The sequence below is a fragment of the Microbulbifer mixtoriginis (SeqCode) genome (assembly GCF_052467945.1).
Genome location: NZ_CP174328.1, coordinates 3,589,631 through 3,820,316, shown reverse-complemented (window position 1 = coordinate 3,820,316; position 230,686 = coordinate 3,589,631). Strand labels below are relative to the sequence as shown.

Here is a 230,686-nt window from a genome sequence, read left to right as displayed (position 1 = left end):
GTCGCAGCTGCCAGCCCGATTAATTCTCCCGCACTGACTTTATCCAGATCCAGAATTATAAACTTACGCGCAAGCGCCAGTATAGCAATTAAGACTACAACGGTAGTTTGAATAATACTCTGCTGCTTGGTTACCACATATTGCAGGGTGTGGCTGAACTCCAGTGCAATCAGTAAGGTAATAATCTCACCGAAAATAGTCTGGAATACTTTGTGATCAAGAGGATCTTTCATGCCGATCAATAGCATGGAGTATACAGAATAGGCAAGACGACTAATGGCGATAATAACAATTACAATAATGATAAAGGTGAGAAGTAGTGCAATAAAGCTTTCGAATTTACGGTAATAATTCTGGATGGCACTTTCTGGCTTGGCGGTCTCTTTATCTGAATTACTCATAGTTAATTGCCTGTGAAAGTAGGCTAGGCATATTAAGCATTTAGAATTTCTTAATGAGGCTATTCATAAAATATATTTATTCCATACCTGTTATGACTTCATTTTTCATCAATGAAATAACTTTAGTACTCATTGGCATTAATCTGTGTAAGATAACCGGAACCTCATAAGATACACCAATTCCCAGCTGGGCGCTGCTGTGTGGCATTATGGTGATGTCGTATTTGGTCCAAATTGAGACAGGTTGGGTTTGTTCCAAGAGGTGTATTGACTTGTTTAAAGATTTTAAGAAGTCACTACCCACGCGCAGCTGTTTCCCTCCTTTATATGGCAGAAAATTTGCCCAATAGCTACCATGGTGTGGAGAGGCAATAGAGATAAATTTATGCACCTTATCAATACCGCTCATGGCTTGTAGGTAATAGCGCGCGACAATTCCCCCCATGCTAAATCCTATCAACGTACAAGTCTCCTCTCCCTTAAGAATATTCTCCATCTTTGCCATTAATTGAGCGGATAAATGCTCCATACCGTGCCAACCTGAGTTGTAACGCAAGTGAATGTAATATGTGTTATAGCCTGCCTCAGAAAGTATACGTTGCATTTTTAACAGAGAGGTACCCCGGTCAAAAATCCCGGGGACTAATAGAACAGTATGGCTTTTGCGGCTCATGCGTGACAGGTATTCAGTTGTTTAGAGTTGGTATGTTTGGGGTAACGCGATTAACTTATTAGTTTCTCGACTGAAGAGTGTAGTTTGCAAGTCAAAGGCGTGGGAATTTGCTTGGTGACACTAATAATGTATTTATAAGTTATGTTGGCATGTAGAGAATCATTTGGTGTCGATAATGTTACTGTTGTGGATTTTTCCGAATACTGCTTATTTTTTTGCTGAGGCAGTAGCCTTTTATTTTATTTGTTGTGAGTGATCGGAGTGAAATATGAAGATGCCTTCAAATCGTTCTAAGAATTCAGATTGGCCTGAACTTCACTTTCAAGATTGGTCAGACACAGTGGCCACATTACATCTGTGGACACAGATCATTGGTAAGATTCGCTTGGTTCAGACACCTTGGACAAATCACTCCTGGCATGTGCCTTTTTATATATCAGCAAGGGGATTGAATACCTCTCTGATCCCCTATGGTGGAAGAGCTTTTTCTATTGAATTTGATCTTCTTGAGCATCAACTTTCAATATTGGTCAGTGATGGTGGTAGGCGTATCATACCGTTAACGCCAATGTGCGTTGCCGATTTCTATATGGCGGTTATAAATGTAATGAGGGATCTTGGTCTTTTAGTTGAAATCTATACCACACCTAGTGAGATTGCCAATAGTATCCCCTTTGAAGAGGATAGGAATCATTGTCATTATGACTCAAGGTTTGCAACCCGTTTTTGGCAGGCGCTAATGCAAATAGATAGAGTTTTTAAAGAGTTTCGTTCCCGTTTTATAGGGAAATGCAGTCCTGTACATTTTTTCTGGGGAAGTTTTGATTTAGCGGTTACACGTTTCTCTGGCAGAGAGGCACCTCTGCATCCTGGAAGCGTTCCAAATTTCCCTGACTGGGCTGCTCAAGAGGCATATTCTCATGAAGTCAGTAGTGCTGGGTTTTGGCCCGGCGGAGGAGGTTATAAAGATGCTGCATTTTATTCTTATACGTATCCTGCATCTGATAAATTTTCGGGTCAAGAGGTTAGTCCGGATTCTGCATTTTATTCAAAGGAGCTGTCTGAATTTATCCTTCCTTATGATGAGGTGAGGAAGTCTACTGCACCAGATGAAACATTATTGGCTTTTCTGCAGAGTACCTATGAAGCTGCAGCGAGCACTGGAGGGTGGGATCGGAGTGCTCTAGAGAAAGAATTTATTCCAAAAGCTAGATAGAAATATTGATAGCAAAATCATAGGTATGATTATTAAGGTGGATGTAATCTTGTTTTTGTATGGTAATTCCTGAGCTGAAAATAAACTATCTTACACGTAGTTAGGGAGGGAAAGCTAAAGTTAAAATTTCTTGTGTGTTTATTTTTTGCTAAGCTTGGATATCGCACTATAAGTAGTGTGATATCCAAGGGTATGGATTGGAATGAGTATTACTCTCAATTGTTAGTGATAAATAAGCCGGGTAGGAATTCTAGAGGTAATTATTGATATCCCACGCCCGGCGACTTTTATCAACCTCTAGAAGGGTCTTTAGGATAGCAGTATGACCTGAGCCACCGATAGCAATTACTTTAGTTCCTGGCTGGGCTTTGGCCTGTATATTAGCGTACATCCGGAAATTACGGTGCCACCAGCTTGCTGCTGCATCGGCCCCAATAAAACCTTTACCTGCACCTATATCATTTTCCATAATATAGAGATTCATATTATCTAGATCTTCCTTTGAGCTATTATGGAATTGCAGTAATTGACCTAAAGATAAAGTGCTGTGCCTGAGAGATGTATCCTTGCCGATCTTCTCTATAAGTTTGTCATGAGTTCTTTTTCTCTCCGGTGTTTCTTTGGTCATATAATCTCTTAGTTCAGCACCTTTCCAATGAACATTTCTTTCGTCATAACAAAGTACCTTGTCCAGTCCCGCTTTTTCCGCTATACGAAATCCCAGTTGCTGATTCTCATTTACGCTGAGGTCATGGTTGCCATTTTTATAAGAATTGAACTTGCGATTTATTGTTTTTTGATATGTCGGCGGGCATTCAATTAATACGTGGGTGGGCCCCTCATCTGCAAGCTTGCTAGTAAGTTGCTCCAAATAGCGCTGGTTATTGGGAGTAAGTACGTTGATTACCTCTGACTTTACTGAATCCAATCCAGGATTATGAAAATGAAAAACACCAAATAGCATTACTTGGGCTGCTGGTGTGTCCTGTTCTGGTATTACGGGTTTTTCAGTGGCGTAGCCAATAGAGTTGGCAGCTAAAGCAAATGTACCAGCTAAAATTAAGGTAAGCTTTCTCATTATTATACTCCCTGTGTTCATTAAAATGAGTGACGGTTGTTATGTTACTCACTATTAGACGCTGTAGAATCACAGGGAGATGCAGTATCAATAAATTTATTGTCTACTATTTAAATAAAGCTATCTGGTATTAATGGTTTAAAGCTTCATTGATCACCTTGTCTCATTGAAACTATTTATCAGAAAGGCCTTATTCTTAAATGGCTAGATGTTTCCTCTCATTCTTGAAACTATCGTCTCAGCATTTTTCATCCTTGCAGCTTGGGCTACTTCTGTCACTACAATTGTTTTTCCAATTGGTGATAAGGATATGCCTGCAAGCTTTAAGTGTTGAATAGCGAAAGGGATACCAATGATGGTTACAAAGCAGGCAATAGCATGTACCAAATGACCAACCGCCAGCCAAATTCCGGCAAATAGGAACCATATGATATTGCCGATCAAGCCAAGTCCACTGGTCCCAATATCTTCGTTTAGGGTCAGCTCCTTGCGTGAAATAGCCTCACGTCCAAAGGGAAAGAATGAGAACTTGCCCATTACAAAGCAGGCCCTACCCCAGGGAATACCGATAATGCTGACAAAAGCGATTAGTGCAAAAAACCACCAGCAAAGGCCCATAAAGACTCCGCCAAGAATAAACCATAAGAAATTGCCCAGGGTTCGCACACTTACTTCCTCGAGAGTTATTGTGGGGACTTAATGCAGTTGCTGTTCAGGTACCAGGGCTAAAACCTTGCCAGGCGGCACCTAGAAAGGCGATATCTTCCCCTTTTAATATGCCCATACCACTCTGACGCGGTAGAGAGCTTCTATAGATGCATCAGGGCATAAATTTGAAGGAAGCACAATGGCTGGCATAGAGTGGTCAATCTCACCGGCTGGCGAAAGAAAGGTGAGCGCACTAGAAGAAAGCCCAATACTGCTAAGGATTACCGTCTATTAGCTTTTATACTTTATGGGATGAGTTCGTTGGCTGGGGCATTGGCATTCAGTAACCGCTCGCATTGACTATTGCCAATAATTGGCAGTTGGTTATCCAAAAATCCCATTTGTTTAAGTACAGTGGCTTGATCCCAATAGATATGTTCTGAGCTGATCTTATCGCCGTCAAAGTCAATTACTGCAACATGGGGAACAGACAGTTTCCTTCCCGTGGCTTCGATACCTGGAGCGAACCAATCCATACGCAGGGAGTGTGTCAAATGCAGGATAAACTCATCGATAACTTTGTGTTTTCCTACTGTGCGAGTCAGTAGCTCCAGGCTAACATCGGCCGGCATCTGCGGTATAAAAATATCCCGATAGAAGTTCCTCAGGGGTTCCTTTCCGGTTGCACCTGTGTTTACCGGGACGTGGATTAAAACAGGGTTGTCGGTCATAGTGGCGATAGCAGCATCAGCATCCTTTAGCTCAAACTCAGCTGCTGTATGGGTTTCCCAGACCGTAACAAGTCGCTCTTCTTGCTCACTCATGTCTATTACCACTCCATATTCCAAAAGGAGATAGGTACCAATGGCAATGCGATCCGCTCAATTGAGCCTTACCTTTATCGATATCTATACCAATGTCTAGATCAAGGTTTCTCTGCCACGGGCATCCAAAAGAAAGAATAGTTGCAATATAGATTGAAAAATTGGGGATGCTGGTGTTTCTTGATGTTTATAGTGAATTCTGTTGAATATCAGCCAGGGAGGCAGGTTTTATTTAGGTAAAGCTTGACTGGATATTTATGGTGAGGGAGGGGAGAGGCGCTTTACAGAACTTTTAGCTAATTTTCAAATTCAATGTAAAGCGCTGAAATCTCTTAACCGCGCCAGTAGTTATTGGCGGCAGCTACTGTCTGAAAGTTGATGGCAACTACCTGGGATGAGGCGATCAAGCTATCTGCGTTTTCCTCGTAGGAAGCTCTCAACTTGCCTCTGACCTCATCCGAAGGTTGGGTGTATTTCACTCCCATTCTGGATAGTTTCATGGCCAATTCAAACCCTTGCTGTGCATTCTCGGTAATCAAACTTTCTAACCACATGTGTGACATGAACTTCCCTCTCTTGTGTATAAAATCTGTGGTGGCTTAAATATACCGACTTAACATTAAAAATGAAGGCCTAAATTGTGACGTCCTTCAATATTGTTAAGCCAGTACATACTTACTGATATATTGATTAAATTGGATAAGATCAAAAGACCCTTTGATTTCAAATTTGACCTTTCCCACCTCGCTGAGATACACCACGATTTCACAGTCCAGGTCAAAGGTGCCAGAGCTTTCTACAGAAAACGCCTGTATTTTACTGTAGGGCAGTGATGTGTAGTCGACCTTGGAGCCGGTAATTCCCTGGACGTTGGCTGCGATAATTCTTTTGTTGGTAAAAACCACCTGATCGCGAATGGTTTTGAACCCTGCGAAGATAGATTCACCTTCAATTAAAAATTTATTGAAATCATCTCTAGCCTCGGAGATATCAATAGGCTTCAGTTTGAATATGGGTGAATTTTCAAAGTCGATCATAAAGCTTCCATGTGATTCATTCTGACACGCAGTCATTGTATATATGCTGCATTTTTATAACAGTGCAAACCTTTGGGTTTATTGTCTGTCATTAATGGCTTATAGGTCTTTCGTCTGGGAAGCAGTAACCTAGACCAATTTAGGCTACTGTGGCTTTGCCGATAGTTAGTTTTTAATTACTAAAGCCCGCAAAAATAGCTGCACGGCCGGATGGTCTGCTGCATTCTTTTTAAAAGTGGCAGCATTCTGAATGCGGTAGTGAAAACGCTCGGCCAGTAGCGGCTTCAGTTTGCCGCACGCCACATATTTTTGTGCGAGATAATCCGGTAGAAAGCCCACAAAACAGCCGGATAGAATCATCGCGAGCCTTGCGGCCATGTGGTTAGCGGTGGAACGGTTGGGAAATAATCGGTAAAGGTGAGCCGCGCCAGAGAGCACGGCATGACTGGGGGCTGCCAGTTCCTGCTGAGTAAGTAATTCCTCGCTGACCTGATCCGCTTGGGCACATGGGTGTTGGGCGCCACAGTAGAGTGTGGATTGGTGGTGGAATAGCGGCTGGTATTCCAAGCCTGGTCGACGTGTGTGCAAGGGGTTAATCCCCACATCGGCGCGGCCGGCGAGTATCTCCAGCTCCAGTTCCTGGGGTGCGGCAAGTTGTACCTCCAGGTGTAGCTGGGGGGCCTGTTGGCGAAGGTGGGCAATGGTTGCCGGTAGATCCAGTTGTGGTATCTCCAGCACATCGTCTGGCATAACCAGACGCAGATTTCCGGTGAGGTGAGACTGAATGGCATTCACCTGGCTTTTAAAGGCCTCCAGATGGCCATCCAATTCGAGGATGGCCTCGAAGAGTGACTCCCCCTCGGGTGTCAGTTTGAAGTCGGCACGACCGCGGGAGCGCAGGCACAATTGCATACCCAGGCGGGCTTCCAGGTCGGAAATATGTACGCTAATGGTGGAGCGGCCGATATTGAGCGCTACCTCTGCAGGCGCCAGGCCACCGGCGCGCACCACTTCACGGAAAACGCGCAACAGGCGAAGGTCTATATCGCTGAGGCGCCCGCCCAAGGCGCTTTTTGTCTTGCCCATCTGCCGATTTATCCCGTGTTATTTGAGTTAGTTTGCCGTAGCTTAGGCACTGCCAGCGGAGTGGGGATTGGAGTGGACAAGCCACTTCACCCTTAAGTTTGATAAATATAAACTTTAGTTCGAAAAATACTACTATTCTCCCTGGGCTGCTGCGGCCAGAATCGCCGCAATACCATTAATAACAGTAAATTATCAGGAGTTTTCCGGTGGAACTGGCGAATCCAAACCTGTTGAAGTCTCAGAACTATATCGATGGAGAGTGGCGGGATGCTGCGGGCACCGCAGAGGTGTGCGATCCGGCCAATGGCGAAGTACTGGGCTTAGTGGCCGATGGTTCAGCGGAGGATGCAGAGGCGGCGGTAGCCGCAGCCAGCGCCGCATTCCCGGAGTGGAGCCGCCGCACCGCCGGCGAACGTGCCGCCATCCTCAAGCGCTGGTACCAGTTGATTATGGATAACAGCGATGATTTAGCGCGTCTCCTCACTTTCGAGCAGGGCAAGCCGCTGGCGGAGGCCAAGGGGGAAATTATTTATGGCGCCTCTTTTATCGAGTGGTTTGCTGAAGAGTGTCGCCGAGCCTACGGCCAGACGATCCCTACCCACAATCCGGCGATGCGCCTGAGCACCATCCGCCAGCCGGTGGGTGTGGTGACCTGCATCACCCCCTGGAACTTCCCCAACGCCATGATTACCCGTAAGGCGGCACCGGCGCTGGCAGCCGGCTGTACTGTGGTGATCAAGCCGGCACTAGAGACTCCACTGTCCGCATTGGCGTTGTGCCAGCTGGCAGAGGAGGCGGGTCTTCCCAGAGGCACCATCAATGTGGTGACCGGCAGCGATTCACCGGGCATCGGCAAGGTACTGACCCAGGACCCGCGCGTGGCTAAATTTACCTTCACCGGCTCCACCGCCGTGGGCAAGCTGCTGATGGCGCAGTGCGCCAGTACCGTGAAGAAGATGTCCATGGAACTAGGCGGCAATGCCCCCTTTATCGTATTCGACGATGCGGATATGGAGACGGCGGTGCAGGCCTGCGTGGCGACCAAATTCCGCAACGCCGGCCAGGTGTGTGTGGCCACCAATCGCATTTATGTGCACGAGTCGGTACACGATGAGTTTGTGGAAAAGCTGCGTGCCGAAGTGGCCGCACTGAAAATCGGCCATGGCTCCGAAGAAGGTGTCAGCATGGGGCCGATGATTTATCGCCGCGCGGTGGAGCGGGTACAGGACCTGGTACAGGATGCGGTAGAAGCCGGGGCGAAAATCGAGATTGGCGGTGAGCAGCTGCCCAATGGAGAAAACTATTTCGCTCCCACCCTGCTGACCGGTGTCACGGATGCTATGCGGGTGGCTCAGGAGGAGAACTTTGGTCCCATCGCCGCAGTACAGAAGTTCACCGATGAAGCCGATGTGATTCGCCGTGCCAACGATACCCCTTACGGTTTGGCTGCCTATGTGATGAGCGAGAACATTCGCCGCGCGAACCGTGTGGTGGAAGCGCTGGATTACGGCATGATTGCCTGTAACACCGGGGTATTCTCCACCACCGTAGCGCCTTTTGGCGGCAACAAAGAATCCGGTATCGGCCGCGAGGGCGGTGTCGAAGGCATGGCCGAATTCTACGAAACCAAATACTGCTGCTTCGGCGCCTGATTTTTAGTTTCGAACGGCAGTGCCGTGCGCTTGTCTGAGATTGCACAAGCGCCTGAAAAAATTCGTGGGAGTCGCTGGCTCCCCAAAGCAAATATTTTGAAGTTTCAGGGAACTTGCGGAGATATAGTTTATGTCTGAAATGCCAACCAACGCTTTCTGGATGCCCTTTACCCCCAACCGCACCTTTAAATCTGCCCCGCGGATTGTTGAGCGCGCCGAGGGTATCTACCTCACCGAAAAAGGTGGTCGCCAGATTATTGATGCCACCGCCGGTCTCTGGTGCAGTAATGCCGGTCACGGCCGCACAGAAATTGCCGAAGCCATTTATCACCAGGCGAAAACCCTGGATTACAGCTCCATCTTCAATTTTGGTCACGAGTTGGGCTTTGAATACTCCGAGCGCTTGGTGAAGCACACTCCCGATGGCCTGGACCATGTATTTTTTGGTAACTCCGGTTCCGAGGCCGTAGAGACCGCGCTGAAAATTGCTCTGCAATACCAGCGTGCGCGTGGCAAGGGCACTCGCACCATGTTTATCGGTCGCGAAAAGGGCTACCACGGGGTGAACTTTGGCGGTATTTCCGTGGGTGGTATCGCTCCCAATTACCAGGGCTTTGGCCAGCCGGTGAAAGCGAACCATATGCGTCACACTCTGGATATCGAGCGCAACGCCTTTAGTCGCGGCTTGCCGGAGCATGGTATAGAGCTTGCGGAAGACCTGGAACGCCTGGTGGCTTTCCACGGTGCCGATCAAATTGCTGCAGTCATTGTCGAGCCGTTTGCCGGTGCCGGTGGTGTAGTACTGCCACCCAAAGGTTACCTGAAGCGCCTGCGCGAGATCTGTGACAAGCACGATCTGCTGCTGATTTTCGATGAGGTGATTTCCGGTTGGGGCCGCACCGGTTCCGCTTTCGCTTCTATCGAGTTCGATGTGACTCCGGATATGATCACCTCCGCGAAAGGTATTACCAATGCGGCGGTGCCTTTGAGTGCGGTGTTTGTAAAAGACGAAATTCATAACACCGTTATGAATGCAGCCGCCGAAGGTATGGTGGAATTTTTCCACGGTTACACCTATTCCGCACATCCAGTGGCCTGCGCTGCGGGTATGGCGACTCTGGATATTTACGAGCGCGAAGGTCTGCTCACGCGCGCGTCTGGTGAAATCGGGCAGCACTGGGAAAATGCCCTGCACAGCCTGGCGGATATGGACAATGTGATCGATGTGCGTAACTACGGCCTGGTTGGTGCTATCGAGCTACGTGCCCCTGAAAACCTCAAAGGTAAGTTCGGAGGCAAGGCTTCCCTTATGGCCTGGGAATCTGGGGTAATGGCGCGTGGTATCGGCGATGCCCTGTGTATGTCCCCACCGCTGATTATCGAAAAACACGAGATCGATGCGATTGTGGATAAACTGCGCGGTGTGATCGGCGAGTTGGCCTGACCCATACCCTCCGCCGGCAGCCTTAGGGCTGCCGGTTGTCTTCATTTATGTCTAGAAAACTCAAAGAGTACTAACCTGTCAGTAACATCGGTTAAATTCACTGGTTCTCTCCGCTATCGTAACTATCTCCAAACTACGTTTGACCGACGTATGATGGGGCCTTTATGGGCAAGGGTCGCAAGCGGACATTGGCAGAACACTCGGAAGGAGGGTTTCATAAGGCTGCTGCCAATGACAAAGCACTATCACTAGAAGACTGATTGTGCTTGAAGTGGTGAAGGGCGTTACAGTAACTGGCATTGACACCAAGCAAGTTTAGCCCACTCTGACTCACCGATTTATATGAAAAGCTCTTTTAGGCTGGAAGCTGGTATAAAGCCCACCAACGGACACTAAAGGTTTTATCGGTATCCGAAGAGAGAAGGCCGAGAACTCACTTTAGCCTGCCCAATCTGGCCTCCCCAAATTGTTACCCCTTTACTCCCAGGTCCTAAGGTTTGTACTGTTCTTCGAAAATTCTGCTTGTTGGATTCTATATTTGGACCTTCGTTTTATCCGCTGCTCCCATTGATCTGTAGTTGGGATATAAAGCGATGCTGAATTAGCCGTGCTTGTAAAATAGTCTTGTAAGGTGTCGATGACGTTCTCTTTTTAAATTATTGTTTCCGGAGGAAAAACTTCACTACTCCTTATTATTTTGAAGTTGCTCCTAGTGCTGGTTAATTTTTCTTAATGGCGCGTTGCTATAAAAATTTGTTTCACTGGCTTTGGAAAGCCTAAAGAAAATAAGCGTGATGAGGACTGACTGAAGCTGGTTTTTATCAGGGGGTTGCCGTGTACATTGGAGTTAAAGACATTTCGGGGCAGTTTTTTGAGGGAGATAAGGGGCCTGGTTGGTATTTTAAGATTATCGTGCTCTCAACATTTTGAGAGTGAGAGTGCGGTTTTTACATGTCTGTTTATATTCTATTTCTTCTTTTATCGAGATATTAGATCACTCAAGTAACACAAAGTATCTACCTGTCCTGCCAGTCTAAGATGTATATCTTTTCTTTTGTTTACATATGTGGATGGAAGATAGTGCATGCAGTGAATTAAAATATGAAGACGTACTTTATATTATTTACTGCTAGCCCTCCGTATGGATGTATTTCCTTGTAGAGCAATAGACCAAACCTATTCCGTTTCGTTTTCTTGATCTCATGTTGAGTATTTCTTTGATGTTTCTAAGCCTTTGTTTGCTCCTGCCGTATTTGGGTTTTTATCTGTTCAGTGAGGCGAAAAGTCCTATACAGAAGGTAGCTGGTCCGTCTGCCTCTACTGGTATTAAGCCAATGCGAGCAACAATAGTTGCTTCTGTGGTAATTCTGATTTTTTTCTTTTTGGGGGGAGGTTCCGCTAATGCAGCAGTTTATACAAGCACAACCAGCTCTACAGGCACACATAAGATTAGTTGGTCCTATAACTCATCAGCTGAATACTATTCGATCAATGTCCGAAGGGGATCGACACTAATTGGTACCTATCATGTATCAAACGTTACTAGTAGGACCTTCTCTCATACAGAAAATGGAACATACACTTACTCAGTTACCGCAGTTTATAGCGAAGTTTGGAACCCAATTATCCAGGAGTGGGTAGCTGGTGGGCTGTCATCGCTAGGTGATGTTAGCGTAACAGTAAAGGTACCTGTGCCTGGTATTCCCAGTTCAGTTTCAATACCCAAAACCGATAATAATGGTGAGTTTACAATTTCCTGGGGTACTGCTAGTGGCATTGTTTCTCGATATGAATTGAGAGAAAAGAAAAACTCAGGCTCATACGTGGCAGTTTATTCTGGTACAGCAAGGAGCAAGTGGCTAAGTGGACGGACTGATGCTGTTTATAACTATGCTGTTAGGGCCTGTAACGCTTCAGGATGCGGTGGTTGGAGATATGGTGGGAATACCCTTACGGTAAGACGAAGGCCTGGCACACCAGGAACACCAAACAACCCAACAACTAGCCTGAATGGTTATTATAGTATTAGCTGGTCAGCGGCTTCCGGCACAGTTTCCTATTATGAGCTGCTTGAGAGTAGTAACAATGGTTCCAGTTGGACAAGTCATAACACCGGCACCTCGCGCAGCTTCTCGGTAAAAGATAAGGGCCAGGGCACTTATTTATATAAAGTAAGAGCCTGTAACACCTATAGTTGGTCTTGTACAACGGGTGGACAGAAACAGACAGCTGTGAACTACCCTTCAGCAGGTACTGCACCGACAGCCCCCTCAACACACGCCGCTTCAAAGGTTGCAATCACTTGGTCATCCCGGGTCGGTAATGCCTTCTTTTTGAAGGAGAACCAAAGTGGGCGCACCTGGGAGGTAAAAGGGCCGACTACTCGTATAGAGATTAGTGCTCCGTCGAGTGATGGGCAGTACACATACTCTTTAAAATCCTGCATGGTGTTCAGTGAAGGCGGTGGCGCCTCTCCAGAATATAACTGTGGTAATTACAGTAGCGCCAGTAATGTGATGCTCTATCGCAAGGTGCCGGGCAGTGCTCAAGCCCCCACGCTTTCCTCAACGCAGAGTAGCAATGGCGAAGTCAACCTTACTTGGGCTAAGCCTTCAGGTAATGCCACTTATTATTATCTCGAAAAAGAAAAGCAAAATAGTGGCTCCTGGTTGCGTATTGGGACCTCACAAACGGATCTCAGTGAGTCTGTTAAGGGTTTAACTGATGGCGAGTGGAAGTTTAGAGTGCTTGCCTGTAATGGATACGATTGGTCTTGTAACACGAGCTCTGAAAGTAAAGAGCTGAAAGTACGAACACCTCCGGGCACCCCTGGAATTCCAACGATGAGTAGTGGTGGGTCAAACGTCGTTAGCTGGAGCCAGCCTGCTGGAGCGATTAGTGCCTACCAGTTAAGAAGAAAGGTTTTTGATGGTCCTTGGGAGCTGGTGTATTCCGCCAATAAGACTTTTTATCCTGATAGTGATTTAAGGACTGGTACTTGGTATTACCAAGTGAGAGCGTGTAATGATTTTGCCTGCTCAGCTTACTCAGCCTCTGCAGAGATTGTTTATGATGGAGGCGCTTCGAACTCCAGTATTTCTGGCCCTGTTTTAGCGACAGATTACACATTGTTCTGGACAAATTTAGCGGACTCTGTGCGCATCAGTGAACGGGGGCCGGGGGAAACGGCTTATCGTGCTTATCTCAGGTTGCCAACCCAGGAGTCGATCGGTGGCCCGATTGAAGATCGAGGAGAGGGAGAGTATCAATATCTACTGGAGCACTGCCATAGCGATGGAGCAATAATTTATGGTTGCACCGGGACTCTGGGCAGTAAAGTTGTCAAGCGCTTGAATGCTCGCACAGCCGCTATCAATCCCGAAGTCAGTACGAATGGCCAATATGCCGTCTCTTGGGATCCCGCGCCGTTTACGATTGATCACTACCAATACCGGGTTAACGCTGGCCCTTGGCAGGATATCAATACCAATAGCGTTACCGTGACTCAATCAGAGTCTGGCCGTTATGGGTACCAGGTGCGAGGCTGTATCAGTGGCGATTGTTCTACCGCGGGGGTTACATCCTTCGTAGACGTGATACTAGCACCTGCTGTTCCGCGCACTATTGAAGTCGAGGCTGGCTCTAGCGCGGATGAAATCTCGGTTTACTGGGAAGCGGGAGAGGGTAACAACGACGAGTTTGTACTCGAATTAGAAACGGCTGATGGTGCCTGGGAAGAACAGTATCGCGGAAGTGCTTTAACGGCGACAGTCGCAGGCGTTAGTGCAGGCCGTTACGTCTTTAGAGTCAAGTCATGCAATGTGGAGCCTGCGGGGAGGGCATGCAGTGGTTGGCGTACCTCGTTGACTTACCAGCACCCACTGTTGTTCCTTTCTCCGAGTATTTCTACCGATGGTAAGTTCAGCCTCAGTTGGAGTTTTGGCGGCGGTACGGCCAAGGTTCGAGTGGTATCCAGCCAAGTAAAAAATGGCTCTAACTACATGTGCGAGGGCGCTGAAGGTGGATGTCAGGTTGGCCCTTTTTTAAAACCAGGACAAATTTCTTTCCACCTTGAAGCTGCCCATGCCCAGGCTAATGAAAATTCGGAGTGGGTATCACTGCCTCTTGGAGGCGAAGAGCGTGTCTACGGTAGGATTATCTATCCTCCGGTTAAAGCGATAGTTAGCCTTGAACACGGAGAGACTGACTATAAAGGATATGATTGGGACGGAAATTACTCTTTTCAGATTGCCGAAAACCCAGGGGACTTTATTGAATACTGGGAATATCAGGAGTCTGCCACGGGCGACTTTAACAGCGCCGTGACCCAGACCCTTGGGGCATCATTTAGCGGAAAAGAGGATGGAACCTATTACTATCGTGTTCGCGGCTGTAATAGCTATTTTGACTGCGATTTGAGCGCCTGGAGTGATACCGTAAAAGTTCAGGTGTGGCATGTGCCACTACCGAGTGCCCCAACAATTGAACCACTTGAAAATAGTACTTCGGGCAACTACAGCGTTTCCTGGCGCTATCAAGTGGGTCAGTACCTGGATGCTCCCCATGGAACCTTTGTGCTCAAGGAAAATGGCAAGGTTGTTCTGGGAGAGGACGGTGACTCCTCCTCGACGACCTATACGGTTAACGGCAAGGATGATGGCACTCACAGTTACCAGGTTGAAGCTTGTAACCCTAGAGCCTGTTCCGGCTATTCCTCGGCCGAATCACTACACGTGGCCCATAGGCCGGGATCTATAGAGTCCATTAGTGCGACCCCAGCGGTGATCTACGATGGCAAAGTGGAAGTGATCTGGAGTAATCCAGCTAATAGAGTCGTACAGTTTTATCTGGAGCAGGGCAGTTACGATGTAGATTCAGGGCAAACTGCCTGGACGAACGATAGTATATCCAGCGGTCAGCAGGTTGATCCTCAGGTTTTAGACCAAGCTATTCTCAGCTACCGAGGCGCCGGTAATACGACCGCCATCGCCGGTCTTGAGAACGGCCAATATAAATTCCGGGTTTGGGCCTGTAATAAACAGGGCGATTTCGAAGTTTGTAATGGTCCGACCGAATCGCAACCGGTGAAGGTTGTTAATAACCAGAACCCAAGCCCCCTTCCATCGGGGGAGGCACCGTCAGCAATCAATATCCCTTCAGCAGCGAGTTCAGAGGTGGTGGCTTCTGACTTGGTGGGTGAAACCGCCGGGCAATTCAGAGTGACAGAATCGGGAACGCCATCCTATTCAATACCGATTCTTACCGGGCCAGCTTCCGGTGATGTTGCTCCGAAAATTGCGCTCAGTTACGCGGGATCGGGTGGTAATGGACCTGCTGGTGTAGGCTGGGGTATCTCGGGCCTTTCAACCATTATTCGCTGCCGAATGACGCGGGAACAAGATGGGTTTGATAATGACCTTTCGCTTGGATTGGGAGACCGCTTTTGTCTGGATGGCCAGCGACTGGTGGCAACCTCTGGGGCTTACGGTGAAGCTGGCACCGAATATCGAACAGCGGTGGACTCATTCACACTGGTAACACAGTTCGGAGACCGTAATGGCCCGGACTATTTTGAGGTGCGCCGTAAGGATGGCTCAATCTCCTATTATGGTGTAACGACTGACAGCTATTTGACTGGTGTTGGCAGGAATAGTGCAGTGAAGTTGATGTGGGCCCAGTCGACTTTCAGTGACAGTGTCGGTAACACGATTTCTTATCACTACCAAAAAGATGTAGCAAAAGGGGAGCACCTGATTAATCGCATAGAGTATGCGAGCAACGATGGGGTGGCTGCCTCAAACCGTATTGAATTTCACTACAGTGATAGCAGAGCCGATACTTCTTCCGGTTATTGGCTTGGCACTGTCACCTCTCAAACCAAGCGCCTGGCTACCATAACCTCTTACTCTGAGAACAAAGAGCTTCGCACTTACAAGCTTGGCTATATCGCCAGTGCGAGTACGGGGCGATCCTTACTTGAATCTATTCAGGAGTGCGTGGGGGCAAATTGCCTGGCTCCGACCACCTTTAATTGGAGTCAACCAAATATTGGCTATGGCGATAAATCTGAAGATTTCACTAGCGGTAATCAAGATTTAACCGCTAGCTTCTACTCCCCGCGCTCAGCCGATGTGGACGGTGATGGACACGAGGATCTGACTTGGGTGCGTCGAAATAGTAGTGGCAGTGATTACTTCGTTAGCGTAGCAACTGCAGAAAGCTATCTTGGCAACTATCGCCTTAATTATGTGGATGCGGGGGATATAAAATTGCCCAAAAACCACGTTGATCAGCCTATGTCTTGGCACTTGGCGGATTACTTTGGCACAGGGAAGTTGGACCTCATTGTTGCTACCGATAGCAACTGGAAAGTACACCGTTATTCAGGAGCAGGTTTTTCCAGCACGCCGATCGATACTGGGATACCAGCCAAGGGTACAAGCAATTCCCTTTTACAAGATATTGATGGTGACGGTCTCCCAGATTTGGTGCGTCTTGTTGCTGGAGTGCCCGGAGGGGATTTGCCCAAGCTGGTTATTCATTCTATGCAGCGTGACGGTGCCGGTGGGTACCGATTCAATCCAAAAGAGAAGACGTTCCCACTGGTGTTTGGGGATTCCCTGGAGAAATTGGGTGATATTGAGAGTGGAGACTTCTGGCCAGATATTAGCCTGGCCGGCACCCGCTTAGCCGACTTTAATGGCGACGGCCGTGTCGACCTGTATGCGAGAATTCATTGGAAGTGTACACCAGTTGGACGGATAGACGGGGTCTGTGATTCCACCAACGACACACACCTATGGATGCTTCTCCATACGGAAGGTGGAAGTTTTGTTGAAACCAGTTGGGGCGATTACGAGATAGCTTATTCTGCTGATCCCAGTGGTTCAGAATTATTGCCTGCAGATATCAACGGCGATGGTTTAACCGATTATTTATATAAAAGCAAAGCACAGGGAAATTGGTATGCGAATATCAATACTGGCTTAAGATTTATTGCTAGTAATCATACGATTCCCGCTGGCCAACCTATAGCTTTCACCGATTACGATGGCGATGGGGTGCTCGACATGATGGCTGTCGACACTACCCTGAGCACCCCTAAGATGGTACGCCACTATTGGGATGGAGACCGCTTTGAGCGTGAGGAACTGTTCGCCGCACCTGGATATGATTTTTCTCCTCAAGCTGATCGTAATTATGCGCACTTCTTTCTGGATCTGGAGGGGGATGGGTTCGCTAGTCATATGCAGCTGAGATATAGCAATAGCGGAGAGCATAGCGACATCGTGGCTTATCATGATTCCGCTAACAACCTGGAGCCCACGGACGAAATCACCAAGATTACCCATGGTCTGGGTTCGGTGACTGATATTCACTACCGTAGAATGAATTTACCGGGGGCTTCGGCAAAGCACACTTACATCAAGGGTACCGGCGCTGCAGCCCTGGAGTTTGGCAGTGGCTCCGGTATTGTAGATCTGATTGCTCCGAGCTTTTTGGTCTCCCGAGTTGAGAGTACGGCGCCGATTGCAGCCGATACCAGTCATCAGGTTGCAGTGTCTTATAAATATGAGGCGGCCCGAATCCAGGCTGGTGGACGCGGTCATCTCGGTTTCGAGAAAGTTTCCTCTATTGATGAGCAAACAGGGGTGGTAACTACCACCGTGTATCGCCAGGATTATCCGTTTGTCGGCATGCCGGCGAGTACAGCCAAGTGCCTGGAGCCTACGAAGCTGGTGAGCTGTGAGATTGATGATCCGTCTTCAAAGCTGATCTCTACAGCGGTGAATACGCTGGATAGTTTTGTACCGGTACCGGGAACCGTTTTACCTTATGTGCGTACCGCCACCGAAACCAGTTTTACTCTGAACCTGGAAAAAGCACAGAAGACGGTTACCACAACGACCTACAACTCAGGTGATGATCGTAAATTCGGCAATATCTCTTCATTGCAGATTGAAAATTATGATGGCCTAGATCGGCTTCTATCCAGAAAAGCCACTCAGAATACCTATGACAACAATGCTGGGCTCTGGCATCTGGGACGTTTGACTCGTACGGAGGTGACTACCACTAAGCCATTGACTGGATTACCCGCGGAAACCCGTATATCGGCCTTTACCTACGATCCTGACAGTGGTCTGCTCAAGAGCGAAACCATAGAACCGGATAACCCGGCTCTCTCGGTAACCACTGCTTATGGGTATGACAAATTTGGTAATAAAGTATCAGCGACATCGAGCGCTCAGGGAGCGCAGGATCGTACCACCAAGTGGCACTATGACACCGCAGGTCGCTACCTGGTTGCAGAAGAGAATGCCCTTGGGCAGGTAACGTCCTTTGCCTCCGACTTCACTCACTACGGTAAGGCGCAGGTCGTCGCCGATATTAATGGTGTACTCGCGGGTACCGCCTACTCCGATTTTGGCAAACCCTACTTTAAATGGGCTGAGACCGGGGCTTATAGCAAAACCCTGGCAGCGGATTGTGCTATCGCAGGCTGTGGCAACGGCCCGGCGGGGGCGGCCCATAAAATCACCACAACCACCTTCAATAGCAGTGCCAGCGTTGAATATTTTGACAAGCTGGGGCGGCAGCTGCGCAGTAGCCGCACCGGATTTGCTGGTCGCTGGATTTTTGAAGACAAGGAGTACGATGAACTAGGCCGTGTTGATCGCCAGAGCCTACCTTACTTTTCTGGTGATACGGCCGCTTGGACCAAGTTTGATTACGACCTGCTCGGGCGCACTGAGCATACCGATGTGCCTGGCAATCAGTGTGATATCACGGTCACTTACGACCAGTTGCAAGGTGACGGCACGGCGCGCACCAGCACGACAACCTCCGGTGGCAGTGGCTGTAACCAGACCAAGCACCAGGATCGCAATGTGCTGGGTGAATTGCTGAAGGTCACGGACAATGCCGGCAACACCGTCACCTACCAGTACGATATCCAGGGCAATCTGACCCATACCACCACTGTGGATATGGAGCAGGGGGCCAATATTACAATCCAGCTCCATTACGATGGGCTCGGGCGCAAAGACTACATGGTTGATCCCGACAAGGGGCGCTGGGATTACATTTATACCGGATTTGGCGAGTTGCAGCGGCAGACCGATGCCGAAGGCAATTACCAGGAGATGCACTACGACGCCCTGGGACGCATGATCTACCGGGAGGATCGCAAAGCCGGTGGCGCCCTGGAAAAGGCCACACGCTGGTATTACGACCGCGACCCGGATTGCAGTAAAGTGTCCTATGCTGCGGGCAAGCTGGTGTTTGTCGCCGAGAGTAGTGCGCCTATTGCCAGTAACTGTACCGTAGACTTTGACCAGCTCAGCTACGCACGAATGTTTGGCTATGACTTTTATGCGCGACCGGAAGAAACCATCACCATCTTGGGGGATGCCGGTGCGGACGGCGATCACTGGCAGAAGCTGGAGTACGACCGCTTTGGTCGGGTAAAGCTCAGCTATGACGCCGCTAACGAGATGGCAGCGATCAATGGCTCCTATACCAAGGGCATCTGGAATCACTACCATCCGCAGTGGGGCTATATCACCGAAGTAACCAGTCCCGACTATATATCAGGCAGCACCGGCCAGCGCTACTACCAGCTACAGGATATGGATGCTCGCGGTAACAGTACCCAAACCCTACTGGGTAATGGCCTCACGGTTGTGCAGAATTATGATCCTGTCAGTAACCGCCTGCAGGGTATCGACAGCGGCCTAATGCCTGGGCTGGGCAATGTGCAGAAGCTTCAGTTTAACTGGCTGGCTAACGGCAACCTGGACTATCGCGAGGATTACTCTGGCGAAGCCGGTGCGGAAAAAGCCCTGCGCGAGGACTTCAGCTATGACGGCCTCAACCGCCTTACTGGAGTATCGCTGAAAAATGCCGATGGTAGCAGTCAAGTAGGAGTCGGCTATTCCACCAGTGGCAATATTCTCAGCAAAACCGGTGTGGGCAACTATCGTTACGGCGCCCAGTGCGCGAGCAGCTACGGCCCACACGCGGTCTGTGAAACTGATAATGGCAGTGTCACCACCAGCTACCACTACGACAACAACGGTAACCTGATTGCGGATAGCACGGGCCGATCCCTACGCTACAGCGTGTTTAACAAGCCGCTCAGTATCGATAAAGGCAACCACAGTACCCAATTCCGCTACGGCCCCGGGCGCGAGCGCTGGAAGCGCATTGATGATGCCAACGGCGCAGTGACGGAGACCCTGTACCTGGGCAATGTGGAAAAAGTCTATAAAAACGGCTCCACCGAGATCCGTCGCACGATTGCAGGGTTTGTTCTGACCACGGAAAAGTACGACACCGACCTGCGCCAGTGGCAGGCGGACAGGTTCGCTGGAAATCGCGAAGGCGAGCATGCAACGGATTACCTGAGCGGGACTAAAAACCGCTACCTGCTCAGGGACCACCTGGGCTCGCTGGATGCGGTGACGGATGAAGCCGGGCTGGTTATCGAGCAATTGAACTTTGACCCCTGGGGTCAGCGGCGTAATGCCCAGGACTGGCAGAGTGCCCTGGACGGCGACGCCCTCAGCAATATCCTAGCAATCACGCCGCGCGGCTTTACCGGGCACGAATCCCTCGATGAGGTGGGTCTGATCCATATGAACGGTCGTATTTACGACCCGGTATTAGGCCGCTTTGTGCAGGCCGACCCGCAAATCGATGGGGCCACCAACAGCCAGGGGTACAATCGCTACAGCTATGTACGCAACAATCCCATGGCCTTTACCGATCCTACCGGCTACTGGTCGTTTGGTGAAAACCTTCCGCAGATTATGCAGGCCGTAGTCATGAATTACGCCTATATGAACCCGGTGGTATATGCGGCAGCCACCGCGATCTATGCCAAAGGTTCTGGAGCTTCAACTCAGCAAGCATTGATGCAAGGGTTCAAGGCTGCTGCAATCTCCTTCGCCTCAGCCAAAGCTTATGAAGCGATCGGCGATTATGGGGCGGCCAATAAGGTAGGGGCCAATGCCCCTGGGGCGGTGCAGGTTAGCAATGGAGTTTGGGCCTCTAAGGGGGTCTATGCCACTATGGTGATGGCACATGGTTTGGTGGGCGGTATAGCTGAGAAGTTGCAGGGCGGTAAGTTTGGGCACGGATTTGTCTCTGCGGCCCTCACCAAAGGGTTATCACCGGCGATCGGCAAGCTGCCGGGATCCATGCAGAGGCTTGCCAGTATGGTGGTTGGCGGTACCACTTCGGAGTTAAGTGGTGGTAAGTTTGCCAATGGAGCGATTACTGCGGGAATGCAGTATGCGATGAATTGGGATGGGGACCATGAGGATGCACAAAAGGATACACTTGATCGAAAGCAAATTATTGCAAATCATTCAGCAGTTAGGCGAAAGGTTCATGGTTCTGCAGTTTCAAATCCAAATGGCTCGATCTACCTGAGTAAGTTAGATCAGGAAGCTATTTTGGCTTTTGAGTTTATGCAGGCGTTAAATACTGATAAATCGCTGTCATCATATTTAGGCGATTTTATCAATGCAGATACATTTATATATGAAGATGGCTTAGCTACTAGTACTTTTATTTTGGAAGGGGTTGGCCCAGTTAATGGCGGAGACTTTAATTATATTTCAGTGGGTATGATGGCGGCACATTACGGACATTCTCTAGGGATGGTTGCATTTCAATCCACAATGTGGAACTCGCGGCAGCTAATGCTTGGAGAAGGGCTTCATAATTATGGGCAAATGTTCTCTGGGGCTTATTGGGGTGGTTATGGGCATGAATATTATAAGCAGCAGCAAAAATGATGAAGAATAAAATAATTTATTATTCGGCTATTTCTGCATTTATAGTAATGGGTTTGGTATTTTTATATGGTGATTATCGTCTGGCTAACTCATGTAGGGTGCTAGAAAATATATCAAGTGATGATGAACTGAATGAGATGGTTAGGTTAGAGTTGTCTAGATATTTTAATCAGCCTAGAGTTCGGCATGGCCTCAAAAAAACTGCAGGAGTTGTATTCAATGTAGAGGAGCTTGATATTCCGTTTAAGACAGCTCTTAATGACCTGGGGATCATAGAGAGAAATGTGCAATTAGTTATTAAGACTGATAGGAAGGATAAGCTTTTTACTGAACCCTACAATATTCTAGAGGTTGGGGTTGGGTACTCACGTGCGTATTTAATGTTTAAAAATGAAAATATTAATGGTGATATAGGAGGAAGTGAGAAGCCTCTAAAACTGCACCCTGATTCCTATGTTGAATGTAAAATATAGGAATGGTGTGTGTTTGAAGTTTGAGTGAAAAGTTGAAACGATATTTCGCTTCCCTGACTCGCTGTCATCATAAGTTTAAAGCCTCGGCAGAGCTTATTTGCTGGGGTTTATTTTTTTTTGGTGGCTAAACAGAAGGGACCGTTGCCTCTGGAAAAACATCCGGCTAAGGTAAAACCCGCGTCGGGGCAAAAAAATGAGGAAGAGCCAGCGGCGCCGGGAAAAATGGTTGCTAACTCGCTGATTGTGCTAGGGAAAATGGAAAGTTAAGGTACGACTGGCCTCGGGGTGATGTCTTTGCACAAAAGGGATCTAGGACCGCTTATGTTGGCGGTTTTATGGATGATAAAAATGAATTTGTTAAAAGCATGTATGAAGCTTATGGCAAAGAAGGAGATATATATTTCGAGCATCATCAGAAGAAAGAATTAGCTGCTTGGATTGATGAAAATAATTCTGAATATTCGCTAACAGTAATTGGTCATAGTTATGGTGGTAATTCTGCCGCAAGAGTAATCGCTGCTGGCCATCGTGTAGATCACCTAATTACAGCTGATCCTGTTGGTCGATTTAAACCTAATTTTACGAATGTAGCTCTATACTCGGAAACATGGACAAATTACGTGGCTACTGGTGGCGGTATGAATAGGAATAACCTTGTCGCTAGAGCTGGTGGTTGGTATGGGCATAAGCCGGAATGGTATGCAGATGCTCATATTCCAATTAATAAAGATCATGTGGAAATATGCTTCCAGTATTGTAGGCCTTAGTATGAAATTAGTTATTCATTGTCTAGTGGTTTTGGTTGTAGTTTATCCTATGGTAGGTTGTGGTGAAAAACAAATTGAACTATCAAACATTCGTATGGAAAAAATTGATCGCTTAGAAGCAAAAAAACTAATTCCTGACGATCAAAGATTACCTTTTAATGTTAGGCAGTCTGTTTCAATTTCAATTGTTGAATTCGATTTTGACAAAAAACGCTAGAAGTCCTCCCTGAAGAGGGAGGGGTGCTTAAGGTGGAATTGCTTAGGTGTTTGAATGGTGAGCAGCGAGAAACATCATTTATTTATGCTAAAAAAATAAATGTCTCTCTGAGTACTAATAAACGGGAAGCACTTCTGCCGGTGGGTGAGGCGTACTTTTTTGTAGATAGTTCTTTGGTAGAAGATACTTGCTTTACGGTTGTATTTAAGAGTTTAAGTCGCACTACTAAGTCTACTATTTACAGGCTCCCTTAATCTGAAGCCTGTTTCTGGCCCCTCTTAAAAAGCCCCACTGGTGACCCCAGCGGGACTTTTTGTTTAACCGACTTGCCGCTTGGTATCCCAGCGCCGGGATTGATACTTAATAATCATCCCGTTTAGCAACTCCTTGACGATCTCTTTCTCTTCTGTTGGCAGTTGGCTGATCGCTTCAAATTGCAGCCTTAGCTGCGCACCCTGCGATAAGTCGGCAAGGGTATGAATCATTTATTTATAGTGTTTGCCCTTTGTATTCCTATGACAATATGACTGAATTTTTTATACTAATGGTTCCTGGCTGACCATGATAATATTCGTAAAATAGTTTTTTTGTTGGAGATTTTTATGGTAAGAAAGAAAAATTTTTATAGTGTGGTCGCTGGTTTGTTTGGCCTGATTACACTTGCAAGTTGTGCCGGAAATGGAGTGAGGGAAATAGATAAGGATCTGATGCAGGGGTCATCGGTTCGTGTAATTTCTGGTGTTATGAATCGAGAAATTCAAGTGCAGCGTAACGCTCCAGATCACTATCCTTTATTTGCTTATTTTGATCATATTCCCCCAAATAAGGAAAACTATGATGCATCTTTAAAGGGCGAGCTTGGTGATGCCTTCTTATATATGGGTGCGCCTAAATTTCAGTCAAACACTAACTTAATAAAAGGTGAATCTATTGTATCTTTAGCGGCTTTTAGTTACTTTCCTGCTCATCCACTGTATCTTGCGGAAAGCCTTTTGTTTGAGGGGGCTCTTGATGAATACGTCAAATCTAGACAGAAGTGGATTCAAATATATTCTAAGAATCGTGCAGATATATCCTTTATTGAAAAGAATCTTCCTGAATTTTTAGGGGGTGAAGTAATGCATAAAACTTTGAAATCTTATCTCTCCACGAAAAGTTTATTTGGAAAGATGGATTTCCGAACTGCTGATTTTAGATACGGAAAACAGCTCAAGGGTAATGTAAAAAAATTAAAGAAGATTTTCTTATAGTAGTAGATACCGGTTTTTATATAACAAATGACACTGCAGCTGTAGAGTTGGTTTCTGAATATTACTTATATGAAACGCTAACTGGTAAGTTACTTCGTCAGGGAAAGGCTGTATATTTTTCAAATGTGTATGGTCGCCACCTCGTTCCTATAACAAGTGATAGTCGTTCCAAAATCATAGGTAAAATTAAAAATAAGTATGATCTTGGTTCGGCTTCTGGAGTTACTGAAAGGGTGCAGCTTTCCAGTAAAATTAGAAAAGAAGTGCAGAGGTTGGATAAAAGATTAGAACTCGTTGGAGAAGAGCAAAGCCTTAAGAACTTGTGGACAGATAGTGATAGTGGAAAATTGAAGGCTGCCTTGCAAGAGGGCGTCGAAGAACTCTCGGCAATGATCTCTGCGGAGCTTGAAGGTACAGTATGTAAGGATGCCTCGTTAACAGCACGAATAGAAGAGGTGGAGCCAGATAACTTTCGTTGCTTGTTGTATGAGAATAAAGGCAGGCGGAGAGAGCGACTTTCTATAGGGCGCGAGTCATTATTGATATCTTATATAAATAATTGGTATCCGGCTTCTGCTCTCTACCTGGACTGGCGGCATATAGCAAATCCGTAACATCAGGGTAATAGGGGTGAAGGGATCTGTCAAAAATCATAAACTAGTTCGCTCAAAGTGAACATTCAAGATACCTACAGATTAGAGAGGAGGGTCAGTAACGTTGCTGACCCTTGCTTTAGCAACTATTCCTTTTTGGTTTAGCACTAAGAAGTGATGGCACAAAGAATGATTATGCTTCGGTTTCAAAACAGTAGTTTTAGAAAAAACCGAGGGAATAGTAGGGCGAAGTTAGGTCAAAATCAGCAGAGATAAACTCAGGGTACCCATAGATTAGTAAGTTATCGAGCAGTTGAGCTCTAAGCTCTGGGGCCAACGGCACAATGCGGGGGCTGGCGGAGTGCCATGGATTGAAATCCCCTCAATAATATCCTGGAAATCGCGGCGCGCAGCTTCACCAGGCAGGAGCACTTTGATCAAGCGGGCCTGATCCCTATGAAAGGTCGTATCTACAACCCAGTATTAGGCCGCTTTATGCAGGCCGATCCTCAAATCGATGGAGTCAGGGCTACAAATCGCTACAGCTATGTACGCGACAATCCCATGGCCCTTACCGATCTCACGGTTTACTGTTCGCTTGGTGAAAACCTTTCGCAGATTATACAGCGGGTAGCCAAGAATTATGCCTGTATGAACCTGGTGCCTTGTGTAGAAGCTGTTTCATAACTTCTTTAGCGTAATTAACATGCAGGCAATATAGAAAAAAGCTCTGTATGAAGATAAGTAGCGATCCCACCTGACAACTAAACGACGGTAGTTCCCTAGCTATGCAAAAGTTCGCTCAACTTTCCAACGTCGCATATATCTCCTAAGCTTTCTGCCATCTTGTTTCGAAGGTTTTCTTCTATTCCTACGGTGAGGGCAAATCAGGTCAATTTCACGGCGGGCCAAACTATGGCGTAGTGGATCAGAATCTGCAGCCTTGTCGTACACTAGTCGTCGAATTTTTGTATTTTCATAGGTAACATCGAGTAGTGGGTGTAATAAATTTACTTCTGCTGGTGAGGCCGAAGTAACGGTGCCTCCCAATGGAATACCTTCGCCATCGACCACCACCATCCACTTTGTACCCTTGCCTCGCTTAGTTTTTCCGACTTCTGCTCCCCTTTTTTTGCTGAAGCAAAGCTACCATCCGAAAAGACTTCTTTCCAATTAAGCAGGGATCTTTGATCGAGCTGTCCGAAAAATTTTCTCCAAGCCTCCAACCAAGCGCCTTGCTCTTCCCAAAACTGGAGCCTTCTCCAGCAAGTACTCGGCGAAGGGTAAGATGGGGGGAGATCCTTCCATCGTGCTCCTGAGCGCAAAATCCACAAGATACCTTCAAAACATGCACGGTTATCAATGGGTTTGGGACCTCCTTTTCCACGTTTTAGCTGGGGAAGGCAAGGCTCAATCAATTTCCACTGAGCGTCGGTTAATTCTGACTTAAATCTACTCACACTTACTGGTCTTATCATTCCATGAGGTCGCAAGAATAACTGATTTCAAGTTATGAAACAGCTTCTAACCATTACCTTAATAGTAATATCTTACGCTTGTTTGAATGCTCGTGGTAGGGACTAATTGTGCAAACCTCCTGAATTAGATACTGTGCATATGGGGCTGGCTGGAGAAAATAAAGAGTGGTGGTTCTTGTGTGCTAACTGGATAAAAATTTATGAATTTATTTTTTACTTTGCCTAGAAGCTGTTTCATAACTTATTTAACGTAATTAACATGCATGCAATATAGAAAAAAGCACGATAAGTGGACAAATATCGCTCCCATCTAACAACCAAACGGCGGTAATTTCCCAACCACGCAAAAGTCCGCTCAACTTTCCAACGGCGAGTATACCTTCTGAGCTTTCTACCATCCTGCCTTGAGGCTTTTTTCCTATTTATCCTGTGTGGACAGATAAGGTCGATTCCACGACTCAACAGACTATCTCTAAGAGGATCAGAGTCCGCCGCTTTATCATAAACTAAGCGATGAATCTTTGTATTTTTATACGTAACATCAAGCAATGGATGTAATAACTTTACTTCTGCTGGTGAGGCCGAAGTAATGGTGCCTCCCAGTGGAATACCTTCGCCATCGACCACCACCATCCACTTTGAACCCTTGCCCCGCTTGGTTTTCCCGACTTCGAAGCCCCCTTTTTTGCTGGTGCAAAGCTACCATCAGAAAAGACTTCCTCCCAGTTAAGCAAAGACTGTTGATCCAATAGCTCCAGGAATCTTCTCCATGCATGTAGCCAAGCTCCTTGCTCTTCCCAAAACTGAAGCCTTCTCCAACATGTACTCGGTGATGGATAGTGTGAAGGAAGATCTTTCCATCGCGCTCCAGAACGCAAAACCCACAGGATGCCTTCAAAACAAGCCCGATTATCAATGGGTTTTGGGCCTCCCTTTCCTCGTTTTAATTCAGGAAGACATGGTTCGATCAATTTCCATTGATCATTGGTTAACTCTGACTTGAATCGGCTCACTATTGCTGAACTTTTTTTCTATGTAATTGCGTGAGAATAACCGATTTCAAGTTATGAAACAGCCTCTAGTGTCTTACACGATCTATGTAAAATGCTATGGAGCTTAGAACTTGCGGGCATTTAGGTTGCGGTGATTTCCTTTACCACTGCGAAAACTTCGAAGCTATCGGTGCAACCAAGTCTATTTGGGGGAAGCTGTTATTGTTTTTTTAATGGCTTATTAGGTGCCCAAATATGTATACGACTTTATGTCTTCGACGGCTGCTGCTTCGATGGCTTCGTCAGGGGTGATTAATGCATCGAGTGGTCTATATGGCACGGGGCTCCATTTTGAGGAACGTTTAGATCTTCAAGTTTTGTTAAAGTGCTCTGGTGGATAATGTAATTTTAGCTGGGTTACTGATACCTATATTTACTTTGGTAATTAATGTTAGTGGCTAGTATTTATTTTTTTATGAAGTGGGGATAAATTTTTATAGTTGTGTCATAGATATTTTTTATGGGTATTATTTCTATTTTTAGGTGCGCTGTCTTCAAATCGTTTTTTACGCTTAATGAAAAAAAGTGAAAATAATTAACTTTGAAAAAGTCCCACTGATAATCCCGGTGGGCTTTTTATTTAACTGGTCTGCCGCTTGGTATCCCAGCACCGGGATTGATATTGGATGCTCATTCCTTCCAGCAACTCCTTAACGACCTCTTTCTCCTACATTGGCAGTTGGTTGATAGCTTCAAATTGCAGCCTTAGCTGCTTGTCCGGTCCGCGCTCGTTTTCATCGAGTACCAGTGAGCCAAAGGTGATACTCATGGCGACAGCAATCGTCTTTAGCGCTTCCGGGGAAGGCTGTGTTGCCCCGGCTTCATAGCGCTGAATCTGATTGACATGCACCCCAATGGCGTCGGTCATCTGTTGCTGGGTCAGCTCGCGCTCACGACACGGGTTACTAAGTCTCTGTTGGATGCTCATCCGGCGATAGGTCCAGAGGCTGTTGAAGCGACCCATATTCCCCTATCAACCAATAAGGGCCTAAGCCAGCTTCTTACCTGGCCTTCACTTTTACAAGATTTCTGCGCCTATTTGTCGTTAAGGGCTACACTGAAATTAGCGGCCTGCGGCGCGATCATAGTCTTTGCAGAGTCGACTATTTGGTCGCGGCCGTGGGCCGCCGCTCCCTTATTTTTGCTGGTTCCAGGGAAAATATGTTCGGCTCTGCAAGGCTTCACAGCCTGGCGCTTCACTCAATGCTGATCTGTAACCCGGGGACTGCTTATGTCCACTGATACTTCTCCTATCCCCGCCGGCCCCATATTGAAGGTGCTCTCCGCCAACTGGTGGTTACTGCTGTTGCGCGGTGTTATCGCGGTAATCTTCGGTGTGCTGACATTTATCTGGCCGGGGTTGTCACTACTCACTCTGGTTTTTCTCTTTGGTATCTATGCCCTGCTCGATGGTATTTTTTCTTTGGTGGCGGCAGTTATGGGGCGGCATGCGAGCACTCCTCTTTGGTGGCTGATTGTGTCCGGCCTGATCAGCCTGGCTGCGGGCATTGTGACTTTTATGTTTCCCCAGGTAACCGCTTTGGTACTGGTGATTTTTATCGGTGCCTGGGCATTGGTGCGGGGAATATTTGAAATTGTTGGAGCGATCCGACTGCGCAAGGAAATCGACAACGAGTGGTTGTTGATTGCGATCGGTGTACTCTCGGTAATTTTTGGCCTGGCAATATTGGTCAGCCCTGGAGCCGGAGCCCTGGCACTGGTATGGGTAATCGGGGCTTATGCCATTATCTTTGGCCTGCCCATGATCTGGCTGGCATTCCGCTTGCGCAAGCACAGTAAAAGCGAGAGCTGAAAAAAACTATCGAAGGGTACTGGTGCAATATTCGGGTGTCTGCACAGGTTATTGATTGGAAGGCTTAGCGTGTACGGGGTGGGGAAATCTCCTCACCCTGTACGGGACAAATAACAAAATATAGCGGTTTATTTATTTGCCAGCTCTACCGATTTTGGTAGAGCCTCCATCAGCGACTGGCCTTTTTCCTGCAATGCCATACACAACTGAATACGCTCTTCAGTCTGCGCCAGGCTGCGCTGGTAGCCGGGCGTCAGCTTGCCGTGCTGGGCGAATAGCTGCTGCAATTCATCCAATTGTTTTTTATCGCAGAAGGCATTGGCAAATGCGGGTGTATGGCGGCGGATCTGCGCGGGGATTTTATCCACAACCTGGACAAAATTATTGCGCAGCCAAGCCCAGTGTTGCTCCTGCACCAGCGGCTGCGCCAGGGCGTAGCGAATCAGCGCAAAAGACTCCCGCGGACCCATCTGTTCGCTGAGTGCTAACTTTTGGATAGTCTCTATTTGCTTGGGGCTATTACTGCTGCCGATGGCGTTGGCACTGGCGTTTTCAAAGCGTGGATCATCCAGCTCGGTGCGCACTTGAATCAGGTGTGCGAGGAAGTCCTCACCGGCATCCTGGATAGCCACGGTCAGGGCGGCTTCGTACAGGTCGGAGTTCAATGCCTGGGGATCGCGCTCGGTGTTAAAGCCGGTAAAGGCTGTAGCCTTTTCCATTAACTGTTTGCGGGTATCCGGGTCTTCTGCCACCAGTGCCATAAAACCGAGCAGGGCGCTGTGTAGCATTTGCTGGTCGGCATCTTCGCTGCTCGCGCTGTTGCTCAATAGTGGCAGATACAGGTTCTGGGCAAAGTTTAGGAAAGCCAAGCGCTCGGCATCGTCGAGATAATTATCGCGATACTTGCGCAGGTAGCGCAGAGGCATGGTAATTACCTGGCGCTTGTCTGCTTTCGCTGACTGGCGCACAACGTCGAGCAAGCGGGGAGCAGGTAGCTTACCGGCTTCGAAGGCAGCGAAGGCGCTGTCGATAATCGAGAGTTGCTCCGTAGGGGCGAACTGGGTGAAGCGCTCGGTAAGGGCCTGCCACTGGGGCTCGGGCAGGTTCCAGCGGTAATAGCCGCTGCCCTGTGCGTTGGGCATTACCCAGCTGGGGCAGCTGCCTGCAGCGAGTTCCAAGGTCTCTTCTTTACCGGTCAGTATCTGACACTGCTGGGTTCCGCTGTCGCTGCTAAAGCAGAAGGGGATACTCCACTGCTGTGCGGTTGTAGCAATAGGGGAGCCAAGGGGTTTGTAGCGGCTCTGGGTGACATGCAGTTTGGCCTGGGCCGGATTACTGCAGTCCAGGGTCAGCTCCAGTTGCGGTACACCTTTTTGCTCGACAAAACTGCGGAAAGTTTCTGTCAGTTCCGGGGTATTGGTTTCCCTCCCGATCACTTTGTAGAAAGAAGGGGAGTCTGCCTCACCACCGTTAAAAGTTTCCAGATAGCGGCCCAGGGCCGGACGGAATTTCTCCGCGCCGAAGTAGCTATCCACCATATTGATAACGCCCAGGCTCTTGGAATAGGTGATGGAGTCGTAGGCGTTGCGGATATTGTTGTTGTCGCTAACAGGCTCGCGAATGGCGCGGGTGCTGGCGAGGGAGTCCAACTGCATAGCGCCGATTGCGTAGGTGGCGGCGTTTAGGTCGTGTCCGCCCTCGGGTTCCATAATACGCAGGGCCAGTGGTTCGCCCCAGGTGGCGAAGCCCTCTTTTAGCCATAGGTCGTCCCACCAGGGGGGAGTCACCTGATTGCCAAACCACATATGCGCGATCTCATGGGCGTGTACCTCTACCAGAGCCAGGCGCGCCCCGGGAGCGGGGTTATCGCCCACCAGAATGCGTTGTTCGCGATAAGTGATGGCTGCAGACAGCTCGGTGGCACCGCTGGGCCACTGGGGCGCGGCGATAATATCGAGCTTTTTAAAGGGGTAGGGGCGCTGCAGTTGATTCTCGAAGGTCTCCACCATTTTGGGGGTGATATCGAGGATGTAATTCATATCGCCACCGCGCCCCTGACGCGCAAAACCGCGCAGGGGGATAGGGTCCTTGCGGTACTTACTCGGTGGAATAGCCGCGCGCTCAACCACATCGAAGGGGCCTACCGAGAGGGACAGCAGATAAGTGGACATGGGGGGAGTGGTGGCAAAAGTCACTTTCTCCATGCCGCCCGGCACAGTCTCGCGTTTTAATTCCGGCCCATTACTGATAGCGGCGTAGCCCTCGGGCACAGTGAGGCTGATGGAGAAAGGCGCCTTGAGGCCGGGCTCATCGAAACCCGGCAAGTATTTACGCGCCTGGATGGACTCAGATTTGGCCAGGGCATAGGCATTGCCCTGCTCTTCCACTTTAAACAGGCCGGCTAGGTTGCGATCGAAATCTGCGGCGTAATCCAGCTGCAGGGTGAAGCTGCCGGCCGGCAGCGACTCGTCGAACTCCACTATGGCGACGCCGCTGTCGAGGAACTCTCGGTAGGAGGCTGTCACTTCACGCCCGTCTGCCAACTGTGCATTGGCTTTGGTTACCGACAGGTTCTTGCCGTGCAACCAGATATGGTTGCCGGCCTGGTCCAGCTGAATGTCGATAGCGACACGGCCACTGAAAGTATCTTTGCGAGGATCGAGAGTCAGGTCCAGGTAGTAGGCGCTGGGCTTTACTCCTTGGGGAAGCTTGCCCTCAGGGGCTTCTCTGATATCCAGGGCTGTCATTTGAGCGCTGGATTCCTGGTCGATTTTCTGCGGGGCCTTTTCCGCCGGGTTACACCCGGCGACTGTTACTGATAACAGCGCCGCGCTCAGCAGGGCGAGCGGTATCTTCTTGTTCATAGAGCGATGGGGTACTTGGCCAAAAAAAGGCCATTGTACCGCTTTGGCGGAAAATTACGTGGGGCTGTGGGCGTTGAGATAGATCCAGGGGGAATGCCATGCCCGGCGATTGAGTGCCGGGCATGGTGATGGCTGTGAAAGTTTACAGGTGTGGGACAGTTAAACTGGAAACCTTGCTGCTGCTATAGGGCACAGTGATGGTGTAGTTGGTATCTTGTGGCTTCTTGTAAATAGGGCCTTGAGTATCAATAGCCATAACTACTCGGTGACCGGCAGGCACATCGTAGCTGGTGGTGAACAGTTCAACCTCCACTTTTTGCTTCTTACCTGGCTGTTCAGTGCGCACAGTAATTGGTGCGTGGGTGATCAGGCGGCCAAGGCCAAAGAAATTGACATCGTAGAGATGTACATTCATTTGAACCTCGCTCTTACTGGGCTCGATCCACATCTCTAGCTTTGGTGCGCCGCGGACTTTCAGGGTCTCAGACTGCCTTGGTGACTTGTATTCGATGGCATAGTAACCGTTGATTGCCATCATAGGTGCGTACACCGGAATGCCGAAACCTTCTAAGGCATCGGAAACCAATGGGATACCGGTACCAGCAAAGGTATCCCAGCCCCCGTGGAATTCATTACTCCAGCTCCAGCCATCATATTTACCGCTCTCCATACTGCCGCTATTGAACATGGTAAAGCGTGGTTGTAGATACCAGGTGGTGCTCTCTTGGGTTACCGGGTAGTCCTCATAGTGCTCCAGCTTGTTGCTGATACGCACGGTCATGTCCACTTTAGGTTCGCGGTTGATTCCGTTGTCTTTGCCCTTCAGGTGGTGATCGAACCAGCGGAAGCTGGTAGACCAAATGTGTCCATCGTTGCCAGAGAGTGTCTCGGTAATGGCGTGGGTACCAGGGTTTAGCATCAGCTTCTTGGGCCCCTCAAGTAGGGAGAAAAAGTCTGTCATGCTGTTGGGCTTGAAAAGATAATCGGCAAAGTTATTCGATACTAGTACTGCAGTGCCATTTTCATTTAGTTGATCGACATAGCTTATTGCCGAGCGTTTGGCGCCGAACTCTATAACTTGCTCCATGTTTTGGCCGCTGCGCAGGTCATCCCAGACTTGCTCAAGTTCAGCTTCTTTATCGAAGGCGGTAGTGACAAGTAAGCTACCCCAGACCAAGTTAACGGTTTCATTAGGGTAAAGCGCTTCAACTACATCGGCCCAGCCGGACAGCGCAGCAACCGCATCAATACGGGAGTCTTGCGCGGCGCTTAGTAGGGAAATACCGCCACCATAAGAAATACCAGCCATTCCCAGTTTGCCCACGGAGTAATTGGATTCGAGCCAATCAATCAGCACACCCACATCGGCAATGCTGTTCTCTCCGGCCACGTCCACCAGTCCACCTGAGTGGCCAAAGCCGCGGGTGGAGTAACTCAAAACCAGGTATCCATTTTCAGCCAGCTCCTTGGCCTGGAAGTGGTATTGGCGTTTTTCCAAGCCCCAGCTGTTGGTGAAGATCACGGTAGGGTAGCCCTCCGCTGGTGCCGGGGTTTCCGGCACAAACAGGTTGGCATCGAGTACCGTTCCGTCGAAAGAGGTAATATCCAGGTCGGAAATATATTCAGGGGCCGACCAGGCATGCGCTGACATCATAGCGCCGCCAAGCAGCGCCAGTAGTGGTGTAGTTTTCATTTTTTTCTCTCATCAAAGTAAATTATTTTTATTTTTTGACCATGATTAATACATTGGTCAGGAGCGCAATATATAGAACCCGGCCGCGTATTTGTATGCTGCTTGATTAAAAAATGAGACGCTTGTCTCGTAGTTTGTCGCTGCCCCCATTAGGTTTTTATATCGACTTTTTTAAATTCACTTTGTCCAGATGGTCACATAAAAATCGCCTAAAAAGTTCATTTCTTATTCATATTGATCTTTTTTTGATCAATAAAAACCGGTAATGTGTGCTTCTACGATTTGGCCACGGAGGGCTTCGGCAACAATGACTCGGTGGCCTGAACTATGGTTTCTCGCTCAGCTGTTTTCTTAGTACTTTTTTTCGTTTTCTCACTGTCTGCCAATGCTGCATCCCGCTATCTCGGCGAGGAGATCTGGTATCAGGTAGACAGTAAAAACTTTCGGGTTATTACCGATGGCGATCCCAAAGCGGTAAAAACCCTGGTGGCCGATCTGGAGCGCTATCGCGCCGTGGCCATAGAGCTGTTGGAGGTAGACCCCAGCGTCCCTAAGCTCACAATTTATGCAGCCGGGGACCGCAAAACCTATGCGGGTCTGGTTGGGGCTGAGTTGGCGGAGATGACCAACGGCCTGTTTGATACCTCCGCCGAGGGCAGTTATGCCCTGGTGAACCTGGATGGCCGCAGTGTAAAAAAACAGCTTAAGGCCCGTGAATTTCTCTTTCACGAATATACCCATTTCCTTAGCTATAACGGCAATACCACGCATTTCCCCTACTGGTATAGCGAGGGCTTTGCCGAATTTATGGCGACTATGTCCTTCCCTAAAAAGGGACGTTATGAACTGGGCGAAATTCCCCAGGAGCGCGCTCAGACTCTGATGTATGCCGGCTTGATGCCGCTCGACCGGCTGCTGCGTGCAACGGTGTACGATACCGACCCCGAGGAGAAAGCCGATATCTATGCCAGCGGTTGGTTGCTGTCCCACTGGTTGATGATGGAGGGCGATAAGGCGGAAGAATTTAAGCAGTTTGTCAAAGACTACAATGATGGTGCAGATCCGGTGAAATCACTGGAGAAAGCCCTGGGAATGTCGGTAAAAGAGCTTGAAAAAGTATATGTAGCCGCATTTGACTCAGGGGAATATGAGGTGGTCAGTGGTGATATCCCTGCTGATTTTAAAGAGGTAACACCTCGAGTGAAGCGCCTGCAAAAGCGGGAAGCAGTAAATGTACTGGCGAACTTTATTGCCCAGTCTGGTTACAACCTACAAGCCCTCGACGATCTGATTACCTATTCCTACCATACAGGGATCTACAGCACTGAGCTGGCTGCCATTAAGGCGAGTGCGGATCTGCGTATAGGGGATTTTCCGCAGGCTAGTCATTTGCTTGCCAGTGTACCAAAAAAGGATCGCCGGCAACCCTGGTACCTGAGTGCCCACGCCTGGCTGACGGTGAATCAACAGGCCACGGTGCCCAACGATGCCCGCGATTTACGCAGCCTGAAAAAGGCCCGTGAAGAGTTCGACTACCTGGTGAATAAAGAGCCTCAGAATGCTTCTCACTGGTTTGGTCTGGCCATGGCTATGGAAATGTTGAGCTATCCCCGTGAGGAATATCTATCCAAGCTTGAAGAAGCTTATAAGCGCGCACCGCGGGAGCTCCATATTGCTCAGTGGCTGGCAGAAGAACTCTATCAACAGAAAAATGCGGAATACTTTGCCCGGGTGGCAAAGCCGCTGATGTTCGAACTCCCGGATGAGGAGGAGAACCGACAAATAAAAATGAGATTGGCGGAGCTACAGGGCAAGCCTAAATCCAGCTAATAACAATAAGATGCTCACAGAATAATAGAGGGGCTGTCACTTGATGTAAGAGACAACCCATAGTCGCCAACGTATATTTGCCCGGCAATTTGGTTTGCCGGGCTTTTTTTATTGCGGCTGCGGAAAACTGGTACGATTTGGCTTATTGTTACTGATGTTGGGTTTCTTCCTGATAAAGGGGAGTACTACTTAACTACTAACATTATAATGATGACGCCTTACCCGGTGCTTTTTAACTATTGAAAGACATCGAACAGAAGTCAGAATTTGTTTTTAAATACCTATAGACGCCGATGCCTTGCGGCGACAGTAATACTCTACGCTGCACTAATTCGCTAGTTAGTCCAAAAGTGGATGGATAACAATAACAATTTCGCTGAAATAAGGTTGAACTGTGCATAAAAAAATAGTCGCGATAACTTTTCTGATTGTCGCTCTTATGTGTTCAGTAAGCTGTGAAAAGCGCTCTTCGCAACAAGTAGAATCACAGCAGGTTGAACCCCAACAGGTCGTCGCTGAACCCACTAAAGAACCTGAAATTGTTTTTGCGAACTACCCGGAACTCGGAGACCTACCCGCCTTACAGGAGCGAGGCATCTTGCGCTTACTTGCCACCCGAGGCCCTGAGGAGGATGCCCTGCCGCGTTCTGGCTTGCCGCAGGGAGAGTGGCGGGAGCTTGCAGAGAAATTTGCCTACAGCCGCAACCTAAGGCCCCAGTGGGTTTATGTGGATAACTTTTCCGGTTTGGTCCCCGCTTTGGCAGAAGGCCGAGGTGATGTGATCGCCACTAATTTTTCCCGCACGGCCAAAAGACGCTCGCAGGTGGCGTTCACACGGCCGCTACAAACGGTGAATGAACTAGTAATTACGCTTCGTGATTTGAATAGCCCGCTACAGGAGGTAGCCGTACGCCGTGGCAGTGCCTATGCCGAAACCTTGAGTGAAGATACAGATCAGGCCTATAAGGTCACGCTCCTGGATGGTGCGGTGGCAAACAGCGCATTGTTAGATGCTGTTGTCGCAGGTAAGTATCAGGCAACCGTGATGGACAGTAATTTGGCTGATGCGCTTTTGCCCGATTATCCGCAGCTCGCTGCCAGCGATCAGCTGGAATCCAGCAGAGATATTGCCTGGGCAGTGCGTCTCAATGCCACAGAGCTACGACGTGAGCTCAATGAATTCCTGACTGCAGAACTGGTATTGGCCGGGCAAAACTCCAATAAAATGATGCGGGATTGGAAGGGTATTTTAGCGGATGGCACTCTACGAGTACTGACCCGTAATCATCCAGCTTCTTACTTTATTTGGCGTGGGGAATTGATGGGGTTCGACTATGACCTGCTGAAAAAATTTGCTCGTGACCATAAGCTTCGCCTCAGTATGGTCGTGCCCGATGCGGATATGGATTTAGCAGATGCCCTGCAGGCAGGTATGGGCGATATGATCGCCTCGTCACTGACGATTACCGAGATGCGCCGTAAGCAGGGGCTCGTTTTTACACGCCCCTACCTTGAGGTGACTGAACAGCTGATTGCTCCCAGCAAAGATATCTCCCTGCAAGGAGATGTGCCCTTAGAGCAAATGCTGTCGGGAAAGATGGTGGCTGTAAACCCGCAAACCAGCTACCGTGAGAGTCTCTCAGAGATGGTGGTATTGCAGCAGGAGCAGGGAATCGCCCCACTTCAGATATCTGAGCAGCTAGGTGCAACAACCGAATATTTAATCGATGCCGTTGCTCAGGGGTTATTTCCCTATACGATTGCAGATTCTCATCTGGTTGCGATCGAGAGCACTTATCGCGATGATTTTAGGGTGGTGGCTGAATTGCCCAGTGTCAGAGAAATAGCCTGGGCTGTGCGTGCAGATCAAAGCCAACTGCTGGGAAAATTAAATAACTTTTTAAATAAACACGATCGCGATTTGTTTTTTAATGTTACTTACAATAAGTACTTTAAAGAGAAAAAGCGTATTCTTCGCCATCAGGAAAATCGCCTGCGCAGTAGTAGTGATTCACTTTCACCCTACGATCCTATAGTCCATAAATATACGGATAAAACGGATCGTGACTGGCGCATGGTGGTTGCTCAGATGTACCAAGAAAGCCAGTTCAATCCCCGCGCCCGTTCCTTTGCCGGGGCTCAAGGTCTGATGCAGGTGCTCCCGCGTACTGCTCGCCAATTAGGGGTTGATAATCTTTATGAGCCTGAGAATGGCATCCGTGCGGGAGTCTCCTATCTAGATTGGCTGGATCAACGCTTCCCACAGATGCTTTCGCAGGAGCAAAAAATATACTTTACTTTGGCTGCTTATAATGCCGGCCATGGCCATGTACGTGATGCTATAGCCCTTGCCCAGCGCATGGAATTAGATCCCAATCAATGGTTTGGCCATGTAGAACAGGCCATGCTGTTGTTATCCAAGCCTGAATACTATCGCCAGAGTCGCTTTGGCTATGTACGGGGTCGGGAGCCGGTTAAGTATGTGCGGGAGATACGGGATAGATATATAGGCTATCTCGGTGTAGAGCGTAATGGGCCTCCTAGGGGAGGCGAATGGTGATTCTAGCCCTGATGGCCTTATACCATAGCCGCTATTGCCTCAATCTCTAGTTTTAGGTCAGGGTGAATCAGATTAGAAACTTCGACTAGTGAACAGGCTGGCAAGTTTCCGTCATAAAACTGAAATAACGCTTTGCGCAGGTTACTGGTCTGTTCGATGTCCTTTATGAAGATTGTTAACTTAATGAGATCAGACTTGTTCCGCCCCTCGTATTCCAGGATATTATCTATCTGAGAGAGTACCTCTTGGGCTTGATCTAAAAATTCTTTTTTCTGAGAAGTGGTTTCCTGTGCGGTCAAGCCCGAAATGTAGAGCGTATTTTCATGGATAACAGAATGTACATAAGGGCCTTTTTGTGACGGTAGAAAGGGATATTCTCTTTTTTTAAGCATAATTAATCCAAGCTTATACGGAAAATTACAAATCTAGGGGTTATGGTTTCCAGTTCATTTTTATAGTCGACGCTAAGGTCTCTTGTGGACCAACTTTAGCGGCTCCGCCAATAATATAAATGGAATCGTTAATTGTAACAGCACCGTGTCCATGGCGAGCCATAGGGAGAGAGATTTCTTTTCTCCACTGATCACTAATTGGGTTGTATGACCAGATCGAGTTAAATGCAGAGCCTGTTTTCCAGTAACCGTTGGGGCCAAAGGCTTCTCCACCGGTAACTATTATCTTTCCCTTTAATAGTGTGGCAGTTAGCCCGGCAAGTGATTGGGGTAGCGGTCGTATTTTATTCCACTTGTCCAAGCTGGGATCATAGACTTCCGCGTAGGAGAGATTCCTAGCCTTATTATTTCCATTGCTAGCTTGGCGCCCACCAATAGCATAGATTCTATTGTTTAATGCCGCACCTGCTGCGGAATTTCGGCTGATAGTCGCCGGAGCTGCAGTTTCCCAGTTGGCATTGTCTATCAATATATAATGATTTTTCGTATCGCTATTTTTAAGTTGGTCATTAGGTGTTTTTCCACCGATAACATGGATGCCTTTTGATGTGTTGGCATAGATGCTTTCGGCCATGGGAGCGGGCAAGCGGGGCCCAGAGGTCCAGATATCTTCACTGTTGGACAGCTTATAAACAGTAGCCTTGGCCTGCCAAGCATTATTTTTTACTCCATTGAAACCTCCAATGCCATAAAGATATTTGGAGTTTGCAGCCATACCTAGATGGTGTATAGCTTCTGGAAGTGGTGGACCATCTCGCCAAGTTTTGGTTTGGGGTGAGAATATATAGGTGCGATCTGTAGGGGCTAGACCGTAAAATATGGAATTAGATGATGGAATAAAACCACCTGAAATATAGATTTCTCCAAAGAATACAGAGGGGTATATTTCCTGAACGGCTGTTTTTAAGTCTGGTAGTTTAATGAATTGTGGTTTATGGGCAGATTGCCATGTTCCAGCTTTCCCCTCCATTCCACCTAGTATAAATGGTGCCGCTCCGATAATTTTTAAAAAATCTCTTCTAGAGTAAGGCATATGTTTGTATCTTCCCTTAAATTAAATGGTAAAGCTTGCTTACAGCCTAAGTTTTTTTGTAAAAAATAGACTGTGTGGATCCTCTCTATAGTTGGAAAATGGCCCGCAGGATTTAAAGCCATTTTGATAGTAAAGTGCTATTGCTGGAGCAAAATTTAACCTGTTACCAGTTTCAAGCTTTACCTCACTGTAACCCCGTCTTCTGGCTTCATTTATTATCTCCTGTAATACTGCTTTAGCGACACCTTTGCGTAGGAAAGATTGGCTGGTTTTCATTGACTTGATTTCTCCCAGAGTAGAGGAGACTTCCTTGAGGGCGCCACAGCCTGCTAGAACGCCATTGATCTTTGCGCTCCAGAAGGTGATTTTAGGATCAACTAACTCTTCTGGTTTGAGGGCGTGCACACTTTCAGGGGGGGAGTGCTGTTGCATTTCTTTTAGGTGCTGCGCCAATAACTCTACGACGGTACCATCTGATAGGTCGTCTTTTTGAACCGCTATATACATAGAGATGCCTTAGTTATTTTAAGTATAGATGCCAGTGAAGTTTGATTTATGCAGATCTCAATTATGTTGGGTAGTAATTGTTTTCATTGATTTATATGTATTTATCCATTGGAAGGCGAGATCAATAAATAAGGGCCCAGTGGCCCTTAAATATTCTTGTGGTATTGATTCTTTTATTTTTTTGTGCGCTCTACAGGTCATCTATAAAAATAGAATCCGATATTATCCATTATTCTTGATGAGTAAAGCTTGCCCCATTTTGATGCATCGTTCACTGGTGTAGAGGTGATTTTTTAATGCTTTAACCAGTGTGGGCTTAAATTGAGGGTTTTCTTCAAGGGTCGTGCTTATTTTTTGAGCGCCCTCATCTGAGCACATTAGGGGAAAAATATTGGTGTAGCTACTGATTAGCTCTGAGGAATCCTCATTATTAATTTGCTCCAGTGCGTAAAGGATTTTTTCGCTGTTATTATTAAATAGGGAGATTTGTTCATCTTTAAATAGAGAATAAGAGGCCTTGCGCAGTTCACTTAACTTGAAGTTATCCCTGTGCTGAATTAGGTTTTCTAACCATTTTTGTTTGATTTCTGGTAAAGGTCTTACTACTTCGGCAGCAATGGCATTCAGTTTTGATCTGTCTGAGCTATCTTTGCTTAGTTCACGGACAATAGCTTGTTCATAATCAGAATATAAATAGCGATTTTGCAGGTGAATTAAATCCCAGCGCATATCCGGATCTAAGATCAGTCCTTTAACTGAGAGTTCACCCATCAGTAATAGTTTGGCATTGTTAAGCGCGCTGTTCGAATGAGCTATTTCGGTAAATAGCTCAAACCAAGTCTTTTGTTGATCGCTGCCTGCAGGTGCCTGCTGTAGCCGCTCCCACACAAAATCCTCCATGGTTTTTAGAATTTTACTACGGCGCTGTTGATCAATAGGAACTTGGTTTAGATAACTATGGACATAATTTAAATAGCGCGCATTGAGTCGAATAGCACTGATATCTTGTTCGGCGACACCATTATTAATAATAAAACTGATGTATTCATCAAGGGGGAGCTTTGCATCATAGGCGCTGTCGAATAGGCTTTGCCACAGCATAAGACGGGTGAAAGGATTTTCAATGGCATGGAGGTATTGAGCTATATTTTTCAGGGTGATTGAGTCAAGAGTTACCTTGGCAAAAGCCCAATCTTCCTCGTTAGGATAGAGAATTTGAGGGCAGGATAACCCTTTAGCGCTCTCTACTTTGGTTAATTCACCGCTATAAATTACCGGCAGGGTGGCATAACGTTTCATAACCCCTTCATTTATGCGATAGAAACCGAGCTGAGTGCGTTGTTCGCGTAGCGTCGGGTAATCATCTAGAGCTGTCTGTGTCAGACTAAGGCCGGTAATCCGATCATTTTCACATTCGAAACTTGCTTCAATAGTGTTAAGACCGGCTTGATAAAGCCATTGTTGTTGCCATTCCTCCAGATTGATGCTGGCGGCCTTGCCCAGATGATTAATAAAATCATCAAGTGTAGAGTTTTTGTAAGAAAACTCTTTCAGGTAACTGCTAACACCTTGACGAAATTTTTCTTTACCGAGGAAATAGGGTAATTGTTTGAGTATAGAGCCCCCTTTGCCGTAGGTAATACCATCAAAATTGCTAAAAGCTTCTTCGGTATTTTTTACTGGTAGCTGGATGGCATGAGTAGTGGGCCTTTGATCGGAGTAATAAGCCCACTGTTTAGTACCAAGATAAAAATTTTCCCAGGCATTGGAAAATTCACTGTTCTCTGCTAAAGATAGGTTGGCCATATAAGTGGCAAAACTTTCATTTAGCCAAAGATCGTCCCACCAGTTCATGGTCACTAGATTGCCAAACCACTGATGTGCCAATTCGTGAGCAATAACATTGGCCAAGCGCATACGCTGGGCCTGGGTTTTTTCTCCACGAGATACGTAGGCATCATTAAAAGTGACTGCCCCCACATTTTCCATGGCACCGGCATTGAAGTCGGGTACCAGGATCTGATCATACTTATTAAAGGGGTAATCTATTCCAAAATAGGGTTGGAAAAATGCAAAGGACTGCTTGGTGAAGGTAAACCAGTCTTCGGTTTTAACATATTGTGCCAGGCTCTGGCGGGCCATCAGGCGTAGAGGGATACCTTTGGCGTTATCCTCCCAAATATGGTAGGGTCCGGCGTGTAATGAGAATATGTAGGATGAGAACTTTGGAGTTTGTGGAAAAAACCAATGCTTTATTTCACCCTCGTGCTCTACTCTATGTTCCCGCTCCGCACTGATTACTATCCACTCTTTTGGCGCTGTGACATCTAGTGTATAGCGAGCTTTAAGGTTCGGTTGGTCAAAATGTGGAAAAAGGCGGTTGGCGTCATAGGGTTGAAAATCAGTGTATAAATAGACTCTACCATCTACAGCGTCTTTAAATCGGTATAGGCCCGACCCATTATTTGAATAAGGATGTCGATAATTTATTGTAATTGTATGCTTCTTATTGGGTAGCTGTGTATTATCAATACGAATAAAATGTCCATTGTAACTGAAAGGAGTCTTTTGGTTATCCACCTGTACAGTTTCAACAGTACCTCCAGAGAAATCGACAGTTAGAGGCTGTTGTAAGGGTTTGTTGAATTCAATTTCAGTTACAACTGTGCCGGAAAAACTGTCTCCGTTGCGATCAAGATGAATACTCAGTTGGTAATCTACCTCTGCAATTTGCTGTTTTCTCAGCTTTGCATATTTCTCAGATAGCCCCGCGATCTCCGCTCTTGTTACAGGTTTTGTTGTAGAAGTTTGTGCGGCTTCTGTACTACCTGGGTTTTGCTCACAGGCAGCGAACATGATACTGCACAAGAGAGTGGTAATAAGTCTTAATCTTTTAATCTTGGTTTGATTGATCATGGTGGTCTCACCGATCGGTTAGTTGTTATTGCTATGATTCTATATTTGTCCGCAATTTATGCACCGAGAATCTTACTATTGGTGCTATACAATAAATAGATGAAATGGCCCAAATAAAAAGCGGTTAAAGTGGGTTAGTCTTCAAAATTATATCCCATGTAGATTCGGGATTATTTTATTAACAGGGCTTGAGCGTTAAGGGGTTGTTCTTATGGGGTGAATTGCTGTTTAGCAATGGGGGAAGCCGCTAACAGAATAAAAACGCTATTGACCGTTAGCAACTTCAAGAACAGACTCAGCGAGGGCGTTTACCAGTCCATCAATCTCTTCACGGCGTGTAATAAATGGCATGCCCAATTGAATGGTGTCTCCGCTATAGCGAACATAAAAGCCTTTCTCCCACATCTTTAAAGCAATGCGGAATGGGTGTAATAAGGGCTCCCCTGGGGCTCTCTCAATCGTTAGCGCAGCGGCTAGGCCACAGTTGCGGATATCGTAAACCAGAGGCAAGTTGCTCAGCTGATGTATATATTCTTCCAGAAGATAGGCAAGCTCTGCTGAGTGCTTGAAAAGGTTATCTCTCTCTAGAAGTTCTAAGGTAGCAAGTGCTGCTGCACAGGCTACTGGGTGTGCTGAATAAGTGTATCCATGGGGCAGCTCCAACTGGTAGTCGGCTCCTCCTTGCTGCATAAACGTCTCATAGATCGTTTGCTGCACCACCGTGGCTCCCATGGGGATGACTCCGTTAGTGAGTTGCTTGGCGATGTTGATAATATCTGGAACTACGCCAAAAAGCTCTGCACCTGTGGCAGTGCCCAGTCTGCCAAATGCGGTGATTACTTCGTCGAAAATCAGTAAGATTTGGTGTTGCTCGCAAATATCTCTAAGTCGCTGTAGGTAGCCTTCTGGTGGGGGTAAAATACCCGCGGAGCCAGCCATTGGCTCAACGATGACAGCGGCAATATTGCTAGCATCGTGTAGCTCAATAATTTCTAATAGTGATTCGGCAAGGTGTGCCCCATATTCAGGCTGTCCGCGACTAAAGCGATTTTCCGGCAGTAGTGTATGGGGAAGGTGAGCGGTGGAGAGTGCCGGACCATAGATGGCTCGGTTGGCTCCGATGCCGCCGACACTAACTCCACCAAAATTCACTCCGTGATATCCCTTACTTCGACCAATCAGTTTGGTCTTGCTGGCCAGTCCTCTTTTGCGCCAATAGGCACGGGCAATCTTCAGCGAGGTCTCCACTGCTTCAGAGCCGGAATTGGTGAAAAATACCCGATTGAGGCCCTCCGGCATTAAGCGAGTGATTCGTTCCGCCAACTTGAAGGAGCCGGGGTGGCCAAACTGAAAGGAGGGGGCGAAGTCTAGAGTCTCCAACTGCTGGTTAATGGCTTTGGCGATTTCTTTTCGATTATGACCCGCGCCACAGGTCCACAGGCCTGAAAGGCCATCGAATATCTGGCGACCATCAGCACTGGTGAAATAGCACCCATCAGCGGCTGTAATCATTCGTGGGTCTCGTTTGAACTGCCGGTTACCGGTGTAGGGCATCCAGTGTGCATCGAGTTGTGTTTGGCTGAGCCCTGCGAGCTTGTCGTTCATTTTTATTTTCCGACAATTGGGACAGTTATCTTAGACAATCTTTAAATAGTTCGTTGTTACCACTTGAAGCCCTAAAGCTACATTGTGAATTTATTTAAGGCCCTCCCAATTCTGGACCAACTTTTCTATTTAATAAATTGCCTAAAACTAACTTTAGTTGCATAAGTGGGGGCTTTTGAGAAAGGTTTGAAGTATGGGGCTTGATTGTAGCTTATCGGTTCTAGCGTAGTTTTTAGACCGGAAGAGGTGGAGCGAGAGGAGTCGTAAGGATACTGACAACTCAACGATAAAGAAGGGGAAGTTCCGGGGACTTGAGTCCCCGGTAACAAAGAGGATCAGACTGCGGTAGCAATCCGGTCAACGTAAGGGGCGAGTTCAGGCTTGTTCTCCAGGATTTCTTCCCGAGTGAGGCCGTCGATCTCATGAGGGAATACCAGCCACTCTTCAGTCTTGTGGATAAAGTAATCCGGCTCGCGCTTCGCTTTGTTGTTTTTCGGCTTGTAGTAAGGCGTTGCGATACGAATCTCTGGCGTGTTCTTTTTACAGGCTGCGCGCAGGTCTTCAATTGTTTGTTCAATACTAAGGCCGGAATCGTGCACATCGTCAACGATCAGTAGGGAGTCGTGGGACTCAAGGCGCTTAATCAGATAGTTCAGGCCATGCACTCGGACTTTCTTGTCGCGCTCGCCGATACCGAGGTAGGAGGAAGTTCGGATTGCGATATGGTCCGCATCCACACCCATCACATGAAGCAATTCTTGTACCGCGATACCTACCGGAGCGCCGCCACGCCATACACCAACGATGTAATTAGGGCGGAAGCCGCTCTGATAGATTTGTTCGGCAAGCGCGTAGGAATCAATCAGCAGTTGCTGTGCGCTGATAAAATGCTTTTTCATCTGTGTACCCCTCAGAAAAAGGCGAACTTGGCAATAAAGAGAGCCGCTAACACGTAGACACTGATGCTGACGTCTTTACTGCGCCCGCTCAGTGTTTTGATGACTGCGTAGGCAATAAAGCCCAGAGCAATACCGTGAGCGATAGAGAATGATAACGGCATCATTACTGCCGCAATCACCGCCGGAGCGGCTTCGGTGATGTCATCCCAGTCGATGGAAGACAGACCGGAGGTCATCAGGACGCCGACATACAGCAGAGCTCCGGCAGTCGCATAAGCGGGAATCATCCCGATCAGCGGGGAAAAGAAGGTGGCCAGCAAGAACAGGCCAGCGCAGACCACTGCAGTCAGACCGGTGCGTCCGCCTGCGGTAATACCCGCGGTGCTCTCAACGTAACAAGTAGTGGTGGACGAACCCAGAACAGAACCGACTACAGAAGCGGAGCTGTCTGCCATCAGGGCTTTGCCCATGCCCGGCAACTTACCGTTTTCATCGAGAAGCTTGGCGCGGTCGGAGACACTCAGCAGAGTGCCGGCAGTATCGAACAGGTCTACGAACAGGAAGGCGAAGATTACACTGATCATACCCACTTCAAATGCCCCGGCGATATCCAGTTCGAGGTAGGTGGGCGCCAGGCTCGGTGGTGTGGAGACCAGGCCGGTGAACTCTACTTTACCAATAGCCAGTGCAATAACGGTAACTGCGAGAATGCCAATCATTACCGAGCCGAGCATACGGCGGTAGGACAAAGCCACAATAATAAAGAAGCCCAGAGCAGCCAGCATAGCTTCAACAGACTTAAGGTCCCCCAGGGTCACCAGGGTGGCGGGGCTGGCAACCACGATCCCTGAGCTCTTCAGGGCGATAATCGCCAGGAACAGTCCAATACCGGCTGCCAGGGACTGCCTCAGGGAGGTGGGAATACTGTCGATTATCCATTCCCGCAACTTAAAGATACTAAGCAGTAGGAACACTACCCCTGATATAAACACTGCACCCAGGGCAACCTGCCAGCTATAGCCCATTTCGCCCACCACTACATAGGCGAAGAAGGCGTTGAGGCCCATTCCCGGCGCCAGTGCGATGGGGTAGTTGGCGTACAGCCCCATAATTAGACAGCCGATCGCAGCAGCAAGACAGGTCGCCATAAACACGGCGCCCTTATCCATACCAGCCGCCGCCAGGATGTTGGGGTTTACAAAAATGATGTAAGCCATGGTCAGGAAAGTGGTTACACCGGCAATCACTTCCCGGCGAACATTTGTCTGACGCTCAGACAGCTTGAACAGCTTTTCCAATAAAGAGGCGTCGCCGCCCGCCTGGGGAATACCAGACCCTGGGGTCGCTGATGTTTGGATATCAGAGGGTTTCATATCAGAAGTGGTACTTTACTAGCAGGTTAACATTGCGCTCGTTGGAGTCGGTATTAAAGGTTCCATCTTTGAACCCAAATTTGTCATTCCAATGTACGTATTCAATACCGGCATACAGGGCTTTCGGCTCACCCCAATTGGCGCCCACATCCCACTTGAGTTGGGAGGTAAAGTTCATGCTTGGGTGTGCATCTTCGGAGGCGCTGGTCCAATCGATAAAGCCATCGTATACGAAGCTGGCGTCGCCCAGGGCAAATGGCATCGCCCAAACCAGGGTCAGCTGCTCGTTGCTGGCCTTGTCATCGTTATCGCGGCGGTAGGCGTTTACTTGGACAAAGGAAAAACCCGGAACTGCAAGGTCGAAACCGAGACCTGTCAGAACGTTGGTGAAATGCGGGCCTGTGGCTGTGAGGTGATCGGGGTCATCCATATTGCCCAGCTCTACAGTGGTTGCCACTAATACGTCGGTTACCGGCCCCCAAGCCAGTTCACGATCGCTGAGCTTCCCCAGGCTCAGACGCGGAGAAATTTCTGAATAGAGCTCCTTTGAACCATCTTCTGAATGCAGATAGTCGGCAAAGATAAACAGGTCTCCCCAGCTGTGGCCACTGGCGTGTTCAAAGGTCACTACAGAGCGCTCTGAATCATCGGTGGTCAGGCTGTAGTTCATTTCATAGTCGCGGCCATACAACAGGCTGAGGCTGTTATCGCTCCAAGTCATTTCTGCTTGGGCAGCTACAGACAACAGCCCGGAGGCCAGTAGTAGCAGGGGCTTGGTTGGTTTCATTGTATTACCTCTGTTACAGCGACAGGCGGAAACCGCACTGGCGGCCGACACTTGGGTCGGCAGTTGGTTAAAAAATAGTCGCGGAATATACCCGAGTTTACCGAGTGTTTTCCAGTATTTTTTTTCAGCAATAGCCTCTAGGTGAGCAGCCTTAAAGCAATGAAGTACTAATAAATTTTTAAAAATAAAAACTAAATACCTTTTAGCGGTTGGGTAAGCCTACATCCGGGAAAAAGGCCTATTGAAGGGCTGGCCTGATTTTTGGTTACGTTGAACCGATACTTTTAATAAGGAAAGGTTGTGGACCATTACTTGCTGCCTGCAAATAGGGCGCCAGGTTGTACAGGGAGCACTAATAAGCTGCAAGAGTTTGTAAGGCAAAGCGTTGTGGAAAGACCTGGAGGGAACTGTATTAAGCGGAGCTGAGTACACCTTGTGCACGGGTCATCCTACTAGCATGCACCATTGAGGTGCATCGTGCAGATTCTATGTAAGGCTTTCTTTTAATAGTGAGCCCTGATGAAGGAGTGACTTGTGAGTAACTTCGTTATTAATCAGAGTCAGTTCTTCACAGCAACACATGTGTTAAAGTACCGCACTCAATTAGGAGGATATTTCAAGGCTTGCCGGTTAGTAGTGACCTGATTACGCCTGTTGTTGTTTTTTTGAGCACTTAGTGGGAGAGACTCACGAACCGCCCTATAAATAGGTGCAATATGTGTCTCTCGGGGCTCTGGCAGCTGCCTTGTTATCCGGATGTCATCTGGGAAGCCCTTGATCGGCCCTGGTGGCGTAAATAATAAATTGGGGTCGCTATACCCCGTATGTACCAATTGGTTGCTTGAGAAATCTATCCCCCAGGGTGTTGGCTTGTGATTATATGTCAATCAGCGGGATGAAGAAGAGCGGCCGGGAGTGGGAGGTTTTATGAAATCCAATTGCTTGCACCTTGCAATCCCCGCAGGGGATCTTGAGGTAGCCAAGAAATTTTACTGTGGCGTTTTTGGCTGTAAAACTGGAAACAGTGAAGAAGGGCGCTGGGTAGATATCGATTTCTGGGGCAATGAACTTACTTTGCATCAGAGTGAAGAGAAGCTGCCGAACGTACGCCATAAGGTTGATATGGGAGCGGTAGCTGTTCCCCATTTCGGTATTCACCTGCCGGATGATGAATTCCAAGCCCTGAAAGCTCGTATCGAAGCTGCTGGCCTGGAGTACTTGGATAAGCCATATCGTCGCTTCGTTGGCAGTGAGTACGAACAGGAAACCTTCTTTATCGAAGATCCGAACGGTAATGTGCTGGAAATGAAAACTATGGTGAATCCAGAGCTGATGTTTAAATAGCGCTATGGACCACAGTTAGCACACATTGAGTTAGCCCGAGGTACCATACGTATGGTCTTTTGTATTGTATCTTGGGTTAATTTAAATTTTTTACCTCCTATTATTTTTTTCCTTTCTTTCCCTGCCTTTATTGTTTAGCTGTTTTTGAAAACTATCTTATAAGTGAAAGTACTGCCTGAAGAGTTGATGGTTGCGAGGTTATTTTATTTAAGCCTTTTGGCTGGAGCAGAAGAGTGAATTTTCTAATTGCAGCTTAAAGAATTTATGAAACTATTGGCTTGAGCTTGGATGTCTTTTTTTTCCTTCGTTGTCAATTTATCTAAGAGGCTGAGCATCATAGACATTCTTGGGTTTTTCTTAAAATAGTCGCGCTTTTCTAAGAGAAAATTCCAATAAAGACTATTGAAGGGACATGCACCTTCACCAACTCTCTTCTTTACATCGTATCGGCAGTTATCACAATAGTTGCTCATTTTATTGATATACGAGCCACTGCTTATATAAGGCTTTGTTGCGACCAGTCCGCCATCGGCATATTGACTCATACCGCGAGTGTTCGGTAACTCTACCCACTGAATAGCATCGATATATATCCCTAAATACCATGCATCTACCTGGTCTGGGTCGGTTTGTGTTAAAAGAGCAAAGTTACCAGTTATCATTAAACGCTGAATGTGGTGGGCATAGGCATGCTCAAGGCTGTTTTTGATAGCGCTTTTAAGGCAGTACATATCCGTTTGCGCTGTCCAATAGAAATTGGGCAGCGAATTATGATTTTGTAGTTTGTTGATTTTCGTATAGTTTGGCATCTCTTGCCAATAAATGCCGCGCATATACTCCCGCCAGCCAAGAATTTGCCGGACAAATCCTTCTATTTGATTCATATGAATTTCCTTCTTGTTGGAATTCCAATGATCAATAGTGCGATAGATAACTTCACTGGGAGATAGTAATTTGCAGTTAAGAGAAAAACTCAGGCGGCTATGAAAAAGGTAGGCCTCGTTGGGGTCCATCGCATCCTGGTAATCGCCGAAGTGTGGTAAAAGATATTTACAAAAATGGTTAAGGACTTTGAGGCTATCTTCTCTACTTGTTGGCCAGGTAAAATGCTTGGCGTTAATAGAACCAATGGTTTTTATTTTTGCGGCTTGGATACGTTTAAGTGTTTTTTCCACATTCTTTCGAAATAGGTATTGTCGGGGAACTTGAGGGTCTTCACTCCATTTTTTTCGATTCCCTTTATCAAAATTCCACTGGTTTCCTTCAGGATTCCCCTTTTTATCGACAAGTATATTGTTTTCCCTGCGCATATGGCGATAGAAGCTTTCCATTAAGAGAGTTTTCTTTCCCTTAAAGAAATCCTTCAAGTGGTTTCTGGTGGTTAGAAAATGTTCTGTGTCATAGGCTTTATACTCTATCTGCAATTCTTGAACTATTGTATTTAGTTGCTCTTCAAGACGATACTCATCAGGTAGTTGATATTCAAATCTCTGAATATCTAGCTGAGCAACTATTTGTCGAATATTTTCTTTAAGATTTTGTCGATTTTCTTTGCAGTCAATCTGATAGTAAATGACTTGATGGCCATGTGATTTCAGCCACTCGGCAAACGTTTGCATGGATTCAAAAAAGGCAACCACTTTTTGAATATGATGAATGGCGTAATCTGTCTCCTGTCGTATCTCGGCAATATGGTAGAAAATATCTGGACTGCTTGATTTATACCAAGAGTGCTTATGGTTGAGCTGGTCGCCGAGTATTAATCGTAGCGTTTTCAAAAGGAAAGCCTTTTTGGAATACAGTTTTTGTCAAAAGGTTATATTTGGTTAAGAGTAAAGCTACTTGTATGCTTTTCAGGTCTCATAACTTCTAAAGTTTAGTAGTTCATCGCAGATTGAAGTTACGCTTTTACGCCAAAGTCATTGATTTTATGATTATAGTGCACTGTATGTGTTCACTGTTTAGGATTGTTATAGCTGCTTTATTTTGCCTATTGATTGACGCTATTTAAGTGAGAAATAGCATAGGGGCATAAACCCTAAGAGTCCTTAAAGTTGACTGCTACCATTTACAATTGATCAAAACCTCAAAACCTCAAAACCTCAAAACCTCAAAACCTCCGAAGGATGTAAATACGACTTGAATTGTAGGCTTAGCGATTTTTCAGAGAGTACCTAAGACTGCTTTACTTCAAATATTTCTTATGCATCTGAATGTTCGGGCGATTCTGGATCAAGTTATTCCTCTGGCAGTTTTTTGAGTTGATCTAAACGATAACTTTTTGAGCAATTAGTCGGTCAATGTCCTCAGTGTTAAATCCTAGTGAACTCAGTAGGGATCGGCTATCGGCACCCAGTTTGGAGCCTGCTTGGTGTTGTATATTTTTCTTTCCATTAAACTTGAAGGGCGTGTTGATCTGTAGGAGAGGGCTGTCACTTTTGGTCTTTGCGTTTACAACCATTTGCCGTTCTTTGAACAATTTACTTTCTGTTGCTTCACTAAAGTTGAGAACAGGCTCAACGCAGGCGTCGAGATCAGAGAAAATATTAATCCATTCACTCAGCTTACGTTGTTGTATAACCTCGGAGATATCTTGTTTCAAGCTCTCTTGCTGATCGCTCTCTAGTACCCGAACCATCCAATCCGGATGCCCAATTCCTTGAAAGAAAGCTTCGGCAAACTGAGGTTCAAGGCTACCAACGGATAGATAGCGGTCATCAGCTGTACGGTAATAATCATAGTAACTTCCACCGTTAAGCAGTTCCATTTCCACCTTAGGATCTCCACCATTTGCGAGAGCACTGGCACCACATATGGCATTCAAAGCATAGGCACAGTCGGTCATACTGATATCGATATAGCCGCCGCTGCCTGTTTGTTGGCGGTGATACACGGCGGCAAGAATTGCCATGGCTGCATGGTGGGATCCACCGGCAATATCGGCAACTTGCATACCACTCAGATTGGGTCCGCTGCTCTGCCGACCGGAATAGCTGGCGAGCCCTGAGAGTGCAAGATAATTGATATCATGCCCAGCACGCATTTTAAGAGGGCCATCTTGTCCGTATCCGGTGATTGAACAATAGATAATATCTGTGCGTATATCACTGAGGTCTTCATAGCCAAAACCAAGCTTATCCATGACTCCTGGGCGGAATTGTTCAATAACAATGTCGTATTCAGAGAGTAGTTTTTCAATAATTTTCTTTGCTTCATGGCTTTTTAAATCTAAAGCCAAAGATTTTTTGTTGCGATTAATTGTTGCATGAGCTGCGGAAACGGGATCTTCACTGTCGATCATAGGAGGAAGCCCCCTAAGCATATCCGGACGATTCGGCGACTCTATACGTAGAACCTCCGCACCCATGTCCGCTAATAACATAGTGGCGTATGGACCTGGAAGCAGGGTGGTGAAATCGAGTATACGTAGGCCTTGCAGGGGGGTGATAGATTTATTCATTACTTATTTTATATATTATTATTTGGAGGTTTACGTAAAGGAATTTTCAGAAGTTAAACATGTAATTAATCTTTTGTATGACAAGTATGAACGAATTGTGTGGAAAAGTTATATTTATTAGTTGATGGCAAATAGAGGTTGGTGTAGCTGAAATCGTAAATTGGATCGGCGATTAATTGTTCTCTTATTAATACAGTGGCAGGGTGAACCCGGCGATAGTGTAGACCGCCGGGTTATTGCACTTAGTTATCACGGAGAATTTCACGGGAAATAATGAGTTTCATTATTTCATTCGTTCCTGCATAAATACGTTGTACCCTGGCGTCAGCCCAGGAGCGGGCAATAGGATACTCCCACATATAGCCGAATCCACCATGGAGCTGAACACACTCATCCAGCATCTTACATTGGAAGTCGGTAGCGAGTAATTTGGCTTTTGCTGCAGTGGCTACATCAAGCTTTTTCTCGTAATGGAGTTCCAGGCAACGATCCACAAAGACTCTGAGGGAAGAGAGTTCACTATCCAGTTCTGCCAGTTTGAACTGTGTATTTTGAAATGCGGCTATAGGTTTTCCAAAGGCTTTGCGGTCTCGTACATAGTCAATAGTCCACCCTAATGCCGCTTCCGCATTGGCAATGGCAAAAATAGCCACACTGAGTCTTTCCTGTGGTAATTCCTGCATTAGGTAGACAAAACCTTGGCCTTCAGCTCCCAGTAAATTCTCCTGGGGTACTCTGACATCATCAAAGAAAAGCTCGGAGGTATCCTGAGCTTTCATGCCGATTTTTTCCAGATTATTGCCTCTTTTGAATCCTTCCGATTTGGCATCAACCAATAACAGGCTTACTCCGGAAGCCCCTTCACTGGGGTCTGTTTTTGCAACAACGATAACTAGATCGGCGTGCTGGCCATTGGTTATAAATGTCTTGGAACCATTGAGTAGATAGTGATCGCCACGCTTGATTGCGGTTGTTTTTACTCCTTGCAGATCGGAACCCGCGCCGGGCTCTGTCATAGCGATGGCCGTTACAATTTCACCGCTGATACATTTAGGTAAGTACTCCTTTTTTTGCTCTTCACTGCCGTAATTAATAATGTAGGGTACGGCAATATTGGAGTGCAGCCCCCAGCCGATGCCAGAAAGACCTGCACGGGCGATTTCCTCATCGATAATAGAGTTATAGCCGTAGTCCAGCCCAAGGCCGCCGTAGGATTCGGAGATTTGAGGGCAGAGAAAGCCCATTTCACCAGCCTTATTCCAAAGAGCACGATCGACCTGCCCATCTTTCTCCCACTGACTGTGAAAGGGGATGGCCTCGTTTTCGAGGAACTTTCGCACGGTATCGCGAAAATGCTCGTGGTCTTCGTTGTAAACGGTTCTCGGTATCATTCTGAACTCCAACATTCGTTTTTATTATCTGGAATTGTAGACTCTTCGCATTTGTGCAATTGCGGGACTGCCCGGCCGTGGCAGCCCCGTTAATACTGCTGAGTCTTCTCGCTCATCAGCGACTTCGTAGTCTTTATGTGACTAATGGGTATCCTTCAGCTCCTCTCTGGACTCGGCGAGTGCTATTAATGTTTCCGGGGGAGAAAATCTGTCCCCGTAGGTTTCGGCAAGTTTTTGGGCGCGCTGTACAAAAGCTTCAACGCCATATTGGTTAATATATTGCAGGGCTCCGCCGGTCCAGGGAGGAAAACCAATACCAAAAATTGAGCCTATATTGGCCTCTCGCACGCTGCGTAGCACTTTCTCTTCGTAGCAGCGCAGTGTCTCTATGGCCATGATAAATAACAGGCGCTCCTTGATATCCTCAACAGGGGGTTGTTTGGCCGCTGGAAACTCCTGTTGCAGGCCTTGCCAAAGGTGTTTCTTACCCCCTTCTGGATAGCTGTAAAAACCGCCACCCGCCAACTTGCCGGCGCGGCCAAGTTCCAGCATATGATCAATTACAGATTCTGCAGGATGTGTGGGGACACTTTTACCCTCCTTCTGCAGGTCGTTAATCGTCTGTTGGCGAATCTTTCCCATTAAGGTGAGAGAGACCTCATCACTCACAGCTAGAGGCCCTACTGGGAATCCGGTCAGGGATGCTGCATTTTCAATCGTGGCGGGATTTATCCCTTCGCCAAGCATGCCAATTCCCTCATTGGTAAAGCAGCCAAAGACCCGAGAGGTGAAGAAGCCTCGGCTATCGTTAACAACAATCGGCGTCTTGCCGATTTGTAAAACGAAGGCGAAAGCCTGGGCCAAAGTCTCTTCACTGGTTTGCTTACCACAGATGATTTCCACCAGCGGCATTTTGTCTGCCGGGGAGAAAAAATGCAGGCCGATAAAGTTATCTGGCCGAGCAGAGGCCTGAGCCAGGCCGGTAATTGGTAGTGTGGAGGTGTTAGAGGCGAAGACAGCACTGTTATCCAGTTGGGCTTCTGCCTCGCGGGTAACTTCGGCTTTTAACTCTCGGTCCTCGAACACTGCTTCAATGATCAACTCACAACCGCTCAAGTCGGCGGCATTATTTGTTGGGTGAATATGAGACAGGATAGTCTGTACGTGTGCCTCGTCTGTTCGGCCGCGCTCCAGACGTTTTTGCAGTGCCTTTTCTGCATAGTTTTTACCTTTTAAGGCTGCCTCGGTGGAAATGTCTTTCAGCACCACCTCAATGCCCTTGCTGGCACAGGCATAGGCAATACCGGCACCCATCATTCCGGCTCCGAGTATGCCGATCTTTTTGATAGCTGTGGTTTTCGATTCGCGAGCGGCTGGTGGGAGAGAGGTGCCGGCCTTCAGCGCGTTAAGAGCAAACCAGAAGGTACCGATCATATTTTTTGCTACTTGACCGCAAGTGAGGTCGACAAAGTAACGCGATTCGATACGCGTGGCGGTGTCGAAATCCACTTGGGCGCCCTCGATAACCGTCGCCAGTATCGCTTCAGGAGCGGGCATACAGCCGTGGGTTTTCTTTTCCAGCATGGCGGGGGCAATCATCAGCAGCTGGGCATTTTTAGGATTTTTGGCGTCACCGCCGGGCATACGGTAACCGGGTTGATCCCAGGGCTGTAGGCTCGGTTGTTCACTGTTGCTGAGGATATGGTCCCGAGCCTTATTGAGCAGCTCTCCGGCATTTTGGGCTGTCTCATGAATTAAACCACTTGCCAATGCTTGCTTGGCTTTTACCTGCTTACCTTCCAGCAGGAAGGGCAGTGCATTTTGAATACCTAGCAAGCGGGGCATACGTACACAGCCTCCACCACCAGGCAGCAGCCCAAGAGTGACTTCCGGTAGCCCTATTTTTACTGAGTTGTCTTCCAAGGCGATCCTATGATGGCAGCTGAGGGCAATTTCCCAGCCGCCGCCGAGAGCGGCACCATTGATTGCCGCTACAACAGGTTTGCCCTGAGTTTCTAGCCAGCGCAAGTTTCCCTTAAGGGCCTCACAAGAGTTAAAAAACTCCTGAGCCTCACTTTTCTTTGCGGCATAGAGGGACTTGAGATCGCCGCCGGCGAAAAATGTTTTTTTAGTGGAGCGAACAATAATCCCCGCATAGTCCCACTGTTTTATCTCCTCCACCGCGGCCTGTAGTGAGTCTGTAAAATCCCGATCCATTACATTGGCGGAGGCATTGGGGTTGTCCATAATCAGGTGGACAATGTTATCGCTGTCTCTTTCCAAGCGTATAGATTTCATATTTTCCCCCTAGACTCTTTCGATAATAGTTGCCACGCCCATACCGCCACCTACACATAGAGTGACCAAGCCATAGCGCAACTGACGTTGCTCTAATTCATCAAGCACGGTGCCAATTAACATGGCACCAGTGGCGCCGAGAGGATGACCCATAGCGATAGCGCCGCCGTTGACATTGATCTTCTGCGGGTCAATATCCAATTCATGTTGGAAGCGCAGCACTACTGCAGCGAAGGCTTCGTTGACTTCGTACAGGTCTATGTCATGGGCGCTTAGGCCCGCAGCCCTGAGGGCTTTGCGAGCGGAGGGAGCGGGTCCAGTCAGCATGATGGTGGGCTCGGTGCCGACGACTGCGGCGGAGACGATACGTGCCCGGGGTGTCAGGCCCAGGTCTTTTCCGGCCTGCTCACTGCCGATAAGAATGGCGGCGGCGCCGTCCACAATGCCTGAGGAGTTGCCAGCGGTATGTACGTGTTCGATAGCTTCCACCTGGGGGTAGCGGGAAATCGCTACGCTATCGAAGCAGAGGTCGCCCATGGCAGTAAAAGATGGGGAGAGATTGGCAAGCCCCTCCATGGAGGTTTCTGGGCGCACCAACTGATCGCGATCGAGAAGTAACAGGCCGTTCTGGTCCCGCACGGGGATTACGGATTTGTTGAAGGCACCACGTTGCCAGGCACTTGCAGCCTTGCGCTGGGAGTTCAGAGCAAAGTTATCCACATCTTCCCTGGAAAAGCCCCCCAGCGTGGCAATTAGGTCGGCTCCGATGCCCTGGGGTGCGAAGCCTGTTTCTATGGCGGTTTGTGGGTCCATAGCCCAGGCACCGCCATCACTGCCCATGGGCACCCGCGACATAGACTCAACGCCACCGGCCACTACAAGCTGTTCCCAGCCAGAGCGGACCTTGGCGGCGGCTAAATTAACAGCTTCGGCACCGGAGGCACAAAAACGGTTTAAGGTGACGCCGCCAATATCCCAGTCCCAACCGGCACCGAGTGTGGCGACCTTGGCGATGTCAGCGCCCTGCTCACCGACAGGTGTTACGCACCCCATTACCACATCATCGACCCTGGCCGTATCCAGTTGGCTGCGTTGTTGCAATTCGCGCAGCAGGTTGGAGAGTAGGGTGATGGGTTTGACTTCGTGCAGCGCGCCGCTGGGTTTTCCTTTGCCACGCGGGGTGCGGATTGCATCGTAGATATAGGCTTCACTGGGCACGGTTATGGCCTCTTTATTTTTGATTGTGGGTACAACCATAGTTGTGTGGGGTTTCGGCGCAATGATGAAAGACGCCAGGGGGGGTGACGTGGTTGTCAGCTCAGATAATTAATGCAGCGAATCTTTTTACTTTACTTATTCCAAATCAAACTAACTCGATGAGTGGTGTGCCGTACACTCAAATAAGGCGCTTTATTTTTTATTTTCGGCCAGCGAATAGCAGCCGATTAGATTGTATTTAAGCCGCAATAGCCCCACCGAAAAATTTAGTTGTGGGTTTTGGCTCACAGGAAAAAGCCTTTATCTGGGTTGATTCATCACCAACACCATTTAAAGAGTGGCTTTAGCTTGCGGTTGTCTGGCAGTGAGGGTCGACTATGGCAGAGAATCTACTGGAACTGGCGGCGAGCCAACTGGGCAGCTCGGGTATCGGTACCCTGGCATCTGCACTCAACCTTCCGGCAGAGAAAGGTCAGTCAGCACTGGATACTGGAATCGCATTTGTTCTTGCAGGCATGCTGAATAAAGCCAGTAGTAAAACTGGTATGGCTTACTTGTTCAATATGGTTACGGACACTGAAGTTGCGGATCTCCCCAGTGTTTTGCAGCAGTTTGCAGATAAGGCAAAGTTGGAAGCCTCACTGCCAGCCGGTGATGCCATGCTGCAAAAAGTATTTGGTACCCGGGTCGAAGAAGTGACCAAAGTAGCCACTACAGAACTGCCGGGTAATGAAGGTGGCCACCTATTAAAGTTGGTGTTGCCACTGGTGATGGCCCTGCTAGGCGCTCAGGTAAAAGCCAACAAAATGGACGTCTCTGACTTGGCTTCATTTTTAATTGGTCAGAGAGAGTTTTTACGCAACAAGGTCCCTGATGCACTCCTGGATGCTCTTGATGTAAAAGGGTTTGATAATCTGGGGGCCGCCCTGGTTACCCATGGCCATGCCAAGCCTCAGGAACCTCGGGAACAAGCCCTGCATGGCCATGTGGAAAAGAAAAAGCCCGTAAGTTTTAGCAGCTGGTTTTTTCCGTTATTAGTGGTACTAATTGCCCTCTATGCCTTAAATATGTGCATGGACAAGGGTAGGCAGGAGGAAGCGGCAGGCCAGCCTTTTGAGACTCCACAGGAACAGGCCTTTATGGAAGCGCCCTCACAGCCTGCTGGCGATACTCCTCCCAATGAAAATAGCGCCCAGGCTCAGTTGGGCCCGGATAAATTCTCTAGTAACTTGCGGGATTACTTGAAGAGCTTTGATCGGGACCCGAACCAGGAATTTATTCTGCGAGTGAAGTTTGAAAAGGGCACGGCAAAAATTCTTGATCCCCAGTCCGCTGATATTGATGCACTTGCACAAATTATGCAGGAAAACCCACAGCTTACGGTTGCTATTGAAGGGCATGTACAAGGGGAGGGCAATGAAATTAAAGAGCAGGAAATTTCGCAAGAGAGAGCGGATGTTGTGCGGGAGCTGTTGCTGCAAAAGGGGATTGCGGCTAATCGTATGACGGCCACCGGTATGGGATCCGCTAAACCTGTGCAGGAAAGTGAGACAGGGCAAACAACACCGCAGCCGATGAACAATGAGCGTATTAGTGTACGAGTGGTTAATACCGAATAGATATTTTCACAATCTTGGCAAGCAAATAGCCCTACATTTCTGTGGGGCTATTTATTTTGTGGAGCGATAAAAAACGCCCATTAATGTTGGAAATTTAATGCTGGCAATCAGCTGCGAAATTTCTCGCGGTAGGCGCCGGGGGCGAGGCCGGTCCATTTTTTAAATGCGCGATTGAAAGCACTGGGTTCAGAAAAGCCGAGTCGTTCGGCGATTTCTGCCACTGCGGTTTCCTGCTGCTTTAGCTGGTACACGGCCATATCACGGCGTACAGAGTCTTTGATGTCCTGCCAGCTGTTGCCCTCGTCTTTTAGGCGCCGGCGCAGCGTTTGTGGGGAGGTGAACAGGCGTGCAGCCACATCGTCGAGGGAGAGATTCTCAATACTGTTCTGTTGTTGCAGCATACGGCGTATACGACCGGTAAAGCTGTGGTCAGATTTATATTGGGTGAGCAGGCACTCCGGTGCTCTGGATAAAAAGTCTGCCAGTTGCTGCTCATCCCGCACCAGCGGCATTTGTAAATAGCGGGTATTAAAAACCAGGCAGGTTTCAGCCTGGTTGAAGTAATGCCGGCACGGGAACATATCGCAGTAGTCCTCATTGTAATCCGGTGGCGGGAAGGCCAATAACACCCGTTCGAGCAAAATGGTGCGATCGATCAGCCAACTGAAAAAGCGCAGCCAGATAACGGCAATGGACTCTACGAAAATCTGATTAGGCAATTGTTTTTCGTTGCTGTGATGAATGATCAGCCTGGCCTCTTCGCCATCCTCTACCAGTTTGATATGCAGGTCGTCGCTGACCATGCTGATAAAGCGTGCTGAGCGCAATAGAGCTCGCCGCAGGTTGGGGCAGCTGATGCAGGCGTGGCCCATCATGGCAAAAGTACCCGGTAGCCAGGGGCGGGCTAAAAACCCGCCTGACTCATCATTCAATAAATCCCACTCAAGGCGCAGTAGACTGGCCATCTGCTCACGGCCGATGCGGCTGTCGGAATCTTCAAGATGGGCGGGATCTATCCCGCTGTCCCGCAGCAACTGTTGGCAATCCAGCCCCGCTGCCTGGGCGCCCACCAGCTGGGCGCGAACTACTGCGGCGAGGATACCTGGGTCCGCATCGCGGAGTTTGGGAGTCTCGCTTTCCACTGTCTCAGCCCTCAACGTGATCTTGTTTGCTGGATGTAATTTTTACGTGCAAGCAGAGATTATGCGCAAAGCGAGCGTGAAAGTCAGGTTTATCCCCAGCGGGTGTAAGAAAAGGGCAACTCTGGCGAGCTGCACGGTAAAGGAGCGCTAATGAAAACTGTAGCTATTGCAGCTTTTTCCACGAAGTTAGACGTATGTTCATTGATTTATCGCCACCACTTATCAGATAGAGTGTAAGTGGTCGTAGCAGTATCACTTTTCTTCGCTCTTTGCGTGAGGAGCAAGTCCTCCAGTATTTGACTATGTTTTTCTCCAGGCATAGGGAGTATAAATGGTCCAATAAACCCAATGATCAGCTTTTGGATAAAGCGTCTCGTAGGGTAGCTATAAATTAGACTGAAAAGTCAGATAAGATAAGAATAACCTAAACATGCCAATGAGGGAGTGGCCCGATGCCGTCAGCATCCGTCGAAAGCCAGCTGAATCCGACTATTTGTCGGCGTATGTTGATCGCCTATCTGATTGAACAGATTCCCCGCCCCAACAATCCAGCCCTGGAAGAGGCTACCGGGTGGCCGCGACGCACGGTTCAGGACATTATTGCCAAGGGGTTACCAGGCCACGGCACACAGGTGGAGTTTATTCAGGAGGGGGTGCGCCATAATGATGGCTATTACCGGCTTCACGACTGGGGCTCATTCGACCGCAATTGGGTAAAAAGCAACTTATCGGTGATCTGTCGGGTGCTGGGAGTCAGCATCGAATAGCCTTTTCTTCGCGGATACTCACCAATAAAGCATCTTATTTATTCTGAAAACCAGCTGACCGGAATTAGCACAAACACGTATGCACAATTGAAAAGTTGCGCCGACCAGTGGCCGGCGACGAAATCCAATTATTTGTTAATTGAGCAGATTGGCGGTGCAGTGAGATATTGTGTCGGAATTACTGCGGTTTTTGGTTATGTCCCTGTTGCAGTATTTTATTGACCTTTTCCAGTAGGGCAGGATTAGATTTAATACTGCTGGCAATTTCCTGATATTTACTCTTTGATAACCCTGCCTTTTCAATAGCTGCGACCATCTTGCCCTGCGCTTCCTTGTTGAGGGCTTCAGCCTCTTTGATATCTGCAGCGGCCTTGAGCTTGGGGGCATACTCCCGGCTCAACATCACGATTGAGCGATAGGCATCAGCAAACTGCTTGAGCTGGGGTTCACTGAAGGAGACTTTTGGGGCCTCGGCCTGTGAAGTTGCTGTCTGGGCGGTCGCAAAGGGCACTGTGAGCAACAAGGCGAAAAGAGCGAGATATTTAAAAGGGAATTTCATTGGGCACTCCTGAAAGTTGGGGGGCGCTTTTGCTTCTACAGAGCAATACCCAGTCACACTGCTCAAATGCCTGGGTGTTGCTGCGGAATCCATCGGTAATTGAAAGCGTTGGCAATCAACTCTGAGACATTAGTTTCAGGGTAGTCAGTTTCAGAGCGGCTGTGGCGCCATTCCCCGCCACCGCAGCAATTTTTATCGGCGGTGGCTCAGGGCTAAAACAGGCCGAGGAACTTCCTGCGTTTTGGCAGAGACTGCTCACAGCTGTTGAGTTGTTGCTGGTAGCGCTGCGCTTTTGCAGAAACCTTGTGGGAAACCTTCTTGAGCCAGGCTTTATTTTTAAAACTACGCCGATTAAAGCCGCCGTGCCCCTCGTGGTAAGCCAGGTAGAGGTGGTAAGCGTCGCGAGTGCGGATTTGGCAGCGGCGCGCACTGGTATTGTTATACCAGCCAACAAAATCGATAGCGTCGCCAAAATCATCTCGATCGGCGCCATAGTTAAAGCTGGAACGTTGATATCCGCGCCAAGTGTTGCCGAGTGCCTGGGCGTAGCCATAGGCATCCGAGGGCCGAGGACCGGGAATAAAGCCGAGGATCTTGGTGCGCGGGGGGCGTGCATCATGCACAAAGCGCGACTCTTGGTGCAGAATGGCCATCATAACAGCCACAGGTGATCCCCATTTCTCCTCGGCAGCCTTGGCTTCCCGGTACCAGCTCTTCTTCTCACGAAAAATAGAGCAGATATTATCGAGGTTGCTCGGCGGGCTTGTGGCACAGCCCGCGCTCAGTGTCACGGCACCCAACAGAGCCGCCAGCAGTTTCTTATTCTTGTTTCCCATAATGTCTCTAGATTATCCAGCGGTGATGGTTTTCACTCCAGAGCTGGTGCCGAGCAGCAGCACATCCGCTGGGCGCTTGGCAAAGATTCCGTTAGTGACAACGCCAGTGATATTGTTGATAGCGTCTTCCAGGTCCTTGGGTTGCTCAATCTTCAAGTTATACACATCCAAGATGGCATTGCCATTATCGGTAATCACACCCTGGCGATAGACAGGGTCTCCCCCCAGCTTTACCAGCTCGCGGGCTACCAGCGAACGGGCCATGGGAATGACTTCCACCGGCAGGGGAAAGTCGCCCAAAGTCTCTACCCACTTACTGTCATCGGCAATACAAACAAATTCCTCAGCACAGGCGGCGACAATTTTCTCGCGGGTCAGGGCCGCACCGCCACCTTTGATCAGCTCCAGGGCGGGATTAGTCTCATCGGCACCATCCACATAAAACTGCATGCCATCCACGCTATTCAGTTCATAGACTGGAATACCGTGGGCCTTGAGTCTCTGTGCGGAAGCTTCAGAGCTGGCGACGGTGCCGTCAAATTGGCCTTTGATCTCTGCCAGGTAGTCGATAAAGAAATTGGCTGTGGAGCCGGTGCCGACGCCGACGATGGAATCGGCCTCCAGGCGCGGGGAGATATAGTCGATGGCGGCGCGAGCAGTAGCCTGCTTCAGTTCATCCTGGGTCATACGCTGGATAGTTTCCTGTGCAATTATTTCTGCTTTATCTATTTCTTTCGATAAAAAAAAGCGCAATAAATCTAAAAAAATGGCAATTATGCTGATCAAGGCTTAGACTGGCCTGCCGGTGTTGCGCTTGCGGCGGCTCCATGACCGCCCACTCCTGCTACTACGCTTGCCTGAGTCGCGCACAGAAATTAACCGCAACGGCAGTTGATACACGCCATGCCCAAGTCCTATATCAAGCGCATTTTAGACGCGCGCATTTACGATGTCGCCATTGAGACGCCTTTGGAGCCAATGCGCCAGTTGTCCCACCGTCTGGGCAACCGAATTTTGCTCAAGCGGGAAGACCTGCAGCCGGTTTTTTCCTTCAAGATTCGAGGCGCCTATAACAAGTTACTGCAACTGCCCCCGGAGCAACGTGCGCGCGGAGTAATTGCCGCCTCTGCGGGAAATCATGCCCAGGGGTTGGCAATGGGTGCCGCACAATTGGGGGTGCGCGCGACTATTGTGATGCCAAAGACCACCCCGCAAATTAAGGTCAGCGCCGTTCGTATGCGCGGTGCTGAGGTGGTGCTGTACGGGGATACTTTTGATGAGGCGGCCGGCCGTGCCCGCCAGCTGGTGCATGAACGCGACTTGGTATTTGTACATCCTTATGACGATCCGGATGTGATCGCCGGACAGGGCACCGTAGCCATGGAGTTATTGCGCCAGCATTCGGGTAATCTCGAGGCGGTTTTTATCCCGGTAGGCGGCGGCGGGCTTGCTGCGGGCATGGCGGCTTACATTAAATATGTGAGGCCGGAGACTCGTGTCTATGCCGTGGAGCCAGAGGAGGCGGCTTGTCTTAAAGCGGCCCTGAAGAGTGGTGAGCGTGTCCGCTTGCCGCAGGTAGGGTTGTTTGCCGATGGCGTTGCGGTGGCACAAATTGGCGAGGAGACCTTCCGTGTGTTGCGCGAAACAGTGGATGATGTGATCACGGTGAGTACCGATGAAATTTGCGCGGCGATCAAGGATATTTTTGAAGACACTCGCTCAATTGCCGAACCGGCCGGGGCAGTAGGCTTGGCCGGCTTAAAAAAATATGCAGAGCAGAGTGGTGGCCGCAATGTGGCTCTGGCGACGGTGTGTAGTGGCGCCAATATTAATTTTGACCGGCTGCGTTATATCAGTGAGCGCACAGAAATTGGTGAGAAACGCGAAGCGGTGCTGGCCGTGCGTATTGAAGAGCGACCGGGCAGCTACCTGCGCTTTTGTCGCGATCTTGGGGACCGTGCTATCACCGAGTTTAATTACCGTTATGCAGGTGATGGTGAGGCGCATATTTTTGTCGGCTTGCAGGTTTCTGCCGGCAGCGACCGCAGCCAGTTGGTAGAAGAGTTGGAGCGCAAAGGTTATAGCGTGACAGATCTCACCGATAATGAAATGGCCAAACTACATATCCGCCATTTAGTCGGTGGGAGAGTTCCGGGCTTGTGCCACGAGGTGGTCTACCGCTTTGAGTTTCCGGAGCGCCCCGGTGCGCTGCGGAAATTTCTCGAGCAATTAGCGGGCCGTTGGAATATCACCCTGTTTCACTACCGCAATCACGGTGCCGCTTACGGCCGGGTTCTGGCGGGTATGCAGGTTGAGCCCTCTGAGCGCGAGGAGTTATTGGATCTGTTGGAGCAACTGCAGTTTCCCTTTTGGGATGAAACTGAAAATCCCGCTTACAGCTTCTTTCTGGGTAGCTGATCCCAATTTGGGGGCATGGCGAGAAAGGTATCTCTTCACTTTCTTTTTGAGTAGACCAGGGTTTAAGTTTTGTCGAACCCCCTTGAGCAAAAATGCGACAAAAAACGCAGAAATTATTCAATAAACGGTTACTATTCCGACGATTGTTCAGTATCTTCTTTTGTCGTGGAACTTTTGCTATGGCTTAGGTCATAAGCGGGGTGAAACGCATATAACAAAAAAATTGATCGTACAGGATGGTCCCAATGAAAGCCGATGCGCTGACAATCGCCGTGGTTGTCTTTGTCGCGGGCGTTCTGCTGAGTACTAGTGGTTTGACCGAGGTATTTGCCTCGGAAAAAGAACCGCCTGCTGCTCTGCAAGAGGGAGTGGTTACCCGTTAGGCTGATGCCGGGGGGGCGCTCTGCCCAAGCACAACAAAAAAGGCCGGATACCTATGGTGTCCGGCCTTTTTTGTTTGTGCTTTTGCGCCTAGCTAGTTTTTTATAGGCCGTTGAGTGCTCAAAAACTTTGGCATTATGTGATGTTTGTCAGAGAGTTGCTGCTCACGAATTACCGGCAACGATAGATACGCTTCTCTGTCACCACCATATCGAGAGGAATATCCCAGTTATCCGTTGGCAGCTGATCCACACATTGCAATTGGTGGGCGGCGCCAATTAGCAGTGGCCCACTACCGGGCAGCAGTTGTTTGTGTTCAAAGGTACGATCATAAAAACCCGCGCCCATCCCCAGACGGGCGCCATTAGGATCGAACGCCACCAGTGGTACCAGCACTAGGTCTAATATGCCTGCGGCTCGGCTGGGGCTTCGCACTGGCTCAGGAATATCGAAACGGTTTCGAAAAGGTAGCGGGCTGCCATTCCACTGCTTGAAGCCCAGGTGTGGGTGTGGTTCCACTGGTAGTATTGGCAGGTAGAAGCGCTTCTTGGGAAAGCGTTGCAATAGAGGGCGAACATCTAACTCACCATCCATTGGCCAGTAAATACCAATATGGAGGGCGCGCTTCATCTGCGGAATTCGGTTCAGCAAAGTGATGGCAGAGCGGCCATGCAGACGCTGTTGGTAGGCACTAAGCTGCCTCCGCCCCGCGCGCATACGCCGTCGCAGCTGCGTTTTATTTTCGCTCATGAATTGGGGGAGTATAGAAAAAGAAATGGCAACCCCGAGTGTGCGGCTGTAGACGGAGCCTTGAACCGTAAGGTTCAAGGTGGCAGTCTCCGGGGTACATAAGGCTTTCCGCTGCATGGCGGACCTGCACACCAGCACCCGCTGGAAACCACCAGGGTAAGATTATCGGCTCAAGGACATAGTCTGCTGGCCAACACCCCAGGGTATGTACTAATTATAACTTGTTGAAAGGGGGGCTGTTAACCGCAAATTGGGATGTTTTGCGGCACTGCTGGCAAAGTTATGACTGGGCCTCGCTTTCTGGGTCGGTATCCCCCAGGGCGTTTTGCATCTTATTTTGAAGCCGTTCCAGGATTTCTTTCTGCAGGGGAATACTGCTTAATTCCGCTTTCGCTTGGATAAGTTCGTGGGCAATATTGAGCGCGGCCATCACGGCAATACGCTCTACGCCAATAACGGTGCCGGTGGTTCGGATTCGAGACATGCGCTCATTAAGTAATTGAGCGGAAGCCTGTAGTCCCGCACGCTCGCCGTCGGCACAGGCAACGCGGTACTCTTTGCCGAGAATGGAAACGGTGACGGTTTCAGAAGTTAATGCAGAGTCTGCCATCAGGATTCTTGCGTAAGCCCTTTGAGACGATTAATCATGGCTTCAACCCGCGAACGGGCGGCCTCATTATTTTTAATTAAGCGCTGGCGTTCGCGCAGCCAGTCGGCTTCCTGCCGGCGCAGTTCACGATTGTCATTTGCCAGCTGTTGGCAGCGGGCGATCAGTGAATCCACGGTGCTTTCTAACGCTTGCAGCTTATCCATATTTCCTGCGTTTGAGGTCTACGTCTGAGTTCGCAACACGACAGACTGCGAGGGATTCCGCTACTATATTGCCGGCGAAATGGTGGGTCAATCGCTCCACCTGCGTGGACAATCACAAAATTGTCCTTAGAACCCCGATTCTCATGCCTGCTGCTGCCACCGCAGCGCATCGAATCCATCCCGATTAAGAAAAACTGTGCGGTAATCATGACTTCAGAAAACAACCGATTTGAGCAGCTCGCCAATGCCATTCTCTCCGCGGGTGGTCAGGTGGACCCGAGTGAGTTACACGGCTTTACCTGTGGCGTGTTGGCTGCTGGCGCCGAACCGGATAAAAAACGCTGGCAAAAAGAACTGGCGGAGTTGCTCGACCTTGAGGCGGTACCCGCAGATCTGGATCGGGACTTATTGCAATTGGCGGAGGAAAGCCGCAAGCAGCTGGGTGGATCGGATTTCTCTTTTCAGCTGCTCCTCTGCGACGATGAAGATATTGTCAGCCGCACTCTGGCCCTGGGGCACTGGTGTGAGGGTTTTTTACACGGGTTTGGCATCGGTGGAGCAGAAGTAAAGATGCAGCCCACCAGTGAAGAGGCGCTCAAAGATATTGGAGCTATCTCCCAAGTGGATGCCGATCACGTTGAAGAGAGTGAAGAAGCTGAACAGCAATTAATTGAGTTGCAGGAGTATGTGCGGGTTGCGGTGCTCAACATATTTACCGAAGTGCGCGGCAGCCACTCCGGCAGCGGCCCCACCGTCCACTGATGAGCGGCAGCGAAAGCGCAAAAGATCCGCTGATTAGCGGGTCGGAATATGCCCTGCGACGCGCCCGGCTTATGGCGGGGTTGGCCCCGGATAGCCTGGCGATTATCTCATCGGCTGGGGAACAGCTGCGCTCCCGCGATACCTACTTTCCTTTTCGACAGGACAGCGACTTTCTCTACTTAACCGGATTCGATGAGCCGGAATCATTACTGGTGCTTCTACCCGGCCGCAGTCAGGGAGACACGTTGCTGTTTTGTCGCGAGCGCGATAAAGAAAAGGAACTTTGGGATGGGCCACGTCTGGGACCAGAACGCGCAGTAGCTCAATTTGGTCTTTCGGATGCTTTTCCCATCGGCGACCTCGACGATATTCTGCCCGGATTAATGGAAGGGCGAGAGCGTATTTACTTCCCTATGGGGCGCTATGCCCATTTGGATCGACGGCTGCGCGCTTATCTACAGGTGATACAGGAGGCGCCCTCCAGCAAGGGAGTGCCGGAAATGCTCGACCTGGATTATCAGTTGCGTGAGCTGCGCCTGCTCAAGAGCGAACGAGAATTGGATTTGATGGCCCGTGCAGGGGAAATTAGCGCTGCTGCACATCACTGCGCCATGCTGCGCTGCCAGCCGGGACTTTACGAATACCAGTTGGAGGCGGCTCTCTTACATAGCTTTATGGATGCTGGTGCCCGGGAAACTGCCTACCCGACAATAGTCGGCAGCGGTCGCAATGCCCTGATTATGCACTATTGCAGCAATAAGGCACGGATGCGCGATGGCGACTTGGTATTGGTCGATGCGGGTTGTGAATACCGGGGGTACGTCGCCGATATTACCCGAACCTATCCGGTCAATGGCCGTTTTAGTGATGCGCAAAAAGCAGTGTATGAAATCGTCTTGGCGGCGCAGGCGGCAGCAATGGAGCAGGTTTGTGTCGGCAACCACTGGGATCAGCCTCATGGTGCCAGTGTTGAGGTAATCACACGCGGCTTGCTGGACTTGGGGCTGTTGCAAGGAGACTTTCGTGAACTGATAGATTCGGGTGCCTATCAGCGTTTTTATATGCACCGTGTTGGGCACTGGTTGGGTATGGATGTCCACGATGTGGGCGACTATCGGGTACAGGGCGCTTGGCGGCAATTGGAAGCGGGCATGGTGATGACTATAGAGCCCGGTATTTATATTCCGGCAAACGATGATCGCATACCTCTGGAATTTCGCGGTATGGGGATTCGTATTGAAGACGATGTCGCGCTCACTGCCGAAGGTGTGAGGGTTTTGTCTGAGGGTGCTCCAAAAGCCGTGGCAGACATTGAGTACACCATGCGCCATGGGCGGGATTTACTGACCCGCTAATTTAATTTGAGATTTTATTATTCAGTGGGCAGAGCTATTCAGACCACTGGGTAAGGGGAGGTTTCCATGAGTGAGCCGCTAGAGCGGGTAGATGTGGCCATTGTTGGTGGTGGTATGGCCGGCGCCAGTCTGGCACTGATGCTGGCACATTTCTGTCCTCACCTCAGCGTCCAGTTATTGGAGCAGAGGTCTCTGCACAATGCCTCAGCTAGTGTGCAATTGCCCAGCTTTGATACCCGCGCCACAGCGATTGCTGCCGGCAGTCTGCAGCTGTTTGAGCAGCTGGGTCTCTGGCCGGCACTGCGGGAGTACAGTGCTCCAATCAAACGTATCCAGGTGAGTGATCGCGGCCATGCCTTTGGCGCGGCCCTCTCTGCAGGCGCACAGAAGCAGGCCAGTTTTGCTGGAATGCTGGGAGCAGTCATCGAAAATGCGGCGCTGGGGCCCATCCTGCACAATGCTCTAAATGACACTGCGGTCAGGCTTATCTCCCCAGCTCGGGTAACTTCGGTGCAGATGGATAATGAGGGCGCTAACTTGCGTTGGACAGCCGTGGATGGCGGTTCGGAACATGTAATGAAATGTGACCTGTTGGTTGTTGCTGACGGTGTCGATTCACCGCTGTGCAAGCAGCTGGGCATGGAAATTGACACAGTAAAGTACCAACAGAGGGCGTTGGTCACTACTGTTGCTCTACAACGGGATCACGATGGCGTTGCCTATGAGCGCTTCACTGCATCCGGCCCCATGGCGCTGTTGCCTCTACCTCGTCGTGAGGGAGTACACCGCGCCGCTGTGGTTTGGGCCTGTGCCGAAGAGGAGGCCGATGTAGTTTGTGCGCTGCCAGAGCAGCAGCGCTTGCAGCGCTTGCAACAGCAATTTGGGTGGCGAGCCGGTCGATTTATCAGAGCTGGGGCCCTACAAGGGTATCCTCTCAGTCTTTCTTTGGCTCGTGAACAGTGGCGTCGTAACCTGGTTTTGTTGGGTAATTGTGCCCACTTCTTGCACCCGGTGGCGGGTCAGGGGTTTAACCTGACCCTGCGCGATTGTTATGCCCTGGCCCAGTCACTGGTGCGGTCGCAAGTGCAGAGTGGCTCAGTGGGGCAGCTGGAGTGGCTGGCGGCCTATGGGGAAAACCGAAGGCTCGACCAGCAGTTAACCGTAGGTTTCAGTGACCGAATCCCGGCATTGTTTTCCTCGGCTAACCCTTTCCAGCAAGTAGTACGCCAACTGGGGATGCTTGGCCTTACACTGGTACCGCCACTGCGGCAGCAGTTTGCCGGGCAGGCGGCAGGATTTGGGCTTTAACCCCAAGCCAAAATGGCGGGATTTCAAGCGTTGCACCGCGATGGGCGCTAAATTTGGCACAACAGTGGAATTGGCTAGATATGAATAGACACCGTTTGGACTTTGCCATTGTCGGCGCGGGAATGGTGGGTATGGCTCAGGCGGCGCTGCTCGCTGTGCGCCACCCAAATATGCGCTTGGCACTGTTGGAGGCTTCTCCAGAGACCACTGTGCAGCAATCCGATAGCTACGAGCCGAGGGTTGTGGCGCTTACCCAGGCGTCACGTGAGTTGCTCGAAGAGGTTGGAGCCTGGGAGGATATCTCCGCGCAACGGGCCTGCCCCTACGTGGAGATGCGCGTTTGGGATGCTGATGGTACTGGTTCGGTGCGCTTTAACAGCCGCGATGTGCAATTGCCCAATCTGGGACATATCGTCGAGAACAATATTATCGTCGCCGCTTTACGCGCGCGGCTAGAGGCCCTGCCCAATGTTGAGCTGGTTAACAGCTTCCGCTTGGAGAGCTGGTGGCGCGACTGTGGACTCTGGCATTTACAGCCGCGGGGCGAGCAGTCTGATGATGGGGTCGAAGGTTTGCGCGAGCAGGCTGAGATAGTGCAAACACGCCTGCTGATCGGCGCTGATGGGGCTCGTTCCAAGGTCCGTGATTTATTGCGCATCCGCTGCCAGGAAACCGATTACCACCAGACCGCTCTGGTCTGTGTAGCCCGCTGTGAGAAGTCCCACCGACACACCGCCTGGCAACGCTTCATGCAAAGCGGCCCTTTGGCCTTCTTGCCGATGGCCGGTCTCGGAGACGACAACCACTGTGCCGTGGTTTGGTCGGCGGATGATTCTCTCGCGCGTGAATTACTGATGCTGGATGACCAGGCGTTTGCCCTCAATCTTGAAAAGGCCATTGAGAGCCGCCTCGGTAAAGTGGAATCCGTCAGTGAGCGTTTCTCTTTCCCCCTGCGCGCGCGCCATGCAGAGCGCTACCACGGACCCGGTGCGGTGCTGGTTGGGGATGCCGCTCACAGTATTCACCCACTTGCGGGGCAGGGGGTTAACCTGGGCTTCCAAGACGTACGCGTACTCACCGATGAAATAGATCGCGCTTTGTCACGCGGCCTGGAGCCGGCACATACCTCGGTATTGGCGCGCTATGAACGCCGCCGCCGTGGAGATAATGCCTCGACATTAAAGGCCATGAGCGCCTTTAAATCCCTGTTTGGTGCTGGAGATTTGCACTGGCGCTGGCTGCGTAATACCGGCTTGAGTATGGTGGACGCCAGTCCCATGCTAAAGAAGCGTATTATCCTGCGGGCTATGGCGGTTTAAATCGGATCTGTCTTAAATTACCCATCGGCCAGACCAAAGCTGGCCGATGGGTATATCAATAAAACCGTTAGAGCAGCCTGCCTGCCAGCTGATAATTTACCTCCGTAGCACAAGCCGGAATTAAGGGTTTCCCGAATTGAGTCAGTGGATTTTTGTTTACAGTTTCCCCCTCTCCAAGGATCTTGGTGCGCTGGCGCGGTTTATCCAGCGCCACCAGTTACCTTTGCGTATCACCGAGGAAAAAAATCAGCAGTTACTACTCTGCCCTGATGCTAGTTTGGCAGAAATGCTTAAGCCTCTACTGCAGCGTTGGGATTCTGGTGAGCTGGATCTCGATCAGGTACAAATGCAGAGGGCAGAGGAGCGAGAGTCTGGCAGTGAAGGGGGGCAAACCTCTGCGGCTGAAACTGACAGCCAGCTTGGAAATACAGGGGATAATCCCGGTAAAAAACACAGTGATGCGGTCTCTGTCCTGCCAAGTTTTCCGTTGGACAGGACTCCACTCAGCCTTTTATTAATTGCGCTGTGTTTTTTCGGCTGGTTTTTACAGGTTAATAATTTATCCAGTGGCTTATTAATTTACCCCGATCCAAATGCTGCGGACTCTTTTTCACAATCCTCACTGGCCTGGCATTTGGAGCGGGGGCAATGGTGGAGAATATTCACACCAGCAGTTGTGCACTTCTCCCTACCCCATGCACTGTTTAATGCCCTGGGAATCTGGATTCTGGGCAGGCCAATAGAGGCCCGTGGTGGCAGTATTTTATTTGTTGTATTGGTGCTACTCGGCGCCGCCGCCTCCAATCTGGCCCAGTATTTTTGGCAGCCTGGGATTCGTTTTGGAGGTATGTCTGGCGTCGTTTATGCCTTGGTCGGTTTCGCCTTGGTTTTACAGCGTTTTCAGCCTCTGTGGCGGGATATACCTGCAGGAATTCTCACTGTAGCCCTGGTGTGGCTGTTATTGTGCGCTCTGGGTGTTGTGACTCTATTAACTGGAGTTGGGATAGCTAACGCCGCTCATATCGGTGGGTTACTCAGTGGCTTAATAATTGCTCTTGTGTACAGCGCATTAGGAGGTCCGCGACGATTTGCCTCCGCGTAGAGAGTTTAAATATAGCGAGATGATAATCCATTATCGCGTAGTGCGATCTCTTATGGTTATCGAAATGTCTTATAAGGATCGTTAATGTTTATCTGAATTCAGGCTCAGGATGGAAAAATTAACAAAAAGTACCCAATCTTTGTTCCAATGAATTGGTCTGATTCAGCCTTTATTTCCTTATTGATTGAGACGAGCTGAGTGGCCTGAGAGCTGGTTGGAATAGTGGGCCAGTGGATAATTGCGTACTCTATCCTCCCCAGGGTGCGTTTGACATAAAAGGCATAAAATATCTCTCTGTATTGTTACTCAGCATTAGGCATGGACTGTTAATGTTGAGATTAAGAGTCGGTATTTTCTCTCTCGCCGCCTTGCCCTAAGCGTTCCCCATATACCTCCGAAAATATCAATAAATCCAGGAAGGAACTCTTATGAGATGTATTTTCGTACTGATATCCTCGCTTTTACTAACAATGGCTGCTGGAGCTAAAGAGGCTCAGCGCTTGTCAGCCGAAGTGCTTTGGAAAATAAAGCGCGTGGGCACTCCAGTGATTTCTCCCTCTGGTGATCAGGTAGTAGCCCCTGTGACAACTTTTGATCTTGAACAGGATAAGGGGGAAACCCGCTTGTGGTTGCTCTCTACTGATGGTGATATCCAAAGGCCATTAACGGCTGTTGGGCTCAGTGTTTCGGAGCCGGTATTTTCCCCAGATGGTAAACATTTGGCTTTTATTGGCAAACGAAGTGATGACGATATCAAGCAAATTTTGATATTGCCTATGGCTGCTCCCGGAGAGGCGGTGCGTTTGAGTGAGGTACCGACTGGTGTCTCATCGATAAAGTGGGTGGGGGACCACCTTTATTTTATCTCGCGTATTTGGCCGGATAAAGCGCCGGAAGAAATGGCTGGCCGAGTTAAGGAAGAAAAAGAGAAAAAGGTGTCTGCCTATGTCTGGAATGCATTGCCTTTTTCTTTTTGGGATAACTGGATAGATGAGCAGCGGCAGGCGCATGTATTCAGAATCCCAGCCAAAGGCGGTGCGGTAGAAAATCTCACTTTGAGGACGGGTTTAAAGCTTCCCAACTGGATCCAGGGGGCAGAAAGTTATGACGTATCGCCCGACGAGTCACACCTCGCTATTGTGGCCGATTCCAAGAAAAGTGGTACTCGCCCAGACTTCGATGTGTTTCTGCTGGAGCCCGGTTCCCCTAAAGCCAGAAATTTGACCTTGGCCAATGAGGCGCCAGACTTCAATCCAAAGTTTTCACCGGATGGCCGTTTGTTAGCCTTTAATCGCCAGCTGATATCGGGTTTTTATGGTGATACGCGCCGCCTGGTGGTACACAGGTTGCGCTCTAGGCAGAACACTGTTTTACATGAGGAATGGGATAGATCCACGGATGGTATGGTTTGGGCACCCAGTGGGGGTGGTCTCTATGCCGCAGTCGACGACCAGGGCACTCGGCGAATTTACTATCTGCCCGTCGGTAATGGCGACCCAAGAGTAATCACCGATTCGACCGACTTTAGTAATTTGTCTGTTGCCAGTGATGGCACTCTGGTAGGTATTAACCAGAGCTTTCTCTATCCGCCAAGGGTGGTCAGTATTGATGCAAGAAATGGGGGAGTGGAGCGGCTGGATAGCTTTAATGATGATTTATTTGCCAATGTCGATCTGGGAACTTACGAGTCGGTGACATTTACCGGAGCGGAAGGTGCCGATATACAGATGTGGGTGCATTATCCACCGGGCTTTGATCGTAATCAGAAGTATCCATTAATGCTGTTACTCCACGGTGGGCCACACAATGCCGTCACCGATACCTTTCATTTTCGCTGGAATGCGCAAACCTTTGCCTCTTGGGGCTATGTTACCGCCTGGTTTAATTTCCATGGCTCCTCCGGGTTTGGTCAGGCATTTGCAGATTCCATCAATCCAGACTGGCTCAGTCGGCCGTATACCGACACCATCGCTGCAGCCGATTGGTTTAAATCGCAGAGTTGGATAGACAAGGATCAATTAGTGGCAGCGGGAGGCAGTTACGGTGGCTATTTGGCGAGTATTCTATTGGGTCGCGAACATCCATTTAATGCCCTGGTAATTCATGCTCCGGTGTATAACCTCTACTCCATGCTGGCAGCAGATTATTCGGTACACGGGGTTCGCTTTGGCGAATATTGGCAGAGCCCGGAGATTTACCCCTCAATTTCACCGCATACTTATGCGGCTCAATTCAAGACGCCGAGCTTGGTTATTCACGGTCAAAACGATCTGAGAGTGCCGGTTGGCCAATCCTTCGAGTTGTTTCGCACTTTGCAAGAGCGCGGTGTTGAATCGCGCCTGATTTACTATCCCGATGAAAACCATTGGGTACTAAAACCGAATAATTCGTTGCACTGGTACGGACAGGTGCGTGAGTGGGTTGAGCGCTTTGCCGCACCTAATAGAGGCACCGAAGCCTCTGCCAGTGTAACGAAGTAAAGCTCGTTGGCAACTAGAGAGAGTTGGCTTTCTCTCCACTTGGTTTGTCCTGGAGCCTCTGTCGGTAGCGGCATGAGGCTCCAGGTATACGCAATAAGTCCTGGATAAAACGCTTTTCTAGCCAATACCTTACTCTCAAGGGAAAATTGGCCGGTTAAATTCATTTTTATTGCGGCTTTGATGCTTTCTGGGCTTGTTGTGTCACGGACAGTGCGCAAGAATTCAGCTCTAATTCTGCTGTAACCAGGGATATATGTTTCTCTTAATTACCTATATTTTTATCGCTCTCGGCTTTTCCTTTTTGTGCTCGATTGCCGAGTCGGTCATTCTCAGCGTCACCACGCCCTATGTGAGACTTCTTGAGAGGGAAGGGCACAAAGCGGGGCCTCTGTTGCGCAAGCTGAAAGGGGATATCAATGCGCCCCTGGCCGCGATCCTTACCCTGAATACCATTGCCCACACTGCTGGTGCCGCTGGTGCTGGTGCCCAGGCTGCAGCGGTTTTTGGCAACCAGTATCTGGGTATTGCCTCCGCAATCCTCACCTTGTTGATTCTGGTGTTCTCCGAAATTATCCCTAAAACCCTAGGGGCGGTTTACTGGCGTCAGCTGGCTCCATTTACTGCCTACGCGTTGCGCGGACTGGTGTGGTTGCTCTACCCCTTTGTGAAAATGTCCGAGTGGCTCACACGGGGCTTATCGCACGGACCCACCCTTACGGGCTTCAGCCGCGATGAGTTTGCGATTATGGCGGAGATCGGGGAGGCCGAGGGCCAGCTGGAGCAGCGTGAGTCCAGTATTCTGCGCAACCTGTTTTTTACCCTGCGCGACCATTCTGTACGCGAGGTGATGACGCCGCGCACTGTGGTATTTTCCCTGCCCGAGGACGCCACTCTGGCTGAGGTCTACGAGGAGGTGGAAAGGGGGCGCTTCTCCCGTATCCCGGTATATGAAAACCGCGATCAGGACTGTGTGGTGGGGTTTGTACTTAAACAGGAACTACTGCTCGCCTATGCCAAGGGTGAGGGCGAACGTAAATTGTCCGAGTTCCGCCGCGAAATGTTGATGCTACCGGAAACCGCCACTATATATCAGGCCTTCCAGAAAATGCTGTCGCGCCGGGTGCAGATCAGTGCGGTATTGGATGAATACGGCAGCCTGGAAGGGGTGGTTACCCTTGAAGATCTTCTCGAGACTCTGCTCGGTGAAGAGATTGTCGATGAAGCGGATAAAACTCCGGATCGCCAGGAGCTGGCCAAGCGTCTGTGGCGCTGGCGCTCAAAGAGACACGGTCTCAAGGTGGACGAATCTGCGCAGCAGGAGCAGGATACTGAGGAGGCTGGTGAAGGTCGTGATGGCCGAGAGGGGCGCGATAGCTAATTTCTACACCTGATAGCTTGTGCTTTCCCTGCCGGTGGCCCCGACGGAATCTTTGACGGCCTCCGGCGGGCTCTACAGGTTTTGATTCCGATGGCTGCTAGGCTTCTGTGCAGATATGTCGCAGGCCATTGCCTGCTGGCAAGGTCTGTACCCAAGCCGCTAGAATACGCCGCTTCGGAACCTGACGGACTGAGATTTTAAAATGGGAAACAGAACGCCTCTGTATGACACACATGTCGCTATGGGCGGCAAAATAGTGGATTTCGGTGGATGGGATATGCCGCTGCACTACGGTTCGCAGCTGGATGAGCACAACAAGGTGCGCACCGATGCGGGGATGTTTGATGTCTCCCACATGACCGTGGTCGATGTCGATGGCGCTGACGCCCGCGACTACTTGCGCTACCTGCTGGCCAACGATGTGGCCAAGCTCGATGGCAATCCCGGCAAGGCACTTTACACCGGCATGCTGAATGAAAAGGGCGGCGTGATTGACGACCTGATCGTCTACCTGCGCGACCCCGGTTATCGCGTGGTGGTAAACTGTGCAACCCGCGAAAAAGACCTGGCTTGGATGAACAAGCAGGCGGAATCTTTTGAGGTCACTCTCACTGAGAGGCCTCAGTTGGCGATGATCGCCATCCAGGGCCCTAACGCTCTCAGCAAGACGAAAGAAGTTTTGGGCATCGACTGGACTGCGGCGATTGATGCGCTGAAAGTGTTCCAGAGCGTGGCCCGCGGCGAGTGGTTTGTGGCGCGTACCGGCTACACCGGTGAAGATGGCCTGGAAATCATGCTGCCCGGCGAAGATGCCAGTGGTTTCTGGCGTGCTTTGGCCGAGGCTGGCGTTGCCCCCTGTGGCTTGGGTGCGCGGGATACTCTGCGCCTCGAAGCAGGTATGAACCTGTATGGCCATGAAATGGATGAGGAAACCTCTCCACTGATCGCCAATATGTCCTGGACCGTCGCCTGGGCGCCGGAGAGCCGCAATTTTATCGGCCGCGCAGTGCTGGAAGAGGAAAAGGCTAAGGGCATCGAACACAAGCTGGTCGGGCTGGTTCTCGAGGAACGCGGTGTTCTGCGTGGGGGCCAGTATGTGATGGTGGACGGTAGCGAAGAGCGCGGTATCATCACCAGCGGAACCTTCTCGCCTACCCTGGGTTACTCCATCGCCCTGGCGCGGGTACCGGCCAGCGTCGGCGATACCGCCGAAGTGGAAATCCGCAAGAAACTGCAGCCGGTTAAGGTGGTTAAGCCCTGCTTTGTGCGCAACGGCAAATCGGTTATTTAAGCGCCGCACCACAGGTGTCAGCACCATTCAGACAATATATACAGATGCTTAATCAAGGGATCACAGCATGAGCGAAATCCGCAATGAATTAAAATACCTCTCCAGCCACGAGTGGGCGCGATTGGAAGAGGATGGCACAGTTACTATCGGCATCAGTGACCATGCCCAGGACGCTCTGGGTGATGTGGTATATGTTGAAACCCCCGAAGTGGGCAGCACTCTGGCTGCCGGCGACGAGGCCGGTGTAGTTGAGTCTGTTAAGGCCGCTAGCGATATCTACTCCCCGGTATCTGGTGAGGTCGTAGAGGTGAATGAAACTCTGGAAGAGTCCCCGGAGACTGTAAACTCCTCTCCTTACGATGACGGTTGGTTTTTCCGTATCAAGCCCAGCGATGTGAAAGAGCTGGACAATATGCTGGATGCCGATACCTATCGCTCGGAGTCTGAGGACTAATTCCTCATGCTCACTGAGTGCAAAAACCGCTGCTATTGGCAGCGGTTTTTTGTTTATAGATGGTGTTTATTCGGTACTTGCTGGATGAAGGATGCCTTTCAGGCCTATTTTATGTAGGAATGCGCCGACGGTGTGCTCGATTTCCTCAGCACAATCCATTTGGATCACTTGTTGCAGTAGTAACTTGGTATCTGCTTGGCGTACCGCGCGCAGAGTTGCCTTTACTCGCGGTAGATTGGTGGCGTTCATCGACAGCATGTCGTAGCCCATGGCCACCAACAATAGGGCGCCCCCGGGTTCTCCTGCTAATTCTCCGCAGATGCCGACTCTGGTGCCCTCAGCGTGCGCGGTGCTGACAATCTCTTGCAGAGCACGCAACACTGCGGGGTGTAGGGCGTGGTAGATATTGGCAACGCGACTGTTATTGCGATCCACAGCCAGTAAGTACTGAGTCAGATCATTGCTGCCCACTGAGATGAAATCAGCGCGCTCGGCTAATTCGCGAATCTGATAGATCGCTGAGGGCACCTCCACCATGACCCCGAGCGGCGGCATCTCAATTTCATAATCTTCTTCCAGAAGTTCCCGGTAGGCTCTTTCGATCAGTTTGCGTGCGGCTTCGAGTTCATTGAGCCCACTGATCATGGGCAGCATGATACGCAGGTTGTTGAGCCCTTGGCTGGCCTTCATCATGGCGCGCACTTGCGCCAGGAAAATTTCCGGGTGGTCGAGGGTTACGCGAATGCCGCGCCACCCCAGGAATGGGTTGGTTTCTTCAATGGGAAAGTAGGCCAGTGCTTTGTCACCGCCTACATCGAGGGTGCGCATGGTTACCGGCATGGGGGCAAAGGCTTCGAGTTGTTCCCGGTAGATTTCCCGCTGTTCCTCCTCGGAGGGAAAGCGGTCGCGCAGAAGGAAGGGGACCTCGGTGCGGAACAGGCCGACACCCTCGGCCCCGCGCTCTAGGGAGCGAGTGACATCAGCCATCAGGCCGGTGTTGACCAGCAAGTGAACCCGGTGTCCATCGGCAGTTTCAGCAGGTAGTTCTGCCAGGTGATCCAGACTGTGGGCGAGCTGTTGCTCTTCGGCGACGATCTCGTCGTAACGGCGTTTGAGCTCTACGCCAGGATGAATGTGCAGGTCGCCGCGGTAGCCATCCACCACCATATCCACATCGTCGATAGTTTCGTAGGGCAGGTCTTGCACGCCCATAATCGCCGGCAGCCCCATAGCGCGGGCAATGATGGCCATATGACTGTTGGAGGAGCCTTTTACGGAAACAGCACCGATCAGCTTCTCCCGCGGCACTTCGGCCAGCACCGCGGCAGTGAGCTCTTCCCCAACCAGAATGGTGTTGTCTGGATAATCGCGCTCGCTCTGCTGTTGCTGGTGTAAGTGGGTGAGGACACGGGCTCCCAGGTCTCGCACGTCGGCGGCGCGGTCGCGGAAATAGGAATCGGACATGGCCTCAAAACGGCGCACGTGTTCGAGCATGACTTCGGCCCAGGCCCTGGGGGCGCTCAGCTGTTGTTGGATACGATCGCAAACCTCTACGGCGAGTGAGTCGTCGTCGAGCATACTGATATAGGCATCGAAAAGTGCGCGCTCTTCGCGGTTGAGTTCGTCTTTGAGATGCTCTCCCACTTCGCGAATCTCCTCTCTGGCGGAGGTGAGCGCTTGCCGGAACAAAATCAATTCCTCTTCGATGTCCAGGCACAGGGAGTAGGGCACGGTAGCCAAGTTGGCCCTGGGGGTGACGATATGGGCACGACCTATGGCGACACCTGGCGAGGCGGGAATACCGGAGAAGTGGGTTTCCTGGCGCTGCCGGCGGATGGTAGCCAGCATGCCAGTGGCTTCGGCGTGGGCAATCACCCCGGCAAGCTGGGCAGAGAGGGTGACGAGAAAAGCTTCTTCACCTTCATCGAAACGTCGCTGCTCTTCCTGCTGGACAACTAGGACACCGAGCACTGCGCGGTGGTGGATTATCGGTGTGCCCAGGAAAGCGCTAAATCGCTCCTCACCGGTCGAGGGAAAATATTGGTAGGCGGGATGTGCCTCGGCCTTTTCTAGATTGATGGGCTCTTCGCGGGTGACCACATTACCAACCAGGCCCTCATCGGGTGCTAATTGCACCTGGCCCACGGCACTTGGTAGCAGGCCATCGGTGGCCATCAGGACATAGTTGCCGGTTTCTTTGTCGCGAAGGTAAACAGAGCAGACACGGGTGTGCATCACTTCGCGCACTCGCCGCACAATGATTTCAAGCACCGCCGGCAGGTCCCTGGCGGAGTTAACTTCCTGAACGATACTGCGCAAAGATCCGAGCAATGGCCTTTCCTCGCCAGTCAACGGAGAATGAATTAGGCCCAGGAGAGCCTGGGCTTGGTGGTGCTGGAGCGCAGCAGACGCTGCGGAGTTACTCGCCCCGCTCGCGCAACCAACGCCTTTCCAGCTGAATTTGTTGTGGGGCCAGTTCGGCCAGCGCGCGCCGATAAACCTCGCGCTTGAAGGTCACCACTTTACTGAGTGGGTGCCAGTAGCTCACCCAGCGCCAGTGGTCAAATTCGGGCTTATAGCCGTTGTCGAAGCTGATGCAAGACTCTTCGGCTTCTAACTTCAGTAAGAACCACTTTTGTTTCTGGCCAATGCACAGGGGTTCAGAGCGCCGGCGGATCAGGCGCTGCGGCAGGCGATAGCGCAGCCAGCCGCGGGTGCAGGTGATAAGACTGACCTGATCGCGTGTAAGCCCTACTTCTTCGTATAGCTCCCTATATAGTGCCTGTTCGGGAGTTTCGCCCGGATTTATACCGCCCTGGGGAAATTGCCAGGCGTCCTTGCCACCTACCCGCCGAGCCCACAGTGCCTGACCGCGGGCATTCAGCACAATGATACCGACATTGGGGCGAAAGCCCTCTGAGTCTATATTGCTGCTGTTGTCGCCACCCTGTCCCCGGTTGCGATTGTTGCTACTGGGGTTGTCGCTGCGATTTGACTGCTTGGCAGGCTTACGGCGGTTTCTTCGCCCGGCAGGTGCCGGTTTGCCGTCGCCCAAAATACCGTCCTCAATACTTTTGTGTGCGGCCGTGCGCTGCACTTACTTGTCCCGCATTGTTCCACAGAGGTGGGTTTACAGCAATTCAGTGACGCAGTCCGTGTGATAGGGGCGAGTGCGCGGTAAAATCGACCGCCACTCTAGTGGTGGTTGCTTTACCCTGGCGGTGAAATAGCCATTGCGAATCTATAGTTTACGGGGGAGTTGGCGATGCACTTGGCAATTTTTGATCTCGACAACACGCTGATCGGCGGAGACAGCGATCATGCCTGGGGTGAGTTTCTGGTGGAGCGCGAGCATGTGGATAGCGAACGCTATCGTTTGAGCAACGATCGCTTCTATCAGGACTACCAGCGGGGTGAGTTGGATATCTTTGCCTACCTGGAGTTTGCCTTGGAGCCGCTGTCACAAATTTCTCGGGGTCAACTGGAGAATCTGCAAAGTGAATTTATGCAGGAGGTGATCAGCGAGTTGTGGCTACCGGCAGCGCAAGAGCTAATCGGTGAACATCGTCGCAAGGGACACCACATCATGATTATTACCGCCACTAACCGCTTTGTGGTGGAGCCGATTGCCGCCCGTCTGGGGGTGGATACCCTGTTGGCGACTGAGCCTGAAGAGCACGAGGGTCACTTCACCGGCCGTGTCGTGGGAGAGCCCTGCTATCAGGCTGGCAAGGTGTTGCGCCTGCGCCAATGGCTGGCGCAAAACCCTGAATACACGGGTAGGGAGAAATGGTTCTACAGCGATTCCATCAACGATTTACCTCTGCTCACGGAAGTGGAGCATCCGGTGGCGGTCGACCCAGATGCCCAACTGCGAGCAGAGGCGCAAGTGCGTGGATGGCCAATTATCAGCTTGCGCGATCAGGGCTAAATGGCGATTTTGGCCAAGAGAAAAGTGCGGCCTTGGAAAACATGAAAAGAGGAAGTGAGTGAACGGATATTGCCTTCGGTCTCTGGCCACAGCCCTATTGCTGGGAGTACTGGTTATCGTAGTTGGCTGCGAACAGCGAACCTCTCAGCCTTTAAAGGAACAGAAGCGTGCCCCAGAGGCCCAACAGGTTGATGAAAAGGTGGCCTCGGATCTCTCGCTGGCAATCTGGCAGGCGGGACAGGCTCAGGTATTGCACGCTCATGCCTCCGTGGAAACGTTGCGGAGAGCTGTCGATGCCTTGCTTGCCCAGCCCGATGAGGAGCAATTGGAGGAAGCTAGGCTCGCCTGGCTGGATGCGCACCGCGAGTTCGCAGCAACTTTGCCCTATATCCAACTGGCTTTTTCGCCCTCGGACCTGCGCAGTCAAGGTCGCAAGCTCTTATTGGCACTCGATAGCTGGCCCGCCCAGCCTGGTTATCTGGATACCGTGCCGGGTTATTCTGATAGCGGCATCGTCAACGACACCGCTATCGAACTGACTTTGACAAACCTGCGCAAACAACATCGCCTCACTGCACATGAAGAGGCGAGCACCGGCTTTCACGCACTTGAAGTGATGCTCTGGGGCCCCACAAGTGAGCGCATGGCGGAAGACTTTGTGGCAGTTAGCGAAGGGGAGAGGCCGGAGGCTCTGGCGGCCAATCGTCGCCGTGAACTAACCAGTCTGATTGCCAAGGGGATTGAAGAAGATATGGCCGGGCTGGCACGTCGCTGGCCCACTTCAGCCAATAACCTATCCCGTGAGTACCTAGCCCTAGGACCGGTAGCGCGATTGCAGCAGATTCGCGCAGCACATACCCAGGTGATTGATGAGCAGCTTTTGCGCCGTCTCCCCGAGGGCTCGGAGAGTGATGTAGAAAGTGGCCGCGCGGCAGACTCGAAGCAGGCGCTACTGGCAATTATGGCGACCTTGCAGTCTAACTGGATCCCCTCCGGAGGTGGTGGTCTGGCCGAGGTGCTTCTTGACCGTCATCAGGTCAATGCTTTGGAGGAGGCCTTTTCAGATTTTGAGGCCCTATTGTTAAAGATGGAGGATCCATTCGAGTTGGCAGAGCTTGGGCAGTTGGCCAAAGCGCGCAAGTTGCTGGAGCGGATGGCAGGTTTGATGACTGGTACCACAGAGGTGCCAGTATCGGAGAAGGATGTGATGCCGGTGTCTTTACCGGCCGTTGAGGGCTAAAGGAAATAAAAAACCCCGGCAATAGCCGGGGTTTTTTGTGAGATGTCTATAAGCTTACCAGCGACGTACAGGGCCTGTGTCCACGTGCACGAAGTTACTCTTCGGGTAATAGCCGACACCACCTGCCTTTAGGTTCAGCGCCGCTTGCCTCAGTTTTGACAGGGGTACACCGGGCATGCGGATATCCAAGGCCATACCGCGGGTATGGTAGCTGCGCTTGGCCACGCCCCGACCCGCAGCGCGTAACTTCGCATTGGTCTTGGGCGAACGGTAACCGGAGATAATCTCGATGGTACCGGTGTAATTGAACTTTTCCTTCAGCTTATACACGATATCAAATAGTTTCGGGTCCATGCGGGTCACTTCGTTAGCTCGGTGGTCCCGCAGCAGCTTATTGAACTGTTTCAAACCACCGTTGCTGTAGTTTCCGTTGCTCCAGTAGGCGGCCTCCAGCTTCTCCCCTGTGTGCAGGTTGCGCATCTTCAGGGTGCGGGAGCTACCTACTTTCGCGAAAGTCGGTCCGGCGCTGACCGCCGCCGCAGTTGCGCAGGTCACTGCCAGGAATCGACGTCTGGATGGATTCTTCATAATTCCGCCTCGTCGTTAAATCTCTTCGGTGTGCTCTTGATTGAGCGCATCCGGGTACGGCGGAAAATGTACAAAAAATAACCATTTGTTACAAATTGTGACCTGCTAATTAGGAAATATTTGAAGGCTTTCGCTGGTAAATTTTTTTACGGATGCTACTCCCATTGCGTTCTCGTAGCTGCTGGCGGGGGAATTAGCATTAGAAACAGGAGACAGCGTTGTCATTCAGTGGGCAAGCTTAAAAAATCATTTTTTTTGCGACTATTCAGTTTTTTCCTAAAGCAGGGGCACTTTTTTGGGGGGCGCCTGGGGCATTGACCTATTTATCCCTGTGATAAATATCCCGGCGGAATTGAGGGCGCCCTTCGGCGTCTATCCAAGCTGTCATATAAACGATAAAGAGTTTAGGGGCGGGTTTGATGGCTACTTTTAGAGGTTCGTCCCCGGTTGCGGCCTCGGCGATGCGGGTCCTGTCCCACCCCTGGGTTTCTAGCAGGTTATAGGCCAATTCCTCGGGTTGATGCAGGCGCACACAGCCGTGACTAAAAGCTCTATGGTGCTCCGTGAACAGGCTTTGCGCCTGGGTGTCGTGTAGGAATATGGCCTGCTTATTGGGAATAACGAACTTCACTTTACCTAGGGTGTTATCTGGCCCGCTGACCTGGCGCATGGTGGCGTGGCCACCTGCGGCCCTCTGCAAGCTTTCATCGGTGATCGGGGAAGTTTTGCCACCGCGATACTGGATGACCCGATAACCGCGGCGGTGCATGGCTGCAGGGTTGTGCCGTGCTTTGGGGAGTAACTCTGTGATGAGGATACTGCGCGGCACTGTCCAGGTGGGGTTGAATACCACACTGGTAATGCGGGTGTGTAAATTGGGTGTGCGGCTGCTGTTCTTGCCCACCACGGTTTTCATATCCAGCTTGATACGTCCATCTTCCACCAATTGCAGGCGGTAGTTGGGCACATTTACCAGCACATAGCGTCCTTCTTTCTGAGAGGGGAGCTTGTCCCAGCGCTGTGCATTTCTAACCATCTGTTCTGCTCTCTCGATGGGGGAAACCGACAGGGCCGTGAGGGTTTCTCCCTCGGCAACACCACTTGGCACCAAGCCGTGGCGGCGCTGGAAGCGCTCAAGTGCCGACTGCAATGCGCTGTCGAAGCGCATAGGGTCCTTCTGTGGAGAAGATATCGGACCGGGTTGTCCACGATAATCGCCGTATAGTTCGAGCAGTTTGCGCAATTGCAGCACCCGCTCGTTCTTATCCCCGGCTTGCAGGGGGCCACCCTGGGGGATAGGGCGCCAATGTTTGGCTAGGTTTCTGTAATGCAGGGCTTCGCTGCGCAGCTGGTCTCCCATAAGGGCAATATCCAGAGCTGCAGCACCCTTGGAAGACTGGCCACCGCTTATTGAGGCGGCCGAGGCAATGGCCACTGTCAGGAGAGCAGCTAACCCTAGATGGCGGGGATACCAAGCCATAGTGAACTCCCACCAGATTGATGATACTCAGCCACGATTGGCTCCTTTTCCGGCTTTGTCCCGTTGATAGATATCCGGGCGGAACTGCAGTTGGCCGTTTTCATCCACCCAGGCAGTCCAGTAGGCGATGTATACCGGTAAAGGGTTTTTCAGCGCTACGCCATGGGTACGACCGCTCATCAGCGCTCGCTCAATGCGGGCGTTGTTCCAGCGATTTTGTTGGGCGAGCATCATGCGGGCAAATTTCAGAGGTTTTTCCAGGCGTATGCAGCCGTGGCTGAAAGCACGCTGAGATTTCTTGAACAGATGCTTGCTGTTGGTATCGTGCAGGTAAATGGCGTGACGGTTGGGTATCACAAATTTGACCCGTCCCAGCGCATTTCCCGGCCCTCCTTTTTGCTGCAGGGTTACCTGGCCCCGGCGCACTGCGGCGACATTTCCACGGGTGAAAGGTACTGCCCGGCCGCGATGGTTGATTAAGCGGTAGCCCTTGGCACTCAGCGCCGAACTGCCCTTTGGCAGAAGTTCCCGTAAGGCGATATTGGGGGGGACTCGCCAAACTGGATTGAATTCCAGGCGTGTCATGCGCGTGGTCAACTGTGGGGTCTTGTGCTTGGGCTTGCCCACCACCACTTTCATACGGAATTGCTCGCGCTCGTCGTCGATCAAGCGCAAGTTGAACTCGGGAACATTAACGACGATATAACGGGGCCCTAAATCCTTTGGGAGGTTTTCCCAGCGTTTAATATTGGCTGCCAGAATCCGAACCAGCTTATCCGGGTTAGTGTTGAGGCGACTGCGGGTGCGCTCATCCACCAGGGCATCCCCTTTTAGGCCGTGGCGGCGCTGGAATCGGCGCACAGCCTCTTGGAGGGGCTTGTCGTAGACGTCACCTGTAAGTGTTTCTTTGGAGCCTTTGCTGGGAAAATCCCTGGGGCGGAAATCGCCGTAGAGCATTAATAAACTGCGCAACTGAGCTACTCTCGGTCCCCGGCTTCCCGGAGTGATTGGCTGTCCGCCATCCAGCGGTTGCCAATGATCCCCCTCGGCCAGTGTCTGGTAGCGAGCCAGTTCCTCACTGAGGAGAGTGTACTGTCTGCCATAGGGGGAAAAGGGATCTCTCCCTGGCACAGGCAAATCAAGGTCTGCCCCTGCGCTCGCCAAGGACGGGGAGCCATCAAACCCCAGCACAAGGGCCAATATAAAAGCCATGGTGCCACTGTGGATTGATTTGCTCTGCAAGGAGGAGAGATAGTCAGCACCCATAAGTCACCCCAGTAAGCGAAATCGGATCAGAGAGACTGATCACCCTGCTCACATTGGTAACTTGTGACTCTTGAGCCCTAAATAATTTTGAGGAATGGATCCGGGCTATGCGCCGAGGAAAAAGACTATGGGGGGTTATTATTGGAGGCTAAGGGACGGCCCCGAAGGCCGCCCCATACTTGCTCAAAATTGATTGTCGCTCAAACCATCCTTGCGATAGATATCGGGGCGAAAATTCAGCCGGCCCTTTCCGTCCACCCAGGCAGTCCAGTAGGTGATATAGACCTTAACCAAGCGGACTAAGTCGACCTCGGTGGTCTTCTCTCCGACAGTGAGCTGGTCGATGCGCCACTGGTCCCAGTCACCCTGAGGGCGAAGAAGGGCCTCAGCCAGGTGGCGGGGTTTTTCCAGGCGGATACAGCCGTGGCTGTAATCCCTGTCTGTGAGAGAGAAGAGAGTGCGGGCGCGAGTATCGTGCAGGTAAATATCGTGTTTATTGGGAATTTCGAATTTCACTCGCCCCAAAATATTTTCCTCTCCACCCATCTGGCGCATAAGGAAAGACCCAGCACCGGCGGCTGACAAGTTACTAGCGGTCAGCGGCAGGTGTTCCCCTCTGCCATTGACGACTCGATAACCCATGTTCTCCATGCCCGCAGGATTCTTGCGTGCCTTGGGCAGAATTTCATTCACCAGGATACTGCGTGGCACTGTCCAGGTGGGGTTGAATACCACCTTGCTGACCCGGGTGGTGATTTCGGGAGTAGCGTGTTTCTTCTTGCCCACGACCACATTCATGGCCAGTTTTACCCGGTTGTTCTCCACATACTGGAGGCGGTACGCGGGTATATTCACCTGGATAAAGCGATCCCCAAGGCTGGCGGGAAGCTCTTCCCTGCGCAGGATATTCATCTCAACAATTTTTGCTCGCGCTGAGGGGGATAGGTTGAGTCGCTTGCGTGTGCCGCGGCCCACAATTCCGTCTGGCTTGAGGCCGTGGCGCTTCTGGAAGCGCAATAGCGCTTCATGCAGGCCCCGGTCAAAGCGGTTGGGGTCACCTCCGCCATAGCTATAGCGGCTCTGATAGTCCCCGTAGAGGGTGAGCAATTCTCTCAGGCGGGCCACATGGGGGTGGCGAGCACCCATCGTCATCACCGGTCCCGGAGGTATCGGACGCCAACGGCCACTGTCGGAGATTCTGCGCAGGCGTTTCAGCTCGTTTCGCAGGGCATAGACGTCGCTACCGTAAGGCGTGTTTTCTTCGAAATAGGGCCCCTCACTGTTTTCTGAGCGAGCTGCCCTGGTTCTTTCCTGGGGATGACTATTGCGGCCCTGATTGTAGTAAACCCTGCTGCCGCCTCTCGTCGTTCCAGAGGAACCACTGTCACTGGAGGTGTTGTAGCGCGTGCGATAGCGACGAGTGTCGGAAGGCCTTGAAGAGCTGCGTTGGTTGTCAGTGTTGTAGTCGCGGGAGTAGTAGCGACTGCGTGGTTTACTGCCGATCATGCGCGCCCGATCATAGCCGCGAAAGTACTTGCGTCCGCTGGGCTCGTTGGATGCCTGCTGTGGGGCATTGCCGAAGGCTACCATGCGAAATCCTTGGTGCTCCCGCAGAACCGGTGTAATTCCTCGGCGCGGACGGCTTTTGGGGGTGATTCTGTCGAGCTGGGTATCTTGTGCGTAAGAGACGAAGGCGTCTGTCAGCAGAATATCCAGTACTGCGGCCATTTGCAGGCGCTGGGGAGTGTCCCGCAAAGTGCGGTCGAAGTACCCCAGGTGGTAACGATAATCCACCATGCTGCTTGGATTGCCAGAGCTGGCAGCTGTTAGCTGCTTGAGGAGGTCATTGGCGCTGTCACTCAGGTTGTAATTATCAAACCACAGCAGGCGATAATTAGTACGCTGGTAAATCCTGCGCACTGCCGCCGGGTTGAAAATGGGATCTTGGGCCGGCCATGCGTCTGGGTTTTCCTCCAGCCAATGCACCAAATGTGGGCGTACTGCATTCTCAGGCAATACTGGCACCGTTTTCTGGTTAGCGGAAAAGGCGTAATAGAGGATGGAGACACAGAGACTGCCTAGCACCAGCAGGGGCAGTAATGATTTGCGTTTGCGCTGCTCTGGGTTGAAGTAAGACATGGTACCTCAGCGATACTGCAGGGGCCCGGTGTTGTCTTGTGGATAATGCCGGACGCCAGATCGTTCATACCTTCCGAACCTGTGGCGAGCCCATCCAGAGACTGTTAGGTGTCTAGCGTTGACTCGCACTTGTCATGCGTCCCGCGCGACTTCCTCTAATGTAAGACCACAATTGGCGTCACGCTTGCGCGAAACTCAACCAATCTCAGCCTGTGAAACTAAGTATGGCAATAAATGCGGAATTTGCTTGGCGTTTCTTTCCTCTGAGGATATGAGGCTTGGTAATCTGTGATGAAGGCACGCAAATCTTAGCCCTTACCGCGATATGGTTCTGTTATTGACAGAAATTTGTCTGCTATGGCTTCGGGGCTTGGGCGATTAGATACGGCCAATTTTTTCATTAAGCCCTAAAAACCCTACAGATTTCAGGGGCTTGGGATAAAGGATTCAGGGGATGGAAAAGTGGCGAATGGGCCCATACGGATTGCCCTGGGAAAAGCTCTGTTCCCATAACTGGGTCTGGCCATCCCGGTGAACTGCTATGAGGGTGCTGGCACGAGTGCCATAGCCTTGCTGAGTGTCGCTTAAATCTTGCCTGCTTGGCAGTTGATTCTTTCTCTGGGATATCTGCACAAATATTGGCGACAGGGCGCGCTCCATTGACAAACCCACGCCGGTATCTGGCAGCTCCGCATCTGCAGCAGAGGCCCTGTCCTGCAGAAGGTTGAAGGCCGGTTCAATAAAGTTCTCCCGGCCAATGGGGCCTTCAATTTGCCGTGTAATTTGTGCTAGCCCCGCCTTGCCCTTTTCCACCTTGGGCCAGGGAGCATCGGGTGCGCCATTGGAGATACCGTGTACTCCGGCAGAGAAAGCGAAGGGCTTATGCCTATTGCCCGCGCAGTAGAGGGGGGGGGCTTTATCCAGTGCGAATAGCAGCGCATTAAAGCCCCGATAGTGCTGTCCTTCGAGTTCCCCTGCGAACTGCTCGGGGGAATCATCGCCGGTTAGGAATTTACAAGGAATTTCCCCGCGAGATAGGGCATTTTCGGGCTCTGCCCTTCCGGGCTCGCGGATATTGGTCACTGCGGCCACCCGCCGCGCAGAGATCCCTGCCCAGGTTCCGCCAGCCTGCAGGTCGCGTCCAGCGACTATTTGTCTCCCCTCTGGCCCATTCTTCCAGGGTTCGGCGGGGGCACTCTTCCTGACGTAAAATTCATCTCTATTAGCGATAAGTAGCAGCGGGTAGTCGGGATGGCAACGGTAGGCAAACAACAGTAGACACATAGTGTTTTCCTGAAGGTGGGCTTTTAGCGCGCCTCTTTCGCTGGGGGGCGCTTTGCGACCATAATACGCTCTTCGCCAACAATCTCGATTCCCCCATGCTGACTTATCCAGAAATCAATCCGGTGGCCATTGCTATAGGCCCTTTAAATGTACATTGGTACGGGCTGATGTACCTGTTCGGTTTCGTTGCTGCCTGGTGGTTGGCACTGCGGCGTAGCACTCGGGCCTGGTCTCCAGTTATTAAATCGGAAGTGGAGGACTTGATTCTCTACTGCGCTATCGGTGTGGTGGTCGGTGGGCGCCTCGGCTACATGTTCTTCTACAATCTGCCGCAGTTGATGGAGAATCCGCTCTCTCTGTTCAAAGTCTGGGAAGGGGGCATGAGTTTCCATGGTGGCCTGGTTGGCGTGATGTTGGCCACCGTCATTTATGCCCGAAAAATTGGTTCAACTTTTCCCGCACTGATTGATTTTGTCGCCCCACTGGTACCTATCGGCCTGGGACTGGGGCGTCTGGGTAACTTTATCGGTCAGGAGCTCTGGGGCCGCCCAACAGAAGGCCCCTGGGGAATGGTCTTTCCCAAGGACCCGGAACTGTTGGCCAGGCATCCGTCGCAGTTATATCAGGCCTTCCTGGAAGGGCTAGTGCTCTTCGCAGTGCTCTGGTGGTTCTCCAGCAAGCCGCGCCCGCGCCTCGCCGTTGGCGGCATGTTTGTGTTGCTCTACGGTATTTTCCGTTTCCTGGTGGAATTTGTCAGGGAGCCAGACGGTCATATCGGCTTCGACTTGTTCGGCTGGATGACTCGCGGCCAGCTTTTGAGCCTGCCGATGATTATTGCCGGTATCGCTCTATTGGTTTGGAGCTATCGTACCCAACCGCTGCCCGAAGGGCGCGGCAAGGGTGGAAACAAAGAAAACCGTTCTCAAGTAAATGGCGGAGCCTAGTTAGAAATGAAGCAGTACCTCGATCTAATGCGCCATGTGCGCGAAAACGGCACAGTAAAAGGGGATCGTACCGGCACCGGCACCCTGAGCGTATTTGGCTACCAGATGCGCTTTAACTTGGCGGAGGGTTTCCCTTTAATCACTACAAAGAAGTGTCATTTGCGCTCCATCATTCACGAACTGCTGTGGTTTTTGCAGGGAGACACCAACATTCGCTATCTGCAGGAAAACAAGGTGCGAATCTGGGATGAATGGGCTACCGAAGATGGGGATTTGGGGCCAGTTTACGGCCACCAGTGGCGCTCTTGGCCCACGCCTGATGGTCGTAAAATTGACCAGGTGGAAGAGCTGGTGCAGCAGTTGAAAACCCGTCCAGATTCTCGCCGTCTGATAATCAGTGCCTGGAATCCGGCGGACCTGCCCGATGAGGGCGTCTCCCCGGCGGAAAATGCCCGTGAAGGGCGCATGGCGCTCGCCCCTTGCCACGCCTTGTTCCAGTTTTATGTGGCGGATGGCAAGTTGTCCTGCCAGTTGTACCAGCGCAGTGCGGATATCTTCCTTGGTGTGCCTTTCAATATTGCCTCCTACAGCTTGCTAACGTTGATGCTGGCTCAAGTGTGTAACCTTGAGCCAGGGGAGTTTATTCATACCTTTGGCGATGCCCACCTCTACTCCAATCATCTGGAGCAGGTTGACCTGCAGCTGCAACGGGAACCACATCCCCTACCGACAATGCACCTCAATCCGGATGTCAAAGATCTGTTCGCCTTCCGTTTCGAGGATTTCGATCTGCAGGATTACCTGGCGTATCCACATATTCCGGCTCCAGTTGCGGTTTGAATAGGAGATATACTGTGGATACTCCGATTGCCTTGATCGCGGCTGTGGCCCGTAACCGTGCCATTGGCAGAGATAATGAGTTGCCCTGGCGTCTTTCTGGCGACCTGCAGTTCTTCAAGCGCACCACTATGGGCAAGCCTGTGGTGATGGGACGTAAGACCTTTGAGTCGATTGGCCGCCCGCTACCTGGGCGTGTCAATATCGTAATTACCCGCAATCTTGATTGGCAGGCCAATGGTGTTGAGGTGGCAGGCAACTTGGAAGCTGCACTGGAACTTGCCGATAAGCACGCACAGGAAGCAGGAGCTGGCGAGCTGATGGTGATCGGCGGGGCACAGATTTATCGCCTCAGTATGCCCTATGCCGCTCGCCTCTACATCACCGAAGTGGATGCTGAAGTGGCGGGAGATGCATTTTTTCCTGAAGTTAATGACTCATGGGTCGAAGTTGCACGAGAGTGTTACCCTGCTTGCGACAAGAATGAGTATAACTACGCATTAGTTCAGTACGACAGATTTAAATAAAAACAATTTGATTAAAAGTTGATCAATCTGTTAAATTCTGCGACAGCCAACACAGGGAATAGCGCCGTCAATGTGTGCAAGCGACCCGGTCTTGTTACCCGGTTGTTACTTTGCTACCCACGCGGGCCGATGCTGGCAATCGGCATTTGAATAATCAAATCGGCTGTTTACAATGTGCGGCTCTTAGCTGTCTTCTAACCAATGTTTTTAAAACAAAAGGACACCGCGTTGTGGCAGCTATCTCATCGCGACCATGTTGTGAAATATTGAACCCACTGGGGGGTCTAATGAAAACCAAGCGATTCATGGCTGTGGCGCTGACCACTGCGCTGTCTGCCGGCGCGCTCTACGGCAGCGTAGCCACTGCGGATACTCTCGATAACGTACTCGCCGTCGGCCAGCAGAAAACCACTGCGGCCCAGGCATCGCAAAAACGCATCGACAAGATTGCCGAAGAAACCAGCAGCCTGCTGCAGGACTTCAAGGTGGTCAATAAAGAAATCGATGGTCTGCGAGTGTACAACCGTCAGCTGGAAAAGCAGCTGGCCAACCAGCTCGAAGTGATCAATGAGCTGGACGAGTCCATTGCCAACGTTACTGTAATCGAACGTCAGATCCAGCCGCTGATTTTGCGTATGCTGGACGGCCTGGAGCAGTTCATCGAACTGGACGCACCGTTCAAGCTGGACGAGCGTATGGCCAACCTCGAAGGCGTTAAGAACAATATGGATCGTTCCGATATTACTGTTGCGGAGAAATTCCGCCAGGTACTGGAGCTGTACAATTTCGAAGCGGAGTACGCGCGTAAGATCGACACTTACGGCGATACCCTGAACGTAAATGGCCAAGAGCGCCAGGTGAACGTGCTGCAGATCGGCCGTATCGCCCTGCTGGCTCAGACCACCGACTCCTCGATCTCCCTCGCCTATGACAAAGGCCAGAAAGCCTGGGTTGAGATCGATGCTGGCGAATACCGCCGCGCTCTCATGAACGGTCTGAAAATCGCCAAGAAGCAGGCCACTATCGATATCATGACTATGCCGATCGCGGCTCCGGAGGCAGCGCAATGAAATCCTCTATCGCCAAACGCGTACTAGTTGCAGCAGCGGCTGGCCTGATCAGCTTCTCTGCTGTCGCCCAGGAAAAAGCAGCTTCTCTCGATGACCTGCTGAAAATGGTTCAACAATCCAAGGTTGCTGAATCCAAAGAGCACAAGCAGCGTGAAGCTGAGTTCCGTCGCCAAAAGGCCAATCAGCAATCTTTGCTGAAAAAGGCTAAAGACACTCGCACTGCAGAAGAAAAGCGCTCTGCTGAACTGGAAAAGAAATACCAGGAGCAGGAAGTTGCTGTAGATCAGAAACGCCAGCAATTGGACGAGCGCCTGGGCTCCCTGAAAGAGCTGTTCGGCCATATGTCTTCTACTGCGGCAGATCTGCGTGCGAATATCGGTTCCTCCCTGGTTTCCGCCCAGTACCCCAACCGTACCGAATTTATCGACGGTCTGCTGGCCAAGATGAACAGCGCTACCAAGCTGCCGACAATCGAGGAAATCGAGCGCCTGTGGTTTGAGGTTCAGCGCGAAACCGTGGAATCCGGCAAAGTAGTTAAGTTCAACGCTACCGTGATCAAGCCCAACGGTGAGCAGGTTCAGCAGGAAGTTGTCCGTGTTGGTAACTTCAACCTGGTTTCCAGCGGCAAATACCTGGAAATGAACGACGCCTACCAGCTGGCCGAGCTGATTCGCCAGCCAGATGCCAGCTTCCAGAAGATGGCGGAAGGTTTACAGGCCTCTACCGCAGGCTTCAGTGCTTTTGGTATCGACCCGACTGGTCCTACCGGCGGCTCCTACCTGAAAGCCATGATCAACAGCCCCGATATTGTTGAGCGTTGGCACCAGGGTGACATCGTTGGCTATATCATCACTGCCGTTGGTGTATTCGCCATGCTGTTGGCTATCTTCCGCCTGATCGTACTGACTGGCGTGAGTGCCAAGGTAAGTGCTCAGCTGCGCTCTTCTACCCCGAACACCAATAACCCGCTGGGTCGTGTATTGGCTGTTGCGGAAGAGAACAAAGGTGTCGACGGTGAAACTCTCGAGCTGAAGATGGAAGAGGCGGTCCTGAAAGAGCGCCCGGCCATCGAGTCCGGCCTCAACCTGCTGAAGATTATTGCCATGGTAGCTCCGCTGCTGGGTCTGTTGGGTACCGTTACCGGTATGATCGTAACCTTCCAGGCAATTACCATCTTTGGTGCTGGTGACCCCCGCGCAATGGCTGGTGGTATTTCCTCTGCCTTGATCACCACCGTTCTTGGTCTGTGTGTGGCTATCCCCACTGTACTGATGCACACCATTGTTAATGCTCGTGCCAAGCGCGTCCTGCATATTCTTGAAGAGCAGAGCGCTGGTATCGTGGCGGAAAACGCCGAGCGTAAATAAGAGGAGGCGGCAACATGCACGCATTAATCGACGCATGGGCCGCCGTCAACGCCTTTATGGCGTCGGGCGGGCCAGTACTGTTCCTGATCGCCGGCCTGACCTTCTTTATGTGGACGCTGATTTTTGAACGTGTTTTCTACTTTAACAAAGCGTTAAAGAGTGACGTTCAGGGTGCGGTAGACCAGTGGGAAGAGCGCAGTGAGCGCAAATCCTGGGCCTCCCACCAGATCCGCTACGCGATGATCTCCCGGGTTTCCGAGAAGATTCAGGACAATATGGACATGATCCAGGCCTGTGTTGCCCTAGCGCCCCTGTTCGGGCTGCTGGGCACGGTTTGGGGCATGATCAACGTGTTCGATGTTCTCGCAATTACCGGTGGCGGTGACGCTAAGCAGATGGCCAGTGGTGTATCCATGGCAACTATCCCGACGATGGCGGGTATGGTTGCGGCCCTCTCCGGAGTATTCGCCAACACCTACCTCGCCCGTAAGGCCGAGCGTGAGACCCAGTTGTTGGAAGATCATCTGACCATGGATCACTAAGCACACATCAGCGAATAGGCCAGCTTATTTGCTGTGAAGGTTTAGCCAAGCCAGAAATTTTCGCCAGGGGCGCTCCCTGAGGGCCCCTGACGAGAAAGTTCGCTAAGAGAGTTGCTATGAGCAAAAGACAAAATACGGCAGAAGAAGAAGCCGGCGCTATTGACCTCACGCCCATGCTGGACGTGGTGTTCATCATGCTGATCTTCTTTATCGTCACTGCGACCTTTATTAAGGAACCGGGTGCTGATGTTGTTAAGCCGGAAGCGACAACCGCAGAACTCAAAGCCACCTCTATTCTGGTAGCGATCAACAATAGTGATGAGATCTGGATTGCCAAAGAGAAAGTTGATGAGCGCCAGGTAAGAATTGTCCTGGAGCGCCTCTACTCGGAAAACCCGAAGGGGTGGTTGGTGATTCAGCCCGATAAGGAAGCGAGTATTGAAAAGATCGCCCTGATTGCGGAAGCAGCCAGGAAGATTGGTATCAAGAAAGTTTCGGTCGCGACAGAAAAGAGTTAACAGCTATGAATCCGGTAAGACTTCTTGGGGCAGGTACGCTGGCAGTAGCCACAACCTTTGGCCTCATCTTCACCATGCATCAGCTGATTCAGGCAAATATGGGCGCTCCAGAGGAAAAGGAGCAGTTCAAAGTTGCCGATGTGGTGATGCCTGAGCAGAAGATCGAAACACAATACGACACGACCAAGCCGGTGAAACCGGAGGATCCTGAAACTCCGCCGCCGGAAATGCCTGAGCCGGAGTTTGAGGAGCCGGACATCGATGGCGGTATCAGTATCTCTGCGCCCAAGGCGTCTGGCGGTGTCAAGCTGTCTGGTTTTAGCTTTGGTGAGGGTGACTACCTGCCCATCGTTAAGGTTCAGCCCCAGTATCCACGCCGTGCACTTCAGCGGGGTATGGAAGGCTATGTAATCGTAGAGTATACGGTGACCACCAATGGTTCTGTGCGCGATCCTATTGTGATCGAAGCCTTTACCCTGGATGGCAAGCCCACCTCTGTTTTTAACAGGGCCGCACTCAAGTCCGCGCTGAAGTATAAATACAAGCCGCGGGTAGTTGATGGCAAGCCGACCGAAGTCCCGAATGTGCGGACTAAGATCAGCTTTAATATGGCTAAGGACTAAGGAGGAAGCACTATGAAGTTGACAAGCATTAGCAAAAGTTTGTCCAAGCTCGCGCTGCGCACCTCAGTAGCATTGCCCCTGGTCTTGGCACCAGCACTCAGTGTTACCGTGCTCGAAGCAGCGGGTGTTTCCGCACCTTTCGCCTCTGCCCAGGCCCAGGAGCAAAAAAAGCCCAGCAACCAGAAGAGCCGCAAAGTACCGGCTATGCGCGAAGCCGCGTATAAAAAGTTGGAGAAAGCCCAGGAAGCTGCTGATGCAGAAGATTGGGCGGGCGCTTTAGTTGCACTTCAAGAGATGGATGCGAGTAAGAAACGGTACAACGGCTATGAGATAGCTCAGATGTACAATTTCTTCGGTGTGGTTTACTACAGTACCGAGCGCTACAAAGAGGCCATCCCCTACTTTAAGAAAGTGCTAAACCAGGGCGAAAAAAACTTGCCGGTTGCACTTGAAGTGGGAACCTTGTTTACCCTCGCGCAGCTCTACTTTGTTACCGAGGATTACAAGCAGGCGATTAATTACCTGAATAAATGGTTTAAGGTCTCTGATCGTATAACTGCCGACTCTTATGCATTGCGTGCCCAGGCCTATAACCAGGTTGGTAATCAGAGCAAAGCACTGGCGGATATCAATATTGCGGTATCCATGTATGAGAAAGAAGGCAAGGTGCCCAAGGAAGGTTGGTACGGTCTTCAGCAGTACGTGTACTTCGAGCGCAACGACTACAAAAAAGTAGCTGGTGTTCTTGAGAAGCTGGTACAGCACTATCCCAAGCCTGTGTACTACAAAACACTGGCGGCTATGTATGGCGAGCTGAAGCGCGATAAAGATCAGCTGCATATGATGGAAGCCGCTTATTTGGCAGGTGCGCTGGAGAAGGATCGGGACCTGTTGAATATGGGTTATCTCTTTATGGGGCACGAAATGCCTTATAAAGGTGCCAAGGTGATTGCCAAAGGTATCCAAGAGAAGAAGATCCCTCGTACAGCCAAGAACCTGGAAACGCTTGCTCAGGCGTATCAGATGGCTCAGGAGCTGCAAAAAGCGATTCCCCAGCTGGAAGCTGCAGCTCAATTGTCTGATAAGGGTGAAATCTACTCGCGCCTGGCCGGGATCTACCTGGACCTGGACCAGAATGAGAAGGCCGTTTCCATGGGCAAAAAAGCTCTGGCAAAGGGCAAGATCAAGCGTGTCGACACTCTACATATTGTGTTAGGCATGGCTAATGCCAACCTGAAGCGCTATGACGCGGCAATAAAAAGTCTTAGAGAAGCCTCGAAAGATGAGCGCTCTGAGAAGTTTGCCAAGCAGTGGATGGAATTTGTCAAGGGTGAGCAGGAGAGGGAAAAGCAATTGGCAATTTAATCGCTTAGTTACTTTTCAATCCCAGAAAAGCCGTACAGAGATGTGCGGCTTTTTTTATGCCTCTGTTTCCTCTTTCAATAATATTAAATGTTGCTATAACCTGTATTTACGAACTATTTGCATTTTTTCGTGAATTGGCTAATGATTAAAGTCAGCTGATCAGCTTTTTCCATTTCGGCACTTAGATGCCTTTTACGCACCCTAATAACAATAGGAGAGGTGTTATGGATAGAGCTTGCACGCCATTTTCCAGCCCCGATTTTTTCCCTACCCACCTGCTTGCCGGTTATGTTAAAGGCTTGGCCTACGCAGCCTTGATTACTCTCGGTTTGATTTTTGCAATGAGCCAGTTGATCTCCACAAATTTTGTGGAGCCGGTGGCTAAGCCGTTACCGACGATTCAACCTATAGATATGACCGACAAGAAAGTGGTTACCCAGCAAGAGTATCAGGCTCCGCCAAGCCCTCAGGATATTCCGCCACCGCTTGAGCGTACTGAGACGATTAGAAAAGTGGAGACTATAAATACCATCCCAACGATTACTCCTCCGGTTACTGAAACTGGTAATAATCCAGCTATCGTATCGAGAGAGCCTGTGCCTGTTTATAAGGCTACACCGCGTTATCCGAGCACGGCTATACGCAGAGGTATAGAAGGTTATGTAGTTGTGGAGTTTACGATAAGCAAAACCGGTGCGGTGCGCGATGTGCGTGTTGTTGCTGGCTATGACAGCGCCGGCAATCCAACCAATGTATTTAATCGTTCGGCACAGGCTGCGGCAGAGCGGTTTAAATATCAGCCACAAGTGGAAGATGGCCACCCCGTCGAGCGGTATGGTGTTCGCAATCGGATCACCTATAAACTTGCACAATAAAAAAACGGCCCGTTTGGGCCGTTTTCTATTTTCTGTATATCTGCTTAATCAATTTCCCTTACCGCACCGCGATCAGCGCTGGTGGCGAGTAATGCATAGGCTTTTAGGGCCTTGCTGACTTTGCGGGGGCGCTCTTTTTGGGGTTTCCAGCCCTGCTGGCCTAGACTCTCCATTTCCTGGCGGCGATTCTCAAGTTCCTCTTCACTGAGGGCAATCTCAATTTTGCGCGCTGGTATATCGATTCGGATTGGATCGCCATCCTGTACCAGGGCGATATTCCCTCCAGATGCAGCCTCTGGAGAAACGTGGCCGATAGAGAGGCCAGAGGTGCCCCCGGAAAAACGTCCATCGGTAATCAGGGCACAGTGTTCCCCAAGGCCCTTGGATTTTAGGTAGCTGGTGGGGTACAGCATTTCCTGCATACCGGGCCCGCCTTTAGGGCCCTCATAGCGAACAATTACCGCCTGGCCTTTCTGTACTTTACCTTCGAGAATATGGGCAACCGCCTCTTCCTGGCTCTCGACAACATGGGCCGGGCCCTCAAATTGCCACAGTGTCTCGTCCACACCAGAGGTTTTTACTACACAGCCATTAGGGGCCAGGTTGCCGAATAAAACTGCCAGCCCGCCCTCAGCAGAATAAGCGTGCTCAGCTGAGCGAATGCACCCTTGCTGACGATCGGCATCCAGAGTTGGCCAGCGACAGGCCTGGCTAAATGCGGTCTGTGTGGGAATACCTGCGGGACCAGCCCGGTAGAAGTCATGCACCGATTGCTGATCGGTGCGAGAAATATCCCATTGCCTTAGTGCATCCGCTAATGAGCCACCGTAGGCGGTGGGCAGGGAGGCATCAATTAACCCAGCAGATTCCAATTCGCCGAGAATCGCCATTACCCCACCGGCTCGGTGGACGTCCTCCACATGGTACTTCTCTGTGTTAGGTGCGACTTTGCACAGTTGCGGCACCTCGCGTGAGAGTCGATCGATATCCTGTAAGTTGAAGTCGATATCGCCCTCCTCGGCTGCGGCGAGTAGATGCAATATCGTGTTGGTCGAGCCGCCCATGGCGATATCGAGAGCCATGGCATTCATAAAGGCTGCGCGGTTGGCGATATTGCGAGGCAGGGCGCTCTCGTCATTTTCTTCGTAGTAACGCTTGGTCAGCGAGACGATTTCTCGTCCGGCGCGCAGGAACAATTCTTTGCGGTCCGCATGGGTGGCCAACAGGGTGCCGTTGCCTGGCAGTGAGAGGCCCAACGCCTCAGTCAGACAGTTCATGGAGTTGGCGGTGAACATGCCGGAGCAGGAACCGCAGGTGGGGCAGGCAGAGCGCTCGTACTCCGCAACCTCTTCGTCAGAGGCGGTATCTGTGGCGGCGATCACCATGGCATCCACCAGATCGAGCTTGTGGTCGGCCAGTTTGGTCTTGCCAGCCTCCATTGGTCCGCCGGATACAAAAATAACCGGGATATTCAGGCGCAGGGCAGCCATCAGCATGCCCGGAGTGATCTTGTCACAGTTGGATATACATACCAGGGCATCAGCGCAGTGGGCGTTGACCATGTATTCCACCGAGTCGGCGATAATCTCACGGCTGGGCAGGCTGTAGAGCATGCCATCGTGGCCCATGGCGATACCATCGTCTACGGCGATGGTATTGAATTCCTTGGCGACACCGCCGACTCGCTCGATCTCCCTTGCCACCAGCTGCCCCATATCTTTGAGGTGTACGTGCCCGGGTACAAACTGAGTGAATGAATTGGCGATGGCGATAATCGGCTTGTGGAAATCCGCATCGGTCATACCTGTGGCACGCCACAGGGCACGGGCGCCGGCCATATTGCGTCCGGCGGTGGAGGTACGGGAACGATATCTGGGCATGGTACAAGCATCCGGCTGTGTAAATTAGAGCGTCAGCTTAGCAAAAAAAGCCTATATCTGGGATGTTTTCGCGCAGTGCGGATCCACTGCGCTACTTACTAGGATAGGTATTGCGATAGGAGAGAGTTAAGACGTACCGTCCTGGCCGAGCTGTTTGCGCAGAATGCGTGAATTGCGCTGGATGTTGTACAGGGATTTACGTGAGGCTGGCAGATCACTCACCCCGACCTGATCAAACCCCTGTTCGATAAACCAGTGTTCGGTTTGGGTGGTGAGCACATAGAGCTCGCGGATATTGACCGCTCGGGCTTGGCGTTCGAGGTGGCGCATCAGCTTGGCGCCGCGCCCACCGCCACGAAAATCTGGGTGGCTTGCCACGCAGGCAATCTCTGCGGCAGAAGTATCGTCGCTGTCATCTCCAATAGGGTAGAGTGCGGCACAGGCTACGGGTGTACCATCGACCTCCACCAGGGTGAAATGATCTATCTCGGCTTCGAGCTTTTCCCGTGAGCGTCTTACCAAAACGCCTTGCTTCTCCAGTGGGCGAATCAGACCGAGAATCCCCCCTACATCGGTGATTCGCGCCCGGCGTACCACTTCATAACTATCCCGGTAGATCATGGTACCGGCGCCCTCACGCCGAAAGAGCTCCTGGATCAGTGAACCATTCTGGCAGTAACTGAGTAGGTGGACCCGGGCTATACCTGAATTGCAGGCCTGAATGGCACACTGCAGGGTTTTGCTCTGTATTCGGGTGGCGGCTTGCTCGGCCTGCACAATACTGAGATCGTTGATCGGATTACCATCAAGCATTAATTGCGCCGGCTCGCGGAACAGCACCAGTTTCTCGGCTCGCAGGACTCTAGCGGCCTCTGCGGCTAGGTCCAGGTAATTAATATTGAACAGTTCGCCGGTCAAAGAGGTCCCTAGGGGGGATAGTAGCACCAGTGCGCCCTGGTTTAGTGCCTGTTCAATAGTGTTGACTTCCATGCGCCTCACTGTGCCGGTCCAGCCCAGGTCGACACCATCCAGAACGCCGCATGGGCGTGCAGTAACCAGATTTCCAGAGATTACCTTCAGCGCTGAGCGCGCCATGGGGGAGTCGGGGAGCCCCTGGGAAAAGGCCGCTTCGATATCGAAGCGCAATCTGCCCACTGCGGCTTTTATCACTTCCAAGCTTTCTCGGTCGGTAACACGCTTGTTGCCGTGAAAACGGCCCTCAATGCCGCGCTCTTGCAGGGCGCGGTTGACTTGTGCTCGGCAGCCATGCACCACTACCAGGCGGACTCCAAGGCTGGCCAGCAGCGCCAGATCGTGGACCAGGTTGCGAAAGTTGCTGTGTTCGAGCCCGTCGCCGGGAATGCCGACTACCAGAGTGCGACCGCGCAGGTCATTGATATAGGGCGCCGCATGGCGGAACCAGTTGAGGGAGGCGTTCTCGTCGGTCACTAATACCTTTCCGTCTGTCGATGTATTTGCTTGTGTAAGGAGTGGATAAAAATTTAACTGAAGCCAGGCTGGCCTGAATGGTTTAGAGGCAGAAGCGTCCGATCAGGTTGCGCAATATTTTTACCATCGGCTCTATACGATCGAGCTCCAGGTATTCATCCGGTTGGTGAGCCTGATCTATATCACCGGCGCCAAGCACGATGGTGTCAATATTCATGCTCTTCAAGTAGGGGGCTTCAGTGCCGAAGGCGACACTCTGGGCGCTGTAACCGGTGAGCTTTTCCGCAACCTTGACCAACTCAGAATTAGGATCTTGTTCGAAGGGTTCGGTACCGGGAAACAGAGAAACCATATCGAGATGAATTCTACTGTTGTCGATACATGCCTGCAGCCTTGTATTTAACTCACGGCGCAATTCCAGCAGTGACATACCGGGTAGTGGGCGTACGTCAAACTGTAATTCCGCATGGCCGCAAATTCGGTTGGGGTTGTCACCACCGTGGATACAGCCAAGGTTGAGGGTAGGTACGGGGACGACAAATCCGGGGTTATTGTACTTTTCCTGCCACTCCCCGCGCAGACGTAATAACTCCCCAATAACCAAGTGCATAGCCTCCAGGGCGTTGGCACCGAGGCTTGGATTGGAGGAGTGCCCCGATTGTCCTGTGATACGCACGGCCTCCATCATCACACCTTTGTGCATGCGAACCGGGCGCAAGCCAGTCGGCTCGCCAATTACCGCGTAGCGTCCTTGCGGTCGCCCGGCTTTGACCAGCTCTCTGGCGCCGGTCATTGAGGTCTCTTCATCGGCGGTAGCGAGAATGGTCAGGGGCCGGCGCAGAGGTTTATCGATAAAGCTACGGGCGGCTTCGATGGCCAGTGGGAAAAAGCTTTTCATATCACTGGTGCCCAAGCCATAGAGGCGATTGTCGCGCTCCTGCAGGCTGAACGGGTCTGAATGCCAGCGCCCATCGTCGAAGGGAACCGTGTCGGTGTGTCCGGAAAGGATCAGGCCGCCTTCAGCACCCTCATGTGCGCCAAGGGTGGCAATCAAGTTGGCTTTATTCGTGCTGTCTGGCAGGGGCATCAATTCCACTGTGAACCCTAGGGTATCGAGCCAGTCTGCGAGTTTTTCCACCACCGAGCGGTTGCCCATGTCCAGCGCTGGGTCGGTGGCACTGACACTGGGGCAAGCGATTAATTGTCGAAGCTGGGTCTTTAACTCAGGTACTGCGATAGGCGCCATGGGAATTGTCCCCTATTTTGTTGCGTCGCTCGTTGAGGATAACCGCCAGTGCGATTGCGCATCCACCCAGAGCGAGTCTGGGAATATCCGCATCGCGGTTCCAGATTAACAGGTTTACCAGTAGGCCGGCGGGTACCAGGGCATTGTTCATAGCTGCGAGAGTCGCCGCGGAGACTAGGGTGGCGCCCTTATTCCAGAGGAAATAACCGAGGCCGGAGGCCACAAGGCCGAGCCACAACAATACTCCCCATTGGGTTAGGGTTTGTGGATACCTGGGCTCGCCCAAAAAAGCCCATGCGCATACCGTAATGACTGCCGCACCTAGAAAAAACCAGCCAAATGTCTGCCTGGGCGGGAGAGATTGATCCCGCTGCATAAATTGCTTGTAAGCAACCTGGCCGACGGCAAAACACAGGTTGGCCCCCTGAACCACGGCAAAGCCTAACCAGTAATCGCCACTGGGGGAGTCCCAGCGGATAATGGCCGCCCCGCAGACTGCCAGCAGTGCGATGGCCAAATTCCACACTGATAGGCGTCGCTCAATCAGATCATAAAGCAGTGCAATGTATAGAGGGGTAAATATGGTAAACAGCAGTACCTCAGGCACACTCAGCAGCAGGAATGACTGATAGTAAAAAAGGTACATGGCCCCCAGCTGTACGGCACCAATGGCCATTAGAACAATGGCGTCGCGAGCACTAGAGCGTCGCCACTGTAACAGGGGCAGAAATACCAGAGCGGCCAATAAAACCCGAGTCATCGCCGAGAAATAACTGTCGACCTGACCGGCGAGGTAAACTCCGATCAGGCTGAAAGAAAAGGCCCAGAGCAGGGTGACAAGGATCAATAAAGGCATGGGAATGCTTTCTCGGGAACGGATGATATGCGGCAAATAGCTAGTGGCTGGTGAGTATTGCGCGGGCGAAGAATAAATGGAAGTGGTTGCCACTTACTGCGATGAGTAGTGTTCAATGAAGCTTGCTCAATCGAAAAAGAGGGACAAAAACATTGCCCTCATCGTTTGGAGTGGCTGTCATATACTCCGATGCGCCCGGCTGTTATTGCGGGCAACTTGGTTGCCCCAACGCAGTAGGTTTACATTGCAGTCGTTGCGGTCGATCAGCACTTCGATCAGGCACAGGCCACTACGCTTCTTGGCTTCGGTGATTGCCTGATCCAGCTCGCCCTGGGTGGTGACCCTACACCCCCAGGCGTTGCCTTCCCCTGCACTAAAAGTCTCGATCAGCTTGGCGTAATCCCAATTCTTAATCGTGTTATAGGGGCCATCGTGGATCTCCACCTCAATGGTATAACCACCATTGTTGATCAGGAAAATAATCGGGTTAACCCCGTAGCGAATCATGGTGGATATTTCCTGGGCAGTGAGCTGGAAGGAGCCGTCTCCAATGCAGGAGATCAGGCGCCCTTTGCTCATTCCGAGGGCGTAGCCGAGGCTGGCTCCCACAGACCAGCCGATGCTTCCATATTGCATCTGAATCTCAAACTGTGCTCCCTCGGGCAATGAAAGCTCCATACCGTTAAACCAGGAGTCCCCAGTCTCCACCAGCAAGGTACTTTTGCGATCGAGCAGCTTCTGTATTCGTGCGAACAGTTGTCTACTGGTGAGCGGTGTGTCGGGTTTACCGGGTTTGGGGATATGTTTAGGACTGCTCACCCTGTGGTAGGCCTTCAAGGCCCCATCGTTTGCACTTAGTTGTCCTACAAGGGCATTTAGCAGATCCCTCATATGCACATTGCTGTAGCAGGTGTCCCCCAGTTGAACAGAAGTAGGTTGCACTAGGATGGCTTTATCACCCTGAAAGCACAGCTGATGGCCGGTTGTTGTGTAATCGGTAAACAGGGGACCGGCAAATAATAGAGCATCTGCCGTATCCACAATCTCACTGCATCCAGGGGTGCTCACAGGGCCCCAATAGATACCCATAAAGCTCTCAAGGGTCTCGGGAAGTAGACCCTTGGCATCGGGCATAGAGGCGAGACCATATTTACAGCTATGGGCCAGATCGCACAGGGCTTTTTGCGCACTGGCTGCACGCACCCTGCTGCCAGCAATTAAAACCGGGCGCTCGGCACCATTTAAGAAATCGACGATATGCTTCACAGCGGCGGCGAGGGAGTCGGGATCACTGGTAGGGCGCCGGGCAAAGCCGCGCGGAATTGGCGCCGAGGTTGGGGCATTGGCGACATTGGCGGCGACCTCTATATACACTGGTTTGCGCCGCAACATGGCGGTATCCAGTGCGCGATCTATAGCGGCCGGTGCCAATTTGGGGTGGTGGATAATTACAGTCTCGGCGGTAACGTAAGAGTACATCTCGCGCTGATAGCTGTAGTTCACTTCGCCCAGAGTGTGGTGCAGGTACTCCCACTCGGCTTCCGAATTGGTATTCGGGCCCCCGGAAATGGCAATCAGAGGGAGATCCTCCGCATAGGCCCCTGCGACTGCGTTGATCATGCTGAGCCCGCCAACAGAAAATGTGACCACGGCTGCGGCGGGTCCCTGGGTTGCCCGAGCGTAGCCGTCAGCGGCATAACCTGCATTCAGCTCATTGCAGCAACTAATCATCTTCAGGTCAGGCTCCAGCAGTAGCTGGTCGAGCAACACCAGATTGTAATCGCCAGGCAGGGCAAAATAGTGGCGGATACCCACATCCTTCAAGCGCTGTGCCAGGTAGGTGCCAACGGTCCAATGTGTAGTGTCACGTGTCGTCATGTGGCGATATTCATTCTTAGCCGGTGATCGCTACTCGGCGGGCGGGACGGTTTCGGGTAGATCTGGGACAGCTTAGTTCAGTTTTTGAGAGGGTGATGAGGAGGGCTCTGGCTAGGCAGCAGGAAAAGAGCGGTTCGCTTGAAATAAAAAAGGGAAGCTGAGCTTCCCTTTTTTAATGGATATTGCGCAGCCGCAATTAGCCAAACAATCCCTTGAAGAAGTAGAAGAACAGGATTGCAATACCAGCGCCAGCGGGCAGGGTAACTACCCAGGAAGCGGCGATGGTGGTAATCATACGCAGGTTCAGCGCACCGATACCACGGGCCAGGCCAACACCCAGTACCGCGCCCACCAGGGTATGGGTGGTGGAGATGGGCAGGCCGGTGCCGGAGGCCATAACTACGGTAGCAGCGGCGCCGAGCTCTGCAGCAAAGCCGCGGCTGGGTGTTAGCTCGGTAATTTTACGTCCAATCGTCGCCATTACTTTAAAGCCATAGGTGGCGAGGCCCACCACAATACCCAGGCCCCCGAGCAACAGAATCCATGAAGGCATAGTTGCCTTGGCGGTTACCGCACCCATTTGGATGGTGTTGACTACCGCCGCCAGTGGACCAACGGCATTCGCCACGTCGTTAGAACCATGGGCGAAGGCCATGGCACAGGCAGTGAAAATCATCAGGATAGCGAAGACACGCTCCACATTGGCAAAGCGGTTTTCTGCTTCGATGGAGGTGTCACGCTTGATACGCTTGAGCATGGTGACGCCAACGCCTGCGACCAACAGTCCCACAATCGCAGCAATTCCGGCGTCCTGCAGGAAACTGAGCTTGATATCTGCGTCTTTGAGAACGTGCTTTAGACCCTTGGTCAGGGTCACCATGGCGATCATCCAGCCCACAGCAAACATATAAAAAGGAATGTAGCGCTTGGCGTTGGCAAATGGATCCTCGGTATCGAGGATCAGGCGTTGCACGCTGCGGAACAGCAGGAAGGAAATAGTACCTGCCAGCAGCGGGGAGACTACCCAGCTCGCTACAATGCTACCTACCTTGCCCCAGGCCACCGCGTCGGGGGAGATACCCACTGCGGAGAAACCGACAATAGCGCCGACAATGGAGTGGGTGGTGGATACCGGCCAGCCGAGGATACTGGCCACCAGTAGCCAGGTGCCGGCGGCGAGCAGGGCAGACAACATGCCGTAGACGAGCAGCTCGGGCTGCGAGGCAAAGATATCAGAATCGATAATGCCTTTGCGGATCGTGGCGGTTACTTCACCACCGGCTAAATAGGCGCCCGCAAACTCGAAAATCATGGCGATGACAATCGCCTGTTTGATAGTCAGTGCTCGCGAGCCGACTGAAGTGCCCATGGCGTTGGCGACATCGTTGGCACCAACACCCCAGGCCATAAAAAAGCCCGCGACACAGGCCAATATCAACAGAATATGGCCATATTGACTAAGAATTTCCACGTTGAACCCCCTAACGTGCCAACAACAACTGCAAACGGTTACCCACGCTGTGGGCGCGATCGGCCAGTTCGCCGATCCATTCAATCACCCGGTAGAGGAACATCACATCCACCGGCGGTAGGTCTTTTTCGATAGAGAACAGGGAGGCGCGAATCTCGACTTCCAATTTATCCGACTTGCGCTCTAGTTCATCCAGCTCTTCGGTCATACGCTTGGCGATGGTCACCTCGCGCCCGGCAAAGCCGCTCTCCAGCAACTCATCCAGTTCATTGATCGCGCGCAGGGCCTGGGCGGAAGTGGCCACGGCGCTCTCTACAAAAGTGGTCATCAGAGACTGCAGACTCTCAGGGATCTGCATTTTTCTACCGACCGCCAGCCCGGCAATATCCTGCGCTGTGTTGGCCACCTCGTCTTGGGCGTGCAGCAGCTCCAGTAGGTCGGAGCGGGAGACAGGCATAAACAGGCTGTCTGGCAGGTGCAGACGCAGGTCTCTCTTGATGTCATCGGCGCGATTCTCTGCTGCAGAGATACGCAATTGAATCTGCTCCGCTTCTTTCAGGTCGCCTTTGATGAGGGCGTCGAAGAAGGGGATCAGATCGGCTGAAGCCTCGTGGGCCGTAGCCATATGCTTCTCGATCGGCTTGATCGGTGAGCGGCCAAACAAATTGGCAATATTCGACAGGGCCATGGTTAGCTCCATTGCTCAGGGTGCGAAACGGCGGCATGGTACCCCAATCGGAGCCACTTCGGTATTAGTGCGTTAACGATGCACTGTCGGCTTTGATTGATAGGGCTACAATGCGTCGTCATATGAGAATAAGGAGGCATGCCGATGACAGAGAGTAGAGCGGCGGACAGGTTGCTGGATTTGCGTGGATTACTGGAGGACCTCGTTGCCCAGGGCTACGTGAGCAGACTGGATGCGAACCGTATTGTGGGTACTCCGCGCACTGCGGAGCAGGCACAGATGCATCCGCTCAGCTATATCGCCAGTTGCGATCTGGCCAGCCAGAAGAGCCCAGGCACTTTACTGGGCGACGAGCTACTCAGTGCCTGGCTGGCGGAGTGTGCAGACCACCCCCTCTATCATATCGACCCGCTCAAAGTGAATGTGAGCGCGGTAACCGAGGTAATGAGCTTCCAGTTCGCCAAGCGCCACCAGATTTTGTGTGTCGAGGCTGGTGCAGAAGAGTTAACCGTTGCCACGGCCCAGCCTTTCACCCACGGTTGGGAGGAGCAGCTGGAACATACTAGTGGCCGTCGGGTGCGGCGGGTGGTGGCGGACCCCGCAGATATCAAGCGTTACTGTGTGGAGTTTTACTCCCTGGCGAATTCCATTTCCGGCGCCAGTGGACTGCAGGGTACCTCTGCGGCGAATAATTTTGAGCAGCTGCTGGAGTTGGGCAGCCTTAAAGACCCGGAGGCCAATGACCAGCATATTGTCAATATCGTCGACTGGTTGTTACAGCACGCTTTCGATCAGCGCGCCAGTGATATTCACATCGAGCCGCGGCGTCAGGTGGGGCGTATTCGTTTTCGTATCGATGGGGTACTTCATCCGATCCATGAACTGCCCGATCAGGTCAATGCGGCGGTAACCAGTCGTCTAAAAATCCTTGGACGAATGAATGTGGCGGAGAAGCGCAAACCTCAGGACGGCCGCATAAAAACCAAACGGCCCGATGGCAGCGAGGTGGAGCTGCGCCTCTCCACTCTGCCCACCGCCTTTGGCGAGAAGCTGGTGATGCGTATTTTCGATCCCGAGGTACTGGCGCGCTCTTACAGTGACCTGGGGCTCTCCGGCACCGATTTGGCCCGCTGGCAGACGATGCTGGCGCGGCCCAACGGCATTGTGCTGGTTACGGGCCCTACCGGCTCGGGTAAGACCACTACCCTATATACCGGCCTCAAGCAACTCGCCACCAGTGCAGTGAATGTCTCCACCGTGGAAGATCCTATCGAGATGGTGGAGGAAAGTTTTAATCAGACCCAGGTGCATCACGCCATCGGCTTCGATTTTGCCGCGGGCATCCGTACCCTGATGCGCCAGGACCCGGATATCATCATGGTGGGGGAGATTCGCGATCTGGAAACCGCGCAGATGGCGGTACAGGCAGCGCTCACCGGCCATTTGGTGATCTCCACTCTACACACCAACGATGCTCCCACGGCGGTTACTCGTCTGTTAGATTTGGGATTGCCTCACTACCTGCTTAAGTCCACCATCCTCGGTGTTATGGCCCAGCGCCTGGTGCGGACTCTCTGTCCTTCGTGCAAACGTGAAGACACAATCAATGAGGCAGACTGGCATTCTCTGGTTCGCCCCTGGAAAGCGCCTCTACCCGAAAAAGTGTATGCCCCCGAGGGCTGCCTGGAATGTCGTAACACTGGCTACAAGGGCCGCCAGGGGATCTATGAAATCCTACCGTTTAGCGAAGCGGTGCAGACCATCGTCACCCCCGATTGCGACCTACAACAGCTGCGTCGCCAGGCTATGCGCGAGGGTATGAACAGTCTGCGTCTGTCGGGGGCCAAGAAGGTGGCTACTGGCCTGACTACGGTGGCGGAAGTATTGCGTGTTGCACCGCCTCCGGATATCGCTTTTTAATTGGGCCCAAATTCCCCAAGTAGTTTGAATTTAAAAATTGTGGGGCGGGAGAGCTGCCCCTGCAGAATTCCACATTTGGAAATAAGGATCGATTTCCCATGATTGATAGCGCCATCTGCCCTGAACCCCTGCGCCCGCAACTGCAGAGTCTGTGGCAAGACTGGCGCGAGGCGGCGGGCCCGGCATTGGCGGCTGAGGCAGAGGCGTTGCTACAAGATAAAGCGCTTGGGTTGGCACTGGCACGTAGTTTTATCGGTTCTGAATTCTTTTATCGACTGTGCTGCCGCCAACCGGATTTCCTCTTGGAACTACTGCAACAGGATGATCTGGGCCTGCAATTGCCGTGCTTTGATAGCGATGAAACTTTAGATCTGGCCCTGCGGCAGCTGCGCAACCGAGCGACCGCCGAGGTTATTTTCCGGGATTTTGCCGGTCAGTGGGATATTCCCAGGGCCTGCCTGCGTCTCAGCGAGCTGGCAGAGCTGGCTATTAGCACGGCTTTGCAGTGGCACCACCACCAGCTGGCACAGCGTTATGGCGAGCCCCGGGATAAAAGTGGGAGGGCTCAGTCTTTGGTGGTGCTGGGTATGGGTAAGCTGGGCGCGCGCGAGCTGAATCTCTCCTCGGATATCGATCTGATCTTCGCCTACCCCGACCCGGGACATACCGATGGTGATCAATGTGTGGAAAACCAGAAGTTTTTCCAGCGCTTGGGTCAGCGTCTGATTAAATCCCTGGATGCCATCACGGCGGAGGGCTTCGTGTTTCGTGTGGATATGCGCTTGCGCCCCTATGGTGACAGCGGTCCATTGGTGAGCCATTTTGCCGCTCTGGAAGATTACTACCAGACCCAGGGGCGCGAGTGGGAGCGTTACGCCATGGTCAAGGCGCGTCCGGTGGCTGGCGATCAAAGCGTTGCCGCCGAGTTGATGGAGCTGTTGCGGCCATTCACTTACCGTCGCTATATTGATTTCAGTGCTATTGATGCCTTGCGCGAGATGAAAGCGCTGATTCAGCGACAGGTACGCGCCCGTGGCTTGATTGACAATATCAAGCTGGGACGCGGAGGTATTCGCGAACTGGAGTTTATCGTGCAGGCTTTCCAGTTGATCCGCGGTGGACGTGTGCCGGCGTTGCGAGAGCGCAATTTGTTAACAATCCTGCCTTTGCTGGAAGCTGACGGCCATGTGGAACCTGGTGTCGCCGATGAGTTGGGCAACTGCTACCTGCTGCTGCGTCGGGTGGAGCACGCCTTGCAGGCTTATAAAGACCAGCAGACCCAAGCGCTGCCGCAGGACCCAGCAGAACGCGAGCGGCTCGCATTCGCCCTTGGCCGCGACAACTGGGATCTGTTGTCCAGGGAGCTGGCTGGCGTTCGCAATGTGGTGGAGCGAGAGTTCGACACGGTTATTGCACCGCCGGAGGAGATTGCCGAGCCCCATGTGGCGGAAGAGTGGCAGGGATTGTGGAGTAGCTGTGGCGATGAGAGTAGTGAAGAGATCAATCTGCAGACCTTGGAGAATGCAGGTTTCAGTCCGGAGCCGGAGGCTCTGGAGTTGCTGCGGGATCTCAATCACTCTCCAATGGTAGTGGCACTGCTAGCATCTTCGCGTGAGCGCCTGGATCACTTTATGCCCTTGTTGCTGGCCGCAGCCAGTTTGCAGGAAAGACCATTGTTGGTTCTCGGTCGGGTACTCCCCCTGGTGCGCTCAGTATTGCGCCGCAGCGCTTACCTGGTGCTTATCAATGAGAACCCCCCAGTACTCAGCCAGCTGGTACAACTGTGCAGTGCCAGCCCACGAATCGCCGAGCAGCTGGCGCGTCACCCCATCCTGTTGGATGAACTACTGGATTCTCGCCGCCTGCTGGCACCGGCCACGGCTGAAGATATTGCCGATGAGCTTCGCCGCGAACTGCTGCGTGTCGATCCAGCAGATCTGGAGCTGCAGATGGAAACACTGCGCTATTTCAAGCAGAGCCAGAGTCTGCGTATTGCCGCTCAAGAGGTCAGCGGGGCATTACCGCTGATGAAGGTAAGCGACTCTCTCACCTGGCTGGCGGAAGGCATATTGCAGCACTCACTCAGCCTAGCCTGGGCGCAAATGGTGGATAAATATGGACAGCCGGCCGGCGCCACAGCTGAAGATATGCATTTTGCCATTGTCGCCTACGGTAAGCTTGGAGGGCTGGAATTATCCCACGGCTCCGATTTGGATATTGTTTTTGTGCACGATGCGGACCCCCAGCTTGTTACTGACGGCGCAACCAGCATCGACAATTTGCGTTTCTATACTCGCCTGGCGCAGCGCCTGATTCATATCCTGCAAACCCGTACCCTGAGCGGACCGCTGTATGAGGTGGATACCCGTTTACGCCCTTCGGGCAATTCGGGCCTGTTGGTCACCTCTATGAAAGCCTTTGAAAAATACCAGCGCGAAAGTGCTTGGACCTGGGAGCATCAAGCGTTGGTGCGCGCCCGCCCGGTTGCGGGTAGCGAACAGCTCTGCAAGGACTTTGAGGCCCTGCGCTTGAAATTGCTTTGCGAGCCCAGAAATGAGGGGAAATTACGCGAGGAAGTGGTTGGGATGCGCGATAAAATGCGCTCTCACCTGGATAAAAGCAATGATCAAAATTTCGACCTCAAGCACGGCCCGGGCGGTATTGTCGATATTGAATTTTTGGTTCAATATGCTGCTCTGGCCTGGGCGCAAACTGCGCCCTCGATCGTGCGATACACTGATAATATTCGCATTCTCGAAAGTCTGAATGACGCGGGCCTGATGCCGGCCAAACAGGTCGAGCATCTGATCGACGCCTACAAAGCCTACCGATCTGAAGGTCATCGCCTGGCACTACAACAACTGCCAGGGACAGTGAGCGATGACCGTTTCACAGCGGAAAGAAAGACCGTTCTAACAAACTGGCAGCAATTACTCGGTTAAAACCGGTTTGGTCCTGCTGCCCGATTAAACTGTTTTTCAGGATTAGTGGGAGTTGCCCTATGTCTTTTGCCGACCGTGATGGCGTTATCTGGTTTGACGGTGAGTTGGTTCCCTGGCGCGATGCGCGCGTGCACGTCCTAACCCATACCCTGCACTACGGCATGGGTGTTTTTGAGGGGGTGCGCGCTTATGAGACCGATCGCGGAGCCAGTATCTTTCGCCTGCAGGATCATACCCGTCGTTTATTTCGCTCCGCGAAGATCATGAATATCCCTATGCCCTATGAAGCGGATGAGCTGAATGAGGCTCAGCGTCTTGTAGTCAGGGAAAATAATCTCCAGCACGCCTATTTGCGCCCAATGGTATTTTACGGCTCTGAGGGGATGGGGTTGCGTGCAGAGGGCCTTAGTACCCACGTAATCGTCGCCTCCTGGGAGTGGCCCAGCTATATGAGCCCAGAGGCATTGGAGCGTGGCATCAAGGTCAATACGTCCTCTTATACTCGTCACCACGTCAACATTAGCATGTGCAAGGCGAAGGCCAACGGTAATTATATCAACTCAATGCTGGCCCTGCAGGAGGCGATTCGCAACGGTTGCGAAGAGGCGTTATTGCTCGATCCAGAGGGCTATGTGGCCGAGGGCAGTGGGGAAAACTTTTTCATCGTCAGGGATGGGATTATTTATACCCCGGAGCTGACCTCCTGCTTGGATGGCATTACCCGCGATACGGTGATTGAGTTGGCTAGGGAGTGCGGTTACCGGTTGGTGGAGAAGCGTATCACTCGCGATGAGGTTTATATCGCCGATGAGGCCTTTTTTACGGGTACCGCCGCAGAGGTGCTGCCTATCAGTATGCTCGATGGCCGCTCCATCGGCAGTGGTCGCCGCGGCCCAATCACCGGTCGCTTGCAGGGACTTTATTTTGATGTAGTGCATGGTCGCAGTACCGCGCACCGAGGTTGGCTGAGTGATGTGGATGACACCGGCCTTCATGACACAAGCCATGTTGCTGTAGCCTAACTCACCAGATTTGGGCTAAGTTCAGATCCTCCCAATTTCAGGTGGAGGGCACTTTAGAGTGCCTTCCCTGACCAGTCTCCAGGGGAAAGTAGTACCCTGCCTGTTGTTCTCGTAGAATGCTCAAGTAAATTATCCCTCTGTACTCAATAGGTGTTAGCCCATTGCAGACTTGGTGTGAATCGAAAGCGTTGCATAGCGAATTCAATCTTTACCCCTGTTTAATGGGGTGCTGGTAAATAAGTCATTAAGGGCTGTGGGAGTTATTGGTGTTACCAATTAAAAACCTTGCGAAGGATTGGAAAGGCATTTTTGCTCAGTTTTGGCAGCGCAATGAGCTGATCGATGTATCTACAAACTTGCAAATGCTAGGAGGCGCTCTGCTGCTTTTATATGCAGCACTATTTCCTTTGGGGAGCGATTTTGCAGATACCGCTAAAACTCTATTTATTGTTCTTACTTTTTGGGTACTTTTTACCCGTGGAAGAAACTGGCTCAACTCACCAGTCGGATGGTTCTTCGCTGCTGCTTTATTAGTTCAGATGTTGTCCTGGGCTGGTATGTTAATGGCATACCCAGAATGGGCCGAGTCTTCCCCGAAATTCCACCGCCTGGGGCAGTGGTTTGTATTCGCTGCCATAGCCTGCTGGTTGGGCGGCAGTACTCGCAATACTTTAATTCTCTGGTTGACGGCACTACTTGCTCTGCTTTTGGCACCCTGGGTAGCGGGAGGGGGATTTGCTGAGTGGATAGATGGAGCTAGGGGGCAGCGAGTCGAATTTGGTTTCCATAATGCCCAGCATACCGCCATTCTTTTTGGTGTTGCACTGTTGGGCCTAGCCGTTTTCTCTCGTCGCTTATTTAGGTATACAGGACTGTTATCCATATCGAGCTTAGCCTGGGCTGTTGCTGTTGGTATATGTGCTCTGGCCGTGCTTTATTCACAGACTCGTGCGATTTGGTTTGCTTTGGCCGTATCTCTCTTCACTCTCTTAATCGTTTGTGTGTTTATAGTTCTTCGCAAGCAGGGTAAGGGAGTTTGGTTGCGTTTAATAGCTTGGGGGACGGTCATCGGTGTGGCCATGGTCGCCCTTTGGGTGAAAGTTGGGGATGTGGTGAGCAAGCGCCTCGGGCTTGAGAGGAACACCGTTGATGCTTTGCTTTCAGGTAATCTTGATTCGATTCCCTATTCTAGTATCGGTGTCAGGATCCATAGCTGGCATGCTGCGATGAATTGGATAGCTGAGCGCCCATTGCTTGGCTGGGGCGGTAAAGGTCGACGTCTCGTTATTCAAAATCTGCAAGGTATGCCATCGGAGTTCAAAAATACTATTGGGCATCTACACAATAGTTATCTTGATTTACTGGTGAACTATGGAGTTCTGGGCGCGTTGGTATGGGGAGTTTTCAATTGCTGGGTATTCATATTGGCTTATAAAAGCTGGCGCAGGGGTGTTTTACCTGGCGACTTCTTCTTATTTTATATCGGTTTTATGATTCTCTGGCTGATTGCGAATTGCTTTGAATCCTATCTTTTTTACTCCAGTGGCCATTTTATTTTTGGCATAGTGGTTGCTGGTATTGCTACCCATATTTTTCGCTGCAGGAGTGAATTTAGGCCTGAACCTGGCCGGAATCTCTAAGTGAGAACCTGAGGGGCTAAGCCCCTCAATGTCTTGTAGGGCACTTATACTTTCGGGCGTCCCACACAATAATAGTCCATGCCGCTCTCAGCCATGTGTTGGGGTTCATAGAGGTTACGGCCATCAAAAATAACCGGATTAGTTAACGCCTTGGTAACGGCCTTAGCATCAATGGCCTTAAATTGCTGCCACTCGGTAGCGATAATCAGGGCATCTGCCCCAGATAACGCAACTTCCTTAGTGCCACAGAGTTGCATGTCTTCGCGCACACCGTATATCCGTTGGCACTCCTCCATTGCCTGAGGATCAAAGGCTTGAACCTTTGCACCGAGCTGCCAGAGTTGTTCCATCAAGGTACGGCTGGGCGCTTCGCGCATGTCATCGGTATTGGGTTTAAAGGCAAGCCCCCACAAAGCAAAGGTTTTTCCTTTCAGGTCCTCGCCAAAATGCTCTGTGATTTTTTGTAGCAGGTAGCTTTTCTGGGTTTGGTTACGCTCCTCCACAGCATTCAAAATACCCGGGGATACCCCCATTTGAGTTGCTGTAGAAATCAATGCTTTCACATCTTTCGGAAAGCATGAACCGCCGTAACCGATACCGGCGTAGATAAACTGGTAGCCAATGCGGGGGTCAGAGCCAATACCCTGGCGTACCTGCTCGATGTCTGCGCCCACATGATCGGAGATTTGTGCCATCTCATTCATAAAACTGATTTTGGTCGCCAGCATGCAGTTAGCGGCGTATTTGGCCAGCTCCGCACTGCGAACATCCATGGTGATGATTTTTTCATGGTTTCGGTTAAATGGCGCATAGAGCTGACGCAGTGCATTCTCTGCGGAGGTGCTGCGAGTACCAATAATGATGCGATCTGGTCGCATGCAATCGCTCACTGCAGAGCCTTCTTTAAGGAATTCTGGGTTTGAAACGACTTCGAAAGGGATATCTTCGGCATTACGTGTAGCCAGTCGATCAGCAATGGCCCTACTAACTAAATCTGCAGTACCCACGGGAACTGTAGATTTATTGACGATCACCTTGGTTTCGCTCATATAAGTGGCGATAGATTCGGCCACTGCCAGCACATGGCGAAGGTCGGCTGAGCCGTCTTCGTCAGGAGGGGTTCCGACGGCGATAAAGATGACTTCCCCGTGCTCTACGCCCTGTGACGCATCAGTGCTGAAATTCAGCGTTCTATTTTTTAAGTTGCGCTCAATCAGTGGGGATAGGCCAGGTTCATAGATGGGGATGATCCCTTTTTTCAGATCTTCGACTTTCTTCTCATCGATATCAATGCACAAAATATTGTGGCCAACTTCAGCCAAAACTGCGGCCTGAACCAAGCCGACGTAACCGCTGCCAAATACCGTTACATTCATGAGTATCCCATTACCTGTCACTGGAGGGGCTGTGCCGCCCAAAAATATGCGCGCTAGTGTACCAGATATTGCCTCTAGGCCTTGGGGCGCAATTGGCATATTCGGTGTTCTCATATTCGCCGACAAGTGGGCAATAAGCTATGCTTGCGGCCTTTTACTGGCAGGGGTTCATTGGCTTTGCAGCTGAAGGTATGGCGTTTTCTCGATGGTAACCGGGCGCATGAGAAACAGAGTGCGGCGCTGGTTTGTGGCCTGGGTAAAAGTTTTGCTGGGCAGGTACAGAGTTTTGATATCCCTGCAGAGTTGAGCGCTTCGCGCATTTTCCTGGGACGGGCACAACAACTCGATCAGCTGCCTAAACCGGATTTCCTAATTGGAACCGGCCGCAAGAGCCGTATACCGATGTTGGCCGCGCGCCGCCGTTACGGTGGTCGCGCAGTGTCGATAAATCGGCCGCAGCTACCTTTTGGCTGGTTTGATTTTGCGATTGTGCCGGAGCACGATCGGCCACCACCTCTGGAGAACATTATCCTAAGCCAGGGTGCCCTAACGGAGCCTCTACCCGATATTGGTCCTCAGGCTGGGAAGGGGTTAATTTTGCTCGGTGGACCGAGTAAACACTATTCCTGGGATCTTCAGGCTATCCGGGCACAGATAGAGCCATTGATAAGACAACCTCTTGATTGGCAGATTTCCAATAGCCGCCGAACGCCAGGTGGTACATTGGAAGCCTTGTCCGAGGGCAAGGCTCGCTTTATCGATTGGCGCTCATGTCCTCCCGGTTGGATTCAGGAGCAGATGGCCACGACTGAGCAGATTTGGGTGAGCGAAGATAGTGTTTCCATGCTGTTTGAGTCCTTACAGAGCCGCGCGAGGGTGGGGGTAATTCGGGTTCCCGGCAGGGATAAGTCCAATAAGGTCCGAGCTGCGGTGCAGAGGTTGATCGATCAGGGGGTCGTCAGTGAACACCTGGAAGAAGTGTTAGCGCAGCCGCCTCGTCAGCCTCTGGATCAGTATCTTTTATGTGCCAGGGCACTATTGCGCCGTTGTGGACTATTGGCCAATTAGCCTTTCAGGCCGCGCGCCTCGAATTTTCGCCAGGGTATCTTCTTGTCGGAGACTTCCCATTCCACGCGCAACCACATACGTTGGATACGGCGGTGGATATAACGCCTGGCAAAGAAACTGGAAAATTTCGGTAGTGGCAGGAACGAGGCGCAGCCCAAGCCATCAATAAGGTAAATCTGCAAACGCCCGTTTTCTCGGCGTAAGACTAGGTTGTGCGCGATCAGGTTTTTGGTCAGTACACCGTATTCCAAGAGCCAGCTGGCAAACTCTTGTAGTGCAATACGCACCTCTTCATCCAGGCCGTGTTTGTTTAAATATTGGCGTAGGGTAGGTGCCGGAGTTCCGCTCTCATCAAAGATCATATCGGTCACTGCGGCGGGGCCGAGACTGGTCTGCTGGATTCCATACCAGCGGGGTAGGTGCTGCCACAGTCCGGCGCTATCCCGTTGAAGGGCACTTTGGCTATAGCCCTCCTGCTCACGCAAGTTATCGTCAAAGCTATCCAAGCCGCGTCCACGCTTATACCAGGGGGCCCTATCCAATAGTATTTGAGTGCGCCCTGGGCGCATCACTTTGACGCACAAGTGAGGCTCCTGCGGATGCTGATAGCAAAAGCGATTGCCTCCACTGGCGAAGGGTTCACGATTGTTCAAATCTATCATGGCGCCATATTTCTCTTATTGTTGTTAAGCATAGTGCGATAGATTTCCATGGTGTGGGCGGCTTGTCGCTCTAAGGTAAAGGCTTCTGTGAGTTGGGGTCTTTCTTGAGGAGTGTCTAGTATCTCCAGGGTCTTCTTGAGGAGCATTTGCCTGTCCCCTTTATTGACCAGACCCTGTGGGAAGCAGGCCTGCAGGGATTCCGCCGGGCCGCCGATATCATAACCAATAATCGGTGTGCCTATTGCGGCGGCCTCGATAACGGTGCGGCCAAATGGCTCCGGGCGTTGTGAGAGATTGAAAACCAAATCGGACTGCTTGTACCAGTAGCGAATATCAGAGCGATGCCCAACAAAGCTGACACGATCCTCTATCCCCAGATTTCGTACTTTTTCTTTTAGTTCTTCTTCGTAATGGGCTTTATTCGCTTCGCTGCCACCGAGGATTACTCCATAAATATGGGGGTCTAAGGGGGCGAGTTTAGCAATTAGCTCAATAAAATCTTCCTGACCTTTCCAGCGGGTCAAGCGTCCCGGCAATAACAACCAGCGTTTCCCTTGGAGCTGTGGAAACTCCTTACAAGTTCGCTCCATCCAGTCAGCTGGGAGACAAATTTGGGGGTGAAACTCTTTGGTATCGACCCCGCGATAGACAATCTGAGGGGGCCTCTGTAGGTCATTAGGGTAGTTCTCCAGCAGGTAATCGTTTACGCACTGTGAGATAGCGATAACCTGCTCGGTTTTTGCCATGATCGCACTGTAGCGGTTGGTCGAGTAGAGCCCGTGCGCTGTGCTCAGCAGCCGGGGACGTTTGTCCACGGGCATTTTTTTCCAGGCCAGGTAAGTAAGCCAGGCGGGCACCCGGGAGCGAACGTGCAAGATATCTGCATTTAATTTCTGCAGCAGATTACGCAAAGGGCCCACTTGTAGCAGGCTGGTGAGGGACTTTTTATGGATTGGCAGGGTGATATGCTGTGAGCCTTCATGCTGTAGCTGCTCCACCATACGGCCGCCACTGGAAATGACAATGGATTCATGGCCGGCATGGACCAGTGCACGGGCAAAATCCAGGGTTCCCCGCTCAACTCCGCCCGAGTTTAAGGCGGGCAGTAGTTGCACAACTTTCAAGTGACCAGCTCCGAGTGACCAAGAAGAAAATGTTCTGCCAATGATATGATGGCCAGGTTTTGGCTTCCTGGCAGGGATCTCATTATATGCAGTGAAGCCTGAACCAGTACAGCTGGTGGTACGCCTTACCAGTATTTGTTTTCTTCCCGTGAAGCACTTTTGTCGATGCGAGTTCTGTATAACGTTATTTTTCGAGCGGCGATGCCACTTATTTTGCTGCGTCTGTGGTGGCGTGGCCGCAGCCAGCCCGAGTATCGGCTGCGCCTGGCTGAGCGCCTGGGAAAAGTGCCGAAGCGCCTTAGTTCTGCGCCTTTACTCTGGGTGCACTCAGTGTCTGTGGGGGAAACGCTGGCGGCGATACCGGTGATTACTCAGCTGGCGGCTCGCTACCCTCAGTGGCAGTGGTTGGTGACGACGAGCACCCCCACAGGTTCTGAGCGGGTGACTGAGGCGCTGCGCCCTATTCTTGGCGGCCGTTTACTGCATTACTACCTGCCTTACGACCTGCCAGAGTGTCTGACGCCATTCCTGCAGGCTTTACGTCCGAATATGCTTGTCATTGTGGAAACTGAATTGTGGCCGAATCTCCTGCACTCTTGCAGAAAGCGCAATATACCGACGCTGCTGGCCAACGCTCGGCTCAGCGAGAAATCTGCGCGCGGCTATGGAAAGTTTCCAAGATTTACCCAATCAATGCTGGCAAATCTGGATAAGGTCGTCGCTCAGTATGATGTGGATGCTCAACGCTTTGTAGAATTGGGCTTGCCGGCGCCGCGGGTGCTGGCCAGTGGCAATATCAAGTTTGATCTGGATATCGGTTTAGGGTTGGTCAGTGAGGCCCAGGCCCTGGCCCACCAGTGGCGTGGATCTGAGGGGCGCAAGGTGTGGCTGGCTGCCAGTACCCATGCCGGTGAGGATGAAATTATTCTGGATGCCTATCGGGCATTGCTAAAGACCAGTGAAAATTTGCTGTTGGTGTTGGTTCCCCGACACCCACAGCGCTTTGAAAGTGTTGCACGGCTCTGTCAGGAAAGGGGCTTCCAGGTGGTTAGGCGCAGTGAAGGGCGGGCGCCATCTGTCTGTGATCAAATACTCCTGGGGGATACGATGGGAGAGCTGCTGCGCTTCTTTGGCGCGAGTGATATGGCCTTTGTGGGTGGCAGCCTGGTTCCTGTGGGCGGACACAACATGATTGAGCCAGCAGCCTGGGGGGTCCCGGTGGTATGCGGGCCTTTCCTGCATAACTTTTCCACCGTTGCCCAATTGCTAAAGGACGCTGGCGGCATGATGATTGCCGAAGATGCAGCGAGCATAGCTGAACAGCTGGGTCTTTGGTTGAAAAACGATCGCCAACGTATGGCTGCAGGGCAGAATGCCAGAGTGGTGGCACAGGAAAATAGTGGCGCTTTACGACGTCTGCTGGATGAAATTGAGAGTCTGATGCCTGATTTGAAAGATCAGTGAGTGGATCAGAGTCCACTCACTGATAGAGGTACTACTGATAAATATGCGCTTACTTAGAAGGCGCTGGTGTACCGGGAGGACTGGACTCGCCTACGCGGAACACATTGTGTGCTGGATTCAGCATACTATCCAATTCTTGCAGATCCTTTGGCGACAATAGCCCCGCCACCAACTTGAGGTTCAGGCTGTTGATGATGTAGTCGTAGAGGGCGTTGGCATAATCCGTCTGAGACTGGAACAGGGTCCGTTGGGCCAATAACACATCGACGATATTACGTGTGCCCACCTCATAGCCGGCCTGGGTGGCATCCAGTGCACTCTTGGCGGAGACCACCGCCTGTTGCCGAGCCGCCACCCGGGAAACATCGGTCACTACCGCACGGTGTAAGGTACGGGTGGACTGGATGGTGTTGCGCTCGGTCAGGTTGCGCAGATCCTGGGCCTGGAAGGACAGGTTGCGCGCCTCGCGGCGATTGGCGCTAATCAGGCCACCGGTGTAAATGGGAATATCTAAGGTAATCGCGGCGGTAGTATCGCGAAAATCCTGATCTCGTGGAAATACCGTAGATCGATTCCGCTCCCTAAAAGGTTCATCAAATAAAAATCTAGTTCTTTGATCACCTTCCGAGGTGAACTTATTGTACGAGACAGAACCTGTAAGCGTAGGCAGATGCTGGCTGGCGGCAGAGCGAGCATTGTAGCGGGCTGCCTCGGCGTTTAGTCTTGCGGCTTTTAGGGTAAAGTTATTTGCCAGGGCGAAATCGACCCAGTCGGCTCGATCTGACGGTACTGGCGGCGCTACCTGAAAGCTCTCTATCAAAGGGGCTACCTCATCGTGATAGCCACCGGTCAGTACCGAGAGGGCGTCAAAGGAAGAGAGTAAGTTATCCTGTTCCGTTAAGCGGCGGGCAACCGAGCTATCGAAAGCCGCTTGGGAATCATAGACGTCAGTGATTGCCGTCAGCCCCACCTCGAAACGCTGCTGGGTTTGTTCCAGCTGCTTTGCTAGAGCTTTTTCTTCAGAGACGGCCGCTTCCAGTACATCATAGGCGCGCAATACATCGAAGTAGGCAGTGGCTACGCGGATCATCATATCCTGCTGGTTGGCGCTGTACTCTGCCGTAGCCTGTTCGGTTAGTTTCTTACCTTGCTGATAGCCAAACCAGGCGGGGGCATCAAATATCGCCTGGCTAAGGCTCGCATTATATGTTCTGTCGTCAAAAGTACCTGTATCCCGTTGGAGGAAATCGACCAATTCAAGATTATTGTCGTCGTTTTCATCAACAGGTTCTGAATTTCCAAATTGCCTGAACTCGTGATTTCTTGCCGCCTGTATCTGAGCATTCACCTGCGGCAACAAGGGCGCACGCAGCTGATTTTTTGCCTCAATTCCAGCATGGTAGGCGGCGCGGTCTGCAGCCAGCTGGGGATCGTTATCCAGCGCCTGCATATAAATATCCCACAGGGTGTCGGCCTGGGCCTGCATGGCGCCGAAGCCCAGCAGGGTGGCGGCGATTAGTTTCTTCAGTGGACGCAACTGGCGGCCTTTCGGCGCTTTGCGGTTACTTCTTTTCATCTGTTTCAACTTCCTGTGGCGGGTGCGGTCTTCAAGCTTCTGTCAGTTCTCTGGAGCGGCACTCGAGTTTTGATTCTCGGTGGGTTCCCTTGGCTCGCATGGTCCGATGTTGCTGCCAGTCTCCCCAATTAGCAGTCGCGAGAGTGTACCCGCGGCCAGTCTAAGCGTCGAGGCGACGCTTTCGGCTTTTTGGTATATCTTCGTTAAACCGACGCGAATGTGCGTTTACCGGTATCTGCCTGGCAGTATCAGGGCAGCATTGAATAGGGCAATGCCCCTACATTGCAATAGACGCGCCATGGAAGTATTTGGATGCGGCAAAAATTGTGCAGAATAAGGCAAGGACCTCTGGCACATGGATCAGCTGCGCATCAAAAAGCCAATACCCTGGCAGCGTGCCTGCCACGAGTGCGACCTGTTATTGACCGGCAGTGTGGCACCGCCCGGTCAAAAGCTGGTTTGTCCCCGGTGTCGCTGCACGTTGCACCGCAATAGCAATCACAGTGTCTATTACACTATTGCCCTGAGTCTCACCGGGCTGTTGTTATTTATTCCCTCTGCCAGCCTGCCATTACTCAAATTCTCAATTTTCTCTTTTGGTGCCGATAATACCCTATTGAACGGGGTTCACTCTCTCTACAAAGCAGGATTTATCTGGCTGGCGTCTCTGGTTTTATTTTGCAGCGTGCTGGCGCCCCTGGGCAAATTTCTGTTGTTGTTATTTATTTGTTGTGGCAGTGCCTGGAGACTTTTGGATCGTGCGGTTGCCTTTGCCGTGCGCTGGTATCAACACATCAAAGAGTGGGGCATGCTGGATGTCTATATGCTGGGTATTCTGGTGGCATTAATTAAATTGAGAGACCTGGGCAAAATGGATGTGGAGCCTGGGCTCTACTGCTTTGGTGCCATGATGTTAGTGGCAAACCTCTCCTCTCTTAGTTTCGACCAAAATGCCATTTGGCAGCGAATTGCGCTGCGGCGTGCCCTGCGTGAGGCGGCCATATGAGTGCCCAGCAGAAAGCCCTCAAAAATGGAATGAGCAGCTGTTTGAGCTGTCACCAGCTGATTATTTTACCGGCTCGGGGAGGGCGCTGCCGCTGCCCTCGCTGTGGTGCGAGTGTTTATGGACGCATTGATGGCAGTTTGATGCTTACTTGGGCACTGACAATCACCGGTGCCTTGTTGTTACTGCCAGCAAATATCCTGCCGATTATGAGTGTTGTTTACCTTGGCGCCGGTGAACCCAGCACAATTATCAGCGGTGTTATGCAACTGTATAACAGCGGTATGTGGGGCATCGCTCTCATTGTCTTTGTGGCCAGTATCGCCGTGCCGGTAATGAAACTATTGGGATTGGTACTGCTCTTGGTACAGATCCAATTACGATTGCATTTTGTGCCCTCTCAAGCGATGAAAATATATCGAGTGGTTTCCGGAATCGGGCGTTGGTCGCTGCTGGACCTGTTTATGATTTCTATTCTGGCGGCGCTGGTGGACATGGGATTTATCGCCCGAGTGGAAGCAGGGCCGGGTAGTACCGCTTTTGCCTCGGTGGTGGTGGTCACCATGATGGCGGCGCGTTCTTTCGATCCGCGCCTAATATGGGATGCCCATGATGGCGACCTGTATGCAACCGCGGTAGAGCCGGAAACGGCTCACAGGAGTGCGGCGGAGAATGGCTGACAATACGCCAGTGGATAATGACACCATAGAACCCAGCGCCTATGAAGGCCCTCAGCGGGGACAAGTGCGCAGGAGTCGCGGCCTGCCGCTTGTGTGGATATTGCCACTGGTAGCGGGTTTGATTGCCGCCTGGTTACTTTACCAGGATATGGCTGAGGGGGATGTGCACGCGAGCATCCTATTTCACTCCGGCGATGGTCTGGTGAAAGGCAAAACGGTGGTGAAATATTCCGGTGTGGATATCGGCATAGTGCAGGATGTGCGCCTGGTACCCAATGCCAAAGAATTAAATGGTGCCGACGGTGTTTTGGCTGAAGTCAGTCTTAACCGCAGTGCCGAGTACCTGTTGGTTGAAGGCACCGAGTTTTGGGTGGTGAAGCCGGAGCTCTCCATTACTGGTATCAGCGGATTGGAGACTTTGCTATCGGGTAATTACATTGCGGTGGAGTCCGGCAGTGGCAAGCGTAAGCGGGAGTTTGTCGCTCTGGATCGTCCACCGGCATTTATACGCGGCGACGGTTTACGCGTGGTACTGAAATCCCGCCGGCTCGGCTCCCTCAGCCGGGGCTCACCGGTGTACTACCGTCAGTTACGTGTGGGGCAGGTGGCCGATTACAGTCTCGACGAAAATGGTAGAGAAGTCAGTATCGAATTATTTATCCGGCGCGAGTACGGCTATTTGGTGCATCGTGGCAGTCGCTTTTGGAACAGCTCCGGGATTTCGATTGAAGGAGGGATCAGCGGTATTAGTATCAACCTGGAATCTCTCGCCGCTCTTTTTGCCGGTGGTGTCAGTTTTTACACGCCGGAATCCCAGCGCCAGTCGCCATTGGCGGTCAATGGCACAGAATTTAAGTTATATAAAAACTTCGCTGCCGCAGATGCGGGTATTGCCGTCACTTTAAATTTTGACCGAGGTGTCGATGTGACACCCGGTAGTACCAAAGTGTATTACCAGGGCATCAAAGTGGGTGAAGTCAGTCGGGCTAAAGCCAACAAGAGTATGAATGGAATGGAAGTACGTGTCCTGATGGACCCGGCGACCGATGACCTGCTCAGTGAAAATACTCGCTTCTGGTTGGCGCCGCCCACTTTTGATTTTAGCGGCGGCTTGAATGAATTAATTCAGGGTAACCGTATCGAGGTAGATCTGCGTCGGGGGAAGCGTTCTCAGCGCACTTTTTCCGCGCGCGCTTCGGCACCACAAATGGACCCTAGGGTCCCTGGACTGCATTTACGCCTCACCTCCCGCAACCCGGGCTCACTGCAGCGCGGAGCCCCCGTATATTTTCGCCGTATCGAAGTGGGCAAGGTACAGGGGATGGAATTGCGCAGAGATGGCGAAGGCGTAGAAGTGTATGTGGTGATTGAACCGCGCTATGCACACCTGGTTAGGCCAGGTGCCCGCTTTTGGAATATCAGTGGATTGCGCGCTAGTGCGAGCCTGAGCAGTGGCATCAAAATACAGGCGGATTCGTTGATGTCTTTGTTGCGTGGTGGTGTTGCTTTTGGCATCCGGGGTGGGGAATACGAAAAGGGTGGACCTGCGCAAAATGGCGATCAGTTTCCTCTGTATCGCAGTCGCGAAGCGGCGATGGAAGAAGGCATTGAAATAAGTATTAATTTACCCAGCGCTGAGGGGCTTAGGGAAGGGGCTCCGTTGCGTTACAGAGGTGTGCAAATTGGAGAAATAACCCGCTTGCGCCTCGGCAGGGATCTCGGTGAAGTTCAGGCACGAGCAAAGCTCTACCATCGCGGTGGCAATTTTGCCCGTGCCGGCACCCGTATCTGGGTGGTGTCCCCGCAGATTGGTATCAGTAAAGTCGCGCACCTGGACACGTTGATTACCGGTCGCTACCTCGCCCTGGAGCCCGGCGGCGGGCCGCCGGAGACAGAGTTCTACGCCGAGCTTCAGGCCCCGAAGGAGGATCTTGCCGAAACTATGAGCCGACCCGGCCTGACGGTAATACTCGATGCAGCCAGGCGCGGTTCTCTGGTGGCCGGTAGCCCCGTTTATTATCGGCAGGTGCAAGTGGGGGAGGTTACTGGCTTTGAGCTGGGAGAGTGGGCGGACCGGGTATATATCTTTGTGCACATCGAGCCAGAATATCGCCCGTTGGTGCGTGAGCATACGGTTTTTTGGAACGCCAGTGGTGTGGATGTGAATTTTGGGCTGAAAAGTGGTCTTAATGTTAATACCGAGTCTGCTCAGGCTCTAATTAAAGGGGGCATTGCTTTCGCCACGCCCGAGCCGCCATTTATGGGGTTCGAAGTGGAATCCGGTAGCCACTTTCCACTCTACCCACGGGCGGAACCCAAGTGGTATAAGTGGAGCCCCAAAATAGAGCTTTATAATTATTCGGAACCGGTCAAATAAATAACAAGGTAAGGAGCATTTATGCGTTATATAACCATGGGATTAATGACTCTGCTGTTCTTGGCCGGGTGCCAGGAAATGCAAGTGGAGCGGGTGAGTACGGGGGCCCAACCGGTGGCTTTTTCTACCTATAAATGGGGAGTGACGCCACTCAATGATGCGGATGCCTCAGCACAATTGGTAGAGCTAGACGAGGAGATGCGCAACTCAGTGGCGGCGCAATTACAGCAGCGCGGTTACCGAGAGGTGGCCCAGGACCAGAATGCAGACATGGTCGTGGATTATCAGGTGGCTGTGGTTGATGAATTTTTTTCTGGCGATACCCGAGATCCAAGCTGGGACAAGCAGTTTGATAGCAATGCACCCCAGGATGTCGTGGAGCTGCCGCCGCTCACCGATGCTCCGCTGGTGATTATGAGCGTGGGGATTGGTCGCCCCGACGGCGCGATAATTTGGGGGGGCAGGGCCAGTGAACTCCTAACTCGCCCAGACAGTATTGAGCAGCGTCAGCGTCTGATCTCACGGGGCGTGTATGAATTGTTGAGGGATTTGCCTCAGGCCTATCAGTGAGCCGAAGTATCATCGCTCTTTATAAACCCCTCTAGCTTATATCCCACCGCCGGCTGTTGGTCGGCGAAATTCCTCAAATATCAGAAAGTTAGCAGTTATTGTTTTTTTCTTTTCACGGCCCATACAGGCTGGGCCGTGAAAAATACTTAACGAGTTTATTAAAATTTAATGAGTTAGGGGCGCCCACGTCGCATCAGGGTTTCGTAGAGTTCAATATAGGAATCCACAATAAACTGCTTCGAATAGCCTTTTGCATACACCTCCGCAGCATTCTCGATCAGGCTCTGGCGCAATTCTGGATTATCCAGTACGGAGCGGATGGCCTTGGCCAGGGCATCGGCATCGTCGATAGGAGTGATTAGGCCGCTATGACCATCGCTGATGACTTCCCCCGGGCCTTGGGAATTGGTGGCTACGATTGGGCATCGGTGTGCCCAGGACTCCATCACAATTGAACCCAGCCCCTCGTGCCGTGATGGGCATACGAACAAATCTGCGGTGCGCATCAGGGTAGTGACGTCGTTGCGCCAACCGAGGAAGCGCACGCGCTGGTCCAGACCGAGTTTATGGCACAGGGCTTTCAGGTTGGCCTCTTCGGGACCTACGCCGGCGAGCCACAGGGTGGCATTGGGTATTTGCGCCAGAGAGTGCAGCAGGACTTCGAAGCCCTTGTTGATGTGCAGACGGCCTGCAGCGAGGATGAGGGGCTTGTCCTCCGGTGTATCGAAACTGTTGCGTGGCAGCGGTTCTACTGGAGTTTCATCGGCAAAATTGGGGATATGAAAAATCCGCTCCCTGGGAATGCCACCATCAATCATATGCTGGCAAATACCCTTGCTGATACCGATCCAATAATCCGCGTGCCGGTAGTACTTCAGGTTGTAGTAGTGGCCGAGTCGACTGACCAGCAGGTAGTTTTTAGAGTTGGGGGTGATAATGGTGGCACGCCCCATCCAGGTCATAACGATGTCTGGCTGCCAGTTATTCAGTCCCTCGCGGTAGATTCTGCGGCCTAGAAAATCCAGTTTGCCGCCAAACTTAAAACCCTCGGTTTCAACCCCATTTTTGCGCAGCGCTTGCACGCGGTGATCGTGGTTGCGGATAAAGGCTTTCTCATTAATCTCATTGCGCGGGTTCAAACCGCTTACCAAACGTACGAAAAAATTTTCTGCACCGCCGTGTTCGGCACCGGCGAGGACCTGTGCCACTCGAATTGGTTTGCTACTCATAAATCCAACGTATTCTGTGTAATTCTTTCGGTGACCCGTTATTTCAGTGTGCCATCCAGATTGACATCACGGGCCCAGGCGTAGTCGTGACTAAAGGGTTGCAGGCTGGTGGCCTCAACAATGTATTGGGCGTAAAGCTTCGAGTTCATTTGGGTGTGGAAAAATTCCCGGGCTTTAGCTGCCCAAGCACGGCGCTTGGCATCGTCGCTATGGAACTCGCGGATTTTTTCCAACAGGTCCTGCTCATCAGAAAAGTAAACCACGCTCTCTGGGGGCAATAGCTCGTCGAAGTGCAGCTTGTCACTGGTGAATTGCAAAATACCATTACCGGCAAGCTGGGCCATTCGCGCAGAAGAGTACCAGTAATGGGTGTCTTGGCGATTAAAATTCAGTCCCATTTTAGTTTGCGCGAGTGCGCGATCGTAGTCTCGTCCCCATACTGGCGCTTCACCAAAGCTGCCGTAGGTTTTGAAGTTCAGTGAATCTCCCAGGGTATCCTTGAGATTTTTCACCATTTGCAAGCGCTTGGTGAAATCATTGCTGTTGCTACAAAACAGCAGATCAATAGACAGATCAGTGCGTTCGGCATTATTGAGGTTTTCGATAGAGGGTTCGACCGGGTTGGGCATATGGTAAACCCGGGCGTTAATGCCCTCAAAAATACTCAGCTCGCGACGGCCGGTGGAGACGAAGATGGCATCGGCCACTTCGGCGCGGTGTTTGATACGCTCAACATTGCTGGGCACGAACAGTGGATCGTTATTGCAGTGTGCGATTAGGCAATTGGGCTGTTGTTGCTTGATCGCCTTTAGGGTGTCGTTACTGATCATGTCGCAGTGGCCGGCGATGATCAGGTCGGGCTCAAATGCTTCAACCGTTTCTAACAGGCGGCGATTGGCTTTGCTCACCCCTAGGTCGCGGATTCCGAAGGGCGCTTCGAAGGCGGCCACATCCCGGTCGCTGAACACCTGTGTGTAGTGATCGTTTTTGATCAGGCCAAAAGTCAGTTTTTGTGCCCAGCTAACCCGCGTCTTACCGTAACGGCGCAGTTGCTGGTAGGCGATATTGAGCACTCTCATGGTGGTGCGGTCTCTAAAAAAATCCAGGAAGATATTACGTATGGCCGCTTGCTAGAGGGGCTGGTACGGTGGGCGCAGAGTATAACAGCTGCATCCCGGTCATATAGTGTTCGAGTATGCAGACCCCAGTCGCGCAGAAGGTCAGCGAACTAATGTCAAAAATGAAGAGTCAAAAAAGGTTGTCCCCAGAGTTTTCCGCAGATTCTGTAGAAGTTGTTTCCAGGGAAACGGTTTATAAGGGATTTTTTTCCATGTTGCGGCTACGGCTGCGCCATCGCCTTTTTCGTGGTGGCTGGAGTGAAATCTTTACTCGGGAGCTGTTTGTACGCGGTCCGGCAGTAGGGGTATTGCTCTACGACCCTGAGCGAGACCTTGTTGCGCTTACCGAGCAGTTTCGTATTGGCGCCCTAGAGCGGCCGGCAGGCCCCTGGTGTCTGGAAGTGGTGGCCGGCATGGTGGAAGCCGGGGAAGACCTAAAAGATGTAGCTCGGCGTGAAGTATTGGAGGAAGCGGGGCTCAAAGTGCAGGAATTGCACTTTATCCACAGTTATATGCCCAGTGTTGGCGGGAGCTCCGAACGGCTACACCTGTACTGTGCGCTGGTGGACTTGAACTGTGCGGAAGGTTACTTTGGTTTGGAGCAGGAAAACGAAGATATCCGCTTGCGGGTGTTTTCCAGGGATTCGGTACTCGCCGCCATGGCGGGGGACTATGCTCCAGGAGAGAACCCTATCGATAATTCGGCCACCATTATTTGTATGCAGTGGCTGCAGTTAAACCGGGCAAAATTAACAAAACACAGGCCAACTGCCTGACCGTCACTTGCGTTACGCAATGTTACCTGCGTATAGAGCAAACTGAGATCTGAGTCACGGCGGCCAATGAATTGGAGTGTTGATAATGGCTCTACTGGGAGAAGCGAAGGCGCGGCAGCAAAGGAAGTTGAAAATGTCGCCAAATGGCAACGCTAGGGCGGTGTATCGAGTCGATCTACCGTCTTATCATGCCGATTGTGACGCCAACTACCTGCGCTTGAGCAAATTGTTGCCTGAGCTTTCACAAAGAGCGCTTTGGCGCTACCAGTTGCCCGGCGGCACTCTGGTGTTGAGAGTAGTGGAGCGCTCCAGATATACCACGGAGGTGTCTCTGGTGGCGGAGGTAAATCTTAACGAGTGCCAATGGCTGGAACCTCCCGACTTGACTGTACGCCTCTACCACGATGCGTGTATGGCGGAGGTGATTAAAGCCAATGGTCGCGGGCCGGTGGGTGGTAAAGGAGTGGATACCGCCTATCCCAATCCCCGTATGCAGCATGCAGATGAGAGACCCCAAGCCAATCGCTTCCTTGGTGAATGGTTGGAGTACTGTCTTGCAAATGGTCGTGCAGAATTTGAACTGGTGTTGGATGGCCAGAGATTTTAATTCTGCTGCAGAACACACGGATGTGAACACAAGGTGAGCAAGTGATTCGCGAGCACAACAAGTCGGATTCACCCCTGGGGGTGACTTCGCACCGTCTTATCCAGATCACAGATCCACATATCGGCAGCAGGCCCGATTATCAATTATTGGGTCTGGATACCGGCCACACCCTCGATGAAGTTTTGACCTCTCTCCAAAGCAGGCAGCCCCATGCCCGGGCTCTGGTCGCCACTGGCGATATCAGCGCCAATGGTTCTGAGGCATCCTACTGCCGGTTCTTAGAAAAGACCCGCATACTTTCCATGCCCTGGTACTGGCTGCCCGGCAATCACGATGTGAGTGCCCGCATGAAAAAACTGGCCCCCAATCGCTGTATCGATTTGGTCTCCTTGGGGGATTGGCGCCTGCTGCTGTTGGATACCAGTGTGACAGGGCAGATTTGTGGTGGCTTGGACAGCGCGAAACTGGAGCGCCTTCAGTTGCTCCTTTGGGAGACTCGCGATCACCCGGTGATTATTATGATGCATCACCAGCCGGTCCCTGTGGGGAGTAAGTGGATTGATGGCCATATGCTGCGCGAAGGCTGTGAGACATTTTTGCAAATAGTTGATCAGGCCCCCCAGGTAAAAGCCTTGGTTTGGGGGCATGTACACCAGCAGTTTGACAGCAACCGAGGCCATCTCGGTCTGCATGCCACTCCCTCTACTTCGGTACAGTTTACTCCCGGCAGTGGCCCCTTCGCTGTCGACGAAGAGATGCCCGGCTACCGCTGGTTTGAACTGTATAGCGATGGCTCCTACGAAACCGGTGTGGAGCGGGTGGCTATCTCCAAGTATTGTGTCGATCTCGCCTCATCCGGTTATTGATTTAAGTCAAACCGCTGCGAATTCGCAGCGGTACTTTCACTAAAGCTCTCAAGTCTTCCTCCTTGCTATTGGCTCCCCAGTAAAGAATGCAATGTTTTCGGAATAGGCAGCAAACAGGTCACTGCCTATTGGTAACAACCATTCCTATTTTGCGCGACCTGAGCACAATGTATTTTCCCCTCTCTTTTTCAGCAAAAAAACCAAATAAAACCATTCTTAACCAATCCCCTGTGTTTTTCCCCTATCCTCCCCGTACAATGAGATTACCTGTATTGAGCGGTGCTTTTTGAATATGGGAAAAGCGTGGTGAAAGGTGAGCCAATAAAGTATTCAAGTGTGGTTTCTAGAATTGCCGAGGTTTGAAGCCTAACGGTGATAGATAATGTGATTGGAGCCTCTCGCCGAATAGATATTTTTCGGAAATTCAGGAGCTTGTAAATGCAACAATTATTTTCTATACCTCTCCTCGCAATTTTATTATTGATTACGGCTTGTAGTCAGCAGTCCACTTTACAGGATCGTAGTGATGGTCTGGAAGCACGCCCCAGCCAGCTCGATGAAGTCGCGGCAGCTTTCGCCTTGGATCTCAGTGGTGCTAAGGTTTATATCGCACCGGTTCAAATTGACTACACCAAGCGATTCTCCTCCCTACCCAGGCGCCAATATCGGGAAAAAGATTACGAGCTGGACCATAGGGATCTACAGCGTTTGAATACACTGTTGGCGCAGAGCTTTAGTAATAAGCTGCTAAAACCGCGCAATGCCCAGCAAGTGTCGGAGCAGGCGGAAGCCGACTACACCCTATCCCTGTCACTGCAAGATTTTTCCCTGGCTGCACCGCTAGATCCATCTCCCTGGACTTGGCGTGTCTATACAGAGCAGAGCGCCTACGCACAGCTGGTAGGTACTTTGTACGATCGTAACGGCAGCGCAGTAATGCATTTTCGCGATCGGCGGGATATTGGTGAGAATTTCGGTTCCTCTGGGCCGGGTGGACGGCTGGAACGTTTCACCAGTGTTACCTTTTGGTCAGATATGCGTGTGGATATTCGCCGGGCTTTTGCTAGCTTGAACAGATCGCTGCTGTAATCGGTCTCTGGAAGAGCAGGAACTGTGAGGAGGCCAGCCCCATTGCTGCCGTGGGGCGCTATAATCCCCGACTATGCAAACACAAAATCTCAACGGAAGGCCACTGCTGATCTATCTGCACGGCTTTCTTTCATCGCCTCAGTCCTTTAAATGCCAGCTGATGCGGGACCGGTTGGCTGCCAATCACCCACAGATCATTTTCTGTGCGCCACAAGTCTCCCCCTATCCAGGAAGTGCTCAGCAATCATTGCTGCGCCTATTGGATGGCTTCTTTGACTCAGACAACTGCGGCCCAATAGGGTTGGTTGGTAGCTCTATGGGGGGATTCTGGTGTACCTACCTAGGCGAGCGTTACCATTTGCCAGCGGTGTTGATCAATCCGGCCGTTCGCCCATCCCGCTTTATGCCGGCCTACGTCGGCCAGGTGTTACAACCCTACAGTGGTGAGTCGCAGGAGTATCGCCTAAGCGGTGCGGACGTTGATACCATGGCGCAATTGGAAGCAGAGATACCCAGTCCACTGCTGAGCCGCTATTGGCTTTTGGCACAGCGAGGCGATGAAACCCTCGATTACCGCGATGCAGAGTCTTTCTATCAAGGGCAGCGTCAAACTGTCGAGGAGGGGGGCGATCACAGCTTTCAGGGCTTCGCGCGTTACTGCGATCCCATTGTCGAATTTCTATTTAACCAGCAGTAATTTATAACCATTATGGCCAATTATTCCGCCGAAGATATTGAGGTACTCACAGGGCTGGACCCGGTGCGAAAGCGCCCGGGCATGTACACAGATACCACCCGCCCCAACCACCTCGCCCAGGAAGTGATTGACAACAGTGTCGACGAAGCGCTTGCCGGGCACGCGAAAAAAATTGAAGTGGTATTGCACAAAGACCAATCGCTCTCGGTTAGCGATAACGGTCGCGGTATGCCGGTGGATATTCACCCGGAACAGGGGCGCCCTGGTGTTGAAGTGATTCTTTCCACCCTGCACGCTGGTGGTAAGTTCTCCAACAAAAATTACCAGTTTTCCGGTGGTCTACACGGTGTGGGTGTTTCTGTAGTAAACGCTCTTTCCAAAGTGTTGGAAGTGACCATCCAGCGGGATGGTAAGGTGCACCGAATCGGTTTCAAAGATGGGGAAAAGGCCTCGGATCTTGAGGTTGTCGGTAATTGTGCAAAGCGCACCACAGGCACCAGTGTACGCTTTCTGCCCGACCCCAAGTATTTTGATTCCGCAAAATTCTCCGTGGTGCGACTGCGTCACCTACTGCGCGCCAAGGCGGTATTGTGCCCCGGCCTGACGGTCACTTTTATTAATGAGCAGGACGGTGAATCAGACGAGTGGTACTACGAGGACGGTCTCAAAGACTACCTCGCCGCTGCCAATCAAGGCTGGGAAATCTTGCCGGTCGAGCCCTTTGTGGGTAGCTTTGCCGCTTCTACCGAAGCGGCAGACTGGGCAGTGCAATGGCTGCCGGAGGGCGGTGAGATTACCGCCGAATCCTACGTTAACCTGATCCCCACCGCCCAGGGCGGTACCCACGTGAATGGGCTGCGCGCGGGCCTTCTGGATGCCATGCGTGAGTACTGCGAGATCCGCAATTTATTACCCCGTGGTATTAAGTTGGGCCCTGAGGATATCTGGGGGCAATGCTCTTACGTACTCTCCGCCAAACTGGCAGACCCGCAGTTCTCCGGGCAGACAAAAGAACGCCTCTCCTCCCGTGAGGCCACCGCGTTTATTTCTGGCGTGGCCAAGGATGCGTTCAGCCTGTGGCTGAACCAACATACGGAAGAGGGTGATAAGCTTGCCGAGTTGTGCATTGGTAATGCACAAAAACGAATGCGCTCAGCAAAAAAAGTCGCGCGTAAGAAAGTCACTCAGGGGCCCGCGCTGCCGGGCAAGTTGGCGGACTGTTCCAGTGCCGATACCTCCCGCTCCGAACTCTTTCTGGTGGAGGGGGACTCCGCTGGTGGTTCCGCCAAGCAAGCGCGGGATCGCGAGTTCCAGGCCATCATGCCGCTGCGCGGTAAAATCCTGAATACTTGGGAAGTGGACTCCGCAGAGATTCTCGCCAGCCAGGAAGTGCACGATATTGCAGTGGCGCTGGGTGTTGATCCAGGCAGTGACAATCTGGAAGGGCTGCGCTACAACAAAATCTGTATCCTCGCCGATGCCGACTCCGATGGCCTACACATCGCCACACTACTCTGCGCTCTGTTCTTACGTCACTTCCGTCCGCTGGTAACTAACGGTCATGTCTATGTCGCCATGCCGCCACTGTTCCGCATAGACATCGGTAAAGATGTTTACTATGCGCTGGATGAATCAGAGAAGCAGGGTATCCTCGATCGTATAAGCGCAGAAAAGAAAAAGGGCAAAATACAGGTGACTCGCTTTAAAGGTCTGGGTGAAATGAACCCCATGCAGTTGCGTGAAACCACCATGGACCCCAATACCCGTCGCCTGGTGCAACTGTATATTGATGCCGGCGATGACAGCAATCAGCTTTTGGATATGCTCTTGGCTAAAAAGCGTGCCGGGGATCGCAAGCAGTGGCTGGAAAGCAAAGGGAATCTGGCTGAAGTGGGTTAAGCCCTAATTAATCGCTGATCTATTTTTCTTAGGTTGCCTTAGTTTACTAGGGCAACAATTTAAAGCGCTATGGAAGGTATTTTGTGAAATTAAGCCATTTATTTATCTTTTTTATTTTTTTCGTTTCTCCTTTAGCCGGGTTGGCAAAAGATATTCAGTCTTTACTTAATCTGGAGATAGATAGTTTTATAGCAGAACTAAAAGGCGAAGATAACTTAGCCTTATCCAAAGCTGCTAATCGTATAACAGGATCTGGATTAAGTGATGAACGTTTATTTGATGTGGCTGAACAGGTTCTCCTAGAAAAACACCAGGCGAATATGACAGTTGCTCAACGCGATGAGCAAGTGATTAGTGAAATCGTCAATTTATTACGTACACTTTCATCATCTGGAAATACAAAATATTCACCCACTATCAATAAGATAATGCGTGAAAGTGGTAATCGTGCGATTAGAAATCGAGCGAAGCATGTGCTGACCAAGTTTAGTTTTTATCAAAAGCGCAATGCATTGATGCAAAATATGGAAGGCCATGTAGCTACTAATAGCTTGCATACTACACGCTTACTAAATTTGCTCAATAGTAACGATATGATCATGCAGCGGTTTGCCGCTGAGGAAGTTGTCCGCGATGGAGCTGCTGAAACCGTAATTCAGGAGTGGTTTTACAAGGCAGTAGAAAAGGATGTTAGGCAGCCTGTAGACAAACTACATATCGATACACTTGCCTGGTACTGCAAAGCTCTAGGTACGGTTAATAAAAGTGAGTACAAGGAATTCCTGAGTTCTATCGCTGATGATAGAAATGTACACAGAAAAATTAGAAGACACGTGAAGAAAATTCTCGGCTAGGTAGCTGCAACTGAGCGAGATGCCTTTGTCATTTCGCTCACAACTCATCTTTCATTCTCCTCTCTTGTTTTTTCTGCCGGCATAGAAATATGTTTAACAAATATGCCGCGATTTTTTTAGGATGATATATTTCACCTCTTCCTTCTCACTTTATCCTTGGTGGATACTTTTACTTACTAATTTGAACTCTCTGAAATTTAATGGCAGAGGGACTATTTTTGCTTTTATTTAAAGGTTATGTCGTTGGCTGGTTGTATATAGGGTGCTCAGGCGTATAAGTAATTGTTTCTGATTGGTGAGACCTGTTAGATGACAACAATATTAGAGTTTTGGATGCGTTAACCATCTTCTTGTTTTCTTAAAGGTCGCCAGTCTTCCAGACGCCTATAAAGAGGAGATAAACGTTCTAAGTTAGGCGATTATATACTTTTGGTCGTAGAGCGTTATCTGTTGGTATACCTGTAAAAGCTAAGAGTTGATTCTAAAGTTATTTAAATTACCGTCTTATTCGATGGGGTAGAGTCGGATTATGGTGTGGGATACATTAAGTGCTGTGGGCGAGCTTGTTGGAGCCTTCGCAGTTGTCGCGTCCTTAGTCTATCTTGCTGCTTTAATAAGAGTTCAGAATAAAGAATCCAAAATTGCTTCTATGCATGAGATATCTATTGCTCATCGAGAAGCTGTGGCGGCAATTTGTGAAGGTCCGATGGCAGATGTTTTTGCGAAGGCGATGAAGGATTTTGATTCGTTATCTAGTGCTGACACTTTGAGAATCATTGGTTTTGTATATCGTTTTTTTAAAATTTGGGAGGAGGCCTATTTTCAATATAAGGCAAACAGGCTGGATTTTACTATCTGGGACTCAATGACTCGTCAATATACTGCATATTTATCGATGATTCCCTTTAAGAGGATATGGGAGTTGCGATCTGAATATGTAGCTCCTGAATTCCGTGATTATGTAAATTCTAGAAAGCCAGTAGATTTAGTTTTACCCAATGCAGTCAGTAAAAAGTGATTCCCTTGTCCGCTGTGGAGATACAGGAGTTTCATTCCGATGGTTGCAGTATCTTTCCTGATGGCACTCTTGAACAGAGTGAATTATGGCTTGATTGCTGCTATGCCCATGATCATGCCTATTGGAAGGGGGGAAGCAATTCGCAGCGGCAAGAGGCTGATCGTGACCTAGAAGTTTGTGTTGCCAAAACTGGGGAGAGGGAAGTTGCGTTGTTGATGCTGGTAGGGGTTAGAGTTGACGGGACGCTATTCTTGCCAACCTCATTCCGTTGGGGCTATGGTTGGCCCTATTTGCGGGGTTATAAAGCCTTAACAGAAGAAGAGCTGGATGCTATTGAACAGCTGCAAGGATCTTTACCTGGGTCGTTTTAGATAGTCTAATAATATTTTTATTCAATATATAAGATTAACTCTATGGTTTTTGCTCTCTCAAGGATACTGGGAGCTAATGGTGATATGATCAATAATCAGAAGGTTTCTTAAAAGGGATTTATAGCGTGGCTTATTTTCGTGGTGTTTTATGGTTCTGCATTACCCTGAATATACTGGTCTTTGCTTATCTGGCCTTCCTCTTGGGCTGGAATGTTGGGCTTCTTGAAGTTTTACTGGGAATCATTCTTGCTAATTTTCCTTTGCCTTTTATGGTTCGCTGGTGTGAGCGTATGGCCAAGGATTTAAAGGGGTACTGGATCAACTTTATTCCCTATATAAGCCCCGTATTGGTAGGGTTTGGTGGCTCAGCGGTCTATATTAATGCAGCGCTAAAAGGTGAAAAGGTATTTTGGCTTTATTTAACTGTGCCTATGGCACAGGCAACGGCTTTTTGGGTACTCCTGGCACTGGTCTTTTGTATTTACCCGTTCATTAATACTGAAAGGCAAGAAGTGGTAGAACCTGAGTATAGTAGCAGCGCTGAAAGCCCCGCAGACATTTTGAAAAAAGAGCAGGAAAGGACGGATGAAATTGCTTAGTGTTTGTAAGCATTACTGTATATAGGTTCATATCTTTTATTGTTTATTAGTCTTCTGCTGGTTCCCTTTTCAGTAGCTGTCCATACTCTTTGGAGAAGTGGTTTTTTAGCCATTGCATCAGGCTACGTACGCGAACTAATTGATGGCGCAGCGGGGGGCAAACCATAGAGAGCTGGGTGGACTCTGACCATCCAGGCAAAATTTCCTGTAATTTACCTTTTTCGATATCTGCTTGGACGTAGATGTCTGCCAGGCGAGTTACACCAAGTCCTGCCAGTGCTGCAAGGTGCATCGCCCGGCCGCTGATCAGTTTGATACCCTGTTCCACCTCAATCTTATGCCTGGTCTTACCACGCGTTAGCACCCACTGGTCAACACTGCCGTAAATTAGGGGTACTTTCGAGAGGTCCATGGGCTTTAGAATTGGGCCACGCATTTTGATAAAATCCGGACTCGCAACATAGCGGGTTTTGATACTGTGCAGTTTGCGTACTACGAGGGTGGAATCTGGCAGCTGCCCCATACGTATTACTAAATCGTAACGATCCTCAATGAGATCGACACGCACACTGGAAAAATCCAGCTGTATTTGTATTTCGGGATAAGTTTTCTGGAACTTAATGACTAGGGGGGCAATGATCTCCTCGCCGATAATCCCACCCACCGCATTGATACGAATTTTCCCCTTTATTTCCTCTTTGGCATGTGTTGCCCACTCTGCGGCACTATCTAGTTGCTGTATTGCCTGCTTGCATCGCTGGTAATAGCCTTCACCGACCTCAGTAAGCCGCAGCTTACGGGTGGTACGGTGTAACAGTTGAACACCCAGGGTGGACTCTAATTCGGAGACTTGTTGGCTGAGTGTAGCTTTGGAGAAACCTGTATGATCCGCAGCAGCAGTAAAACTGCCCCGCTCAGCCACAGCAATAAAGGCGCGTATGGCTCGCCAAGAGATATTGTTCATTAATTCCAAACAATGATTTCACATTAGTTGAGTTAATAGACCTAATTCTAAATTCTATACTGCCGATACAAAAGGGTTATCCCGTAGTCTTTAATCATTGATTGCAGAAGAGAGAGTCAGTATGTCTAAGCCATTGATTGTAATAACAGGTGCCAGCTCTGGAATTGGAGCATCAATAGCTCAGCATATGTCGGATGCCGGGCATCCGTTGTTGCTATTGGCGCGTCGTTTGGAAAAATTAGAAGCGATGAATTTACCGAACACCCTCTGCAGACAGGTCGATGTCACCGATCCTGCTGCGTTATCTGCAGCAATTCAGGAGGCTGAGACTCTTTATGGGCCTGTAGATTGTTTGGTGAACAATGCCGGTAAGATGTTGTTGGGGAACATAGAGACCCAGAGTGCTGAAGAGTGGCGGGAGATGTTTGATGTCAACGTGCTCGCCTTGATGAACTCCATGCAGGCTGTTTTGGCCGATATGAAGTCTCGTGGTCGCGGTACTATCCTCAACATCAGCTCGATTGCCGGCGTGAAGACATTTATCAATCATGCTGCCTATTGCGGAACCAAGTACGCAGTGTCGGCGATTAGCGAAACCGTGCGTGAAGAGGTTGCCGCAAGCGGAGTACGTATTATGGCCCTATGCCCAGGAGCTGTGGAGACAGAGCTACTGAGTCATACCACTTCTGAAGAGATTATCAAAGCTTACGAAGAGTGGAAGGCCTCCATAGGTGGCGCCATTAATGCAGAGGACATCGCTCGTACGGCGTTGTTTATGTACAGCCAGCCCCAGAATGTGAATATCCGCGAAGTGCAAATAGCCGCTACAGGCCAGGATCGATAGATGAGTTAGATCGGGAAAGAGGGTGAACAATCTAGCTATTGGTCGGCCTCCTTCCTGAAAATTGTTTGGATACTGGAGAAATCCAGTTCTTCATTGCCCTTCAGACTGTGTAAGCCAAATAGATTTCTGGCTAGTGAGCCGAGCGGTGTGTAGCTTTTGCTATTGTCGGCGGCTTGCTGAGCAAGCCCCAGATCCTTACACATCAACCCCACTTTAAAGCCTCCACGATACTGATTGCTAGCGGGCACACTATCCATAACACCGGGATAAGGATTATAAGTTTGTAGGGACCAGTTGGCGCCCGAGCTTTTCGCCATGATTTCAGTTAGCACTTTGGGATCAAGGCCGTTATCCACCCCCAATTGGAGTGCCTCGGCGGTGCCAATCATATGAATAGCCAGCAACATATTGTTGCAGATCTTTGCCGTTTGCCCAGCTCCGGCAGGGCCTGCAAAAAAAACATTGGCCCCCATATGCTGTAGAACTGTTTTGGCTCGCTCTACATCCTCGTGCTCACCGCCACACATAAAGCTGAGAGTTGCGGCAGCTGCCCCTTTGACTCCGCCAGAAACAGGAGCCTCTATTGCATGAAGGCCTTTATTTCGTGCGGCGTTAAGTAGGCGTTTTGAGCTGCTTGCTGAAATTGTGGAGCAATCAATAATTAAGGATCTCTCTTCGATAGCTTCCAGCAGATGATCTTTTTCAATATAAAGGCTCTCTACCGCAGCACTGCTGGGTAACATACTAATAACAAAATCTGCTCCCTTCACCGCTTCTGTTGCTGATGAACATTTTTCAACTCCCTGTTCTACAGATTTCTGAAGCAACTCCTCTACTGGATCGAAACCTCTTACACGGAATCCAGCTTTGATTAAGTTAAAAGCCATTGGGGCACCCATATGCCCCAGACCAAGGAAGGCTGTGATTTTATTCATGGCAGTATCCAAAAAATTAAATTTTATTGGTATGTGCAGTTACTTTAACTGTATCGTCATATTTGCCTGTTCGGCATGTTCAATATCTGAATCGAACCAGCGGGCTGTGATGGTTTTTGTTTCGGTATAAAAACGCACGGCCTGCTTACCATAAGCGTGGAGATCCCCATAAAATGAACTGCGCCAGCCAGTAAAGCTAAAGAAAGGTAATGGAACCGGGATAGGCACATTGATTCCTACCTGGCCCACAAGAATTTCATGCTGATATTTACGTGCGGCTGCACCGCTGGCAGTGAATATGGAGGTCCCATTGCCGTAAGGGCAGTCATTCACCAGTTTTATTGCATCATCTAAGTGATCTACATTCACCAGACATAACACTGGCCCAAAAATTTCATCAGTGTAAATTGACATCTCGGTAGTAACATTGGCAAATAATGTAGGGCCAACCCAGTTACCATGGGGATATCCATCCACTGTAATTTTTGAACCATCCAGAAGGCAATCCGCCCCTTCTTTTTTGCCCGTCTCGATATAACCCAGCACACGTTCCTTTGCAGCAGGTGAAATTAAGGGGCCGTAGTCGGATTGTGGATTCTTCCAATGCCCGGGTATTATCTTTGCCATCGCATCCTGTATATCAGGAATCCAACTTTGCGCTTCACCCACTAATACCACAACCGAAATAGCCATGCATCGCTGACCGGCAGCCCCTACAGAAGAGCCGATGATATTGTTAATAGTGGCATTTTTATTTGCATCCGGCATCACTACCATGTGGTTTTTTGCCCCGGCAAAGGCCTGTACTCTTTTTAAATATTGAGTGCCTGTTTGATAGATATGGCGCCCAACTGGCACGGAACCGACAAAAGATATAGCTTTAATATCTGGGTCTTTTAGTAAGAAATCTACCTGCTCGCGATCACCATGGATAACTTGTAGAACCCCTTTGGGTGCTCCTGCCTGCTCAAATAATTCAGCCAGTTTGCAAGGTGTAATGGGGTCCTGTTCAGAAGGTTTAAGAATAAAGGTATTGCCACAGGCAATCGCTAGCGGAAACATCCATAACGGTATCATTGCGGGAAAGTTGAATGGCGTAATACCGGCGCAGACGCCAATGGGTTGAATATAGGAATAGCAATCTATAGCACTGGCAACGTTTTCAACGGTTTCCCCCATTAGCAGGGTAGCAATATTTGCGGCATGCTCAACCACCTCAATGCCTCGCCAAACATCCCCCTTGGCGTCTTCAAATGTTTTACCGGTTTCCTCTGCGAGAATCTCGGCCAGGGCCTCTTGGTGCTCTTTCAGGAGAGCTTGGTACTTGAGCATAATACGTGCTCGAGTAGGGACTGGGGTGTTCCGCCAAGAAATGAATGCCTGCTTGGCGGCGGCGATTGCCTGGAGTTGCTCGGCCTCAGTGGTATAGGGGGCTTGGGTTAAAACCTCACCTGTGGCGGGGTTTGTCACATCCAGCCACTCCTTGGTAGTAGACTGCACCCAGTCGCCATCAATGAATAGAGGAAGGCGTGAAGGGATGGATTTATTCATATTATTTGCCTTACCAGTAACCGGTGGGAAATTGCCAAACAGTTTAGGCGTTGCCTGAGTGAAAAAAGAGGTGTTTTACGCCGCTTCTTGAGAGGAAGAATATCGGCCTTGTTTTATGGTGTATTTCGGGGTGAATATCGATAAGGGTTTTATCTGATGAGCTTCTAGCTTTTGTTTGCAATATTGAATTTTTGTGCGCACCTTCTCAACCTGAAAAATAGCCTGTTTGTTTTTAAGCTTTGTCCGTAATCATGCTGTTAGTATGCCCTCTCTGTAGGTTTGTAGTGATTTTGTGAGGTTTTCTATTCATTTATTTTAAGAAAGAGGGTAGACGGTGTCTTATAGAAACATATTTCAGGTATTCGTTTTATTTCTTTTTGGATCTTTCAGTTCCTTACTATCGGCAACCACTTTGGAGGATCTCCGGGCCCATACACCTACGTCAGATAAAACCTGGGCAGAACAATGGTTTTACAATATTGCGGTGCCGGATGTTGGCTATTTCAAAGTAAGCTTGCAGACATATATTGCACCAGACTTTGAGGTTCCAAAACCTAAAGCTTATATACACCTGGCTTTCTCTCCGATAAACGGGTCAACTGTTAAGTATGATATATTCCATGATGAGGTTATTTTGGTGGATCCTAATAATCCGGATAAGTTTTATTACGAAGTTCCTGGGTTAATAGTTGCTGATGAAAATCATATAGATATTAATTATGATTATTTCGACTTCACTATGCGTTGGAATGGAGATCACCATTACTATTGGCATAGTAATAATCCTGGTCGGTCACCATTGGGAATTCTAAAGGAAATTATCAACTTTGGTCCTGAATGGTTTGTTTATACTATGGGTACACCAATCCAATATAGTTTCTCTAATGGAAATGTTGCATTAATGGGCCTGGGATTTGCACAGCTTGATAAAGGTTGGTTTGATAAAGAGTCGAGCTCTGGCATCGTTTACACAATGGGCTTGTCTGAAGAGTTATATTTTATGTTTACAGGAGGAAAGGTTAATGATACTAATATCGAAATGTGGATAGGTCGTTATATTAGTAGTGATTACGATCTAATTTTTTATCCTGCATTTAATGGCCTGTCTGTTAAACGGGAATCTAATGCTTGCGAGGGATATGCCAATGTTGAGTTTAATAAAATTAACTATAAGTTAGTCGTTGAGGCGAAGGCTGACCCTGATAGTTTCTATTCTCAAGACTTCCCCTCTGATGTAATTTTTGGTAGAGGCCAAGTATATATGAAATCTATGCAGGCTAACGTAACCTTCTCTCTCTATAAAAAAGGGAGCCTAGTTGAAAAGATTACAATACCTCAGGGGCTTCTAGAGTTTAGCGGCCCATTAGCTTGTGAAGATTTCTTCAACTGAAATGTGATATTTTTCAAGGAATAGCTAATCGTCTTTTTTAGCAAGGCCGAACTAGTGAGTTTCGCCTTGCTACTTCCTATACTAGGCCAGCAGGTTTAATGGTATTGAATAGTGATATTACTTGCCTTGGGAAGCCAATCCTGTAGAGCGCTATGCTCAATTTCCCCAATAACCGCCATACTCGGGTGATTTCTATCTTTCAGGAGCACTATTTTGATATGGTCCTGATGCAGGTTTTGAAAGTGATCATAGGGTGAAATCGGGTCAGTATTGGAAGCAAATAAAAGCACGGGCACAGGAGTGTTGGTTAGTAAAGGTTCAATTTGTGTTTCCAGTAGGCTTATATTGGCTTCCTCTAGCGCCATTGACGCTCCTATTTTTATTTCTTTTTCAGAGAATGCTCTACTAAGTAGGGGAAAATTCTCTTGGGCATAATTATAAACAGCCTGGTCAAATTCCAACATGGGAGCTTGTAATATTAGGCCGCTGATATCTTGTCGAGATTGAGTGATTCTCGCCGCAGTAAGGCTCCCCATGGAATTTCCAAGAAGATAAATGTTTTTACTTTCTATCAGGTCTTTATGGATAAGCTCGTCAATTAGCCTGTTAATCACTTCGCTATCACCAACGCCATATTCCTTACGGCCTTCAGATTCACCATGGCCAAGTAGGTCTGGAATAACTACCTGAAATCCAAGGAGGCGAAAATATAATGCTGAGTGAAGCATGAATTCTTTTGAAATTCTGAATCCATGTAAAAGAATGATGGTCCCAGAATAATGTTTGTTTAGGGCTTCTTTATTTATAGATAGATTAACTTGGCTGGTTTGATCGCCAGAGTCAGTTTCTATGGAGTATTTAATTTTACCTTTTTCAAGGGGGTCAGCAAAGAAATAGCTAATGCATAAGTTTCTTAGCTTGTCACAGTAATTATTTTTATGGAATCCCCATGATTTTATCTGCTCATTTGAAACTATATGATCGTAAGGGAAGCTTTTTGAACTTGCAATATAATCTCTAATGTTCACTGCGCAAGATGATATAAGTAAACAAATTGATATGGTCAGAAGCAGTTTTATTGATTGCATTTTAATAGGCATAAATTGTCATTAAAATCTAGTGTTAATCAAAAAAATAAAGTGCCATGAATTACGGTTGTATCAGTAGCGGCGCACTACATGTGGTTAGGCTAAATGGATTCAATTTTTGGCAATTGCTCATTTCTCTAAAATTTATGTAAGCAAAGTTTCACTTTTTCTTTGATTGCTTTAGGAGAGTTTAAAGCTTTTACAGCTGGCGTTGTGCCTGATCGGCTATGCCTGTAGTTAAATAGATCTATGAATATGCTGACCGGATGGTCACATTTGGGTGAAGTTGATAAGGTAAGGGGAGATTGTGAACTCGCAAAAGGAAATTGTTCGGCTTTGAGAGGATGGCGGCAGCCAAATAACCTTTGCTAACCGCCATGAATATTAAGAGTGTATTTAATTTAGGTTAATTCCGGCCTCCCTGGAGGCCGTATCAAAGCCGTTGGCTTGTCGGCCAGCCTGCAAATCGAGTGTATAAGTTAATAGGGTGTAGTCTTTCGGATCGGCTTTACAAATAAATCCCATCGAACGGGCAAATGTCTGCACGCGTTTATTGTCGGCGGACTCAATGGAATAAATTCGCTGTAAGCCCTGTTCTTTTGCGCAGTCGATCAGGCGCTTTAACATTAATCGACCTAGCCCCAATCCCTGCCAATCATCGCGGACCACAACTGCGCACTCGCAGGCTAGCCCGTCTGAATCTACGGCGTAATGTGCGGTAGCAACGGCCCTTTGCGCATGGTCGCTGGTGCAGAGTGCAATAAAGGCCTCATGAACTTGATGGTCGTTATCGGTGAGTAGCTCAATCAGCTTTTGGCTGGCTTTACAGCTGCCGCCGATAAAGCGGTCTCGCCGGGTTTCTGGAGATAAGTCTTCTATCAGTTCTTTCTCCAGTTGGCTATCACTGCGGCAGATGGGGCGTATTGATACCCTGCGCCCATTACCGAGAGTAATTAGTTCTATCTGGTGCTCATTACTGACATTGCTATTTTCTGACATGGCTGTGAGTATCCCGGCAGCACCTGGCTGCATCATCTTTGGTTCGCAACGGGGGTTGGATATCACAAAGATAGACGCTCAAGTTGCGAACGTGGAACTATGTTACGCTCGCTTGGGCTGGGTCCCCAACAACCCCTTTGTCTATGCCTATGAAGAGCAGTTTTAGCCGAGAGAACTATACAGTCAGTTTCATTATGGTATAGTGCTGCAGCTGATTTTTCTCAGCTGCGTCATTTGTAGGCCGGTGATCTACCGGTATCCCCCCGTGAACTTTTCTAAATTCTTCCCGGAACCCTCTACTGAATGCCGCGCGCCGGCTGGCCGGTGAATTGACGGCTGTGTGCATCGAGCCTCACTTGCTCTGGATGCCAACTCCGATTTTTCTATTTGCTCCTTCGTGGTGCGAATGTGTTTGATTGCGCCCAGGGCGCAGTTTGAGGTTATTTATGTTGTTTGAAGATCTGGGCCTTGCCCAGGAGATTGCCCGTGCCGTTGCAGAGCAGGGCTATACTGAGCCCACGCCAATCCAGGCCCAGGCCATTCCGGCGGTAATGAAGGGCAGTGATATTATGGCTGCAGCCCAGACGGGCACGGGTAAGACCGCCGGTTTTACATTGCCGCTGTTGCACCGCTTAAGCCAGGGAGAGCGTGCCAGAAAAGGGCAGGTGCGCGCATTGGTACTCACCCCAACCCGCGAGCTGGCCGCACAGGTGTTTGATAATGTGCAGAGCTATAGCCAGTACCTGCCAATGCGTCATGCGGTAGTTTTTGGTGGCGTGAAGATCAATCCCCAGATTTCCCGACTGCGAGGCGGTGCCGATATTCTAGTAGCGACCCCTGGTCGTCTATTGGACCTGCACAATCAAGGGGCAATCCGCTTTGATCGCTTGGAAGCCTTGGTCTTGGATGAAGCAGACCGCATGTTGGATATGGGCTTTATCCATGACATTAAGAGAGTGCTGAAGATCTTACCGGCCAAGCGTCAGAATCTACTCTTCTCGGCAACCTTTTCTCCTGAGATTCGCCAGCTCGCCAAAGGTCTGGTAAAGGACCCGCTGGAGATTGATGTTAGCCCGCGAAACTCCACTACCAAAACAGTACGACAGAAGCTCCACCCTGTGGATAAGGCTCGAAAAACAAAACTGTTAAGTCACCTGATTCGAGAGAATGGCTGGCATCAGGCACTGGTATTTAGCCGTACCAAACATGGGGCCAATCGGCTGGTGAAACAGCTGGAAGGAGATGGCATCCTGGCAGCGGCTATTCACGGTAATAAGAGCCAAAATGCCAGAACCCGGGCTCTGGCAGATTTTAAAGCCGGTAAGGTGCAGATCCTCGTTGCGACAGACATTGCTGCACGGGGTATTGATATCGATCAATTACCCCAGGTGGTAAATTTCGACTTGCCCAATGTTCCTGAAGATTATGTTCACCGTATCGGTCGCACAGGACGTGCGGGCGCCCAGGGGCAAGCCGTGTCCCTTGTTAGTGCCGATGAAATTAAGCAGCTTCGCGATATCGAGCGCTTAATTGGCAAGCCAATTCCCCGCGAGGAAATCGAGGACTTTGAGCCAGATCATCAGTTGCCAGCCTCTGGCAACCCCAAGCGTGGCGGCCAGCAAAAACCTGGCGCCAGTAAACGCCCTGTAGGTTCCCGAAATAATGAGGGCGGACGAGATGCTCGTGGCAATAGCGATGAGCGCCGTGGTAATCGCGGAAGTGGTCGCGGTAAATCAGAAGGACGTGGAACCGGTGGTCGCAATAGCAATGCCACCGCAGGTAAAGGAAGCAATGGAAATCGCTCCGGCGGTTCTGGCAGGGCTCGCAGCGCTGAATCGGGTCGCAGTGATGGCCAAAAACCACAGAGAGCTCCGAGACGCCGCCCCAGTAGAGGGCGTTCGGAAAGCGCTTAGCATTTTGAGTTGTTGGTAAAAAAAGCGGCCTAGGCCGCTTTTTTTCGCCTTTATTTTCTTTCACTGTCTGTTTACTTTTATCGTTTTATTCAGCAGCGATGCTTGAGAAAAATTTATCTTTTTTTTGTGAGTGAAGTTGTTATTTTTATTCTTATATAATTATTGTGATTTGTATTATCCATACTAATAACTGGAACCAGTGTCTGCTTATTTTGGGCTAATTTGGATATATCAATTCCATAATTGATCACATTTGCTCTCAGAAATTTGTGTTAAGTTAAATTTGCTTATTTAAGAAAATTTACATAAGGAGATGTTGTGCAACTGAAGTTACTCTCAAAATTTTTCATCCTTCCTTCAGCTGTGTTACTACTGGCCAGTAATGCAAGTGGTGAGACTCAATTCCAGCCTGCCGAAATTTACTCAATAGGTTCCAGAGCTGAAGCTGTTACCGTAGCTGACTTGAATAATGATGGTCTAGATGATGTGGCTATTATTACCTCACAGGCTTTTGATCCAGACAATGACTTCCAATTAAAAGTCTTTCTTCAGAATCAGGCTGGACAGTTACAAGACGCAGTAAATTACCCTCTGTCCAGTGAGGCAGAGAGCTTACCGAAGTCGCTCGCAGTGGGTGATATCAATAGTGATGGTCGGAAGGATGTTGCTATTGGGTTTGCAGGTGAAAAAATTGAAATTTTTTTACAAGCTGAAGATGGAAGTTTGATAGCCGGAGAAACTTACCCTTCCAGCTATGCTACCAATATTGCTATTGGAGACCTAAAGGGAGATGGAGTCAATGAGATTGTTGGAGTCAGTAAAACCAGCGATGGTGTTGAGAGTATTCGCCAGGCACCCCAGCCCTTTGGTCAGGTAAGAAGTCTGAGTTTTGTGATGGGCCATGAATCCGCTTTACTGACTCTGGGGGATGTCAACAGGGATTATATCGATGATATTGTGATGCTCAGTGAGCAACCGCTGAGTACAAAGTTGGCGGTAATGGAGTCTAATCCGTTTAGCAGCCAAATTGCCTATTATGATTTTGGTAGTAAGGTTCAGGCTAATGGTATTTCGACAGGAGATATCAATGGCGATGGGTTCAATGATGTGGTTGTTTCTCTTGGGGATAGCGCCACAGGAGCCGGTTTGGCAGTTTTTTTTCAGGATAGTGAACGTAAGTTGCAAATCCCTGTTTTTTTCTCCACACAAAATAATCCTGGACCAATTTTAACTACATTATTGCAAGATAAAGAATCCGCTAGGGTATTAATGCTGCCCAAGGAGGGATTTTCTCTGACCACTTATGGAGATTTTATCCAGGATTTGGAGGCTTCTAAATACGAGATAAATATTCCTGTTGGTAACTATTCCAATCCACAAAGTATAGCTACGGGAGATATAAATAGTGATGGGGCCGTTGATATTGTTATCGCTAATCCTCAACAGGGACTAATAACTCTAAAGGGGAGTTTGGCAGTATTAAATCAGCCGCCTCAAGCCATTGCTGGAGGTGATCAATCTGTTGGTGGAGGCTCCCTGGTTGTGCTCGACGGTAGCCAGTCTTCAGATCCTGATGGAAATATTGTTGCATATCATTGGAAGCAACTTTCTGGAGCGCCTGTAAGCTTGATGGACTCGGGGGATGGGGTGGTGAACTTTATTGCTCCAGCTGAGCAAAAAGGCATAGTGCAAGAGTTGGTTTTTGAGCTTGAGGTTGAGGACGATCATGGTATTGTCAGTACCGATCAAAGCACAGTACGTGTGGGAACTAACTTGGCACCGGTTATTGTGGTTGAGAATATCGGAACGATAAAAGCTGGGCAAAGTGTCAGGCTGGACGCCAGTGAATCCTTTGATATGGATGGGGAAATTGTAAGTGCCCGCTGGGCTCAGTTGAGTGGTGATCCTGTTGAGTTAATGCAACTTGAACGTGGGGTTGCTACTTTTACCGTTCCTGTCTTTGGTGGGCCATTAGGGTTACTGAAAGGTTATGTATTTGAGGTTGAAGTAGAAGATAATGGTGGGCAGAAATCAAAAAGAACAATCGCTTTTATAGCGGAGGGTTTGAAGGCTCCCATAGTTGTGCCTGGGGAGCCTCAAGAGGTCAAGCCTGGGAAGTTAGTTCAATTGGATGGTCGAGAATCCTATGACTCAGACGGTAAAATCGTAAGTTACAATTGGAGCGCGTCAGGCTTGGAGATAAATAATAATCCAGACGGAACCGCCAGCTTTATTGCTCCTGAGATTGCTGCTGATACACAGAGAGTGATAATGGTAACTCTTAGTGTGAAAGATGATGATGGTTATACCGGGGTGGGGTTTTTAGCGATCCGAATAGTTGGTAATTCTAGCCCTAAGGCGCAAATCGTTACCCCACTAAATGTAAAACAAAATAGTCTTGTCACCCTGGATGGATCTAATTCCATAGATGAAGATGGAACTATAATTAGTTACCAATGGCAGCAAGTTGGTGGGCCAGAGGTTTCACTAGAAAATGCTAGTGCAGCGATAACAACATTTATTGCTCCTAACAAAAGTGATGAGGAATATACTTCTTTAGCATTTCAGTTGACGGTCACGGATGACCAGGGAGATATTAATAGAAGTATAATTATGCTTCTGGTTGAATAAAATTTAAGAACAATTGTTGTTGTGGGCCTCGAAAGAGGCCCTTTTTATTTTATTGTTTTTTATAGTTTGCCATATAATCCAAAGTTAACAGGGTCAGCGCTTCAGTACCCTTACGCAAAGCATCTTCATCCACATAGAAAAGCGGTGAGTGATTGCTTGGGGCTTGGCTGGCATCCTGATCTCTTGGAGTTACCCCCAGGAAATAGAATAAGCCTGGGATTTCATTAGCGTAGTAGGAGAAATCCTCTGCTCCAGTAATTTTCGGGATTTCGATTACGTTCTTTTCGCCAACAACAGACCTCAAAATAGGCAGGGCCATTTCTGTCAGCTCTGCATTATTTATTGTTACCGGATAGCCCTCCAGAATCTCCACATCCGCGCTTGCCCCGGAGCTTTCAGCAATTAACTTAGCAGTGGTTTTTAAGCGTTTGAAAATTTCTGCACGGTTATCCATATCAAAATTACGGATGGTGCCGTTCAGATAGACACTGTCGGGAATGATATTGTTGCGGACACCACCGTCAATACGTCCGAAGGAAACGACTGCGGGCTCTTTAGTGATATCGATCTGGCGGCTGACAATGGCTTGAGTGCCCATTACGACTTGTGCGGCGGCGACAATAGGGTCCACTCCACTCCAGGGGCGTGAACCATGGGTTTGGCGGCCGTTGATAGTAATACGGAACTCATCGGCAGCGGCCATAAGCGGGCCCGAGCGATAGCCGATGACGCCGGTGGGTAGCGAGGAAGTGACATGCTGGCCAAAGGCCACGTCTGGCTTGTACTTCTTGAAGATGCCCTCTTTGAGCATTAGCTCCGCGCCACCTTCTTCATTGTCCGGTGCGCCTTCTTCTGCGGGCTGGAATATAAACAAGACGTTACCAGCCAGCTCATCGCGAAGGCCCGCCAGGACCTCGGCAGCGCCCATCAGCATGGCCACATGGGTATCGTGGCCACAGGCATGCATCACGCCAACATCTTTACCCTGGTAAGTGGTTCTCGCTTTGGAAGCGAAGGGGACATCAGTTCTCTCGGTGACTGGCAAAGCGTCCATGTCCGCGCGTAAGGCAACGGTTGGCCCGGGTTTGCCGCCTCTCAAAAAGCCTACAAGGCCCGTATGAGCAATGCCGGTTTCAACTTCAAGGCCCAGTGCACGTAAGTGTTTTTCAATATATTTGGCTGTTTCAAATTCGCGATTGCCCAGTTCTGGGTTTTGGTGCAGGTGGCGACGCCACTCGATCACTTTGGACTCAGTATTTTCCAGCAATTGCTGAGGCTTGGGGTCGTTTGCAGAAGCATGGGTAGCTAGCAGCGATGCACCGATTGCGATAGGCAGGAGCAGTTTTTTCACAGCACAATTCCTTCATTCTCATTATCGTCGGCCGATTCTAACCCAGATTTTGCGTAACAGGCTCGCTCGCGCTGGCCCGCCTTTATATATTTTGAAATTCCAGTGTTGACATGATGAACCGAACGGTTCAAGATGTTCTGCATAGATTGCGGAAAGAGCTATAACCACAGAACAATGAGCACAGTAGCAGGGGGGTTCTCATAGTCTTTACAAGACTGGGTGACACAGAAGGTGATACTGATTGGTCATAGGTTGGGCAAACTGTTGTGCTTTGTTTCATTAGGCCCAATGGAATGCTGAGAATATATCTGTGAGGTCCAAGACCATTGGTATTGCTGACCAATCACTTTGGGTGTTAATGCGTGATGAAAAAATCAGTAATGCTTAACTTGTAGAGCCTTCTAATTATTTCTTAGAGGATAATTAACAAGTTAATTTATAGTGCTAATAATAGGCAGGTTGCTAATATATCTGTATGTCTTAGGTATATTTAAATAATTATTCTATTTGTTGTTAGATTTACGTCGTCGTAAATTAGATATTTTCTTAACTCTGCGGTTCTCCGGCAATCGCCTCTGTATTGGTGAGAGTAAGCTCTGCTTAATGATTGATTACCACTAATTACAAATAAGTGGTTCTTATAGCGTATAAAGCGATGATTTCTTATTGATGTCTCGGCCATATTTACGGCTTGTCTGACAGCATTAGTGTGCCTTTTTATCAAATTTTGTAGCTGATCTTATATTGGCTATTACGGGATTCTGTGGCCGTAAGTAAATACCCATTTTCTTAGGTTGTTGATTAATTATTTTTCTATCAAGTTGTTTGAAGGAGCTGATTTAATGTCATCCCCCCAATTACCTTCGAATTGGGTCAGCCGTTATGCGGATTGGCTTATTCGATATCGATGGCTGGTAGCCATTGGCGCACTACTGTTAGCCTTCTTTGCGGTAAGCGGAGCAAGATTCCTGGGTTTCAACAATGATTACCGGGCATTCTTCAGTGAAGCTAATCCTCAACTACAAGCTTATGAGCAAATCCAGCGCACTTACACCAAGAATGACAATATTCTGTTTGCGGTAGTGCCTAAAGATGGCAATGCCTTTTCCAATGATGCCCTGGCAGCCGTAGAGGAGATGACGGAGAAATCCTGGTTGTTACCCTATGCGCTGCGGGTGGATTCAATCACTAACTTCCAGCACACCATTGCCGAGGAAGATGACCTCCTGGTACAGGACTTGGTGGAAAATGCCAGCAATTTAGATGCAGAAACCTTGGCCTCTATCAAGGCTGTAGCGCTGGCAGATCCCACCTTGAAGGAGCGCCTGGTAAATAGTGATGGTTCCGTTACAGGGATAAATATCACCTTTCAGCTTCCACAAAAATCGATGCATGAAACCCCCGAAGCGGCTGAAGCTGCACAGGCATTGATGGAAGAGATTGAGGCAAAATACGATGTAGAGGTCTATGCGACCGGTATTATTTTACTGAGTAATGCATTTTTTGAGGCCTCTCAGTCAGATATGAGCACTTTAGTTCCGCTCATGTACCTGGTGATTATTGCGGTTGTATTTTTGTTGGTGCGGAGCCTCAGTGCGACTTTTGCCGCGCTGTTGGTTATCGTCTTCTCCATGGCCGCAGGCATGGGTTTGGCCGGTTTTATAGGTGTTAAATTGACACCGCCCTCCGCTTCTGCGCCCACCATTATTATGACTCTCGCAGTGGCGGATTCGATACATATATTGGTGAGTTTGTTCGCTGCAATGCGCCGTGGCCTCAGCAAGCACGATGCAATTAAAGAGAGCTTGCAGCTCAATATGGGGCCTGTGTTCTTAACCTCGATCACTACCGCCATTGGCTTCCTGTCGATGAACTTTTCCGATGCGCCTCCCTTCCACGATCTGGGTAATATTACTGCTATGGGTGTGATGGTGGCCTTCTTCTTATCGGTTACCTTACTGCCTGCATTGATGGCGATACTGCCGGCCAAGAGTCGCGCCAGTGAATCCAAAATTGGACGCTCCATGGATACTCTGGGAGATTTTGTGATTCGCCGTCAGCGCCCGATATTACTGGCGGGCGTTATTGTCTCGTTGGGATTGTTGGCAATGATTCCAAATAATGAGATTAATGATGATTTTGTTGGTTACTTTGATGAATCTGTGGAGTTCCGAACCGATTCAGATTATATCAATGACAACCTCTCTGGTATTTACCAGCTGATTTACTCGATCGAATCCGGTGACAGCAATGGTGTCAGCAATCCGGAGTTTCTTGTCAATCTGGAGGGTTTCACTGAGTGGATGCAGGCCCAGCCCGGCGTGCGCCATGTCAATACCATTGGCGATACTTTCAAGCGCTTGAACAAAAATCTGCATGCTGACGATCCGGCCTACTACATGTTGCCTGAAGACCAGGAATTGGCAGCCCAGTATTTGTTACTGTACGAGCTGTCTCTCCCCTATGGCTTGGATTTAAATAATCAGCTGAATGTGGCTAAGTCGTCGACGCAGATTATTGTAACTCTCGATAATCTCAAGTCGAAAGAACTCAAAACGGTGGCGGATGCCGGCAGTAATTGGCTGGAGAAAAATATTGGTGTAACTACCTATGGCGTAGGTCCGGCGATCATGTTTGCCAATATTGCCGAGCGCAATATGGAGGGCATGTTGGTGGGCACTCTGGTTGCGCTGGTGTTAATTTCTGCACTGATTGGTATTGCCCTGCGCAGTGTCAAACTCGGTTTCTTAAGCTTAATTCCTAACTTGTTGCCGGCCGGTCTGGCATTTGGCCTTTGGGGTGCACTGGTAGCTGAAGTTAATGTGGCTGTCACTATGGTGACCGGTATGGCACTGGGTATTGTGGTAGATGACACAGTGCACTTCCTCAGTAAATACCTGCGCCAGCGCCGTGCAGGCTACAACGTAGAGGACGGACTGCGTTACGCCTTCTCTTCAGTGGGTGTAGCGATAGTTGTGACTTCAGTCATTCTGATTGCCGGATTTATGGTTTTGGCCCAGTCCTCCTTCGGTATGAATTCCTCCATGGCACTTCTGACTGCAATTTGCATTTTGATGGCTTTGCTAGCGGATTTCCTACTTCTTCCGATTCTCTTGATGAAGCTTGATGCCAAGGCATACGACCCCGCTATTACCTCTATTGAAAATAAGGAGCAAAACTATGCAACCCAGCCGCTCTAAAAAACAGTTTTTGACACGGGCCCTAGCAGGTGCCCTGGCTCTGGCAGCTTTCTCTATTTCTGCCAGTGAACTGGACTTGAATGCAGAAAAAGGCCTGGAAATCGCCAAGGAGGCGGATCGTCGCGACTTGGGATTCGGTGATCTCAGTAACAGCTTAACAATGACCCTGCGCAATAAATATGGTGAGGAGAGTGTGCGGGCTATGCGCACCAAAACCCTGGAGCAGGAAAATGATGGAGATAAATCTCTGGTGATTTTTGACAACCCTCGGGATGTAAAGGGCACAGCATTTTTGTCCTTTACTCATAAAGTGGGCTCCGATGACCAGTGGCTCTATTTACCTGCTTTAAAGCGAGTAAAGCGTATTTCCTCCAGTAACAAGTCTGGACCATTTATGGGTAGTGAATTCTCCTATGAAGATATTGCCTCACAGGAGGTGGAGAAATACACCTACAAATATTTGCGCAACGAATCTTTCGATGGACGTGATCACTTTGTTCTGGAGTTGGACCCGGTTGATCCTAAATCTGGTTATTCCATTCAACACCTTTGGGTTGATACAGAGGAGTACCGCGCATGGAGAACGGATTACTATGATCGAAAAGGGGACCTGATGAAGACCCTTACGATTTCCGACTACAACCAGTACGGCGATCAATACTGGCGAGCCAATAAAATGGAAATGGTTAATCACCAGACCGGTAAATCCACGGAGTTGTTGTATGGCGACTGGGTATTTGGCAATGGTTTTACCGATCGCGACTTCACCAAAAATAGTCTCTCCAGGGCGAAATAGGGATTGCGCCCATGGTTAACCGAAAAATACTCATTTTGTTGCCACTATTAGCGGCATTGAGTCATACGACTGGAGCAAATGAGTTGAGCGGTTATGCGGGCCTGGAGGCCCGCGCATTCACCGCAGACCCTTTGGATTCAGCACAAAGTGATGCCGGTCTTTCTGCGTCTTTAAATCTCGAGTACTACCGGGATTTTGACGATGGAAACCAGCGTGTTGTGGCCAGTGTTTTTGGGCGCTGGGACAGTGAGGATAACGATCGCAATCACGCGGATCTCGGCGAGCTTTACTGGTGGAAAGCTTACGATAGTTTCGAGCTTTACGCTGGGGTGCGTAAAGTATTTTGGGGAGTTACTGAAACCGTGCACTTGGTGGATGTGATTAACCAGGATGATGCACTGGAAAATATCGACGGTGAAGACAAGCTGGGCCAACCCATGATTAACCTCCTGATGGAGCGTGATTGGGGAACACTGGAAGTGTACGGTTTACTGGGTTTTCGCGAGCGTCAATTTGCTGGCCGGGAAGGACGATTGCGTGCGCCGCTGCTGGTGGATGAGGATGCTGCGGTTTATCAATCTGACCGGGAGGAGAAGCATATAGATTGGGCCTTTCGTTACAGCCATGTACTTGGAGATTGGGACCTGGGCCTCAGCCATTTTTCCGGTACTAATCGGGATCCATTATTATTGCTTACGGAAGATGGCTTGCTTGTGCCTTACTATGCACAGATCGATCAGACGGGTGTGGACATTCAAACTACCCGTGGAGATTGGTTGTGGAAGTTTGAAGCTATTTCATTTATACCTCGCGGTGAAGATCGCCAGACAGCGGCTGTCGGTGGTTTCGAATATACATTTTATGGTATTGGCGAAACGGTCTCAGATCTTGGGGTATTAATGGAGTATCAATTTGATGATCGTACCGGACCTTGGTCTACGGCCAGTCAAAATGACATTGCAATAGGTGCGCGATACGCCCTAAATAATACACAGGATACAGAGCTCTTATTTGCCGTAAGTACCGATTTGGATAACGGTAGTCGTTTTTCCAATTTGGAACTGACCCACCGACTAAATGACCGCTGGTTAATGGAAGCGGAAGCGCGTTTTTTCGGTAATGCCGATGAAGAAGACCCCACCTACAGCTTGCGTAACGACGACTATTTTCAGTTGGAATTACGTCACTATTTTTAAAAGTTAATTCTCACAGGAATACCCCCATTCCCACCCCAAAGAGGTAAGAAGTTTTGGGGTGGGCTTTTTTTAGGGAAGTGTATACTGGTCCAGAATTGTGGATAGCTGTTGGTAACTGTTTTTGCCTGCTGTGGTACTGCCCGTACCTTTATTCAGAGCCACTACGCCTCGGCTTACCGCCATAACCATCGCGGCGAGGGCAGCACAATCGACACCGGCCTGCAATTGGCCATCGTCAATAGCTTTTCGCATACGGGTTTCGATCCGGTTCAGCATATCATTGGTACCCTTTGCTACCAGGTCAGCGAGAAATCCTTCACTGGCACCCACCTCCATTGCTGCCATAGTAGCGATACAGCCTTCAGGAGTTTCAGAGCTCTCCATACCAGACTGAAGCATTTCCAGGAAGCCGCCCATAGCTGTGCGGAAGTCCGGGTGGTTTAAGGTATCCATAGCATCGCAGGCATATTGGGTGTGGAAATGTTCCAGACAGCGGCCATACAACCCTTCCTTGCTTTGGAAGGTGTTGTAGATACTGGATTTATTCAGTCCCATGGCCGATTCAAGATCCGACAAGGAAGTTGCTTTGTAGCCTTTTTCCCAGAAAACGCGCATGGCCTTGTCTAGTACTTGTGACTCATCGAACTGCTTGCGCCCACTCATTTATCGTTACCAAACCTCAAAAAAATGATAGTGACATATCAATCTGGGGGGGGCAAGACGAGAGGGGGAGAGTCTCAAAATTATAGGGGTAAATTGGTTTTGTCATGAATAATCCAGCGGATTTTCCGGTTCATGAATAGGTAGTCAGCTTATTCGGTACAAAGGCCGGGTGCTGACTAATGGGCCCCTTTTAACCGGTTGCTCAAAGTCTCTTATGTAAGTGACCAGCTCGTCTTAACCTTTGATTGTTGTGGCCTCGAGGTGGAGTCAAGGCTACCTGCTTGCGGTTCCTAAAAAAAGATAATTGACCTATGATTTCTGTCGCGAATGAATAGAGAAGGAATAGGAAATTATGGGTATTTTTGATAAAGCCAAGGAACTTGGTGAAAGGGTCAATGAGTCTGTAACCGCTTTTAGCAGTGATGAAGTAATAGCCAATACCGTTATCAAAGCGGTTGAAAAGCAGGAGAAGGTGAATGCCATTCTCAAAGCCAGGGGATGCAATTACCGTGTTGCGGATATCGATCTGGGGATGGGAATTCCACCAACGGTGACTTTTGGGGTGAGGCGAGTTGATGAGCTGGCAGAAAAAAAGACTGATGAAAATGGTGTTATGACTACACCTGCGCCTGAAGAACCCGCTTTATAGTTACCACTCTCTAAATGAAGGTTCCGGAAATTTTATAAAGCGATATTGGAATAAACATTATGAGAATAGTGCGTAGCAGAGATTTTACCGGTAGTAAGCCCTGGGAATCGCAACTGATCGCAAATATGAACGGGATTACCACTAAACTGCATTGGACTAATAAACCTTATATTTGGCATATCAATGATGGCCAGGAAGTCTTTGCTGTTCTCGATGGTCATGTAGAAATGTTTTACAAAGTAGCAGGTAGAACCGAATCGGAACTTCTTGGACCTGGTGATATATTCCACGCTTCCGAGGGCACGGAACATGTAGCTCATCCTGTTGGTGAGGCTCGTATTCTGGTTGTGGAATCTGAAGGTAGTGTTTAGGTAAATCTTTTCTTTCTGAAAAAAACACATTTTACCAGAAATTATTCTTGATTATGTGCGACTGTGATTAGCCCTTGCGAAGCTGATTGCCTAGGTCGGGAGTGAAATATTTTTTTGCTGTGTATTCCGTTACGGACGTAGATGACGGATTATGACGACTTATTGTCATTTTGATACCATTATTTTTGCAAAATTTGCGATAATATTGGCGGTTTTCTTTGAGCGTTCTTATTTGTCCCGGTTGGGAAAGCAGTCTGTATTTTTTGCAAAAAAAAGGGTGGTTTTTTCTTTGCCTGTTATGACGAAATATGAATCACCTAAAAATTTCGGATTGGTAAATTTATCCACATAAACAGTAAGTAATGAAAACGATTATTGTCAAAAATTTATAGCTAATAAAGGGAGTCTAGAATGCTGGAATTAAGACCGAATTGTGAGAGTTGCGATAAAGATCTCCCCCCTAATTCTGTAGAGGCGATGATTTGTACTTATGAGTGTACCTTTTGCAAGGCCTGTGTTGAGGAGATTTTGAGCAATGTCTGTCCCAATTGTGGAGGTGGATTTTGCCCTCGTCCGGTACGGCCGCAAGTGGCGAGACGCCAAGGGGTGGGGATTCAATTTCAGCCTGCATCGCAAAAGCGGGTTTTGAGTCGCTACAGTAAAGAGGAGATGCGAGACTTTGCTGCATCGCTGAAGGCGGTATCCCCAGAGGCGCGCTAAAGTTTTGCTTAAACTTAAATAAGCTCTTTCCTGTGACCAATCAAAAGCTTGCAGTCTAATTATTGTGGTTACTCGGTATTTTACTGCAAATATGTCAGAGGCTCTCTGGGTTAACCGGTTTCTTTTTGGGTTGAATGGTCCGGTAAGAATACTTTTGGGACTGGCAATATCTTCTCTGACACCGTAACTTATATTCCTTTTTTTTGGGGATCTGAACAGGGATAACTATGACGAGTATCGTAGCGGATATCGGCGGCACCAACGCCCGTTTTGCGATAGCCAAGCCAATTGCAGAGGGCTATCAGCTAGAGGGGCTGAAAGTAGTGGACTGCAAACGCTTTGAAGGATTTGATGCTGCGTTGCAGCATTGGCTCGATAGCCTCGATCAGCCCAGGCCAGAGAAAGTGTGTATTGCTGCTGCCGGCCCGCTGGAGAAGACTCCCTCTGGAAAGCGCGTTTATATGACGAACCTGGGCTGGAGCATTGATGCAACGGCTCTGGCCGAGGAATTTCAGTTCCCCCATCTGGAGCTGATTAATGATTTTGCCGCGCTGGCTCAGTCACTACCGCGCCTGTCCAGTAGCGATTATACCGTGCTGAGGGATGTGCCTCGTCCACAGGGTGCGCCCATGGTAGTACTGGGTCCGGGAACTGGCCTTGGCGTGGCAGGCCTAGCCGAGGCAGATGGCCGCTATCATGTGCTTGCCGGCGAGGGTGGCCATGCCAACCTGACAGTGTCTACTGAACGCGAACTGCAACTGCTACAGATCCTGATGAAAAGCCGCTGTCCGGTTTTTAATGAGTGGGTTCTTTCTGGCAGCGGATTGGTGAACCTTTACCGAGCCGTGTGTGAGTTAAATGGCCGTACTCCTGAGGCACTGACACCGCCGGATGTGAGCGCCCGTGGCCTGGATAATACCGATCCCATGTGTCGTGAAACCCTGCTGGATTTCCTCAATTTCCTTGGCAGTGCCGCGGGAGATGCTGCGCTGTATATGGGGGCTCGCGGTGGTGTTTTCCTGGGAGGGGGCATCCTGCCTCGGATCGCTGAGCTACTGCCAGAAAGTGAGTTCGAACAGCGCTTCCTTAACAAGGGGCGGGTTGCACCGTGGCTGGAAGCCGTGCCGGTATATGCTTTGAATGCCGGTTACCAAGCTCTAATCGGTGCTGCGGTGCAGTTAGAAGGCTGATTTGCCTATTTTGCCCCTGAAAAGAGGAGGTCAACCATTTCGGGGGCGCTACAAAAATAGTTGAGAGGATACTCAGGACCTCCTTACCCCTGGCCTCCAGGAGGTTTCACAGTGTTGAAGCTATAAATCCCTTTTTCGCCTTTCCTGTCAGGTATCTTTTACGTTAACTCTATCGCGTACAATTAAGCGGCATAGCCGCGTGACAGCAGTCACAGTTTCTCCCACCTCCTCCCCCCTCAGGGGAGGATGTTATGGATTAGGGGCCGCCCTAGGATGCAGGGTCTCAACATAACGATAAGTCCAGGGAGAAGATGATGAGTCTATCCAATAAAGGTAAAGGGGCGCTCAGACCCACTTTGCTATCTGCTGCCATCGCGGCCTCCGTGTCCACCTCGGTTGGGGCCTATGCGCAGGAGCAGGAAACACTGGAAGAAGTAACAGTTACCGGTATTCGCACCAGCGTTTTGGACTCCGTTGAAGCCAAGCGCGCCGCCGATGTGGTGGCCGATGTGGTAGATGCGGGCGCTCTGTCATCTCTTCCCGACCAATCAATCGCCGATGCCCTGGGCCGCCTGCCCGGCGTAACCACCGTGCGATCCAACGGTCAGTCCTCACAGCTAAATATCCGCGGTATGAACGGCGACTTCCTGCAGACCACTCTGAATGGTCGTGAGCAGGCCTCTACCAGTGGTTATACCGAAAGTACTCGCTGGATATCTTTTGACCAGTACCCAGCTGAGCTGATTAATCAGGCAGCGGTCTACAAGACTCCGAAAGCCTCTCATATCGAAGGTGGCGTAGCGGGCTCTGTAGAGCTGAAAACAGCCAATCCTCTCGATGCCGAGAAAGAACACAACTTTAATGCCAATGTACGTATGTCGTTTAACGACGCAGCAGACGACGTCGGTGCCGACGAATTCGGTGAGCGCGTCACGCTGTCGTACATGGGTAAATTTATGGATGACAAGGTGGGCGTAGCCCTGGGTTATTCCCACCTTGAGCAGCCGAATAGCTTTGTAAAGTCCCGCACGGGTGCAGACGCCCAGATCGGTTATGAACCGCCGGCAAGCGATTACGATGGTGATGGCAGCGCAGATGCTTTGCCGCGCGCATTCCAATGGCAGTCAGGTGATGGTACCGATACTCGCAATGGTTACCTGGCCAGCGTCGTTTTTGAGCCTACCGATGGTTTCAAGGCCCAGTTGGATTACTTCAAATCTGACTTTGAGCGTGTGGATACTCGCCACGGTATTACGGTTGGTGGCCTGGCCAATACAGACATGTATACCCTTTCCGATACGGAAGTAAACGGCGGAGTGGTTACCGATGGAACGGTAATTATTACTGATCCAAAAACTGTTTACGATTCCAGCCCCTGGTTTGAATCCCGCTCTGAGGATCAATCCACTCAGGCGGACAGCGATAGTATTGGCCTGAACCTGGAGTGGAATTTTGGTGACCGCCACACTCTGGCCGTTGACTACTCCTATAGTAAGGGCACCAAGACGCGCAAGGATCAGATTGTATCCATGCACTCTTACGACCTGACCTACGATGACAATGGGAACTTAGAGACCTGGGAAGAAGCTGCTGGGCAGAGCTTTGCCTATTCCCTTAATGGTGATGGTATTCCCTCAGGCGTTTTCTCCGGTGTAGATTTCACCGATCTGGATACCATACGTTTGTCGCGCTACGAAGAGTACCCCCACGAGTACACCGATAAAGTTGAAGCCTTCAAGTTCGATTACAAGTTTGACTTGGAGTGGCGAGCCATTGCCTCTATAGAGACTGGATTCCGTGTCTCTGAGCGTACTTTCGATTCTGAGCGTGGTGCTTTCCTGTACGGTAGCCGCGATGGTCAATTCAATGACTACTGTGCGGATAACCTGTCCGACATCGACTGTGAGCCGCAACTGCTGGACGGCTATGTCAGCATTGAATCTACCAATGGGATACCCCAATTCGTAGTCAACGATATGGATGCCCTGGCTTCCAGTATTTTTGGTGCCGGTAATTACGAAGGTAAAAAGGTATTTAGCCAGGACTGGACTTTCGTTGAGTCCGGTGCTGTGAAAGAGGAAGTTTTTGCCTACTACCTGATGGCCAATATCGAAACCCAGTTGGGTAGTATTCCAGTAACTGGTAATTTCGGTGTACGGGTTGTTGAAACCGATGTGAAGTCCAGCGGTATCCAAAATGTGGGTGCTGGCAATGGTATCGAAATTACTGATGACGTGGGTGTAACTTCAGATAGCTACGACTATGTTGAGTACGGCCCCGAATACACAGACACCCTGCCTTCCCTTAACTTGAACTTTGAGCTGACCGAGCAGGACTACATTCGCTTTGCTGCAGCTAAAGTGATGGGCCGTCCGCCGGTTGGGCAGCTGAAGGGCGGCGCTGGCTCCTGGAACAGCGTTAATAACGATGGCGCTACGGAGTACAACGTTTGGACCAAGGGGTCTCCCTACCTCGATCCTTTCCGTGCAAACCAGTTTGACCTGGCTTATGAGCACTATTTCGAAGATGGCGGCGCGGTAACTGCAGCCATTTTCTGGAAAGATATCGAAAGTCTGGTAGAAAAGCAGTATATCTACCTGGACAGCCAGGCAGATCGAACGGCGCTGTTTGATTCCCTGGGTATTGAAATTCCCGTTGGTCTGGAAGCCGGCGCTTTCGAGACTTACGTGAACAACGACAAGGGTGGTTATATTCGAGGCATCGAGCTTGCGGGTACCAAAACCTTTGATCAGCTGCCAGGTATTTGGGCTGGCTTGGGTATGACCGCCAGCTATTCATATACTGAGAGTGAAACCGAAGTGAGTGGCGGTAACCTCTATGGTGAAAACCTGCCGTTGCCGGGCCTCTCTGAAAATGTCTGGAGCACTACAGTATTCTGGGACATCGGAAATTTCAGCTCCCACGTCAATGTTCGCTATCGGGATGAATTTATCCTGAATATGCCGGTACCGGGTAGCTCCACACCTGTGGAAGCACAAGCCTATACCACTGTCGATGCACAGATATCCTACGCATTTGATAACGGTATTGATGTAATTTTCTCAGCGAACAATCTTACGGATGAAGCTGATGTGAAATCCTACGGAGTAGATGGAGTCCTCGGTGAATACACTGAGTTTGGGCGTCAGTTCTACCTCGGCTTGAACTATAGCTACTAAGTATCGCTGATTCTTTCGGTGTAAACCGAAGATGTGATAAGAGACCGCCCGCTGAGCTACGCTTGCCGGGCGGTTTTTTTTGAAATATTAAAGGGCCCGAAAATAAGTGCGGTGCCGAATTTTTGAGAGTCGCCATGAGCAATCAATGTAAAAAAATAATTATTCTTGGCGGGGGTACCGCTGGCTGGATAACCGCCAATCTGATGGCGACCCATTGGCAGAATAAAGGGTTTGAAATTACCCTGGTGGAATCACCGGATATTGGAATTATCGGTGTGGGGGAGGGATCAACCCCGCCGCTAAAAGGTTTTATGGAAACTATAGGAGTTAGCGAATCGGAGTGGATGCCAGCTTGTAACGCTACTTACAAGGTCGGTATTACCTTTAGGGATTGGTCGGTCAAACCGGGCTTTACCGAGTATGTTCATCCCTTTGTCGGCCAGCCGGACCAATTTACTATTCCGGCATTTTTTCATAATAGTTACCTGCGCAGGAAAGGTGTTGACTTGGAGGGACACCCGGACCACTTCTTTCTGGCAACTGAGATGATCCGGCAAAAATTATCTCCAGTCGCGCCGGAAAACTTCCCTTTTGAAATTGCCTATGGCTACCATTTTGATTCTGGTTTATTGGGCCAGTTCCTGCGGCGTGTTGCCGAAAAAAAAGGGGTTCGCTATAAGGTGGCGACAGTGGCTGGTGCCATGCTCGATGCACAGGGGAATATTGATCACCTGAAAACTACTGACGGTGAGGTTCTCAAAGCGGATCTGTATGTGGACAGTTCCGGCTTCCGTGGAAATCTTATACAACAATCCCTGAAAGTTCCTTTTATCAGCAGTGCTGAGAGTCTGTTTAACGACTCTGCGGTTGTATTTGCTACAGACCAGGAAAAGGAGTATGCACCGCACACTATTTCTACTGCAATGAAATATGGCTGGGCCTGGCAAATCCCGCTGACCAATCGCAATGGCAACGGCTATGTTTACAGCTCTCGCTTTGTCGACGATGACAAGGCGGAAACGGAATTTCGCGCTCACTTGGGGTTGTTGGACAGTGATGTCGAGGCGCGTAGATTAAAGTTCAAGGTGGGACGGGTTGCTCAACACTGGGCCAAGAACTGCCTGGCGGTGGGGCTCTCCCAAGGCTTTATTGAGCCTTTAGAGGCAACGGCGTTGGATATGGTTCAGGAAACCGTGGTGCGCTTTATAGAGGCCTATAACAATGGTGATCATACAGATAAGTATAGGGATGACTTTAATAATCGTATCAGCGCTCGTTTTGATGCGGTGCGAGACTATATCGTCTGTCACTACCGTATAAGTTCAAGAACAGATACGGATTATTGGATAGCCAATGGCACTAATGAAAAGATATCTCCCTCCCTGCGTTCAATCTTGATGTCCTGGATGGCAGGCAAGAATATTACTGATGAACTGCTGGACCAAAAACTAGATGTCTATTTCCCGAATGTATCCTGGAATTGCCTGTTGACTGGGAAGGGTGTTTATCCGAGCCAGGAGCAATTACGATCGGGGAATGAACTAGCACATAAGTATAAAATTGAGGAAATCAAGGATTTTAATCGCCGTTGCGCCCTTAATTTTAAATCTCATTTACAGCAGCTTCATTTATTGTCGTTGGGAGATGGTGGCTGAATTAATGGGAAGTGTAAAAAGCCCTGCAATAGGCAGGGCTAAAAATCGATAAGAAGTAAGTGCTTAGGTTTACGATTCCACTTTCACGATCTAAAAATAATTTGCAGAAGAAACTCAAGCACTGGTTTGCTGTTAGAGTAAGCCATCCGGGTTATTCCTCTCCTTCGGCTTTAAGTTTTTGTGTTTCCCGGATGTGTAGCATACGCCTTTCACCACGCTCACCGCGAATCTTTATTCGGTCTCCAGATTTCATGCCCTTGCGTTTTAGTTCATCTGCTTCAATAAAATAGTAGTGGCCACTTTGCTCATCTTTCAAGGCGAAGCGTCTTTCTACTTTCCCAGTCTCAAAATCTTCAGAGATGATTTCCTCCAGGGTTCCAGTTACAACCTCTTCTGCTTGAGCAAAGAAAGTGAGAGTCAACCCCGCGATCAGTGTAAAAATTCTTAACATAATATTTATCCTTTTAATAATCATTCTGATTGGAATAGGTCAAGTTGCACAGAAACTATTGTCCATAGCTTACATTAACAACAGCTGATTTACTGGAAGAGTTCTTAGATTTATATGTAATTGAGAGCCCAATTTTTGAGTCGGTAAAGCTGTCACCTGGTTGTTTAAGTACAGCAACATGGTTGGATGTTCTACCATTAAGATAATGAACGGTTACTGAACCTTCAAATTGTGATCGTGGGTTAAGTATATCGTGAGCTATGTGATAGTTGACGTAATAATGATTTCCGCCATTTTGGCTGCCAGCACTTTCTATCTTTAGCTGTTGAGGCAGAGAGCCGGAAAGTTCTCCGGCTGTTAATTCAATGGCTTCTAATTCTAAATCCTGAGAGGAGGGGACAACTTGCTCAACAGTTTTGGTGTACTCAGGAAAGAGATCATACCATTTCATATACTCTCGGTGAGCACTGCCAAATAATCTTGATTGGGATCGGTTGCCCATGAGGGAGCCGTCAGTACCGTATTCGCTATCACCACTGTCGTTAGTGTCTCCATCATTATTACTGTCGAGGCCTGCATGGCTGAGGCCAATATTGTGACCTAATTCATGTCCCATAACATTTTGATCAGAGAAGGAAGCGACCAGGCTCATACCACCTCCGACACTGGCGATGCCTGCACCGACAAGACCTGCTCTGTAAGATGCATTTGGGTAAATAAAAACTTGATGACGCCAGTTGCGCAGATTTAGGGGTTGGCCATTCTCATCAAAAAGATTGTCTGTTGCCCATTGATAAGCCTTATCACGCCATTCAAAGCCACCATCTGTATACTCCCCTTCTTGGCCGGCCTGTGCTCGGGCAACAGCATTTTCTATACTCAAGATTCCGCCATTTTCACTATCGGGGATGTCGAAGACGATGCAATCCAGTGAAGTTTCTTCCTTGCCTTGCTCACCGTAACAATAGTGCTGTAATGACTTATCCTTGACACGATGGCGAAGGAACTTGAGTTGTCCGAAAGAGTTTTCTCTATAAGCATTATCAAGTGAATCTACATCATTGAATACAGTGTTAGCTATATGAGTAAGATCGCCCTGGTCTGTTGCAGCCCCATCGGAGAAGTTCATTAGAATAAATACAATGCTGCTCTCTGTCGGATCTATAGTAGCTACAGTAAACGTAACCGACTGCTCTACACCATCCGTTAAGTGGAATTTGATGGTATCTTCTACTGTTTCACCTTCTTTCAAGTTATTAGTGTTGTTATTAAGAGTGTAATCCCAGCCTCCGTTATTGGAAACTTTAAATTCGCCATAATTGCCAGAGAAGGTGCCTTCGACAAATTTCGGAGTATCGCCATCGATATCCTCTATTATCATAATTCCTTGAGCGTGCTCCCTACTATCTACAACCATTTTTGCGAGAGGTGAACCTGGATCAAATGTATAGGGATCATCAGTTCCAGTTATGGATATGGTTATGGTTGTGGTTTCTTCGTTGCTGCCAAAACCAACTGTGAACTTATCTGTGGCAATTTCATTAGCACTTAGTGGATCAGCAAGTTTACTATTTAGAGAGTAGTTCCAACTGCCATCTGAGGAAATTTTGAGGTTGCCATACTTTCCCTGAAGATCTGATTCCTCAAAATTTTGATTGGCTTTAGAGTTATCACTCAACTGGCCGGAAGCTGAGGTTTTTATATCTTCAGTGACAATCCCTTCACCGCCAGTGATCACTCCTGGTGAGTCCTTATCACTATCTGTGTCTGTGTCTGTGTCTGTGTCTGTGTCTGTGCCTGTGTCTGTGCCTGTGTCTGTGCCTGTGCCTGTATCAGTGCCTGTACTTGTATCACCACTTACAGGGTTGCCACCATTGTTACTGTCATTATCGGAGCCTCCCCCTCCCCCTCCACAGGCTGTAAGAAAAGCGGATAAACTTATGGCTGTAAGTAACTTTAATGACTCGTTCATGTCTGTCCCGATCGATTCGATTACATTTGGTATAATTCGGACCGAATTATAGGGAGGCCAGCTTATTATTCTGTGAAGTCAGATAAATATTTGAGGTTTCTACGGAAAGCTATGACACGGGTAAATTCTGGATATCCATAGTATGAATAAAACACATATTACTCCGCGAAATAAAATTTTGTTCTGAGTCTGTGCTCATGCATTTAATTGAATTTGTGTGCAAGAAATATGCAATGCTTCACTTGAGTGTCAATAATGTTCTAAGAGGGGAGTAAAGTGACCAAACTCTTTTTGGTCACTTATTCTAGATGTGTTTTGAGTGACTATTCTTCAGTAGATAAGAGACTTATTAACTCTGCGACTTCTATTTGGTTGCAATATTGTGATCTTTGACACTTTTGCAAAGTCGTTTTTATGGTTTTGTTGCCACTTTGTTCTGTGGCCAATTTTAAATAATGCAGGGCCATTTTAAGATCATAATTTGTGATTTCTCCCGCACTATATGCTTTGGCCAGTTTTAGGGAGGCGCCGGTATGCCCAAGCTCGGAAGCGCTTCGGTAATGACTTAGGGCTCGTTCACTGTTGGCGGCTACGCCTAGTCCTTTCTCATACATGCGCCCCTGATTATAGAAACCATACTTAGAGTTATGTTTAGAGGCGCGCTCAAACCATGCTAGTGCTTCAGCATAATTCAGCTGATCCGTATCTTGAGAAAGATATAAAAGCCCGAGGGCATTCATTGCATCGACAGAACCTGCTTCGGCGGCTTGCGTCAGGTAAGTCTTAGCCTGCTGTAGATCTTGGCCCACTCCCTGGCCATTTTTGTAGAGTAAACCAAGATTGTAGCTGGCTCTTGTGGATCCCTGGCTTGCGGCATATTGGTAGATTTTAGCTGCGCGCTGGTAATCCTGTTTAACACCCACACCTAGAGCGGAGGCATAACCTAGGTTGGTTACACAATCGAGATTGTTTACTTTTGCACAGAGGGCATACCAGCCATAGGCACGATCGTGATCGGTTCGTACAATTTTTCCTCTGGAGTTGAATAGACCCATACGTAATTGTGCAGGCAAGTGCCAACGAAGGGCTGCTGCTTCGATGTCTTTCAGCGCAGAAAGTGCATCTTGTGGTTGTTGGTAGAGACCATTTTCTTTAATTTTTCCCCTTAGATATAAGGCTGCGGGAAAGCCGGCCTCTGCGGATTGTTGTAGAAAATACATGCCTTGATGGCTTTGATTTTCGTCTGCCACTTCAAGCAGGTACTTGCCATAGTAATACTGCGCTGGAGGATAGTTTTCTTTAGCCGCCTGGCTGATCAGGTTTGTGAAAATTTTCTGTTGCCCAGGCTTATCTTTTAGGTGGGTGCCCGCCTGCTCTAGTAGTGCCGGGGCATAGCCTTGCTTTGCGGAAAGCTGCAGGTAATGTGCTGCCAAGTCAGCTCTTGGCATATCGTATTGATCAGATGCTAATAGCAAGGCCATTGCGTACTCGGCTTCGCCCCGTTGTAGGGTTTCCGCTGCGCTTGCCAATAACTGGCTGGTCAACTCCGTGTCTACTTCTATTCCCAGGCCGATGGTAGTGATATAGGCAAGCATAATTTTGCCTTCCTGCAGCCCCAGGTCTGCGGCGGCAACAAAGAGTTGTGCGCATTCATCCACTGCGAACTTTGTACTGTTACCCTCAAGGCACAAATTACCAAGGCTGATATTGGCAGTGAGCGAGCCTATGCCAATGGCTTTCAAGTAGGTTTGTTCGGCCTGCTGGAAATTCCCTTCGGCTTCTTGAACCTGGCCTACAGCGTGTAGAGCAGAGTAGTCAGAATCTGCCAGAGGTAGCAGTATATTTTTATATAGGGCATCGGAGAGACCCGCGAATGGGTATTGGATATCGAGCAAGCGATGTAGAAAACGGTTATTGTCAAAATAAATTTTTCGGACTTTTCCGTTATTGGGGTCTCGTATATTGTAAACCCGATATAGACCACTGCGACTCGCGGCAAATTCAAAATAGCTATCGAGTATTTCAAAACCGGAAATATTGAGTAGGTCTTCGACATCGCCCCAGCTGGCCACTTCATAAGCGCTATAGAAAGTATCACCTCTGCGCGTTGACAGTATTCCTCTGGCAATAAAATTAAAAATATTTTGGTGGTAGCTGGCGAGTTCGTCATTACCAATGGACTCATAGCACTCTGTGGCACTCAGGTGCGGCAGCAGAGAAATACTATTGAGCTGGGTAACTTCTTGCCAATTTACCTCTGCACAGCTTTTTTGGCCTGTCTCTAGCGCAGTCATTTCTGCCTGGTAACGCCCCTGCGCTTCTAGTGAATTGAGAGATTGAGGAGACTTTAGGTACTCGCTCCAATAAATGGGGTATTGCACAGATTCGGGTGCGAGTACCACTTGTCGGGTCAAGTCCTGTAAGGGATCGACCGGTGTATGTATTGTTGATTGTGAGGCACAGGAGGCCAGCAGTAATAGAGTGAGAACAAAAAGCAGCTTCTTCATGGCTTACTTCCTGATCAAAGATTTAATCAGGTTTTTCATTTCCTGGCTCTTATTGCGATTGGAAGAAGCTTCCCCTTTGGCCCAGAATTTATATTGCAGCGCTCTGTCGAGCTTATTGAACTCGGCTAAATATTCAGGCACCTCCTGTGGCTCTACATGATCGACTTTGGATTTAAAGTTGTAGACCACCTGGAGGGCACTGTTCTCCAGTTTGGCGCTGCGAGTGAAGTTGAACCAGGAATTATCGATCGTGGTTGTGCCCAATTCTTCCTGCCAGAGCAACTCCCCCTGAATACTCACCCTTGCACTCTGCTGAATATCCACGGGGTGTGTCAGGGCCAGGGGGCTTTGACGAATGGGGTGCTGAGGCTTGGATAAATAGGGTACCAAGGCGGAACCATACAGGGAAAATATCTTACGTGCGGAACTTATCTGGGCAAAGTCACCAATTTGATAGTGCTCGGATACCACCAGTTGGTTTTCCTGTAGGCTGTCGTTGTAGGTGATCTCGGGGCTGGTGTTCACCCCCGGATAATATCCGGCGATAAAATTGGTGTAGCTATTTTTGATTTGCTCTGTGTCTGCAGAGAGGAAGAACTGGCGCACCTGCTCTGCTTTACGGTGAGAGAAGCGGGAGTTTACGCGGAGCTCCGCACGATTTTCTGCCGCATTGATATCGTATTGTTCTTCGATACGAGCACTTAGATTGGCAACACTTTCCGAGCTTGGTTTTACTGCTTTTAGCGCGTTGGTTTGCTTAGCAATAGGGAGTGCCAATTCGTAGTCGAAAAAGCCTTTGTTCTCTATATCAATCCCCTGGCCTGAAGCCGTGGCATCCACCCAGTATTCCCGGCCATTCAGTTCGATTAGGTTTATCACATGGTTAAAAGTCTCCGGGGAGGGAATATCCTTGCCGATATCCCGCCCGCGGGAGGAAGACACGAGGGCGGGATAGGATTGTACCCCCAAGTGGGCGAGCATACTGGTCAACAGTAGGGCCTTATCTTTACAGTCCCCGTAGCGTTTCTCCAGAGTTTCCTGGGGTGTTCTGGGTTGGTGAGAATTGATACCCAGTTCAATGCCAAAGTAGCGAATATCTTCCTGTACATACTCGATCGCCTTGCTGACTGCTGCCTCCAACCCTAGCTGTGCTCGCCAGTTATCCAGTTTGTTTTTTAATGACTCCGGTAGTGTGCGATCGATCTGATAAAGGTTCTGGGCCCAGTCATTAACCTGTCCCCAGTTGTCGTAGCTGGAGTATTGGAAGTAATTGAGCGGATCGTGCCAGTATGGATATTCACTTTCCATCGGCACTCCGGCCACATCGCGCAGATCGATGGTATAGGTGTGATTGTCCTGCAGGTGACTTTGCTGGACAGAATATTCGCGCTTGTTAAATCGGTAATTGAGCTTCTTGTCGCTGCTAATTTTTACAAAACGACGATCTACTGCCTGGGGCCAGGAGAGGTACAAACGGCCAAAATCACTACGGGCAAAAATCGGGTTGCTGCCCTCAATGGTATAGGCGTAGCTGATAATATCGCCGGGGCGAATATCTTCCAGTATATACAGCGCATTCCATTGTTCGGAGTAGAGTTTATTGGAGAGTTCCTGCTCAGACTGGAAAAGCTTGAAACCATCCTTTTGCAAGCGATCAAGGTGTTCGCCGTTACGCTGTACACTGATATCGTGCACCTGCAGCCTTTGGAAGGCCGGATAGAAACTGAAGTTCAGCTCGGCAATTTCACTGACCCCCTGCTGATTCAGGGGTTCGACCACGATCTGAAAGTAATACTGTTGCTCTTTTCCCCTGTGGCGAAGCTGGGAGTTGGATAGGTGTACCCGCACACTGCCTTGCGATGGGCGTTTTGACTCTACTGGTTCTAATATTTCCACCCACTCGGGAGTAGTACTGAATAAGAGTTCTGGGGCTGCCTGTGCGAGTGAGGTGACAAGGATGAGTGCGGCGGCCAGCAGCTGGCCGGGGAAACGATATTTCAAGGTGAGCCTCAATAGTTTTGCAATGGGCGCTAATAAGCCCTGATTAGGATACCGAGGGAGCTAAAGCTGAAATGCAGGTAATTACCGGTTGGCCCCAGCAAACCGGTAGCTCCTCCTGAGCTTCTCGAGCGCTGCCTGTAAATCTTGGAACAGCGCCGGGTGACGGTACTCCGTTAACCGCCAAGTGTGCCGGTAAATATACCCCATGCCTGAGATAGAATATATTGAGTAAGAGGTTGATCTGTGCGGGGGTATAAACGACGAAGTGGAAGAGTCGGTATCACCGAGCCCTTCTCTGTAAAGGCCCGGTGATCTTTGAAGGATTATTGGGACTGTTCTGGCTGCTGAACCGGCATGGCCTCCAGTTTTTGCTTCAGTTCCTTGAGTTTTTCCTTCACCCGCGCGGCATTATCCGGGCCCATGCGAATCATCAATTTTTGTACACCGGGCAGTTTCTCAAGCTTGGGGTCGGCAAACTTAAAGTAGACCGATGGACGCACCAGCTTGATAGGACCTTCAACTTCAGGGGCTGCCAGTACCTTATCGATGGCTTCAATCACCACCTGGTGAAAGGTTTTATTGCGCATGCCCAACTCACCGTAGGCCTGCGCCAAGCGCGGATACCAGTACTGGTAAAGGCCCACTGCGGTATCGGTATCCATTGAGGCGAACAGTCGCACAGGCTTATCGTAGCGACGGTAATTGTCCGGCGACAATTGGTAGCCCTCTATCGAGGAGCCGGTAACAACAATAGGGCCGCGTATGGTTTTCAGTGGGCGGTGCTTGTGGATCAGGTTTCCTCGTGCACCGGAGTTGACCGCAGCCACCCATTTGCGAATCACCTCATCGTTTACCAACCAGCGCGACAGGGCGTTGTCTGGGGCCAGGCTCATCAGGTCGTCATAAGCGGCCTTGTCGCTCTCATTGAGTGGAGGCGGTGGTTCCCTGCTGGGCTCTTCCACCGGAGCGGGTTCCTGAGGTTCAGGCGTGGTGGCCTGTTCCTGGGGTTGCTCCAGAGTTTCTGGCTCCGGGGTGCTTTGGGGTTCTTCAATAATTTTGGTAGGGGGAACTTCTTTCTTTTTTTCCTCGCCAGTCCACAGCCAATAGGCTGCCGCGGCGACGACGATCACCACAATAATTCCGATGATCCACCCATGCCTAGACTGTTGTTCCGACATTCCCTGCCTCCTTTTGCTGCTATCAGAATGTGACCCTTTGACCACGGCAAAGCCCTTCGGTTTCTCCGTGGTGTCTGGGTTTTACCTTACTCTCCGCCGCAGCCGGTCGCAAAGGGGATTTGCTTCGCTTTTTGCCTATTGCGAAAATCCTGTGCGTCTGCTGTTTGCGAAAGTGACGAAAACAAGTACTGGCTACGCCCCCACTTGGGAGGATGTAGGAATCCCATTGCCGATTAGAGTTGGCTGGTGAAAATGTGCGCGGCGAATAAGTGAGAGAGCAATGGTTAAATTTACCAGCTTATTAATAGGTCTGTTTCTGGGAACTGTGCAGGCAGCGGCGGCCGAGGGGCCAATTGATCCCTTTTGGCGCAACGCCACCATCTATTTTATGTTGCCGGACCGCTTTTATAACGGCGATAAGGGCAATGACTTTCCCTACGGGCGCAAGGATGACGGGGCCCATCTGCGCGGATTCGCCGGTGGCGATCTACGCGGGGTGATCGAAAAAATTGAGGCGGGCTATTTCAACGATCTGGGGGTAGATGCTATCTGGATGTCTCCGGTCATTGAGAATATCCACGGTCACAATGACGCTGACAAACGCACCTATGCCTTCCACGGCTACTGGCCCAAAGACTGGACCGCAGTGGATGCCAACTTTGGCACTGAGGCCGAGTTAGCGGAGCTGATAGAGGCCGCGCACAAGCGCGGTATTCGTGTGTTACTCGATGTAATTCTCAACCACACCGGCCCGATAACCGCAAAGGACCCGGAGTGGCCCGCTAGCTGGTTGCGCAAAGGCGAGCAGTGCGACTGGTCTGATTACGCCGGCAATGTGGAGTGCGCGATCCACACCAACCTCACCGATATCCTCACCGAGAGCGATAAGCCCGTGGCGCTGCCGCCGCAGCTTGTGGATAAGTGGCAGCGCGAGGGCCGCCTGCAGCAGGAGCTGAGCGAGCTGGATGCATTTTTCGCACGTACCGGCTATCCGCGCGCGCCCAAGTATTACCTGATCAAGTGGCTGACCGATTGGGTGCGGGAATACGGTGTGGATGGCTTTCGTGTGGACACGGTAAAACATGTCGAGCCCGAAGCTTGGGCAATTCTGAAAAAAGAGGCGGATCTGGCTCTGGCTGAGTGGAAAGCAAAACATCCACAGCAAAAACTCGATGATCGCGATTTCTTTATGCTGGGTGAGGTTTATCACTTTGGTGTGAATAACTATGGTCCCACCGTTGGCCGTGTTTACGATTACAGCGATCAACAAGTGGATTTTTACCAATATGGTTTCGATAGTTTGATCAACTTCGATTTTGCCCAGGTGGCCGGCGAGCCCGCGGAGAAAATTTTCTCCAGTTATTCCAGCGCATTGAATTCTGGCGCGTTAAAAGGCTTGGGGGTGCTCAATTATCTGGGCTCTCACGACGACCACCACTCCTTCGATCGCGAGCGCCAACAGACCCGAATTGCCGCCAGTAAACTGATGCTGGCACCGGGGGCGGTGCAAATTTATTACGGCGATGAGCTGGCGCGCCCCATGACCGATGCTCGCGCTTTTGGCGATGCGGCCATGCGCAGCCCCATGAATTGGGGTGATCTGAAAAAAGCTGAAACTCGTGCACTGCTCACCCATTGGCAGAAGCTCGGTCAGTTCCGCCGAGCACATCCCGCCGTGGGCGCTGGTGTGCACAAGAAACTCGCCGATAACCCCTACACTTTTGCTCGTACTTTAGCAGGGGAGCAGCCGGTAGTGGTGGCAATGGAGCTGCCGCGTGGGGAGAAGCGCATTTCTGTAAAAGGTGTGTTTACCGATGGTACGGTGTTAACAGATTACTATTCCGGTGAGCATGCAAAAGTTGAGGGTGGCAGTGTGACTTTTAATACCGGAGGGGATCTGTTGCTGCTTTCAGCTAAATCAAAGTAATCCTGGTTTTTAACCGGCCCGAGAAAGAAAAAGCCCGGCAAATGATTGCCGGGCTTTTCGCAGAAGTTTCGAACGGGATTTACACTTCCGTGTTGGTGAACTGGTTGCACACCATCACATCCACGTCCAACTGGCCGATCACCCGCTCGGCGGTATTGCCGCGCAACAGCGAGCCGGTTTCACCGAACTGGTTGAGGGTGCCCATTACCACCAGATCCGCATCAACTTCCTTCGCCACTGCTTCCACCACATCGCTGGTATAGCCCTGCTTCACATGAATACGGTGCGTGGGTACGCCGGTTTTATCAGCGAGCTTGGCCAGGGCGCCGCGGTCTGGGTAGCGCATGGAGTCCAGGTAAGCATTTACCAGGTGCAGCTCGGCGCCGTAGTGGCCGGCAATATAGGTGGCGCGCTCACTGATCTGGCGGTTTAGCTGGCGCTGTTCCAGGGTCTTCGCCTGGTAGTTGACGGTGGCCAGCACCACTTTGCGCTCGGCCTTGGCGCCGGGGCGAATCAGTACCACCGGGCAGCGTGCGGTTTTCAGCACCCGCCATTTGGATTCAGCGAAGGTAAAGCGGCGGCTGGATTTCTTGTGCACTGGCAGGTAGATCATTTCCGCATCGCAGCGCTTGGCCTCCTGCACAATGGCCGCCTGCCAGTCGCTGGACCAGCACACAGTAATCTCGCAGGAGAGACCGGCCTCGGAGATAGGTTCGCGGATCTGCTCGCGGAACCAGGATTCATCGCGGAATAGGTGGTCGTTCACCGCGCGGGTATCTACTGCCTCGCCATCTACCGCGACAAACACTGCCAAACGCGGTTGGGGGTTGCGCCCGCGGGAAGTGGTCAGGGCGCGTTCCAGGGCCACATGTCTGTCATCGTTGGGGTCCACGACCACGAATACGGTGTTTTGCTGCTCCATCTTTCCTCCAGATCAATGGGTCTTTCTGGTCCCTGCCTTATGCAGTTGACTCCTGGGTCTAAGTTATCACGGAGAGGCGCTGGCGCGGGGAATTTGTCGTCTCAATACGAGGAAAAGCGCGCCAGATAGGCCTTGCTAGCGGCGCATGATGAAGTAAAGGAGAAAGTCCGTATTGAGCCAGATCAAGACCTGCCGCCGGTTTGGCAAGCACTGACTGGGGGAGGGATACATGGCGAGTTTTTCCAGCGTTTCTTAAGTTTGCCTTAATTTTGTCTCCGTAGACTCTCGCCGTGACACTCCCAAAGAGGGTTTTCAATGGCGCTACAAAGACATTATCAATACCTGGACCAGAGGGCGTTGCCCAAGCGCAAGCTGCGGCGGCGCAAACTGGATTTCGATCTGACCCGTATAGGGCAGGCAGGCCACAGCCGGGTGCAGGGATTTATCGCGCAGAAGTTTGCCGATACCTATGGTGCGCAGGTGAACCAATTTGCCCCGCTATTGTTATCCGCTTGGCAGGAGAGCGCGTTTAGTAGTGCCCTCGGGCTACGCCGCGCCGATAGCGGATCTCTATTCCTGGAACAGTATCTCGACCATCCGGTGGAACAGGAGATCGCCGCCTTCAGTGGGGGCTCGGTAAAACGCTCGGAGATTGTCGAAATCGGCAATTTGATCTCCACCAGCCGCGGTGGCAGCCAAATGCTGTTCCTAATGTTGTTTGAATTATTTGCCGCCGCCGGTGTGCATTGGGCCATTTATACCGCGACTGCGGAAGTGCGTGGCCTATTGCAGAAATTAGTGGGTCGGCAGACGGTTTTATGTGAAGCCGACGGCCGGCGTCTGAGGGATAACCTGGACGAGTGGGGTCGTTATTACGAGTCGGCTCCGGCGGTGACCGCCATCGATATGGTCGCCGAGCACCGCGCCCTGCTGGCAAATCCCCGTACCCGCGAGACTCTGCTGGCCTGTCGCCCTTCGGCACAGGCCATGTCGCCTGTGCTCAAAACCTCGGCGGGGGGTGCCAACCTATGCAACTGATAGATCAAATTCGCCAGCAGGCTGTGAATCACCCCGAACAGCTGGCGCTGCGGGGCGAGGAGTGCACATTCAGCTATGGGCAGCTGCTGGTGGCCGCCGAGGAAATCGCCGAGGACCTGCAGGCGCGCGATATCCGCGTGCTGGGGCTCTATGCCGACAATGGTCCCAATTGGTTGTTGGTGGATCTGGCCTGCCAGATAGCTCAGATCACTTTGGTACCGCTGCCGGTTTTCTTTTCCCAGCAGCAGCTGGCACACACCCTGCGTGTGAGTGGCATGCAGGCCCTGTTGAGCGATAGCTGTGAACGCTTTACCGCGATCGAAGTGGTGGGACAGGCGCGGGCTGAACTGGCCGGTATGGCCCTGATTGATATCCATACGGAAACGGCGGCGGCCCTGCCGGAGCACACCGCCAAAATCACTTTTACCTCTGGCTCTACCGGCACGCCGCGCGGTGTCTGCCTGTCAGCCCGAACCCAGTTCACCACCGCCAGTGTACTGGCACGGCAACTGCAGCCTCAGGGCAATCGTGTGCACCTGTGCCTGCTGCCTCTGGCCACCCTGCTGGAAAACGTGGCCGGGGCTTACAGTAGCTGGCTGCGTGGTGGTGAGGTGTTGGTGCCGACTACGGCGCGCCTGGGCCTCAGTGGCAGCTCGGGGCTGGATGTAGCCCAGCTGGCGAGCTGCATTGATGAGTATCGTCCCCACAGTGTGATCCTGCTGCCGCAGATGCTGAAAGCGCTGCTGGAACACAGTGAGCGCAACGGCTGGCAGCCGCCGAGCTCACTGCGCTTTGTCGCCGTGGGCGGGGGTAAGGTCTCGGACCGGCTGTTGTTGCAGGCGCGCAGTCTTGGCCTGCCGGTTTATGAAGGCTACGGCTTGTCCGAATGTGGCTCGGTGGTTGCGCTGAATGTACCCGGCGCCGATCGCCCAGGTAGCGTGGGGAGACCCTTGTCTCACTGTGATATCGCCATTCGCGATGGCGAGGTGATGGTGCGTGGTCCCCGTTATCTGGGTTACCTGGATAGTGCCGAGGGTGGTGAAAGCCAGTGGCTCGCCACCGGTGATTTGGGTGAGTTAGACGCAGAAGGGTTTCTGTACATCACCGGGCGCTGCAAGAACATCCTGATCAGCGCTTTTGGGCGCAATATCTCACCGGAGTGGATTGAGAGCGAGGTACTGCTGGAGCCGATAGTGCAACAGTGCGTGGTGGTCGGCGACGCTCGTCCCCACTGTGCCGCCCTGATTTTTGCACGCCCCGGCAGCAGCCGCGAGCAGCTCGACAGCTGGTTGCAGGCGGTGAATCGCAAATTGCCGGATTACGCCCAGGTGCGCACCTGGACCGCACTGCCGGCGCCATTAACGTTTGCCGATGGCCTGCTCACCGCCAATGGCCGCCCGCGCCGCGATCGTATCGCCGCGCAGTTCCAAAATTCTATCGAAAGCCTTTATGGAGGTATCTCCTCATGAGTTTTTACAATCTTCTTGAACAGCAAACTGCCGACGCCCGCCAGTCTCTGATGGAGGTACCTTTTATCCAGCGCGCCGCACGGGGTGAGATTGCCTTGCAGGAATATGTGGCCTTCCTCACTCAGGCCTATCACCACGTCAAGCACACGGTGCCTCTGCTGATGGCCTGTGGTAGTCGCCTGACTCAGCAACAGGAATGGTTGCGCGAGGCGGTTGCGGAATATATCGAGGAGGAAACCGGTCACCAGGAGTGGGTGCTCAACGATATTGCCGCCTGTGGCGGCGATGCGGAAGCGGTGCGCAATGGCCGCCCCAACCTGAGTACCGAACTGATGGTGTCCTACGCCTATGACAATATCGCCCGCGGCAACCCTCTCAGCTTTTTCGGCATGGTGCATGTGCTTGAAGGCACCAGTACCGCCGTGGCCACTAAAGCCGCGCGCGCCATTCAGAAAACCCACGGACTGCCAAACAAAGCGTTCAGTTATCTGCTTTCTCACGGCGATCTGGATATCGGCCATGTGGATTTCTTCAAGGGGCTGATGAATCGCATCGATAATCCCGATGACCAAGCCGCGATCCTGCACTGCTCGCGGGTTATGTACCGCCTGTATGGGGATATTTTCCGCGAACTGGACAACCCCTTTAAGGTGCAGGAGGCCGCTTGATATGACAGCAAAAGAAACGCTCACGGTGCTGGTCACCGGCGCCAGCGGCGGAATTGGCTCGGCCATCAGTCGTCTGCTAGCCGAGCAGGGCCACCGGCTGCTACTGCAGGGGCGCAATGCCGCGCGCCTGCAGCAGGTAAAAGCGGAGCTACCCCACAGTGACCGGCACCAGGTGTTGGTAGCCGATCTGTGTGACCGGGCCGCTCGCGCCGAGCTGGTGCGCAGCTGCAAGCAATTACCGGCTGGTGTGGATGTGTTGATCAACAATGCCGGTATCGCGTCCTTTTCCCTGCTCAGCGATATCGGCGATGTGGAACTTAGTCAGCTGCTGCATACCAACCTGATCGCGCCCATGGCGCTGACCCGCGACCTGCTGCCAATACTGCAACGCAGCGAAGGCGCCGCGATTATTAATATCGGCTCGGCCTTTGGTCATATCGGTCATCCGGGCTTTGGGGCCTATGGTGCCAGTAAAGCGGGGCTGCACGGCTTTACCGAAACCCTGCGCCGGGAGTTGGCGGGCAGTAAGGTTCGTGTGCACTACCTGGCGCCCAGGGCGGTGGATACCCCTCTCAACAGTGACGCAGTTAACGACTTGAATCGGGCACTCGGTAACAAGTCCGACTCGCCACAATTTGTCGCCGCCCAATGTCTGCGTCTGCTCCAGAGTAAACACTGCCGCAGGCGCTTTATCGGCTGGCCCGAACGCCTGTTTATCAAGGTCAATGCGCTCCTGCCCTCTCTGGTAGATAGCGCGCTGGCAAAGAAACTGCCCCTGGTTCGCCAATTTGCCCGCGGGGAAACTCCGCCAACAGTACAGGATAGGACGGCTCCCAGCGCGCTCTGAGCGCGCCGGCCTTTTCATTCAACAACCAATTTAACAACCGCTCCCACGCCATCCACTGCCCCGGCAAAGGCACTATGCTCTGGCGGTGGGGGAGGGCGTTGCACCGCGCTCTCCTTACCTGTTTTCATTGCTGAAGAGCCCAGGCCAATGCGCATCCTGCTGATCGAAGATAACCAATCCCTGGCCGAGGGGATGGTCACCGCCCTGCAGAGAGGGGGCTATGCCGTTGATCACGCGGCCCGCGGCAGTGAGGGCATTGCTCTGGCACAGGCGGCGATACCGGATGTGATTATTCTCGATCTGGGCCTGCCCGACCTGGATGGTGTGGAGGTGTTGAAACGGTTGCGGGCAAAATCGATTCGCTCGCCGGTATTGATTCTCACCGCCCGCGATGATCTCCCCTCTAAAGTGCAGGGCCTGGATGCCGGTGCCGATGACTATCTAACCAAGCCCTTTGCGGTAGACGAGCTACTGGCGCGCCTGCGTGCTCTGGAAAGGCGCGGTGGCAGCGGCCTCAGTGCGGAAATCCTGATTGGCGATGTGGCCATTAATTTATCCAGCCATACCGTGGCCAGGGCTGGGCAGGAAATAAAACTGTCGCGACGGGAATTCAGCCTGCTGCGCGCCTTGGCCGAGCGCCCGGGCCATATTCTCAGTCGCGAACAGCTGGAAGATAAGCTGTACAGCTGGGGCGAGGAGGTTTCCAGCAATACTGTGGATGTGCATATCCACAATTTACGCAAAAAAATCTATCCAGAGTTTATTCAGACCATTCGCGGCGTTGGCTACAAACTGGAAGCGGCTGGCGGCGCATGAAATCTATCCGTATTTTTCTGCTGATCGCGTTGCTCAGCATCATCATGCTGGTCAATTTTGTCTCGGCGCTGCACGGCTACCGCGATACCATGGCGGAAGCGCAGCGTCTGTTTGACCGCCAATTAAGCGCCTCCGCCAGGTTATTGGCAGATATGCCGGTGGCAACAGGGGCCGAGCGGGTGGTGGCCCAGCCCGAGGCTATGGTGATGCAGGTGTGGTCGGAGGATAAGAAATTACTGGTGCGCTCCGCCGATGCCCCGAAGCAACCCCTCAGTGAATTTGCCGTTGGCTTTAAGGAAATAAATTTCTCGGGCTATCGTTGGCGCAGTCTCGCAGAATACTTTCCCGATAATGGCCACTGGATTATCGTTGCCGAGAGATCTGACCTGCGTTACCAACTGGCAGAAAAACTAGCGATTGCCGCAGTACTCCCGATACTGTTGGGCCTACCGATTGCCGGGTTGCTGATTTGGTTTGTAGTGGGGCGCGGCCTTTCCAGTTTGCGCAAACTCGCCGAAGATCTGCATAGCAAACGCGCCGAAGACCTGACACCACTGTCAGAGGGTAGTCCCCCACAGGAACTGCTCCCGGTGGTGCAATCCATTAATGCGTTACTCGCGCGCCTGCAGGCCTCTTTTGAGCGCGAGCGGCGTTTTTCTGCCGATGCTGCCCACGAACTGCGCACGCCCATCGCCGCCATACAGGTACACGCGCATAATCTGGAGAGTGATTTTAAGGGGACAGGGCAAACAGTAATGCCTCAGAGCCTGGTTAAGCTGGAAGATAGTGTTCAGCGTATGGCGCACCTGGTAGAGCAAATGCTGGATTTATTTCGCACTACACCCGAACACTACCCGGCGCGCTTTGAAATACTCAATCTTCATGCCCTGGCACGAGAGGTTTTGGCAGAGGAATACCCGATCTTTGCTCAGAGAAAGCAACAGGTGGAACTGCTGGGCGGTAGGGTATTTCTGCGTGGCGACCGTTTCGCACTGACTATTCTTTTAAAAAATCTCCTGCGCAATGCGGCGAAATACACTCCTGAGGAGGGCCATGTACAAGTGAGTACCCGGTTAATCAGAGGGGATATTCTTCTACAAGTGGAGGATTCCGGGCCGGGGATTCCAGAGAAAGAGTACCCTAGGGTTTTTGAACGGTTCTATCGAGTGGGTGGCGACGGCCACCAGAGCACAGCCCCCGGTTGCGGATTGGGCCTTTCCATTGTGCAGCATATCGCACGCCTTCACGAAGCTTCAATCGAACTCGGCCAGTCACATTTTGGCCAAGGGCTTTCAATAACCGTGCGTTTTAAAAAAGCAAAGGAGAGCAAGAATGCGTAGCTACTTACAAGTGCGAAAAAAAAACTATAACAAGCAGAAAAGGATTGGTGCTTTGGCTGCTGGCATTTGGATTTTGGCTTCAATTTTATTCAGTGCCTGCGCTCCAGATACCAATAAACCCACTGTGAAATTAGAAATCCACAACCATCTTTTTAACCCTTCAGAACTGATAGTACCCGCTGATACGGAGATTAAACTGGTGATCTACAATCGAGATGCCTCTCCAGAAGAATTTGAGAGTTACCAGCTCAACCGAAAAAAAGTGATCATGGGCAATAGCAAGGCAGTGCTATTTATTGGCCCTTTGCCCGCGGGAGAATATCTGTTTTTTGGTGAATTCCATCCTATAACGGCTCAAGGAAAAATTATCGCACAGTAGCGAAAGGCTTATGTTGTTAACCTCTGTAATGGTAGTACTGCGGGAAGTGTTGGAAGTGGCGCTGCTGCTCAGTGTGCTATTGGCGACTACCCGAATGCTGGATCTTCGCGACCGCTGGTTTTATATCGCGCTATTACTCGGTGGATTGGCTGCAATCGTCTATGGTGAAAACCTTGTGAGGGTCTCCCAGGCGCTAAATGGTACAGGTCAGGAGCTGGTGAATGCCGGAATATTAATCACAATCTATATATTATTAGCAATAGTCACCACCTTGTTGTTACTTAACTGGCGTAAGCAGCAATATCATTTACCCATCATACAGGGGGCTATGCTACTGGCAGTCACACTCGCAATTATGCGTGAGGGGTCAGAAGTTTATGTTTACCTTACTTCCTTTTGGCTGCACCCACCACTCTTACCTTCCGTAATAATCGGTGCATTGCTAGGTGCCGGTATCGGCTATAGCTTAGGTGCATTATTTTATTACTTTTTATGTAGTCTATCACCCAAATATACTTTGATGACCTCCTGTATATTACTCACCATATTGGCAGCCGGAATGATTCTTCAGGCCACGCAATTATTCATTCAAGCAAATTTACTGCCTGGGCAAGAGCCCCTCTGGGATAGCTCCCAACTATTAAGGGAGGACTCAATCCCAGGACAGCTACTCTTTGCTATAGCTGGCTACGAAGCCACACCAACCCCTCTGGAAGTAATGGCCTACGCAGGCAGTATTTTTCTTATGCTGTGCGTGCTTGGGGGTGTTTATTATAGGTGTTCCAGAGATTAACCAGTGGGTAGATAAGTTATTCCATGAGGGTTTATTTACGCCTTTTCTTATTGATTGAGGGCATTCTCGTAAATATAGTCTTTCATTCTTATGGCCGAATCATCCATACTTTCAAATAACACATATTCACGCAATCCTGCTTTGAGACAGAGTGTATTAAATTTTGCGGCTGGTGTGTGCTTAGTGTTCATAATATAGTTTGAAATATATAGGTCTTTTAGCCCCCATTTTAATCTGCACATGGGCTTCCATTTCCATGGGATTAGCCCTCTCATGAACACTATCTCTCTATTAAAGTCTATTTTTGTCTGCATAGGGAAGAGCTGTCCCCTTAGGCCAATTAAGGTGGAGAGCCATATAGGAGATACACAGAGAACAACCCACTCAGGACCAAGATCCAGCGTGATATTAGCGATATATAAAGTTAGCAAGCTTAATCCTGCTAAAACAATAAAGATAACACAGTAAGAGTTTCTCTTAATAGTTACTGTGCCATCAGTGATGATACATTTTTTGGATAAACTCATGGTCTACTAACTACTAGAATTTTAAATATGAAGTCTTCTACATAGTGGTTTTATCGTATATTCCATAAATAAAAATATATAGCCGGTACTGCTAGGTCAGTCACCATACCTTAATAGTTTATAAAATCATTAAAAAGTTTTAACCAGCTAAATATGAACCCTACCGCTATGTGAAATATATATCGAAGAAGTGTCCTTAAGTATAATGGAGCTCCATAATCGTTTCATCGAACTCATCCTGATCTACGACTTTAAATCCAAAACGCTCGAAAAAAGGTTTCATGATGTCATGTCCTTCAACGTAGCAAATGGATACAGAATTAAAGCCTTCAAGCTGCTTGATTTCAGCTAAAACAAGTTTCACGGCTTCCGAACCGTAGCCTTGACCTTGTAAGCTGGCATCGATCAATAATTGATCTATAAAGATTTCGTTTGGTTTGCCACCCTCATGATTTGGGTAATATTGGATAAATCCAATGGGCTTATCCCCAAGATAAACGCCTCGATTGATATAATGATCATAAAACTTAGATGCGGCAATAGCTTCTGAAGGAAGAGCAACATAGTTTTCCTGCTCTTTTGTGATGTCAAGGTCAATCATATCGACCCAGTTATCTTTTGTTATTTCTCGTAAGTTAATGTTCAATGATATAAATCCTTTTTATATACAATGGGAAGACTAATATTAATTTATAGAGGGAGAATACAGAGCAGTGAGTGCCTTTGTTCTACATTGTGGGTTTACTTGAATCACTAGCTGCTGTTCTATGGTCTTTAGGCACTTGGCTTTATTGAGAACTTTGCTTTTCAACTCGCAGTTATCACAAGCATATACATCAATATGTTGAATAGGTAATAAACTTCGCGAGAATTTTCTTGGCTTTCTTTTGCCAGTGCAGGATTATAGATGTTTTCCTTTTTTGATGCAGGCATACAGTCATTTTTCTCATAAAATACATGTGAGGCTACTATCATAAGTGGAGTCAAACAAGCTAATACAAGAGTTCCATTTCAAATTATGGTTTTTCACCGCTGGTGCTGCCTGAGCAGTCCTCTAGGAACCAGTAAGAACTCCAGTTTACTGTCTGCGATTATTAAGTTTTTGTGCTCGAACATTCAGTTGATAATCTCCGACGCTAGATAGCAAGCACACAACACCGCAAATGAAGGCGAAGAAGGCTAGAATCCAAAAAAAGACAGGTTGATCTTTGACTGTTAAAAGAATTTCTTCTGGACGGAAACGTCCCTTTGTTAGGAGGAATTTTCCATCCAGCACAAGCCAAGGAATTAGCCCTAAAAATATACCTGAAGCTATCAGCAAGTTGATAATTGGCGGCTGATGAGATTGCCTAGGGGCTCCGAATTCTATTAGTGCTTTCCAGTTCATATAAAATCTTAATACAGGGATAAGGTGGCGGTTCGGGTAATATTAACGCGTCGTAAACTTGTTCAGTGACGGGTGGAGCGTACTTCAGCGAATTTTTATATCTGGCCCAATACACAATCCATTTCTGTTTCCACAAGCCATGCCAGATCTATAAAGCGACTTACCTCAACAAATGTGCAAGCAGGCTTTATTGTAGAAAATAGCTATCCATGTGCTTTTGCTGCTTCTTCCCAGCGGGATATATCGGTAAGCATGATACGGGTTCTGATGATACCCGTCGGTTTCCCTCCTGCTTCTAGTATGGCCTTCATCGAAAGCTCCAGACAGTACTTCGTTTGAGCATACACATCACCTATGTAAGCGGTCTGGCCATCTTTGATAGGTGCCGTACCAGAAACAGAAATTAGGTTTCCAATTCGGCACGCTCTTGAAAAGCCTATCGGCTCTTCCAGGTGAGAACCTGAGGAGATTAGTTTTCTCATGTTTCCCTACTTGAGTAAAACACCCACTGTAACGTAGTGAGTACAGGCCTATAAGATCGAAGTTACTTCTGCACATTACAAGGCACGAATAGCGAGTAGTTTTCTTATCGTAACAGTATTTAACCAAACAATAACAGATGCTACTGTAAATTGACCTAGCGAGTGGAGAAAGAGTTTCGGCCAGAAATCTATTTCTTCAGTTAGCAGTGGGTGCCAAACATATACAAGAGTCAAGTTTCCTGGAAATAGAAATATCTTGTACCCAGGCATACCGCCGCCCCAGACATTCCAATTTAGCGCAAATGCAATGAGCCCAATTACCAACGCTAAAGCACCGCCATAAATCGCGATGGTAGTCGACTTGAATTTACTCATCGTGCATCATATCCCTTAAAGTAGAGGTGCGACTTTATAAGTGATCTACTGCTTATGATTGTTAGATAACTAGTGATCATGATTACACTATTACTTGTTAGATTTCTATGTGTCTTGTGTGCTGAGCCTGTTCATGATTTATGGCGTTCGGGTTAGGGGCGGCTGGAGCATAGCGTAAGTTATGCCAGCCTCGTATTATGCAGAGACTTCAACCGCTTTTTAAATTTTAGGCAAATACTCTAGCCAAACCCGCTCATTCGGATGATGCTCTGCAATCGTGATTAATGCCTCATCTAGAGCTCTATCATCGCAAGGGGCAATCGTGTAACTGAAGTTGGTTAGATCAATATTACTTGAACGTAGCGAATCTAGCTCCTGTTCATTCAGCACATCACCCCCTACCCATACTGGATATAGGGCTGATTTAATTATCGGCTCTAATTCTAAGTAGCCTTTTCTTGTAACAGCGAATATAACCATAATGAAATTTAAGATTTATATAGTGATAATCACGACCACTATTATCCTGATTTTTATTCCGGAGGCAATTTCACATCAATTTTCTGAAAAGTAAGCTAAATCAGTAGCTTATATTGATTTGGTACTAATGTCATATTTGAAGTGGTAGTCATGGTGACCACTACCCTAATAATTACTTGTTGGCTTAAGATATTGACCTCAATTATTTTATCTTGTATCAGGCTTGATCCAGAAATAACAGTCACAAAGAGCTAAAAATTTTGGTCAAATTGATTACTTGTGTAAAAAGGATCTGAGTTATTCAGGTGCTACAGCAATGGTTATTATTAAGCAGGAAGGGTAGCCTTGAAAAAAAGAGAATTAATAATTTTGAGGGCTGTCTACAAGCGGTAGGTTAGAACCCTATACTGCTTGAGACTACAACAAACCTTGTGTAATTAGGGCTAAAATTGCTTTGTTTATCATAAGTTGATTTCTACGAGCTTAAGTCACTTGATTTAAATGCTGGGTTTTAAGCTCTCCATCCTCACTAATTCATCTTAACTTACTGGCGGCCACTAAAAATCAATCTTGTTGCTTTTTTGAGCACTGCACTGCTTCTCATGTCACTAAGTTCAAATCCCTGCAGATAAAACTACTACGCCCCCCTGAAGGGGGATGTGTGCGTTAGTACCATTTCTTTACTCTGCAATAGGTCATACCCCAGAGAGGGTGGGCACTTGTGTCAGAGTTGCTAGGTTAGAAGCACTCTTTGAGTTAGGTATAACAACAATAACTAGGTTGATCTATTTCCTTGCCTGTCATTCTATGACAGTCATTTGCTCACAGGGATACCAGCTTTTCGCTTGGATGTATCCGGCTGCTGAGCCTAGCCGTGAATGCCTGGCAATTTGAACCTCATATTGACTGTTGTGCCCTTGGCTTCTTTTACCTTTGTTGGAAGAACCTTTCTCAGCTTCAGAGCTTACTGTTTCTCAATCGGTGACTTTGGTATTCAAATTCAGGAAATCTAGTCCTCTTGATCCGCTGTTTGTGTGATTGAGGGCTCAGATACCTGGCTTATAAAAAATAACAGCGAAAAGATGACTAAGAGAAAGCAATAATGAACAGTCCATTTCCCCTAAAAAGGCTACTGGCCAGTACAGGCCTTGTACTTGGTACACTATCAAGTGCCCACGTTAATGCCGGTACCGCTTTTGTACATTTATTCGAGTGGAGCTGGAATGATATTGCCAGTGAGTGTGAGAACTTTCTTGGGCCTAAGGGTTTTGATGCGGTGCAAATATCTCCACCTAATGAGCATATCAGCCTGTCCACCTGGTGGGCGCGCTACCAGCCAGTGACTTATACCAACTTAACCAGTCGCAGCGGTACTGAGCAGGAACTGCAAAGCATGATCAATCGTTGTCATGCAGCAGGTGTAAAAGTCTACGCCGATGCGGTAATTAACCATACGGCGGCCTGGAATGGCGGTGGCACCGGTTGGGGAGGCACTCAGTGGACCTTGCTGGACCATCCGGAGTTTTCTGATAACGACTATCACTCCGATTGCACCATTAATAACTACAATGATGCCAATCATGTGTGGAGCTGTCGGTTGAGTGGTTTGCCAGATTTGGATACTGGCTCCAGTTATGTGCAGGGAAAACTCGCTGGTTACCTGAGTAAATTAAAAGGCATGGGAGTTGATGGCTTCCGTATTGATGCCGTCAAGCACATGTCCCTCGGTGATTTACAGGCAATTGTGAATCAAGCTGGCAACCCCTGGGTATTTTCAGAGGTTATTGGTGCTGCCGGTGAGGCCTCAGAAATCCAGCCTTATAATTATACTTTTCTAGGTCGGGTTACTGAATTTAAATATGGCACTGATGTAGCCAGCAACTTTAACGGTCAGATTAAAAATCTTGCCACTATTGGTGAAAGCTGGGGACTGCTCTCCTCGAGTGATGCCGTTCATTTTATTGATAACCATGATCGCGAGCGAGGCCATGGTGGCGGTGGGAATCTGACTTATCACGATGGAGACAAATACAATCTGGCCAATGTCTTTATGCTGGCTCATCCCTATGGCTACCCCAAGGTAATGTCCGGGTATAACTTTACCGATACCGACATTGGCCCTCCCAGCAGTGGCCCGAATAACTGTCAAAATGGTGCCTGGGTCTGCCAGCATCGCTGGGGCAATATCGCCAACATGGTAGGTTTTCGTAACTATACCAATGGCACTGCCATGAATAATTGGTGGGACAATGACAACAACCAGATTGCCTTTGGCCGTGGCAACAAAGGATTTGTGGTGATCAATAATGAGGGGGGCTCTCTGAACCAGACGCTCTACACCGGCATGCCTGCAGGGGATTATTGCAATGTGTTGGCGGGCGATAACGAGTGTAGTGGCGAGGTGATTACTGTAGATAGTAGCGGCTATGCCACCTTTAATGTCGCTGCTAACTCTGCCGCGGCAATCCATGGTGGGCAATTGGCGACGCCTTGTGACGATTGTGCTGAACCTGGTTTCCCCAGCCTTTACTTTCGCGGTACCGCCAACAACTGGGGTAGTACAGCATTCGAACAAGTGGGCGATAATACCTGGCAATTAGTTGTGAACTTTGATGGTCAGGCGGACCAGCGCTTTAAGCTGGATATTTATGGTGATTGGACAGAGAACTATGGCGATGATGGTGCCGATGGTACTTTGGATAAGACCGGTGCAGATATTTATACCTCTGTGAGCGGTAATTACCGAATCGAAGTCAACGACCAGAGCCTGAGCTATAGCCTAACTGAAGTTTCCTCACAGCAGGCACCGGTTGCGGTTGTCACTCCCTCAGCAGTAACCGTTGCGGTCAATGAAAGTATCACGTTGGATGCCAGCGCTTCTAACGATACCGATGGCAGTGTGGTGTCTTATAGCTGGAGTAGTGGTGGCAGCAACGCTAGTACTTCCCTGAGTTTTGCCAACGCTGGAACCTATACAGAAACCGTAACGGTAACGGATAACGATGGCCTGACTGACAGTGCCACTGCCGCCATTACTGTGACTGACCCCAACGGAGGCTATGCACAGAACTTCACGGCACTGCATTTTCGGGGAACGCCCAATAGCTGGGGCACCCAGGCCATGACTCTGATAGCAGATAATATCTGGCGTACTACGGTTGTATTTGATGGCAGTAGCAACCAGCGTTTTAAATTTGATGTAAGCACTAACTGGGATGAAAATTACGGGGACAACAATGCCGATGGTTCTCTGGAGCAGGGAGGCAATGATATTTATACCAATGTGTCTGGTACTTATCTTGTTGAAGTGAATGATAAAACACTCAGTTATACCCTGACTTGTGTGGATTGCGGCAGCCATGCCTCTAATTTTGCCTCTCTACACTTTCGTAGAACGCCAAATAACTGGGGAGCTGAGGCTATGCAGTTAGTGGCGGACAACCTTTGGGAAATTTCGGTTAACTTCGATGGTCAATCCCAGCAACGTTTTAAGTTTGATGTGAGTGACGATTGGAGTGAAAACTATGGTGATAGTGACTCTAATGGAACTTTGGAGCAGGGTGGTTCTGATATTTACACCTCCGTTACAGGGAACTATAAGGTGCAGATGAATGATCAGACCTTGATTTATAGTCTGGTAGCCCAGTGAATATTATCTAGTATTGATACAGAAAACCCGGCTTCGAGCCGGGTTTTCTGTAATAAAAGACTGTATTTGCTAGTCAATTGTCAAGCTTGAAGATATGGCCTTCAAAGGGGGGAAGATTAAGTGTTATTCGCCCCTGGCCATTTTGGATAACCAGCTGTTGCTTCGCATTGCTGATCTGCCCTTCTAATGCATAGCTGCCGTCTTTCAGTTTCCACTGTTTAAGTAGCTCATTGGGGATCAGCAGTTCGAATTTGCTGGCCTCTCGATCAAAATTTGCAACGATCAAGAGTTTTTCCGTTTTATTCCAGCGCGCAAAAGAAAATTGTTTTTCCCCATAGCCGCTATCCTGTTTGCGGTTGTAGCTGTGCAAGTCCAGATAATCGCCAAGCAGGGCCGGGCTCTGTTTGGAGAAATTAAGCAGGCGCTGGTAGAAGCTGCGCAGCTCTTTTTCTTCTTTTGTCAGCAGTGCAGTGTCAAAAGCGCCCTCATTGTTCCAGCGGCGCACACTGGGTACTGACCAGTAGTCGAAAATGGTGGTGCGGCTGGCTTTACCGAAGCCGGCATCTTTGTTGGCGGGCTCTCCTAACTCCTGGCCAAAGTAAACTAAGGTAGGGGCTGGAGAGAGCACGGCAGATACCAGCATTGCAGGTTTACCAGCCTCTGGGTTGCCAGAAAATTGTGGGCTGGCAATACGCTGCTCGTCGTGGTTCTCCATAAAGCGCAACATATGAGAGGAGATATCTACCAGGCTTGCCTGTACCTGTGCGATTTTATCTGTGCTGCCCTTGTTCTCCATGACCGCACGAATAGCGTCGTAAGTGCCGACTTTATCGTAGAGGTAATCCATTTTGCCCAGATGCAGATAATCTCGATAGCGCTCTGGAGTATAGATTTCGGCAAGTAACAGTGTGTTGGGGTTGCGCATTTTGATGGAGGAATTCAGGTAGCTCCAGAATTCTACCGGTACCATACCGGCCATATCATAGCGGAATCCATCGACTCCAAAGTCCAGCCAGTAGTGGGCGATATCGCGGAATTTTTCCCAGGTGTCCGGGACTTTCTTGTCTGCCCAAAACTGGGCGTGGGCCCGGTAGTCGCGCTCGGCATATTCCTGGGGTAGCTCAGAAAAATTCTTACTGTTATCGGGGCGAACGCCAAAATTAATTTTGACGGTTTCATACCAGTCGTGCATGGCAGGTTGTGCACTGCGCGCGCCATTACCGGTCCATTTCGCTGGACTCTCTATAAACTGCCCATCGACAAGATCATTGGCTTCGCCATTGAGAGGCTGATAACTGTCTTCTGCAACGGGTACGCGGAAGTCTTCGCCCACCACATAGTAGAAATTGTTGTTGCGGGCATAGGTGACCTGGGTGTTGTCGCCAGCTCCAAAATCCTGCACGCCTTGGGGTTTATCGAGAGAATGATAGGCGCGGGCTACATGGTTAGGCACTATATCGATAATTACTTTCAGGCCGGCCTCGTGGCTGCGTTCCACCAGTGCGCGGAATTCCTGTAATCGCTCTGCTGGGTTATTTGCCAGGTCTGGGTTTACGCTGTAGTAATCCTTGATGGCATAGGGAGAGCCGGCGCGGCCTTTGACCACATCTGGATCATCGTTACTGATACCGTATTCCGTATAGTCGCCAACGAGCGCGTGGTGCAGGACGCCGGTGTACCAGATATGGGTGGCGCCCAGCGCGTGGATTTCATTCAGTGCTTTTGGGGTAAAGTCGGAGAACTTGCCCACACCATTCTCTTCGAGTGTGCCCCAGGGTTTGTTGGTACTGTTAGTGTTGCCAAATAAGCGCGGTAGCACTTGGTAGATAACAGCTTTTTTCTCCACAATTTTTTCAGCGTGCTGTATTTCTTCCGGGCTGCTCTCCTGGCTGCAGCCGGCAGTGCCGAATAGAGCAGCACCTAGTAGGGAAGCCGAAAGGAGTTTGGCAATAAACAGGGAATGTAACTTCTTCATTGTTTCCTGATGACTTTAAATTTTTTTGTCAGTGAACAGCGGTTTGCTGAATTATTGATTTTTGAGCACTAAATCCAGCGGTTCTTTGTGCCAGTCAAATTTAACCAGCAGTTGCTGCTTGCGCTTGTTGTACCAGGCCCCACGGGGTGCCTGAGTAAAGTCTTTTTCACTGTCGAAAATAGGCAGGGATTCGCCGCTAATATCGAGCTGCACGGGCACTTGTTGCCAGTTGTGGATCTTTAAAGTGACCGTGCGAGATTCCGGCATACCGGTATAACCGGCTCCTTCGCGATTAAAGACGAAGGCTAAACCCTGCTGTTTGTTGTCAGCTGAGAAATGTAGCTTCTCGTATTTGCCTTTTTCAAAAGCCTGCGCAGTAGAGCCATCATCTTCATAAACATAGCGCTCGGACTTTGCTGCTGATGGGTGCGCGTAGTAGTCCAGGGTCAGGTTTTTACTGGAGTAATCACGACTGCTGTGGACATCGTCAATGGTGGGAATAATGGCGCCGGCCCGCACCAGCACAGGAATAGTTTTCAGGTCCACTTCTACCTGGGCCTGATCGCCAGAATATTGTTCATCAGTCCAGTAATCGAACCAAGTGCCGCCGGGCAGTTTTACCGCGACCTCATCCACATCTTCTTCCACGACTGGGGCAACGAGGAAGTCCTGCCCCCAAAGGTAGGCATCCTTGTAGTCCAGGAGAGATAGGTCACTTTCATTTTCGAAAAACAGCGGACGCATCAGTGGCATGCCGGTCTGGCTGTTTTCGAAGGCGAGGGTGTAGTTGTAGGGCAGCAGGCGATAGCGCAGTTTTACATATTCGCGCAGGATATCGCGGGTGCGGCGATCGTGGAAAACCGGTTCGGAAGCAATATGCTCCTGGGCGTGCGGGCGGTAAACCGGTTGGAATACGCCGTACTGTAACCAGCGGATGTAGAGTTCGCGGTCAAATTTCTCACCGCCGGCAAAGCCGCCCAGGTCTGAATGGGTGTAGCCAAAGCCCAGCAAGCCCATACTCAGAGCCAATTCCACCTGGGGCTGTAAGCCACCCCATTCCCGAGCGACGTCGCCGGTCCAGGGGATCATTCCGTAGCGCTGGGAGCCGGCAAAACCGGCGCGCATCATAATAAAGGGGCGACGCTCAGGGTGCTTTGCCGTCTGGCGTTCGTGCAGTAATTGCGCCCAGGCGTGGCCGAAGACGTTGTGGATTTCATCGGCCATACCGATTGCGTGAACGGTATCGGAGGGGTGAACTTCCGGCTCACCCAAGTCGCCCCACCAGCCGGTTACGCCCTGTTCCAATAACCCGTCGTAAATATTCCAGAACCAGTCGCGGCCATCTTCGGAGAAGACATCGATCAGGCCGGTATTGCCGAAGTAGAAATCAAAACGCTTGGGCTCTCCGGCCAGGTTTTTCGCCAGGGCATTATTCGCCACGGCTTCCTGCCAGCGTTCGGAGGTGGAGAGGACAAAAGGCTCGGTCACCAGGATGGTATTTATGCCGCGTTTTTTAAGGTCGGCCATCATCTTTTCTGGTTCGGGAAAGGCTTCCTTGTCCCAGGCAAGATTGCCCATATGACCTTTTATATCCGGGCCAAACCAGTAGAGGTCCAACACCAGGGCGTCCAGGGGGAAATCTTCTTCGGCAAATTTATCCACGGTTGCGCGGACTTCAGCTTCGCTGTGATAGCCAAAGCGGGAGGCGAAGTTACCCAGGGCCCAACGGGGGGGCAGGGGCTGTTTGCCGGTGGTGGATACATAATTTTCCAGCAACTGTGGATAAGTCTCACCGGCTACCACGATGTAAGCGGTGCGCCCGGCTACGGCTTCAAATTGCAGGATATCTTTTTCGTTTGCGCCCAGATCCAGGGTGCCGGTGGCAGAGTTGTCGAACAGCAGAATGTATTTGTTGCTGGACAGTACTGCTGGCAGGGAAAAATACATCTGGTTGGATTCGGTGGTGTATCCGTAATGGGCACGGTTATACAGGGGCAGGCGTTGACCGCGACGGTCCATCCCCATAACCCGCTCTCCGCCGCCCAGCAGTTTTTCCTCTGGTGACAGTGCGAAACGGAATCCGCGCATCGTCTCGGTGGCAAAGAAGCCACTCTCTTCACTCAGGATTTGTTCGCTGCCGCGCAAGTACTCGATTCGGAAGGGAGACTTGTGGATGACTGCAGTAAGCGAGCCAGTGCGGTAAACGAGCTTGTCCCCTTGTTGCTCCAGCGTCGCCTCGGATCGGCCGGCAGAATTGGTGGCCAACGCAAATGAGGGCAACTGTTTCAGGCCTTCGCGGCGATAGTGCACCGATAGAGCTGACGGACCAACCGGGGTGAGGGTGACCTCGCCCTCACTCGTCTGTACAGTTAGTGAGTCTTCGCTCATGGTGTGATCGCGGTAGTTGCGCTGTTCAGCGGCCAGGGATTGAGCGCTCAGGCAGAGTGTAGCTGCGAGGCACACCAGGCGCAGGAGTGGGAGTTTTAGGGTCATCGCGCGGGACTTCAGTTGCTTGATTAGGGTTCACAGTTTCGTGTTGGCCCGACGCGTACGCTGGGCCTGAGTTTATCCTAAAGCGCAGAATCTGGCCCGCATCCTCCCCGCTGGGGGGAGGATGGAGGTCTGTGGTGGGCGTGTCAGAATGGCAAAATAAGCATAACGAGAGATGCGGTGACCCTATGAGCCAATCAGAGCCCAATCCTATTCAACAGCCCCGTCTGCCCTTCTGGCAGGTATGGAATGTCAGTCTCGGCTTTCTCGGTGTGCAGTTTGGCTTTTCCCTGCAAAATGCCAATGCCAGTCGGATTCTTTCAGATCTGGGAGCGGACCTTCATTCTCTATCCCTGTTCTGGATAGTAGCGCCGCTCATGGGACTGATCGTACAGCCGATCGTGGGTTCGGCCTCGGATCGAACCTGGAGTCGCTTCGGTCGCCGCAACCCCTTTATCCTTTTTGGTGCCATCGCCGCAGCCCTGGGGATGGCGTTTATGCCCAATGCCGGGATTGTGGTGGCGATAGTGGCCCCAATTATTTTCGGCGGCGTTATGTTGGCCCTGATGGACGCGGCCTTTAACGTGACCATGCAGCCTTTCCGCGCGCTGGTGTCCGACATGGTGCCATCAGAGCAGCGCACCCTGGGGTACTCGATACAGTCTTTGCTGATTAACATTGGCGCCATCTTCGGCTCCATGTTGCCATTCATCCTGACTAATGTGATCGGTCTGGAAAATACTGCCAGTGCGGGAGAGGTGGCGCCCTCCGTTATATGGGCTTTCTATATCGGCGCCACAGTGCTTCTGGGCAGTGTGTTATGGACTGTGCTGCGTACCAAGGAGTATCCGCCGGAGCAGTACAATGCCTATAAAGGTCTCGACTCCGCGCAACTGGAGCGGGAGAGACAGCAAAAAGCCCCACTGGCAAAGCGCTTGATCGGTTTTTTCCAGCTGCTAATTAAAATGCCGCGAACCATGCGCCAGCTGGCCCTAGTGCAATTCTTCTCCTGGTTTGCCCTGTTTATTATGTGGGTTTACACCACGCCTGCGATCACTCAGCACGTTTGGGGAGTGGAAGCCAAGTGGTTTGATCCCGCCTATCTGGAAAGCGTCAAAGAAATTCCCGCACATATCGCTGCCGCTAAGGGTGCTGCCGGTGACTGGGTAGGAATTATTTTTGCTGCTTACTCTCTGTTCGCAGCGATCTTCTCTATTGTCCTGGCCCGTTTGTCTCAGGTGTTGGGTCGTAAGCTCACTTATTCCCTATCGTTGGCACTGGGCGGTTTTGGATACATCAGCTTCCTGTTCTTCCAGGGGGGCGATCCCACACAGGTGAATCTGTTGATTACAGAAGTTTCCGTACCCAGTGGCGCCCTGGGATTATTGCTACCGATGGTGGGTGTGGGCATTGCCTGGGCCGCTATTCTGGCGATGCCCTATGCGATCCTCTCTGACTCGCTGCCGGCGGATAAGACTGGTGTTTATATGGGGATTTTTAATTTCACTATCGCAGCCCCGCAGATTGTTTCCGCCCTGGTAGCTGGCTTGATATTGAAAACAGTTTTCGAAAACCAGGCAATTTACATCATTGTTTTGGCGGGGGTGTGTATGTTGCTTGGCGCTATATCGGTGGCGCTTGTGAGGGAGAGTTCTGAACCCGAGCCCGCATTGAAGGCAACTACTACAGCTTGATAAAAAGTTGTAAAAGATTGTTAGAAAAGCCCCTGTTAGGGGCTTTTTTATTGCCGGGATTCCAGGTTTTCCCAAAGTTTTCGCATTTATGGGGCTACGAAGTTTTATGGTGGCATTTTGACAGTCTGGTGTGAGCGTACCTAGACTGGGCGGATCTCACCGGAAATGAATTAAATTATGTCGATATTCCCTGCAATTGATCAGGCATTAGAGGCTTTTGCCAGTTTTGTCTGGGGGCCCCCCTTATTAGTACTACTCGTTGGTGGCGGCCTCGCGCTATTAATCTATTCTCGTGGCCGTCCCTATCGCCATCTTGGGCACAGTATTGGGCTTTTAAGTGGCCGATATGATGACCCCAATGACCCTGGCCAAGTGAATCATAGCCAAGCACTCTCCACAGCGCTGTCGGGAACCTTGGGGTTGGGCAATATTTCCGGGGTTGCCATCGCAATTACGATTGGTGGGCCTGGGGCGATTTTCTGGATGTGGATAACTGCCCTGGTGGGGGTAGCTACCAAGTTCTATACAGCGACGCTGGCGGTGATGTTTCGCGGTCGCGATGCCTCTGGGGAACTGCAAGGTGGCCCCATGTATGTTATTCGTGAGGGGTTGGGCCAGCGTTGGATGCCGCTGGCAGTACTGTTTGCCGTGGCGGGACTCTGCGGTATGTTGCCGGTGTTTCAGTCCAATCAAACCACGCAGCTACTGCGCGAGTCTTTTGCTGAGCCCTTGGGTTGGGTAGCACCCGGAGGTTCACTCACTTTTGATTTTGTTATTGGCTTATTAATTGCTGTTGCATCGGCCTACGTTATTGCCGGGCGTATCCAGCGTATCGGTAAATTCTCCGCAAGAGTAGTGCCGGGCATGGTGCTGCTTTATTTGGGCATGACCCTTGTGGTAATTGCCAGCTTCTGGGAGCAGGTACCGGCAGCATTTGCGCTAATTTTCTCCGATGCTTTCAACGGTCAAGCTATTGCTGGAGGTACTCTGGGTTCGGTAATCACAGTAGGGGTGAGCCGGGGCGCATTTTCTAATGAGGCGGGTATAGGCACAGAGTCTTTAGCCCATGGTGCAGCGAAAACCCGTGAGCCCGTTCGAGAAGGCGTGGTTGCCATGCTGGGCCCCATTGTAGACACACTGATTATCTGCACTTGCACTGCCCTGGTGATACTACTGACTGGCGCTTGGCAGCAGGAAGGGGATATTGCCGGCGTTACCCTGACTGCACAGGCATTTTCTCAGGTATTTGGGCAGTTTGGTCCAATTTTGCTACTGCTAATGGTCCTTCCACTGGCTTTCAGCACTATCGTTACCTGCTGGTATTACGGTATGAAGTGCTATGTTTTTCTTTTTGGCGGCCGCTGGCAGGACCTTTATACCGGGCTCTATATGATACTGATTGTATTGGGTGCGGTGGCTTCTTTGAGCGCGGTCAACAGCATTATTATTGGCATGTACGCCGTAATGGCTGTGCCCACTATGGTTTCCACATTACTGCTGGCACGGCATGTAAACCATGCAGCGCATGCGTATTTCACCCGTATGGAAGTCGCAAAGCGGGAGGGGGCAGAGGCCTCTCAATAGCAGACGTTTTTCCAGGCAAAGAAAAAGGCGGACTTAATAGTCCGCCTTTTTTATGGTGCCTTTTCACAAGTGTCTAGATTTTACCTAAGGTACAACGGATACCTTTGTGCCGACTCTGGCGTGGCGGTAGAAAATCTTCGCCATATGCCAGGGGATGCGGATACAGCCATGGGAGGCCGGGTAACCGGGTACATAACCGGCATGCATGGTGACTGGGCCATTAATCCGCATCATGTAATCCATTGAGGCTCCGCGGAAGCGAGACCCGGCAGGCTTGCGATGGCGGCGTACATCCACATTACTGCGCAGTACTTGGCCACGAGAGCTTATATAGTGACCGTACAGGTTGGAGCGGTGGCTGTATTTCTTCTGTGAAATACGAAAGTTACCAGTAGGAGTTCGATGGCCTGGTTTACCGGTAGAGACCGGGGACATGCCGGCGAGACGTCCTCCCTTATAGAAGTAGGCCATCTGGTCACTTAAGTCGATCACAATACGCGGTGTACCTTGTACATGGCCTTTAAACCACATATGCCGGCTATTTTGTGGTTGAGCTTGTTGGTATCTGCCGTATCGAGAATATGCCCTTTGGTTCCTGCTGTATCGAGAGTAGCTCCTTTGATTCCTATTGTATCGGGAGTGTCCCCTATACTCTCTCCGGTACCTGTAATCTCTGCTATATCTGGAGTGGCGGTCATAATGCCCTCCATGCCCCTGATGAGCGACATACCTTGAGCCCTGGCGGGAATAGGGATTGGAATAATCCGCAGCATAGGCCAGGGGGGCCAATATTGCCGATCCAACAACCATCAGCGCAGCGGCGAACGAAGCGTTTTTGCGTAGAGCTCCTTGTTCCTTTTGTAGGGATGTTTTCTGTCGTGTAGGTATAATTTGATGGTTTTGCAGCGAAGGTCGGTTATGCATTACACACCTCTCTATTGCCAGTGGGCCGTGTAAACAACCATGGATTTAGAGCCTAACCATTGCCTGCCAGGGTGCGGTATCCCTAGCACCCAATCAGAAGCACGGCGCAGGTCAGAGATTTCCCCAAAGCAGCTCCCCGTATACTCGGCCTCAGCTGCGGGATGGGTTAGCACAGGTTTTCACCAATGCAGGTCCAAGGGATGGTAAGGTCCGTGTCTTGGGCCAGTCACATCAAAAAGGAATAAGTGAATTGCTGGTTATTAATCTCACAGACATTTGCAAGAATGGTTTGCGAAGGGATTGATAGGCATTAGAGCTCCAATCTGAGGAATTATCTTAAAGAGACTTCTTTAGCGGGGTCTTTAGCCGATAAAGTACCAGCGGATTTGCCACATTAGTGAACTATTCACTAGCGGGATCAGGGGTTAATTTATGGAGCGTTTATTTTCCTACGGCACTCTTCAGCAAGAGAATGTACAACTGGAGACTTTTGGCCGTAAGTTACAAGGATCTGAGGATACTTTAATTGGTTACCAGCTTTCTGAAATAAGAATTATAGATCCACAAGTTGTGCAAACTAGCGGCAAGGAGTTTCACCCCATACTGAAGTACACAGGGCGTTCTTTTGATACGGTTGAGGGTACAGTTTTTGAAATCTCTGCCGAAGAGCTTGCTCAGTCTGATGCCTATGAAGTGGATGCCTATCAGCGGGTTGCCGCCAAATTGAAATCTGGTATAGAAGCCTGGATTTATGCTGAGGCAAACTAAAGACGTCATTTCCTAAGGTAGTTATGCTTTTATTAGAGGGCATAGGGAGGTGTTTCACAGGGGGGGGATGGCCGAGGGGATGCGGATACTGCAGATCAGGCCAGCTTTTTCTCGATTTCTCTGTGAATCAATAGATATGAAACAATATTTCGATAAAGGCAAGAAGGGCCTGGTTGACCTTTCCCGTAAAGTGCCAGCTGAAATCACCGGCAGTTTAAAAGTTTTTCAAGAAGTAGTTGCCGGACTGCCAATATTTTCTTCTGCGGAGCGCAGTGAGAATTTTGTGCAGAGATACGATGAAAAGCACTACTTTGTGATTCCCTATAAGCTCTCACAAACTGGCTTTACTCTGCACACAATGCGTTGTTTGCCTGATGATGCCCCAGAAGTAAATGATCTACCCAAACGCCGAATATTTCACTTTCCCAACTCCCATTATGAGGGGAGTTTACGTAAATTTATGGTGGAGAGCGCCGTAGAGTTATCCCTGGAAAGGGGAAATTCTGGAAAGAGTTCTCTCGAAAGACTGGCGGATGATATCGACAAACTCGATAGAAAATTGACCGTTGGTATGCTGTTAGTTGGGGGTGTTGCCGCAGTGTTTAATCCCCTGATCGGTGCCGGGCTGGCAGCCAAGGCGGTGCTGCCCGGTATGAGTGGCCTGGTCAATAAATTCGGCTTGCGCCCAGCCGGAGAAAAGCTATCGGAATTACAGAGCAAAAAAATGCTTCGTCAGGCAGAGGAAGATGTTGCCAAGCAGTTTTCCGAATCGAATACCCTTAAGGTGATCAATCCGATTCTACAAGAATTGGAATTAGCGCTGAGAACCACTGAAGCCCAGCACGACCCATTGACCGATCCCAATTTAGCCGATGGCTCAATCCCTGAGCTTAATAGCGAACACTGGCGCGAGTTGACCGAGCGAGCGGTTTATCATGTATATAATGACGTGTATCTGAATAAGAAACTGGCCAAAAATACTCAGTTGGGGCCGGAGGACTTGCGTTGGTTTGAGGTATTGTTTGCTGGGATAAAGTAACTTTAGAATTTTTCGAGAGAAATTCAGCAGCCGATTTGGCTGCTGAAAAATTAATTAATAAGCGGCAGTCTTTAAAAGTTGTAAGTCAGTCCCAGTGAGGAGAGGCTGGGTTTTCTTTCGTCCATTTCAAAACTGGTGTGCTCTAGACTCAAGCTCCAATTGTTGTAGTTCCAGCCGGCGGAAACACCATAATAAAGATCGTTCTCATCATTGGTATTACAATGTTTCCATTCTTTGGTGTAGTGATCTCTGTAATCGCCGTGATAGGAATAGGTTGCATTATTCTCATAATGCTCATCCCAACGTTGAAACCCTGTGCGTAACCCAATGTAAAAATCTTTGGTGATATCGGTGGTTAAAAACAGACCAAGTGTTGTTGCTTTTGTGCTAACCGTACGATTGTCGATGCTAGTAGAAAATCTCCCATAATAGGTTTTTTTATCTTTCGCCTCCCCCAGATCTACATGGCCACCTTCTATAGAAAGAAATTTATTAAAGCGATATCCCAATGTAAAAGACCAGGCATTGGGATCAGATAGATCTGTTGAGATATCTGTGTCTAATTTTCCGTAAGTAGATTTTAGATACCAGGTATTTTCCATTGCCAGAGTACTTGATGTGGAGAGGAGGATGGCGGAAGCAAGGATTATTTGTTTCAAAGGGTATCCTTAATTAAATATACAGAAACCAGCTAACTGGTTGGGTGGTGAATGATAATTGCTTTTCTTTGGAATTATAAATATGGTAGAAAATTAGTCATTGATTCTCCTGCGCTGCAGCCTGCTCGGCAGAAGAGTGAGTCTATTTTTTACTGATTCAAAAATTGTAAGTCAGTGCCAAAGAGGAAAGCCTTGGTTCTCTCTTTTCCATCTCAAAAGTGGTGTGTTCCAGGTTCAAACTCCATTTATTGTAGTTCCAGCCAACTGAAATGCCGTAATAAAGATCACTGCCGTCATTGGTTTTGTGAGTGGTTATTATGTCTTCATATTCATCCCAGTCCCAAAAGAAGACGTCATCTTTTTCTTGAAGGTGCTCATCCCAGAATTGATAGCCGATGCGTATTCCAGCATAAAAATCTTTAGTAATATCGGTAGTAAAAAATAGACCTAGTATTGTTGCTTCTGTGCTGAGGGTGTAATCATAGATATGACGCTCGTAGTTCGTACCGCCCCAGTCGCCAATGCTCGATTCTTCATGTCGATAACTCCCTTTAGCATCTCCCAGGTCTATAAACCCACCTTCGAATGCAATATGGTTATTGAGGTGATATCCTAGGGTAATAGACCACCCACTAGGGTCAGATAGCTTAGTTTCAAATCTCTCCAATGCTTCTTGGGTTGAAATATCTGTATCTACCGCCCCATAAGTGGATTTAAGGTAAAAGTTATTTTCCAGTGCTATGGTATTTGAAGCTGTCAAGGCGATCGCTGTAGCCAGAATAAACCTTTTCAAGGGACATCCTTAATCAATTAAATGATGAGTAGTGTTTGTTTATCGTGAGGTTTGAAAATCCGGTAGAGAAGAAGTTATATGTGCTCAAGTATGTGCGGTATAAATCATGTACTGATGTGACTGTTGATTTGCCAGTGATACTTCCCCAAATTTCGCGCATGTTGCAACCTCTGGGAGAGACTGTCAACAGCTATCTATTACAGCAAATTACAACTGCTTGAAGCCATTCGTAGAAAAGTGATCGGAATTAAAGAGTTAAAAATGCTTCGCAAGGCTGGGGAGGTAGTGCCAAGCAATTCTTCGAACCCAATGCCCTCAAGGTGATCAACCCGATCCAACAAGAATTGGAATTAGCGCTGAGAACCACTGAAGCACAGTACGACCCATTGAGCGTCCCAATTTAGCCGATGGCTCAGCCCCTGAGCTAGAAAGCAAACACTGGCGCGAGTTGACCGAGCGAGCGGTTTATCATGTATATAAGGACTTGGATTTGGATAAGAAGTTGGCCAAAAATGCTCAGTTGGGTCGAGAGGACTTTCGTTGGTTTGAGGTATTGTTTGCTGGGATAAAGTAGTTTTAGAATTTTTTAGAGGGAAATTCAGCAGCCGATTTGGCTGCTGAAAAAAGTAAGAGCGATCTTTAGAAGTTGTAAGTCAGCCCCAGGGAGGAGAGGCTGAGCTTTTGCTCATCCATTTCGAAAATAGTGTGCTCCAAGCTTAGGCCCAAGTTGTTGTGGTTCCAGCCAATGAAAACTCCGTAGTAAAGATCACTACCATCATTCTCACCTTTATCTAAATCACTGATACTATCGGAAATAGAGTTTACTACTCTTCCTTCAAAGTCGACGCGCTAATAATTCCAGATATAGTTTTCTTTTTCTTCATATTCGGTTTCCCATAAATGAGAGCCTACACGAACTCCTGTGTAGAATCTTTTTGTAATATTGGATGTTAGGGATATGCCAAGTATCTTTATCTTAGCGCCAATATTAATTTTGTGGTTGTAATCATAGTTGCCTGATACGTACTTACTGTAAGTGATCGAATCACTTTCCCTAATTTTTCCTTCTGTATCACCAAAGTCGGCATCCCCTCCCTCAATAGCAAAAAAATTATTGAGGCAGTATCCTAAAGTTACTGTCCAACCTCTCGGGCTGGGAAGATTTGTTTCAAAATATTCTTCACTTTTCTGAGTAGAGATATCTATATCTAACTATCCGTAAGATGACTTAAGGTAGAAGCTGTTTCTATTGCCATAGTATTGATTGTGGAAAGAATGATTGCGGAGATGAGAATAAATCTTTTCAAAGGATATCCTTACATCAATATAAAAAACCACCTACCTGGATAAGTAGGCAGGGCGAGTAATTTGGGGAGGTAAATTGGCAGAGACGTGAAGGATTAGTTTCTGCAGTGAATTTTTCTAACATCTGATAAATGTGTGCCAGTTCTCAGTTTTGTGCAAGTTGCAGAATCAAACGCGCTTAGTCGATAATAATTAATTACGATTAATTGCCGTCTATAAAAAAATAAACATCTTTGTAAACCAACGGGGCAATGGTTGCGTTAAACAATTGTATTCATAACAAACTGTGAGACCCCCAATGAGTAAATATATTAGGTTGGCTGTTTTTCAATCAGTATTCTTACTGTTTTTAGCAGGTATTGTCCCTAAGGTTTTTGCGCAGGAAGATGATACTGTTCAATTAGTACTCAGCGCTCACCCAGAGAACCATCTAATGGTGAATGCCAGCGTGATTACTGCGGAAGCGGCGAGAGTGGCAATAAGGTTTAAATCTGCAGATACCAGTCGACGACGTACAGATTATAGTGAGCCAGGCACAAACCACGAAGTAACCGTGGTCGGCCTGCGCGCGGATACTACCTATCGGTTTACTGCGGTTGCACTTTTAGATAGTGGTGAGGTTGTTCACAGTGAAATCGTAGAGTTTAAAACAGGGTCGGTGCCTGAGGGGGTCCCCGCTGTTGAGCTTTTGAATAAAACGGTTAAGTCCGAGGGTGGCATCACTATCTTCGCGCCATCAGCGGAGAGGGATAGTACTTTCTGGGGATTTGATGAAGAGGGAGAGGTTGTTTGGTATCTGCACGGTGATGTTCCATTAACTGGTGCCCCAGTAGCGAGAAACCTACAGGGTGGGCGTTTACTTTTATTACTCAGTGGGGAGGCCCGAGTAATCTCCTTCTCCGGAGAGGTGTTGTCCTCTTTCGAATTGCCGAGTTATCACCACGATGTCCATTTGCTGGAGAATGGCAATCTGTTGGTGTTAACCAACGAAACTGGCCAGTTTGGTGAGCATTTTTTACAAGGAGATGCCATTTTGGAAATCGATACTGAAGGGAACACAGTTTGGCGATGGTCAGCATTTGATCACTTGGATACCAGCCGTTTCCCCGGTGCTTTGGCCAGTAGGGTTTTGGATAACGGAGCCCTTGACTGGAGCCACTCTAATGCACTGCATTATGTTCCTCAGGATAATTCCATTTTACTTTCTAGCCGCTCTCAGAGCTGGGTGGTCAGTATTGATCATCAGTCTGGTGCGGTAAATTGGATAATGGGGAGGGATTCAGATATTGAGAGCGATTTGAAGGATAAATTCTTTACACTACATACTGGTTCCTGGATGGCTTCGCAGCATACGCCAATGTTGACAAGTAATCATGAAATTCTGATTTACGACAACAGAAATGAAGCTGAGTTGAGTGGCAATATCTACAATAGCCGTGCAGTAAAGTTTCTGCTCAATACATCGACAATGAGTGCTGAGCAAACCTGGGAATACATAGCGCCCAAGTATACTCAATCATTGGGTGATGTTGATGAGCTTGCCGGTGGAAATATATTACTATGTGCCGGTGGCCCATCGGATATCAGTACGGGGAGTGATCGCAATGCTTACTTGATAGAGGTAACATCGACTAGCCAAGCGGAAACTGCGTGGGAATTAAAAGTGTACGATAGCACGATTTACCGAGCAGAGCGTGTTAGTTGGTCGGAAATGTTGACCACCAATCCTGTTTTTAATTTTCCTGAGTAATGACACAAACGTTTAGAGGGGGTGGTCCTTATAGTTTTTTAATTCAGGGTGAATAGATTTTTTTCACTGTTGATGAAGCTTATAAATCTACTGCCTTTTTATGATTCAAGTGTCTCCTGTTACTTTCCGAATATTCTCCTTGGTCCACACTAATTTTGTTGTGGGCCTATGATCATTTACTCTGCTGAAGAAAATCGTATGTTTTTAATCGGAAGTATGCTGATATTTTTCGATTCTTGCTTCTTTAGCTAAAATTGGTTCTAACTCTTTTAATGATTCTTTTAAATGGGGCTCATCCCAGTGTTTTCTTTCACTTTCTTTTGAATCCCATACCTCTAACGTCATAAAGGTATCTGTTTCCTCACTCGAATATAAAATCTGATAACTCAAACATCCGCTCTCCTTTTCAGAGTTCTCTGCCAGTCTTGTCAGAATGTTTTTAGCTTTCTGTGTTTCTCCAAGTTTAGACTTCACTTTTGCCATTACATATAGATTGGGCATTGTCGGATCTCCAGATATATTTATGAATTGCGTTTTACCACTAGTAAGATGCCTGTAATCATTAGAATAAATCCAATAATTCGTTTGGGGTCCAGGCTGGTTTGTTGTGCGCCAAAGAGGCCAAAATGGTCGATGGTGGCCATAGCAAAGAGCTGGCCGAGTAACACAAAGGATATAGTATTGCCAACGCCGTATTTTGGTGAAACCCAGGTGACGCTGAGTACGTAAAAAGCAACTAATATCCCGCCGAGATAAAGGTGCCAGGAGATATCTTTGTGAAAACCGGCTACTTGGAAACCTTCAGTTTTAAATAAGTAAATAATAGAGATGGTCAGTCCGACAAAAAACAAAATCGTCGTAGCGAGAGCAGAGCTGCCAAGCTTCACACCTAGACCGCTATTTAACGTGGCCATCACAGGGATGCCGATTCCGGCAATTAACATTAGAGACGGATAAAGAATTGAGCTAGGCACTGCTGGAACCTCACTGAAGGGGTTTTAAGGCTATAACTGCTCATGTAGATGAGTTGTGTTGGCCCACAATGGAAGCTGAAGGGTTATGGAAAGCTGGCGCAGGGACATCAGTTTGCGCCAGCATTATTGATGCGTTATTAACGGCTAGTTTATTAACTGTTTAACGATCGCTTTACCAACAGCATGTGCACTGGCTGGGTTTTGTCCAGTAATCACACGGCCATCCTCGATGACAAATTCCTGCCAGGGTTGCACTTTGTTAAATCGAGCAGATTTTCTGCTGATAGCTTCTTCAAGCAGAAAGGGGATATCTTCAATGGTGCCAAAATCGATTTCTTCTTCTCGGGTAAATGCAGTCACAGACTTAGTTGCCAGTAAGCTTTCACCATTGCTCAAAGTGATAGGCAGCAGGCCAGCTGGTCCGTGGCACACGGCAGCAAGTACGCCGCCATTTTCATAATGCTCTGCAGATAACTTGGCAAAGTCCTCATTGCTTGCTAAGTCGGAAAGTAGACCAAACCCACCTGGGTAGAACACCGCATCGTAACTAGCAGTATTCAGCTGGTTTACTGGAATAGTGTTGTTGACACGGTTCTGGAAGTCTTCATCGGCCAATACCTGGCTGTTGACCTCATCTCCTTCAATATCTGTACCGTAGAGTGGTGCTTTGCCACCTTTAATAGAGGCAATATCGTAATCAATGCCATTTTCTTTAAGTACATGCACGACGTGAGTCAGCTCAGGGGAGTAGGTGCCATTAGCTTGGTCGGTTTCCCCAAGGGTTGCATGGTTGGTTACGGGAATAAGTACTTTCTTCATGAATCTGTCCTCTGTGTTAAGCATTCAGTGGGGAGGATTCTAGGTTGTCCCTGATAAGATGATAATATGAGATTTCTGTGAAATACTTTTGCTAAATAGCAATAATGGTGGGGTATGGATACATTTGACGGTGTAGTCGAGTTTGTTGCTGTAGCTGAGTGCCAGGGTTTCTCTGCGGCCGCCAAGCAGCTGGGGTGCAGTACCAGCCATGTGAGCCGGCAGGTGGCTCGCTTGGAGGAGCGTCTGGGGAGTGCGCTTCTGGCTAGAACAACGCGCTTGGTCAGCCTGACTCAGGCTGGGGCTGTTTATTACCAGCGCTGTAAAGAGCTGGTTGTGGGTCTGCAACAGGCCAATGAACAGCTAAGCCTGCAGCAGTATGAGCTGAGTGGCACGTTGCGCGTGAGCTGCGCTGGTTTATTTGCTGAACAGTATGTGGCTCCAGCACTGATGAATTTCGCCTTACAACACCCTGACTTAAAGATCGACATCGATTTCAACAGCCGAATGGCCAATTTTGTAGAGGATGGTATCGACTTTGCGATCCGTTATGGCCGCCTTGAGGACTCTGGGCTGGTGGCTCGCAAGCTGGCTGGACGCCAGATGATGGCAGTTGCCAGCACGGAATATCTTGATCAATTCGGCAGGCCAATCCACCCACAGGATTTAAAGTCGCACAGTTGTATTGTTGCGAATAATGAGAACTGGATATTTGATATAGAAGGCACCGAGGAGTCTATTCGCGTTAATGGACGCTGGAGAAGTAATAATGCCCATACAGTGGTTAACGCATGTGAAAAAGGCCTAGGTATTGCCTATATGCCAAAAAGCAGTTTTAACCGCTCTATAGAGTCACAGCTATTAGAGCCCGTACTGGAGCCTTTTTGGGGGCGCGGAGCCAGTAGCTGGATTGTGTATCAGAATCGCCGCTTTTTACCAATACGAGCGAGAATGGCCATTGATTATCTAATGGATCACTTTTCTAGCTGGCAGGAGTAAATATGATAAATATTCTAGAAAACCTCCCGAAAAACACTGAGGTTGAGCACTTCCAGGACATCATAAAAAGTGATGCTATACGAATTGAAAGAATTGTTTCATACGGCCAGTCTTCACCGGAGGAAGGTTGGTATGATCAGAGTGAACACGAGTGGGTGCTTGTACTGAGTGGTTATGGTGTGGTGGAGTTTGACTGCGGGGAGATATGCCAGCTGAAGTCTGGTGATTGCTTATTGATAAAGGCTGGAAGAAAGCACCGGGTGATTGAGACATCCTCTGATGAGGCGACGGTATGGTTGGCAGTATTTTATCGTGAATAAACTTAAAATAAAGTTCAAAAATAATTGAATTTTGTAGTTTGAATATATCTTCTGTTAACCAAAATTTTTGTAATTTGTAAGTTTAAATTCTTTAATTAGTTTCTCTGCACCTAAGCTATGGGTTATTTCCCTTCGATACACCAAGCAGATTTCATCTTTGAAGCCTGGTTGGTCTTTACTAACCCATTGAAGCTGATTTCTTCCAATTGTTTGAGCAACTCGGCCAGGAATAATACCGACCCCGACTCCCTCAAGTGTCATATTTGTGATCAGTTCGTGGCTAGAGGAAGTAATATATTGTTTATATTTGTTATTTTTTTCCATGTTTTTTAGCAGCCAGTCTGTTTGCATCAGTGCTGGGTCATAAATTAATACGTCCCTAGACTGTATTTTTTCAGGGTTATGCCAAAAACTCACCATATCATGACAGAGGTGCTTTATTATCAAATCAGGATGGGATACGGGATTTACCACAATGCCGATATCAATTTTCCAGCTGATCACTGATTCGACAATTTCCCGAGAAAGCGCGTGTTGGAAGCTTAATTCGATACCTGGATTTTGAGCAATAAATCCGGCTAGCCTTTCAGGCAGCATATGTAGAGAGATGGAGCTGTGACACCCGATAGTGAAGTGACCAACAGCTTCTTTGTTTTCGCGCAGCGCTGAGTACTTTACCTCATCCCAATCATCAAGTAACTGTTGAGCACTTTTTAATAGTCTTAACCCTGCACGAGACAATTGCACACCAGTTTTCTCTCGTATGATTACTTCTGTACCAAGCTGTCTTTCCAGCCTCTTGATAGCCGCGCTTAAACTCGGCTGCCGAATCCCTAATCTCTCTGCAGCTCTTGAGATATTTTTTGTTTTAGCAACTTCAATAAAATAATTGAGTTCATCAGCGTGTGGAAACATAGGTATAACTTATTTAGCCACTTTAAAAAGCCAGTGTGTTTAAGTTGAGTCTACATCGACATTTATTTTGTTGCCATAGATATTGCCTATGGCAACCAGCGACGACATCTATTTTTCAAGTTTCAACTCCCATGCTAATTTCTTCGCCTTCCTAGTATTCAAATTATTTCTGGAGTCAGGGTGTCTACATCATCTCTAAGCTATCCGGCGGTAGCGAATGGTAGTACGGTAACTTATGAAACTAATTTCAATTCAGTTTTAACTTTTCCTCTACATGCTTGGTATGAGTGGGGATACTTACATAATCCAATTACTGCGAGTGACATAGACCTTTCTAGAGTTAAACACTCCTATGCATTACTGCAGGAACAGCTTGGAGATGATGGAAACCCTATCTACGGTTTGCACACAAGTTATGGAGAAAATGAACGCAATCGCTTAGATCCAAATCAGTGGAAAGAGACACAAGTCAATCTTCTGGAGTATTTAAGAGTTGGTGTTGGTGCGCCATTACCGAAATCGGTAGTCAGGCGTGCATTAAAGTTACAGGCTCTAAAAACAGCGCACGGCTTATCTGGTATCCATCCTTCCACTTATCAAGCGCTTCTTAAGCTAGCCAACAGTGAAACGCTTCCGAGAGTGCCTCGAAAAGGGAGCCTTGGAGCCAGTGGTGATTTGATTTCCATGGCCCATGCTATTTCACCACTGTTTGAACAAGGGCCAAGAGGCCCCCGTGATGTCATTGGGCTTGTAAATACCAATGCTATGATGGCTTCCTGGGCTATTGAACATGATTATCAGCTAAGAAAGCTATTAAGGGATTGTTTCAAATCTGTGGCATTAACCTCCATGGCCATAGGGGCGGGAGATGAACACTTCTCCGAAGGGTTGAGCTACGGAGAGGTGCACGGCAGTTATGCTCGTGCTGGCCAATTACTTACCCAGTTACGACGTGATTACCTGCGCTCCTCAAGAGTTATTGAGGGTGAAAAAAGCTTATTACAAGCCCGATATTCTGTTCGCTGTGCTCCCCAGATATTAGGCCACTGCCTTGATCTATTGGATTATTCTGAGGCAAAAATTCGTTCCGAAGCCACTGCTGTTGCAGATAACCCTCTAATTCTTGAATCAGGCCCATGGCATGGTGGATTGTTTTATGCGATTGGATTGGCGGCTTCTGCCGAATTTATGCAGGAAATTATTCATCGCTTAGCCGAAATGCTTGATCGACAAATATTGATTTTGATGGATCATCGCTTGAATGGAGGGCTGCCGGATAATTTAAATGCTGAATCGTTTAACCACTGTAAAGGAATTCATCAGTTATCGTCGGCTCTGTTCCAGGAAATAAAAGCTAGATCGACACCTGTGCGTCAGATGAGTTTCTCGTGTGAAGGAAACAATCAGGACTTGGTTCCCTGCGGAATGACAGCTCTCAATAATGTCAGCGACCAACTGGATAGCTTAAGGGAAATTATTCGAGCAGCGACTTTTTGCTCAGCTAGGGCAGCAATAATGCGTTCAAGTGTCGATTTGCCAGAAGCATTAAAATTAGTGAATTGGCCGCAATATACAACATCTCAATTAGAGAGCATTCTATGAATTTTAACTATTTAACAGGAAATTTTGGTATTGAGATTTCCGCTAAAGAAATTTCTGAATTAGATCTGGACACTGAGCAAACATTAAAAAATTTATGGCATGAACATGAACTTTTAGTTATCCGAGATATGGACCTGGATACTCAGGCATTTGTTAGGTTCTGCAGCCTGTTTGGGGAGCTTCAGCAGAACTATTTCTTCTTTCAAGGTCACTCAGAGGGTTATCCACAAGTTGCTAAAATTATTAAAGAGCCTGGTGAAAAGAAAAATACAGGAGGAATATGGCATCACGATCAGGGCTATTACTCCAACCCGGTAAAAGGTATCGCATTGTACGGTATTGATATTCCTTCTAGGGGTGGTGATACCCTCTTTACAAGTTCAACGCTTGCTTATGAGAGTCTGTCAACGGTAATGCAACAGTTAGTCGGTTCACTCAATGTGATACACACGACAGAGTTGATGCTTAAAAAACAGCCGCTGAAGAAATCAGTAGAAGGTAAAGATGGAGATGATTCAAGTATAGAACGAGCACTAAAATTGATGCCACTAGAATCTGCTATACATCCAGCAGTCTGTAAAAATTCTGTAACCGGTAAGCCTTTTCTCTACCTAAACCGAACTACTACTTCGCAATTTGAGGGAATGACATGCGATGAGAGTATGGGGCTTTTGAGTTATTTATTTCAGCATATAGAAAAACCAGAGTTCAATTGTCGAGTGCAATGGCGTCCTGGGACCTTGGTTATTTGGAATAATCACCAAGTCTTACACTATGCCGTCAATGATTACAATCAACGACGAGAATTACATCGTGTACATTTTTCTGCTGAAAAACCGATTAAGTACTATAAGTGATTAATTGGTGGATTTTATGAATTATTATGAGCTGCGAGCTGAATTTTTACATGTCAATAGTCAGCCTGAAATTGAAAGGCAGAGTTTAAAAGATGAACAGGTGAGGCAATTATTGCGAGAATCCTTTGAAAAATCTGATTATTATCGCAAGCTAATTATAAATAATAACATTGATATAGAGGAAATAAGAAATTGTGAAGATTTATATAAGCTACCGATTATAAGTTCGGAAGTATTCTCAACTTCTATGTCAGAAGTTAGTATGAATTATGACAATATTGTTCGCTATTGTCATACTTCAGGCAGTACCGGTGCACCCAAGCGCGTGCCTTATACACGTAAAGATATTGAGCTGGCAATAATCTCTCAGGCTCGAAGCTATTTGCTTGCAGGTGTTGAACCATTCGATAAATGTTTATGTGCAATGACTTATGGTCCTTGGCCTAGTGGGATGATCTGTCATGCTGCCAGTGAAATTTTTGGTCTCACTATTCCTGCAGATTCTTTTCTAGGAATTGATCATCAGCTACAGAGCCTACAAAAAGATAAGCTGAATTATATGGTTTGCTTACCTTCATTGTTACCGAGGCTAGAGCGTTACTGTCTGGAAAAAAACGTATTGCCCGCGTCTTTGAGTATCAGGAAAATATTCGTAGTGGGTGAATTATTTTCAGAGACTTTTCGGAGTTACTATGAGGGGGTATTCAACGCCAAGTTAATTAACATGTATGCAAATACGGAATTTGGACTAATAGCGAGTGAATGCCAATATCATAACTTACATGTCTGGGAAGATTTTTTTCATGTAGAGGTTATTGATCCAGATACGGGTAAGTTATGTGAAGATGGCGTCACTGGGGAATTAGTAATAACAGCGCTGAAACGTGAAGCTCTTCCTTTGATTCGTTATAACACACACGATTTGGCTGAAATGTATAAGGAGCCATGTGAGTGTGGCCAAACTGGAGCCTATTTGGGCCCCATCAGAGGGCGTCGCGATAATATGTTCACAATCAATGGGGGAAATATATATCCAATTGTGTTGGAAAATATTGTTACAGCCATTCCTGGACTTAGCTCCTTTTACTATTGCATTATCGATAAGATTGATGGACACGATCAATTATTATTTAAAATTGAAGCTAAAGATAATGTTGATGATCAGGAGAAAGAGTATTTGGCGGGTGAGTTTTATAGAGAGTTGACTAGTTTTGATCTAACGCTTCGTATGATATTCCTTGGGCTTGAGTCTGCTTCAAGACTAAATATAGATATCCTGCAGCCTGGTATAATTAGTCAGAAATCAGGGAAGATTAAAAAAATCATAGATAGAAGATGATTTCTGCATCATCAATATCTTTTCAGTTTGTTGTTTTTGTGGTTAAGTGTTCCCCCGTATAGATGTAGTATATCGAGTAAGGTTGAGGCTGGCTTAAAGTTAAACATTGTTGGTTTGATAGGTGTGTATTTGGGTAAGCCTTACTTTTTTTTTAATAAGAATAAAGTTTCATATGGGGTGAGCTCATGTTCAGATGTTGGATTTTTGCGTATTTATTTTTGATGTCCTCTTTTTCTTTGGGGGTAGAGGTTGACAAGTCACCCTTGATAGTTGGCGATTCGATAAGCTTTTCATCCGCAATCTTAGATGAAAAGCGCACGTTGAATGTTTACCTACCAGCGAGTTATCAACGCGATACTAAAAGAAGTTACCCGGTAATCTATCTTTTAGATGGTTCTATGAATGAAGATTTTGTTCATATAGCTGGTTTGTTGCAATTTGGGTCCTTTTCCTGGATTAATATGCTACCGGAATCGATTCTTGTTGGAGTCGTAAATGTAGACAGGAAACGGGATTTTACATTCCCCTCGGCTAAGAAGCTGGATAGGCAAGAGTTTCCAACCTCTGGTGGTTCGGATAATTTTATAGGTTTTCTTGATGGAGAAGTTCAGCCTCTAATTGAAAATAATTATCGTGTAAACGGGGATTCTACTTTGATTGGCCAGTCCCTTGGGGGGCTTTTGGCTACAGAAATTCTATTTAAACGTGCAGATCTCTTCGATAATTACATCATTATTAGTCCAAGCTTGTGGTGGAGCGGAGAGTCTCTTTTGAAGAAAGTTCCTAAAGATTGCTGTGATGATAAGTCGGTCTATGTAGGTGTGGGGAAAGAAGGGGAGGTCATGGAACGGCTGGCAAGAACTTTATTCAATAAGTTAGATAATAATAAAAATAATATACACTTCGGTTATTTTGAACAGCTGGATCATGGCGATACGCTGCATCTTGCTGTATATGATGCATTTGATAAAATTTTTAATACTAAATATTTAGGTGATAAAAAGGATTAATTGGGTGCAAGCAGGCAGTAGTATTATGTCCTGATTTGTTGATCAAGTGGTTCTGTATTTTAAGATCATTTGTTTTTTGAAGGGAGGGTATTTATTAGCCCTTCCTGTAGTTCCTTTTTGTCCAGCTGGTGATATTTCCTCTTGATTTCATTGATATCCACGCTGGGCTTGGGAAAAGTCATTTTTAAGGACTCCATTGCATCTGCCACTATGGAGGCAATCGCAAGATTCCTAAACCATTTGTGGTTTGCGGGAATGACAAACCATGGAGCATGAGAGTAGCTGCATTTTTTTAGGATATCCTCAAAAGCCTGGGTGTAGGCATCCCAGTAGCTTGCCTCTGTATAATCGCTCTCGCTGATTTTCCAGTGTTTGCTTGGGTCATCAATACGCTGTTTAAAGCGTTTCAGTTGTTCATCTGCATCAATATGCAGGAAAAATTTTAATACTAGGGTGTTGTGGTCGGCTAATAATTGTTCGAAGTGGTTGATATGATCGTAGCGCTTGGACCAGATGCTCTCTGGTACCATATTATGCACCCGTTGAATTAATACATCTTCATAGTGGGATCGGTTAAAAATCGCCACATGTCCCTGTGCAGGGGTGACTTTGTGACACCTCCACAGGAAATCATGGGCGGCTTCTTCTTTAGATGGCTGCTTGAAGCTGGTTACTGTACAGCCTTGGGGATTCATTGCTCCAAGCACATGATTAATAGTGCCATCTTTACCGGAGGCATCCCGACCCTGCAGGCAGATCAATAGGGAGCGCTTGTGCTCGGCATACATAAGATATTGCTGTGCGCGAATTCTTTCATCCAATTTATCAATGACAGGCTGGGCCTCTTCGCGATTTTTATAGCAATCTTTAAAACTGGCATCGATCTTATCTAACTGTACCTTGCTGCCGGATTTTACCTGGAATGCCTCGAAGCAATTCATAGTTTTATTTCTTCATGGTAAGTTAAATGATTTGTCCATGCAGGTTGGATTAAATATCCTGCAGACGTTGATAGAGTAGCTTCTTCACCAGATCCAGAATAAACATCCACAAAATCATATAGAGCCAAACGAGCCCGATAATACGCCAGGGAATAGCAGGTACCAGCCAACCAAATCCACACATCAAAACCGTGAGCGCCTGAGTACCAACAATAGCGATAAATAACTTCATTGCGGGCAGTGGCTTTGCGAAGAAGGCAGAGCGAGATCGCACGACAAAAAGTAGTAAATGGCCGCCGGCAACAATTTGTAAAAAAATAATCGTTTGGATCTGAGACTTATCCAGGGGTATCCAGGATTGCCATTGACTGTTTTGTAGCCATTCCATACCAATCAAAAGCAGCCCCATGGTTTGTGCGATAGAAAAAATGCCGATAATGGTTGAACCCAATAATAAATCGCGCATTTCCCAATGCACCGGCTCTTTCGGCAGCAGGGTGTTGTCGTAGGCAATAGTCATAATGGGAATATCGTCAAGCAGTGCCACTAATACGATCATGACTGGGGTGAGGGGAGAAAAACCGAAGAGGATAGTGGCAAACACCACCACCACCATAATATCCAGGGTCATGGATACCCGAAAGAGCACATAATTAATAATGCGCTCAAAGATCTTGCGTGCTTCGTCAATTGCATCCACTACAGTGGAGAGGCCCGGAGCGGTGAGAATAATCGCCGCTGCGGCACGGGCCGCATCGGTGGCGCCACTAACGGCAATTCCGCAATCAGCTTGTTTTAGGGCTGGCGCATCGTTGACACCGTCTCCGGTCATTGCCACCTGGTGCCCTCTCTCTTGTAAGGCTTTTACGATTGCGTACTTATGTTCGGGGAAAACACGGCCAAAGCCATCGGCGCGCTCAACACAATCGACCACCTGCTTGGATAAGTGGTCCATATTCTCCGAGTCTGTAAAAACATCGGCGGCGGCGTAAATATTCTGCCCAATCCCCACCTGAGCAGCGATTTCTTTGCCGATAGCGACGTCGTCGCCAGTAATCATTTTTACCTGCAGCCCATGCTCCCGGGCCCGGCTGATGGTTTGTTTGGAATCATCCCGAGGCGGATCTTCTAAAGAGAGGATGCCAAGAAAGCTCCATCTTTTCCCATCATTGGAACTCGCCACACCCAGGGAGCGTAAACCCCGTGCGGCGAGTTCCTGCACGCAGTCTGAGGCTTTCTTTTCATTATCACCACTGAGCTTGCACAATTGCATCACCGCTTGGGGCGCACCTTTGCAATAAAACAAAGAATTTCCACTGTCATCGACTACTTGGGCCTGGGCACGCTTGATTACTGGGTCGAAAGGAGTGAATTCTTTAAGCTGGTAATTATTCAGTGCTTTCTTATCTTTGAGGCCGGCAAAAATTGCCTGATCGATCGGATCACTAGAACCTTTTTCCGAGGCGAGTGCCGCGGCGAGAATTAACTGTTCCGGGCTCTTGGCGACAAATAATTTGGGGTCGTGCAGGCTTAGTTGGTTCTTGGTGAGCGTTCCGGTTTTATCGGAGCAGAGAATATCGACCCCGGCAAGCTCCTCTATAGACTCCAGTCTCGAGACTATGGCTTTTTTTCGGGATAGCGCCAGGGCACCGAGCGCGTTAGTGACAGTGATTACGGAGGGCATTGCCACGGGAATCGAGGCAATTAATAGCACCAGGACTGTGCGTAAAATATTAATAATGTCCGACCAGTGCCAGCTGGGGGCCACCACTATGTCACGGTAGAGCTGGGTACCTACCAGTAACAAAGCCAGCACCAGGCACAGCACTATCAGGAAATCGCCAATATGAGTAACGGCTTTTTGTGAGTGGGAGGCGCCCTGTCCGGCACCGGCTACCAGCTTTGCGGTGCGGCCAAAAAAAGTATTGCGCCCGGTGCCAATTGTAACGGCGGTCATTTCACCGCGCTTGGCGATACTACTGGAATAACCGATGTCTCCTATTTTTTTGCTGACCGGCAATGACTCACCCGTAAGTGCAGCCTGATCGATACTGATGGATTTGCCATCGACAAAGCGCACATCTGCGGGCACCACTTGGCCGAGCTTGATTCGTACAATATCCCCGGGAACCACATCGGCGGCGTCAATGGTATGAAAACTACCATCGCGCAACACCTCCGCCTGCGGCGCCATGCTGGCCTTGAGCGCGGCTAGGGCATTGGAGGCCTTGTGCTCCTGCCAAAATCCCGCCACCGCGTTGTAAAGTAGTAGCGCCATAATAATGGCGAAGTCAGGCCAGTGACCGATAAGTGCCGATAGCAGGGCGGCGGCTTCGATCATCCAGGGAATGGGCCCCCAAAAAAAACGCAGAAACTTGAGTAGTGCGCTTTGTTCTTTCTCCTGGATGCTATTGGGGCCATAGCGTTGTAGACGTGTCTCGGCCTCGGCCTGGCTTAACCCCTGAGGTGAGGTGTTGAGTGCCTGGTAAATGGAAGGTAAATCGGCTTTCTGCAGGTCAACCTGGGAGCCTTTTAAGTCGGCTTTACTGGCGTTTCCGCTTTCGGATTTTGGCCCGGGTATTGGCACGGATCGATTCCGCCTGTTGAAAATAATTTCCCGTCGAATGGTCCGCCTGTTAACGACAGTTGGGGTTAAATACGGCTAATCGTTATTGAATGATTGGGCGGTGCATCCATATTAATTGAACATTATAGGCTGTGATCTGATGGGCACCCGTAGCTAATAATTTTCACCTTGATCAGCTTAAAGACATCCTTTTTTAAAGGTGTCCAGGCTGAAGTCCCAAAAGGCTTTAACGCGTGCTGAATTGCGCATTTGAGGATGAGAAAGTAACCAGAAATGGCTTTGGAACTCTTTAAGCTCGAATACTTTCTTTAGTTTGTAAGGTTGCACCATTTTTTGGTCCCCTTCGGGCAAAATGGCAAAACCCAGTTTTGCATTGGCTGCACCTGCCGCCGCCAATACCGAATTACAGTAAATTACTTTGCGGCTATTCTTAAATATTTTTTCACTCCAGCGACCAATCGGCAAACTCAAACCGCGATAACCAATAATATTCTGCTGCTTAATCTCATCCAGTGTCATTGGACCGCTAACCAAGTCTGGATGGGCAAAAATATGCCAGTTGATATCAAAGAGCTTCTTGGCAATGAGGTTATCCGGAGCGCTAGGTGATCCACGAAAGGCAATGTCCGCCTCCCTCTTCTCCAGTGATAGGTGTTCCGCCGAGTCTATGAGTTCAAATTCAACTTTGGGGTGGTGTAAGCGAAAGGCGGCACAGAGTTTTGGGATCACCTCATAAGAGTAAGAGCCGATTGAGGTAATACGGATAATGCCTTCCATTTCCAGGTTTTTAATGCCGGTATTCAAGGCAATGGCATTGATATTCTCAGCGGCTCTTCTGGCGTGTTCTAAAGCCGCATTCCCTTCGTCTGTGAGGAAATAGCCCTGCCTGTCTGCCACGAAAAGCTGGCAGCCAAGATCTTTTTCCAAGGCCTGCAGACGCCTCCAGGCGGTGGAATGGTTTACCCCCAAGGCTTTGGCTGCACTCTGTAGGGAGCCGTGATCTGCCACGGCTATCAGGTATCGAAGATCGTTCCAGTCCATTATTTTGCATTTATGCAATTATAAATTGCATAAATTGATAATTTAGTTGCCGATTTGCAGAAATTATAGTCTCCGCATCATTGATGTTCACTAGCTGGAGAGACTATGAGTCACAAAATTCTTGCCGTTTATGCCTCTGCCTTAGGGGACCATTCGACTTCCAGGTCACTGGCTAAGCACTGGCTGTCACGACAGGCTGCCACTGAAGTCACCGAGTTGGATTTAAGTATTAACCCGGTTCCGCATTTGAGCGGTGAAATGGTAAGTGCTTTCTTCACCCCTGAGGAACAGAAAAGTGCAGCCCAGAAAGCGCTAACGGAGTATTCGAACAATCTTATTGAACAGGTCAAAAATGCAGATACGGTACTGATTGCAGCACCCATGTATAACTTTGGTAGCCCATCTACTCTGAAAGCTTGGTTTGATCACTTAGCGCGGGCCGGAGTGACTTTTACGTACACAGAAAATGGACCAGAGGGTTTGATTAGAGATACCAAAGTGGTCTTGGTCACGACATCTGGGGGTTTCTATAAAGATTCTGTTATTGATTTTCATGTGCCCTACATCAAGCATTTTCTCTCATTTATTGGCATTGACGATGTCACGGTCATTTATGCCGAAGGGCTGAATATGGGGGATGACCACAAAGAGACTGCCTTAACTCAGGCTAAGGTAGCTTTGGAAGCAATCTGATCTATGAGGCGCACAGCAAAGTAAAATAAAGCAAAGTAAAAAAGCCGGCTTTGGGCCGGCGGAGAAGCAGACGTCGAAAGGATAAATGACGTTGCAGAGAGACAGAAAAACCAACTTATAGCCCTGGGAGAGATACTGCAGTTTTTCTGAAATTGGCAGCCGGTGGTTGTTGCCACCAGCTGGTAAAATTTTTTGACGGGCTGTTAAAGCCTGAAGTTAATTATTGTTTCGCAATACACCGGCGCCAGCGGCGGGCAAAACCAGCGTGTTTTCTCTCAGCTCCATTGCAAACAGGCCTGGAGTAATATCCTCGGCCCCAAAAAACTCTTGTGGCAGAGCGTAGCTTTCCTCAGTGGCGCCTAGGTTCAGGGCGACCAGGTACACTTCCTGTTCTGCGCGGCGCACGAACACCAATAAATCATTGCCGGTATCGAGCACTTCCTGTTGTGCGGTTGCCAGACTTTGGGGCAGTTGCCGGTGCCATTCAATCAATGCACGGAACTGGTTGAGCATAGAGTGCTGGCTGTCTTGCTGCAGATTCACGGCTAAGTTCCGGTGACTCTGGGAAATCGGTAACCAGGGCTTCCCGCTGGTGAAGCCGGCTTGATCAGCGCTATCGGTCCAGGGCATAGGCGTGCGGCAGCCATCGCGGCCTTTGAACTCGGGCCAAAGGTTAATACCGTAGGGGTCCACCAAATCCTCAAAGGCGATATCCGCTTCCGCCAGACCCAGCTCTTCCCCCTGATACAGGCATAGGCTACCGCGTAGGGCAAGTTGCATCAGTAGGAACAGCGGCGCGCGCTTTTGCGCTAGCTCCAGACTAAGGCCGCGGTTCCAGCGGGTGATAGAGCGCGGCACATCGTGATTGCTAATGGACCAGCAGGGCCATCCTTTTTCAATTACCGCGCGGTTCTTTTCCAGGGTTTCGCGCAGGAATTGCGCGCTGCAATCCTCGGTTAATAAATCGAAGGAATAGGCCATATGTAGGCGCTGCTCCGTGGTGTAGTCCGCCATGATCTTATGGGTATTATCGTCACCCACTTCGCCCACGGTAACGGTACCCGGGTATTGATCCATCAGTTGGCGCACACGCTGTAAAAACACCAGGTTTTCTGGCTGGGATTTGTCGTTCTTGTGCCATTGGTAATCGTAGTGATTGACCGGCGGCAGTCCTTTTTGATCCAGCTTAAGCGGGCGGGGAGGATTATCGCTGAGGGCCTGTTGGTGGAAGATAAAATTCACCGCATCCAGTCGGAAACCATCCACACCGCGATCCAGCCAAAATTTCATATCCGCCAGCAACTGCGCCTGCACCTCGGGGTTGTGCACATTGAGATCCGGTTGCTCTTTGAGGAAGTTGGCCAGGTAGTATTGGCGGCGGCGGGTACACCAACGCCAGGAGCCACCACCGAAAACAGATACCCAGTTATTGGGCGGGTTGCCATCGGCTTTAGGGTCCTGCCACACATACCAGTCGGCTTTGGGGTTGTCGCGGCTGCAGCGGCTCTCCTCGAACCAGGGGTGCTGATCTGAGGTGTGGCTCAGAATCTGATCGATAATAACTTTTAGGCCGCGGGCATGGGCGGCCTCAATTAAGCAGTCGAAATCCTGCAGATTGCCGAAAATCGGGTCCACATCGCGGTAGTCCGCCACGTCATACCCAAAATCCACCATGGGGGATTTAAAGAAGGGGGATATCCAAATAGCGTCCACACCGAGGGATTTCACGTAATCCAGCTTCTGGGTGATACCTGGCAGGTCGCCGATACCATCGCCGTTGGCGTCGCAGAAACTGCGGGGGTAAATCTGGTAAATAACGCTGTTGCGCCACCACTCGGTGCTGTTGCCGCTCATGGATTACTGCCTTGTCTCATTATTCGAAGGGTGGGGCGAGCCCACTCAGGAAAGGATAGGGTGAGTATGGCGAAGGGCGGAGCCGCGTTCCTCCTCCCCATAGAGGGGGGGAGGGGCTGACCGGGGGGATTTAGAACAGGAGTAACAAGTTTCGGGAACTGCTCAAATAGAGATGTGGAGAAATCCTGCGGTGGCGTTTTGCGCACATCCTTGTGCCCCGACTCGCAGTTATTCCTATGGGCGGTCCTGCACCGAGCGCAGCATTTGTTCGGCCAGGGTAATCGCTTCCTGGCGGTCTTTGACATCCAGCTTTTGGTAGAGGCTGCGGATGTGGGTTTTGATGGTACTCGGCGCCACTTTGAAATGCCTGGCGATACGCTCGTTCGAAAGGCCTGAATGAATAGCGTTTAAAACCTGCCACTCCCTTGGAGTGAGTGGTGAGTGACGCAGAAAATCCGGTACCGCGTCGCTGGCGAGAATCTCGCGAATAATAGTGTCGTCCAGCTCAATACGAATGCCACCGTCCAACTCCGGCTGTTGCTGGGCGAGTTTAATCAGTACTTGGGCCTTGTCGGTGGATGCCTCATCCAAGCCCCTTTCCAGCGCAGCCTTGAGAATCACGATCAGGGGTTTGCCAATTTGTAGAAAGCTGGCGCGAAATCCTCTACCTGCGGCCAGTAGTAGTGCCTCGCTAATGGCCTCCACGGCCTCACCGTGCTGTTCGCGCAGCCACAACAGGTGGGATTCCAGCACACGGTTGCGCAGGCGATCGGTGACTAAATGACACTCTTCCGCGACCTGTTGCAGGCGGCTCAGCAGGCGATTGGCGTCGGACCAGCGGTGCAGTTCGATCAGTGCGCGCACATGGTTGCGGCCGTGACACTGTTCAAAGTGATTACTGGGCCTGTCTGCAACTGGCGCAGCTTGCTCCAACCAGCTGGCAATGGCTTGTTGGTTGTTCAGGGCGCGCCAGGTGCGAATACGCGCGGCATCGGCATTGGCAACCCAGTCGCGGTGGTAGCGCCCATCTGAGAGTAAGCGGTCGATGCGGGCCAGCCACTCCAGCGACTCCTCTTTTTCTCCGCGCGCCTGGGCGAGCTTCAGCAGCAGCGTGTATTCCGGCAGTAGCCAGTGTTCACCCACCTTACGGTTGATCTGCATTCCCCGCCGGGCCGAGTGCTCGGCGCTCTCCAAATCCCCCTTTTCCCACTGCAGCTGCCCGAGCAGGCGGCAGACAAACTCGGCGATGGGCAGGGTGGAGAGGTGGTGTTTCTGCACCAGGTTGGACACCTTTTTCTGCAGTGAGGCAGATTTTTGTAGAAGCCCCTGGGCGAAGGCGATCTCACTCTGTTGGCAGATGGCCCAGGCGGCGCTGGGAATATCTCCCTCGGCGATGGCCAGGGCCTCCACCTCCAACATATGGGTCGCGGCGGGCTCTAATGCGCCCAGGCAAAAACTGGTCTCACCGGTGACAAGCAGTGCCGAAATCCGCTCGCCTAGTTGGTTGGGCTGTAAAAGTCCCAGGGCCTCTTCAGCATACTCTTTGGCCTGCAGGGTCTGGCCGCGGGCGATGGCCACTTGGGCGCGCATGGTGGCGAAGGCCCCTTCAAACTGACGCCATTGCTGTGGGTCCTGCCGCTGCAGCCAGCTCTCGGCGGTGGCGAGCATTTTCTCGCACTGGTCGTATTCAAAATTCTCCCGCGCCATTTTTGCCGAGAGCAGGGTGAAGCGCGCACTTTGCTGCAACGCCTCACTGCCGAGCCATTCCAGGCAATCACGCAACAGGCGCGACTGCCCACCGCGCAGCAGTATTTCTCCCTGGCTATCGAGCAACTGACACAGGCGCTCGCGGTCACTGCCAGCGAGGGCATGGCGCAGGGCTTCCACCGGCTGTTCCATGTCCTGCCAGGAATCACAAGCGAGAGCGTGCAGGTGCAACAGCTGCTCTCGATTGGTGAGCTGGCGTTGCAGGAAGCGGGCGAAGACTGGGTGGAAGCGGAACCATTGGCGGCTGGAGTCCTGGGCCTGCAGGAAGAGTCCGCGCCGCGCCGCCTCTTCCAGCAGTTGCTGGCCATCGTTGCGGCCACTCAGACGTTCCGCCAGCTGGGCATTGACACGGGTGAGGATCGAAGTGCGAGCGAGTAACTCGCGCAGCTCTGGCTCCAGCCTTTCCAGCACTTCTTCGGCCAGATAGTCGAGGATATGGCTGTGGCCCTGCTCCAGTTCCGTCAGGTAGCGGTCTACTTCTTGGCGATCGCGCACCGACAGGGCGAACAGTTGTACCGCGGGTGGCCAACCCTCGCTCAGGTGGTGCAGTTGAGCGGCGCGGTCGCCATCGAGATTAAATGGCAAGCGCTGCTTCAGCAGACGTGCGATCTCTTCGGTATTCAGGGCCAGTTGATCGCTGCCCAGCTCTAATAGTCGGCCTTGTACGCGCAGGGTGGCCAGCCCCAGGGGCGGCTGGCTGCGGCTGGTGAGAAGGACCCCGACGCCTGGCGGTGCGTGGCGCAACAGGAAGCGAGTGACGCTGTGCACCGCCTGGTTGTCGATATGGTGGTAGTCGTCGAGCACTATGCGCAGTTCGCTGGGCAAACTGCGCAGTTCACCCAGCAGATGACTGATGACAGTTGTTGGATCCGGACTTTGTGGCGCAGCCAATAAGCGACAGGTTTGCGGTACGCCTTTGCCGGTAGCGCGATGCACGCTTTCTACCAGATAACGACAAAACTGGCTCGGTTCATTGTCGCTGGCATCAAGGGTATACCAGGCCATTGGATTTTCCTGCGTCGAGGCCCAGGAAGTGACCAGCGTGGTTTTACCGTAGCCCGCTGGTGCAGTCACAAGCAGCAGCTGGTCGCTGTGGCTGTCGTCGAGCAGTGCCAGTAAGCGCGGGCGCACCAGGGTATGCTCGGGGCAGTCCGGCAGGCTGTATTTGGAAGTTAAAAGCATCGCTGCGGGCAGGATTGTTTTAAATGTCTGATTTTTATACAGGGATATTATGCACTAGCGGAGCGCTTTTGTGACAGATTTGCGCCGAGGATAGGACGACTTGCTGGATTCTCTTTGGCTAATACTAGAAGTGGCTTTGCTTATGACGGTATATTGATCGGCGGATCCAATCAGTCTTACCGATCCAGCCCAAAGAGACAAAACAATCAGAAAAAGACCCTGCGGCCAGTTTTTGGCTTGCGGTGTCCGGTGTCAGGAACACATCCCTGTGTTCACCGAGACCGGCGTAGAGCTACCCGACAGCGTTATCTGCTTTCCCGGCTGACATTCGTTGCCGTAATACACGAACGTTTGTACGCAGTGGGGGATTCTTGGATCACTGGATTATGAAAAAACAGAGTTATTTCCGAAAAAAATTTGGTGAATAACTGATGCCGTCAGGGAAGTAGGTGCGGCTTCGACAACAACAATAAAAAAGAGGGAGTTATGGCCGATATTGTGGTTTTGGCAGCGCCGGCTGTGGATGCCGCACACAGGAACTGTGTAAAGTACTTGTTTTCCATGCTCAGGGAAAACCTGGGTGACAACTGGGCGCGCCTTCATTGCGATACTTTTCCTACTGTGGAAGCACTGACAGGTAATACCCAGCGAGTATTTGAAGATATGCGCAAGTGCGAGGTGGATAGTCTGCGCGCGCGCAAATTCCTGCTCAACACCCTGGCTGAGAACTCGGCGCAATTGGGGGATATCCATAGCCGTAGTGGTCTCTACGAGAGGACCCAGACCGCCATTTATCAAACTCTACAAAAGGCTGCAGCCGCCGCTGGCGATTGCGCTCCGGTGTTGCTTATCAGTCATTCGGCCAGCTGTATTAGCTTGTCCAACTATTTGTGGGATGCCCAGCGGCCCAGTGTAAACCACGGTGTCTGGCGCGAGGGCGGGCCAGCCGAGGTGCGCAAGGGCTCCGCACGGGAACGCTTTTTGCGCCTGAAAACGCTCAGCCATTGGTATACCCTCGGGGCTGGCACGCCGCTGTGGTTTGGGGCCAAGCAGCGGGATCAGATCCAGGCGGTGGCTACGACTTCTCGCGGGTATCAATTCCGCTGGAAAAATTTCTACCATCCGGATGACCTGCTCGGCTGGCCCCTAAAGCCTCTCAGCCCCAGTTACAACCAAGCGGTATTTCGGGATTACGCGACAAAGCCACTGTCCGATCCAGACAATGCCCTGGCCGGTCCGCAGCTACTGCCACCGGAGGATTACTGGCGCAATACATTGGTGTGGGAGCAGCTCGGCAAAGACCTGCGCGCTCTTCTGCAAAACACCAAACCAATGGCAGGCGCATCCGCACAGCGATCTCGGCGGGCAGTCGCGGTATAATTGCGGCACTAGCTACTACTCCCGAATAAGGATGGGTTTTACCATGTCGCTGCAATTTCACTCGGTCCCGGTCACTCCTTTTCAGCAGAATTGCACCTTGCTCTGGTGCGAAGATAGCAAGCGTGCCGCAGTGGTGGACCCGGGTGGCGACCTCGACAAAATTCTGGCGGCTGCGCAAGAGCGCGGGCTCAACATTGAGAAAATCCTGCTTACCCACGGTCATCTGGATCACGTGGGTGGTACTGCGGCGCTCTCTAAACAATTGCAGTTGCCGGTTGAGGGCCCCCATGAGGGCGATGGTTTCTGGATCGAGCAGTTGCCGGTGCAGGCGCAGATGTTCGGTTTTCCTTCAGTGGAGGTGTTCACCCCCGATCGTTGGTTGCAGCAGGGCGATACCGTGACTGTCGGCGACCAGGAGTTGGAGGTGCATCACTGCCCTGGCCATACCCCGGGACATGTGATCTTTTTCCATCGTCCGAGCGAGTTGGCACTGGTGGGCGATGTGCTGTTTGCTGGTTCTATTGGCCGCACCGATTTCCCCCAGGGGGATCACGATACTTTGATTCGTTCGATCACCGAGCGCCTGTGGCCACTGGGTGACGATGTACGCTTTGTCCCGGGTCACGGTCCTATGTCCACTTTTGGTCAGGAGCGTCAGACCAATCCGTTCGTCGCCGATAAACGTTTCGGCTGATAGGCGGTACCGGCAAAACAATAATCCATCGGGAGACCCTTCCCATGCCTGTAAAGCTGAGTATTTTCCTGTTGACACTGGCCACTGCTATTAGTGGTTGCGCTGTTATTTCCGAGGCGGATTGCCGCAGTGGGCTCTGGTATGAGCGCGGCCTACATGACGGCGCCCGCGGGCGCTCCCAGGCGCTGGTGTACGATATCGCCAAGGAATGCCAAAGTTACGAAATCTATGTGGACAGCGAGGCTTGGTTGCAGGGCCACGAAGAGGGCGTGGAACAATTTTGTACCGCTGAAAATGGCTACGCTCAGGGACGTCAGGGGCGAAAATATGAGGGCGTATGCACTGGGCCCACCGCAGATATTTTTTTGCAGAATTACCAGCGTGGCCTGGCCGACTATCGCGTAGCGCAGCAATATCGCGATTTATTGTGGCGTCGGGATAATTTAGAACGTGAGCTTTACTCCCTACATCGGGCCCTTAGGCACAGTGATAGCGACAACCAGAGGCGTGCGCTTTACTTCCAGCACAGCCGACTCGAATGGGAGTTGCGCATGTTGGATTTAGAACTGCACCGTTATGGCCTTTTCGGCCCAGACTATTTCACGCCGGGTTTTTATCCGCGTGGCTTTTTTTCATCCGGTTTTTTTTACTGGTGAATTTAGTGGGCTGATATGGCTAGTCAATTCAGTCATTTCCCCCGACCCCAGTTTGGATTTTCAAGAGAGTTATTCCCATGGCAATTTGGCACGTTACTCCCACCCTGGAAGAGATTAACCGGGGCACCGCCCAGTGTATGCCCGGGTATCTGGGCCTGGAGATTACCGCAATCGGTGAGGATTACCTGGAGGGCAAGTTGCCGGTGGATCATCGCACTCGCCAGCCGTTCGGTATTCTACATGGCGGTGCCAATGTGGTGTTGGCGGAAACCCTGGGATCTATCGGTGCCAATTTGCTGGTGGATACCAGTAAGTTTTACTGCGTTGGCCAGGAGATTAATGCCAATCATCTGCGTCCTGTGCCGGAGGGTGAAGTTACTGGCCGGGCCAAGCCGGTACATATCGGGCGCACCAGCCAGGTGTGGGAAATTCTGATTTACGCCCCCAATGGCAAACTGAGTTGTATCTCCCGAATTACCATGGCAGTTGTGGCTCATGCCGCTGGGTAAACTTTACCGGGTTTTATTGAGGCGGTTTTTATGAGTGAAGTGCGGGAATATTTTTTTGAAGATATTCCCTACCGCTTGGTGCGTTCGGCAAGGCGCAAGCGCCTGGGTCTGGTATTGGCTCAATCCGGCGTGGAAGTTCGTATTCCTCAGCGCTGCGCTGCCCGCCACGGCCATCAGTTTTTGCAGGAAAATATCCAGTGGGTACGCGCCCAATTGCTCGCTGCCAACCAGCGTGCGGCACAGGTGCCACAATATCGGTTTGAGTTTGGTGAGCACTTTCCTTGGCTGGGTAAAATGCGCCCCTTGGAGCGCGCGTCTAATCGAGGTGGTGCGGCAATCACCGAAGAGGCCATTCATCTCTATACCTTATCGCCAACCCCCACAGCGCAGCAATTACAGGGGGCCCTACAGCGCCTCTACCAGCGCGAGGCGTTGGCCCTGTTAACAAAAAAGTCCCAGCACTTGGCCGAACAACTGGACTTGCAGTTTTCCACACTGCGAATTCGGCGCACCAAGAGTAAGTGGGGGCACTGCAGTATTCGTGGAGACCTGCAATACAACTGGTTGGTATGCCTGGCACCGGAACCGGTGGTGGATTATCTGGTGGCCCATGAGGTCAGCCATTTGCGTCACCATAATCACGGCCGCGATTTTTGGCTGCTAGTACAGAGTGTTTGCCCTCGCTATAAGGAGCTGCGCCGCTGGTTGCGCGATAATGGCCACCGCCTCACGGTATAGACTTTACCGAAAGGTCCCATTGATTTCAGATGTTTTGAATATTCAGTAATTTCCTATGAGCAGAAAACCGCGTTTTATCACTCCGCGTAAGACGGTAAAAAAATTTTTGCCCACCCAGGCAGAAGCCTGCGTGGAAAAATTCAGCCACGATATGCGCGGTCTTGCCCGTGTGGGTAAAAAAACAGTATTTATCGATAATGCCCTGCCTGGTGAAGAAGTGCGTTTTCGTTATAGCACTCATCGGGCTCGCTTCGATGAAGGTGTTACCAGTGAGATAATTCAGGCTTCGCCACTGCGCTGTGAACCGCGCTGCCCCCATGTGTCCCTGTGCGGGGGCTGCTCCCTGCAACACTTGCAGGCCGATGCACAAATTGTCGAAAAACAAAAAATCTTGTTGGATCAGCTGGCCCGTTTTGGTGATATTAAACCTGAGGAAATTTTGCCTCCACTACTAGCAGAACCTTACGGCTACCGGCGCAAGGCGCGTATCGGTATTCGCCTGGTGAAATCGGCAAAAGGTAAAAAACTCGTTTTTGGTTTTCGCAAAAAGCGCAGCAACGATTTGACCGATATCGATGAGTGCCATGTTTTGCACCCCTCCATCGCTCAACATATTCCCGCGTTGAAGCAACTGGTGGCGGAGAGCGAGGGGCGCGCGCACTTTTCCCAGTTGGAAGTGGCAGTCGGTGATGATGTGGCGGCCTTAGTGTTACGACACCTGCAGCCTTTATCGGAAAGGGATCGACAGCGCTGGCAAGACTTCGCTAAATCATCAGGTATACACATGTATATACAACCTGGTGATGCGGCTTCAATTCAGCCCCTGTGGCCACAGAATGGCGAGAATTACCTCAGTTATCGTCTGCCGGCATTTGACCTGAGCCTGCACTTCCAGCCGATGGATTTCTTCCAGGTGAATTTCGAGGTCAACCGACAGATGGTGAGCCGCGCTGTGCAGTTATTGGACCCGCAACCCGGCGAGAGGGTGCTGGATCTTTTCTGCGGATTGGGAAATTTCACCCTGCCATTGGCACGCCGCGCCGGGGAGGTCATCGGTATCGAAGGCCTGGGTGCTCTCACTCAAAGGGGCAAGGATAATGCCGAACTTAATGGGCTGAACAATGTGCGCTTTCACACTGCCGACCTGAACGAGGAAATGGTGAAAAAGGCCTGGGCCAGCGACGGCTTCGATAAAATTTTGCTGGACCCACCGCGCGATGGCGCCCTGCAGGCGGTGCGTGGTATCGCCCGCTT

At 50.0% G+C, this 230,686-nt stretch carries 188 protein-coding genes, 1 other RNA gene and 2 pseudogenes (2 of these 191 cut by a window edge); 100 read left to right on the top strand and 91 right to left on the bottom strand.

Translation table 11 applies throughout. From position 1 onward, the window contains the following. Positions 1–401, bottom strand: partial view of a phosphate-starvation-inducible PsiE family protein gene (locus ACJJIJ_RS16480; protein ID WP_444883029.1) — the 5' portion only. 55 nt of this gene lie to the left of the window's left edge; 401 of the gene's 456 nt are visible here — the first part of the coding sequence; it begins with the start codon at positions 399–401; its stop codon lies beyond the left edge, outside the window. 76 nt (positions 402–477) lie between these two features. Beyond that, complete coding sequence (locus ACJJIJ_RS16475) at positions 478–1,074, bottom strand: esterase/lipase family protein (RefSeq protein WP_444937918.1); 597 nt, start codon at positions 1,072–1,074, stop codon at positions 478–480. Positions 1,075–1,342: 268 nt separating this feature from the next. Here ACJJIJ_RS16475 and ACJJIJ_RS16470 point away from each other — a divergent pair, with 268 nt between their 5' ends. Further along, on the top strand, positions 1,343–2,290 hold the full coding sequence (locus ACJJIJ_RS16470) for a DUF5996 family protein (protein ID WP_444937917.1): 948 nt from the start codon (positions 1,343–1,345) through the stop codon (positions 2,288–2,290). A 250-nt stretch (positions 2,291–2,540) separates the two neighbouring features. On the opposite strand, the gene ACJJIJ_RS16465 is transcribed toward ACJJIJ_RS16470, so the two are convergent. The 6 genes from ACJJIJ_RS16465 to ACJJIJ_RS16440 form a co-directional block, all read right to left on the bottom strand. Beyond that, a complete protein-coding gene (locus ACJJIJ_RS16465) occupies positions 2,541–3,368 on the bottom strand; it encodes a DUF5694 domain-containing protein (protein ID WP_444883027.1) in 828 nt (275 codons plus the stop codon). Between the two features lie 204 nt (positions 3,369–3,572). Next, positions 3,573–4,034: a YccF domain-containing protein gene (locus ACJJIJ_RS16460; protein ID WP_444937916.1), complete on the bottom strand. Its 462-nt coding sequence runs from the start codon at positions 4,032–4,034 to the stop codon at positions 3,573–3,575. A gap of 287 nt (positions 4,035–4,321) precedes the next feature. Next, a complete protein-coding gene (locus ACJJIJ_RS16455; protein WP_444937915.1) occupies positions 4,322–4,840 on the bottom strand; it encodes a nuclear transport factor 2 family protein in 519 nt (172 codons plus the stop codon). Positions 4,841–5,172: 332 nt separating this feature from the next. Continuing rightward, entirely contained in the window at positions 5,173–5,403 is a 231-nt protein-coding gene (locus ACJJIJ_RS16450) for a hexameric tyrosine-coordinated heme protein (RefSeq protein ID WP_152455425.1), read from the bottom strand. Between the two features lie 96 nt (positions 5,404–5,499). Further along, complete coding sequence (locus tag ACJJIJ_RS16445; protein ID WP_444899619.1) at positions 5,500–5,877, bottom strand: PH domain-containing protein; 378 nt, start codon at positions 5,875–5,877, stop codon at positions 5,500–5,502. 165 nt (positions 5,878–6,042) lie between these two features. Next, entirely contained in the window at positions 6,043–6,963 is a 921-nt protein-coding gene (locus ACJJIJ_RS16440; protein WP_252083631.1) for a LysR family transcriptional regulator, read from the bottom strand. Between the two features lie 206 nt (positions 6,964–7,169). On the opposite strand from ACJJIJ_RS16440, the gene ACJJIJ_RS16435 reads away from it, so the two are divergent. Continuing rightward, positions 7,170–8,615 (top strand): NAD-dependent succinate-semialdehyde dehydrogenase, encoded by a 1,446-nt coding sequence (locus tag ACJJIJ_RS16435; RefSeq protein WP_444937914.1) that lies wholly within the window; start codon positions 7,170–7,172, stop codon positions 8,613–8,615. 130 nt (positions 8,616–8,745) lie between these two features. Beyond that, positions 8,746–10,059, top strand: a complete 1,314-nt coding sequence (gene aptA / locus ACJJIJ_RS16430; RefSeq protein ID WP_252083630.1) for an omega-aminotransferase AptA — start codon at positions 8,746–8,748, stop codon at positions 10,057–10,059. 2,236 nt (positions 10,060–12,295) lie between these two features. Here the strand turns inward: aptA (ACJJIJ_RS16430) and ACJJIJ_RS16425 are convergent. After that, complete coding sequence (locus tag ACJJIJ_RS16425; protein ID WP_444937913.1) at positions 12,296–12,505, bottom strand: hypothetical protein; 210 nt, start codon at positions 12,503–12,505, stop codon at positions 12,296–12,298. Here ACJJIJ_RS16425 and ACJJIJ_RS16420 point away from each other — a divergent pair. From ACJJIJ_RS16420 to ACJJIJ_RS16405, 4 genes are all read left to right on the top strand, one after another. After that, positions 12,504–21,866, top strand: a complete 9,363-nt coding sequence (locus ACJJIJ_RS16420) for an RHS repeat-associated core domain-containing protein (protein ID WP_444937912.1) — start codon at positions 12,504–12,506, stop codon at positions 21,864–21,866. The two genes, ACJJIJ_RS16425 and ACJJIJ_RS16420, sit on opposite strands and share 2 nt — an antisense overlap. Beyond that, entirely contained in the window at positions 21,863–22,339 is a 477-nt protein-coding gene (locus tag ACJJIJ_RS16415) for a hypothetical protein (RefSeq protein ID WP_252083628.1), read from the top strand. The genes ACJJIJ_RS16420 and ACJJIJ_RS16415 overlap by 4 nt, the downstream gene beginning before the upstream one ends. A gap of 335 nt (positions 22,340–22,674) precedes the next feature. Next, positions 22,675–23,106, top strand: a complete 432-nt coding sequence (locus ACJJIJ_RS16410; RefSeq protein WP_252083626.1) for a hypothetical protein — start codon at positions 22,675–22,677, stop codon at positions 23,104–23,106. A 1-nt stretch (position 23,107) separates the two neighbouring features. Continuing rightward, positions 23,108–23,323, top strand: coding sequence for a hypothetical protein (locus ACJJIJ_RS16405; RefSeq protein ID WP_444937911.1), 216 nt, complete (start codon positions 23,108–23,110; stop codon positions 23,321–23,323). A 317-nt stretch (positions 23,324–23,640) separates the two neighbouring features. Here ACJJIJ_RS16405 and ACJJIJ_RS16400 read toward each other — a convergent pair whose 3' ends face one another. After that, positions 23,641–23,808, bottom strand: coding sequence for a hypothetical protein (locus tag ACJJIJ_RS16400; protein ID WP_252083624.1), 168 nt, complete (start codon positions 23,806–23,808; stop codon positions 23,641–23,643). Between the two features lie 117 nt (positions 23,809–23,925). On the opposite strand from ACJJIJ_RS16400, the gene ACJJIJ_RS16395 reads away from it, so the two are divergent. The 3 genes from ACJJIJ_RS16395 to ACJJIJ_RS16385 all read left to right on the top strand — a co-directional run bounded on the left by ACJJIJ_RS16395 (position 23,926) and on the right by ACJJIJ_RS16385 (position 25,853). Continuing rightward, a complete protein-coding gene (locus tag ACJJIJ_RS16395; RefSeq protein WP_444937910.1) occupies positions 23,926–24,573 on the top strand; it encodes a hypothetical protein in 648 nt (215 codons plus the stop codon). 47 nt (positions 24,574–24,620) lie between these two features. Next, positions 24,621–25,187 (top strand): hypothetical protein, encoded by a 567-nt coding sequence (locus tag ACJJIJ_RS16390; RefSeq protein WP_444937909.1) that lies wholly within the window; start codon positions 24,621–24,623, stop codon positions 25,185–25,187. 369 nt (positions 25,188–25,556) lie between these two features. Then, positions 25,557–25,853, top strand: a complete 297-nt coding sequence (locus ACJJIJ_RS16385) for an RHS repeat domain-containing protein (RefSeq protein ID WP_444939589.1) — start codon at positions 25,557–25,559, stop codon at positions 25,851–25,853. Positions 25,854–25,952: 99 nt separating this feature from the next. On the opposite strand, the pseudogene ACJJIJ_RS16380 reads toward ACJJIJ_RS16385, so the two are convergent. The 5 genes and pseudogenes from ACJJIJ_RS16380 to ACJJIJ_RS16360 all read right to left on the bottom strand — a co-directional run. Further along, positions 25,953–26,267 (bottom strand): annotated as a pseudogene (locus ACJJIJ_RS16380) (transposase); the annotation flags it as partial. After that, positions 26,177–26,644 (bottom strand): transposase, encoded by a 468-nt coding sequence (locus tag ACJJIJ_RS16375; RefSeq protein WP_353505433.1) that lies wholly within the window; start codon positions 26,642–26,644, stop codon positions 26,177–26,179. The gene ACJJIJ_RS16375 and the pseudogene ACJJIJ_RS16380, both read right to left, overlap by 91 nt. A gap of 234 nt (positions 26,645–26,878) precedes the next feature. Continuing rightward, a pseudogene (locus ACJJIJ_RS16370) lies at positions 26,879–27,307 on the bottom strand (IS5 family transposase); the annotation flags it as partial. Further along, positions 27,208–27,657: a transposase gene (locus ACJJIJ_RS16365; RefSeq protein ID WP_353505425.1), complete on the bottom strand. Its 450-nt coding sequence runs from the start codon at positions 27,655–27,657 to the stop codon at positions 27,208–27,210. The pseudogene ACJJIJ_RS16370 and the gene ACJJIJ_RS16365, both read right to left, overlap by 100 nt. A 706-nt stretch (positions 27,658–28,363) precedes the next feature. Next, a complete protein-coding gene (locus tag ACJJIJ_RS16360) occupies positions 28,364–28,660 on the bottom strand; it encodes a helix-turn-helix domain-containing protein (RefSeq protein ID WP_252083621.1) in 297 nt (98 codons plus the stop codon). Positions 28,661–28,927: 267 nt separating this feature from the next. On the opposite strand from ACJJIJ_RS16360, the gene ACJJIJ_RS16355 reads away from it, so the two are divergent. Continuing rightward, positions 28,928–29,509, top strand: coding sequence for an HdeD family acid-resistance protein (locus tag ACJJIJ_RS16355; protein ID WP_252083620.1), 582 nt, complete (start codon positions 28,928–28,930; stop codon positions 29,507–29,509). Between the two features lie 128 nt (positions 29,510–29,637). Here ACJJIJ_RS16355 and ACJJIJ_RS16350 read toward each other — a convergent pair whose 3' ends face one another. Together ACJJIJ_RS16350 and ACJJIJ_RS16345 are read right to left on the bottom strand one after the other, a co-directional pair. Then, positions 29,638–32,373 carry a M1 family metallopeptidase gene (locus tag ACJJIJ_RS16350; RefSeq protein WP_252083619.1) on the bottom strand — a complete coding sequence of 912 codons (2,736 nt, stop codon included), beginning with the start codon at positions 32,371–32,373 and terminating at the stop codon, positions 29,638–29,640. Between the two features lie 142 nt (positions 32,374–32,515). Further along, entirely contained in the window at positions 32,516–34,066 is a 1,551-nt protein-coding gene (locus tag ACJJIJ_RS16345) for a CocE/NonD family hydrolase (RefSeq protein ID WP_252083618.1), read from the bottom strand. A 327-nt stretch (positions 34,067–34,393) separates the two neighbouring features. On the opposite strand from ACJJIJ_RS16345, the gene ACJJIJ_RS16340 reads away from it, so the two are divergent. Together ACJJIJ_RS16340 and ACJJIJ_RS16335 are read left to right on the top strand one after the other, a co-directional pair. Then, positions 34,394–35,896, top strand: coding sequence for a hypothetical protein (locus ACJJIJ_RS16340; protein WP_444883016.1), 1,503 nt, complete (start codon positions 34,394–34,396; stop codon positions 35,894–35,896). A 394-nt stretch (positions 35,897–36,290) separates the two neighbouring features. Next, entirely contained in the window at positions 36,291–38,456 is a 2,166-nt protein-coding gene (locus ACJJIJ_RS16335) for an MltF family protein (RefSeq protein ID WP_252083616.1), read from the top strand. A 17-nt stretch (positions 38,457–38,473) separates the two neighbouring features. Here the strand turns inward: ACJJIJ_RS16335 and ACJJIJ_RS16330 are convergent, their stop codons facing one another. From ACJJIJ_RS16330 to ACJJIJ_RS16295, 8 genes are all read right to left on the bottom strand, one after another. Continuing rightward, positions 38,474–38,848 (bottom strand): RidA family protein, encoded by a 375-nt coding sequence (locus tag ACJJIJ_RS16330; protein ID WP_252083615.1) that lies wholly within the window; start codon positions 38,846–38,848, stop codon positions 38,474–38,476. 40 nt (positions 38,849–38,888) lie between these two features. Continuing rightward, the gene (locus ACJJIJ_RS16325) at positions 38,889–39,941 is read right to left on the bottom strand and encodes a Kelch repeat-containing protein (protein ID WP_444937908.1); all 1,053 of its coding nucleotides are present in this window, start codon (positions 39,939–39,941) and stop codon (positions 38,889–38,891) included. A 39-nt stretch (positions 39,942–39,980) separates the two neighbouring features. Further along, a complete protein-coding gene (locus ACJJIJ_RS16320) occupies positions 39,981–40,448 on the bottom strand; it encodes a GNAT family N-acetyltransferase (protein ID WP_252083613.1) in 468 nt (155 codons plus the stop codon). A gap of 222 nt (positions 40,449–40,670) precedes the next feature. Further along, positions 40,671–43,364, bottom strand: coding sequence for an aminopeptidase N (gene pepN, locus ACJJIJ_RS16315; protein WP_444937907.1), 2,694 nt, complete (start codon positions 43,362–43,364; stop codon positions 40,671–40,673). A 264-nt stretch (positions 43,365–43,628) separates the two neighbouring features. After that, positions 43,629–44,969, bottom strand: coding sequence for an omega-aminotransferase AptA (gene aptA / locus ACJJIJ_RS16310; RefSeq protein WP_252083611.1), 1,341 nt, complete (start codon positions 44,967–44,969; stop codon positions 43,629–43,631). A 335-nt stretch (positions 44,970–45,304) separates the two neighbouring features. Then, positions 45,305–45,868, bottom strand: coding sequence for a phosphoribosyltransferase (locus ACJJIJ_RS16305; RefSeq protein WP_252083610.1), 564 nt, complete (start codon positions 45,866–45,868; stop codon positions 45,305–45,307). Positions 45,869–45,879: 11 nt separating this feature from the next. Beyond that, positions 45,880–47,241 carry an NCS2 family permease gene (locus tag ACJJIJ_RS16300; RefSeq protein ID WP_444937906.1) on the bottom strand — a complete coding sequence of 454 codons (1,362 nt, stop codon included), beginning with the start codon at positions 47,239–47,241 and terminating at the stop codon, positions 45,880–45,882. Between the two features lies 1 nt (position 47,242). Next, positions 47,243–48,028: an outer membrane protein OmpK gene (locus ACJJIJ_RS16295; RefSeq protein ID WP_252083608.1), complete on the bottom strand. Its 786-nt coding sequence runs from the start codon at positions 48,026–48,028 to the stop codon at positions 47,243–47,245. 927 nt (positions 48,029–48,955) lie between these two features. Between ACJJIJ_RS16295 and ACJJIJ_RS16290 the strand changes: the two genes are divergently transcribed. Then, positions 48,956–49,372: a VOC family protein gene (locus ACJJIJ_RS16290; protein WP_226642070.1), complete on the top strand. Its 417-nt coding sequence runs from the start codon at positions 48,956–48,958 to the stop codon at positions 49,370–49,372. A gap of 242 nt (positions 49,373–49,614) precedes the next feature. On the opposite strand, the gene ACJJIJ_RS16285 is transcribed toward ACJJIJ_RS16290, so the two are convergent. From ACJJIJ_RS16285 to ACJJIJ_RS16265, 5 genes are all read right to left on the bottom strand, one after another. Next, complete coding sequence (locus tag ACJJIJ_RS16285; RefSeq protein WP_252083607.1) at positions 49,615–51,150, bottom strand: cryptochrome/photolyase family protein; 1,536 nt, start codon at positions 51,148–51,150, stop codon at positions 49,615–49,617. Between the two features lie 488 nt (positions 51,151–51,638). Further along, positions 51,639–52,832, bottom strand: a complete 1,194-nt coding sequence (locus ACJJIJ_RS16280; protein WP_252083606.1) for a CaiB/BaiF CoA transferase family protein — start codon at positions 52,830–52,832, stop codon at positions 51,639–51,641. A gap of 242 nt (positions 52,833–53,074) precedes the next feature. Further along, a complete protein-coding gene (locus ACJJIJ_RS16275) occupies positions 53,075–54,223 on the bottom strand; it encodes an acyl-CoA dehydrogenase family protein (RefSeq protein ID WP_252083605.1) in 1,149 nt (382 codons plus the stop codon). Between the two features lie 141 nt (positions 54,224–54,364). Beyond that, entirely contained in the window at positions 54,365–56,521 is a 2,157-nt protein-coding gene (locus ACJJIJ_RS16270; RefSeq protein ID WP_444937905.1) for a 3-hydroxyacyl-CoA dehydrogenase NAD-binding domain-containing protein, read from the bottom strand. Positions 56,522–56,530: 9 nt separating this feature from the next. Continuing rightward, the gene (locus ACJJIJ_RS16265; RefSeq protein WP_444937904.1) at positions 56,531–57,739 is read right to left on the bottom strand and encodes an acetyl-CoA C-acetyltransferase; all 1,209 of its coding nucleotides are present in this window, start codon (positions 57,737–57,739) and stop codon (positions 56,531–56,533) included. Positions 57,740–58,116: 377 nt separating this feature from the next. Here ACJJIJ_RS16265 and ACJJIJ_RS16260 point away from each other — a divergent pair, with 377 nt between their 5' ends. Then, positions 58,117–59,358 carry an OmpA family protein gene (locus tag ACJJIJ_RS16260; protein ID WP_444937903.1) on the top strand — a complete coding sequence of 414 codons (1,242 nt, stop codon included), beginning with the start codon at positions 58,117–58,119 and terminating at the stop codon, positions 59,356–59,358. Positions 59,359–59,465: 107 nt separating this feature from the next. Here ACJJIJ_RS16260 and ACJJIJ_RS16255 read toward each other — a convergent pair whose 3' ends face one another. After that, the gene (locus tag ACJJIJ_RS16255) at positions 59,466–60,500 is read right to left on the bottom strand and encodes an AraC family transcriptional regulator (protein WP_444887405.1); all 1,035 of its coding nucleotides are present in this window, start codon (positions 60,498–60,500) and stop codon (positions 59,466–59,468) included. A 452-nt stretch (positions 60,501–60,952) separates the two neighbouring features. On the opposite strand from ACJJIJ_RS16255, the gene ACJJIJ_RS16250 reads away from it, so the two are divergent. After that, positions 60,953–61,267, top strand: a complete 315-nt coding sequence (locus ACJJIJ_RS16250) for a helix-turn-helix domain-containing protein (protein ID WP_444883000.1) — start codon at positions 60,953–60,955, stop codon at positions 61,265–61,267. A gap of 178 nt (positions 61,268–61,445) precedes the next feature. On the opposite strand, the gene ACJJIJ_RS16245 is transcribed toward ACJJIJ_RS16250, so the two are convergent. The 3 genes from ACJJIJ_RS16245 to rpiA form a co-directional block, all read right to left on the bottom strand. Further along, positions 61,446–61,826 (bottom strand): DUF4168 domain-containing protein, encoded by a 381-nt coding sequence (locus tag ACJJIJ_RS16245; RefSeq protein ID WP_252083599.1) that lies wholly within the window; start codon positions 61,824–61,826, stop codon positions 61,446–61,448. Between the two features lie 212 nt (positions 61,827–62,038). Next, positions 62,039–62,662, bottom strand: coding sequence for a transglycosylase SLT domain-containing protein (locus ACJJIJ_RS16240; protein ID WP_252083598.1), 624 nt, complete (start codon positions 62,660–62,662; stop codon positions 62,039–62,041). A gap of 12 nt (positions 62,663–62,674) precedes the next feature. Beyond that, complete coding sequence (gene rpiA, locus ACJJIJ_RS16235; RefSeq protein WP_252083597.1) at positions 62,675–63,349, bottom strand: ribose-5-phosphate isomerase RpiA; 675 nt, start codon at positions 63,347–63,349, stop codon at positions 62,675–62,677. A gap of 216 nt (positions 63,350–63,565) precedes the next feature. Between rpiA and ilvA the strand changes: the two genes are divergently transcribed. Then, positions 63,566–65,080, top strand: a complete 1,515-nt coding sequence (gene ilvA / locus ACJJIJ_RS16230; RefSeq protein WP_444937902.1) for a threonine ammonia-lyase, biosynthetic — start codon at positions 63,566–63,568, stop codon at positions 65,078–65,080. A 245-nt stretch (positions 65,081–65,325) separates the two neighbouring features. Then, positions 65,326–65,463: a hypothetical protein gene (locus tag ACJJIJ_RS16225; RefSeq protein ID WP_252083595.1), complete on the top strand. Its 138-nt coding sequence runs from the start codon at positions 65,326–65,328 to the stop codon at positions 65,461–65,463. Between the two features lie 169 nt (positions 65,464–65,632). Here ACJJIJ_RS16225 and ACJJIJ_RS16220 read toward each other — a convergent pair whose 3' ends face one another. From ACJJIJ_RS16220 to ACJJIJ_RS16205, 4 genes are all read right to left on the bottom strand, one after another. Continuing rightward, entirely contained in the window at positions 65,633–66,211 is a 579-nt protein-coding gene (locus ACJJIJ_RS16220) for a 5-formyltetrahydrofolate cyclo-ligase (protein ID WP_444882996.1), read from the bottom strand. A 27-nt stretch (positions 66,212–66,238) separates the two neighbouring features. Then, positions 66,239–66,419: non-coding RNA, 6S RNA (ssrS, locus tag ACJJIJ_RS16215), on the bottom strand. 72 nt (positions 66,420–66,491) lie between these two features. Continuing rightward, entirely contained in the window at positions 66,492–66,821 is a 330-nt protein-coding gene (locus tag ACJJIJ_RS16210; protein ID WP_252083593.1) for a cell division protein ZapA, read from the bottom strand. Next, positions 66,821–67,024: a TIGR02449 family protein gene (locus ACJJIJ_RS16205; protein ID WP_152455364.1), complete on the bottom strand. Its 204-nt coding sequence runs from the start codon at positions 67,022–67,024 to the stop codon at positions 66,821–66,823. The genes ACJJIJ_RS16210 and ACJJIJ_RS16205 overlap by 1 nt, the downstream gene beginning before the upstream one ends. A gap of 120 nt (positions 67,025–67,144) precedes the next feature. Here ACJJIJ_RS16205 and ACJJIJ_RS16200 point away from each other — a divergent pair, with 120 nt between their 5' ends. From ACJJIJ_RS16200 to gcvH, 9 genes are all read left to right on the top strand, one after another. After that, a complete protein-coding gene (locus ACJJIJ_RS16200) occupies positions 67,145–67,786 on the top strand; it encodes a UPF0149 family protein (RefSeq protein ID WP_444882995.1) in 642 nt (213 codons plus the stop codon). After that, a complete protein-coding gene (locus ACJJIJ_RS16195) occupies positions 67,786–69,141 on the top strand; it encodes an aminopeptidase P N-terminal domain-containing protein (RefSeq protein WP_444937901.1) in 1,356 nt (451 codons plus the stop codon). The genes ACJJIJ_RS16200 and ACJJIJ_RS16195 overlap by 1 nt, the downstream gene beginning before the upstream one ends. Before the next feature lie 66 nt (positions 69,142–69,207). Next, positions 69,208–70,449 (top strand): 2-octaprenyl-6-methoxyphenyl hydroxylase, encoded by a 1,242-nt coding sequence (gene ubiH, locus ACJJIJ_RS16190; protein ID WP_444937900.1) that lies wholly within the window; start codon positions 69,208–69,210, stop codon positions 70,447–70,449. A gap of 80 nt (positions 70,450–70,529) precedes the next feature. Further along, positions 70,530–71,768, top strand: a complete 1,239-nt coding sequence (locus ACJJIJ_RS16185; protein WP_252083590.1) for a UbiH/UbiF/VisC/COQ6 family ubiquinone biosynthesis hydroxylase — start codon at positions 70,530–70,532, stop codon at positions 71,766–71,768. Positions 71,769–71,904: 136 nt separating this feature from the next. Continuing rightward, entirely contained in the window at positions 71,905–72,870 is a 966-nt protein-coding gene (locus tag ACJJIJ_RS16180; protein WP_252083589.1) for a rhomboid family intramembrane serine protease, read from the top strand. 428 nt (positions 72,871–73,298) lie between these two features. Beyond that, entirely contained in the window at positions 73,299–75,350 is a 2,052-nt protein-coding gene (locus ACJJIJ_RS16175) for a S9 family peptidase (RefSeq protein WP_252083588.1), read from the top strand. A gap of 253 nt (positions 75,351–75,603) precedes the next feature. Next, positions 75,604–76,728 (top strand): CNNM domain-containing protein, encoded by a 1,125-nt coding sequence (locus tag ACJJIJ_RS16170; protein ID WP_252083587.1) that lies wholly within the window; start codon positions 75,604–75,606, stop codon positions 76,726–76,728. 202 nt (positions 76,729–76,930) lie between these two features. Beyond that, entirely contained in the window at positions 76,931–78,019 is a 1,089-nt protein-coding gene (gene gcvT, locus ACJJIJ_RS16165) for a glycine cleavage system aminomethyltransferase GcvT (protein WP_252083586.1), read from the top strand. Between the two features lie 67 nt (positions 78,020–78,086). Then, positions 78,087–78,473 (top strand): glycine cleavage system protein GcvH, encoded by a 387-nt coding sequence (gene gcvH, locus ACJJIJ_RS16160; protein ID WP_252083585.1) that lies wholly within the window; start codon positions 78,087–78,089, stop codon positions 78,471–78,473. Between the two features lie 66 nt (positions 78,474–78,539). Here gcvH and ptsP read toward each other — a convergent pair whose 3' ends face one another. Next, positions 78,540–80,804 (bottom strand): phosphoenolpyruvate--protein phosphotransferase, encoded by a 2,265-nt coding sequence (gene ptsP / locus ACJJIJ_RS16155; protein ID WP_444937899.1) that lies wholly within the window; start codon positions 80,802–80,804, stop codon positions 78,540–78,542. An 88-nt stretch (positions 80,805–80,892) separates the two neighbouring features. Continuing rightward, on the bottom strand, positions 80,893–81,399 hold the full coding sequence (locus ACJJIJ_RS16150) for an RNA pyrophosphohydrolase (protein ID WP_252086035.1): 507 nt from the start codon (positions 81,397–81,399) through the stop codon (positions 80,893–80,895). Between the two features lie 339 nt (positions 81,400–81,738). Here ACJJIJ_RS16150 and ACJJIJ_RS16145 point away from each other — a divergent pair, with 339 nt between their 5' ends. After that, positions 81,739–82,404, top strand: coding sequence for a histidinol-phosphatase (locus tag ACJJIJ_RS16145; RefSeq protein ID WP_252083583.1), 666 nt, complete (start codon positions 81,739–81,741; stop codon positions 82,402–82,404). 58 nt (positions 82,405–82,462) lie between these two features. Continuing rightward, on the top strand, positions 82,463–83,644 hold the full coding sequence (locus ACJJIJ_RS16140) for an imelysin family protein (protein ID WP_252083582.1): 1,182 nt from the start codon (positions 82,463–82,465) through the stop codon (positions 83,642–83,644). A 54-nt stretch (positions 83,645–83,698) separates the two neighbouring features. Here ACJJIJ_RS16140 and mepK read toward each other — a convergent pair whose 3' ends face one another. The 5 genes from mepK to ACJJIJ_RS16115 all read right to left on the bottom strand — a co-directional run bounded on the left by mepK (position 83,699) and on the right by ACJJIJ_RS16115 (position 90,401). Then, positions 83,699–84,232 (bottom strand): peptidoglycan L,D-endopeptidase MepK, encoded by a 534-nt coding sequence (gene mepK / locus ACJJIJ_RS16135; protein WP_252083581.1) that lies wholly within the window; start codon positions 84,230–84,232, stop codon positions 83,699–83,701. Positions 84,233–84,551: 319 nt separating this feature from the next. Next, positions 84,552–85,712, bottom strand: coding sequence for a L,D-transpeptidase family protein (locus ACJJIJ_RS16130; protein ID WP_252083580.1), 1,161 nt, complete (start codon positions 85,710–85,712; stop codon positions 84,552–84,554). Between the two features lie 27 nt (positions 85,713–85,739). Continuing rightward, the gene (locus tag ACJJIJ_RS16125) at positions 85,740–86,978 is read right to left on the bottom strand and encodes a L,D-transpeptidase family protein (RefSeq protein ID WP_252083579.1); all 1,239 of its coding nucleotides are present in this window, start codon (positions 86,976–86,978) and stop codon (positions 85,740–85,742) included. 183 nt (positions 86,979–87,161) lie between these two features. Then, entirely contained in the window at positions 87,162–89,117 is a 1,956-nt protein-coding gene (locus ACJJIJ_RS16120) for a L,D-transpeptidase family protein (RefSeq protein ID WP_444937898.1), read from the bottom strand. Between the two features lie 447 nt (positions 89,118–89,564). Continuing rightward, positions 89,565–90,401: an NRDE family protein gene (locus ACJJIJ_RS16115; protein WP_252083577.1), complete on the bottom strand. Its 837-nt coding sequence runs from the start codon at positions 90,399–90,401 to the stop codon at positions 89,565–89,567. Positions 90,402–90,496: 95 nt separating this feature from the next. Between ACJJIJ_RS16115 and lgt the strand changes: the two genes are divergently transcribed. From lgt to ACJJIJ_RS16065, 10 genes are all read left to right on the top strand, one after another. Beyond that, a complete protein-coding gene (lgt, locus tag ACJJIJ_RS16110) occupies positions 90,497–91,345 on the top strand; it encodes a prolipoprotein diacylglyceryl transferase (protein ID WP_444937897.1) in 849 nt (282 codons plus the stop codon). 6 nt (positions 91,346–91,351) lie between these two features. After that, positions 91,352–92,185 carry a thymidylate synthase gene (locus tag ACJJIJ_RS16105; protein ID WP_444937896.1) on the top strand — a complete coding sequence of 278 codons (834 nt, stop codon included), beginning with the start codon at positions 91,352–91,354 and terminating at the stop codon, positions 92,183–92,185. A 14-nt stretch (positions 92,186–92,199) separates the two neighbouring features. Further along, entirely contained in the window at positions 92,200–92,709 is a 510-nt protein-coding gene (locus tag ACJJIJ_RS16100) for a dihydrofolate reductase (RefSeq protein WP_444937895.1), read from the top strand. 287 nt (positions 92,710–92,996) lie between these two features. Beyond that, positions 92,997–93,779, top strand: a complete 783-nt coding sequence (locus ACJJIJ_RS16095) for a DUF3450 domain-containing protein (RefSeq protein ID WP_252083573.1) — start codon at positions 92,997–92,999, stop codon at positions 93,777–93,779. Next, positions 93,776–95,146, top strand: coding sequence for a MotA/TolQ/ExbB proton channel family protein (locus tag ACJJIJ_RS16090; protein ID WP_444882981.1), 1,371 nt, complete (start codon positions 93,776–93,778; stop codon positions 95,144–95,146). The genes ACJJIJ_RS16095 and ACJJIJ_RS16090 overlap by 4 nt, the downstream gene beginning before the upstream one ends. Positions 95,147–95,160: 14 nt before the next feature. Then, on the top strand, positions 95,161–95,688 hold the full coding sequence (locus ACJJIJ_RS16085) for a MotA/TolQ/ExbB proton channel family protein (protein ID WP_152455321.1): 528 nt from the start codon (positions 95,161–95,163) through the stop codon (positions 95,686–95,688). Between the two features lie 116 nt (positions 95,689–95,804). Beyond that, on the top strand, positions 95,805–96,206 hold the full coding sequence (locus tag ACJJIJ_RS16080; protein ID WP_444887391.1) for an ExbD/TolR family protein: 402 nt from the start codon (positions 95,805–95,807) through the stop codon (positions 96,204–96,206). Between the two features lie 5 nt (positions 96,207–96,211). Beyond that, positions 96,212–96,829 carry an energy transducer TonB gene (locus tag ACJJIJ_RS16075; protein WP_252083570.1) on the top strand — a complete coding sequence of 206 codons (618 nt, stop codon included), beginning with the start codon at positions 96,212–96,214 and terminating at the stop codon, positions 96,827–96,829. A gap of 12 nt (positions 96,830–96,841) precedes the next feature. Continuing rightward, a complete protein-coding gene (locus ACJJIJ_RS16070) occupies positions 96,842–98,194 on the top strand; it encodes a tetratricopeptide repeat protein (protein ID WP_252083569.1) in 1,353 nt (450 codons plus the stop codon). A gap of 224 nt (positions 98,195–98,418) precedes the next feature. After that, complete coding sequence (locus tag ACJJIJ_RS16065) at positions 98,419–99,069, top strand: TonB family protein (protein ID WP_444882980.1); 651 nt, start codon at positions 98,419–98,421, stop codon at positions 99,067–99,069. A 44-nt stretch (positions 99,070–99,113) separates the two neighbouring features. On the opposite strand, the gene ilvD is transcribed toward ACJJIJ_RS16065, so the two are convergent. From ilvD to ACJJIJ_RS16030, 7 genes are all read right to left on the bottom strand, one after another. Next, complete coding sequence (gene ilvD, locus ACJJIJ_RS16060) at positions 99,114–100,949, bottom strand: dihydroxy-acid dehydratase (protein ID WP_444937894.1); 1,836 nt, start codon at positions 100,947–100,949, stop codon at positions 99,114–99,116. A gap of 126 nt (positions 100,950–101,075) precedes the next feature. Beyond that, complete coding sequence (argA, locus tag ACJJIJ_RS16055; RefSeq protein WP_444937893.1) at positions 101,076–102,398, bottom strand: amino-acid N-acetyltransferase; 1,323 nt, start codon at positions 102,396–102,398, stop codon at positions 101,076–101,078. 82 nt (positions 102,399–102,480) lie between these two features. Continuing rightward, entirely contained in the window at positions 102,481–103,644 is a 1,164-nt protein-coding gene (gene argE / locus ACJJIJ_RS16050; RefSeq protein ID WP_444937892.1) for an acetylornithine deacetylase, read from the bottom strand. Further along, positions 103,622–104,500, bottom strand: coding sequence for a carboxylate/amino acid/amine transporter (locus ACJJIJ_RS16045; protein ID WP_444937891.1), 879 nt, complete (start codon positions 104,498–104,500; stop codon positions 103,622–103,624). Before ACJJIJ_RS16045 ends, argE begins: the two co-directional genes overlap by 23 nt. 177 nt (positions 104,501–104,677) lie before the next feature. Further along, on the bottom strand, positions 104,678–106,378 hold the full coding sequence (locus ACJJIJ_RS16040) for a thiamine pyrophosphate-binding protein (protein WP_444937890.1): 1,701 nt from the start codon (positions 106,376–106,378) through the stop codon (positions 104,678–104,680). A 196-nt stretch (positions 106,379–106,574) separates the two neighbouring features. Next, entirely contained in the window at positions 106,575–107,849 is a 1,275-nt protein-coding gene (locus ACJJIJ_RS16035) for an inorganic phosphate transporter (RefSeq protein ID WP_444924014.1), read from the bottom strand. 10 nt (positions 107,850–107,859) lie between these two features. Next, the gene (locus ACJJIJ_RS16030) at positions 107,860–108,537 is read right to left on the bottom strand and encodes a TIGR00153 family protein (RefSeq protein WP_444937889.1); all 678 of its coding nucleotides are present in this window, start codon (positions 108,535–108,537) and stop codon (positions 107,860–107,862) included. A 144-nt stretch (positions 108,538–108,681) separates the two neighbouring features. On the opposite strand from ACJJIJ_RS16030, the gene tfpB reads away from it, so the two are divergent. The 4 genes from tfpB (at position 108,682) to ACJJIJ_RS16010 (ending at position 116,061) form a co-directional block, all read left to right on the top strand. Continuing rightward, positions 108,682–110,457 carry a type IV pilus assembly ATPase TfpB gene (gene tfpB, locus ACJJIJ_RS16025; protein WP_444937888.1) on the top strand — a complete coding sequence of 592 codons (1,776 nt, stop codon included), beginning with the start codon at positions 108,682–108,684 and terminating at the stop codon, positions 110,455–110,457. A gap of 98 nt (positions 110,458–110,555) precedes the next feature. After that, a complete protein-coding gene (gene glnE / locus ACJJIJ_RS16020; protein WP_444937887.1) occupies positions 110,556–113,399 on the top strand; it encodes a bifunctional [glutamate--ammonia ligase]-adenylyl-L-tyrosine phosphorylase/[glutamate--ammonia-ligase] adenylyltransferase in 2,844 nt (947 codons plus the stop codon). A 59-nt stretch (positions 113,400–113,458) separates the two neighbouring features. Further along, positions 113,459–114,421, top strand: a complete 963-nt coding sequence (locus ACJJIJ_RS16015) for a branched-chain amino acid transaminase (RefSeq protein WP_444889218.1) — start codon at positions 113,459–113,461, stop codon at positions 114,419–114,421. A gap of 266 nt (positions 114,422–114,687) precedes the next feature. Beyond that, entirely contained in the window at positions 114,688–116,061 is a 1,374-nt protein-coding gene (locus ACJJIJ_RS16010) for an O-antigen ligase family protein (protein WP_444889219.1), read from the top strand. 44 nt (positions 116,062–116,105) lie between these two features. On the opposite strand, the gene ACJJIJ_RS16005 is transcribed toward ACJJIJ_RS16010, so the two are convergent. Continuing rightward, complete coding sequence (locus tag ACJJIJ_RS16005; protein ID WP_444937886.1) at positions 116,106–117,437, bottom strand: UDP-glucose dehydrogenase family protein; 1,332 nt, start codon at positions 117,435–117,437, stop codon at positions 116,106–116,108. Positions 117,438–117,614: 177 nt separating this feature from the next. On the opposite strand from ACJJIJ_RS16005, the gene ACJJIJ_RS16000 reads away from it, so the two are divergent. Then, positions 117,615–118,505 carry an ELM1/GtrOC1 family putative glycosyltransferase gene (locus ACJJIJ_RS16000; protein ID WP_444937885.1) on the top strand — a complete coding sequence of 297 codons (891 nt, stop codon included), beginning with the start codon at positions 117,615–117,617 and terminating at the stop codon, positions 118,503–118,505. Here ACJJIJ_RS16000 and ACJJIJ_RS15995 read toward each other — a convergent pair. Then, the gene (locus ACJJIJ_RS15995; RefSeq protein WP_444937884.1) at positions 118,502–119,167 is read right to left on the bottom strand and encodes a YrbL family protein; all 666 of its coding nucleotides are present in this window, start codon (positions 119,165–119,167) and stop codon (positions 118,502–118,504) included. The two genes, ACJJIJ_RS16000 and ACJJIJ_RS15995, sit on opposite strands and share 4 nt — an antisense overlap. After that, the gene (locus ACJJIJ_RS15990; RefSeq protein WP_444939588.1) at positions 119,164–120,282 is read right to left on the bottom strand and encodes a glycosyltransferase family 4 protein; all 1,119 of its coding nucleotides are present in this window, start codon (positions 120,280–120,282) and stop codon (positions 119,164–119,166) included. Before ACJJIJ_RS15990 ends, ACJJIJ_RS15995 begins: the two co-directional genes overlap by 4 nt. A gap of 174 nt (positions 120,283–120,456) precedes the next feature. Between ACJJIJ_RS15990 and waaA the strand changes: the two genes are divergently transcribed. After that, complete coding sequence (waaA, locus tag ACJJIJ_RS15985; RefSeq protein ID WP_444939587.1) at positions 120,457–121,755, top strand: lipid IV(A) 3-deoxy-D-manno-octulosonic acid transferase; 1,299 nt, start codon at positions 120,457–120,459, stop codon at positions 121,753–121,755. A gap of 49 nt (positions 121,756–121,804) precedes the next feature. Here waaA and ACJJIJ_RS15980 read toward each other — a convergent pair whose 3' ends face one another. Beyond that, complete coding sequence (locus ACJJIJ_RS15980; protein WP_444887375.1) at positions 121,805–123,331, bottom strand: TolC family outer membrane protein; 1,527 nt, start codon at positions 123,329–123,331, stop codon at positions 121,805–121,807. A gap of 355 nt (positions 123,332–123,686) precedes the next feature. On the opposite strand from ACJJIJ_RS15980, the gene ACJJIJ_RS15975 reads away from it, so the two are divergent. The 4 genes from ACJJIJ_RS15975 to ACJJIJ_RS15960 are packed head-to-tail and all read left to right on the top strand — an operon-like array spanning position 123,687 to position 127,961. Next, complete coding sequence (locus ACJJIJ_RS15975) at positions 123,687–124,337, top strand: paraquat-inducible protein A (RefSeq protein WP_444937883.1); 651 nt, start codon at positions 123,687–123,689, stop codon at positions 124,335–124,337. After that, positions 124,334–125,014, top strand: coding sequence for a paraquat-inducible protein A (locus tag ACJJIJ_RS15970; protein ID WP_444937882.1), 681 nt, complete (start codon positions 124,334–124,336; stop codon positions 125,012–125,014). Before ACJJIJ_RS15975 ends, ACJJIJ_RS15970 begins: the two co-directional genes overlap by 4 nt. After that, positions 125,007–127,391: a PqiB family protein gene (locus ACJJIJ_RS15965; RefSeq protein ID WP_252083549.1), complete on the top strand. Its 2,385-nt coding sequence runs from the start codon at positions 125,007–125,009 to the stop codon at positions 127,389–127,391. Before ACJJIJ_RS15970 ends, ACJJIJ_RS15965 begins: the two co-directional genes overlap by 8 nt. Positions 127,392–127,412: 21 nt before the next feature. Next, entirely contained in the window at positions 127,413–127,961 is a 549-nt protein-coding gene (locus ACJJIJ_RS15960; protein WP_252083548.1) for a DUF4136 domain-containing protein, read from the top strand. Between the two features lie 173 nt (positions 127,962–128,134). On the opposite strand, the gene ACJJIJ_RS15955 is transcribed toward ACJJIJ_RS15960, so the two are convergent. Then, positions 128,135–129,190, bottom strand: coding sequence for a glycosyltransferase (locus ACJJIJ_RS15955; RefSeq protein WP_444937881.1), 1,056 nt, complete (start codon positions 129,188–129,190; stop codon positions 128,135–128,137). A 38-nt stretch (positions 129,191–129,228) separates the two neighbouring features. Further along, entirely contained in the window at positions 129,229–130,269 is a 1,041-nt protein-coding gene (locus ACJJIJ_RS15950) for a glycosyltransferase family protein (RefSeq protein WP_444937880.1), read from the bottom strand. Between the two features lie 116 nt (positions 130,270–130,385). Between ACJJIJ_RS15950 and ACJJIJ_RS15945 the strand changes: the two genes are divergently transcribed. From ACJJIJ_RS15945 to ACJJIJ_RS15900, 10 genes are all read left to right on the top strand, one after another. Further along, a complete protein-coding gene (locus ACJJIJ_RS15945; RefSeq protein WP_444937879.1) occupies positions 130,386–131,084 on the top strand; it encodes an NUDIX domain-containing protein in 699 nt (232 codons plus the stop codon). An 85-nt stretch (positions 131,085–131,169) separates the two neighbouring features. After that, entirely contained in the window at positions 131,170–131,691 is a 522-nt protein-coding gene (locus tag ACJJIJ_RS15940; RefSeq protein WP_252083545.1) for a DUF1249 domain-containing protein, read from the top strand. A gap of 41 nt (positions 131,692–131,732) precedes the next feature. Continuing rightward, positions 131,733–132,557: a phosphodiesterase gene (locus ACJJIJ_RS15935; protein ID WP_252083544.1), complete on the top strand. Its 825-nt coding sequence runs from the start codon at positions 131,733–131,735 to the stop codon at positions 132,555–132,557. Positions 132,558–132,995: 438 nt separating this feature from the next. Beyond that, positions 132,996–133,646 carry a hypothetical protein gene (locus tag ACJJIJ_RS15930; protein WP_444889227.1) on the top strand — a complete coding sequence of 217 codons (651 nt, stop codon included), beginning with the start codon at positions 132,996–132,998 and terminating at the stop codon, positions 133,644–133,646. Between the two features lie 73 nt (positions 133,647–133,719). After that, entirely contained in the window at positions 133,720–134,343 is a 624-nt protein-coding gene (locus ACJJIJ_RS15925) for a YqiA/YcfP family alpha/beta fold hydrolase (RefSeq protein ID WP_252083542.1), read from the top strand. A gap of 12 nt (positions 134,344–134,355) precedes the next feature. Further along, positions 134,356–136,242 (top strand): DNA topoisomerase IV subunit B, encoded by a 1,887-nt coding sequence (parE, locus tag ACJJIJ_RS15920; protein WP_286036993.1) that lies wholly within the window; start codon positions 134,356–134,358, stop codon positions 136,240–136,242. Between the two features lie 83 nt (positions 136,243–136,325). Beyond that, positions 136,326–137,096: a hypothetical protein gene (locus ACJJIJ_RS15915; RefSeq protein WP_252083528.1), complete on the top strand. Its 771-nt coding sequence runs from the start codon at positions 136,326–136,328 to the stop codon at positions 137,094–137,096. 529 nt (positions 137,097–137,625) lie between these two features. Next, on the top strand, positions 137,626–138,114 hold the full coding sequence (locus ACJJIJ_RS15910; protein ID WP_252083527.1) for a hypothetical protein: 489 nt from the start codon (positions 137,626–137,628) through the stop codon (positions 138,112–138,114). Continuing rightward, positions 138,111–138,485, top strand: a complete 375-nt coding sequence (locus tag ACJJIJ_RS15905; RefSeq protein ID WP_444910661.1) for an FAD-binding oxidoreductase — start codon at positions 138,111–138,113, stop codon at positions 138,483–138,485. Before ACJJIJ_RS15910 ends, ACJJIJ_RS15905 begins: the two co-directional genes overlap by 4 nt. A 290-nt stretch (positions 138,486–138,775) precedes the next feature. After that, entirely contained in the window at positions 138,776–139,084 is a 309-nt protein-coding gene (locus ACJJIJ_RS15900; RefSeq protein ID WP_252083525.1) for a hypothetical protein, read from the top strand. Positions 139,085–139,130: 46 nt separating this feature from the next. Here the strand turns inward: ACJJIJ_RS15900 and ACJJIJ_RS15895 are convergent, their stop codons facing one another. Beyond that, positions 139,131–140,048, bottom strand: coding sequence for a LysR family transcriptional regulator (locus ACJJIJ_RS15895; protein WP_444889231.1), 918 nt, complete (start codon positions 140,046–140,048; stop codon positions 139,131–139,133). Between the two features lie 121 nt (positions 140,049–140,169). Here ACJJIJ_RS15895 and ACJJIJ_RS15890 point away from each other — a divergent pair, with 121 nt between their 5' ends. Then, on the top strand, positions 140,170–140,892 hold the full coding sequence (locus ACJJIJ_RS15890) for an SDR family oxidoreductase (RefSeq protein ID WP_252083523.1): 723 nt from the start codon (positions 140,170–140,172) through the stop codon (positions 140,890–140,892). 35 nt (positions 140,893–140,927) lie between these two features. Here ACJJIJ_RS15890 and mmsB read toward each other — a convergent pair whose 3' ends face one another. After that, complete coding sequence (mmsB, locus tag ACJJIJ_RS15885; RefSeq protein WP_252083522.1) at positions 140,928–141,827, bottom strand: 3-hydroxyisobutyrate dehydrogenase; 900 nt, start codon at positions 141,825–141,827, stop codon at positions 140,928–140,930. A gap of 39 nt (positions 141,828–141,866) precedes the next feature. Next, a complete protein-coding gene (locus ACJJIJ_RS15880; protein ID WP_252083521.1) occupies positions 141,867–143,378 on the bottom strand; it encodes a CoA-acylating methylmalonate-semialdehyde dehydrogenase in 1,512 nt (503 codons plus the stop codon). Between the two features lie 334 nt (positions 143,379–143,712). Between ACJJIJ_RS15880 and ACJJIJ_RS15875 the strand changes: the two genes are divergently transcribed. Continuing rightward, positions 143,713–144,768, top strand: a complete 1,056-nt coding sequence (locus ACJJIJ_RS15875) for a hypothetical protein (RefSeq protein ID WP_444937878.1) — start codon at positions 143,713–143,715, stop codon at positions 144,766–144,768. A 95-nt stretch (positions 144,769–144,863) separates the two neighbouring features. Here ACJJIJ_RS15875 and ACJJIJ_RS15870 read toward each other — a convergent pair whose 3' ends face one another. Beyond that, positions 144,864–145,868: an alpha/beta hydrolase gene (locus ACJJIJ_RS15870; protein ID WP_444889235.1), complete on the bottom strand. Its 1,005-nt coding sequence runs from the start codon at positions 145,866–145,868 to the stop codon at positions 144,864–144,866. Positions 145,869–146,252: 384 nt separating this feature from the next. Beyond that, positions 146,253–146,855, bottom strand: coding sequence for a GNAT family N-acetyltransferase (locus ACJJIJ_RS15865; protein ID WP_444889236.1), 603 nt, complete (start codon positions 146,853–146,855; stop codon positions 146,253–146,255). Between the two features lie 446 nt (positions 146,856–147,301). Here ACJJIJ_RS15865 and ACJJIJ_RS15860 point away from each other — a divergent pair, with 446 nt between their 5' ends. Next, a complete protein-coding gene (locus ACJJIJ_RS15860) occupies positions 147,302–148,768 on the top strand; it encodes a DEAD/DEAH box helicase (protein WP_252083517.1) in 1,467 nt (488 codons plus the stop codon). Positions 148,769–149,086: 318 nt separating this feature from the next. Beyond that, positions 149,087–151,399, top strand: a complete 2,313-nt coding sequence (locus ACJJIJ_RS15855) for an FG-GAP repeat domain-containing protein (protein WP_444937877.1) — start codon at positions 149,087–149,089, stop codon at positions 151,397–151,399. A 49-nt stretch (positions 151,400–151,448) separates the two neighbouring features. Here ACJJIJ_RS15855 and ACJJIJ_RS15850 read toward each other — a convergent pair whose 3' ends face one another. After that, complete coding sequence (locus tag ACJJIJ_RS15850; protein ID WP_252083515.1) at positions 151,449–152,750, bottom strand: amidohydrolase; 1,302 nt, start codon at positions 152,748–152,750, stop codon at positions 151,449–151,451. Positions 152,751–153,592: 842 nt separating this feature from the next. Here ACJJIJ_RS15850 and ACJJIJ_RS15845 point away from each other — a divergent pair. The 3 genes from ACJJIJ_RS15845 to ACJJIJ_RS15835 are packed head-to-tail and all read left to right on the top strand — an operon-like array spanning position 153,593 to position 157,942. Continuing rightward, a complete protein-coding gene (locus tag ACJJIJ_RS15845) occupies positions 153,593–155,950 on the top strand; it encodes an efflux RND transporter permease subunit (RefSeq protein ID WP_252083514.1) in 2,358 nt (785 codons plus the stop codon). Further along, positions 155,931–156,746 (top strand): outer membrane lipoprotein-sorting protein, encoded by an 816-nt coding sequence (locus ACJJIJ_RS15840; protein WP_252083513.1) that lies wholly within the window; start codon positions 155,931–155,933, stop codon positions 156,744–156,746. The genes ACJJIJ_RS15845 and ACJJIJ_RS15840 overlap by 20 nt, the downstream gene beginning before the upstream one ends. An 11-nt stretch (positions 156,747–156,757) precedes the next feature. After that, complete coding sequence (locus tag ACJJIJ_RS15835; protein WP_444937876.1) at positions 156,758–157,942, top strand: hypothetical protein; 1,185 nt, start codon at positions 156,758–156,760, stop codon at positions 157,940–157,942. A 69-nt stretch (positions 157,943–158,011) separates the two neighbouring features. On the opposite strand, the gene ACJJIJ_RS15830 is transcribed toward ACJJIJ_RS15835, so the two are convergent. Continuing rightward, entirely contained in the window at positions 158,012–158,605 is a 594-nt protein-coding gene (locus tag ACJJIJ_RS15830) for a TetR/AcrR family transcriptional regulator (RefSeq protein ID WP_444882940.1), read from the bottom strand. Between the two features lie 352 nt (positions 158,606–158,957). Here ACJJIJ_RS15830 and ACJJIJ_RS15825 point away from each other — a divergent pair, with 352 nt between their 5' ends. The 6 genes from ACJJIJ_RS15825 to ACJJIJ_RS15800 all read left to right on the top strand — a co-directional run bounded on the left by ACJJIJ_RS15825 (position 158,958) and on the right by ACJJIJ_RS15800 (position 166,369). Further along, entirely contained in the window at positions 158,958–159,254 is a 297-nt protein-coding gene (locus ACJJIJ_RS15825) for a hypothetical protein (RefSeq protein WP_444937875.1), read from the top strand. A gap of 59 nt (positions 159,255–159,313) precedes the next feature. Next, positions 159,314–159,625, top strand: a complete 312-nt coding sequence (locus tag ACJJIJ_RS15820; protein WP_444882938.1) for a cupin domain-containing protein — start codon at positions 159,314–159,316, stop codon at positions 159,623–159,625. Between the two features lie 411 nt (positions 159,626–160,036). Beyond that, a complete protein-coding gene (locus tag ACJJIJ_RS15815) occupies positions 160,037–160,345 on the top strand; it encodes a DUF1272 domain-containing protein (protein WP_444937874.1) in 309 nt (102 codons plus the stop codon). Between the two features lie 227 nt (positions 160,346–160,572). After that, positions 160,573–161,535, top strand: a complete 963-nt coding sequence (gene glk / locus ACJJIJ_RS15810; RefSeq protein ID WP_252083507.1) for a glucokinase — start codon at positions 160,573–160,575, stop codon at positions 161,533–161,535. 314 nt (positions 161,536–161,849) lie between these two features. Further along, entirely contained in the window at positions 161,850–164,714 is a 2,865-nt protein-coding gene (locus ACJJIJ_RS15805; RefSeq protein ID WP_444937873.1) for a TonB-dependent receptor, read from the top strand. A gap of 134 nt (positions 164,715–164,848) precedes the next feature. Next, positions 164,849–166,369: a tryptophan halogenase family protein gene (locus ACJJIJ_RS15800; RefSeq protein WP_444937872.1), complete on the top strand. Its 1,521-nt coding sequence runs from the start codon at positions 164,849–164,851 to the stop codon at positions 166,367–166,369. A gap of 151 nt (positions 166,370–166,520) precedes the next feature. On the opposite strand, the gene ACJJIJ_RS15795 is transcribed toward ACJJIJ_RS15800, so the two are convergent. The 5 genes from ACJJIJ_RS15795 to ACJJIJ_RS15775 all read right to left on the bottom strand — a co-directional run bounded on the left by ACJJIJ_RS15795 (position 166,521) and on the right by ACJJIJ_RS15775 (position 174,478). Next, positions 166,521–166,820, bottom strand: coding sequence for a hypothetical protein (locus tag ACJJIJ_RS15795; RefSeq protein ID WP_444937871.1), 300 nt, complete (start codon positions 166,818–166,820; stop codon positions 166,521–166,523). A gap of 55 nt (positions 166,821–166,875) precedes the next feature. Beyond that, entirely contained in the window at positions 166,876–168,792 is a 1,917-nt protein-coding gene (locus ACJJIJ_RS15790; protein ID WP_444937870.1) for a VCBS domain-containing protein, read from the bottom strand. 323 nt (positions 168,793–169,115) lie between these two features. Then, complete coding sequence (locus tag ACJJIJ_RS15785; protein ID WP_444937869.1) at positions 169,116–171,299, bottom strand: hypothetical protein; 2,184 nt, start codon at positions 171,297–171,299, stop codon at positions 169,116–169,118. A 3-nt stretch (positions 171,300–171,302) separates the two neighbouring features. Continuing rightward, a complete protein-coding gene (locus ACJJIJ_RS15780) occupies positions 171,303–173,300 on the bottom strand; it encodes a DUF3857 domain-containing transglutaminase family protein (protein ID WP_444937868.1) in 1,998 nt (665 codons plus the stop codon). A 323-nt stretch (positions 173,301–173,623) separates the two neighbouring features. Next, entirely contained in the window at positions 173,624–174,478 is an 855-nt protein-coding gene (locus ACJJIJ_RS15775) for a DUF3014 domain-containing protein (protein WP_444882929.1), read from the bottom strand. A gap of 280 nt (positions 174,479–174,758) precedes the next feature. Between ACJJIJ_RS15775 and ACJJIJ_RS15770 the strand changes: the two genes are divergently transcribed. Next, the gene (locus ACJJIJ_RS15770) at positions 174,759–176,405 is read left to right on the top strand and encodes an alpha-amylase family glycosyl hydrolase (RefSeq protein WP_444937867.1); all 1,647 of its coding nucleotides are present in this window, start codon (positions 174,759–174,761) and stop codon (positions 176,403–176,405) included. Between the two features lie 79 nt (positions 176,406–176,484). On the opposite strand, the gene ACJJIJ_RS15765 is transcribed toward ACJJIJ_RS15770, so the two are convergent. Then, positions 176,485–177,327 (bottom strand): universal stress protein, encoded by an 843-nt coding sequence (locus tag ACJJIJ_RS15765; protein ID WP_444889248.1) that lies wholly within the window; start codon positions 177,325–177,327, stop codon positions 176,485–176,487. A gap of 315 nt (positions 177,328–177,642) precedes the next feature. Between ACJJIJ_RS15765 and ACJJIJ_RS15760 the strand changes: the two genes are divergently transcribed. The 8 genes from ACJJIJ_RS15760 to ACJJIJ_RS15725 all read left to right on the top strand — a co-directional run bounded on the left by ACJJIJ_RS15760 (position 177,643) and on the right by ACJJIJ_RS15725 (position 184,677). Continuing rightward, a complete protein-coding gene (locus ACJJIJ_RS15760) occupies positions 177,643–178,365 on the top strand; it encodes a thermostable hemolysin (RefSeq protein ID WP_444889249.1) in 723 nt (240 codons plus the stop codon). Then, on the top strand, positions 178,356–179,834 hold the full coding sequence (locus ACJJIJ_RS15755) for an AMP-binding protein (RefSeq protein WP_444937866.1): 1,479 nt from the start codon (positions 178,356–178,358) through the stop codon (positions 179,832–179,834). The genes ACJJIJ_RS15760 and ACJJIJ_RS15755 overlap by 10 nt, the downstream gene beginning before the upstream one ends. Beyond that, on the top strand, positions 179,831–180,502 hold the full coding sequence (locus ACJJIJ_RS15750; RefSeq protein ID WP_444937865.1) for an iron-containing redox enzyme family protein: 672 nt from the start codon (positions 179,831–179,833) through the stop codon (positions 180,500–180,502). The genes ACJJIJ_RS15755 and ACJJIJ_RS15750 overlap by 4 nt, the downstream gene beginning before the upstream one ends. Before the next feature lies 1 nt (position 180,503). Next, positions 180,504–181,349 carry an SDR family oxidoreductase gene (locus ACJJIJ_RS15745; protein WP_444937864.1) on the top strand — a complete coding sequence of 282 codons (846 nt, stop codon included), beginning with the start codon at positions 180,504–180,506 and terminating at the stop codon, positions 181,347–181,349. Between the two features lie 147 nt (positions 181,350–181,496). After that, a complete protein-coding gene (locus ACJJIJ_RS15740) occupies positions 181,497–182,165 on the top strand; it encodes a response regulator (protein WP_252083493.1) in 669 nt (222 codons plus the stop codon). After that, positions 182,162–183,505, top strand: a complete 1,344-nt coding sequence (locus ACJJIJ_RS15735; RefSeq protein ID WP_444889253.1) for an ATP-binding protein — start codon at positions 182,162–182,164, stop codon at positions 183,503–183,505. The genes ACJJIJ_RS15740 and ACJJIJ_RS15735 overlap by 4 nt, the downstream gene beginning before the upstream one ends. 10 nt (positions 183,506–183,515) lie before the next feature. Further along, positions 183,516–183,884, top strand: coding sequence for a cupredoxin domain-containing protein (locus ACJJIJ_RS15730; protein ID WP_444937863.1), 369 nt, complete (start codon positions 183,516–183,518; stop codon positions 183,882–183,884). A gap of 10 nt (positions 183,885–183,894) precedes the next feature. Beyond that, positions 183,895–184,677, top strand: a complete 783-nt coding sequence (locus tag ACJJIJ_RS15725) for an FTR1 family protein (protein WP_444937862.1) — start codon at positions 183,895–183,897, stop codon at positions 184,675–184,677. A 47-nt stretch (positions 184,678–184,724) separates the two neighbouring features. Here ACJJIJ_RS15725 and ACJJIJ_RS15720 read toward each other — a convergent pair whose 3' ends face one another. The 5 genes from ACJJIJ_RS15720 to ACJJIJ_RS15700 all read right to left on the bottom strand — a co-directional run bounded on the left by ACJJIJ_RS15720 (position 184,725) and on the right by ACJJIJ_RS15700 (position 187,448). Beyond that, positions 184,725–185,204, bottom strand: coding sequence for a hypothetical protein (locus tag ACJJIJ_RS15720; protein ID WP_444937861.1), 480 nt, complete (start codon positions 185,202–185,204; stop codon positions 184,725–184,727). Positions 185,205–185,400: 196 nt separating this feature from the next. Continuing rightward, complete coding sequence (locus tag ACJJIJ_RS15715; RefSeq protein ID WP_444937860.1) at positions 185,401–185,850, bottom strand: GNAT family N-acetyltransferase; 450 nt, start codon at positions 185,848–185,850, stop codon at positions 185,401–185,403. 432 nt (positions 185,851–186,282) lie between these two features. Next, positions 186,283–186,591, bottom strand: coding sequence for a hypothetical protein (locus ACJJIJ_RS15710; protein ID WP_444899696.1), 309 nt, complete (start codon positions 186,589–186,591; stop codon positions 186,283–186,285). 203 nt (positions 186,592–186,794) lie between these two features. Then, positions 186,795–187,073, bottom strand: coding sequence for a Rid family hydrolase (locus ACJJIJ_RS15705; protein ID WP_444937859.1), 279 nt, complete (start codon positions 187,071–187,073; stop codon positions 186,795–186,797). Positions 187,074–187,148: 75 nt separating this feature from the next. Beyond that, entirely contained in the window at positions 187,149–187,448 is a 300-nt protein-coding gene (locus ACJJIJ_RS15700; protein WP_444937858.1) for a hypothetical protein, read from the bottom strand. 1,582 nt (positions 187,449–189,030) lie between these two features. Here ACJJIJ_RS15700 and ACJJIJ_RS15695 point away from each other — a divergent pair. Further along, positions 189,031–191,577 (top strand): alpha amylase C-terminal domain-containing protein, encoded by a 2,547-nt coding sequence (locus ACJJIJ_RS15695; protein ID WP_444937857.1) that lies wholly within the window; start codon positions 189,031–189,033, stop codon positions 191,575–191,577. A 73-nt stretch (positions 191,578–191,650) separates the two neighbouring features. On the opposite strand, the gene ACJJIJ_RS15690 is transcribed toward ACJJIJ_RS15695, so the two are convergent. Beyond that, positions 191,651–193,552: an alpha-amylase family protein gene (locus ACJJIJ_RS15690; RefSeq protein WP_444937856.1), complete on the bottom strand. Its 1,902-nt coding sequence runs from the start codon at positions 193,550–193,552 to the stop codon at positions 191,651–191,653. Positions 193,553–193,603: 51 nt separating this feature from the next. Next, a complete protein-coding gene (locus ACJJIJ_RS15685) occupies positions 193,604–196,045 on the bottom strand; it encodes a glycoside hydrolase family 31 protein (protein WP_444937855.1) in 2,442 nt (813 codons plus the stop codon). 185 nt (positions 196,046–196,230) lie between these two features. On the opposite strand from ACJJIJ_RS15685, the gene ACJJIJ_RS15680 reads away from it, so the two are divergent. Both ACJJIJ_RS15680 and ACJJIJ_RS15675 read left to right on the top strand, forming a co-directional pair. Further along, entirely contained in the window at positions 196,231–197,736 is a 1,506-nt protein-coding gene (locus ACJJIJ_RS15680) for an MFS transporter (protein WP_252083481.1), read from the top strand. Between the two features lie 177 nt (positions 197,737–197,913). Continuing rightward, on the top strand, positions 197,914–199,320 hold the full coding sequence (locus ACJJIJ_RS15675) for an alanine/glycine:cation symporter family protein (protein ID WP_444937854.1): 1,407 nt from the start codon (positions 197,914–197,916) through the stop codon (positions 199,318–199,320). An 84-nt stretch (positions 199,321–199,404) separates the two neighbouring features. Here the strand turns inward: ACJJIJ_RS15675 and ACJJIJ_RS15670 are convergent, their stop codons facing one another. Both ACJJIJ_RS15670 and ACJJIJ_RS15665 read right to left on the bottom strand, forming a co-directional pair. Then, positions 199,405–199,812 (bottom strand): L,D-transpeptidase family protein, encoded by a 408-nt coding sequence (locus ACJJIJ_RS15670; protein ID WP_252083479.1) that lies wholly within the window; start codon positions 199,810–199,812, stop codon positions 199,405–199,407. Beyond that, complete coding sequence (locus ACJJIJ_RS15665; RefSeq protein ID WP_444937853.1) at positions 199,809–200,048, bottom strand: hypothetical protein; 240 nt, start codon at positions 200,046–200,048, stop codon at positions 199,809–199,811. Before ACJJIJ_RS15665 ends, ACJJIJ_RS15670 begins: the two co-directional genes overlap by 4 nt. A 628-nt stretch (positions 200,049–200,676) precedes the next feature. Here ACJJIJ_RS15665 and ACJJIJ_RS15660 point away from each other — a divergent pair. Then, positions 200,677–201,012 (top strand): gamma-glutamylcyclotransferase family protein, encoded by a 336-nt coding sequence (locus ACJJIJ_RS15660; protein ID WP_444887328.1) that lies wholly within the window; start codon positions 200,677–200,679, stop codon positions 201,010–201,012. A 136-nt stretch (positions 201,013–201,148) separates the two neighbouring features. Next, positions 201,149–202,051 carry a hypothetical protein gene (locus ACJJIJ_RS15655; protein WP_444937852.1) on the top strand — a complete coding sequence of 301 codons (903 nt, stop codon included), beginning with the start codon at positions 201,149–201,151 and terminating at the stop codon, positions 202,049–202,051. Positions 202,052–202,122: 71 nt separating this feature from the next. Here ACJJIJ_RS15655 and ACJJIJ_RS15650 read toward each other — a convergent pair whose 3' ends face one another. After that, complete coding sequence (locus ACJJIJ_RS15650; RefSeq protein WP_252083473.1) at positions 202,123–202,710, bottom strand: outer membrane beta-barrel protein; 588 nt, start codon at positions 202,708–202,710, stop codon at positions 202,123–202,125. Between the two features lie 157 nt (positions 202,711–202,867). After that, positions 202,868–203,503 carry an outer membrane beta-barrel protein gene (locus ACJJIJ_RS15645; protein WP_252083472.1) on the bottom strand — a complete coding sequence of 212 codons (636 nt, stop codon included), beginning with the start codon at positions 203,501–203,503 and terminating at the stop codon, positions 202,868–202,870. A 1,603-nt stretch (positions 203,504–205,106) separates the two neighbouring features. Here ACJJIJ_RS15645 and ACJJIJ_RS15640 point away from each other — a divergent pair. Continuing rightward, a complete protein-coding gene (locus ACJJIJ_RS15640; RefSeq protein WP_444937851.1) occupies positions 205,107–206,558 on the top strand; it encodes an aryl-sulfate sulfotransferase in 1,452 nt (483 codons plus the stop codon). Positions 206,559–206,762: 204 nt separating this feature from the next. Here ACJJIJ_RS15640 and ACJJIJ_RS15635 read toward each other — a convergent pair whose 3' ends face one another. The 3 genes from ACJJIJ_RS15635 to ACJJIJ_RS15625 all read right to left on the bottom strand — a co-directional run bounded on the left by ACJJIJ_RS15635 (position 206,763) and on the right by ACJJIJ_RS15625 (position 208,351). Further along, positions 206,763–207,059, bottom strand: coding sequence for a putative quinol monooxygenase (locus tag ACJJIJ_RS15635; protein WP_444937850.1), 297 nt, complete (start codon positions 207,057–207,059; stop codon positions 206,763–206,765). 20 nt (positions 207,060–207,079) lie between these two features. Continuing rightward, a complete protein-coding gene (locus tag ACJJIJ_RS15630; RefSeq protein WP_444903266.1) occupies positions 207,080–207,502 on the bottom strand; it encodes a DMT family transporter in 423 nt (140 codons plus the stop codon). 174 nt (positions 207,503–207,676) lie between these two features. Continuing rightward, positions 207,677–208,351: a type 1 glutamine amidotransferase domain-containing protein gene (locus ACJJIJ_RS15625; RefSeq protein WP_252083466.1), complete on the bottom strand. Its 675-nt coding sequence runs from the start codon at positions 208,349–208,351 to the stop codon at positions 207,677–207,679. A gap of 114 nt (positions 208,352–208,465) precedes the next feature. On the opposite strand from ACJJIJ_RS15625, the gene ACJJIJ_RS15620 reads away from it, so the two are divergent. Together ACJJIJ_RS15620 and ACJJIJ_RS15615 are read left to right on the top strand one after the other, a co-directional pair. Next, positions 208,466–209,347 carry a LysR family transcriptional regulator gene (locus ACJJIJ_RS15620; protein ID WP_252083465.1) on the top strand — a complete coding sequence of 294 codons (882 nt, stop codon included), beginning with the start codon at positions 208,466–208,468 and terminating at the stop codon, positions 209,345–209,347. 2 nt (positions 209,348–209,349) lie between these two features. Continuing rightward, complete coding sequence (locus ACJJIJ_RS15615; RefSeq protein WP_444937849.1) at positions 209,350–209,667, top strand: cupin domain-containing protein; 318 nt, start codon at positions 209,350–209,352, stop codon at positions 209,665–209,667. 54 nt (positions 209,668–209,721) lie between these two features. Here ACJJIJ_RS15615 and ACJJIJ_RS15610 read toward each other — a convergent pair whose 3' ends face one another. Further along, positions 209,722–210,582 carry a LysR family transcriptional regulator gene (locus ACJJIJ_RS15610; protein ID WP_444889272.1) on the bottom strand — a complete coding sequence of 287 codons (861 nt, stop codon included), beginning with the start codon at positions 210,580–210,582 and terminating at the stop codon, positions 209,722–209,724. 180 nt (positions 210,583–210,762) lie between these two features. Here ACJJIJ_RS15610 and ACJJIJ_RS15605 point away from each other — a divergent pair, with 180 nt between their 5' ends. From ACJJIJ_RS15605 to ACJJIJ_RS15590, 4 genes are all read left to right on the top strand, one after another. Then, on the top strand, positions 210,763–212,184 hold the full coding sequence (locus ACJJIJ_RS15605) for an aromatic amino acid ammonia-lyase (protein WP_444937848.1): 1,422 nt from the start codon (positions 210,763–210,765) through the stop codon (positions 212,182–212,184). Then, positions 212,181–213,041: a TauD/TfdA dioxygenase family protein gene (locus ACJJIJ_RS15600; protein WP_444937847.1), complete on the top strand. Its 861-nt coding sequence runs from the start codon at positions 212,181–212,183 to the stop codon at positions 213,039–213,041. Before ACJJIJ_RS15605 ends, ACJJIJ_RS15600 begins: the two co-directional genes overlap by 4 nt. Positions 213,042–213,057: 16 nt before the next feature. Next, positions 213,058–214,380 (top strand): phenylacetate--CoA ligase family protein, encoded by a 1,323-nt coding sequence (locus ACJJIJ_RS15595; RefSeq protein ID WP_444937846.1) that lies wholly within the window; start codon positions 213,058–213,060, stop codon positions 214,378–214,380. 185 nt (positions 214,381–214,565) lie between these two features. Beyond that, a complete protein-coding gene (locus ACJJIJ_RS15590) occupies positions 214,566–215,390 on the top strand; it encodes an alpha/beta hydrolase (RefSeq protein ID WP_444937845.1) in 825 nt (274 codons plus the stop codon). Between the two features lie 65 nt (positions 215,391–215,455). Here the strand turns inward: ACJJIJ_RS15590 and ACJJIJ_RS15585 are convergent, their stop codons facing one another. The 3 genes from ACJJIJ_RS15585 to ACJJIJ_RS15575 form a co-directional block, all read right to left on the bottom strand. Continuing rightward, a complete protein-coding gene (locus tag ACJJIJ_RS15585) occupies positions 215,456–216,331 on the bottom strand; it encodes a polyphosphate kinase 2 family protein (protein WP_252083459.1) in 876 nt (291 codons plus the stop codon). Positions 216,332–216,380: 49 nt separating this feature from the next. After that, positions 216,381–218,918: a plasma-membrane proton-efflux P-type ATPase gene (locus tag ACJJIJ_RS15580; RefSeq protein ID WP_252083458.1), complete on the bottom strand. Its 2,538-nt coding sequence runs from the start codon at positions 218,916–218,918 to the stop codon at positions 216,381–216,383. Between the two features lie 177 nt (positions 218,919–219,095). Next, positions 219,096–219,959: a LysR family transcriptional regulator gene (locus ACJJIJ_RS15575; RefSeq protein WP_444937844.1), complete on the bottom strand. Its 864-nt coding sequence runs from the start codon at positions 219,957–219,959 to the stop codon at positions 219,096–219,098. 105 nt (positions 219,960–220,064) lie between these two features. Between ACJJIJ_RS15575 and ACJJIJ_RS15570 the strand changes: the two genes are divergently transcribed. Then, entirely contained in the window at positions 220,065–220,652 is a 588-nt protein-coding gene (locus tag ACJJIJ_RS15570) for an FMN-dependent NADH-azoreductase (protein WP_444937843.1), read from the top strand. 216 nt (positions 220,653–220,868) lie between these two features. Here ACJJIJ_RS15570 and ACJJIJ_RS15565 read toward each other — a convergent pair whose 3' ends face one another. Both ACJJIJ_RS15565 and malT read right to left on the bottom strand, forming a co-directional pair. Next, complete coding sequence (locus tag ACJJIJ_RS15565) at positions 220,869–222,506, bottom strand: alpha-amylase family glycosyl hydrolase (RefSeq protein WP_444937842.1); 1,638 nt, start codon at positions 222,504–222,506, stop codon at positions 220,869–220,871. Between the two features lie 234 nt (positions 222,507–222,740). Further along, positions 222,741–225,455 (bottom strand): HTH-type transcriptional regulator MalT, encoded by a 2,715-nt coding sequence (gene malT / locus ACJJIJ_RS15560; protein ID WP_444937841.1) that lies wholly within the window; start codon positions 225,453–225,455, stop codon positions 222,741–222,743. Between the two features lie 486 nt (positions 225,456–225,941). On the opposite strand from malT, the gene ACJJIJ_RS15555 reads away from it, so the two are divergent. From ACJJIJ_RS15555 to rlmD, 6 genes are all read left to right on the top strand, one after another. Continuing rightward, positions 225,942–226,835 carry a hypothetical protein gene (locus tag ACJJIJ_RS15555; protein WP_444937840.1) on the top strand — a complete coding sequence of 298 codons (894 nt, stop codon included), beginning with the start codon at positions 225,942–225,944 and terminating at the stop codon, positions 226,833–226,835. Positions 226,836–226,878: 43 nt separating this feature from the next. Next, positions 226,879–227,529 (top strand): MBL fold metallo-hydrolase, encoded by a 651-nt coding sequence (locus ACJJIJ_RS15550; RefSeq protein ID WP_444887305.1) that lies wholly within the window; start codon positions 226,879–226,881, stop codon positions 227,527–227,529. Positions 227,530–227,573: 44 nt separating this feature from the next. Next, entirely contained in the window at positions 227,574–228,185 is a 612-nt protein-coding gene (locus tag ACJJIJ_RS15545) for a DUF2799 domain-containing protein (RefSeq protein WP_444937839.1), read from the top strand. 77 nt (positions 228,186–228,262) lie between these two features. Beyond that, positions 228,263–228,694, top strand: coding sequence for a hotdog fold thioesterase (locus ACJJIJ_RS15540; RefSeq protein ID WP_152455066.1), 432 nt, complete (start codon positions 228,263–228,265; stop codon positions 228,692–228,694). Between the two features lie 30 nt (positions 228,695–228,724). After that, positions 228,725–229,432 carry a M48 family metallopeptidase gene (locus tag ACJJIJ_RS15535; protein WP_444937838.1) on the top strand — a complete coding sequence of 236 codons (708 nt, stop codon included), beginning with the start codon at positions 228,725–228,727 and terminating at the stop codon, positions 229,430–229,432. Between the two features lie 55 nt (positions 229,433–229,487). Further along, on the top strand, positions 229,488–230,686 hold the 5' portion of the coding sequence (gene rlmD, locus ACJJIJ_RS15530) for a 23S rRNA (uracil(1939)-C(5))-methyltransferase RlmD (RefSeq protein WP_444937837.1). The gene runs 166 nt beyond the window's last position; only the first 1,199 of its 1,365 coding nucleotides appear in the window; it begins with the start codon at positions 229,488–229,490; its stop codon lies off the right edge, out of view.

What these genes read in the sequence shown, in the direction of transcription:
- ACJJIJ_RS16475 (WP_444937918.1), bottom strand. Translation starts at nt 1,074, where the DNA reads ATGAGCCGCAAAAGCCATACTGTTCTATTAGTCCCCGGGATTTTTGAC.
- ACJJIJ_RS16470 (WP_444937917.1), top strand. Translation starts at nt 1,343, where the DNA reads ATGAAGATGCCTTCAAATCGTTCTAAGAATTCAGATTGGCCTGAACTT.
- ACJJIJ_RS16465 (WP_444883027.1), bottom strand. Translation starts at nt 3,368, where the DNA reads ATGAGAAAGCTTACCTTAATTTTAGCTGGTACATTTGCTTTAGCTGCC.
- ACJJIJ_RS16455 (WP_444937915.1), bottom strand. Translation starts at nt 4,840, where the DNA reads ATGAGTGAGCAAGAAGAGCGACTTGTTACGGTCTGGGAAACCCATACA.
- ACJJIJ_RS16450 (WP_152455425.1), bottom strand. Translation starts at nt 5,403, where the DNA reads ATGTCACACATGTGGTTAGAAAGTTTGATTACCGAGAATGCACAGCAA.
- ACJJIJ_RS16445 (WP_444899619.1), bottom strand. Translation starts at nt 5,877, where the DNA reads ATGATCGACTTTGAAAATTCACCCATATTCAAACTGAAGCCTATTGAT.
- ACJJIJ_RS16440 (WP_252083631.1), bottom strand. Translation starts at nt 6,963, where the DNA reads ATGGGCAAGACAAAAAGCGCCTTGGGCGGGCGCCTCAGCGATATAGAC.
- aptA (WP_252083630.1), top strand. Translation starts at nt 8,746, where the DNA reads ATGTCTGAAATGCCAACCAACGCTTTCTGGATGCCCTTTACCCCCAAC.
- ACJJIJ_RS16420 (WP_444937912.1), top strand. Translation starts at nt 12,504, where the DNA reads ATGGTGTTCAGTGAAGGCGGTGGCGCCTCTCCAGAATATAACTGTGGT.
- ACJJIJ_RS16425 (WP_444937913.1), bottom strand. Translation starts at nt 12,505, where the DNA reads ATGCAGGATTTTAAAGAGTATGTGTACTGCCCATCACTCGACGGAGCA.
- ACJJIJ_RS16415 (WP_252083628.1), top strand. Translation starts at nt 21,863, where the DNA reads ATGATGAAGAATAAAATAATTTATTATTCGGCTATTTCTGCATTTATA.
- ACJJIJ_RS16410 (WP_252083626.1), top strand. Translation starts at nt 22,675, where the DNA reads ATGGATGATAAAAATGAATTTGTTAAAAGCATGTATGAAGCTTATGGC.
- ACJJIJ_RS16405 (WP_444937911.1), top strand. Translation starts at nt 23,108, where the DNA reads ATGAAATTAGTTATTCATTGTCTAGTGGTTTTGGTTGTAGTTTATCCT.
- ACJJIJ_RS16400 (WP_252083624.1), bottom strand. Translation starts at nt 23,808, where the DNA reads ATGATTCATACCCTTGCCGACTTATCGCAGGGTGCGCAGCTAAGGCTG.
- ACJJIJ_RS16395 (WP_444937910.1), top strand. Translation starts at nt 23,926, where the DNA reads ATGGTAAGAAAGAAAAATTTTTATAGTGTGGTCGCTGGTTTGTTTGGC.
- ACJJIJ_RS16375 (WP_353505433.1), bottom strand. Translation starts at nt 26,644, where the DNA reads ATGATAAGACCAGTAAGTGTGAGTAGATTTAAGTCAGAATTAACCGAC.
- ACJJIJ_RS16360 (WP_252083621.1), bottom strand. Translation starts at nt 28,660, where the DNA reads ATGGGTCGCTTCAACAGCCTCTGGACCTATCGCCGGATGAGCATCCAA.
- ACJJIJ_RS16355 (WP_252083620.1), top strand. Translation starts at nt 28,928, where the DNA reads ATGTCCACTGATACTTCTCCTATCCCCGCCGGCCCCATATTGAAGGTG.
- ACJJIJ_RS16350 (WP_252083619.1), bottom strand. Translation starts at nt 32,373, where the DNA reads ATGAACAAGAAGATACCGCTCGCCCTGCTGAGCGCGGCGCTGTTATCA.
- ACJJIJ_RS16345 (WP_252083618.1), bottom strand. Translation starts at nt 34,066, where the DNA reads ATGAAAACTACACCACTACTGGCGCTGCTTGGCGGCGCTATGATGTCA.
- ACJJIJ_RS16340 (WP_444883016.1), top strand. Translation starts at nt 34,394, where the DNA reads ATGGTTTCTCGCTCAGCTGTTTTCTTAGTACTTTTTTTCGTTTTCTCA.
- ACJJIJ_RS16330 (WP_252083615.1), bottom strand. Translation starts at nt 38,848, where the DNA reads ATGCTTAAAAAAAGAGAATATCCCTTTCTACCGTCACAAAAAGGCCCT.
- ACJJIJ_RS16325 (WP_444937908.1), bottom strand. Translation starts at nt 39,941, where the DNA reads ATGCCTTACTCTAGAAGAGATTTTTTAAAAATTATCGGAGCGGCACCA.
- ACJJIJ_RS16320 (WP_252083613.1), bottom strand. Translation starts at nt 40,448, where the DNA reads ATGTATATAGCGGTTCAAAAAGACGACCTATCAGATGGTACCGTCGTA.
- pepN (WP_444937907.1), bottom strand. Translation starts at nt 43,364, where the DNA reads ATGATCAATCAAACCAAGATTAAAAGATTAAGACTTATTACCACTCTC.
- aptA (WP_252083611.1), bottom strand. Translation starts at nt 44,969, where the DNA reads ATGAACGACAAGCTCGCAGGGCTCAGCCAAACACAACTCGATGCACAC.
- ACJJIJ_RS16305 (WP_252083610.1), bottom strand. Translation starts at nt 45,868, where the DNA reads ATGAAAAAGCATTTTATCAGCGCACAGCAACTGCTGATTGATTCCTAC.
- ACJJIJ_RS16300 (WP_444937906.1), bottom strand. Translation starts at nt 47,241, where the DNA reads ATGAAACCCTCTGATATCCAAACATCAGCGACCCCAGGGTCTGGTATT.
- ACJJIJ_RS16295 (WP_252083608.1), bottom strand. Translation starts at nt 48,028, where the DNA reads ATGAAACCAACCAAGCCCCTGCTACTACTGGCCTCCGGGCTGTTGTCT.
- ACJJIJ_RS16290 (WP_226642070.1), top strand. Translation starts at nt 48,956, where the DNA reads ATGAAATCCAATTGCTTGCACCTTGCAATCCCCGCAGGGGATCTTGAG.
- ACJJIJ_RS16280 (WP_252083606.1), bottom strand. Translation starts at nt 52,832, where the DNA reads ATGAATAAATCTATCACCCCCCTGCAAGGCCTACGTATACTCGATTTC.
- ACJJIJ_RS16275 (WP_252083605.1), bottom strand. Translation starts at nt 54,223, where the DNA reads ATGATACCGAGAACCGTTTACAACGAAGACCACGAGCATTTTCGCGAT.
- ACJJIJ_RS16270 (WP_444937905.1), bottom strand. Translation starts at nt 56,521, where the DNA reads ATGAAATCTATACGCTTGGAAAGAGACAGCGATAACATTGTCCACCTG.
- ACJJIJ_RS16260 (WP_444937903.1), top strand. Translation starts at nt 58,117, where the DNA reads ATGGCAGAGAATCTACTGGAACTGGCGGCGAGCCAACTGGGCAGCTCG.
- ACJJIJ_RS16250 (WP_444883000.1), top strand. Translation starts at nt 60,953, where the DNA reads ATGCCGTCAGCATCCGTCGAAAGCCAGCTGAATCCGACTATTTGTCGG.
- ACJJIJ_RS16245 (WP_252083599.1), bottom strand. Translation starts at nt 61,826, where the DNA reads ATGAAATTCCCTTTTAAATATCTCGCTCTTTTCGCCTTGTTGCTCACA.
- ACJJIJ_RS16240 (WP_252083598.1), bottom strand. Translation starts at nt 62,662, where the DNA reads ATGGGAAACAAGAATAAGAAACTGCTGGCGGCTCTGTTGGGTGCCGTG.
- rpiA (WP_252083597.1), bottom strand. Translation starts at nt 63,349, where the DNA reads ATGACCCAGGATGAACTGAAGCAGGCTACTGCTCGCGCCGCCATCGAC.
- ilvA (WP_444937902.1), top strand. Translation starts at nt 63,566, where the DNA reads ATGCCCAAGTCCTATATCAAGCGCATTTTAGACGCGCGCATTTACGAT.
- ACJJIJ_RS16225 (WP_252083595.1), top strand. Translation starts at nt 65,326, where the DNA reads ATGAAAGCCGATGCGCTGACAATCGCCGTGGTTGTCTTTGTCGCGGGC.
- ACJJIJ_RS16220 (WP_444882996.1), bottom strand. Translation starts at nt 66,211, where the DNA reads ATGAGCGAAAATAAAACGCAGCTGCGACGGCGTATGCGCGCGGGGCGG.
- ACJJIJ_RS16210 (WP_252083593.1), bottom strand. Translation starts at nt 66,821, where the DNA reads ATGGCAGACTCTGCATTAACTTCTGAAACCGTCACCGTTTCCATTCTC.
- ACJJIJ_RS16205 (WP_152455364.1), bottom strand. Translation starts at nt 67,024, where the DNA reads ATGGATAAGCTGCAAGCGTTAGAAAGCACCGTGGATTCACTGATCGCC.
- ACJJIJ_RS16195 (WP_444937901.1), top strand. Translation starts at nt 67,786, where the DNA reads ATGAGCGGCAGCGAAAGCGCAAAAGATCCGCTGATTAGCGGGTCGGAA.
- ubiH (WP_444937900.1), top strand. Translation starts at nt 69,208, where the DNA reads ATGAGTGAGCCGCTAGAGCGGGTAGATGTGGCCATTGTTGGTGGTGGT.
- ACJJIJ_RS16185 (WP_252083590.1), top strand. Translation starts at nt 70,530, where the DNA reads ATGAATAGACACCGTTTGGACTTTGCCATTGTCGGCGCGGGAATGGTG.
- ACJJIJ_RS16175 (WP_252083588.1), top strand. Translation starts at nt 73,299, where the DNA reads ATGAGATGTATTTTCGTACTGATATCCTCGCTTTTACTAACAATGGCT.
- ACJJIJ_RS16170 (WP_252083587.1), top strand. Translation starts at nt 75,604, where the DNA reads ATGTTTCTCTTAATTACCTATATTTTTATCGCTCTCGGCTTTTCCTTT.
- gcvT (WP_252083586.1), top strand. Translation starts at nt 76,931, where the DNA reads ATGGGAAACAGAACGCCTCTGTATGACACACATGTCGCTATGGGCGGC.
- gcvH (WP_252083585.1), top strand. Translation starts at nt 78,087, where the DNA reads ATGAGCGAAATCCGCAATGAATTAAAATACCTCTCCAGCCACGAGTGG.
- ACJJIJ_RS16145 (WP_252083583.1), top strand. Translation starts at nt 81,739, where the DNA reads ATGCACTTGGCAATTTTTGATCTCGACAACACGCTGATCGGCGGAGAC.
- mepK (WP_252083581.1), bottom strand. Translation starts at nt 84,232, where the DNA reads ATGAAGAATCCATCCAGACGTCGATTCCTGGCAGTGACCTGCGCAACT.
- ACJJIJ_RS16130 (WP_252083580.1), bottom strand. Translation starts at nt 85,712, where the DNA reads ATGGCTTGGTATCCCCGCCATCTAGGGTTAGCTGCTCTCCTGACAGTG.
- ACJJIJ_RS16125 (WP_252083579.1), bottom strand. Translation starts at nt 86,978, where the DNA reads ATGGGTGCTGACTATCTCTCCTCCTTGCAGAGCAAATCAATCCACAGT.
- ACJJIJ_RS16120 (WP_444937898.1), bottom strand. Translation starts at nt 89,117, where the DNA reads ATGTCTTACTTCAACCCAGAGCAGCGCAAACGCAAATCATTACTGCCC.
- ACJJIJ_RS16115 (WP_252083577.1), bottom strand. Translation starts at nt 90,401, where the DNA reads ATGTGTCTACTGTTGTTTGCCTACCGTTGCCATCCCGACTACCCGCTG.
- lgt (WP_444937897.1), top strand. Translation starts at nt 90,497, where the DNA reads ATGCTGACTTATCCAGAAATCAATCCGGTGGCCATTGCTATAGGCCCT.
- ACJJIJ_RS16105 (WP_444937896.1), top strand. Translation starts at nt 91,352, where the DNA reads ATGAAGCAGTACCTCGATCTAATGCGCCATGTGCGCGAAAACGGCACA.
- ACJJIJ_RS16095 (WP_252083573.1), top strand. Translation starts at nt 92,997, where the DNA reads ATGAAAACCAAGCGATTCATGGCTGTGGCGCTGACCACTGCGCTGTCT.
- ACJJIJ_RS16090 (WP_444882981.1), top strand. Translation starts at nt 93,776, where the DNA reads ATGAAATCCTCTATCGCCAAACGCGTACTAGTTGCAGCAGCGGCTGGC.
- ACJJIJ_RS16085 (WP_152455321.1), top strand. Translation starts at nt 95,161, where the DNA reads ATGCACGCATTAATCGACGCATGGGCCGCCGTCAACGCCTTTATGGCG.
- ACJJIJ_RS16080 (WP_444887391.1), top strand. Translation starts at nt 95,805, where the DNA reads ATGAGCAAAAGACAAAATACGGCAGAAGAAGAAGCCGGCGCTATTGAC.
- ACJJIJ_RS16075 (WP_252083570.1), top strand. Translation starts at nt 96,212, where the DNA reads ATGAATCCGGTAAGACTTCTTGGGGCAGGTACGCTGGCAGTAGCCACA.
- ACJJIJ_RS16070 (WP_252083569.1), top strand. Translation starts at nt 96,842, where the DNA reads ATGAAGTTGACAAGCATTAGCAAAAGTTTGTCCAAGCTCGCGCTGCGC.
- ACJJIJ_RS16065 (WP_444882980.1), top strand. Translation starts at nt 98,419, where the DNA reads ATGGATAGAGCTTGCACGCCATTTTCCAGCCCCGATTTTTTCCCTACC.
- ilvD (WP_444937894.1), bottom strand. Translation starts at nt 100,949, where the DNA reads ATGCCCAGATATCGTTCCCGTACCTCCACCGCCGGACGCAATATGGCC.
- argE (WP_444937892.1), bottom strand. Translation starts at nt 103,644, where the DNA reads ATGGCGCCTATCGCAGTACCTGAGTTAAAGACCCAGCTTCGACAATTA.
- ACJJIJ_RS16045 (WP_444937891.1), bottom strand. Translation starts at nt 104,500, where the DNA reads ATGCCTTTATTGATCCTTGTCACCCTGCTCTGGGCCTTTTCTTTCAGC.
- ACJJIJ_RS16040 (WP_444937890.1), bottom strand. Translation starts at nt 106,378, where the DNA reads ATGACGACACGTGACACTACACATTGGACCGTTGGCACCTACCTGGCA.
- ACJJIJ_RS16030 (WP_444937889.1), bottom strand. Translation starts at nt 108,537, where the DNA reads ATGGCCCTGTCGAATATTGCCAATTTGTTTGGCCGCTCACCGATCAAG.
- tfpB (WP_444937888.1), top strand. Translation starts at nt 108,682, where the DNA reads ATGACAGAGAGTAGAGCGGCGGACAGGTTGCTGGATTTGCGTGGATTA.
- glnE (WP_444937887.1), top strand. Translation starts at nt 110,556, where the DNA reads ATGATTGATAGCGCCATCTGCCCTGAACCCCTGCGCCCGCAACTGCAG.
- ACJJIJ_RS16015 (WP_444889218.1), top strand. Translation starts at nt 113,459, where the DNA reads ATGTCTTTTGCCGACCGTGATGGCGTTATCTGGTTTGACGGTGAGTTG.
- ACJJIJ_RS16005 (WP_444937886.1), bottom strand. Translation starts at nt 117,437, where the DNA reads ATGAATGTAACGGTATTTGGCAGCGGTTACGTCGGCTTGGTTCAGGCC.
- ACJJIJ_RS15995 (WP_444937884.1), bottom strand. Translation starts at nt 119,167, where the DNA reads ATGATAGATTTGAACAATCGTGAACCCTTCGCCAGTGGAGGCAATCGC.
- waaA (WP_444939587.1), top strand. Translation starts at nt 120,457, where the DNA reads ATGCGAGTTCTGTATAACGTTATTTTTCGAGCGGCGATGCCACTTATT.
- ACJJIJ_RS15980 (WP_444887375.1), bottom strand. Translation starts at nt 123,331, where the DNA reads ATGAAAAGAAGTAACCGCAAAGCGCCGAAAGGCCGCCAGTTGCGTCCA.
- ACJJIJ_RS15975 (WP_444937883.1), top strand. Translation starts at nt 123,687, where the DNA reads ATGGATCAGCTGCGCATCAAAAAGCCAATACCCTGGCAGCGTGCCTGC.
- ACJJIJ_RS15970 (WP_444937882.1), top strand. Translation starts at nt 124,334, where the DNA reads ATGAGTGCCCAGCAGAAAGCCCTCAAAAATGGAATGAGCAGCTGTTTG.
- ACJJIJ_RS15965 (WP_252083549.1), top strand. Translation starts at nt 125,007, where the DNA reads ATGGCTGACAATACGCCAGTGGATAATGACACCATAGAACCCAGCGCC.
- ACJJIJ_RS15960 (WP_252083548.1), top strand. Translation starts at nt 127,413, where the DNA reads ATGCGTTATATAACCATGGGATTAATGACTCTGCTGTTCTTGGCCGGG.
- ACJJIJ_RS15955 (WP_444937881.1), bottom strand. Translation starts at nt 129,190, where the DNA reads ATGAGTAGCAAACCAATTCGAGTGGCACAGGTCCTCGCCGGTGCCGAA.
- ACJJIJ_RS15950 (WP_444937880.1), bottom strand. Translation starts at nt 130,269, where the DNA reads ATGAGAGTGCTCAATATCGCCTACCAGCAACTGCGCCGTTACGGTAAG.
- ACJJIJ_RS15945 (WP_444937879.1), top strand. Translation starts at nt 130,386, where the DNA reads ATGCAGACCCCAGTCGCGCAGAAGGTCAGCGAACTAATGTCAAAAATG.
- ACJJIJ_RS15940 (WP_252083545.1), top strand. Translation starts at nt 131,170, where the DNA reads ATGGCTCTACTGGGAGAAGCGAAGGCGCGGCAGCAAAGGAAGTTGAAA.
- ACJJIJ_RS15930 (WP_444889227.1), top strand. Translation starts at nt 132,996, where the DNA reads ATGCAACAATTATTTTCTATACCTCTCCTCGCAATTTTATTATTGATT.
- ACJJIJ_RS15925 (WP_252083542.1), top strand. Translation starts at nt 133,720, where the DNA reads ATGCAAACACAAAATCTCAACGGAAGGCCACTGCTGATCTATCTGCAC.
- parE (WP_286036993.1), top strand. Translation starts at nt 134,356, where the DNA reads ATGGCCAATTATTCCGCCGAAGATATTGAGGTACTCACAGGGCTGGAC.
- ACJJIJ_RS15910 (WP_252083527.1), top strand. Translation starts at nt 137,626, where the DNA reads ATGGTGTGGGATACATTAAGTGCTGTGGGCGAGCTTGTTGGAGCCTTC.
- ACJJIJ_RS15900 (WP_252083525.1), top strand. Translation starts at nt 138,776, where the DNA reads ATGGCCAAGGATTTAAAGGGGTACTGGATCAACTTTATTCCCTATATA.
- ACJJIJ_RS15895 (WP_444889231.1), bottom strand. Translation starts at nt 140,048, where the DNA reads ATGAACAATATCTCTTGGCGAGCCATACGCGCCTTTATTGCTGTGGCT.
- ACJJIJ_RS15890 (WP_252083523.1), top strand. Translation starts at nt 140,170, where the DNA reads ATGTCTAAGCCATTGATTGTAATAACAGGTGCCAGCTCTGGAATTGGA.
- mmsB (WP_252083522.1), bottom strand. Translation starts at nt 141,827, where the DNA reads ATGAATAAAATCACAGCCTTCCTTGGTCTGGGGCATATGGGTGCCCCA.
- ACJJIJ_RS15880 (WP_252083521.1), bottom strand. Translation starts at nt 143,378, where the DNA reads ATGAATAAATCCATCCCTTCACGCCTTCCTCTATTCATTGATGGCGAC.
- ACJJIJ_RS15870 (WP_444889235.1), bottom strand. Translation starts at nt 145,868, where the DNA reads ATGCCTATTAAAATGCAATCAATAAAACTGCTTCTGACCATATCAATT.
- ACJJIJ_RS15865 (WP_444889236.1), bottom strand. Translation starts at nt 146,855, where the DNA reads ATGTCAGAAAATAGCAATGTCAGTAATGAGCACCAGATAGAACTAATT.
- ACJJIJ_RS15860 (WP_252083517.1), top strand. Translation starts at nt 147,302, where the DNA reads ATGTTGTTTGAAGATCTGGGCCTTGCCCAGGAGATTGCCCGTGCCGTT.
- ACJJIJ_RS15845 (WP_252083514.1), top strand. Translation starts at nt 153,593, where the DNA reads ATGTCATCCCCCCAATTACCTTCGAATTGGGTCAGCCGTTATGCGGAT.
- ACJJIJ_RS15840 (WP_252083513.1), top strand. Translation starts at nt 155,931, where the DNA reads ATGCAACCCAGCCGCTCTAAAAAACAGTTTTTGACACGGGCCCTAGCA.
- ACJJIJ_RS15835 (WP_444937876.1), top strand. Translation starts at nt 156,758, where the DNA reads ATGGTTAACCGAAAAATACTCATTTTGTTGCCACTATTAGCGGCATTG.
- ACJJIJ_RS15830 (WP_444882940.1), bottom strand. Translation starts at nt 158,605, where the DNA reads ATGAGTGGGCGCAAGCAGTTCGATGAGTCACAAGTACTAGACAAGGCC.
- ACJJIJ_RS15825 (WP_444937875.1), top strand. Translation starts at nt 158,958, where the DNA reads ATGGGTATTTTTGATAAAGCCAAGGAACTTGGTGAAAGGGTCAATGAG.
- ACJJIJ_RS15820 (WP_444882938.1), top strand. Translation starts at nt 159,314, where the DNA reads ATGAGAATAGTGCGTAGCAGAGATTTTACCGGTAGTAAGCCCTGGGAA.
- ACJJIJ_RS15815 (WP_444937874.1), top strand. Translation starts at nt 160,037, where the DNA reads ATGCTGGAATTAAGACCGAATTGTGAGAGTTGCGATAAAGATCTCCCC.
- glk (WP_252083507.1), top strand. Translation starts at nt 160,573, where the DNA reads ATGACGAGTATCGTAGCGGATATCGGCGGCACCAACGCCCGTTTTGCG.
- ACJJIJ_RS15805 (WP_444937873.1), top strand. Translation starts at nt 161,850, where the DNA reads ATGAGTCTATCCAATAAAGGTAAAGGGGCGCTCAGACCCACTTTGCTA.
- ACJJIJ_RS15800 (WP_444937872.1), top strand. Translation starts at nt 164,849, where the DNA reads ATGAGCAATCAATGTAAAAAAATAATTATTCTTGGCGGGGGTACCGCT.
- ACJJIJ_RS15795 (WP_444937871.1), bottom strand. Translation starts at nt 166,820, where the DNA reads ATGTTAAGAATTTTTACACTGATCGCGGGGTTGACTCTCACTTTCTTT.
- ACJJIJ_RS15790 (WP_444937870.1), bottom strand. Translation starts at nt 168,792, where the DNA reads ATGAACGAGTCATTAAAGTTACTTACAGCCATAAGTTTATCCGCTTTT.
- ACJJIJ_RS15785 (WP_444937869.1), bottom strand. Translation starts at nt 171,299, where the DNA reads ATGAAGAAGCTGCTTTTTGTTCTCACTCTATTACTGCTGGCCTCCTGT.
- ACJJIJ_RS15775 (WP_444882929.1), bottom strand. Translation starts at nt 174,478, where the DNA reads ATGTCGGAACAACAGTCTAGGCATGGGTGGATCATCGGAATTATTGTG.
- ACJJIJ_RS15770 (WP_444937867.1), top strand. Translation starts at nt 174,759, where the DNA reads ATGGTTAAATTTACCAGCTTATTAATAGGTCTGTTTCTGGGAACTGTG.
- ACJJIJ_RS15765 (WP_444889248.1), bottom strand. Translation starts at nt 177,327, where the DNA reads ATGGAGCAGCAAAACACCGTATTCGTGGTCGTGGACCCCAACGATGAC.
- ACJJIJ_RS15760 (WP_444889249.1), top strand. Translation starts at nt 177,643, where the DNA reads ATGGCGCTACAAAGACATTATCAATACCTGGACCAGAGGGCGTTGCCC.
- ACJJIJ_RS15755 (WP_444937866.1), top strand. Translation starts at nt 178,356, where the DNA reads ATGCAACTGATAGATCAAATTCGCCAGCAGGCTGTGAATCACCCCGAA.
- ACJJIJ_RS15750 (WP_444937865.1), top strand. Translation starts at nt 179,831, where the DNA reads ATGAGTTTTTACAATCTTCTTGAACAGCAAACTGCCGACGCCCGCCAG.
- ACJJIJ_RS15745 (WP_444937864.1), top strand. Translation starts at nt 180,504, where the DNA reads ATGACAGCAAAAGAAACGCTCACGGTGCTGGTCACCGGCGCCAGCGGC.
- ACJJIJ_RS15740 (WP_252083493.1), top strand. Translation starts at nt 181,497, where the DNA reads ATGCGCATCCTGCTGATCGAAGATAACCAATCCCTGGCCGAGGGGATG.
- ACJJIJ_RS15735 (WP_444889253.1), top strand. Translation starts at nt 182,162, where the DNA reads ATGAAATCTATCCGTATTTTTCTGCTGATCGCGTTGCTCAGCATCATC.
- ACJJIJ_RS15725 (WP_444937862.1), top strand. Translation starts at nt 183,895, where the DNA reads ATGTTGTTAACCTCTGTAATGGTAGTACTGCGGGAAGTGTTGGAAGTG.
- ACJJIJ_RS15720 (WP_444937861.1), bottom strand. Translation starts at nt 185,204, where the DNA reads ATGAGTTTATCCAAAAAATGTATCATCACTGATGGCACAGTAACTATT.
- ACJJIJ_RS15710 (WP_444899696.1), bottom strand. Translation starts at nt 186,591, where the DNA reads ATGAACTGGAAAGCACTAATAGAATTCGGAGCCCCTAGGCAATCTCAT.
- ACJJIJ_RS15705 (WP_444937859.1), bottom strand. Translation starts at nt 187,073, where the DNA reads ATGAGAAAACTAATCTCCTCAGGTTCTCACCTGGAAGAGCCGATAGGC.
- ACJJIJ_RS15700 (WP_444937858.1), bottom strand. Translation starts at nt 187,448, where the DNA reads ATGAGTAAATTCAAGTCGACTACCATCGCGATTTATGGCGGTGCTTTA.
- ACJJIJ_RS15695 (WP_444937857.1), top strand. Translation starts at nt 189,031, where the DNA reads ATGAACAGTCCATTTCCCCTAAAAAGGCTACTGGCCAGTACAGGCCTT.
- ACJJIJ_RS15690 (WP_444937856.1), bottom strand. Translation starts at nt 193,552, where the DNA reads ATGAAGAAGTTACATTCCCTGTTTATTGCCAAACTCCTTTCGGCTTCC.
- ACJJIJ_RS15685 (WP_444937855.1), bottom strand. Translation starts at nt 196,045, where the DNA reads ATGACCCTAAAACTCCCACTCCTGCGCCTGGTGTGCCTCGCAGCTACA.
- ACJJIJ_RS15680 (WP_252083481.1), top strand. Translation starts at nt 196,231, where the DNA reads ATGAGCCAATCAGAGCCCAATCCTATTCAACAGCCCCGTCTGCCCTTC.
- ACJJIJ_RS15675 (WP_444937854.1), top strand. Translation starts at nt 197,914, where the DNA reads ATGTCGATATTCCCTGCAATTGATCAGGCATTAGAGGCTTTTGCCAGT.
- ACJJIJ_RS15665 (WP_444937853.1), bottom strand. Translation starts at nt 200,048, where the DNA reads ATGTCGCTCATCAGGGGCATGGAGGGCATTATGACCGCCACTCCAGAT.
- ACJJIJ_RS15660 (WP_444887328.1), top strand. Translation starts at nt 200,677, where the DNA reads ATGGAGCGTTTATTTTCCTACGGCACTCTTCAGCAAGAGAATGTACAA.
- ACJJIJ_RS15655 (WP_444937852.1), top strand. Translation starts at nt 201,149, where the DNA reads ATGAAACAATATTTCGATAAAGGCAAGAAGGGCCTGGTTGACCTTTCC.
- ACJJIJ_RS15640 (WP_444937851.1), top strand. Translation starts at nt 205,107, where the DNA reads ATGAGTAAATATATTAGGTTGGCTGTTTTTCAATCAGTATTCTTACTG.
- ACJJIJ_RS15635 (WP_444937850.1), bottom strand. Translation starts at nt 207,059, where the DNA reads ATGCCCAATCTATATGTAATGGCAAAAGTGAAGTCTAAACTTGGAGAA.
- ACJJIJ_RS15630 (WP_444903266.1), bottom strand. Translation starts at nt 207,502, where the DNA reads ATGTTAATTGCCGGAATCGGCATCCCTGTGATGGCCACGTTAAATAGC.
- ACJJIJ_RS15625 (WP_252083466.1), bottom strand. Translation starts at nt 208,351, where the DNA reads ATGAAGAAAGTACTTATTCCCGTAACCAACCATGCAACCCTTGGGGAA.
- ACJJIJ_RS15620 (WP_252083465.1), top strand. Translation starts at nt 208,466, where the DNA reads ATGGATACATTTGACGGTGTAGTCGAGTTTGTTGCTGTAGCTGAGTGC.
- ACJJIJ_RS15615 (WP_444937849.1), top strand. Translation starts at nt 209,350, where the DNA reads ATGATAAATATTCTAGAAAACCTCCCGAAAAACACTGAGGTTGAGCAC.
- ACJJIJ_RS15610 (WP_444889272.1), bottom strand. Translation starts at nt 210,582, where the DNA reads ATGTTTCCACACGCTGATGAACTCAATTATTTTATTGAAGTTGCTAAA.
- ACJJIJ_RS15600 (WP_444937847.1), top strand. Translation starts at nt 212,181, where the DNA reads ATGAATTTTAACTATTTAACAGGAAATTTTGGTATTGAGATTTCCGCT.
- ACJJIJ_RS15595 (WP_444937846.1), top strand. Translation starts at nt 213,058, where the DNA reads ATGAATTATTATGAGCTGCGAGCTGAATTTTTACATGTCAATAGTCAG.
- ACJJIJ_RS15590 (WP_444937845.1), top strand. Translation starts at nt 214,566, where the DNA reads ATGTTCAGATGTTGGATTTTTGCGTATTTATTTTTGATGTCCTCTTTT.
- ACJJIJ_RS15585 (WP_252083459.1), bottom strand. Translation starts at nt 216,331, where the DNA reads ATGAATTGCTTCGAGGCATTCCAGGTAAAATCCGGCAGCAAGGTACAG.
- ACJJIJ_RS15575 (WP_444937844.1), bottom strand. Translation starts at nt 219,959, where the DNA reads ATGGACTGGAACGATCTTCGATACCTGATAGCCGTGGCAGATCACGGC.
- ACJJIJ_RS15570 (WP_444937843.1), top strand. Translation starts at nt 220,065, where the DNA reads ATGAGTCACAAAATTCTTGCCGTTTATGCCTCTGCCTTAGGGGACCAT.
- ACJJIJ_RS15565 (WP_444937842.1), bottom strand. Translation starts at nt 222,506, where the DNA reads ATGAGCGGCAACAGCACCGAGTGGTGGCGCAACAGCGTTATTTACCAG.
- malT (WP_444937841.1), bottom strand. Translation starts at nt 225,455, where the DNA reads ATGCTTTTAACTTCCAAATACAGCCTGCCGGACTGCCCCGAGCATACC.
- ACJJIJ_RS15555 (WP_444937840.1), top strand. Translation starts at nt 225,942, where the DNA reads ATGGCCGATATTGTGGTTTTGGCAGCGCCGGCTGTGGATGCCGCACAC.
- ACJJIJ_RS15550 (WP_444887305.1), top strand. Translation starts at nt 226,879, where the DNA reads ATGTCGCTGCAATTTCACTCGGTCCCGGTCACTCCTTTTCAGCAGAAT.
- ACJJIJ_RS15545 (WP_444937839.1), top strand. Translation starts at nt 227,574, where the DNA reads ATGCCTGTAAAGCTGAGTATTTTCCTGTTGACACTGGCCACTGCTATT.
- ACJJIJ_RS15540 (WP_152455066.1), top strand. Translation starts at nt 228,263, where the DNA reads ATGGCAATTTGGCACGTTACTCCCACCCTGGAAGAGATTAACCGGGGC.
- ACJJIJ_RS15535 (WP_444937838.1), top strand. Translation starts at nt 228,725, where the DNA reads ATGAGTGAAGTGCGGGAATATTTTTTTGAAGATATTCCCTACCGCTTG.